The sequence below is a fragment of the Terriglobus roseus genome (assembly GCF_900102185.1).
Taxonomy (GTDB): Bacteria; Acidobacteriota; Terriglobia; order Terriglobales; family Acidobacteriaceae; genus Terriglobus; species Terriglobus roseus_A.
In genome coordinates, this window is sequence record NZ_LT629690.1 from 631,093 (window position 1) to 861,778 (window position 230,686).

Below are 230,686 nucleotides of genomic sequence, written 5' to 3' on the forward strand. Positions count from 1 at the left end.
CGGTTGCTCCAGCAGCTAGCTATGCCCGGAAAGCCGGTTCGCGGCGGTGGGCGTGCCGTGGCGACCTCACCCGAGGAGCAGGGTGTGGCCTTCGAACTGGAACGGCTGCGCGCTCTGGATCTGCCGACGAGACGGCGGCTGATTCGTGCTGCAGTAGAGCGAATGGGCGCGCGTTTGGGGGCTGCCGAGACCCTTCGGATCCTCCTGCTGGCGGGGCTGGCTCCCCCGGAGACGCCCCCCGATCCCACGGTCCCCACCAAGCCGAATAGCCGGCTTCAACTGGCGCACGGGGTGCGGGCAGAGCGGTCGGTTCGGGAGCTTCGGCTGGTCCGGGTGGGTGACGGCATTTCAGCCCGGTAAAGGGGCCGTCCAGAGTTGTCACAAAAACTATGCTTTCCTACCGTCTTTGTCGTATGGCGGGAGTAGAATCGTAGCCATTACGGTGTTATCGCCGCCGGAGTAATCCGAACCCTGCCGCTACCCCATGCGTCTAATCAATTGGGCCACGTATCAGGCAAGGGTGCCGGCCGCGACGAGCGTCACAACTCATCGCGCCGTGGCCGAAAGAAGGGAACCTAACGTTGAATTCCACTGTAAAGACCGTCCTGATCTGGGTGCTGATGATCGCATGTGTCATCTCCGTCTGGCAGTTCGTCATGCACAGCGCCACCGGCGGTCACGATTCATTGATCACGCTGTCGCAATTGCAGGACTACGCTGACAAGGGCCGCGTAGCGGACGTGACGGTCAATGGCACGGATGTCACCGGGCACTTCAAGGATTCCAAGGAGTCCTTCCACACCACCATTCCGTCCAACTATCCAGATTTGTACAAGTCCCTGCATGACAAGGGCGTGAACATCACCATCAAGGACCAGTCGAATTCGTTCTGGTTCGCGGCTCTGGTGCAGTTCCTACCCATGATGCTCATTCTGGGCGTTTTCCTGTTCTTCCTGCGCCAGATGCAGTCTGGCGGCAACAAGGCCCTCAGCTTCGGCAAGAGCCGCGCACGCCTTCTCTCGCTCCAGCAGAAGAAGGTCACGTTCAAGGACGTGGCTGGCGTCGATGAAGCCAAGGAAGAGCTGAAGGAAATCATTGAGTTCCTGCGCGAGGCGCAGAAGTTCCAGAAGCTCGGCGGCCGCATCCCCAAGGGCGTGCTGCTCGTCGGACCTCCGGGAACCGGTAAGACCCTGCTGGCTCGCGCCGTTGCAGGCGAAGCGAACGTGCCGTTCTTCTCCATCTCCGGTTCGGATTTTGTGGAGATGTTCGTCGGCGTGGGCGCATCGCGTGTGCGCGATCTGTTTGAGCAGGGCAAGAAGAATGCTCCCTGCATCATCTTCATCGACGAAATTGATGCTGTGGGTCGTCACCGTGGCGCTGGCCTCGGCGGCGGACACGACGAGCGCGAACAGACGTTGAACCAGTTGCTGGTTGAGATGGATGGTTTCGAGTCCAACGAAGGCGTCATCCTGATTGCAGCAACGAACCGTCCTGATGTTCTGGATCCGGCTCTGCTGCGTCCAGGTCGTTTTGATCGCCGCGTGATCGTGGATCGTCCTGACATCCGTGGCCGTGAGGAAGTCCTCAAGGTCCACGCGAAGAAGGTTCCCATGGCCGACGACGTCAACCTGAACGTCCTCGCTCGTGGCACACCGGGCTTCAGCGGTGCAGACCTGGCGAACATGGTGAACGAGGCTGCTCTGACGGCTGCTCGCCACAATCGCAAGGCCGTGCACATGTTCGACTTCGAAGTCGCCAAGGACAAGGTCCTGATGGGTGCGGAGCGCAAGAGCATGTTGCTTTCCGACCAGGAGAAGAAGGTAACGGCGTACCACGAAGCCGGTCATACCCTCGTTTCTGCTCTGACGGAAAACAGCGATCCGCTGCACAAGGTCACCATCATCCCGCGCGGTATGGCGCTGGGTGTAACGGTGTACCTGCCGGAAGAGGATCAGCACACTGTCACCAAGGGCTACCTGCAGGCTCGTCTGGCCATGATGATGGGCGGACGCTGTGCCGAGGAAATCTTCCTGAAGGAGATGACCACGGGCGCAGGAAATGACATTGAGCGTGCTACGGAACTGGCACGCAAGATGGTCTGCGAATACGGCATGTCCAACATGGGACCGATGACCTACGGCAAGAAGGAAGGCGGCGAAATCTTCCTGGGTCGCGAGATCCAGCAGCACCGCGACTTCTCCGATTCGACGGCCCAGGCCATCGATGCTGAAGTGAAGCGGTTCATGGATGAGGCTTACCGTCACGCCTATAACGTGCTGGATGGCAACCACGACATCATGCATCGCATGAGCCAGCTTCTGCTGGAGCGTGAGACGCTGGATGCCGAAGAGATCAAGCTGATTATCGAAGGCAAGGATCTGCCGCCGATTAAGTCTGCTCTCGCTTACGCCGAACCCGGCGGTGGCGATACGCAGAAGGTCATCAAGCCGGATACAGGCCGCGCGCCTGGCTTCGGTGAAGGTCGTCCTTCTCCTGCTTAATCCCTAATCATCACGAAACATCAGAAAAGCCCACTCTTCGGAGTGGGCTTTCTGTTTTTGCTCTCATCGCTCGGGGTCAGATACGCAGGAAGAGTTTTCGCTGGAACATCCAGTAGAGAATCAACCAGTAGGTGATCATCACAGCAATGCCCATCATTAGTGGCTCAAGTCCCGCGCCGAAGATCATGAAGGGGCGCAGGCCTAAGTGAATCTGAAAGCTGTTGGTGATGAACCTGCCCCACAGCTCTGCGATCAGGTACGCCGCGATGGAGTTCATGCCAACCACCGTGAGGGGAAAAGCCCAGCGACGAATCTGTTTTACTTCAATGATCCATGTGAATGCAGCGAGGAAGAGGAAGCAGACGCCTCCGCTAAACAGCGTCCATGCTGGTGTCCAGATGCGTTTGACGATGGGGCAGATGTGGCTGAAGTGAAGCAGTAATGCCGCGGCGATCAGGATGCCAGCGGCCTGCAGCATGCGGCGTAAAGGGAAATCTGGTTCAGCAGCCTTAATCCAACGTCCGCAGGCAAGGCCCAACAGCATGGTTCCGAGTGTTGGAATGAAGCTGAGGGTGAGATAGCCACCGCCATTGAATAGGAACGGATGTTCTCGCGGGAAGAGATTCAGAAACCAGACGTCGAAGGCCTGACCCAGATTGCTGTTCTTGTTCCAATGAGCCAGGAAGCCTGTGAAGTTGTGATGCCAGTCTGCGGGAACACCGACTGCAGCATAGTTGAAGTCGGCTGCAGGTAACGGATACAGCGCCCACGCTGCCCAATAGCCAACAAGAATGATGCCCAGTGCAGTCCATTGCCAACGGGGCCGTGCGAAGGCCAACAGGAACGCGATTGGATAACCGAGTCCGATCTGTGTAAGCGTGTCTTCGAAAGTGAAGTTCGTCATCACGCTGTGCGTAGAGCGCAGGAAAATGCCGAGTGCGATGAGAAGAATCGCTCGCCACAGCGTGTGCAGCATCATGCGGGAGAAGCTCTCGCCACGACGCAAACGGCTTGCAATTGAGTAGGGAAGCGCAACACCCACGAGGAATGTAAATCCGGGCTGGATGGTGTCGTGCAAGGACATGCCTGCCCATTCAACGTGGCTCTGGTTGAAGGCGAGGATGTGCCAGAAACGGCTGTCAGGGTAAGCGCGCGAGACCGCGCCGAAGCGCAGTACCTCTCCCATCATGAGGAGCATCACAAGACCGCGGTAGGCATCCACCGCGATGTTTCGTCGTGGTGCGTTGGGCTTTGCAGACTCTGTGATCGTCGGCTGTGGTTGTGCCGTTTCCAATGTGAGAGAAGCCATTCGGTTCCTCCAGTTTTGCGATTTATGAAAGCGTCGGAGCGTTTGTGTCTTTGCGAAATGCCAGCAGGACCAGTGCGGTGCCAATGAGTAATGCTGCCGCCGTCGCGGAAAGCCCCACAACGTAGCTGTGCGTGCGGTCGAGCAGCCATCCGGTGGCATACGGGCCGAGGAAGCCGCCAATGTTGCCAATGGAGTTGATAAGTGCAATTGCAAAGGCTACCGCGACCGGCGATATGCGCTGACTAACTCCTGCCCAGAAGACAGGCATCGAGACATACACGCCGAACGATGCGATGGATATGGCAAACAGCAGCATTGGCAGCGAAGGCGCAAACGCGGTCAGCAGAAAGCCCGCGCAGCCGGAGAGAAACGATGCTGCAAGTATCCAGCGGCGGCTGCCACCACGTGCGGCGATGCGATCAGACCAGCGGCACCACGGCAATAGTGTGATGGCTCCCACGGCGTACGGCAGTGCGTTCAGCCAGCCCAGCCACCGCAGACTTACACCGTGACTCGCAATCAATCGAGGTGTCCAGAAGCCGAGTTCGTAGAGACCGATCATCAGCATGAAATAGGTGGCTGCGAGCATTGCCAGCAGACCTATCGGCGATCGTTCTGAGCCTGTGGCATGGATGGTCGCAGAGGCCTCTTCTTCAATGCTCTGCTGCAGCATCTGCTTGTCTTCGTCACTGAGCCATGTGGCTGTGTCCGGCCCTGCATCCAGTAGCCATGGGACCGCAAATCCAAGAATGATGGCGGGTATCGCCTCCAGCAAAAAGAGCCATTGCCATCCGTGCAGACCACCTACCCCGTTCATGCGCAATAGTGCCGCAGAGATCGGCGAACCGATGACGCTGGAGAGTGGAATCGCCAGATATAGCAGTGCAAGAATTCCAGCGCGCGCCTTCCCGGGAAGCCAGCGTGTCAGGTAATAGACGATGCCGGGCAGGAAACCAGATTCTGCTGCGCCAAGCAGGAAACGCAGCGTGATGTATGCGGGAGCACCGTGAACAAAAGCAGTGGCGCAGCCAACAACGCCCCACGTGATCATCAACACTGCAACCCAGCGCGGCGCGCCGACTTTCACGATCATGTAGTTGCTGGGGATGGCTAGAACCATGTAGCCGAGGAAGAAGACTCCTGCAGCGAGGCCATAAGTGGCGTCAGATAGGCCGAGATCATGGTTCATGGTGAGCGCTGCGAAGCTCACGTTCACGCGGTCAAGAAACGCAACCAGATACAGCAAGAGTGCCAGCGGCGCGACGCGTAGAGAGATGCGGCGATAGAGCGCAAGTTGTTCGGTGGAATAGGCCACGGCGCAAGCCTACAGGAAGAAACACGCAAAAAGCACATGGCAACCGGGCTGGTGCTTACAGGATTCTCTTGACCGGAAGAACTTGGGACGAGAGGCTGGTGGGAGTGCATCCTTCAATCAGGAAATGGACCATGAGCATGTCTCTTCTACGCAGCGCTGCTATCGCCACGATGTTTTGTGGTGTCACTCTTTCGGCGCTGTCGCAGGCGGCCACACCGCAAAAGAATCGCGCAAGCATGGAAACTATGCAGATTCCCAGCCATGGCTCGTTGATGAACGGGCTTATGTATGTGGCGGAGGGAGCTGGACCGCATCCGGTGGTGATATTGCTGCACGGCTTTCCGGGCAACGAACAGAATCTTGATCTGGCCCAAGATATGCGTCGTGCCGGATGGGATGTGCTGTTCTTTCACTATCGCGGTGCTTGGGGCTCGTCGGGAGACTATTCGTTTACGCATGTGGTGGAAGATGTCGCCTCTGCTGTGGCCTACGTGCGCGATCCTGCCAATGCACAAAAGCTGCGCGCGGATAGCAAACACATCGTTTTGCTAGGTCACAGCGCAGGTGGATTTGCGGCAGTGCAGGTAGGCGCAGCAGATCCCACGATCACTGCGATTGGACTCATTTCAGCGGCGGACATGGCTGGGAGAATCCCGGAAAATCTGCCGAAACAGGCCGAACCGGTGGCACGCGCGCGGATCAGCAAGGGGCTTGCAGCAGAAGGGATGGCGCCGTTGAGTGGGACCTCGCCAGATGCGTTGGCGCAGGAGACGCTGGATCACGCGACGCAGTGGCGTTTTCTTGCCAATGCGAAGGCGCTTTCTACGCGGCCCCTGCTGAATGTCACATCGGATGATGGGTTGGCCGGAATGGATGATGCTCTGGCTGAGGCCGTACGCAAAGATGGCGATGCCGCAGTGACCTCAGTGCATTTCGCGACGGATCACGCCTACTCCGACAAGCGGCAGGAACTATCCGCAGCGGTCCTGCAATGGCTGAAGGGCTTGCCGTTGAAGTAGGTTACTTCGCGGTGTAGGGCTGCTCTACGGGGAGCTTCTTTGGCGGATAGCAGGCGGCGTGATCGCAGGCCTGGTAGTACAGCTCGGCTTTGAGCGTGTGCTGACCGGGTTTTGCCTTCAGGTGCGCAGTGAGAACTACGTCACCCTGATACACGTCCAACTTCTGCTTGGGCTCAAAGGCGAAGGAGAATGGCTCGCCAGCGGGGAAGTCAACATTCGTTACTTCCGGATCGCCCGGCAACATGGCTACTGTGAGCCGTGTGGGGATCAGGACGTCGCTCTTTGGGCTGTGCGAATTGATGTGAAAGCCCGGGTCTACGCGAAAGTGCAGTTTAACTGTAGCCGGCTGATTAGCCGCGATCGACTGACCATCTGCAATGAAATCGACATGGCCTTTCTTGGCTGGTGCGGGCTGTCCCACGTTCATGCTCTGACCGTGTGCGACGACAGTGCGGATGAGGATAGCGATCACAAGCAAACCAACCCAAACAAGGACAGTGCGAAGTGTGGATGCCTTTGTGAGCGGTCTCTGTAGCTCGTTCATGGTTAGCTTCCCGACACAATCTTCTGGATGTTGGCCTCAGCTTCTTCCTTGGGAGCCAGACCGATGGCCTGCGCTACGATCTTGCCGTTGCGGTCGATGTAAAAAGTTGCAGGCAGAACGTCCAGACCACCGTAGGCGTTGCCCACTTTCTGGTCGCTCATCAGGATGGTGTAATCCACCCCGGTGTTTTCCAGCACCTTCTTGATCTGCGCCTGAATCTCGGGGCTCTTAGCATCTTCATCTTCGTTGATGCCAACGACCTGAAGACCCTGCGCGGCGTACTTCTTCTGGAACTCCTCAAACCACGGCATCTCTACCTTGCAGGGAGTGCACCAGGTGGCCCAGAAGTTCAGCAGAACGGGCTTGCCCTTGTAGTCGTTCAGCGAGATGCGCTTGCCGGTGTTGCTGGTCAGCGTAAAGATGGCGGCGGGTTTGCCACGGAGGTCTGCGACCGGCGAATCCATGGTCGCCGAAGCGCCGGGCTTGTCCACGGTGATGGTCATTTGGTGATTTTTCGCTTCAGCTTCCGCAGCGCGGCGCGCCTTCACGTTGTGAATGCCGGCCCAGCCCAGCCCAGCGACGACCACGACAATGATTCCACCCACCAGGGCATTACGCATTTTCGACAGAGACCTCAGCAAATACAGATGATCTCTAACAGTGTACCGATGCAGAGGATTGTTGGGGTGGCGCGAATCGTGCTGGGCCGAGCCGGTAGAATGGAGGGACACTTTGCCGCGCACTTTTTGCGGCGCAGAAAGCACACAAAACGCAATGCAACGCTGGTCCAAACTGTTTATTCCCACGCTCCGCGAAGCTCCTGCGGACGCCGAGGTGGCAAGCCACCAGATTCTGCTTCGCGCAGGTTACGTTCGCCAGCTTGGCGCTGGCATTTACAGCTACCTGCCGCTGGCCACGCGCTCCATCAACAAGATCAACGCCATTGTGCGCGAAGAGATGGACAAGATCGGGCAGGAATTCTTCCTGCCGGCGCTGAACCCGCGTGAGATTTGGGAAGAAAGTGGCCGCTGGACGGGCATGGGCGACAACATGTTCCGCCTGAAGGACCGCAAGGGCGCGGACCTGTGCCTGGGCATGACGCACGAGGAGATTATGACCTCCATCGCGCGCAATGAGATTCGCAGCTATAAGCAGTTGCCGCAGATTTGGTACCAGATCCAGACGAAGTTCCGTGACGAACCTCGTCCCAAGAGCGGTCTTCTGCGCGTGCGTCAGTTCACCATGAAGGACGCCTATTCCTTCGACATCGACCAGGCCGGGTTGGACCACAGCTATGACCTGCATGATGCGGCGTATCGCCAGATCTTTACGCGCTGCGGTCTTGAATTTGTTGGAGTTGAGGCAGATTCGGGTGCCATGGGCGGATCGCAGTCGCAGGAGTTTATGGTCTACACCGAAGCGGGTGAGGACTGGATTGCTTCTGCGCGGAATGAGGCTGGCGAGGTTGTTTACGCCGCCAATATCGAGAAGGCGACGTCAAAGCTGGAAGCTGTTGCTGATCTGGAAGCGACTGCAGGTGCGCCAGAGCTGGTGCATACGCCGGGACAGCGCACCATCGATGAAGTGGGCGAATTTCTGAAGGTGGAGAAGATTCACCAGATCAAGACCATGGCGTACATGGCGACGTGGCCTGCAGACGCAAAGGGTGTTGTGAAGACGCGTTCGCTGGTGGTCTTCCTGCGTGGCGATCACCAGTTGAACGAAGCCAAGCTGGGTGCGTTGGCGGCTGGTGCAGAGCTGCGTCCCATGGTTCCTGAGGAGATTGAGGCGACATTCAACGCTCCCGCGGGCTACCTTGGACCGATTGGCGTGGTTGCGGCAAAGGCTGGCGATGACAAGGGCATCATGGTGGTGCTGGATGCTGCCCTGGAAGGCCGTGCGAACCTGATCGCTGGTGCGAACAAAGAGGAATACCACCTCCGCAACGTAACCCCGGGCCGCGACTTTACGGCTACCGTTATTGCTGATGTTCGCAACATCAATGAGGGCGAGGCCGATCCCGTTGCAGGCATTGCGCTGCGTCTGGGCAAGGCCGTGGAGATTGGCCACATCTTCAAGCTGGGCTACAAGTACAGCGAGAGCATGGGCGCGCGCGTTCTAGATAAGAACGGCAAGGAAACCACTCCCATCATGGGATCGTATGGCATTGGTATTGAGCGTATTCTGACCGCTGCGATTGAGCAGTCTGCCGCTAAGAATGGCAAGAACGACAAGGGTGAATGGAGCTACGTTCTGCCTGCGTCGATTGCTCCGTTTGAAGTGGTGGTGACGGTGACGAAGCAGACGGACGCAGCGTTGGCAGAGGCAGGCGAAAAGATTGCTGCCGATCTGGAAGCGGCTGGCTTTGATGTTTTGCTGGACGACCGTGACGGTTCTGCGGGCGTGAAGTTCAAGGACGCTGATCTGATCGGTGTGCCGTATCGCGTGACCATCGGCAAGCGTCTTGCAGAGGGATTCGTGGAATTGGTGGATCGCCTGCAGGGACGAACGGAAGATGTCGCGGTTGCCGATGTCGTTACTGCGTTAAAGGCAACACGCCAGCAAGCCTAAGCGGGACGAAATACGTCCAAGAGCAGGGAAGAAGTAGGGAGGACGATTGGCAGTCAAGCTTAAGCTCGGTGGCAAGCGCTACGATCACGAGGGCATTCCGGTGCATCACGGCACGGATCGCCCCATGTGGAAGCGCGCCGTAATGGCGCTTCTGATCGTTGCGCTGGCGTGCCTTCTGCTCGGCGCCATGGTCTTCGGTTATTACTACAACCACTATCAGAAAGTTGTGGATGACCGGCTAAATAACGGCCCTCTCTTCTCCTCCACCGCGCAGATTTACGCTGCCCCCCGTGAGATTCGGCCGGGGCAGGGTATGACTGCGGCATCCATTGCGCAGGACCTACATCGTGCTGGTTACAACACGAACACGCAGCTTGGCACCTTTCGGGTTTCCGGCGATAGCATCACCATCAAGCCGGGACCAGCGTCTTTTCACAATACGGATGGCGCCACCATCAATACCAGCGGCGGCACAGTGCAGAGCATCACCGCTGAGAATGGTGTGGCGCTGCGTGCGTATGAGTTAGAGCCGCAACTCATCACTGGCCTGAGCGAAGACAAGAACCGTATTAAGCGCAGGCTGGTGACGTACAACCAGATTCCGAAGCAGTTGGTGCAGGCTGTCACTGCGATTGAAGACCGTAGATTTTTCGAGCACAACGGCCTGAATTTCGGTCGTCTCGTAAAGTGCGGCGTGCAGGATGTTCTGTCGCAGCATGCGGTGTGTGGAGGTTCCACGCTGACGCAACAGTTGGCGCGCGGCTTCTTCTTGTCTCCTGAAAAGCATGTAAAGCGCAAGCTGATTGAAATCATGATCACGCTCCAGTTGGAGTCACGCTTCAACAAGCAGCAGATCTTTGAGATGTATGCGAATCAGATCAACCTTGGGCAGCGTGGGTCGTTCGCAGTCAATGGTTTTGGCGAGGCTTCGCAGGCGTACTTCGGCAAGGATCTTCGCCAGTTGGATGTGGCGGAATGCGCGTTGTTGGCGGGCATTATTCAGCGGCCTAACTACTTCAATCCATTCCGTCATCCGGAACGCGCGCTGGAACGCCGCAACATCGTGTTGCGCTCGATGATTGAAACGGGCGCTCTTACTCCACAAGAAGAAGAGCGCGCGGAAGCGGAACCGATTCGTCTTGCAACGCAGAATGTAGATGCCAGCGAAGCACCGTACTTTGTGGACCTGGTGCATGACCAGTTGCAACAGCGTCTTGGCGATCAGGCGAATGGTGGCACGCTTCGTATCTATACGTCGCTTGATCCTGAGTTGCAGAAGGCCGCAGCAGAAGCCGTGGCGGAGATGATGCCGCGCATTGATGAAATGATTCGCAAGCGCCACAAGGGCGATGCGCCGATCAAGTATCCGCAGGTATCTCTCATCGCATTGGACCCGCACACAGGACAGGTGCTTGCGCTGGTGGGTGGTCGTAACTACGGCTCCTCGCAGTTGAACCATGCGCTGTCGAGCCGGCCTACGGGATCAATCTTCAAGCCACTGGTTTATGCAACCGCTTTCTCACAGAGCGTGAATGGTCAACCGCTAGGGGATACTGGACCCTTCACAGCACTCACGCCGCTGAATGACGATACGCAGGATTTTGGCACAGGTGGTCGTTCTTATACACCGGGCAACTTTGAACGCGGCGAATATCCCGGCATGGTGACTGCGGCAACCGCCTTGTATCACTCGCTGAACATTGCCACGATCTCTCTTGCGCAGCGTGTGGGGTATGAGAACGTTGCTGCAATGGCGCGTTCTGCAGGCATCGCTTCGGCACGGCCTACGCCCTCTGTGGCAATTGGTACGTATAGCGCTACCCCGATGGACATGGCTGGTGTGTACACCGTGTTCGCCAATGGTGGCGTCCATCTGAACCCATGGCTGCTGGCGAGTGTGCGCAATGACAAGGGCGATATCGTAGCGGATTTCACGCCTGAAGCGCGGCAGGTGATGGATCCGAAAACTGCCTACCTTACACAATCGTTGATGGAAGGTGTGGTGACGTACGGCACTGCGTCAACCGTCCGTGCTTTGGGCTTCAGGGCTCCGGCAGCTGGTAAGACGGGTACATCGCACGACGTATGGTTTGCCGGTTATTCGTCGAACCTGCTGTGCATCGTGTGGATTGGTAACGATGATTACACGGATATCTCTGACAACCTGACCAAGAAGGTGCAGGGTGCGGACACCGCTGCGCCCATCTGGGCAGAGTTTATGAAGCGTGCGATCCAGCTACCGCAGTACAGCGATATGAAACAGTTCGCTGCACCGCCGGCGGGCGTGACGAATTACCCCATCGATCTCAGCTCTGGACAGATTGCCGATGGTAGCTGCTCCGGAAAGACTGCGACGATGGCGTTTCTGGATGGCACACAGCCGCATAACACGTGTAGTCACATGGGCGATGGTTCGGGTCTGATGGACAGCCTCTTCGGCACGAATAGCGATACGGCTGGAACCAGTGTGAACGGTGGCGGCATCAACAATGGAGCGCAACCTACCAATGGCTCGCAGTCTACGGTGGGGCCGGACGGACAGCCGCAGCAGCACCGCAACTTCTTCCAGAAGATGTTTGGTCTCGGCAAACACAACGACGAGAATAATCAGCCGCAGCAGCCTGCGACACCGCCTCCGTCCAATACTCCACACTGAGACCACGAATGAATGCAGCATTACGCTGAGTTACTTCATCCTGACGGCACGCAATTTCCTCCAGACCTCACCGCGCTGAAACTCGGTGTGGCGCTGGCAATTGGGCTGCTCATCGGGTTTGAACGTCAGTGGTCAAACAAGGAGTTTGGTGTTCGTACCTTCAGCCTTAGCGCCATGCTGGGTGTGCTCACTTCGTTCCTTTCACCTGCAATGCAGGTCACAGGCATGGTGGGTGTCATCATGCTGGCGATCATGCTGAACGTGCGTGACATCCTGGAAACCAAGTCGGTTGAGGGAACAACCTCTGCAGCTCTGATGGTCACGTTTGTGTTGGGTGTGCTTTCAGGGCAGGGGCATGTGTTCACTGCAATTGCCGGTGCCATTCTGACGACATGGTTGCTCTCGCTGAAGCCACAGTTTCGCGCTCTAACCGGTGGTGTCACGACAGAAGAGATGCGCAGCGCGCTGCTGCTGGGATTGTTCGGATTCATCATTTGGCCGTTGCTGCCAAACCACTTTGTTGACCCATGGCATCTGTTGCAACCCCGGCAGGCATGGCTCACGGTTTTGGTCGTCGCAAGCATTGGGTTCTTGAATTACATTCTGCTGCGCCTGTATGGATCGAAAGGCGTGACTCTGTCCGCTGTTTTGGGTGGATTGGTGAACTCCACAGCAGCTGTTGTTGAACTTGCGACAACGCTGCCCGCAGCCGGAATGTTACGCGAAACAGGTGTGGCCGTAACGTTCACTACTGTGGCAATGCTGGTGCGGAATCTTGCACTGCTGACGATCTTTGGCGGCAACGCGGCGGCGCAGCAGGCTTTCTTGCCGATGGCCGGAATGCTTGCGGTGGCTGCGACTTACATATGGCTCCAACGGCGTGCAGCGGATGATCAAAAGGACGTTGCGCTGAACCTGGATTCACCGATTTCGGTTTCCAAGGTGAGCCGCTTCGGCATCCTGTTCCTGCTGATTCAAATCTTCGGAACGCTGGCCACACGTTGGTTGGGTAGCGAAGGTTTGCTGGTGGTCAGCTTTATCGGCGGAGCTGTTTCGAGCGCCAGCAGTACAGCAGCAGCTGCCAACCTTGTGGCGCATGGTGATGCAAGCGCCACGCAGGGCGCTATGGCTGCGATCGTCACGTCAATGGTGAGTGCAGCAGCGAATCTGCCGCTACTCTATCGCCAAGACCAGGCACGCCCCATCGTGCGAAGCATTGCAATCTGGACAGCAATAGAGATTGGTGTCGGCATCACGCTGCTGCTGCTTCAGGTCCATCTGCAACATGCGGGCCTGTTGCACGCGCGATAACGGTTCGAGCTAAGACTCACCTGCAAGGTACGCCTTGGAATTCAGTAACGGCCGTTCCATGGAACGCGAGAAGTCTGTGACTTCATCAGGCTGTTTGCCGCTTTCCACCGCCTTTGCAAATTCGGCGCGCATATTCTGCATCTTCGCTTCCAGATCATCAATGGCGCTGAAGACGAGAGCCTCGGGAGTCATGGGAAGCTTCGGCGAACCGAACTCAAACTTGCCATGATGTGACAGGATCATGTGTTCTACCAGAATGCGCAGGCGATCCGGAAAGCCAGGGATTGCCGCAATCTTTTCCTGCAACATGCGGATCGCAATGGTGATGTGGCCCAGCAACTGGCCTTCCGTGGTGTACGAGAAGCTGGATTTCCATGCCAGTTCGCGCACCTTCCCAAAGTCATGCAGGATGGCGCCTGCCATCAATAAGTCGGGGTCGACTTCATCGGCATATTGCGGTGCGACGCGCGCGCAGAGACGCAGCAGGAAGACCACATGCTCAAGCAGGCCGCCGATCCATGCGTGGTGCAGGACCTTTGCTGCGGGTGCTGAACGGAAGGCCGGCCCAAGTATGGGGTCATCCAGAAAGCTGCGCACGAGTGGCTGCAGCCATGGATTACGGAAGCCAGCGACATAGCCGTTTAGCTCTGTCCATAAGGCGTCTACATCGTATTGCGTAGCGGGCTGAAAATCGGTGACGTCAATCTCGTCTTCAGTGGCTGGACGCATCTTCTGAAGGGTGATCTGGAACTTGCCGTTGTAACGTTCGATGCGGCCCATGGCCTTCACATAACAACCTGCCGTGCAGGTGGCAAGTGATTCTGCAAACTCGTCCCACATGCGTGCGTCAAAGCTGCCGGTTCGGTCACTCAGTGTCAATGCAAGATATTGCCCGCCGCTCTTCTTGTCTCGCGCAGACATCTGCGACAGCAAAAAGTAAGAGGTTACAACGGCGTTCTCATAGGTCGCCGCATCGGCAATATAGAAGTCCTTCATGTATCAAGAATACTTGCGCTCGCGGTGAATGCCAGCGAAGTCGATCCAGGAAAAATGACTCCGCATAAAACCTCTTCCCAGGGGTCTTATGCGAAGCCATTCGGTAGAACCTACTGTGGCAGAGAGAGTACAGCTTTTTCGCTGCGCAGAATGTCCTGCATTTCTTTCACTGGAACTTGTCCGACGGCTAGCTTCTCGCGTACGGCGATGGCTGAAGCAACGCCCGCCGCTTGCCCCAGAATCATGTACTGCGGTTCCATGCGGATGGTGGAGTACGCGACATGGCTGGCCGAGAAGCAAACAGGAACCAGCAGATTCTTCACCTGCGTGCCCCTGGGAAGCATTACGCGGTAGGGGATTTCGTAGGGCTTCGTGATGACATACTGCTCGCCTTCGTTCTCCACATAACCGTCTGGCGTGGGAATGCGTCGCACATGATGCGAGTCGCTCTGGTAAGAGCCCATGCCGATGGAATCGGGCTTTTCTACGTCGGTAGTGATGTCCTTCTGTGTCATCACATACTCGCCTAGCATCCGACGACCTTCGCGAACATAAAGCTGGAAGGGCCAGCCATGTTCATCGACAAACTCATCCTTTGCCAATCCATAGCTATTCACTTCATCGTGCAATGCTTTCGGAACGCTTGGATCGTTGGCGAGGAAGTAGAAAAAACCAGCGTCGTAGTTGTAATGGTCCTTCCAGATTTCTTGTTGGCGAGCATAGCTTCCTGAGGGGTAATCCCAATTCGCACCGATGTGATCCGTGGAGAATCCGCCGAAGCTGTTGATGTCGAATTTACCGTTTGGGAGCGGCGACATGATCATCAGTTCGCGTATATGCGGTGGATGGCCCTCTCCCTTTTCTAACGCTGCGATATAGCGTTTCAGCAATTCGTAACGATAGGCGTCGTACCCCGGCGGCTTCGGGAAGGGAATCATATTCTCCTTCACGTTGGTCAGACACATGCGAAAGCCATAGGCTTGCACATACTTGTCACCTGACCCCATCGCCCCGCGGGGTAGATTCTGAACTTCCGGAAGAAGCTTGCCCTGAGAGGCCCATGGCGACACTGGAACGTTGAAGTGATGATCCGGACGTTGTCTGCCTCGAACGCCTGCAATGGATTCGTTGTATTCACTCTCCGGTTCGCGGCCCCATGTATATTTCACGCCTGCTTCGTTCATCAGATCGCCTTCGTAGCTTGTATCCATGAAGACTTTAGCTTTGAGTACATCACCGTTCGTCAGGGCGATGGAAGTGATGTCTCCTTTGCTCATGGTTACGCCGCCATGCTCTTTGAGGCGCGTACGCGGGATGTAGACAACCTTGGTTTCGTTGAGCATTTCGTGAAACACCTGCTCCGCGATGCGTGGTTCAAAGTTCCATTCAAGCGGTTCATTGTAATGTTTGCCTACGCGTTCGAAGAACTCACGCGACATGCCTCCAATCACGGCGTCCTTTCCGCGATCGGAATGGCTGAGACCTCCACTGACCATGCCACCTAAATGTTGATCGACGCCTACCAGTGCGACGTTCATACCGTGTCTCGCTGCCGAGATGGCTGCGATGACACCGCTTGCCGTTGTGCCATAGACGACCACATCAAACTGTCGAGGCGTGGCGGCCCACCCCATGTTGCTGATGCTCAGTGTTGCAAGGATTGCAGTTGCAAATTGCTTCCAGCGCACGTTCTTTTCTCCTTCGTTTTGTTTGTGTGTCAGTGCGTTCTAGCGGCTCAGATGGACGCCGATCTGGAAGACACGAGGATCCATGGCGCTGGTGATCGTTCCAAAGAGAGCGTTGGTGTTGACACCCGTGCTGTCTGGAGTGAACGACGTGTTGGGGTTGTTGAGGTTGGGATGGTTGAAAAGGTTAAAGGCTTCTGCACGCAGTTCCAACTTCCACTTCTCCATCCTGATGTTCTTGATCAGAGAGGCATTCACGTTGGTGAAGGCGGGACCACGAGTAGCAGGTAGAGTGCGCGGCGCGTTGCCAATGGTGTATGCCGCGGGGTTCGCAAAGGCAGCGGTATTAAACCATTTGCTGATGCTTCGTTGGCTGCGTGAGAGTGTGGGATTGCCAACGAGATTTGGGAACGGCGTTCCGGTGAAGTTGTTCGATCCGGTCACTGTCAGCGGTGTGCCCGTCTGCCATTGAAGGATGCCCTGTATCTGCCATCCACCGGTGAGCACGTTCAGCGCGCGATGCGAAGGTGTTCCGATAGGAAGTTCCCACACACCTGTGGCAGAGAGGTTTTGTGATGTGTCGTTTGGATCCAGCGAACGCTCAAGATAGGGGCGATAGATGGGATCGCGGAAGGTTCCGTCTGTGCTTTCACCCGAGTCGGATGAGGTGGAATCGTTAATCAACTTACTCTTTGAATACGCCAGCAGCAGCGTGAGTCCATGAGAGTAGCGATGCTCTGCGGTCGCTTGCAGTGCATGATAGATGCTCATGGCCCCATGACGTGCCAATGTGGTGATGCTGAGGTAATCGGGCAGCGGCAGCAATGCCTGCGATTGCGAGATCGTGGTGCCTGAGAGCGTGCCGGTAGTGATCTTCCCATAAAACGGATTCGGCACTTGATTCTGCAGCTTGGTGCCATACTGTGCGTAATACACGGGGTTTAGCGTGTTGACGTTGTAGTTTCCGCCTAATAAATGTGTTCCTTTATTACCCACATATGCGGCTGACACAGTCCAGCCACCCGGAAGCTGGCGTTGCACGGCGAAGTTCCATTGCAGTGAATAGGGTGTTGGAGCAAAGGGGTTTTGCCAGAAGACGCTCTGCCCGCGATACGCAGTTGGGCCACCTGCCGCGCCCGCCGGTGCAATCAGAGCAGACGGTCCCTTGGAAAGCTGGAATGCCGAATACGGGCCGTTGCCACTGAAGGTGGTTTGTGATGAGAAGCCGAGGCCCGTGTTCGTTACCTGGTGAATGTCCGCGGACTCCACCGGGTTATAAATCACTGCAATGCCGCCACGGATCACTGTTTTGTCATCTGCCGAGTAAGCAAAACCGAAGCGCGGCGCGATGTTGTTTGCATCGTAACGAACGAATAGGCGCGATCCGTTTACACCCGCATACTGCATCACGCCGGGCATGCTCGTTTGCGAATTAATCAAATAGGGATTGAAGGTGGAGAACCATCCGTGGCGTTCAACTGGGGGACCGGAGATGTCATATCGGATACCCACATTGAACGTGAGTTTTGGTGTGACTTTGAAATCGTCCTGCGCGAAGATTCCCCCTGCCCACGATTTTGTTGCAAAGGCTGGGTTGATGGTGAGTTGGCCTCCCGCAACCTGTCCCAATAGGAAGTCAGCAAAGGCAACGCCTGTGCCTGCTGGCGATTGCGGGTTGTTTGTGTACGAGCCCGTGAAACTGAAGTTGCCGGAAGGATAGATCTGACCAAGCTGGTTGTAGCGTGTGATGTGGTCTTCTACGCCAAACTTGAAGCTGTGGCGTCCGCGAATCCAGGAAACGCTGTCGGCAAATTGAATCACCGTACCGATGCGGTTGCCTGCAGTGAATGTTCCTGTTGTTGGGCCGACGGCGATCATGCCGCTGACAGCGACTGAGGGGAACAGCGTTTGAGGAATGATGGATGGGAAGCCAAGTGCCTGGGGATAGTTCTTGTTATATGAGGGGGCAAGAAACGTGAGCTTCTGGCGTACAAAACTGGCGCGAAATTCATTCAGTACTGTAGGAGCAAACGTGTGCGTTTCCCCCACGGCAAAGTTGTAGTTCTTGCGTGTGTCGTTGCGCGCGAGGGGATCAGAATCGCCCAAACCGTAGCCTACCGTGTGTGTTGAGTTCAGATTTCCTGCGTAACGGGCGAAGATGCTGTCTGCATCACTGATGCGGTGATCACCGCGAACCGCGATCACATCCTGATCGATGCCGCCTGTGGCTTCGGAGTAAAAGTTGTTGGCGTTGGTCTTGGTATCTACCGGAGCAATGTTCGGCTGGGGATAGTACTTAAGAACCGCCAGCGCCACGGGGTCGAACGTGGTGATCTTATTTCCCGCAAACCGCGTGCGTATAAAGCCGTTTCCCGTCGGATTCGCAATCGTGGTGGATGGATCGTAAATAGGGATAGGAGTTGTTGAAGTGGCAGTAGCGTAGGTCTGAGAGAAATCGCCCGAACGCTGCAGGGCAGTGGGTACTGTAGAACGTTGCAGCGAAGCGCTGCGCTGATGCCACTGCTCATAGCCGAAGAAGAAGAAGGTGCGGTCGTGGCCGTTGTATAGCCAGGGGATACGAACTGGCCCACCAACGGTGCCACCAAACTGGTTGTAACGCAGGATGGGCTTTAAGCGGCCAGTGATGGGGTCTTTGGTGGCGAATCGGTTTACGGAGTTGAGTATGTCGTTGCGTACGAATTCATATGCCGTCAGGTGAATATCGTTGGTGCCGGTCTTGGTGGCCAGGTTCACATATCCACCGGAACTCATACCGAACTCGGCAGCAGGTGTGTTGGTGATGACGCGGAACTCAGCGATGGAATCCACCATAGGTACAACGGACACTTCATTGATGGTTGGAATTGTGTCCATGGCGCCATCGAGCAGGAATTGATTGCCGAGTGTCGAACCGCCGTTGATGCGCAGGCGAGAGAAGCCTTGGTTGCTGGCGTCGGCAAATCCGTTGGAAGCGCGCGATGTGGTTTGCACTCCCGGTACGAGCAGCGCAAGGGTGAACGGCTGGCGTCCGTTCAATGGCAGTTCTTGAATGGCACGCCCTTCAATGACGTTGCCGACGGAAGATTCGTCGGTTTGCAGCGGTGCGGTCGTGGACGTGACGGTGATCGTCTCGGACGATCCGCCGGTTTTCAGTGACGCATCTGCGCGAAAGCGCTGACCCACGTCGAGGACGATGCCGGTCTGTTTGAAGCCCGAGAAACCAGTAGCCGCAATCGTGATGTCGTAGCTACCTACCGGCAGCAGCGGCACTGTGTAGCTGCCGTCGGAGGAACTGTTGGCCTGATAGGTGAGACCTGTGCCGTGAGCAACGACTGTCACCTGTGCACCCGGCACAACGGCTCCAGTGGCATCGGTGACAGTTCCGGTGATGGTCGCCGTCGCTGTCTGTGCCATCATCGCAGCCGGTGCAGCTAACACCGCAGCCACAGCAAGTAGGATTCTGGGTGCGAACCTCTGAGAAGAAATGAACATACGGGTGGTGCCTCCTGAAAACGCGGCCAACAAAGAAAACTGTTTCCGCGGAACGGCAGGAAGAATTCCACCCAATGGACATCGCTGGGTAGTTCCAGGTCGTAAATGTTACGTTGTTACTTAATGTTTTGTTGAACTTGCAGCATTTTTACCATGGTTTCCGGTGATCTCTCGACGAAGGCGCGAACCGTTCCCAGGCGACTTTGCAGAGGCGCTCCTCGGTTTACTTCGGACAACAGGACAGCTTCGAAGTAGGGAGTCTTCATCCCTGCGAGCGCCTGACCCATCTCCTTCATCCCTTCCTCTGAGGTGAGGTAGGAAATGATGGCTCTGGTCTGTGCTCCCTGCACGAGCATGATTCTGCCGCCTGCATCGCCGTGAGGAAGAACAGCAACGATACCCGGAACGATGTCGCGGTCCGGTCCTTCGCGAGTGGCCAGAAACTCCTGCGGATGATCGGCGGGGCTGAGTAGGTCGGTGACCTTCACCTCATGTGGTGCCAGCCTGAAGCTGAGGCGGTCCACATCTGTTTGAAAAGCGGCGAGGGAACTTGATGTACCGAAGGCAATGATGTTTTCGTGATCAAGGATCTCGCGCGGTGGATCCGCCGAACTGGAAAAGCTAGTGCGGACGCCGTAGCGATCCAGAAAACGGGCAAGTTGCAGAGACGCAAAGGTGTCTGATGCAACCGTGTATCCCTGCCACACGCGCGGGTTTTCTGTTTTACCGAACATGTCTATCAAAGCAGGCGAACTGTTCCACTGCGATGGCGAATTGACGAAGATGTCGCGCAGCATCAACGTGTGTCCGGGATTGGTCTGCACTGAAAAGAAAATAGGTGCGGGGAGCACGAAGCGGGTGTTTTTGCCGTTGTCCAGAAACGTCTTCCAGAATTGCGGCGTATCTGTGTGCTCAAGGGCAGAAGTTGTGGGACGTCGCAGCAGGTTCGCGGCCAGGAGCGCTGTGCAGACCAGAACGCAGGCAAGCAGCACGTAGCCGAGCGGCTCTGAGATCCACGGACGCGGTAGTTGTATGACGGGAGGTGTCGAGGGTCCCGGCCCAAGGTGCGTGCCGGTATCCATTACTAACAAAGAGGATGTAGCAATGATTTCCGCATCTGTCGCTGGAACGAACCGAAGTTCGTGCGAACCCATGGGAATGGTTAGCCGCCAAATGTGGTGAGACCCTTCTTCGCTATAAAAACGCTCGAGATTCCGCCGAAGACGCCCAATCTGGACACGAACGGTTGCATCGATCTTGGAGTCGAAATCGGGAGCACGGCTCAGTGCCTCGGTCGCGATGGCATATTCGTTGATCTCTTCGCCACGATGTACCCACAGGTACTCCAGCAGGCGGCGAAGAGAAGTGGTGCGTTCGAAGCTCTTGCTGGCCAGTACTTCCTTCACCAGCAGGATGTCCTGCCCGTCGGGAATAGACGCAGCTGTTTCCATAGCTTCCACCGCAAAACGCTACCACCCGCGTTCCACGGCTGACAATGTACGAGAAGCGCCCGCGACGAGATTCAGATAATAAGAAACTTAAAATCGCATGGAGCGAGTGAATGCAAGAAGCATTGCTCATTGAAACGCATTTCACGGACTGAGTGGTAGACTTCCTGGCATATCTTTTACAACTCTCCTTAGCTCGTTGGAGGAACCCTTTGTTCGCCCTACTGCGGCCGTTTGGCCTCTCTATTGCTTTTCTCTCTGTCTTGTCTATAACTTCAGCCTCTGCGCAATCTTCCAAAACAGCCTCGGCAGGATCGACCCAGTTACAGAGTCTCCCACTGACATTTGAGTCTTCTGGCTCTGCCCAGGACGAATATCTGATTCGGTCTGGCGTCATGATCGCAAAAGTTGGACCCACCGAGCTACAGATCGCTCTCCCTTCCGCGAAGGGAAAATCAGAGTTGCTGTCCGTCCAACTCGGTAACGCTAGCGCAAAGGCCGAATCCACCGTCTCGGAAAAGCAGAATGGCGACGCGAACTATCTGATCGGCAACACGTCGGAATGGCGAACCCATGTGTCTCGTTACGGAAGACTGACTTACGCTAACGTCTATTCCGGCATTGATCTCACTTATTACGGCAACGGCTCTCGCCTGGAACATGACTTCATCGTGCAGCCAGGAGCGGATCCGGCCACGATCGACATGCGCTTCCGAGGAAGCCGCGAGGTTCGGGTTCTATCCAATGGCGACCTCCTTTTGTCTCTGGACAAGAGCGTCGTCACTCTCCATAAGCCCTTGGCCTACCAATCACGTCACGGCATAAGAAGCGATATCCCCGTACAGTTCGCCCTCTCCGGTAATAACGTTCGCTTCACGGTCGGCAGTTATGACCATTCCCAACCGCTGGTTATCGATCCTGTTCTGGATTACTCCACCTTCTTAGGTGACGCGTCGATATATGTAAATGCACTGGCCCTTGATTCGACTGGGAACACTTACATTATTGGAGAAGCGCCATCGACCTTCCCCGGTAGCACCTCCACCCCGGCATGCGTCACCTGCATGGTTGGAACCAACAAGCTGACGCCTTTCATTACCAAGCTGAACACCACGGGCAGTGTGGCTCTGTACACCACTTTCTTTGGTGGCAGTATTTCCGCATACAATTCTCAGAACAATGACGCGCCGATGGCACTGGTGATAGATGCGAATGGGAATGCCATCATTACCGGAACTACTGACGCCAAAGACTTCCCTATGAAGAACCCCATCGCAGCAGGCGTTCCCAGCTTGTTTGATGGTTTTCTTCTTTCGCTCACCGCGGACGGTTCTGCGCTGAACTTCTCAAGCCGGCTTGGAGGCAGTTCCTCTGCATCTCAAGGTGCAACGGTCTATCCGCAAGCAGTGACAACAAACGCACAAGGCGATGTGTTTGTCACCGGAACGTCTGAATCTCCGTTCCTTCCTGTTACGTCCGGCGCAGTGCAAGCGTTTGTACCCAGTTACACACACACCGGAATCTTTCTGCTGAAACTGTCATCCACAGGAACACTTGGTTTCGGCGCGCTACTCGGCGCATCAGGCAGCGCATCCGGCGGCGTGGGAATTGCAGGCATCGCCGTAGACTCATCTGGATTGATCTACATCGCTGGTACGGTTGGTTCGACTTATACCGACAGCGCGAACTTCACGCCCTGGCCTACAACAGCGAATGCTTATCAAACCCAACTGATCAGTCCATCACAGAATGCACCTTTCGTTGCCCGGATTGCTGCGGACGGAAGCAAGATACTGAGTTCTACGCTAGTGGGTACAGGGAAGGCAGGTGCCATGACCCTGACTAGCGACAACAATGTCCTGCTGACCGGTTCACCGAACTACAACTTCCCAGTCACCACCGATGCGTACGCCTCAAACAGCCCCACACAATCAGCCGGCGGAGCAAGCGCCTTCTTTGCGAAGGTTAGCGGAGATGGGTCACAACTGTTGTACTCCAGCATGTACGGCCCCACATCTACCACCACGACCATGAGTGGCATCGCCCAGGATGCAAGTGGAAATGTCTGGATTGCCGGAACGACTTATTACGGTAACATTTCGACCACGACACCGGCCTTGCAATCTGTCCTGACCTCGACGTACGGCCCCACTGGGTTCGTCGCGCGTTTCGATTCATCGTTGCACAACCAGAACTTTGCCAGCTACGTGAACGACACGGTAGGTTCTTCTCAGCTTCGCGGCATAGCACTTGATGCGGACGGTCATGCACATGTCTCTGGCATTGCATCACAGACTTTCCCCACAACCGATGGCGCAGCGGTAAGAACAGTCACTGCCCCTCCGCCGAACTATACGTACAATTATGGCTTCGCGGCCCGCATCGATGCGGATAGCCCAGGTCCTGCGGTCTGCTTCGCGAATGCCTCAAGGCCCGTGGTGCAGGTAGGACAAACCGGCAATGGAACGCTGGACATTGTGAATTGCGGAAACGCGCAACTCAATGTTTCCTCTGTCAGCGTTCAGCCCGCGATGTTCGCACTGACTTCAGCATCTACGTGCCCCGCAACGCTCGCTGCTGGCGCGTCCTGCAGCGTGAAGTACACGGTCACCCCGACCACGGCAGGAATCTTCTCCGGGACAATTTCTTTCGCGACCAACGCTCCCATGGGCGGGACGCAACATCTGATCAGCGGCACCGCGACCGTACCGCAGGTGTATGTCCCATCTCCGTACATTTCGTTTCAACCTGCCGTGGTAGGTACTGCTGCTCAGTTGGGGGGAGGATTTGTGCTGAATAGAGGAACTGCCCCCCTCGTGATCGATACGACCAGGACCACACTTACGGGTGCGTTCACGTTGACCACAACGACCTGTGACAAACCAGTGGCCATCAATGGTCTTTGCAGTTACACCGTAAGCTTCACACCCACAACTGCGGGAACTTTTACAGGTGCACTGACCCTATATACCAATGATCCCCAAACACCCACAGTAACGTTCACGTTGTCTGCAACCGCGGTGGATCAGTACCCCGCGCCGACGCTAACCGGAATGTCGAGCGGAAGCATCTCTCTCGACGGTGGCATAGCAATCCTGGCACTGTACGGATCGAACTTCTTCCCAACCACGCAGTTGTACGTAAATGGCCAAAGCGTCGCCATTACTCAACAGTCATCTACCACGCTGCAATTCAAGCTGGATCCTGCCGCACTGGGATCACTGGGCGAGTTCCCCGTACAGGTGGTGAACCCCGCTCCCGGTGGCGCTAGCAACACACTGTCACTAACGACCTTTCATGTTGTTCCATTGACACACAGCAATATGGTCTATGATCCGAAGTCCCAAAAAATCTTCGCGGCCATTCCAAATCTCTCCACCACAAATCCCAACACGATCGTGCCGATCGATCCCACGACAGGCACCGCGGGTACTCCAATCCCAGTATTAAAGAATCCCGCGCGCCTCGCCCTGTCAGACGACGGTCACTATCTCTACGTGTCGCCTTTCCAGTTGTACGGAGTGACCGGCCAACTGCAGCGCATCGATCTGACAACAGGTATGGTGGACCGTACCTTTACGCTTCCTGGGTCGTCTACGGGCATTCAGGATATGCATGCGGTTCCGGGGTATCCCGAACTGCTTGTTGCCACGCTAGTGATCAATGGTTCTCCCTCAGAGAATGGCCTGGCTCTTTTCAACGACTCCGGACTGGTTGAGTACCACTCCGTTGGATTTGGCTCCTCTGCTTGGTCGCTCGATTCGTTCCAGTTCGTTGGGCAGACGCTCTATGCTCTCTCGGGCAGCAACTTCACAAACTACGCGGTGTTTCCCACCGGATTTGTGAGTTTGAACCCATCCTTCTGCTGCACCGGCACCACTGGTTATTCCATGGCGACGGACGGTTCGCTGTTGTACACCAGCTCTGGCCAAGTGTGGGACCCGAGAGCGAGCAAGCTTTTGGGTACTTATTCTTCCAGCAGCACATCGACCACGATTTACGCAGATCCATCTATCAAACGCACCTTCTTTCTCGCCAGTGGCCTACCAGATGTTTCGGCTCCAGCAGTGGTTAGCTTCGACTCGTCTACCTTTCAACGTGTGGGCTATGTCAGTTTTCCTTCGATGGGAAGCGAAGCTTATTGGTTAGTGCATTCGATTGGGGACTATTTCGCTTTTGGAAACAACCTGACGGGCAGTTCATCCGGAGATCCTGCCTACGCCACAAATCTGATCCTGTTCCGCAGCAGCATGGGTACTCCAGGAACACCTATAGGGCCAACGATCCTAAGCACCTCGCCGGCGAACCTGCCCGCAACCTCCCCTGCCACCACGATCACGCTTACGGGAAGCGGGTTTGATGCAGATGCAGTCGTCTCATGGAACGGTAGCCCTCGCGTTACGACCTATACCAGCGCGACCTCACTGCAGGTACAACTTACCGCCGACGATCTGAATACCGCCAGCATTGGCAAACTCAGCGTGAAGAATGCTGGCACCGGACTCACGGGCGCCAACTTTAACTTCCAGGTGATCGGCGCTCCGATCACGTTCTCTCCCGCCTCGCTTACTTTCCCGGTGCAGGCTGTGAACTCCACCTCAACACAACAGGCCATCACGCTTACGAACACCAGTGGCGCAGATATTCACGATCTGACATTGGCTGTTACGGGGACGGATGCCACTCTGTTTAAACAAGCTAACAATTGCCTGACTACGCTGGTTTCCGGAGCAAGTTGCACAGCGAGCGTCACCTTTACTTCCAGCAGCACAGGTACAAAATCCGCTTCGTTGATCGTCAACCAGGCAGGGGTGGCACTTCCCGTATCGGCTGCTCTGTCCGGCAGCGGAAGTACTCCCGCGTTTACCCTCTCGCGATCCACTCCGGATTTTGGCGTAGTGGGTGTAGGTTTGCTCAAGCAGATTGTTGCTACTTACGTTACGAATTCCGGAGATATTCCTCTCTCTGGCCTTAAGGCGGTTGTCTCCGGCACGAATAGTGCAGACTTCCCCGGTTCGGTCGATTGCTTCACCGACACGTTGCCTGTTGGCTCACAATGCTACGTAATTGTGACGTTCTCGCCCCAGGCTGTTGGTTCCCGGACTGCGACACTGACAATCTCTGCGAACGGCGCAGTCTCGCAACAACTTACATTGACAGGCACTGGCGCCCGCATTGGCGTAGGCGTTTCCAATTCCACGTTCACCTACGGCGATATCGTTGTGGGTGCGAGTGGCTCCGCCACTACCACGTTCACGAATACGGGCGATATAACGCTGGATCAGCTCGGTGTGCGTTTCGATTCCACCGACTTAGCGCTTGGGCAATTCCAGTTCAGCACAGACTGTGGACAAGCGAGTGGCTCTTGGACCTTGGCGCCCGGGAAGAGCTGCACATTCACACTGGCTCTTGCTCCCACGCGCCTGGGTGCTATCTCAAATGCGCTGGTCTTTGGCGTGCTGCAGGGCGACGGTTCCATGCCAGCTATCCTCGCACCAGCACGTCAGCGGATTACCTACACCGCAAACGGAATCGATGCATTTAGTCTTGAGGGGACATCAGTGGACTTCGGCAGCATCATTGCCGGACAGACTTCATCCGAAAAGACAATATCTCTAACCAACGCAGATGGTTTCGCGTTCGGCTTGAACGGCACACTCTCAGGAACGAACGCATCCGAGTTCAGCTATAGCAACGACTGCCCCGCTTCGATCGCAACGGCCACCCGTTGTACACTGCATCTCAAATTCAATCCGGCGTCCACTGGAACGAAGACTGCAATATTAACGCTCGTTCCACAGCGCTCAGCGACGCAGGGCACCTTTCCATATGGATATGTTGCACCGTTATCGCGGGTTGTAACACTTACAGGAACAGGCGGTGATTTCAGCATCTCTGGAGGGGCGGGGGGCTCCGCGGGAACACCAGCGGCGACCGTTACCGCTGGGCAACCTGCAGCTTATTCGTTTTCGGTGTCCCAGTCGGTAGGTTCTCAAGATACTGTGACAATGTCATGTGGCAATCTTCCACAATATGCCACCTGTACTTTTGACCCACCGTCCTTCACTCTCGGGTCGGCTCTCACAGTTGTGAACCTGTCCATTAGCACTCAGCAGACGGTAACTTCAAACGTAGTATCTTTCAATGGTCTGCGAGGAGCTGTATCGTTAGCCCTCTTGAGCGGCTGGGGACTTTGGGCGGCTGCACGGCGGCGATCAGGTTTTACCGGAGCGCTTCGGGTTGTATTGGCACTCCTCAGCGTTGGGCTGATGTTTACCGCTGGATGTTCCGGTTCGGGGAGTGGATCTTCCAGCAATGGTGGTAGCAGCGGAGGAGGCACCGGTGGGGGCGGAACAGGCGGCAGCGGAGGAGGAGGAACAGGTGGGGGGACAACAGTCAACATGACTCCAGCTGGTACTTACTCCATCGCCGTGACCGCCACGACCGGCTCAATTAGTCGTTCCCAAAATGTGACTCTGACAGTAAAGTAAGTCGTTTTTCATTTACCGTAAGGGCGCTCTAAGTGGAGCGCCCTTCTTTTTGATCGATGTTAAGAGGGTTCCGGAAGATTTATCAAGAAGACGTATGAAGGGCCAACGATGGATATTCAAAACATGCAGACGAGTAATGATGAAAGTCGGGCCCTCATTACGCTTAACGAAATTCACATCATCGTTGAGTCAGCGCATGCCAGCTTCCACCATGCTTTCGTTGAAGTCGGTAGAAACGAGCTAGGATTGATCGTTTGCACCTGAATTCCTAAGGGCTTCAACTCTTCGTCCATCGCTTCAGGGATCGATTGCAATACACGTTCGCTTACGGGATATGCGACGGCCGGCTGTACCGAGACAAGTCCGACAATGGAAGAGATGAAGACCGCCTTCCCTGACTCTGCAGGGGCCCATCTTTCAAACGCACGTTGGGCTCCTATAGCGCATCCTGAGTCGTTTATTGAAGCAAGGCTTGGACTGGATCGTTTGATTAAACAGCAGCGAACATTGTTTCCTCCCGAGAAGCAGTGTCGCCTATTAGAATCGCGGTGAGTATTGATTCGCTATCCCGATAAGCAGGTAGCGATGTATAGCATTCCTAGCATGGTTCGTAACCTCGCCGCTTGCAGGCCTCTTCTTTGCGACGAGCACGCTTCCGAGCACAGAAAGCGAGTGTCTGTACGTGATCAAAGGTTGGGTACCCTTTCAAATCTCGCCTTTTGCTCTGGGTAGCTTGAGCCTTTTGTTTTTCTGGATTGGCTCGGTCTCTTGCTATGGAGAGAGGCCGGAAGTTCACGTTAGTCCCGTTCCCCTAAGACTGCCCGTTGACCATGCCAATGACATTCGCTTTTCTCATATCTCCACCGCCGAAGGGCTTTCGCAAATCCGCGTCATGAACATGGTGCAGGATGATGCAGGGTTCATGTGGTTCGGAACTCTTTATGGATTGAACCGGTTCGACGGTTACACATTCAAGGTCTTTCTTCACGAAAGGGGAAACCCTAATAGTCTCAGCGGCGTGGATGTAGAGTCGTTGTTCAAGGATCGCGACGGTGTCTTGTGGATCGGTTGCGAGCAAGCCGTGGATCGCTTTGATCCGAAGACCGAAAACTTCACTCACTTTCCTGTACCGAAGGTCAAACAGATAAGCCAGGATCGCGACGGCTTTTTGTGGTTCTCAACGGACCGTGGGCTTTATCAACTTGATCAGAAGACTGGAAGGCTTCGTCTCTATGCGCATGATCCGAACGATCCCGACAGCCTTCCAGACAATCATGTCGTTTCTGCCGCCGAAGATAAGGCAGGGCGGTTCTGGGTCGGAGAGCCTTATGGAATGTATGAGCTTGATCGCAAGAACGGCCATGTTAAGTTGTCCATCCCGCTCCACACGGCGTCGCGCGACCTGTCGTTTTACGAGGATCGGCTAGGCGAATTTTGGATCCTTTACGGTACAGGAAACGGGCTGGCGAAATTCGATCGCGAGAAAAATATCCTCACCTACTACTCGTTTCACGGTGGCGATATATCCAGTACGGGTTATAGCGGAGTGGCTTCAATGCTGGAAGATCGGCATGGAACTCTTTGGCTTGCGAAGCAAGAATCTGGTTTGATGCGGTTTGATCGCGACCACAATCGATTCGTTAATTACACCCATACTCCCGGCAATGCTTACGGCCTCGCACAAGATAGCGTTACGGCTCTCTTGGAAGATCGGGACGGAAGCATATGGGTATCACTCCCTGGAAATGGTTTGCAACGTTTCTCGCCTGTCCCACTGCCATTTCAGGCTTTGAGCTCGAAGGAAGGAGAGCATGGGGCTGGATGTTTTTACGAAGACAGCCACGGAAATTTATGGATTGGAACAAGCGTCGCTTTGTATCGCATTGATCCTTCGGGAAATAGGACAGAATTTGCGGGCGTAAACGTTGGTACCCCTTTGGATGTACTCAGCATCGTTGAAGATCATACTGGATTCATCTGGGCCGGGACGTCGAACAACGGGCTCTTTCGACTCGACCCCAAGAATGGCAAGTGGACGAGATATCAACACAAGGAAAATGATCCCTCGTCATTGAGTAACAACGTTGTCTATCGGCTGCTGGTGGATCACGATGGGACGCTTTGGGCTGCAACGTGGGACGGACTTGATCGCTTCGATGCTCAGGCAGATCGATTCACAACGTTCAAAGCAGATTCACATTCGCGCGAGCAGATTTGCCGGAGAGGCTTCCGTAGGGGACGATCCACCTCAGCGGAGATTGGCGGTCCAGCCTCTGTCTAAGAATCAGACGTCATGATCGCGGCTCGGTACCTAACTCCTGCATCTCCGCATTTGCAAAGGTTTTCTATGTACCGTCAAGTCTTCATCCATCCATTTAATGGAAGCACAACTACTTCACCCAACCGCGTCAACGGATCAATTGAAAATTTTCGCGCCCCATACGTGGACCGTTGATCATAAATCGGTAATTACCTTCAGGGCTGGTGGTAGAGCCTCGCCTGGGTGTTCTTCTGGGCTTTGCCTACACCGGGGTTCCTAGCCTATTTTTGTCGGGATGCGGACCTTCGTAGGCCAGGATTTGGATCGATAAGTGCCGCATTGTTGTAAGTTATTAATAGTATTGAGCGGGAGTAGTTCAGTGGCAGAACGTCAGCTTCCCAAGCTGAATGTCGCCGGTTCGATCCCGGTCTCCCGCTCCAGTTGTTTTAAAGCGCTTCTGGCTGCAGCCATCCTGCAGGTTTGCGCTTTAGCCATGACATTCCCGTCATCGTGAGAGCGGCGAGGCCGCATCCGAGCAGAGTCTCCCAAACGCGTGAAGCGAGAAGACTGACGGATCGTTCGCCGCTGGCAATCATGGTCAGCATTAGCACAAAGGCGTAGGCCGCACAGGCAATGTCATAGCGTTCGGGAAGACTGAGTGCGTATATCAGCATGCCGATTGCGACTCCTCCCCAAAGGATGAGGTGTTCCTTTGTGCCGAAGACGAGGAACAGTAAGCCGAGAGGAACACCGATCACGGTGCCCACGATCCGACGACGGATTCGATCCGCAGTGCCCAACGAATATGCCGAGACCACGTAAGCAGCGGCCGTAATTGCCCAGGACGGTTCGCGTAGGTGAAAGACCGGGGCCAGCATCAGTATCAGGATTGCAGGGATGGCTGATTGGAGACCTAATAGAAAGGCGTTTAACCACATGGGCTGGGCAGCGCTTTCTGTTTGATGTATCTCATGTCCACGTGTGATCTCCATGTCTCCATGCAGTAGTAGTTGCGGAAGTGTGGCTGCTGTCAGCGCGATTAGAAAGATCCAGGGGCCATCGCCTGTCCAGGAGAAGTTTGCGATATTACTCTGCGCAAGCAGGAGACCGATGTAGATTTGCGAACCGATTCCGGTGGCAAGATCTCCATACACCCGAAGTCCGGCGACGCAGAACGCTCCTAACACTAGCGGTAGTTCGGTAAATGAGTGTTGGCCGTAGTGGAGATATTTCGTGCTCGAAAACAGCAGGGCTGCTGTAACGGTGCCGATCGTAACGAGCAGTGCTGCATGCTGCAGGGAAGTTCTTTTATCGACGGCGGATTCGCTTACGCAGGCCCATAAGGCGAGTCCACTGCAAAGGCTTAGTGCTGCGGGGGAGGCGAGCGAGGGATGGATATTGTGCGCGGAAAGTAGAGACAGTCCCACAGCCAGAGCATAGGCAAGAATAAGGCGCGCACCTTTTCGTATGCCGTTTTCACGATGGCTTACGATGTCCTGAATTCGTTGCGTGAATGGCCGTTCGGTCTTCATCTCGTATCGAGAAGCCCACTCAAAATAGGAGAAGGCGTACACATCTCACGGTACGGTTGCTTGCTCGATCAAACGATAGAGGTCTCTACAGGGAAGACCGTGTAGGACTACACATAATTCAATGAGTGGAGAAGAGCGAGGTGCGATATACCTTTTCCATGCGCCTTCAGATTCTTACTGCCGTGGCTTTTGTCACGACTCTTTCGTCAAGCGCGATGGCACAGTCAGCGGTGTTGGACACTTCCATGGGCCGTATTAACTGTCACCTGTTCGCAGATCAGAAGCCCGCGACTACCGCTATGTTCGTTGGCCTAGCGAAAGGCACCATCGCATGGGATGGTGGTAGTGGGAAACCTTTCTACGACGGTACGGTGCTTCGTGGCAGCTCTGGTGCCATATCCGGTGGCTTGCGGCCCGGCGTTGTCGTGAAGGCGGCTGGAGACACTCCGCTGGAAGATCCGGGAGACCGCAAGTTTGATGCGCCGGGCTTGCTCGCGATGGTGGGTGAGAAAGGGAAGATGACTCCCCGGTTCACGATTCTGGATCATGCGAATGCAGAGTCCGATTCTCCAAATCGTTCCATTTTCGGTTTGTGTGATGCAGCGTCTGTGAAGGTCGTGGAGGAGATTTCGCATCGACTCACGTCAGCAGATAATGATCCCTCTGCAGCTGTGAAACTACTTCGCGTGTCGATTGTGGACGATGGTTCATCGGTCCCGCCACCGTTGGCTCCAGCGCCATTGCCGCCCGTTGTGCAAGCGAAGCTGCAGGGGCCAGAACCCACCGGGCGCGTGGCGGTCTTTCATACCTCCATGGGCAATCTGACCTGCCGTATGTTTGAAAAGGAATCGCCTATTGCTGTGCAGACCTTTATGAGTTTGGCAGACGGAGCGAAGGATTGGACGAACCCTAAAACGCATTCCGTGGAGCATGGTGTGCGCTTCTACGATGGCATGATCTTCGATCGAGTTCTGCCGGATTTCGTTATTCAGACAGGCGACATTACCAACGATCCAAGCGGCGCGACCGATATTGGATTTCGCTTTAGGAATGAAGACACGCCGGGACTTACTTATGACCGCCCGGGACGCCTGGCCTTTGGAAACAATGGCAAAGATACCAATAACAGCGAACTGTTTTTCTCAGAGCATCCCATGCATCGCCTAGACGGCGGGTTCACCATCATCGGACAGTGTGACGAGGCTTCTATAAAACGTATTGAGGCCATCGCCCGTGTGCCGCGGGATGAACACAACCGTCCGCTAACACCTGTTGTCATTCGCAGCGTGATGATTCGTAAGTAAAACGCCAAGAGAAAGGGCCGCCAAAGCTGGCGGCCTTTCTCTTGATGATGTTGGTGAAGAATTACTTGATGCTGGCTGTCTTGGTCTCGCGAGACTTATCGCTGCGCTCTTCCAACGCCAATGCTTCCGGCATGAAAGTAAGTGCCTTGGCGAGGGCCGGGTCTTCGTCGCGAGCAACCTTGAAACCGGCGTTTGCGCCGAACTGCGAGATGAAGAGCTGGCTACGGATGTTGGTCTTCAGCCATGCCTGATTCGTATTGAAGTCGGCGTCGGTGTAGTCGATCTTCTCAGACTTCAGATAGTTCTTGAAGTCGGCCATGACGGCATCATCCACGGTGAAGTCCTTCGATACAGTGTGATGAGCGAGGTAGCGCTTCATGTATTCGAAGAAGACACCGTGCGACAGCATCGTGCCCTGGAATGAGTTCGCACGAGGCGACTCGATCTTCTCGTCCGGCGTGATGCCGCCACCGCCGTAGACAGTACGACCGCTATCCGTCTGCTTTACCTCAAGGTTCGACTTGTCGGCTGGCTTGGCGTCGTTGCGAACGTAGTAATAGTCGTAGAGCGAAACACCGTTGTAATCACGCTGGATGAGGCGTCCGCTCGGTGTGTAGTAGTGATAGGTCGTTAAGGCGAGGCCGGTGTTTTCGGCGATCTGGAAAACCGTCTGTACCAGACCCTTGCCGAAGGTGGTTTCGCCAACGATCAGAGCGCGGTCATGATCCTGCAACGCACCGGAGACGATCTCCGCAGCCGATGCTGTGTTGCGGTTCACCAGAACGATGATGGGGTAACGCTTGCCCTGTTCGCCGTGGTTGGCACGGTAAACAACATCCTGGAAGCTGCGTCCCTTCTGGCTGACGACGATGTCTCCCTTGGTCAGGAACTTGTCGCTCATGGCCACGGCTTCATTCAGCAAGCCGCCGGGGTTTCCGCGGAGGTCGATGATCAGACCTTGGAGATCGGGGCCAAACTTGGCTAGGGCATCGCCCACCTCATGCGAGGTGGTTTCCATGAATTGCGTGACATGAATATAACCAATGCCCGGACGGATAAAGTCCGCCAGATCGACTGAGGGGCGTGGAATTTCATCGCGTACCAGATCGAAGCTAATGGGCTTGTCCTGACCTTCACGCAACATCTGAACGGTGACGTGCGTTCCCTTGGCGCCCTTCAGCAGATTGCTGACCGCGAGGGAATCCATGCCATCAGCATTCTTGCCGTCGATGGTCAGAATGGCGTCGCCGGGGCGGATGCCGGATTTGAAAGCTGGCGAACCGTCGAACGTGTCGATTACGACTACACGCTGCACGCCGTCCTTATTAAGTTGCGGCTGGATGTGCATGCCCACGCCGTAGTAACGGCCGTGCTGGTCCTCGCGCATTTGCGCGTAAGCCTTTGGATCGTAGAAGTTGGAGTGCGGGTCCAGCACGTGGAGCATGCTCGGAATCGCGCCGTCATAGATGATCTTGTCGACGTGATCCTGGTCCAGCTTGTCCGCATAATTCTGCTCCACCAGGGAGTAGACGTCAGTGAACTGATGCAGGCTGTCGCGTACTGCGCTCTCGTCCGTGGTGGACTGGGCGTTCACGCTGTTGTTCACCAGCGAGCCGCCGACCGCGCACGTGGCGAAGAACAGCGAGAGAGAAACTACGGCGCGGCGGGTGCGTGTGGACATGCGGTATCGGAACCTCAGCTTGCTGCTTCGACCACTCCTCCAGACCGCAAAGAGCGCTCCAGAGTATGACGGAGTATAGCACCGGTATGTCACCCTGCGCGGCGACGCCGTCCGCCGATTTCTATCCGGCGAAACGCTCCAGCATCCCCTTTATCTGCTCCAAGACTTGTAGAATGGGAAGATGGTTTGGCCGATGACGATGGTTTACTTTCGCTCGTCTAACACCGTGCGGGTCAGTGTGCCCGTTTCCAAGTCTCTCCGCAGGTACGCATGACCGAATTGAACAGGCTGTTCCGCGCCGGTATTTATGCCGGAGTTCTTCTCTCCACCGCTGCCGTGGCCGTTGCGCAAACCGCGCCGCAGAACATGCCGCGTCCGCGTTACCAGTCGCCGGGTGTACCGCAGGCCCAACAGATTGCCGAACCAACGCCGCAGTTCTCACTGCCTGTCACGCCCTCCATCACGCCGAATGCGACGGTGGTGGAAGACATTGTGGTTCGTGTCAATGACCAGATCATTTCGCGGTCTGACGTGGAACGTGCCGAGCAGCAGTTGCAGCAGGAACTTGCATCCAGCCGCGGCAACGGGGGCGATCCCGCCGAGCGCCAAAAGAACCTCCTCCGTGACCTCATCGATCAGCAATTGCTGCTGTCGAAGGGCAAGGAACTTGGCCTGAATCCGGATGCCGAAGTCGTTCGTCGCATGGACGAAATCCGCAAGCAGAACAACTTCCCGTCAATGGAAGCGCTAGAAGCAGCCATTCGTCAGCAGGGGCTTTCGGTAGAGGATTTCAAGGCAAACATCCGCAACAACATCGTCACCAGCGAAGTGATCCGCGATGAAGTGGGTCGTAGCCTGAGTGGCAAGATCTCTGGCCCGGCTCTGCGCGAATATTATGACCAGCACAAGGCCGACTTTGCCCAGCCCGAACAGGTGCGGCTCTCGGAAATCCTTGTTCCTACTGCTGCAAACGCAGACGATACCCAGGTTGAAGCAGCGCAGAAGTCATCACAGGCCATTTACGACAAGCTGAAGGGCGGCGCGGATTTTGCGGCCACCGCTAAGTCTTCGTCGGGCGGCCCCACTGCGGCACAGGGCGGCGATCTGGGCCAGTTTAAGCATGGTGCGTTGGCTCAAGTGCTGGAAGACAAGACGTTTCCGCTGCCCGTGGGCAGCTTTACTGAGCCCATCCGCACCCGCCAGGGCTACGTCATCCTGAAGGTTACGGAGCATCAGCAGGCAGGCTCGCCGCCGCTGGATCAGATTGAAGGCGATGTGCAGAACGCGATGTATCAGGAAGCGATTCAGCCTGCTCTGCGCACGTACCTGACCAAGTTGCGTGAAGACGCTTACCTGGATGTGCGTCAGGGATTCGTGGACAGTGGCGCCAGCTCGAAGCAAACGAAGCCTGTGTTCTCGGCATATGTGCCGCCTGCTCCGAAAAAGAAGCAGGTAGAAAAGCAACGTATGGATGCGCGTAAGAGTGCGCAGATTCTCGCTGCCGCAACCCCGGCTACGCAGGAGCTGGACAAGCACGGCAAGCCCAAGAAGATTAAGCGCGAAAAGGTTCGCTACGGTCAGGCACCGCGCACTGCGTTGCCGGAAGGCACGGCCGATGGCGATGCAGCAAACGCAGCCACCAGTGCCGCCGCGCCTGGACAGGCCATTAGCCCACTGCAGGAGTCCACGAACACCGTTGCAGCGAATGCTCCGGATGAGACGGATGCGATGGCCCCCAAGCCAGAGAAGCAGGCAAAGACGCGTTACGCCAGTCGCGAAGTGGAAGTAAAGCAGAAGAAGGTGAGCGTTCAGAAGGCCAAGGTCATTGAAAAGGCCAAGGCGACGCCGGTTGCTGCAACCTCTGGTGAGAAGCAGGATAAGACTGTGCAATCCGGTGCTCTCGGTCTGAATGGCAGCACGGCAGACAAGAAGAAAAAGCCGAAGCGTCAGAAGGGCGAACCGAAGGAACGCCTGCAGGAGAAGACGGTTGAGAAGCCAGCGCCGCTGGATGACAATGGTCTTCCTGACCGTCTGCATCAGGTTAACGGTCCGGCCAAGCCTGCAACTGACAACAGCACTGCTGCAGGGACTCCGACCAAACCCGCAGCAGATACGACACAGCCTGCTCCTCCTGCCAACAGGCAATAGCACAGGCGTGAGAGAAAACAGAAGGGGACAGACGATTCGTCTGTCCCCTTTCTGTTTCTTCTAACGATGCCGTTCCTTTATGGAACGGTCATCTTGACGGCTTATCGCTTTACTAGCTGTGTCAGGTACTCCAATGCCTTGGGATCGTTGGACTGACCTAGCCAGAAGACAGCTTGCTTGCGAACGACAGCGTCCTTGTTGTTCTGCGCCAGTTCAATCAGGCGCGGAGTACCTTCTCCGTTCGGCAATCTTGACAAAGCAAACACTGCAGATTTGCGCACACCCTCATCGGGGTCGTTTTCTGCTGCATCACTCAGGCTTCCGGCGACGCGCTTGCCAGCAATGTTTGCCATCCAGAATTGCGCCTGCTTACGTACCTTTGGTGACGCATCCTGATGTGCTGTGCGGATCAGAATGTCCGTGGCCGATGGCTGGTGAGTTAACGTAAGGTCGAAAGTGAGCTTCTCGCGAAAACGATCATCCTTATCGTCGCGCAGCCAGGTATCGAGCGTAGGCAATGCCTCTTTGCCGTGCTGTGTGCTGAGCCAGAATGCTGCCTTTTCACGGACCGCAAGATCATGGTTAGCAGAGGCAAGCGCTATGAGAGCAGGAACAGTAGCAGGCGAGCTGTGAAGGCTGACGGCGAAGATTGAGCTGTCGCGCAGTTTGTTTGACGTGGCTCCTTCGGCCAGTGCTTGCAGCGTAGCCACGCTTTGCGCAGGATCAACGGTTGGCAGAAACTCTACCTTTGTTCCGCCTGCATCCAGTTTGCGTTCCGGATCTTCCACTCGAACAGTTTGTACGGCATGATCGGCGATACGAAGCAAAAGCAAGGCGCGATAGGTCTCATGAGTGCTGTCGTTCTGATCATCTCTTTCACGGTCGTGATCGCCCTCAAGGTATGCCACGCTGTCAGAGTTCCAACCGTTCTGAATTCTGCGCGAAGTCGGAATCGTATAGGCCACCCATGCGACCGCATTCGAAGCCTTGAGTGTATTGATCTCACTCGTCAGATTTGACGTGGATGCAACGCTGAATTGTCCGTTCTGAATTTTGGGCTGCTGCGCCGCGAGTGGAAGAGCGAGTAGGGACAACAAGATCATTTTGCGCATGGTGCCTCCTTCAAGGCATGGGGTGTCCAGGACATGCCTTGAGCATGTCTGGAGTGTTATCGCTGCGGGTGTATTTACTTCAGAAGTTCCATCATGTAATCCGTTGCCGCCTTGTCTTTCATCAGGGCAAGCTGGGAAACGATGTCGTGTTTCAAGCTGAGGTCTTTTTCATTGCGCGCAAGCTCAACCATGCGTGGCGCATCACCGGAGATGAACAGCGAGGAGATCACTGTCCGCTTGATCGAACGGTCATTCGACGAGTGATAGATCTCTGCAAGAGTGTCATTGGCCCGCTTGCCTTGAAAGACACCCATCATCCGGATGGCTTGTTTCTGTTCTTCCGGAGCGACCTTACCTGTCGCTACATCCCGCACCAGCGCCTGCGCATCCGGTGAAGCATTCTGCGCGAGCATGGTGAGAGCTCTTTGTTTCAATTCTGGTGAGTTATTGCCGGTAAGGATATTACGAACGAGAGGGAGCGCTTGCGCGGGATCTCGGTTCAGCAGGGAGTTCAATGCGAGGGCTTTTAGATCTGCATCGGACCCGACGGTGCTGCGCCGTGAGTCTCGATCAGCCCTGGCTTCTGCGGTGGAAGCACCGTGTGCAACAGTAAGCGCAGCGCAGTCCTTGTTCCAGCTGCTGCTGGCAAAACTCGTTTGCAATTGTGAGCATGTGCTGCTTACTAGCTCATCGCGGCCAAGTTTGTTTAACGCATACGCTTTCCAATACAGGGCAGCATCCGCCTTTTTGCCCTTCGCTTCCACAACACGGTCAAAGCTGGTAATGGCATCCTGCCACCGCTGCTGATCTAACGCTTGTGTGCCGCGTGTGTAATCGTCTTCTGCAGATACTGTGGCAGACGGCTCGGCAGTGGCTGCGTGCATGAGCGGAGTAGTGCAGCACGCAATCAGAAGGCATGTTGTGCGAAGGTTGAGTTTCATTGGGGTTCTCCAGTCAGATGGCTGTGGTTCTGGCGCAATATGCGCAGGTCAAACAAAAGGCCGTCGGTATTCATCTCCACCCGAAGTTGCACTCCACTCTCTCCGGCGTTGTGTGCCGATGTCAGAACTCGGCCCAGACGTTCCAGGGCAAATGCATCCGGCAGATCGCCGCGACTACGCGCATCACGCAGATAGACAGCATTGCTGGTGAGTAGTCGCTCGCCTTCCGCTTGTGTCTGTTCGTCTAGCGGCGCAGTCGCATGATTCACAACGGTGAGCCAACGTTCCGCACTGTCCAGGTGGTTCGAAACATCTTGTGTGGCAACGTTCGTTGCAGGAGGTCGAAGCTGAATCACTCCTGCTTCATCCGGCATCGCAGGTTTGCGCAGTAGACGAGGCACAAAGAATGCTGCGACCACCAAAACAGCAGCGATGATGCCTGCGGGCACAAGTACGAACTGTTGCCAGAAGCGCGTCTTTTGGGTGCGTTCGAGAACGGGAAGGCTGTTGCGCAGATGCTGCCAAGCAGCATGAGTATCCGGCGCAGGTACAGGCTCTGCAGAAAAGACACGGAGCGTGCGCTGAATTGATTCAGAGAGCGCAGCAAATGCATCATCAGTCTGTAGGCGAGCGCGTATTGTCTTCTCATCGCACGGTTCGCCCAAGTGATAGGCGGTTAGTTCCTGCTCGTCATTTTGCAGGTCGTCTTGCCAATGTTGATTGCTCATCGCATCCCTCCTGCAAGCGAAGCTAACGACGCGCGCAATTTGCTGACTGCGCGAAAGACCGCCTGCTTCGCGGAGTTGGTTGGAACACGCAACGCCTCGGCAATCTCGGCAATCGAGAGATCTTCCATATGCCGCATGGTGAATGCAGTGCGCTCCATAGGTGTGAGTGCTTCCATCGCTTTCTGTCGCAACCGCGCCGACTCCGCATCCAGAAGCTGCCGCTCTGGTCCTGCGTGGCTGTCGGCAACCTGTAGCGGAAGCGTTCCTGGTGCAGCAGGTTCGTCCAGTTGACGCGCTCCGTGGCTGATGTCCCGCCTCCGGCGTTCCACGAGATTGAGTGCAGAATTCATTGCGATGCGGTTTACCCAGGTTGAGAAGTTACTGTCTTGCCGAAAGCTTTCCAGCTTGCGGTAGGCGCGAAGGAATGCGTCTTGCGTGGCTTCTTCCGCGTCCTCGGCATTGCCAGTAATGCGAAAAGCCATGCGATACGCAACGGGATAATGCCGCTCCACGAGCAGGCAATAGCTATCGCGATCACCGCGAAGCACACGCTGGATGGCTGCTGACTCGTCCCGTTCCATTCGCTCGATTAGACAATGAGTTTTGAAAGCGGTTAGGAAGATTTTTTTGTTTGAGGCGAGCGACTTCAAGAGCATGCCATTCGGCAATTACTAAGCGACAGATACGATTGAACTTCGTAGCGGAATTCGCGATGTATATATCTCCGAATCAGGCGCGGCATAAGCCCATGTCTATTCAAAGCAGAGGGTTAACTCCGATACGAAAGCAGGAGTAATACCATCGTCCAATTGTGCGGTGGCTGGTTCTCTGTCGTACTAGTTGCGGTGGAGGGCGCGATGTCAGATTCGGGCGTTACAAAGCAAGGCGATCCTGAGAGCCGTCTCGCAAAGCTCAACATCCAGCTTCCGGGTGCTCCGACCCCATTTGGTTCCTATGTTGAAGCTCTGCAGACCGGTAATCTTCTGTTTCTGAGCGGGATGCTCCCTGTGATTGATCACAGGCCAGCGTGCGTTGGAATAGTCGGGAAACAGCTTGATACAAAAGCAGGAAAGGCAGCAGCCCGAATAGCGGCTTTGAGTGCTCTTGCGGCAACCCAGAATCACCTGGGAACACTCAATCGAATATCGCGGGTTGTCCGACTCGGGATTTTTATGGTGGCAGCGCAGGACTTTGTCGATCATCCTAAAGTCGCCGACGGCGCCTCTGATCTATTTCGTGATGTCTTTGGAGAAGAGAGTATGGCCGTTCGCACGGTTATCGGAGTCGCAAGTCTTCCACTTGGCGTCCCGGTTGAGTTGGAAGCAACCTTCGAACTCAAAGAGTAGGGAGGATACATGTCGCTATTGCACTGGACGCGTTTGATTTCAGCATTCGTCGCGATCTTGTTTGCGACCGCGCCAGCGTTAACACCGCAAGGAAAGGATGTCGCTATGCACAAGCCGATACTCTATCGCACAGTGAATGTGGACGGATTGAACATCTTCTATAGAGAGACCGGACCGAAGGACGCTCCGACGCTTCTGCTGCTGCATGGGCTGCCGTCATCCTCCCGTATGTTCCAACCTCTATTCCAACGACTGGCCGATAACTACCATCTGATCGCGCCCGACTATCCCGGCTTCGGCCATAGCGATTGGCCCGATCCAAAGCAGTTTGACTATACATTTGATCGCATTGCTCAGGTCATGGATCGTTTTACTCAAACGCTTGGGCTGACTCATTACTCGCTTTATATGCAGGATTACGGCGGTCCGGTGGGTTTCCGCATGATTTTGGCGCACCCAGAACGGGTTGATTCGCTCATCGTTCAAGACGCAGTGAGTCATAACGAAGGCTTGGGTGTTAACTGGGTAACCCGTCGTGCGTTCTGGGCTGATCGTTCCGGACAAGAAGAGGCGATGCGAAAGAATCTGCTTTCGTTGGCGGCGACGAAGACACGCCACGTTGGAGACGATCCGAACGTGGAGCTTTACGATCCAGATCTCTGGACGGATGAATATGCATTCTTGAATAGTCCTGGCCAGGCACAGATTCAAAGTGACTTGTTCTACGATTACCGCACCAACGTTGACGCATACCCCAAGTGGCAAGCCTGGATGCAGAAGAATCAACCCTGTCTTCTTGTGATCTGGGGAAAGCATGACTTGTCATTCGATCCCGGTGAGCCGGAGCGCTATCGCAAAGACGTACCGAATGCAGAGGTTCACGTCCTTGATGCAGGTCACTTCGCACTGGATACGAAGGCGGACGAAATTGCACAGATAATACGACAGTTCTTGTCAACTCACGCCCGACAGAAATAAAGTGCCGCGGAGAGTTGATGCGATTTCTGTGGGCTTACACCGGAGCGATACTTGATTCGGCACGGCCAGCACAATTCAATCTCTAAATAACGAGCAATAGGAGATTCGAATTGTCCAACTCCGCCAGCGCCGAATTAGTTCTTGAAGACATTCTGGCGCCCAATTTGCGAGTGGTATTTTGCGGAATCAATCCTGGTCTTACGTCAGCTACGCGCGGCCATCACTTTGTGAATCGTAGCAATCGATTTTGGAAGACGATCTATCTTGCCGGTTTCACCAACGAATTGATTACGTCAGAGAACGATCGGTCCGTCCTGAAATACGGAATAGGCCTGACAACTGCAGTGGCAAGGCCGACGAAGCGCGCGGATGAACTTGCTCGACATGAGTTTGCGGGGATTGCGACAACATTGTCGGCGAAGCTTGAGCGCTATTCTCCACGGTGTGTTGCATTCCTAGGGAAGCCTGCTTATTCAACGATTGTGAGGCGTACGTTGGTCCACTGGGGAAGGCAGGAGTTGCAATTTGCTGGATGCGAAACGTGGGTGCTTCCGAATCCCAGTGGTCTAAACCGATCCTTCCGACTTGACGAGCTCGTTCGCGCTTACACAGAGCTTCGCGTTGCACTTGACCAAAATCAAATTGCGAAATGTTAGCAGCGGTTGCGAATTCTAAGTTCGGACCTGTCTCAATGCGAACATGCATGTCGTGATGTCATTTGGCGGCGAATTCAGGGGGCTCAGGGAACAGGAATTCTGATGGCCAAGCATGCCGTTGCTGCTCTCGTCTAGACTGCATGGATCTTTGAGGTGATGCATCACCGTGTGTGTCGTTGCCATGACGATTGCGGTGTTTTTGATTGCTTGCGGGTTAGCTCAACGTCAAGGTGTTCTGTTTTTCTGGAGAAGTTGTAGCAAGACCACGGCCTCGTTGTGCTCTTCGTCTTTCGCGCCGTACAGCAAAGTAACCGTGCCGTGCACTGACTCTTCTTTAAGATAAGTAAGAGCATCAAGCCGACTTGCGAGCTCTTCCAGGTATCTCTTTTTGAACTCATTCCATTTCAGCGGATCGTGATCAAACCACTTACGAAGGCTCTGGCTTGGCGCGACATCCTTCAGCCAGAAATCGACCTTGGCTTTTGCTTTTGTCATCCCTCTCGGCCATAGTCTATCCACGAGTATTCGCTTACCGTCATCCAATGCGGGTTGGGCATATACCCGTTTTATCTGGATGTTTAAATGCTCCATATCACTTCCTCTTTCATCTCTTCGCGACTGGCCCTTATAGGGAATAGCCAAACTCTAAAGGAAGCTTTGCCATCAGTCTTGTCCGCTTTTGGATACAGATCCTTAAGATATTGAGTCAATGAATTGCCCAGCATCAATATCAAAGTATTTTCGAGATCCCAAGGCGAAGACATCTTGTTACATCGCCTGAAAATGGAAGCACCATCACTTAGGTTTGATGGCGCCTACTACTGCTTTCCTTTTTCAGCCCGCCCAGGTGATCCGCCGCGTGGAGACCGGAAGCGCAGCGCTAACTCTTCCTTACGAGCTTATGAACACAATTTTGGAGAACCGGACTGATGCTACCCGTAATCTTCTGAGTTGCCGTTTTATCAAGGTCGTTGTCTTCACATTTTGGATTACATGTTTGTTGCATGCATCATGACGCGCGCTCGATAGAGTCTCGACTTCGCAGCCGCGTATGAGATGTTGAGACGGCACGCGGCCTCTCGAACCGTGCAATCTTCGATCAAAAGAGTTTGTACGACATCTTGGAGCCTAGTAGGCAGTTGATCGACATCGTGCATAAGAGTGGCGTGCTGCTGTTTTCGATCAAGGAGTTGCTCAGGCCCGGGTGCAATATCTCGAAATCCCTCGGACCAGCGATCATCTTCGGGCGACGACATAGCCTCCAGCGACATTTCAGGACGCCGCCGCCGCCGCCGCAACATTCCGAGTGCGGAATTGATAGCGATGCGGGTAAGCCATGTGTGGAAGCTCGACCTTCCTTCGAATCGACGCACCGCGGAGAACGCGAGTATGAAGGAATCTTGCAATGCATCCTCTGCATCAAAGGGATTTCTTACGATTCTCAAAATGGTGAGATATAGCCGTTTGGAGTGGATGTCCCAAAGTTCGCCGAATGCCATGGGGCATCCCGATCTTGCACTATCGACAAGATGCTGATAACAAGCTGAGGAACCGGACAAGGATTGATCTAGAAGTCTCTTCTCATCTCCGTGAATGAAGTCATGCTGGAAATTAGGAAGAGTACTGCCATCAGAATCAAAGGCTTCGCACGTCGGTTGTATGTGTAATTCCAACCTTGGTATTTCCATAGCTTGAGCGATCATTGTTCCTCCATGTGCTAAACACGCGACTTCTTGGAAGCAGTTTGTTGTCTCAATAGCCAGAGTCAAGTGTGGGACAGCGTTCGACGTTTAAAGATCTCGGCGTGACGGAGCCATCAACTACTCATGGTCCGTCAGATTGGAATCTGATCTTGCCTCACCATCTGCCTGAGTGTGCGCCGCCATCCACATGGAGAACTTCACCTGTCACGTGTCGGGCTTCCGCGAGATAGACGACTGCTTTAGCAATGTCTTCCGGTTCCACAATCTGTCCCATCGGCGACATCGACTTCATGGCATCGTTGGGAGTGCCTTTATGGAGCGGAGTATCAACCACTCCCGGTGCGACTGCATTGAAGCGGATATTGGACTTCGCATATTCGCTCGCAAGGCTTAGAGTGACTGACTCCAAGCCCCCCTTGGTGATCATGGGAATGGAAGCGGTGACCCCAGCTATGGGGTTTTGAGCAAGGGATGCTGTGATGGTTGTAATGCTGCCGCCCGTTCCTTGTCGAAGCATCTGCGTGACGGCAATCTGAGTAATGAGTATGAACCCTTCAAGGTTTGTCGATACGAACGATCGAAACTCGTCAATGGTGTAATCCGTGAAAGGTTTCGTTGAGAAAATGCCTGCGTTGTTGACAACATGATCAAGTGACCCGAACCTTCCAATCGCAACTTCAGCGATGTTCTTCGCTGTTTGTGCGAGACCAATGTCCCCGTCAACGGTGGCCAGCTTGGAGTCAGATGCGAAACCGGCGGTAGTGGCGTGTCTTGCTGTTGCGACGACGTTATACCCGCGTGCTAGAAACTCTCGCACGGTGGCAGCCCCGATACCCTGTGAGGCACCTGTCACTACGACTGTTTGCGGTTTTTGCATGCTGTTACTTACCTTTCCAGCCCAAGAAAGATTTTCATGTCAGTTACCCACGCAGTGATCACACCAGAAGCAGGAGAGAAGCAGCTATTGGACAAAGGTGTTGTTCAATACTTTCGTATGAACGGAGCGGGTGTCTTGAGCTCATATTTGGAAGCCGCACTAGGCGAGCATGGCAGAAGCAACACGAATTTAGTCGTGTTTGCAAAGCCACAGAGCATCAGATACTCGTGTGCTATCGATTGGCAAAGAAAAGATATGCAACGACAGCCTGTCCAACGATTAGGGCGAGGGTGATAAAGAGCGTTCGAAATGTTGCCTTGCTGAAGTTTTTGTCCTTTAGTGCGTTGCCAGACTCGAGAGGGTTCGCGGCGTCATTACGATCACGGAATTTCATCGATTTCTCCATGAGTCCTAGGGTTTTATCCGGCACCGTTCGGCGTTTGATGAGCAAGTAATGTGTTTTGGAATACTTTTGGCTCAGTGCTCAAACGGGCCGGATGGCTGTAATCAGAGCTTCGACTAACCAGGACTCGATGTCGATTTGATACGTAGTTTACGAGGAGGGATATAGGACAAAGGTATCGCTTGAACTCTGAATTGAAGATCATCGTTGCAGGGGGAGGGTTTTAGTCGTTCGACGTCCTATTCCGATTCGGCAGCACGTCGCACATGGGCATTATTCGACCGCAACGCGGAAGGAGAGTTCGTAGTGTTCGGATAACGAGTCGAGCGTGACCCGATAGTGCATTTCGTGGAGTGTACCTGGGGGAAATGTAAGTTCGAGATATAAGCCACCAATGGCACCCTGAGGCCTAATGTCGGGGATGGGGGGCTCATTTTCTAGTTGCACGGTAAAGGTCTCGCTCCGTGCAGAGGCTGGCAGCAGGATTTGCAGACGTGTTGCGTTCGCGTGATGCACTGTGTAGACAGCAGGCACGTTTGCGCTGTCGCTACTGCGCTGGCGGACTGCTGCCAAAAGGATCGTGTCCTGTTGGCTGTTTGTAGAGGGGGGTACTGCATTAGCTTGTGTAGGACTTGAAGCTGAGTAACGTGGAGTGCGAGCGATGGCAAGTATTAGGAGGCAGGCAGTTACCACTGCTACTCCGAAGAGCCACCAGCGCCAGGGCTTCCGGTCAGGTTTGATGCTATGAAGTCGCTGCGATATAAAGACGCGCGTGCGAAGCTCAGGTGATGACTCAATCCAGCGTTTGATCTCCTTATGTTCAGCGGGTGGAAGCGCACCTGCGGCGTATTCGTCGATAAGGTCGAACTCCTCTGCTTCGACTGCCTCCGAGAACTCCTCGTCCTCAATGAGGCGCAGCTCGAAAGCCTCGCGTTCCTGTGGCGGCAAAGCGCCAAGGATGTAGCGAAGGAGCTGTTCTCTCGTATTGGATTGCGTGTCGTTCAGCGTGACTCTCTCTTTCTTAACCTAAGTGCGATTTTGGGAAGAAACATCAGATAGGCGATTGCGGACGCAGGTGTCGAGCTCGCGACGGGCACGCATAAGACGGTTTCGCAGAGTGTTGATTGAAATGCCGAGGCGTTCGGCAAGCTGGCGATGGTGTTCGATCTTTTGTTTTCCAGTGGATTCGTAATAGGTGCGCAGAAGCTCGCTTTTTGCAGTAGGCATACTTGCGAGACAAACGTCGATGGCTTGCAGGGCGACCTCCTCGTCAGGGTTGGCTATCTTTCTGGAGGTTTGCCAGTTTCGGCCTGCCTCCGCTTCGCGAAGTTCTGCACGGACGTTTTCCTGCAGTACGTGACGGGCAATGCCCAGAGCGAAGGCAGTTGGGGAGGCTATGGAGGCTGCGTCGCTCGCCGCGATTTTCGCGAGACGGTTCAGTACCTCGTCGGCAAGTTGTTCCGGATCGGCGCATGCATTGATGCGGAAGTATCGCGTGAGGCGTTGGTGCAGGTTGCCGTAAGCGGTTCCGGACGACTCTGGGCCATCGCCGAGCAGACTGAGGAGCGCGCTGAGGGACCCTTCCTGCATTTGTCAGTTGCCCCCGATATGTGGGCCCGCAGGTTGTACGCCGTTGACCACGAACGCTGCCCAGTCGGATACCACTGCGTGATTGTGAAGCATAGAGAGCTGTGTCTGGCGGATGGCTTCGGCGATTGTGAGTTTCTGCTTCAAGAGCTGCTGGTAGAAGCCAGTCATAAGGGTTGCGGTTGCGTCGTCGTCGACATCCCACAGACTGCCGATGACTTGTTGCGCCCCTGCATAGAAGAAAGCTTGTGTAAGTGTGGCGAGTTCTTCACCAGAGGGCGCTTCGCCTTCTGTGGTGCAGCCGCTGAGTGTGACGAGTGGAGGAGCGTGGAGCGAGGGGATATCGCGTAGCCATAGGACGCTTTGTGCTGCCCCATGTGCGTTGCCGGAAGAGAGTGCGATACCGGAGAGCTCAGGATGGCCGCTGACAAGAAGCGTATGCGTTGCTACGTGGAAGATTGCAAGGTCGGTTCGCAAAGCGGAGCGGACGTTGTCAACGGTGGCCTGTTTACCGCGGAGCTGTTCCAAGTACATCGCAGGGATGAGGCGTGCGATGGCGTCTGCTTCTCGGTGTGTTCCCGGAAGCGCAGCCAGGTGCATCCACTGTGGTGTGGCTTGGGATTGCGTCGAGATTGTGTCGGCGACGAGAAGGACGTTCTTTGTCCGGTCTGGATGTTCCATGCGCGCAAGCGAGATGGCGATGGAGACTGAGGGCTCAATGGAAGTGGCGAAACGTTCAACCGCGTAGCAGCTATTCGCTCCGCAAGGAATGCGTAGCGCGCTCCACGGGACGGAGAGCAGCGAGCCTTCCGCAACGATATAGAGATGATGTACGGAAGGCGGAAGCCTGGGAAGGAGTAATTGCCCGGCCGCGAGAAGCGCCTCTTCGCGATTGCGATTCCATTGATTGAGACGTGTGTTGTATGCCTGCACATCTTCGCCAGGATGCAGGGCTGGCTGGTGGTCGCGCAGCATCTGTAGCAGGGGAGTAAGGCGTTGTTGCAAGACATTCTTTGTTGGCAGCGGCGTGATGGTCGTTGATGACGATGTGATGAGCCAGCGATAAGTATGGCTGGAGCCATGGGAGAACGAGATAAGAGCTTCGCCGGGATGAAGGAGCGACTGCTGAACATCGTGTGCTGACGCTATCCAGTTGCCTCTGAGTTTGCCGGGCTGGTTGGATGCCTCTGCATTGAGAGCTTCTTCTTCGAGATAGAGCGAACGCAGAGTGGTGGCGATGTTTTTGGGGTCGGTGCTTGTAAGGAGTGCTGCCTTCTGCTTTTCTAGCTGAGCCTGGTTCGCGAGAATTCGCTGTCGGAGTTGGGGTTGTAGATCTGCGGTTTGCGAGTTCTGAGCACCAATGGCGTCGAGCATGGTGCGTGCTCGCGAGCGCTCTGTGTAGCGGAAGGCCGTTTCGCGAAAGCCTTTATTGGGTGAGCGTTTGTCGAGCTGCATGGAGAGTTCGATGGCAAGTTCGTACCAACTGTGGCGGCCAGTGAAGTAACTTGCGGCAAGGTCACGTGCTGCGAGTGAGGATCGGGAGTGTTCCACGATAGCAAGTGCTGCAGCTATCGCGTTGAGTGCGGCTTCGTCATCATGCCGTGACTTGTAGACGAGAGCGAGACCAGCATCGGCTGTGGCTTCCTGTTCGCGTTCCCCCAAATCCTGCGCAAGCGTGAGGGCTTGCTTGTAAAGATCTTCTGTTTGTGGACAGGATGCACATGTGTGCTGGTAGATAGCAGCTTGAGCGAGCTTGGTATCTAAACCAAGAGCGGGGAGTTTGAGCTCGTCCGCGAGGCGTGCGGCATCCGCTACATCATTTTGCGCGGCCGCTATTTGATCAGTGTGTAAGTACGTAGCTGAGCGACGAAGGAGTAGAGATGCTTCCTCCGGCTTAAGTTCGAGCTTCTGAGCGACGGCGATCGCGGAGGCGTATTCGCGGAGTGCATCCTGCGGTTTTCCATTGTGTTCGAGGACATTCGCAAGCATGCCACGTGCGTCGAGCGCGACCTGGCTGTCAGTCGAGGCGTGATTTAGGCAAAGGCGGAGCTGCGTTTCCGCTTCGCCGTTCATCCCAAGATCGAGATAGAAGCTGCCGAAGTCTTTTTCGATTTCGGCTTCGATGAGCGGAGCGTAATGGATACTTTCACCCCAGGCCGTGGCTCGGCGAAAGGCTTCGAAAGCTTCTTCAAATCGACCCTGCTCGCGATAGAGAGTGCCAAGTTCGCTGAGAGTGAAGACAACGCCCGCGGGGTCTTCGGTTTTTTCTGAGTCGGCGAGCGCTTCCTGTCCTGCAGCTACTGCATCGTCGGCGCGTCCGGCTTCTCCGTAAAGGGAGACAAGATTACCGAGGACGATTCCTTGCCAGTAAACGTCGCCGTTCTTCCGGTAGAGTGCCAGCGCTTTTTCGGAGTCTTCGATCGACGCCTGAAGATTGCCGAGGAAGTATTCGTCAGCTTCAAGTGTTTTCCAGACCAGCGCCTGGACGGCCGTATCGGAAACGTCAGGGAGTGCGAGTGCCTGTTGCAACAATGCTCGCCCTTCAACGTATCTGCTGCGTTGGTAGATGAGGAACCGAGCCTTTTGCGTGATGGCCCAGCGAGCGAGCGCGGTGTTGTGGGCGGCTGTTGCTTCGGCGGCTGCAGTGTCGTAGAGGGTCAGCGCAGTAGGCCCGTCGGGCGCCCCGGGCATCTTTCTCCGCGTCATGTCGGCACGGGCCAGGGCAGTGCCCGCTGCGAGGAGGTGTTCTCGATCCAGCGCCGAATGGGTGGCCGTAACGTCCCGAAGGATGAGGGAGGCCTGCCGCGACTGCTCTGCTGAGGAGAGGTCGATGTGGGCGAGACCGTCGTTAGCGGCGGTGACTGCGTAAAGGAGTTCGCCGCCCGAGCCAAGATCGAGGATGCGACGCGGTGTCTCTGTGGATTGGGCGAAGAGCAGACCACCTTGCAGTTCTAACTGGAGGACCACAATCGTGCCGGGCTGGGCGGCTATCTGATAGCCCCGCTTTTCGCCGGATTTGAGAGTGCTTTGAACCGAGCCGCCGGGCGGGATGACTGTTTGCGCATGCGCGAACCCTGCCGTTAGTGCTAAGGATGCAAGGACACAGAAGAAGCCACCGCGTTTCATGTCGACTCGTTAGGGGACGGCAGTGCGGTCAGAATACCAATGCATTTGGGCTCTCGAAAAAAAATGTGTGATGTTTCTGCGCTTCTGCTCATTAGGTTGTGAAAGCCAAAGACCAAAGATGTTCTGCCCCTGTGAAGGGGCGTTTCAAGCTGATTCAGTTTCTTTTTGCCATTGCAAGGTTCTCCGGAGAGTCTGTTATGTCCTTCGCAACTTCGATCCAGGCGATTGCTGGCGTTAGCCGGACATCGTTCGCGCGTGTAGCCATCACAATGTTGACCGCGAGCCTTTCTATATCGCCGCTGGTGCCTCAGGCTGCTGCACAGACAAGCGAAGTCAAAGCTCGGCCTAGCGTGATCACCGGAACGGATGGCACAGCTTCGGGGACCGCCAGCTTTCAGGGGAACTTCACGGCAATCTCGGCACCGTCAGGGCAGGCGGTGGGGCTTGCCCGCGAGGCGGATTGTTCGTTGAACTTCTATACCGGCAGCTACAGCCTTACCACCACGAGCTTTAGCTACACGCGCACCAGCATTGCCACCAAATACGATCAAACTCTGCATGCGCATGCAGCCTTGGGTACTACCGCTGGATCGGCTTACGCCGCCGGTTGCAATAGCTATCCTGTGGGAATTGGATCGCGGCCCGGACTGTTTCTTGGTCGGACACCCACAAATATCAATGTTTTCGCGGGTTTGTACTATTCACCAGTTTCGATGGGCGAGGCTCTTTATGTGCTTTCCGGCCTGGAGGGTAGTGTTACCGGCTATGGCATGAAGGTCTACAGCTTCTCAAGCGCCACTGCGCTTTCGTCCGCAGATCTGAACGGGGACCACGTTGGAGACATCGTCGTTTCGCGTGGCACGGGAACTTCCGCCGGTTCTGTCTCTGTCCTGCTTGGAAGCAGTGACGGAAGCTTTCCGGCTTCTGGGGTTACGTACAACACGGGCGGTTCAGCTACGGTGGCGTCTGTTGTAGATGACTTCGATGGCGATGGCGTATTGGACATCGTCGCGATTTCGAACGGTATTAATTTGGGCGATGCGCAAATCCTGTCATTCCTGAAGGGCAAGGGTGATGGCACGTTTGCCGCGGCAGTGAACATGAATGTTCCGCTGGTCGCGGGAACCACCTCGTCGTCAGCCCCTGTAACCAACCTTGCTTCCGCGAACCTTCGAGGGACGGGGATGAAGGACATTGTTTGCAGCAATGGACTCGTGCTGTTAAACAACACGTCGACATCAAGCTCCACGCCGTTTACTGCTTCTAGCTCGTATGCGTTTCCTTACGACATCGCCAGTGGCAGCCCAGGGCCCAACCTTGCGCTTGGAGACATTAACAAGGACGGCCGCGTGGACCTTGTTGTGGGTGGTGGCGGCGTCGTGCACACGTACCTCGGCAAGGGCGACGGCACCTTCACTCCCGGCCAGAGTTACGACTCCATCCCGTCGATTGGCTTTGTCACGATTGACGATCTCGACGGCGATGGCAATGCCGACATTTATGTCGGATTGGGAAACAACGGCGTCGATGAAGGCGATGGGTATTTCAACAATATGTCGTACGCCCTGATGGGCAATGGTGACGGCAGCTTTCAGGGAGCGTACTCCGGTAGTGCAACGTATAACGGCACGAATATTGGTGATGTGAACGGAGACGGCATACCAGACATGGTGGCCGCGACGAGCTCTCAGGCCAACAATGGATTCTTTGCCAGTTTCACTGTTCAGCTTGGCAATGGTAAGGGAGGTTTTACTGCTGGCTCTGCTGTGCCGCAGCCGGGAGCCTTTTCTCTGAATGGTTATAGCTTTGCGGCAGGTAGTCTTTCAACTGCGCAAGTGCCTACCTATGCCCTTGGCGACATCGATGGCGATGGTAAAGCTGATCTTGTATTTATCGCGAATGGCCTGACTGCAACGAGCAGTGGTGGCTCTCTCGTTACGTATCCATATCCGGTGTACTTCACCGCTCACTCAAACGGCGACGGCACGTTTGCTACGCCGATGCCTTATGCCTTCCCGCAGATTGCTCCTGCGGCTGACTTCGACAATCAGCTGTCGGTGACAAATCTCCAACTGGTGGATGTGACCAACGACGGCAAGTTGGATTTGGTGGCGAGTTACAACGCTATCGCTGGAACTGCATTTGGACAGCCTCCGGTCAATCCATACCAGGAGGGGATTGTTGTGCTGGCCGGAACGGGTACGGGCACGTTCAGCACTACACGAGTATTGACAAGCGTTTACTCAAGCACGACTGCACCGACCACTGCAGTTGTGCCTTACGTGGCAGGGCATGCCGACCTGAACGGCGATGGCAAGAACGATCTGATTGTGTACAACAGCACCTTCGCTGTTGTGAACGGCACGGGTGTAACGACTACGACGTATAGTGCCTTTTTGAGCAATGGTGACGGAACCTTCGCGGCACCTACTGTGCTGGCAACCGCAGCAAAACTAAACGACCTGACCATCAATGACTTCAATAATGATGGACATCCTGATGTCGCGTACGTTGCTGAAGCGGTGAACGGTGGCCAGGCGACACTCAACATCGTTTTGGGTAATGGAAACGGTGGTGTTGGAGGGAATCATTCCTACAATCTGAGCGGTGGAGACGCCGTAATGATCGCAGGCCTTGCAGCGGCTGACTTCGATGGCGATGGCAAGGCAGACCTTGCCTTGATCGGCAGCAATATCGTAAGTGGTGTGTTTTATGGCAACGGTGACGGCACATTCACGAACGTTGTGAGTAATAACCTTTCCTATCCGCGTGACCTCATCAACCTTTCTGGCGGTGGCGCTTCAACCGCTTTGGATTTGAATAAGGATGGGAAGCCAGACATCCTTACAGGCAGTACTGTGTTGCTGAATATGTATGGCTCCGCTCCAAGCCTGCTTGCAACGACGGCTACAGCACTCACAGCAAATGCATCAACCATTCCTGCAAACGGATCGGTTGTACTGACCACTACGATCACGTCAACAACTGCCGGGGCGCCGACGGGGACGGTGAAGTTCCTGGATGGATCGAACACTCTTGGTGTGGTGACGTTGGCTTCGGGAAGCGCTTCATTGACAGCGAAAAATCTAAGCGTTGGTTCGCATTCGATTACCGCTGTTTATTCAGGCGATAGCACATATGCCACGTCGACATCTTCGATTGTGACCTTGGCGGTTACGGCATCTGTACCGACCATTGCAACCACCACAACCTTGACCGTCTCAGCCTCAAATGTGTTCGCTGGAACGAATGTTTCGTTTTCGGCTACTGTGGCGCCTGCCAGTGGTACTGCAATACCAACGGGGGCGGTAACGTTCACCGATGGCTCTACAACGCTGGGCACTGCAAACCTGGATGCAACAGGTAGGGCGACCTATTCGACGGCAGCGCTTACTGTAGGCTCACACTCTGTGGTCGCGTCGTATGCGGGTGCCAGCACTTCAGCGGCGATCTTTACAGCGTCGGCTTCGTCGGCGGTTGCCGTGACAATTACTCCCCCAGGGTTCACCATTGCGTTAGCTCAAAGCACGAGCACCGCTACGCGTGGTTCATCCGCTACAAACACTCTGTCCATTACGCCTGTGGGCGGATTTAATGCGGTGGTTAATCTGACCTGCACCGGCGCGCCCTCTGGTTCGACATGCACGATCAATCCTGCTTCTGTTACGCCGAATGGCTCGACTGCTTCGACTGCAACGATTACCTTGCAGACGAGTGCCAGCGCCTCCATTCGGTCTGGATCTTCTACTGTCTTGCTCTCTTTGCTCGGTCTTCCAGCAATCCTCGGGATCGGTGTTTCGTTCACCCGATTCCGTCGCCATGGTTTCCGACTACTCGCGTTTAGCTTGCTCTCCATGCTGTTCGTGTTACCGGGCTGTGGCAGTAGTACTCCTAACGGGAGCTCTACCGGCAGGGCTACGACAGCTAACCTGACGATCACTGCCACTTCATTAGGAGCCTCGCAGCCTCCAACTCCACTGACATGGAGCGTCAACATCCAGTGACGCCTGTGAAGAACAGTGTCTGAAATGGAAGGTCGAGAGTTTTCTACGATACGCAGAGATAGTTAAGACACAATTGACAACACAGCTGCTATGCCTTCTACGGTTGATGCTACCTATGTTGTTGATTTATTTGGTGGACCTGAGCGGGATCGAACCGCTGACCTCCTCGTTGCGAAAACGCTGGGCAACGTATTTGCAACAACTTAGCTATACGAAACAAAGCAGTTTTAGGCACTAAAAAGCGGATCGAAATCCTTATTGGCCCCTTATTGGCCCCAGATTGGCCCCACGCTGGTACTTAATCCGCATCCACGCGGCATGACCGACAAGCCAGCTTTTCCGTTAGAGGGTTCAACAGAACCCACAAATCCTATTTCCTCAAACCAACAACACATCTCCGATAATGGCATTCGAGCAATTGACAGATACTCCCTCCCCCTACATACCATCCACCCCCTTAATGGTCTCTCCATCTGTACCGGACTTGTCACCACCTCAGCCGCCGACCGCCCAAATATCTTCAGATCAGCCGGCAGCACCCGAAACTTCGCACAACGATGTATTTCGCCAAGTGGCTAAGGCATTGATGGGACACGAGACCTCCTACTCCGTTGATGACAACGGCAATACCGTTGCCACCGAATCTCCAACAGTTCCTGGCCATTTCTTCAGAAATATCGTCACCGCAGCACTTCTGGGCGGTGCCGCGGGAGCCAATGGCAATCCTGCTCAAGGCTTCTTTGGCGGAGTTGCTCGCGGTGGCGCCGCGGCCGTGAACGATTCCCGCCAGCAGGATTTGCTAAAGCGCCAGGAAGCCGAAGAGGAATTCCAGAACAACCAACGTTCCCAGCAGATGCAGTTGGAGAAGAATCGCGACCAACGTGAGCAGGACGCTTTCGCCACTCAGGAGACTTTGCGCAAGGCACAGGTCGCGCAGGCTAACTCGGAGACACTCCGTCTGAACATGTTGACTCAGGGCGCGGATTTCGAACAACACGAGAAGACGGCGGAACAAGGTAAGCAGCACTTCTCCGACTTCGATGCCGCTGGTCTCGCGCCTGTCTTCAAAGGCATCCCGGAAACCGAGATGCAAGACCTCATCAAGAATCGCCCTGGTGCCTCCTCTTTCGATTGGGAGGCCACAGGTGTGAAGCTGGCTACCGGGGCCGATGGCAAACCGACCTACCAGTACACATATTCCGCCTACGACCCGAAGGGCAAAGTGCCTGTGTCACAAGACACCATTGACCAGTGGAAGAAGGACGGGATGGACAAGTATTATCCCGAAGTCTTCAACATCCTGAAGCCCGGCAAGGAAATTGACGCAACACATTACATCGAGTTGAAGCGCCTCGACTCGAAGCTATTCGGCGACAACCTTGTTCGTCAGAAGGCCGACGAGCAAACGCAAGAGTTCAAATCCAAACAGGCTCTCGCTGCGGCGCAGACCGCGCATGCTTGGGCGGAGACAGCCGCGGCCCGGAAGCAAATGGAAATGGCCGGACTCGCTCTCAAGCAACAGCAGATGTTGCCGAAAGCACTGAAGGCCTTGACTGATTCCGGCGGTGACTTCCAGAAGCTGGACGCAGGCGACAAGGTTGTTATCGGCGAGTCGCTCGGCAAGCTAATCGAAGGGGCCGAGAAAACCGTACATGATGTCCTCACCGCTGATCCCTCAGACAAGAACAATTACGCAGCAGAAGCAATGAGACAGATTGGTCAGTGGCGTGGTCTCGTAAATCAAGCGTTCACGGTATCCCAGAACCGACAAGACCGATTTGACATGGGTCTAATCGATAAAGGCCTCGGCGTTTTGGGCAGGATGTCAAAGGCAGATGCCCTGGCTGCAATCAACTCCTCCAAGTCCTACACAAATGCAGAGAAGATGGCGCTTCGAAGCGCTATCAATAAGACACCTGCCACGTTTAGCTTCAATGGTCAGACATTTGCGAACATTCCTCCCGGCAAGGTCGCGCTGTTCCTTCAAACACACCCAGGTGCAGAGCAAGTCTCTGAGCCAGAAGATGGACCACAGCCCGGCGACAACAGCAGTTCGCAGTTCTATCGTGGAATCAGGCGATCTTTGGCTCCGACCCCTGACATTTCCGCACCCGCAGAGGCCGGGGCATTCGGTGGCTAATCCTTTCTGGAATGAGCAATAACAACTCGAGAAAATAATGTCGGAATACGTGGACTAAGTCTTGTCTATTGCTTCTGATAACGATGCGTAGTCACCCCGTCCAAGCTCTCTAGCCCTAACTGATTTCCTCTCCCCTAGGAGTTGGTTTTTCAACTTTCAAGGACGAGGTTTGATTTGGATGCGGTGAAGAGTGAGGACCAAAATCTACAACGAACGGGTTCACCGCCGTCGTGCTTCAACGATTTCTTGTCCTTCGTAAATTCTGTTTGCAAAATTACGACTTGATGGATACCCTCATGTCTCGACGAGGACAATTCATGTCATCGACTGCCAGGCTCTTCATCTCTTTCCTCTTTGTGGCACAGGCCACCGGCCAAGTGACGGATCTGAGGATCGAACCTCAACAAGTCGACGCTGGAAGTGCGGCGACGCTCCGCTGGAACCTCAAGGATGGTCAGGCCGCTTATATTCTTGGAGTTGGGGAGATAGCTGGCAGGGGCTCGATTCAGGTACGGCCACGACAAACCACAGCTTACACGCTACTAGTAATGTCGCAAACGGGAATAACTTCCAAGTCAGTGGAACTCGAGGTCAAAAACGCGGCGCGCGGCGACGACGACACCTGTTCACCTAGACAATCCGACTATAAGTATCCGAAGACATTTACCTCAGCGGATACGTCGATCATTTCGGCTCTAGGCAGTATTCACCGAGTGTTGCAAGATCAAATGGGCTTGGTCGTAAGCGAAATTCAGACGCCACCATTGAAGCCTCACTTCTTCTTTAGTACCAATTGCGCTATCAAGGGCAATTTGGTCTTTCCCGGTGATGCGGCAACCTTTCCGGAAGACAAACACATAGGAGCTCGAAGAGTTTCCTATCAGGTTGAAATCTCAGAATCCTCTAGCGCGCGCAATCCCGGGCAACCACCCGAGTTGGGATACAGGATAAGTACGTTCATTCAATATAGGAGAAAAATAGAATCGACTTGGCGAATCGAGCAGAATGAAACTGCATATGAGAGAGCCTCAGAGATGTTGCGGGGCTCGCTGCCATTCCTACATAACTAGGCTTCAGAGGGGAACGCAATGAAGCGTCTGTCGGCTGCATCCGCAAGAGCCATATTGGCTGCGATCTGGGCGGCGTCTTTTCTCATTAACCTCACCATAGCCCTTTGTCTCTATTTGAATCATGATATTGGGGACGATAACTTTGAAAAGCTGACGACAACGCTGAATTCGTCTTACGTTACATACTTGGCTGCAGTCATTGGATGCTATGTGATCGTCTATACCAAGAAGCCAAAGACATCACTTAATCCGGGATTGTTCGTTGTGGCTTTGGTTTCCTCTCTCCTTTGGAATGGTGTTCTGAGTGCGTTTGTCTGGCCTCTCATCTTTGAGCGGGGAACCGTTGAGGGAGCAATTAAATACATCGGTTATTTCGCCCCTTTACTTTCCTGGATTGTGGCGCCGATTTTCACTGTATTTTTTGTGAAGAATGCTACGGAGTGACATCGATGCGGCGAATCTGTCCCGAATCCTTGTTCGGAATCCTCTTCCTTGCTATATGTCTGACTTTGGCTACTCCGGTTTACGGACAGGGTGCGAAGGGATATGCAATAGTGATTGGTCTTTCCGATTACCCACTTTATCCTCAAGACCGTCAGATTCATTTCGGAAAGAACGACGCAATAGAATTCGCTAAGTACCTTAAGACTGCGCCGGGCGGCACGTTCGACACAACCTTGCTTGTTAATTCGGAGGCGACAAGATCAGGCATCCTAACCGCAATTAAAAGCGTGGGAAAGGTCGCATCCAACAATGACCTCGTCTATATATTTTTTGCGGGACACGGTGCAGTTGACGATTCGGGCCAAGCGTATTTCATGCCGTATGACGCAGACTCAAAGTTTCCGGAAGGTCTTGGCATTCGTATGGACGAACTCCTGGGGGATGTTGCAAAGAATATATCTTCAAACGTCGTATTTTTCATTGACGCATGTCATGCCGGAGCAGCGTTGCAGCCGGGGGCAAGAGGGGATGAGAATGTTGTACCAAAGCTGACTGAGGAGTGGACAAGGGCGTTCAAGTTCAAAGGTGACAATCTGCTTTCGATGGGGTTTTTCGCTGCTAGTAGTAACGAAGTGTCGTGGGAAGATTCTGTCGCGGAACACGGTCTCTTCTCCGAATATCTATTGGAGGGAATTAAGGGAGCAGCGGACACAAATCCAATGGATGGCAGGATAACCGCCCAAGAACTATTTAGATATATAGAGCTTCATGTCCAGGCCGAATCGAAACGTAGGTTCAAATCGCAAAACCCCTTACGTTCCCCAATCTGGGTTGGTGACTTTCCGTTAGCACTGTATCCACCAAACCTGAAGTCACGAGCGGAGACGTTATCGGGCCACGTCAAAGGGAATCATCCGGACGTAGCCGCGAATCAAGCTGAGTTGGCTCAAGCACACACCGAACAACGACTTGAGACGATAAGACGGGAACGTCCACTTCTCAGGCAGTTTATTCGAGAAATGCCCAAGGGAGCAGATCTGGAGACCCATAGCAGTGGATCTATCTCGCCAGAATTATGGATCGATTGGGCAGTGAAAGACGGTTTGTGCGTCGATTCCAAGACCTCTACACTTCTTCCTCCGAGCGCAACGAACCGGTCTGGGCGGCCGGTCTGTGCTGAGGGAACCGTCGCGGCAGAATCAGCTTACAACGACGTGCGACTTTATCAATCGATGGTCGATGCTTTCTCTATGCGCAAGTGGAGGCTGTCGGGTGAATCGGCATACGACCACTTCAATAACACGTTCGCTAAATTTAGCGGGGCCAGTCGATCCCTCGGACGGATTTTAGCGGAGATGTCCAAGCGGGCGGTCAGCCAACACGAAATTTACCAAGAGATTCTCGTCACGCCTTCGATTCCAGTGGCGATGCTCCGTTATCTCAACTCCAATAGTGTGTTGAGCGATAACCCAAGCATTGAGGAGCTGGCACGCGTTCACAAGTTACTTAAAGAGAATGGCCTTGTAGAAGGTATGGCGGAGGCGATCGAGAAAGTTAACGAAGCAGAATCAGAACGGGATACTATTTTGCGTTGCAAATCTTCCACACCTGATCCAGCTTGTTCAGTTAAGCAAAGGTATCAATATCAGGTTCTCAGATCATCAATCACGTCTCAAGTGTACCCGCAAATGGTAATGGCGTTTGAGGTGGCATCTGTCGACCCACGGTTTATAGGAATTGGTGTTGCTCAGCCGGAAGGGACCTATCATTCAATCCACGATTTTCAGCCGCAGATGCGGATGTTTGGATACCTACACACAATGTATCCTCTCGTTCGCATTGGCATCTCAGCCGGTCAATTGAGTGATGCATATTCGGACTTGTCCGATAGTTCTCATATTAGGGACGCAATTGAGATCGGGAAGGCCTCGAGGATCTCTCATGGGACATCATTGCAATATGAACAAAATCCTGAAGAACTTCTAAGATTTCTCAAAGAGAGGAAAGTTCCGATCGTCATAATGTTAACCAGCGACGATCTTCTCTTGGACGTGAAAGGAGAAGATCATCCTTTTCGTTGGTATTTAGAGAGAGGAGTTCTTCTTGCACTTTCCACTAGCGATGAAGGCGTTCTAGGAACTAATCTCACGCAAGAGTTCGCACGTGCCGTAGAATCCTACGGTTTGAGTTATGGCGAACTTAAGACACTGGCACGAAACAGTCTCACTGTAAGCTTCTTGGCCGGTGAGAGCCTTTGGGCAACACCTTATCAGGCGATCACAGTAAAGGACTGCGAGGGCGATATTCCGGGAGCTCCAAATCCTTCTATCAGCTGTGCTCAATTCCTTAGCAAGAGCGATAAGGCCAAGCTTCAATGGCAACTTGAAAGCCAGCTTCTGAAATTCGAAGCTAGTTTTTAGCCGACGCATAATCTTCCGATTGGATTGGTATATCAACTGCGCCTAGCAGTGTTGTGGGACATTGGAAGCTAAATCGAATTTATCCCTGCCTTCGCTCGGCATGAATTCGCGTGCTAATATTACAAATTTCACGCGTCCAGGAGATATCAAGTGCGAAGCTTTGTTACCGCTTTCTACATCGCCTCAAATAGGTTCGAGCTTGATGTCTGTATCCGCCGAATGGAAGCTAAGATGAAGACCCGCAGGAAAACCTTCGGTTCCGGCAATGAGGAGGAGTAATGCTGGAAGATGATGCCGCGACCCCCTGAAAACGTTCCTGATGCTTAGCTGATCCGATCGAGACGGAGAGGGAATTTTCTGAGGGTGAGTGTGCCAGTCACCGATGAAGAGAAGACCCTCCTTAAACATTTCATTGATCTCATTTTGCTCTTTTGTGTGATCAGGAATGTAGCCATAGCGAGTCCGATGATCGGTCGGTCTCGGGCCAGTTGCTCTCAGAATGGAAATGCAAGAAGGACTGATACGTGCGAAAAGCTGGCCTCCGGCCTCATTGGCAAAAGGGGATGTTTGCTGATGCTGCACTATGTGGTTCAGGACGCAAGGGCTGATGGAGAGTTGCTGATCCCAATCTGGGATTCGGAAATGGAGCTTTCGTCGATACTTTTTGAGGAACAGGCAGGACACTGCTCATTTTTCTCCCAGTTGATTTCAGTTTGCAAGCCACCAGTTGCCCGCTCTGCATATCCTTCAATCCAATTGGGGTTCCATTCTCCCCCCGCGCTCTTGAGAAAAGCAGTCGTCGTCTGTGAAACGCGATGCACTGAACGCTTTGCGGGATCAATTAAGGCCTCAATCGCAAGGCCGGATGCCAGCGAAATAGTAGCCTGGAGTTCAATGAAGCCGTAAGGCTGGAAAACGGCCCCACAAGCGGGCTCCGTCAGTTCTCCGTCCCGCGAATCCGTCCAGATTGTCACATTCGTCTTCAATGCACCCTCTGTCGTCATGCCGCATTGTAAGCATGGCGATTGCGCGCAGAGAAGCACCGCATGACCGGCACAGGCGTGCGGTTCGGTCCAGGTAAAAATCAAAGGCGCGTCAATCTCACCGCGAATCCTCTGCGCGTTGAGAAGGTTCTCTGCCGTCCAATTGGCCGTGGCACTGATGATGAGCGATGCGCTTTGCAGTATTTCTAAATGCCTGAAGATGAACTCTTGATAGCTGAGATCGAATCCACGTACGGTCGCGTGAGGATGATCGCGTTGCAGCCTGCCCGCCATTCCGATCGCTTTATTCGTGCCGATGGATTCAGCGCCAAGTGGATGACGGCCAGTGTTTGCAGCCGTCAAAGCTTCTGGATCGATTATGTCGATACGTCCAACGCCTGCCTTCGTAAGTTGCTCCGCGATCGGTGCGCCCACAGAACCACAACCAATAACGATGACGTGCTTGAGCGCGAGAACTGGCTGATGCGGGTCGTGCCCACGTCCGTGAATCCAGTTTGCATCGACGCGGTCGATTCGAAGGCGTTGGGCCTTTACTGAAGACGAGAAGAGTCGCGCGGCAACAACCGCTTGCGGCATCTTGCCCTTCCTGAACCCATTCAAAGTTCCGTGCTTCCGAAATGTTCTGATCTCCGGAGTTTGTGGAGGCTGAGAAGAGACAGCTGCGAAACAGGGGCCGTTAGCTCCAGTGGCACCCAGAACAAAGTAATAGGTTGACAGCTTGAGACGACTAAAGCGCTCCAGAAGCTCTTTGCCGTTGGAGACCATTCGGGCCAATGCCACTAAGTCGCTTGCTGAGCGAGGGAATTGATTTGGGAGAAGGACCTCTGGGAGCCAGAGTAGGCACGCAGGGACAGTCTTATCGAATTGGGGCTTGTTGCCCCACCGATGGCGCTGCCAAGTTAGAACCTGTGCTTCGGACTCACCAACGATGCTCCGTGTCTCTCCCGGCCAAATACGGACAAATCTACTCGGAGCATTCGCATTGAGCAGGCTGAAGACCGATGCCGCATCATCCTCAAGACTGAAGTTCCAATAGGAGTAGAACTCCGCTTGAAAGTCTTCCAGGTTCAGACCGAGTTCACCCCGGCGAATTAGATCGACGACCTGCCCCAAGAGAACGCCGAGAACATCAGCCGGTTCGTTGGGCCGTAAAATGCGGTTCGTTCGCCGAAGACAGAGATTCCCATCTGGTTCGACATGAGGCCATGAGGGAAAAGTTGGGACATCGGCCAGAAGGAACTTAGGTAGGGAGTACGGGAACTGGTGATCTACGATGACATGGCAGCGATAGACATTCTCTTCCGGCTGTACATAGAACTCCCAGCCCTCAATTGGTTCACGCGGGGCGTGTTTATTCAGTTCAGCTTTGGAGAGGCGACGTGCACACCAAGTTGAGGTTAAGAAGGCATCCGCTTTCGCAATGCCTTCCTCCTGCATTCGCCGTGCGATGCCTTCAGGCATACCTGCTATCTCCGCCTTTGGAGACAGGCTCCGATGATGCGGCTTTTCGTGCGATTTCATCCACCAGAGACTTTGTCATAACGTACGGCGCTTCAACGACCGCGCCACGGACAGACTTCTTTAGTTTTTGGTCCATGACCGTGAATTCAAGTGGCTCAGGGGTCTTCTCATTGGGGCTTTCCCCCGTGCAAAAGAACTCGCCTTTTGCGTCACTTATAATGCCCTCGTATTCCTTCTTAGCCGCATGCGAAGGGGGATCGCACTCGTCGTCCTTTATCGGGCAACTGCTGGACACAATACGTCCTCCGTCACGAATCTGAGACAAGGCGTTCTTCGCATCGGTAGAGACCTTGGCTTTGTCGCCGAGTTCAGAACGGCTGTCCCAGGAGAGCGTGTGCCACGAGCAATGATGGGGAGTTTCGAGCAAATCGTACTCTAGGATAGCGGGTGTATTTTTGTGTTTTGCCCATAGCTTTTCCCAGATGAGAACCTCGGCATCACCGCCATTGATGTAGTTCTTGATCGTTTTACGTGCTCCGCTATCAGCAAGCTCCATGTTGATGATGACGCTTGAGTGATTCTTGCGGAGCTTTTCTTCTTCCTCGTCATCGTCGGACTTCGGAAGTGGCGCCAGAAGCCGCGCCTTGAAAAGTTTGCTTGTTACCCCATTGACCTTCGTGATGTCTTCGTCGATCTTGACGACGATCTCCAGAATGTCGTCTGTCTTACCGTTTTCATCTTCTCCAAGAATCTGAATGCGGTCACCCTCGTCAATACCTGCGCACTTCTTGGTGCGAGCGATCTCTACGCGGCGTTTTGCCTCTGAATTGAAGGCCGTAGCGTCATCACACAGTTTGTGGTCAGCACTCGCCCGTCGGAAAACGATAGGAGAAGACCATATTTCCTGAATCAGGATGTGCTTTTCCTTGTCGGCTTTCTTGTCATCGGCGTAGTCGGCAGGCTTACCGAGATGGAAGTGGTTCTCGATACCGCGGCAATGGTCTTGGTCGGGGTGAGTTAACAGGAAAACGTCAACAAACGGGCGCCCAGCTTTGTCCTTCTTGAGCCGCGCGCGAAGGTCCTTAGCAACGTCTCGCGTGCTGTCTTTGGGGTCGTCAGCCGCCGCTGTGATGTTGCAATCAATCAAGATTGTTCGGCCATCGTCAAGGGTGACCAGAGTCATCCCCCCATTTCCGACGGGAAAGAATGTGATCGTAGTTGCCATGCAGGAATCTCCTACGGAACTGGCCTCGTCTTCAATGCGGCGGGGTCGTCCCTCCATCGACTAGAATACAGTTACTATACCCCATCTAGTTTCTAGATGGTGAGTGTGGAAAAGAGGTACGTATTGGAAATCAAGCAAAGAACGCCAGCACGCTGGGGGCAGGAGAGAAGGCTGGAGTTTATCGAGTTCCGCCTACAGTGGGAAGGGCGGGTGAATCGTGGAGATCTCGTTGACTTCTTTGGTATCTCGATTCCGCAAGCATCAGTCGATTTCGCAAGATACCGGGAGCTCGCACCAGAAAACGCGACTTACGACGTGCTTGAGCGTGCATACATCGCGAGCAAATCTTTCAGTCCAGTGTTGCTAAAGGTGTCCCCAGACGACTACCTGACCAGGTTGTGGGCAGTTTCTAGTGGCGTCGAAGCTGAAAATTCCTCATTTCTCGGATGGAAGCCGGAAACGGGTTTAGTAGCTGACCAAGCTCGTCCAGTCGATGGCGAGATTCTTCGGACCATTCTTGCTGCCACGCGAGATCGGAAGATTGTTCGTATCAAGTATCAGTCCGTCAGTAGTTCGAGCATTTCTTGTCGAAATATCAGCCCGCATGCTCTCGGGTTCAATGGCAGTAGGTGGCACGCTCGTGCTTTTTGCCATGAGAGGAACGCGTTTCGAGATTTCGTGCTCGGACGAGTGAGAGAGGCACTTATTCAGGGGACATCGCCGATCGATCCAGCTTCTGATTCAGACTGGCACAACATGATCGCCGCAGTCATTGTTCCACATCCTAAACTTTCGGATGACCAGCGGCAGATTATCGAGGCGGACTATTGCATGACAGATGGCAAGCTGATCTTGCAGGTTCAAGAAGCCATGCTCTTCTATAACCTAGAACATCTCGGACTGCTGAACGACACACAGAACCTCCGGAAGGGGCTAGCCCTCGCCAACCGATCCGAACTAAAGAGCTTTTACAGAAAACACGGCTTGCTGGATTGAAGCGAGTGCTACGCCTATTAGCTTGTGAACGAATCTTGGGGCACCCTCAATGCAGTTTCGGCAGATGTGCATTGAGAATTTGGACTGCAATTTATAAAAATCGCATTGACAATTTCGGAAGGAACCTTATGGAAGTTTCCAAATTGAAGGTTGAACTCTATGACGTCGCTGCGATTCTTTTGCCCGGCGTGTTCTTCATCATGGAAATATGGGCCACGCTTTTCGGGATGCATTCAGTGGTCACGACAGTCAAAGGTCTAAAAGGAACTGAGCTCACGGTAATGTTGCTCTGTAGCTTTGGAGTGGGCAACCTCGTGCAAGAAGCAGGGAATGTCTTGTTCACTCGTACGATGGGAAAACGGTTCTTCTATGCAGCCCGTGATGAATTTTGGAGCTCTCACGAAGCAGAACTCGTTCGTTCGAAGATCGAGCGGGAAGGATCGTGCAAGCTCGCCGATGTCGATTCTGCCTTCGAATACTGTCTCACTCGGGTAGCAGGAAAATTCCCGAAAAGGGACGTTTTCATGGCCATCTCCGACTTTTCGCGCTCTCTCTTTGTGCTCTCGTTATTCGCGATATTTCCGTTGTATCGTTCCGTGCTGTATGCATATGGAACCGAAGTACGCGTGAGAATCTCTGTTGCATATGCATGTCTCGTGCTTCTTACCGCGTGGCTAAGCTGGACGAGAATGCTTCGGTTCAGAAAGTATAGTGACAGACCTGTATTCACGACTTTCCTCGCGTGCGGAGAAGAGGGCGGCGACAACAGTTGAAGACAAGAGCCACTCCGTGTAAATCGGGACCATCTGGTGTTTGATCGCACATCGCTCTGCGAGGATAGCGGGCCTTTCCTAACACGTTGCGATCATTGAGATCGTTTCGACTTAAACAACGAAGCCACTGACTGGGGGGATACCTATGGAGGGTTGTCCCCATCAGTTGCCACATACCAGGGAACCTTCTTCGACTGAAAGAGGTCAGGGTATCGAGTGGTAAGGAAGCCCAACATGCGCTTTGCGACTCGGGCGCTATGTTCTACTTCCTTTTCCCACTCTTCTCCCGCAAGCCCATCGCTGTGTGTGGCTTCCCACCGGATGGTGCGCATTCCCAAGATGAGACCCGCCGTAATAACCAGCGCAGGGCCAAGTTTTTGTTGATCCACCTCATTCCGATATCCGCCGATGTGTGATCCGTTATTAGTGGAAGTCATGGGAAGTCACCTGGAGGCGGCCCGAAGCTCCGTCAAGCGAAAGCTCCTTGAATGAACTGGCCATCACGTGAATGATCGGCCCTTCTTTCTGAAGGAGACCTTCAACCGCAATGAACTTCGCTGTTGTGATCACCTGTCGGTTTTTCTCAAAGAATTCAGGGCCAACGAAGACGTTGAAGACGCCCGTCTCATCGGAGACGGAGAGGAATACCACTCCTGACGCAGTCCCCGGCCGTTGTTTGGCGATCGCCAGGCCCGCAGTTCGGACATAAAAACCATCCGGGCGATGAGCGAGATCCACTGCGCGCAGATAGCCCTTCTGCTGAAGCTCCTGACGACGAAACCACATTGGATGCGGCCCTGTGGTCACGCTGCTGACGGCGTAATCTGCAACCAGCCGTTCTTCCGCTGTCATGGGAAGCAGGGGAGACTCGGAGACTTCTTCCCGAAGCCAGCGGCTTTGCTGCATGAGTAGTGGACCTTCCGGTCTACCTGCTCGTTCGATCTGCCACAATGCATCCCGTCGATGCACCACCCCATCCAGGCTGTTCAAAGCACCGACATTTGCTAGCAGAGATAGCTCCTTACGATTCAGTTGTGGAACTCGAAGAACGAGATCGTCGACCGAACTGAACCGTGCCTGCATTCGCGCTCGTACGATAGCTTCACTACATTGACTCCGTAGTCCGCGGACGTATCCGAGACCAAGGCGTAGAGACAAGGAGTGATCCGCCTCGTGTTCGACAGAGCACGGCCAATCTGAAATCTGGATATCGATGGGTTTTACTCGCAATCCGTGCCGTCGGGCATCCTCGACGATCACTGAAGGGCTATAGAAACCCATGGGCTGGTTGTTGAGCATCGCGCAGGTGAAGGCTGCCAGATACTTCACTTTGATGTAGGCGGAAGCATAGGCGATCAGTGCAAAGCTCGCCGCATGACTTTCCGGAAAGCCATAGAGCGCAAACGAACTGATGTTCTGAATGATAGTTTCCTGAGTCTCGGTATCGAGGCCATTCGCCGTCATTCCTTCGCGCAGACGGCCTTCAAGATTCTTCATGCGTTCCCAAGAACGACGCATGCCAACGGCACGTCGCAGTTCTTCCGCCTCGGAACCAGTAAAATTTGCGACCACCATTGCCATGCGTAACAACTGTTCCTGAAAGAGAGGCACACCAAGCGTTCGCTTTAGTGTGGATTCCAGCGAAGGGTGTGGATAGCTCACCTCTTCCTGCTTTTGCCGCCGCCGCATGTAAGGGTGCATCATCTTGCCGACGATGGGACCGGGTCGAATGATGGCAACCTGAACTACCAAGTCATAAAACTTCTCGGGACGATTGCGCGGCAACGAGGACATCTGCGCTCGACTCTCAACCTGAAACATGCCGATGGTGTCCGCTCGTTGAAGTGTGCGATACACCTCTTCGTCTTCGGGAAGTTGCGCGAGATCGAGTGGCTCTCCATAATGCTGTGGCACTAGCGTCAGGCAGTCTTTAAGAACAGCCATCATGCCTAGCCCTAAGAGATCGACTTTGATAATTCCAAGGTTGGCGCAGTCTTCCTTATCCCACTGCACAACGGTTCGCCCCGGCATTGACGCGCGTTCGAGGGGCACGACCTTGTCGAGAGCTCCCTGACAGATCACCATGCCGCCAGAGTGTTGCCCAAGATGTCGTGGAAGGTCCTGAACCCTCATGCAGAGTTCGAGATACTTCGCGATGCGTGGATGCTGTACATCGAAGCCCGCATTCTGGAACGAACGGGCCATTGTGTCATTTGGGCCCTTCCATTCGTAATTCGCGACAAGTCCCGAGAGACGTTGGAGTGATTCTGGGTCGAAACCAAGAGCCTTCCCGACCTCGCGTGCCGCAGACTTGCCACGATACGTGATGACGTTGGCAGTCATAGCTGCCCCTAGCTGTCCATACCGCTCGTACACGTACTGGATGGCCTGTTCACGCTTTTCTTCCGAAGGAAGATCGAGGTCGATGTCAGGCCACTCACCACGACTCTCTGAGAGAAAGCGTTCGAAGAGCAGTTCCATGCCCACTGGATCGATCGCAGTGATCTCAAGGGCATAACAAACGGCTGAATTTGCTGCGCTCCCTCGTCCCTGAATGAGAATGCCGTGTCTCTTACAGAATTCGACTATGTCCCAGACGATGAGGAAGTAGCCTGCAAAACCTAATTTCGCAATCAGCTTCAGTTCATGTGCGACCTGTTTCTTGGCTCGTTCGAGAAGGCCTGCATTGCGTTTCGATCCATATCTCCGTGCAACACCTTCAGCAACGCGTTTCCCCAGATAGCTGTCCATTGTCTCGCCATCGGGTACTGGATAGCGGGGAAATTCATATCCCAAATCAGAGAGCTGGAACTGGAGTCGTGATGAGAGTTCGACTGTATTTTCAATTGCTCCAGGCACATCGCGAAAGAGTGCTGCCATGCGGTTTGCTGGACGGAGATGCCGTTGATTATTTGTGGCTAAGAGGCGTCCCGCATCGTCGAGACGGGTGTGATTGCGCACTGCGGTGAAAAGGTCAGCAATCTCACGGTCGTATTTGGTTGCGTAACGTACTCCGTTGGTCGCTAGCACAGGCAGTCGAAGTGACTCTGCGATCCGCATGGAGGCATGGTTGCGCCACTCCTCCGCACGCTCTCGATGACGCTGCAATTCCACGTAGACATTGTTCGGACCGAAGATTCGAACGAGGTGCTCTACGGTTTCGCGGCCTGCGGATTCTCCCCCTCGCATGAGGGCAGCCGCGAGCGGTCCCTCGTCGCCACCGGTAAGACATATCAATCCACGCCCGTACTCTTCCATATCCGCAAGCTTGGCGGAGCCTTCCTGCTTGGTGCTCTCCCGCATCTTGAAACGCGTGATGAGTTGGCAAAGGTTTTGATAGCCCTCTCGTGTTTCACAAAGCAGAGGAAGGCGAACGGGTTCCGATAGATGTTGATGCGGAAGCCAAACGGGTGGAACGAGACGATGGCCGAAACCGGTGACGGCAACTTCAGCACCCACGTGCGCAATGATCTTGTTCTCCGAAGCGATCTTGTGAAATCTTGCAGAACCGTAAAAGCCGTTCCGGTCCATGAGAGCGATGGCTGGCATCTCAAGATCGAATGCACGCTCGGCGAGTTTCTCAGGTTGGGACCCTCCCTCAAGGAACGAGAATGCGCTCGCAGAATGAAGTTCGATATAACGATCAGTCATAAAGACCTGCCACGTGCCACTCATTCTGAACGAAATCCCTCGCCAACCTGCATGCGAGAAAGCTGCTGTCCGCGGATCGTGCAACGACATCCCACTGTTCGTTGCCCCAGATCGCTTCGTTCCACCAATCACCACCACTTAGCCAGGGGCCATAGGCCCTTTCCACGCCATAACGACGTGATCGAAAGTAGAACTCATAGGGGCGTCCCAAATGCACCTCGACGGTAGTTCGTTCCGCCGGACGAAGAGTGCGCAAACACAGACGCTCTGTTGCAGTGAAGGGAAGTAGTTCCGTGCACACAATGGCAAAGGGTTCGACGTGGAAGTCATCTACTCGCCTCGTGTCATCGAGAACGGCTTGCCCTACATTGCCCTCCCCAACAATCGCCGCGATGCGAGCAAGGGTGACGTCTAGTCTTCCTGGCTCCGGTAACTGAGGTGAGAAGAGGCCAAGCTGTACCTTGTTCGTTGCACCTGGCTCGGCGTGCAGATGAACTTTCAGAATCGAAGCCTGTGGGGGATGTCCCTGTAGATTGAGATGAAGCAGCTTCAGCCAGAGCTGTTTGTCGTTGGTCGGTACGCGGGGATTCACAGTTCGTTCGTGACTTCCACCGCCTTCGAGATGCAGCGTAATCGTGATTGATGCCAAAGCATAGACGCGCGACTTCGCTCGTAGAATCAATTGTTCCAACATCGTCGAGAGGCCAAAGAGGAGCGACTCCAGATCATCGAGCGGAAAATCGAGATCTGCCTCTTCTTCCAAAACGAACGGCACATCAATGGGTTGCAGAAGATGGGGCCGTTCTCCACGCGCGAGTTGGAGCAGACGTTTGCCGTCTTGTCCGAGGCGCGAGATCAACGACGTTTCGGGTAGAGACGACAATGCACCCACGGTACGTATGCCCCATGCACGAAACGTCTCTTCCTGGGTTTCGCTCATGTCCAGCACGGATAACGGAAGACCGGACAAGCCTTTCGCTTCATCACCTCGGCGCACCACCTGAATCGGAATTCCGCCTCGTAGCCCTCGTGCCAAGCAGATAGAAGCATGAAGATTCGAGCTCACAGTAATCGATGCGGAGACGCCTATTGCGCGAAGCCGTTGTCTCAGCTGCTTCGCCAGCATGGCCGGTGGCCCGAATAGGCTTTCCGTTCCGGAAGCATCTAGGACACAAACAAAGATGCCGTTGACGCTTCGATCTTCAATGCGAGGAGAGAAACAACCTGCGCACTCAAGGAGAATAGTTCGTACCGCATCTTCGGTGCATAGCGATCGATCCAGTACCGTGACACCTTCGAAGGTGTCCACTTCAACCTTCGTCATCCCGGGTCGAAGGCCTAGAAGTCGGGCGCGCGCATTCAGGGCACACACGGTTTGCTGTGGAGCCTCTCCTTCGAAGACCACACACGGTTTCTCGCTCAGTTCTGGACGAAGGCGCAGAAGGGCTTGCGCGGGAAACTCCCGTGCGTAGACGCATACGTAGAGTTCGGAAGGCATCTTCATCTCGGCCCTACCCAACTCGTGCGTCGCTGCCAGCGCGCCTCTGTCGCACGTTGTGGAGGCTTACGCATCGGGATGACATTGGAAGGTGTTTGTACGAATCGCTGGCGCAACACTTGCACTCGTGCATTCAGTCCCGTGAATACAGTTCGTTCTTCATTCGTGTCGTCCATCGGATGCAGGCGAAGTTGCAACTCGGAACTACTCTTCGCGCACGGATATTGCGAGAGGAGAAGGATGCTGGACTGAGTATGTTCTGCCGCGACACGATAGCGATGCCAGGTGGAAAGTTCGATCCGCGCAGCGTGTTCCGGTGCGATGCCTCCAAGGTCGAGCACGATCGCACTGAAGCCACCTGTCTGAATCAAGAGATCCGCGGAACGCAATGCCTGCTCGATCGCATCGTAGGCCCGCGCACGACGCGTTATACGTTTCGTAGTCATCGTTGGGATCAGGCTCGGCTCGAAGGTTTGCGGAATCGGACGTGGCTTCGTAATCGGTTCGGCGCAACGAGCAGCAACGGCTTCATCTCCCAGGAATCGATCCACGGCTGCGGAAAGCCCCTTTGCTTCGGAACGTGGATGCGTCCCATGTCCGCCGCCGTGCAGACCTTTCGTTACAGCCTTTGGAGTGAAACACGCAGTTGGTAAAGAGAACTGCTTCGTTTCCTGCGCTTCGATGCGTTGCTGAACACCACAACGTATCCAAAGCAAGCGCTTCAGATCGATCCCCACAGAAGCCGCCGAGGAGGGATGGAACGTGTTCGTTGCATCGATCCAGGCACAGACTCTTCCGGATGCAGTCACACGCGCAAGAAATGAAAGTACGACCGAAGTTCGACCGGAACACTCTTCGCCCACCAATTCCGTGAGTGCGCCGACTGGAAAACCACCTCGGAGCAATTCATCGAGCGTGGCTATACCGACCGCACTTGTAGGCCGAACGATCTTCGGCGGTGGAGTCAACGCAGACGGAATTCGGGAGGCTAAGGCAGCCTCCACTTGTACCCGGATTGTGTTGGAGGAGGGCATGGCGTCTTCGCCATATATTCGCCTATTGCAGTGGGGGATCGTCAAGTGGGATTTGCACACCCAGATGTGCAATGAGAACGTAAGTGTTGTGAAATAAAGGGGAAATTTTATATGAGCCTTTGACAAAACCCCGCCCTCTGCCTTGAAATCCAAGCCAAACATTTTCTTGCAGTGGGGTACTAGAGAGTGACAATTTGTGCGGGGTTCAAAAGCACGTACGGGGTGGTGCTTTGCGCGGATTCCCAAGAGACCACCGGCGCGATGAAATTCGATGTATCAAAACTCGTAATAATGCCGCCTAACGGTGACGTCAATGATCAAGTTCGGATGATATTCACAGGGGCTGGGCATGGACCCCTCATAGATAAATTGGTAGCAGCGATGTGGCAGGCGGCTTTGCAGGGCAGCGAAGACAAATCCCACGATGCCGTCCTATCGCGCATCGAAGATGCCGTGATAGCTGTCCATCAAAAGTTGTGGCAACTCTATGACGACGCAAGTCGACCACATGCTGAAATTCTTTTCGCGCTCCACACGTATGGAGAGGTAAATCTCTACAGAGCGACAGGTCCTATCGTTTCGGGTGCTATTTCGAGTCACGCATGCATTGGCATCGGTGGAGAGTTAGGGAATTTCATTACTGCTCATTTTCGGTCTCCGAACGATGATTTGGAGTCAGATGTCAGTACCGCACTTTATATCGTCGAAAACGCAAAGAGATACGTGGATGGTTGTGGTGGCGAGACGCAGATCGCCGCATTAATGCGGGATGGAACCATCAGCAAAATGTACGCATGGGAAGCAGGAAAAATGGCTGAAATACTGTTCTCGATGGGGGCCGAGGTGTTCAGTCTATTCGCGCTTGCAAGCAACCCCAAAACTACTCAAAAGGATCTTCGTGATTCGTGGCGTTCTGTCCTGAAGTATGTCAACGAAGACCGGATAAAGCTGAGGCAGGAGGTGCGCCACATGATCAAAGTTAGCTCATCCCTAAAGAAATCACTTCAGATATTTTATCGACGTATTATGTGGCCTCCGACCAGATCGACGGTTTCTAGTAGTTCAGAGGATCAACAGTGAGGATCTTTGATGTGCGGTCGATTCAAACGAGGCGCGGATAAGCAGCGCGTCGCCAAGGTCTTCAAGGTGACGGCTGGCTTGGATGAGACAGTCTTTGATGAAGGCGACGATCTGCGACCGCAATCCATGCAGCCCGTCATCTACACCAACGATGGGGGCGAACGTAAGATCGAGTTGATGCGTTGGGCGTTCAAGCTGCCCGATCGCCTTCTCTTCAATGCGCGTTCCGAAGGCATCAATCACTCGAAGTTTTGGAAAGACGCGTTCCAAACCGGGCGCTGCATTCTTCCGGGCGATGCGATCTATGAGTGGCAGAAGGTCGAGCGGGGAAAGAAACCGAAATGGGAATTCACTATTCCTGATCAACATCCGTTCGGCATGGCTGCAGTTTGGAAGCTGTGGAAGAATCCAAAGTCCGAACACTGGGAGAAGACCTTTGCAGTACTCACTGGAGAGCCGAATGAACTGATGGCGCCGATCCATAATCGAATGACGACTTTTCTAGAGCCCAAGGACTATGAAGAATACCTTGCCCCTTCGGCACGACCTCCGGTTCATTTGCTTCGCATTCTTCCAGCGGACAAGATGAAAGCTGAACTTGTGGGTGCATCTCCTATTAGCGATGCGCAGGTGAGTTTCTTCGATAGCCAATGACGGACCAATGGCTTTCTGAACCTAATGGTCGCGTAAAGTGGCATTTCGTTATATGAAGTTACATAGCGTGTGAGATTGACGGATCGGTGTGCAAGTTCGGTTCCGCCTTCCTCGATCAGTGCATGGGCGTGAAATCGGAAGCCAAGTAAGCTGGTTCACCCTGGCGGCGTATTCAACCAGATTGAGGCATCTGCGTACGCGAAAGCCTGGTCGATGACGAGTGTCTGACTGATCAGGGGTTTGCCATTAGGAGGCAGCGAGATGCCGGGAGAACTAGTGACAGTTCCGAAAAAATTGATACATATGTTCTAGATCATCTCAGAAGGAGTGGCACGCATAAGTTCCCATTTCCGAGGCTCGAGTACTTAGAAGCAATTCTGCAAATGGATATCCCCTCGGGACGTTCCGAAAGCCCCTTCTGCCACGCTTCCACATAAATTCCGGAGATAACAGTGAGTTTTGACACTGGTCCTAGCTATAATCTGTCCACATTGCCATGAGCTCCTTGTCCATTCTCTCCGACGCAGCGGTAGGCAGTACACGCGATTACCTTTCATTCGAAAGGTACACGGATCCTCTGATTGAAATCCTTTCCGACCCGAATGCAGAGACCCCGTTTACTGTTGGCATCTTCGGAGCCTGGGGCAGCGGAAAATCGAGCTTGCTTCAAATGCTCGATGAGAAGCTCGAAGCCAAAGATCCGAAAGGTTTCGTCCGCGTTCATTTCAATCCCTGGGTCTATCGTGGAGAAAAAAATATCCTCATCCCACTTCTACATACCCTCCAAGACACTCTTGAGGAGGATGTGATGCATCGCTTTACAGAGTCAGCGAAGAAGATCGGAGATGTTCTGCTGCGCCTTGGCGCCGACGTGCTGCTCAAGAGACTTACCGCGGACTCGGTATCGCTAGAAAAGCTGGAAAAGCTCGAAGCGAAATACCTTGAGCATAAGGGACAGGTTGAGAGTCAGATTCGAAAACTCCGACTCACCCTGCAAGCGGAAGCCGACAACATCGCCGCAAAGGGGGCGCGTCTGGTCTTTTTTGTGGACGATCTGGATCGTTGTGAACCTGAAGAGATCATCAATCTACTGGAATCCATCAAGCTCTTCTTGGATTTGAAGAATGTGTTCGTAGTACTTGCGGTTGATAAGGAAGTGATTGATCGCGGAATCGAGGTCAAGTACAGCGCGTTTCAGTTCGAGAAGTCGCGCAAACTGGCAGTTGGGGCTGAATACATCGAAAAGATGGTCCAACTCCCCCTTCAGCTCTATCCGCTGCATAAGAAACAGATCCTATGGTTCATGAATAGATTCGGGCCTGGGGAGGCGGTGAAACCGCACCTTTCCCTACTGGAGAGCATCGTTCTACCCAATCCGAGGAAAATTAAACGCATACTTAATATCCTTGCCGTCAGCTCCCATATCGCCGATCAGACACAAGGCATAGAAAATCTCGACCGGAGTTTGCTGGCGAGGCTAGCTGTTCTTCAGGTCCAAGCTGGGGACCTTTATTCGCAGATTGTGCGCATGCCGGACGCCCTCTTTGCATTCGACGGTTTGGCGGCGGATCCTCCAACGTTCGATGTTCACAATCCGGGTACCTTCGCGCGCTTCGGTGCCCGTAGAGATGCCATAGTGCAGCTCTGCAAGGATTACTACAGGCCGGAATCATTTCTTAGTGCGTTGTTCCGAGGCGACGAAATCACGGTTGGCGGAAAGAAGTCGACTCCTGGGGCATTCTCAAACCTGCGCCCGGACGATTTGTCGATGTACCTTTCGATGTTGGGTGCTTAAGAGATGCCCCCTCCTGAATTCTTGACCCAATACGGCCTTCATCGAGATCCCTTTGAGCTTCGCGAACTGAATCCTCTTATGAGGCCGAGCGATGGCGAACTTCTCAACGAGATTGTGGATTGCGTACCTGCTTATTCGGAGCTGCGCCGGATAGATACATATCTCAGAGAGAACGCCGCAGGAGATGAGCCGCTCTTCCTTTTAGTCAAAGGAGCGGATGGTTGTGGCCGATCCTCCGTCGCGAATTGGCTGCTATCCCGTTATTGCTTTCATCGCGGCATCGATCCCGCACATTTCTTTGTCCCGAAGCGGTCTTTCGGAAACAACGATGGTTTCGGAATCCTAAAAGAATGGCTGGGTCTGTTAGTCGACGAGATTGAGGACCAGGCAGTTCAAGGGCCTGATGTCACTGAATTCTGGGAGAGGCGGAAGAGGGCCACGCCTGACGATGTCCTCCCGTGGCGATCTCTCGCGCGGAACATCGCTTCTCAGTTAGGTTCAGTCGCCGGCGGTCCCTATGGATACGGGGTGTGCCTTGAAGATATCGGTGTTCCGGCGGTGGTCGACACGGCACTGACCGTCTTTGCCAAGGCACGCACGGTATGTATCTTCACCGTGGGCGACTATGAAGGTGAAAAGAAGAAGGTCGTCTCGTTTTTCGAGAGCTATCAGGAACCTGTAAAGAGAGAAGTCCTTCGCATTGGTCCGCTCAACGGTCTTGACATTCGCCATCTAGTTCACAAGCGTTGGGATCTGGTGACAAATCGGACAACCCAGCCTCCTTTCCCACCGGACATGGAGTTGGCCTGGGCGGATAAACAACGCCCCGTCAAACGAGTGATGTTCCTAATTAGTAAGCTTCTGCAGCTGAAGACCACGGATTACGAAAGCAAGCGTTGGCCCCACGATACTGTGCTAGCTTTCGCGAACCAGGAGATCGAACAAAAGATAAAAATTCTGGATACGATATGAGGCGCTTCTATCCATCCCGCAATCCTTTTCCTTACCAGGGCGCACTCAGCGTTGCCGATGAGGAACTTCCCGAGTCCGAGAAAGAGTTCGATTCCACGCCGACCCTTCCGCTCGCACCTGTTGCGAGACTGGTGACGCTCACCCAGGAATATCTTGACCGTTTTGATCCAATTCAGAAAAAGCGCGGTCAAATCGTGGCTCTTCGCGGCGAAGCTGGCACTGGAAAGACGCATACTATCCATTACGCGCAGCGCGTGACCTATCGCCCAAAAGGGTCCCCGGCAGGTCAGTTGCCGGTGCAGCTCTACGCTAGCGCCGACAGTCCCGACTTCTTTCGAATTTACGTTTCACTGTTGACGGGCATCGATCTCGAGACGATGCGCGGGATCGGTGAACGTTTCACAGCCGTTCTGACCGGTGAGGAATTGGACCCGCACGGTGGAACTTCAGACCGAGTCGCCAATACTCTTCGCGAGGATCCCGATCAAGCCCAGCGTCTGTTTGCTGAAGGAGCGGTGGAACGGGGCAAAATCGAAGAACGCCAAGAGGAAGAACTTCGGAAGGTTTCAGGTGGCGCTGGAGAAGATCTTCGACGTGCGTTGCCGTTTCTTTCGGCCAGTCCAGCGATGGCAGAAACCGCTTTCAAATGGGTGACTGGACAGGCTGTCAGTGCGGAACAGATTCGACAGCTTGGTGTGTCCGGCCCCATGACGGCCGAAGTGGCGCGCGCCGCGCTCCGACTTTTTGCGCGAGTTTTCCGGCGTGCTGGCCGGCCCCTCATCTTGTGCATCGATCAATATGAGAATCTGATCGACAGTGCTGACGCGAAGGCGAATGCCGCCAATATTGGGTGGATTCAGAACCTTATGGACGATGCCGCGGCCGAGAACGGCATGGTCGTAATTTCTGGGAACGAGAAGGCCTGGCGGGAGCTTCCGGGCTACATCCAGTCTCGAGTACCTGATCTTAACCTGATCACATTGCAGGCGTGGAGCCCAAGCGAGATTGAACAGGTAATCAGTTTGTATCTCCATCCCTTCGATCAAATATCGGAACAACCCGGTGAAGACGATCTATTTCCGTTCACGAAGGGAGCGACTCTGCGGATGTGCGAGTACAGCGGTGGCAATATACGTCGCGTTCTTCAAGTCGCCGCCGCAGTTTTCGACAAAGCGCAAACGGGAGAATTGCTCATTGAGCCCGTTGTGGTAGAGAGCGTATTGCTTACCGGAAGCCGGATGTTTTTTACGGAATCTTCGGTCCGCGCCGAAATTAAACAAATCATCCTGGAGCAAACGCTGCCATTCACTACAGAGGCAGAGGTCTACGATAGCCGGATCGATTTCTGTATCTCAGGGCCCGATGGTCATCCACGACTTCTAGTCATGGTTAGCAAAGCCATCTTTTACGCGGACGAAGCCGATACGGCGCTCCGTCATTTGGATCTCATCCGTAAACTCCAATACCACAAGGATCCGGCGCGCTTTCTCCTGGTGGTATTGGGATACGTTAGTCCCCAAGTGACACCACGTCTGCTACCTTTCGTCCACGAACTGATTGTGTACCGAGCCGATACGTTCCGTGGTAATTTCACGAATGCGCTGAAGCATATGCCACCGGTGATATCTCTTTCGTCTCCGTCGCCGAAGGTTCTTGAGAGTTTCGAAAAACAGATTCAGGTACTGCAAAGCAGTATTGAGGATCTTCGCCGTGAAAGGCAGTGGGAGCAACAGCAGTTGGAGCACAACAGTCTCGGGTTGCTCTCTCGGCAGGAGGCCAAACGTGATGTTTGGCGTGGAATTCGCACGGGATGGGCGGAGGAGCGAGCGAAACTGGAAGACAGGATCTCCGCTAAACACGCCGAATACCGTTTGCGGGACCAGCAGGAGATGGAAGCCCTGCGGGCCCGCTCCGAGCGTGAGCTGTGGATTCGCGTTGGCTCTCAGGTTTTGTTTGCCTCTGTTTTGCTCGCGGGAGCGATGCTGCTCTGGTTCCAGATCTTTTATCGAAGGCTTGAAGCTCTAAACCAACTCGTTTGGATAGGAACGGCGCTTGGAGGGCTGGTGGCTTCAGTTGCACTTGCGCGTTTTTTTCAGGGTTCCGCTTACCGCGAGTTGACGGCCAGTGTGAGCAGCCGCTCTGAATTGGATCGCTTGGCGAGCGCCTACAACCTGAGGAAAGGGGCTGACCGGAGAAGCGTGGTCAGAGGTTTGCGTGCTTCCAACCCGCATCTCCGCTACGCCTCCGCACTTGTTGCCGCAGATCGAGGTGTAGATCAAGAGCAAATCTCCGCAGCTCTGGCATCGGAGCGCTCTGCTATTGTCCGGCAAGCATTGGCATATTCGTTGGCGCGCCGTTACAACCAGATCTCCTTTTGGAGTAAAGGAACAAGAGCAGACGTGGCCCTAGAGGTGGGATATTACATTGAGGAAGCTGGCTCTCATCCAGACGAGTTTCCTCCGGGAAGTGGATTCCGGGTTCTCGCATGCCTGAGGAGCCCCGACATATCTCCCGCTACGCTTGCAGAACAGCTTGCCAAGAGCATAGGCATAGCAGGCAATGAAGACGCTGTCTCGGTCGCGTTCCGTGGAGGCCTTACCGCCTCCAATGTTTCCGTTACGGCACAATGGTCAGATTTTGAGGTGCGTCAGGCTTCCGCGCTTCTCAATCCTGAAGATGAGCGATCGATCACCAGTCAATACAATCTCAAGAGCATCGCGACGCTCAAAGAGATGTATTTGTTCTTTCGTCAGATCGAGTTCGTGCGGAGCCGCGATGAAACCTATGGACGTTTATGACTGGACATCTGAGGTGTAGACAAGAAACTTAGTTTCCGAGGCGAAGGCGTAATCGCTGATGCACGTTTTGAGTAAGGTTCGTACAGACCGAATTATGGGGAGCGTTCCCCAAGCGGCATGGAAAGTTATTGCGAGGGCCCCCCATACCGCTACTCCTTTGCAAATGGAGTAATGTCCAATCTCTTCGAAGTGAAATCGGTTCAGAGCTCAGTAGCGGTATGAGAGACTACTCCGGAAAATGGACGTCACGGTTCACCAGTTGAACCTACTGCACAGAAGGGTCGAGGAGCAATGTTTCTATCGATGGTATGGGCGTACTACTTTTCCTGGCCAAGAAGAATTCCAAGCGAGACATGGCGGACGTTTTCAACCAATCCGATATCGCTTCGTTCAATGAGTCGAGCACCGATGCTCCCGTTGCATCACAATATGCTTGGACTTCTGCGATCAAGGCGATGTCAGCATTGATAGCTGTCACAAGCTTCTGCTTGCGGGGCGTGCGATGGGCGCTAGAAGATCTGGAGTGGCGGACGGAAGGAATTGGATTTAGGGTATGGGAAGCCATTGCATGTCTCCTATATAGACTGCTGCGGTTAGGAGCGTTCTTGTACTCGCAATACGAGAGCGCTCTGTTTATTTTCACTGACAATAGCGCGAACTTTATCGGTATGGCAAGTAGGAAGATTGATATAAACGTTCTTGTCTTTTGTCCATGCTGAGGTGTCAACGCGAGTTGCGCCTATGTAGGAACGAGTTTGCAGTGTGGTGAAACGATCCTCGCCACGGAGGATTGCCAATCAACCTCTCGCGTAAGTTCGCACGTCGTGACAAGTCCTTCTTCGACTGAGAGAAATACGTCGAAAACAGGTCGTCTGTCTTTGACGTTAGAGAGGCTGAGTGGCAGAAATCGTTGAAGTCGAGAGGCTGGTTGGCAATTTAGCCTTCGGACGGCTCCTATCCCTCTTCAATTGATTCGGTCTCATTTTTCGAAATCTGAGGTTAGTCCTTGAGCTCGATACATTGCGGCAAGGTCACTTCTTGTTGGGGCAAAACTGCTCTAAGCCGTCCAGATCGTAGTAGCGAGCGTTTGGATTGGCGTTACAGAAGATATCTCTCATCTTTGGCCAGTATTCCCGAGCTCCAGTCAGAGCGATTAGTTGCATTCCGCTTGGCTTGCTTACGGCTTGGAGGATATGTATGCCTTGCCTCATCTCCTCCATTAAGGCGCGTGCTTGCTGAGCGGGTGTTTGGTCAAAGCGAAAGCTACCGTCCTTGAAGATGAGCAGGTTGGGTTCATTGAGTTTCTGCACGGGCTCTTGCTTCTCCATTCTGAAGCTAGGATCGTCGGTTAGCTTCATGACATAGGCTGTTTGGATGTTTTTAGCGACGATGGCTCCTTTCAGGAGTGTTTGCGACATGTCCACAGATGGTTCTTGCGAGTGAGTGCAAGTGGATAAAACAACCGTGATGACAGCAGGCAGTAAGCGAAGAAGGAATCGCAACTGGGTCTCCCTCTCAAAATGAACTCAAAACTCGCGCGCGTCGCGCAACAGCGAATTGATCCTAACGTCAAAACGAGTGAAGGAAGAAAAGATTCGAAGAGGATTCATGAGCCAGTCCATCATTAAGCGTTTGCGTCGCGTGCTGTTTGAAGTGGTCGAGGACCACGATCTTCCGCCTGCGCTCCGGCGAAAGGCTCGCGGTGTTTTATTGGAAATGATTGTCGACGGCGGCGTTCTGTAGGGCTCATACCAAAGAATTCAAGATTCAGTGGGTAACTACTGGATGCCGAGGACCTAAGAGAACCTCGGCTTGAGAGGTTTGCCTTGGGGCGGTCTCTTCGACCACGCACGTCATCCCGCGTGCGTGGTCTGCTGTTTCTCTAGGGATTGGGAGTAGCAAAGATGTCGAAGAGTGATGACAGTGGCCGACTGAGAGCACTGTTCGATCTGACAGATGTGCCTTCTGTGGTCTATGCAGATGGCCCGGATTTCGTTGAGAGGGGTAGACGAAAGGCTAGCGGGAATTATCTGCGTAAAGAGATCATCCTGGCTTTGGCTAAACGTGCCAATTCCGATGGTACTAATGCGTATCCATCTATCAACACGCTCGTTGAAGCGACACAGAAGGCGCGAAGCTCAGTTCAGCTAGCAATTAGTGACTTGGAGCGTCTGGGATTTCTCACCATCCACAGCAAGCAGGGCGCCCGTGTTCGTACTGACCATGGTTTCGGTCGTACCAATCTGTATGACCTCAATCTCTCATTGATTCTCGAAAGGCATAGGGAACTGAAATCGAAATCACGAGGAGCATTCGATTCAGCAAACGGAGATGGCCCGATTTACCCAACGAGATCGCCCGATTTTGATATGCGAGATCGCCCGATTGTTGCAGAAGGATCGCCCGATTTCGACAGGAGATCGCCCGATCCAGTCGGGCATAACCGTCCTTATGACCGCCCCTCAATACCGCCCAAGAAAGAACCGACAGGTGTCGCGTCGAATACGACGGCCATTTCATCTTCTCTCCCTCTTGAACAATCTGAAGGACAGGAACGGACACACCGCATGGTGCACGGTCTTGCGAAAACCGGGCTAGGTGAGGCCAAGGCGGTTGCGATGGAACTCGCATACGTTTCGAACAACACGGTGGCCTTCACGGACCGCGAGAAGCGTCGGATCGGTACACTCTTGTCCGAGGGTTACACGCAAGACGAGATCGTATCCGCTTTCCGGATATTCCTGGAAGGCAAGGACAAGGACAACCTGAAGGACATGGGCTTCGCCGCCAGGAACTTCGTGGAGACCGCTGATCAGTTGGTCTACACCGCGCGACGCAAGAAGCAGGAACGCGCTGAGGAACAGGCCCGTGTAGACGCTGGCCGCCAACGCTTCCTAGAAGAGGGACAGCGGGGGATGGAAGAGCACCAGCGCCGTCGTGCCGCAGAAGAGGCTCAGGTGGAAGAGGTACTGAGTGCCGACTGAAGGGCGTGTAACGCTTCAAAGCCTGGTTCGGTATAGACGCAGAATTCAGTTTCCCAGCCCGGCGGCACGGGAAGTTGCCCATACAGGGAATGCCAAGGCCATACGGGGTATGACGATCCCGGCCATACAGGGAATGACGAGGTCATACAGGGAGGGACGATAGGCGCGTACAGGGAAGGCCGAATTTGCCAGGGAGAGAGCATGGTATCTGGCTGCGATGAATTCGTTTAATTTCCTTCTAACTCTGTAATTGCATGGGTTTATATGGAGAGTTGAGCAGTTGAAGAGCTCTGGGCCATGAGCGAAAGATCGTCATTCCACGTATGACATCGAGCATTGCCTGTACACACTGATTGTCCCTCCCGGTATGCGCACGATTCTCGTCCAGGCCCGAAAACCAATCAAGAAGTGATTGTCTAAGCTACGGATGAATGCAGTACACTGCCCGCAGTCTGGCGAGCGATCTCGCACCCGTCGGATTAGTTTCGCCGGTTTACCCAAGCGGCAGGTAAGCCCGCGCGGCCAACCATGGCAGCTTCGCGGTGACTGAAAGGTGGACTTGCAGCGTGAACTGCATCCTTCCTCCGTGTTGTCAGTAGACCGTAGCCCTTGCTTGAACAGGGGCTACGTGTCGCCTCACCGGCTGCGAAACTCCCATAAGAATCTGCGCGACGTGCTCCGCCATCCATCGAGAAACTTTCGTTCTCTCTCCTAGTAGTAAATCGAAGGCGAGTGTCGATTATGGACTTAGATAGCCGCAGACCAGCACAAATGGGCCTGCCTCGTCCTGAAGTCTATGCCCAACCTTCGCACAACGCGCGTGCAGATCACCCTCGAACAGTTAAGCCTTCTTGACCGCATATCCCGCTCTGTTGGGTGCAGTCGTAGCGAGGCTATTCGAAGGCTGATCTCTATCGGCCTTGAGAGCTGTGGAGGTGAACTGAGTCCAGTTCCCGGACAGCAAACAATCCAGCCCGCAAATTCATAAAAGCTGTGGCTTGGCGCGCCGGTCTTCTGGCATTCACCGGTGCGCCCCAGATAGCAGCACAAGATCCCCTCAAAGTTTTCTACTGCATGAAGCGTCGTTTACTGTTTCTCTTTCTCCTCATCTTTTCCATTCCGGCTTTCGCCCAAGGAACCCATCGCCAGAGTGAAGTCTTGACCATTGGTCAGGGCACCGCGGCGAACTTGGTTCCATTCGCGAAGATCAAGGTCTGCGTTGCCGGCACCCTGTGTCAGCAGCAAGTCACTGTGTACAGTGACATCGCGCTCACGCAGGTGCTACAGCAGCCCCTGACTGCCGATGCTGTCGGAAATTACGACTATTACATTGCGCCGGGTTGCTATGACGAGCAGTACACTGCACCGGCCATCAAGTTGTCTCTACGCAAGAATGTCTGCACGGGTCCTACTACGGCGACGGCACCCGGCGGCAACACTTGCAACCAGCAGTACAAGGGTTCCGACGGAACGCTAAAGGGGGACACCGGATCTTGCACTGACGGTGCAGGAAACGTATCAGTGTCGACTCTGCTTCTGGCTGCCGACCCTGTTCAGCCTCTGCAATCTGCGACTAAGCAGTATGTGGACAATCACACAGGAAGTCCTTCTGCTGGTACTCCAGTGCAGAAGGGGAACGGGAGCGGTGGATTCTCGAATGCCACCATTGCCGACCTGAATCTTTACACTCCAAAGTACGCCAACACTCAGGGCAGCACCTATGCGGCTCTCTATGCGGCAGGTAATCAGGTGACCACGGGCGGTCCCACCGGCCCTACGGATACACCCTGTGCCCCTTTCAATCAAGGTGGGTCGGCGGCGGGACACTCTTTCAATTACATCTACGGCACCCAGACGGACTGCTATATGGGAGCTGCCGCTGCGGGCCACATACAGAACGTCACCGCCCGCTATTTCTCCAATGCCGCAGACTTAACGGGGCAGGGAAGGATCATTGGAACTGTCGATTACTTCTACGACTCCACGCTGGGACGCAGTTACTCGGGCATCTGGCACAACGCCACCAACCACAACGAAATTTTTCAGTCCTCGGCGGCGGGCATCAAGCAGCTACGGTCCGGGGGCTGCTTCATCACAGGTGTCGGTGACAACTCCTGCAGCCAATACAAGTACAACAATGTGATCTCGGGAACCGCCGATACCGGTTCCGATGAGGGTACGGAGGATGACATCATCCAGCACGTATCCCTCGGCTCTTATTTCTCGACTGCGAATTCGGCCTATCCCCAATCGACCACAGAGATATACACAAACGCTATTACAGGATGTGGGCAGAATGCAGTGAGTTTCCGGTGTGCGGGTGCTGGACGCCCCCTGCTGAAAGTGAGCTCGGCGCAGAGCGTGACGGTTACCGGAGCCACCGCCTCTCCGACCTTCACCGGCTGGCTCCAACTCACCACTACCGAGAACCTGACTCCCTCGATCTCGGGTTGGGGTGTCGTGGCAGCCGCTTCTCCTACTGCCGTGACGAATCTCTACACGGGTGATGCCTTCTCCTCCACCGTGTCCGTCTCGTCGGGTTCCTTTCCCGCGTCTGGGATCGGCTGCTGGGCTGGCCAATCAGGTACTCTTCAGAACTTTACCCATGAAGAAGTTAGCTACACATATTCCGGCGGAACTCTTTCGATCTCAGACCGCCGAACTTATCATCCGGCTAACTCCGTATTTTTCGCTGGTCCATGTCGTTGGTTTGCCCCGACGCTCGACACTGCGCTGAATGGGTCATCCAGCGCATGGCTTGCAATCATCACCGATGCAAACACGATCATCGTGACCACACAGTTCACCGGGCAGGCAAACGCCACATGGCTTACAGCAAATGGCTACTCCGCTTTCATGCCAAGCTCTGGAGTAACAGCCCGGCAGATGGGCAAGGTATATCAGGGCGCGGATGTCGTCTCCGTATCGGATCCGAGCCTCTCTACTGCCCCCTCGAACTACGTTGTCGGCGGTCAGGACAACAACGGGTTCTTCAAACTGAGTGCGCACGAGTTCTCCATCGCCTCGGGCGACATCTTCGAACAGGCGATTCTCCCCGTAGATGTGACAAAGGTGAGGACCACCACATGCGGCAACCTCCAACCTTCGTCCGGATCCAACCCTTCTACTTGCCAGGGAACTCTTGTCACCAACTACACCAATTCTGTGTACAGCACTGGCATCGCGTTGCCATATTCGAGGTTCAACACCAGTCCTAGCACGCCGGGATACGTTAATCCTCCAAATATCTTTGACTTCTTTGTCTACGGTTCCTCCGCCCCCTACAACAACCTCTTCCATTTCGGAAACGGCGCGGCTCCCGTGAAGGCTGTCTTCCAATGGGACACCGTGGGTCCGACAAGCAAGGTATGGCTGATGAATCCGAACGGTCATTCGCTTTGGTACGATCCCACGATGACGCCCGGTCTCCTGCCGGAGTGGGGGGCGGATGGTGGGTTCCAGACCCCGAGTGGACGCGTATACACCATGGGAGTCCAGATCCCTCTTGGTAATAATCTGAGCTATGGTTGGTCGAACTGCGGCTCGCTCACTATCTTCTGCACTACGCAGACTGCCGGACTGAACTCTACGTCAGCGGGCAACGTGACCTGCGACACCACCACATCGGGTAACGCTCTCTGCAATTTCAAAGCGGGAACGGTATCCGTTGCCGCTAACCCCACCACTGCGCTTCAGGTCACTCCCAAGCAGTATGTAGACGCTCTGAGCAGGCTGGTACCGGCGAACAACCTTAGCGACCTGACATCGGCATCCACGGCACGCACCAATCTCGGACTGGGGACTATGGCGACACAGAATGCTAACTCCGTCGCCATTACTGGAGGGACGGCGGCTCTTACGTCAGGTACTGTCGGGGGCAGCAACATTTGTACCGCGGCCAATGGCCTTTGCTCCTCCACCGCTGTCACCTTCCAGACCAACGGCAGCACGAATCCATCCCAGACTGTTCTCAATCACCAGAATGGAACGAACACCACAGTCACCAATCCATCCAGCGGCAATGTGCAAGTCAATGTCACGTCGCTGAACAATGCTCCTGTGGGTAACACAACTCCGTCGACGGGTGTGTTCACCACTGCTTCCGCGAGCGTGTACAAGTTATCTGGAGCGGGCACGCTCTCCACGACTACTGGAGTATCTGGAGGAACGGTAGGGTCGTTTGGAACTCAGAATGGTGGAACCGTGAGTGCCACCGTTGGCAGTTCCACAACAATCACGGCCGGTACGGTACTCGTCTCCGTGACCTATGCGACTCCCTATTCAACAGGTTCTTCGGTCACGATCACACCCACAGATATCGGAACATCGACTCAAGGAACTTACTACGTCGCCGCAACCAATTCCGGATTCTCCATCCTCGCCGCACAATCGCAAACCAGTGCGGCTTGGAATTTCAATTTCACTGCTGCTGGATGGTAGAGCACTGCGGAAGCGAACTACGTCCAGATAATGGACAGGCTTGATATCTGGGAACCATGGCGTGCCGGTCTTTTCTCCTTGGGACGTTCCCGGCGCGCTTCCCAGACCCATCACTCACACCACTGCAAGCTGATTGCTGTGACTAAGGACTCTTAATGATTCTTGTAGCCCACGAACGCACCACAAGTTTGGGTGAAATCTCAGCCATCGGCCAACCGATTCTCTTCGGGATCGAGCAGGGAGATGGAATGCACCGCCACAATCAGCTTTTGATCTGTGCCACGTCAGGAACTCTAACCTGCGCCGAACCAGCGCTCGAAGTGAGCCTTGACGAGGGAGGGAGTTGGTTTGCGTTGAAGCCGCATTCGAGCGACCTGACTGCCGAAGTAAGCGGAGACCTCGTACCTGTCGCCGGTATCTGCAAGTTCAATATCCTTGGTCTGCATGACGCTCAGTACCGTTTCTGCTTTAGCGCAGGGGTGGTCAATGTTCCCGTCATGATTCTGGCGACGGTGGCATGATGCCCACCTGCTTAGGGCGTTGTTCCACTTGTCCAGAAAATCGACGGTACACCATCTTGCTCCAGACAGCCGCACACCGTAACAGGCTTCAATAGGGGAGACAGAGATCAATCTCCTATGCGAGGAGAGCATTGTTTGGGAGACGCAGAGTGAGTCGAGTACCGAAAGTAGAACCGAAGCCTGGCGTTTGACTGGTGTATCGGGCTTCTTGGTAAGAGTGGGTTACTTGGCTGAACATCTGATGTTTCGTCTGAAATTTCGTGGATTCCGGATCGCGGAAACTGAAATCGTTCCGATGACCCAAGCGACACCGCTTATTCGATGACCTTGATGAGTTTCTGCACGGTCGTCGGCGAGATCTCCAGCTTGTCTGCTATTTCCCTGACAGAATGGCCGCCCTTCCTAAGGCGTTTAAAAGACTTCACGATCTTGGGATCATCTTCAACCCTGGGACGGCCCCCGATTCGACCTTGGGTACGTGCTCTGGCCAGTCCAGCCAACGTTCTTTCGGAAATGCGAGCACGCTCCAAGCTTGCGAATGTTGCAAAAGCCGAGATCATGAATTCCTTGAAAGGTCCGGCACTATCGAAGAACGGTTCCTGATAGCTGCGAAATCCAATGCGATAGCTCGTTAGTTGCCTAATGTATGCAAGCGTGGCTTCGATACCTTCGCGTGAGAAGCGATCCATCGCCCAAAAGAGGACGTTGTCGAATTTGCGCTTGGACGCGTCTGTCATCATCCTTCTGAAGTTCACTCGATCGCTGCGTTTGCCACTGGCGTGATCTACATAAACTTCCACGAGATCCCATCCTTGCTTCGAGCAGAAGGCCTTCAATTCCCGGAGTTGGTTCTCTGGGTCCTGTGTGCCGTCACTCTTGCTCACCCGCACATAGATCGCAGTTTTCATTCGATCTTGCTCCTGTCCAGTGTGTACCACATAACGACCGTTATATGGAACACTCTGTAGACACCGAAAATTCCACGCCAATGCACGGTTTCGCTGAGACCGTTTTATGGCACAGATTTCTTTTCGACTCACCCCAAGCGGCACAGACCGCATGAGTCGATACACCAGAGGAGAGCGAATTGCTCACCATCTCTGGGCGCCAGTGAACGGCGGATGCACACGCGGAATGTTCACTAAGCCCGACGCATAAGGGCCGATGTTCTGCACATTGGTTGTCGCGACGCGAAGTGACGCCAATACGCCTCAGACTGAGGAGGCGATCAACCCGGACGGCTCAGATACAGTACACCGTCTTTCACCGTGCGGCCTCTTGGGCAGGAGGCCAGCACTTCCACTCAACGCACAGCCGCGAGAAACTGCGCGGTTGCCCATTGCTTGAGGCCCCCTCTCGTGGCTGAGTGTGAATTGTCTCAGCCGCGATTGCGCAAGGCCTGGACGAAGAACAACAGCACACCGATAGTGAGATCGTTGTTGCCCGACGCGAACATATCGGTGTTGAAGGGAAGGTTCCTGGAGGCTCAATGCCATACCCCGGCCTGTCCCCCCTGGATGCTGCTCTACGCCCCCTTCCATTACTTAGAAACCCCACCTTCTTTCCAAAAGCACTTTCCCGCCCTGCAAGTGGGCAAGCTTCCGATCAACGAGCACCCCTTAGCAAATTTTAAAAATCTGCAAATGAGAAGATCTGGTCCGATTTCGGGTCCGACTCGGACTCGGATTGAACCGTACTTGCACTTTCTCTAGGAAACCGCTTCGTGCCCCCCACCAACGTCTCTCGCGTCATGCGAAAGCTCGCTCTTAACCCGCGGGCGGCACAGGCCGCTCGACTCCACGCATTGAAATTCCTCGGGACGCGAATGTCGTTCCGGTGCCTGGAGGCGATCGTGTCTGACAAAGCCACCCCAGGTAGGGTTGCCGCTTACGCCGCTCGACTGTATTCGCTCAAGGCCGCTCAACTTCAGATGAAAGAACAACAGACATGCCCGAACAACTAACACCAGAACAACTAGCCGTTGTCCTGGGAACCGCTCCGTCACCACCGACTAAGAAGCAAAGCCCTCTCTCACCATCTGACGACGTCTTCGCTCTAGCTTCCGGTGAACTATATAGTTCCCGATTCGACAACGAAGTCCTCTTCTATCTCGACAACAGCAACCAGCCATTCGAAAGCAAACTTTACGGCGGACCTGCTTGGCCGCCCATCGGTGGTGTGGGGCTATGGGCGCGTGTCCTATCCGGGGTGTTCTTGATGAACGGCACCGAAGGAGCGTCGGAAGTAGAACGGTACCTTTCCATCCTGAAGCACACTGCATCAGGTGAACTCAAAAGTCGCGCCATCGACGCGCTACAGGGCGTGGCTCGGTTCAATCAGAAAATATCTGCCGACCTGATGCTGCGCGTTGAAGACACTTTGGCTAGGGCTTTCAGTCCGGAAAATCAGCAGATCACTGCTTCGGAGAAATCGCTGTGAACCAAGAAATCACTGATCTCATACTTGGCCTTTCCCAAAGTGTTGAAGAGACTCAGAACCTCCTAAGCATCTTGGAGAATCCCGCGACACCCTCCGAACAAATCAGCCTCGTTCTCGCGATCTTCGCCGATCGCTTTAGCGGCACTTCGCGTATGGCTGATGAAGAGCGAACTCGCTTGAACCGTGTGCTTTCACATCTGTTGAGCCGCGCCGACAACAACTTCTTGAAACACAGTGAGAATAGATATGTCTGATGAATTGAATAATCTTTGGTTGGCCGGCGACGCCAATGTAGATCTTACGGGCTTTCGTCGCCCCGAAGAGTCAGAAGAAAACACTGCGGACCTCTGGCGGCAATCAAAACACGGCTTTGAGCCGCGGCTAGCAGATCAGACCCTCGCCCCGAAGATCACCTTCGCCGAAGCGCTGGCGCAAGACCCAGGTTTGGCCGAAGAGGCCGCACGGCGTGATCCAAAGGCCTTTCGTGAGTACGCCGACTCGGAGACCGAACGCATCGCGCTCGCTTTTCGCAAAGCCCACCCTGCCTACATGAACACTGAGAAGAATTCCGCGGCGATGCTGCGGCACCTCTGTGAACGATTTCTTAATGGTGTCGATCACTTGAGAGACGAAGAAGTCATATTCGAGCTCTTCCGATCCGGGGATTTTACGGAAGTCAATCTGAGGGCCGCATTTGAGGCTTTGCTTCGCAGAGGCGCTCTGGATGTCGGCGAGGGACACGTAAAACAATTGAGCCGGGAAGAGCTTCTGACTGTGATTGCCGATCTTCGCACGCACGGCGCGGCGCAGGCGATCGCGACCTACTTGAAGTTCTCGTTGGGTACCCGCACGGTCGACGTGCGGAAAGTCATGGTCACCAACGCGGATCTGTTGAAGAAGGCTTGCTCGACGGTATGGTTTCACAGCAAAGCGGGAAGCGTGACGGCTGATCAGTTCAAAGAGTTTGCCGCACGACGACTATCCACCATCCAGCTTCCGACGATTGAGCAGATCGAAGCGGCTTGGTTCGCCCACCAGTTGGAAACGCATGAGGAGACCGACCAACCGGCACAACCCAAACTGGCAACCGATGAAGAGATAAATCGCCTCTCCGACGAAGATCTGGAGAACGCGATGGCTGCTGCCAGGAAAGAATTCTCTGTCCAGCGCCGTCGCCGTCGAACAGGGATACCCATCTCAACGTCTCAGTAACAGAACCCATGAAGCCGTCTGTCGAACAGCCCACAGCCAACCATCAACAAGCACTCCTGTTGTCCCACCAGTCTATTGAACGTCCTCTGACTGCCCAACAGCTCGCTCAACTCGTGCCGTTGCATCCTGTGACGCTCCTTCGCTGGGCTCGTGAAAACAGAATCCCACACCGTCGTCTGAGCGCTCGAAGAATTGTTTTCATACCTTCTCAGATCAACCACTGGCTCGCTTCCGAGTATTCTGAAAGCGTCGGTCATGTCGCCCAACCCGAAAGGACGGCAACATGAACCTCATCCACAAACGTACGCGCTTTCAGCTTGGCTCTTTGACAACAGAGGGACGGACCAATGGCCCAGCAGTTTGGGTTTATCGTTGGCGCGAGAAGAGTGGCAACCTTACTGTTAAACGCAAGGTTGTTCTCGGCACCATCAAAGAGCTGAACAAGTCACAGGCTCAGAAGAAGGCCGACGGATATCGCCAGCTTGCTAATACTCCTCAACATGAACGAGGTGCTGATCTAACAGTGAACCAACTGGTGGATCACTACAGCGAACATGAGTTGGGAGTCGGTTCAGGAAAAGCAGAGAAGCCTCGCAAGGCGTATCTCTATATCTTCAAGAACTACATCTTGCCGACTTGGGGTGAACTACCGCTTGAAGGTGTTAAGGCGGTTGCCGTTGAACACTGGCTCAAGACGTTGCCGCTAGCTAACGGCTCCAAGGCAAAGGTCAGAGAAGTGTTCGGGGCTGCCTTCCGCCACGCAATGCGGCACGAGTTGCATCCTGTCAATCCAATAGCCAGTGTTCGACAAGTCAGGAAAAGGGCTATAGAGCCTGAAATTCTCGAACCCGCCGAAACGGCTGCTCTCCTTCGAGAGCTTGAAGGAGTTGAACCGGTTCGGACAGCATTCCTTATCGCTGCTGTTATGGGTATGAGGCGGGGAGAAATCTTCGGCCTCAAGTGGGCAGACGTGGATTTCGAACGTGCGATTTTGCATGTTCGACGGTCATACGTCGATGGTGTTGAGGGACCTCCTAAAACAGATTCCTCTCGCCGTCCACTGCCAATTCCACAACAAGCCTTGGAAGCATTCAAGGCGTGGAAGGCGAAGGCTACCTATACCTCATCCAGTGATTGGGTATTCGCTTCAAACGTGTCTTTCGGCAAACAGCCGTATTGGCCGGGGACGTTATGGCGTAGAAATGTGGCTCCGGCAATTGAACGCGCTGGTATCACTAAGCCCAAGCTCGGATGGCATACCCTTCGCCGCAGCTACGCGAGTTTGCTGTTGTCGAGCGGTGTGAGTCTAAGAGTGAGTATGGAGCTGATGCGGCATTCCACACCGGATATGACGCTAGGCACGTACGCGCAAACCGTGGGCAATGAGAAGAGAGACGCAGGCAGCAAGATCGCTTCACTCTTGCTGGGAAGTGAACAAGCAGCCTAGTGGACCCTTAATGGCCCCACGCGTTCAAAAGCCTCGCTTATTGGCCCCACGCTTTCAAGTTAAATGCTTGGTTTTATTGGTGGACCTGAGCGGGATCGAACCGCTGACCTCCTCGTTGCGAACGAGGCGCTCTCCCAGCTGAGCTACAGGCCCTTGGTGTGGACGGATGTTTGGTCCGCCTACTTGTCGCTCCAGCGGCGCATACTGCGGCGCGAGCAACACCCAGAGTGTATCAGGAAGCGTCTCGGTGCTCAAAGTTGTACCGCGACACTTCGAAAGCGCGTTGAAATCACCAAACGGGATTAGGGAAGCGAAGCGCGTAGTGTGTTCAGCAGCGATTCGGCTTGTTCCACTGGGACTGCTCCCTGTGCCATCTCAGCACTGCCACCCCCACGTGCTCCCAACGTGTTCAGAGCGGTTCGCAGAGTGGTTCCGCAGTCGAGCACGCCGGGCTTTGCAGCCAGAACCGCATTAGCTCGCTCGTTATCGATGGCAACGATGTATGCGACCTGCGTAGCTGTTTCGCGGACCAGTTTGGACGCCAGCAATTTCGCATAAGCAGCGTCACGGTCTGGTGGCAGGGAATGGATGACACTTCCATCCGCAGTAGAGGCCAGCTTCGTTGCTTCAAGGGATGCGATCTGTTCCAGTAGATTGGCGCGTTCCTTTTGCAGCGCGCGATTTTCCGTGCGTATGCGTTCGATGCTGGCGGCAATTTCGGACGGCGCTGTCGTAAGCATGGATGCTGCCTCTTGCAACCTGCGGAAGTCAGCATTGACTGCGGCGAGTGCCCGGTTTCCGCAGACAAAGGAGAGGCGCAGATTGCCACGCACCTTTTCCGTTCCGCGTAGTAACAGTGGGCCGATCTCCGCAGTCGTTGCGACGTGTGTTCCGCCACAGGCGTTGGTGTCGATGCCGGGAATCTCAATGATGCGAATCTTCCCCGAACGGGGAGGCAGCTTGCGTAGCAGCCCTTGTTCTTTCATTGCCGCAGCTTCTTCACTTGTCACGTAGCGGATGCTGAGTGGCAGCGCCGCGGCGATGATCCGATTGGCTTCCGCTGCGGCCGATTGCAGTTGCGCATCCGTGAGCGCAGGGCCTTCCAGATCGATGGTCGAAATCTCGTCTCCCAAGTGGAAGGAAACGGTCCGTGCGGCGAAGTCGCGATCGAGAATCGCAGAAAGAAGATGCTGGCCGCTGTGTTGCTGCATGTGGTCGCGACGACGCGCTGTTTCGATGCGACCGGAGACGACTGTGCCTTCCTGCAACGGCTTGGAGGTGGTATGCCACACCTCACCAGCTTCATCTTCTTCAACGTTCGTAATGGGCACTTCCAGTGAAGCGCCGGAACGCGCGGTCGCTATGAGAACACCCATGTCGTAGGGCTGGCCACCACTGGTGGGGTAAAAAGCGGTACGGTCCAGCGCGATCTGCCACACCTGCTGGCCATCCACTCTCGCCAGTTCGCGGATAGCTGTGACTTCGGCTGTAAACTCCAGCGTTCCAGGCTCGTCGTAGTAAATGCGATTGGCTGACTGAACTTCCGTCACACTACTCCCTTGGTGAGATGGAAATCAGTCCGCCGATCGCAGCCACTTCCGACTGGCTGCCAATGATTAGGGGAGTGCGCACGTGCGGTTCCGTCGGCACGATCTCCAGGATGCGATAGCGTCCGTTACTTGCGGCGCCTCCGGCCTGTTCTGCAATGAAGCTCAGAGGGTTCGCTTCATACAGCAGGCGCAGCTTGCCGTTGGGAGCTTTCTTGGTTGGCGGATACAGGAACACGCCACCCTTCAGCAGTGTGCGGTGAAAGTCCGCAATGAACGATCCCACATAGCGAGAACTATATTTCTTGCCACCCACCAACGTACCGTCGCGGAAACGTGAGATGGCCTTGCCATACACCAGCTGTGATTCGCCGATGTTGCCCTCGTTCATGGAGTAGTACGGTCCCTGCTCTGGCATCTTCATGTCTTCGCTGCTCAGCAGGAATTCACCTTCGGCGAGCGTGAATGCATGTACGCCATTGCCGGCGGTGTAAACCAGGATTGTGGATGGGCCGTAGTTCACATAGAGTGCGGCGATCTGTTCGGTGCCGGGCTGCAGGATGGCTTCTCTGACGGAGACACCCGGCTTCAATGCCTGAATAGAAACAATCGTTCCCACGTTGACATTGACGTCAATGTTGGAAGAGCCATCAAGAGGATCAAAGATCGCGATGAACTTTGCGTTCGGACGGCCTTCGAAGATCACTGGTTCTTCATCTTCTTCGCTGACAACAGCAGCTACAGACGGAAGAGCCTTCAGGACTTCAATCAGAGTGTTGTCAGCCAGAACGTCCAGCTTCTGTTGCGCTTCGCCTTGCACATTTTCGCTGCCGGCTGCGCCCAGAATATCGTCCAGGCCGGCGGTGCGAATCCTACGTTCAATGGTTGCCGCACCATCGGCAATCGCGGTGATCAGCGCCGCCAACTCAGGCGTGTGGCGCTGGCGCACATGTTGAAAAAGGGTCATCGCCATGGCATTAAGCGTAGCACTCGAGAAAGAATTTCGTGTGTGCAACCGTTATACCCGTCGACAGATGCAGGCGTTATGCGCGTTGTGCGCCGCCTGGGAAGATGGTTAGCCGTGAAGGTGACGGCGGAACTGGAGCGGAGCACACACGATTTCTTCCTTCCTGTTTTGCCCGATACATAGCAGCGTCCGCATCTGCAATCAGTTGTGCTGGGTCGCTGCCTGGATGCGCGGGCCACAGGGTCGCCACGCCACAACTGACCGTGGTCCACACCTCATGATGTAGTGTCGTATCTCGCTGAAGTGCGGGCGAACCAGCCACCTGCACCAGTGTGCGGATACGTTCGGCTACCTTAATCGCGAAAGCGGAATCGGTATGAGGCAGCAGGACCAGGAATTCTTCGCCTCCTATACGTGCCACAAAATCATCTTCCTCGCGGAGCGCCTGTTGTAGCAGGGAAGCGACGCGTTGCAGAACGCGATCGCCATAGGGGTGACCGTACGTATCGTTCACAAGTTTGAAATGATCCACGTCCACCATCACCGCGCTTAAAGGTGTACGGCTCTCTTGGGTCATCTTCCATATATGCCCAAGTCGCGAATCGTATGCCAATCGGTTCGGTAATCCAGTAAGACGGTCGGTGGATGAAAGTGCGACAAGCTCCGCGTTCGCATCGGCCAGCATGCCCCTCTGTAATCTTCCATGTAGTTGAAGCAGGTAGGAAAACCTACGATCACGTGCAATGGCGTAGTTGGCCGCGAGAGTCAGGAGTACCGACCATGCCATCATGCCGCCTAGCACCAATTTGTGCGTTAAGGGGAGAAAGCCGTCATTCTTCAGCCACAACACATCCGCAACAGCTAATACGAACGTCGTTGCGGTCGCATATACAAGCTCAAGGCGGATCAGGCAATTCATGCCCAGCAGCATGAGAATCAGCCCCAACTGCGCCTCAATCGAAACTGTGGTGTTTATCTCATGATGCAAATAAAGGATGCCCAAGGCTCCTGTCAGGCAGGCGAAAGCTACGCTCAGTTCACGCAGCGCCACGTTCGACTGGTAACGAACAATAGCCGCGGCCAGAAGCATGATGGGCGTGAAGATCAGAAGGCGTACGAGCACGGCGCGGAGTATATGGTCCGGTGCCATGAAGTAGTCGCTGAGCAGGAAAAAGTCATACACGATGCCCGCGAACAGGCCGTGAGTCAGCAGCGTGCTTGCACGCGACGCAGCCGTATCGCGCAAATAGCGCTTCTCCACCTCTGGGGTGAAATGCAGCCACGCCACATGGCCCGTCTCAAAGCGACGGATCTCCTCGTTGAGCAGCGGCGTGATATCAGCTTGAGTCTGATTTTCCATATGTTTACAGGAAATAGCCTAGTCTCCACCCTTCAGGTGATCTATGCCACAGCAGAGCCAAACTGACCCACCTTTCGGGTCAGACGCTGTAGCGTCTTTACACAAATTAAGTAAGCGTTGCGAGTGATCGTCTTGGGGAGTCACCCTGAAAGAGCTAGATGCTACTTGTTACAATCGAGTTTTGATCAGGGTGGAAGATGCTTCAATTCTCTACAGCCGGTGAAAGCCACGGAGAGGCTCTTGTGGCCATGCTCAGCGGCCTCCCCGCCGGGGTTCCGGTGGACAGCGCATTCCTTGCACGTGAACTTTGGCGTCGCCAGCAGGGCTTCGGCCGTGGCGGTCGCATGCGTATTGAGACGGATACAGCGCATATCCTCTCCGGTGTTCGTCACGGTAAAACAATTGGGTCGCCCATTGCGATGACCATTGCCAACCGCGACTGGAAGAACTGGGAAGAAATCCTTCCAGTAGAAGAAGGTGATCCTTCGCGGCATAAGGCAGTGGCGTCGCCGCGTCCAGGTCATGCCGATTTGGCCGGAGCTCTGAAGTACAACTTCGCTGACGCCCGTTACATTCTGGAGCGCGCCTCTGCACGCGAATCCACGGCACGCGTTGCTGCCGGCGCCATTGCCAAAATGTTCCTCCGTTCGCTGGGTGTTGAGGTGCTTTCGCATGTCGTCCGTGTCGGTGCTGTGGAACTGCAGCGCCCTTACCAGTGGGATGAGATTGTTGCCAGTACTGCTCGCGAAACCGTTCTTCTGAACTGCATCGACCCTGAAGTTGAGCAGCAGATGAAGGGTGAGGTGGATAAGGCTCTGCGTACTGGCGATACCGTGGGTGGGGTCTTTGAGGTGGTAGTGCATGGCCTGCCTGCCGGCATTGGCAGCCACGTGACGTGGGAAGGCCGTCTGGATGGCTTACTAGCGCAGGCTGTGATGAGCCTGCAGGCGGTGAAGGCGGTTGAGATTGGCCGCGGTGTGACGGCTGCGGAGTCCATGGGATCCACCGTTCACGACGCTATTCACTATGCCACGCAAGAGGAAGCTTCCGCCGCGCATACCCGCTTCACCCGCGAGAGCAACAACGCGGGCGGTATTGAAGGTGGCATCTCCAACGGTCAGGACGTGACTGTACGCGGATACCTGAAGCCCATCAGCACATTGCGTCGTCCGCTGGCGTCGGTGAACTTCGAGACCCGCGAACCGGTGAAGGCGGCGTATGAACGCAGCGACGTCTGCGTGGTCCCCGCTGCTGGTGTAGCGGCGGAGGCGATGGTTGCCATCACAATGGCAAAGCTGGTGCTGGAGAAGTTCGGCGGCGACAGTCTGGTGGAAACGCAGCGCAACCTCAACGGTTATCTTGAGCAGATCCGGAAGTTCTAAGGCAATGATCTATCCCATCGTGAAGTATCCGGAGTCGGTGTTGCTGAAGAAGGCACAGCCCGTCACCGAGTTCAACGCCGACCTGAAGAAGCTGGCGGACGACATGTTTGAGAGCATGTATGCCGCCGAGGGCATCGGCCTGGCTGCGCCGCAGATTGGTATCAGCAAGCGCATGTACGTGGTAGACCTGTCCGTGGGGAAGAACCCGGAAGAGCGCCTTGTCCTTATCAACCCTGAGATCATCGAGAAGGAAGGGAAGCAGACCGAGGAAGAGGGCTGCCTCTCGTTGCCGGATATCCGCGACAAGGTGAACCGTCACTTCCGCGTGCGTATGCGTGCGCAGGACGTGGATGGCAAGTGGTTCGAGATCGACGGCGAGGAACTACTGTCTCGGGCGTTCCAGCATGAGCTGGATCATCTTGATGGCATCCTGTTCATCGACCGCCTTTCGCGGCTGAAGAAGGACCTGATTTTGCGGCGCATTCGTAAGCTCATCAAGAACGGCGAGTGGTAATCGCATGAAGCTGGTCTTTTGCGGCACTCCTGTTTTTGCTGTTCCGACGCTTGAGGCGTTGATTGGGGCGGGGCATGGGGTGGAGCTGGTGCTGTCGCAGCCGGATAAGCCGGTGGGGCGGAGTGGTGAGGTGAATCCCACGCCGGTGAAGGTGGCGGCTACGGCGCACGGTATCCCGGTACTGCAGCCGGAGAAGCTCAAGACCAACCAGGCGCTTCGCTCCTCGCTGGAAGCCATTGCGCCCGATGCCATCATCGTGGTCGCCTATGGCCGCATCATCCCACAGTGGATGCTGGACTTGCCTAAGTATGGCTGCCTGAACGGGCATGGTTCGCTGTTGCCGCGCTGGCGAGGCGCTGCGCCTATTCAGTGGGCGATTGCGGCGGGCGATGCGGAGACCGGCGTGACGACGATGCTGCTCAACGCAGGGCTCGATACCGGACCGATGCTGCTGAAGCGGTCTATTCCTGTTACCGATACGACCACTTCGCCGGAGCTGTTCGTATCGCTGGCGCAGATTGGTGCGGAGCTGATGGTGGAGACGCTTGCCGGACTGGAAGCGGGAACCATCACGCCGGAGGAGCAGGACGATTCGCTGGCGACCCTTGCGCCGCTCCTGACGCGGGACGATGCACGTATCGACTTCAGTCTCACCTCTCGTGAGATCGATCAGCGGTTCCGTGGCTTCCAGCCCTGGCCAGGAGCTTTCACCGCTCTTCGCGGTAAGAAGCTGATTGTGCACGGAATGCACGTTGTTGAGGAGCATAGCGTTACGGCTCCCGGAACTTTGACGATCCGCGATGGAGCGATGGAAGTGGCCTGCGGTTCGGGTTCTGCCATCGTTTTCGATGAAGTGCAGCTTGAGGGGAAGAAGCGGATGCCTGCGGCCGACTTCCTGCGCGGATTTCAATTGAAGAGTGGCGAATTGCTCGGCGGGTAAACGGGCTACCCCACCCCCCTCCCCCCCCATTTCTCTAAAATCGTCTTTCTATTGGGGTTACGGCGTTGGTGGCTGTAAAATCGTCTATCCATTGGGGTTAGAGGCAAAATCGTCTTTCTAAAAGAGTTAGGGCCGCGCTATGCGCGGCCCTAACTGTCTATTTCTTATTGTAGCTGTTTGAGCTAAATACCATGCCAGCTGGAACCATCCTGTTTTGTGGCGGTTGTGCGATTCAGGGCTTGACAGCATTTGGATCGGGCTCGGTCCCACCATGTCCCCGGCCAGGTTAGTCGCTGGTTTCTGTCCGATCTGGGGAGGGGGCCTTCGATGCTTCTGACTGCCGCTTCCCGTTTCGATTCTCCCGTTTCGCGTCTCTTTGAGCCGACAACCTGCTTTTGATCAGGTCGACTCCCTCGCGATGGAAGTTCGTTTTTATCTCGCTATCATCTGGTGAAAAAAGATGAGGTTATTGTGCGGTTAATTAATCCAAATGGTTGCTTCTGGCGAGGCGGTTATATGTTCACGCGATCGACATAATCGCTCATGGATAAGATCGCATTTTTTGCAATTAATTTTGTTCACACTCAATTATTGAGTTTTCGGAGTCATATTTTGATGTTTTATCCCTTGCGCGGAAAGTTGACTTATCGGCAAAAACCTTAATTAGGCAGGATTCTCCGGAAGAAGTTACCGATAACTGCGCAGAATTTTTCCGCGCCTTCTCTTTGATGCTTCTAAGTTGCTCATACCACACACAAAATATTCAGGTCATTTGCGGCCACCGAAATGCAATTACCCGGGCAAGTAATGTATCTCCCCCTGGAGTAATTCAGTTTGACAGTTCACAGAAGTCGTCTAGCAGCTTTATGCATCGGTGTGTCTATACTCATTGGCGGCGGCCAGGGTATATCTGCACAGCGCCATTCGGGACATGGGTCCTATGTATCGGCGAGTATTAGTGCCTCACCTACCTCTATTACGTCGGGCAAAAGCTCAACGCTTACCTGGAGCACGACATCGGCTACGTCTGTGACACTTAATGGTGCTACGGTCGCTTCGTCAGGTTCGAAAACTGTTTCCCCAACATCGACTACGACATATTCGCTCGTTGCCAAGAACGGAAGCTCAAGCAAGACTGCTACAACTTCTGTGTCAGTCACGGCACCGGCAGCGACACCAACAGCAACCATTACAGCTTCGCCAACCTCGATCACTTCAGGTTCGAAATCAACTCTTACCTGGAGCACGACATCTGCGACATCTGTAACGCTTAACGGTACGGCTGTAGCTACTTCCGGCTCGATGAGTGTTTCGCCAACAGCGACCACTTCGTATTCGCTGGTTGCCAGCAACGGAAGCACGAGCAAGACTGCGACGACATCCGTTGCAGTAACTTCAGCAGCGACACCAACCGCAACTATTACAGCTTCGCCTACTTCGATCACTTCAGGTCAGAGCTCGACTCTTACCTGGAGCACGACGTCTGCGACATCCGTAACGCTTAACGGTACGGCTGTAGCTACGTCCGGCTCGATGAGTGTTTCGCCAACAGCGACCACTTCGTATTCGCTGGTTGCCAGCAACGGAAGCACGAGCAAGACCGCATCGACATCTGTTGCAGTGACTGCATCGCAGCCCTCTGGTGGTAGTTCCACAACTGGCGCGCCGCACATTAACTACACGGATCTTAACGTTGGCGCAGGCACGGGCGGTGACAACGGAAACGGCGTGTATGTCCGCATCTTCGGTAGCCATTTCGGAGCATCGCAGGGATCAAGCACCGTAACACTCGGTGGATACCTTGTAACCAACTGCACCCTGTGCTCGTGGAGTGACACGGTTATTGTTGCTCAGCTTGGATCAGCAGCAAAGACCGGCAACATTGTTGTGACTGCGAACGGACTTGCATCCAACGGCTCTCCGTTCACTGTTACGCCGACGACGATCGTTTTCGTATCGCCCAATGGCGTGGATACAAACGATGGCAGCTTCGCAGCTCCGTTCAAGACGTGGCGCGCAGCCTTTAACTCTGTAACGTCCAAGGACTCTTCTTCTCCTTCGCAGAACACCGTGATCTATCTGATGCCGGGAGCGAACGTCAGCATGGATGATGGTCGCGGATACAACGCTGCAATTTCAACGGATCTTGGCGGTAAGTCGACAACCAGCCAGCTCTCGATTGTTGGCTACCCTGGCGGTACTGTGAATGTTGGCAGCACCAGCATTTCGAACGGTGTCAAGGGATGGGGCAAGTACATCACCATTGCTAACCTCAACATTGTTGGTCAGAGCTCTGCGATTGATGCAGAGGCTGGCAACATCCGCATCATCAACAACAGCCTTTCGTGCCCTGCTCCTCCTTCGGGTCTTGGCGGAACGGCATGTGTTCTTGCTGAAACCACCACCACTTCTGACACCTGGGCATTCCAGGGAAACAATGTTCACGATACCGGCGGAAACGTAGACAAGACTTACCATGCTGTCTACTTCTCTTCGAACGCGAACCACGCAGATGTGGGCTGGAACACGATTGGTCAGAACTTCAAGGGCTACTGCCGCAGCATTATGTTCCATGCGACGACAGGTGGCAACCAGTATGACCTGCACGTGCATGACAACAACATCACGGGTGGATACTGCGATGGCATCCAGCTCGCATCGGTTGATCCTTCGCTAGGAACGGTTGAGATCTATAACAACGTTGTCTCTCACGTTGCGATTGCCTCTAACCCCTACGGTGTGGCGAACGAAGCCGGTATTGCTATCAACTCTGATCCTCCGGCTTCAACCAGCGGTACGGTGCAGATCTATAACAATACGGTTGTGGATGCGGGTGCATACACGACTGGCAACCAGAATGGATGCTTTGGTGTGGTCTATGCCGGAGCAGGCATCAACTTGACCAACAACATCTGTGTTCAGCCTTCTTCGGCACAGCCTTACATTCAGCCGAAGAGCGCAGGTGTAACGGGTACGAACAACCTGTGGTCCGGTGCTGGAGCTGCTCCGTCGTTCGATTCACGACCGGTAACAACTGCACCGAGCTTTGTATCCACCACCAACTTCGCTCTGCAGTCGAGCTCAGCTGGTAAGTCGGCAGGAACTTCCTCCAAGATGTCTGCAGTCGACATTATTGGAAATCAGCGTGGTACCACCCCGTCGATGGGAGCTTACCAATAACCTAAGTTGGGTCGCCGTAGAAATTCGGCGGCCCAATTTAATTACGCGGGAGTTTTACCTGTAATTGGGTAGTTATTAATCTCACGCGGGAAGTTATCAGGATGAATGATCTGCCGTAAGTTAATTGCGGAAGATTTCATGCGGCCACTTATGTCCATAAGACAACTTATGGGATAAGTGGCCGATTCATTTTCCGTGTGTATTTGTCCTTGTCCCCGCGTGGGTGGATTTCCTTATTCAGCGGGGCTTGTCTCCAGCAGGGCGGCGAAGAAGCCGTCGCAGGGCTGGGTGCCGGGGAGCGTTCGAAGTGTGCCATCGATTGCTGCCGCTGAGACGGACTGGGGAAGCAGGGATGTGAGGTCGATGGTGCGGTGGGATCCGGTGGTTACCGCGTTTACGACTTCGAGGTTTTCTTCTGGTTCCAGAGAGCAGGTGGAGTAGATCAGTCGTCCGCCGGGTGCCAGTAGCAGCAGGGCCTGGTTCAGGATGGCCTTTTGACGGTCTGCCTGGCGGGGTAGGTCGCTTTGTCTTAACCTGTGCCGAATCTCGGGGTTACGGGATAGAGTCCCGGTTCCGCTGCACGGTGCGTCGCAGAGGATGAGGTCGAATTTTCCGGCTTGCAGCTCGGCTGGAGGGGCGGTCATGTCGGCCAGGAGCGTCTTCACGTGCTTGGTGGATTCGGAGCGGTCCATGCGTTTGCGCATGGCTTCGAGGCGCTTGGGGCTGATGTCGCAGGCGATGATTTCTGCCTGCGGATGGCGGATGGCCAGCACGGCGGTTTTGCCGCCGGGGGCAGCGCAGCAGTCGAGGATTCGCTTGGGGTTGGGGACGGCGGCGGCAGTGATTTCGGCGATGGCGCGTGAGCCGTCGTCGATCTGCGGCAGGCCTTCTTCCGGGGTGTAGAGCTGGCCGGAGGGTGGCTCCTGCTGGTCGTAGGTGGCGATGCGTCGGGTGGCGGCGGTGCCGAAGTTTTTGCGCCAGCGGGTTATCAGCCACTCAGGGTGCGCCTGCTCTTCGGGTGTCATGGTGACGATCAGCGGCGTGCGTTTGGGGGATTCCTTTTCGCGCTGGACGCGGCGAAGGATCGCGTTGACCATGCCGGCGGCGTGGGGTGCCCCGTTGTCTCGCGCCATTTCCACGCTTTCGTTGATGGCGGCGTGCGGCGGGATGCGGTCCATGTGCAGCAGCTGGAAGATGCCGAGGCGAAGGGCGAGCAGGGCGGCGGGGTGGAGTTCCGCGTCGGGGCGCTGCAGCATGGGGCGCATGACGGCGTCGAGTTGCGACTGCCAACGGAGGACGCCGAGGACGAGCGCGGTGGTGAGGTTGCGGTCTTCTGGGGAGAGGCGGTTGACGGCGGGGGAGTGCAGCAGGTCGTCAGAGTGCGCCGCGCTGGACATGACGCGATAGAGGATCTGGATGGCGGCGTCGCGGGCGGGGGAGATGGCGGGTTGGTTCTGTGATTTCACGCTCGTTTCAGGATACGAGGTTTGCTTCCTGCTGGTTGGATCTAGCGGGGTTTGCTGTGCGCTCCGACGACTCCTCGGTGGAGAATTTTGTGAAGCGCGGACCCGCTGCCACGATGAGGCCGGCGGTGATGATGAGGATTAGGGCGAAGCGCAGGGTGGTGGCGTGCGCTACCCAGCCGATGAGTGGTGGCCCGGCTAGCAGACCGAAGTAGCCGACGGTGGAGACCATGGAGATGGCTGCGCCTGCGCTCATGCGGGTGGATCGTTCCGATGCCTTGATGACGATGGGGACGATGTTGGCCATACCCACGCCTGTGAGTCCCAGACCTGCAAAGCCTAGTGGCCACGTGGGCGCGAGCAGGAAGGTGCTGAAGCCGATTGCGACGAGGACGCCGCTGCCGAAGAGCACGTTGGCCTCAGAAAAGCGCGCGAGAAGCCAGCCGCCGGTGAAGCGTGACGCTGCCATGCAGATGGCGTATCCGGCGTAGCCTGCGGCCGCCCAGGAGAGGGTGGTGCCGATGTTTAGGTGGAGATAGACCGCGGCCCAGTCGCCCACCGAGCCCTCGGCGAAGAGGCCGAAGAAGGCGAGTATGGCGAGTTTGATGAGATACGGGTCAAAGCGCGAACCGCCCGATTCTTGTTTGGGAGAGAACGGATCCGCGACCAGGCCGCCTTTGAATGACGGAAGGCAGACGAGGAAGAGGACGGCGGCGCAGAGGAAGAGGTCGGTGCTGGCTGTGAAGTGGTGATGCAGCAGGACGCTGGAGATTCCGGAACCGAAGAGGCCCCCGACGCTCCAGCAGCCCTGGCAAAAGTTGATGCATGAGCGTTGCTCATGTGCCTCTACGGCAAGTGCCTGTGCATTTACTGAAACATCGAGTGCGCCTTTGGATGCGCCAAATAGGCCCGCTCCCAACATGAATGCCCAATGCGATTTGAAGGCGGCGAGTAGCGCGATGGCGAGGATGTAGCATGCGGCTGCGACCCGTACCGTGGCGCGGCTACTGAACTTTGTGATGAAGAATCCGGCGAGCGGCATGGACAGGATCGACCCGGCGACGAGGCTCAGCAGGATGAACGAGAGTCCGGCGGTGTCCAGGTGCAGGTTTGTCTGAATCACGGGAACATGTGCCGCCCAAACGCCGAATCCAATGCCATCGGCCAGGAAGAGGGAAGCGATTGCCCATTTTGCGGTACGGCTCATGCTTTTATTAGAGGGGCAACAGGGCTCGTTCTGATGATGAATTATTCGTCACATCTTGATAGCTTTTGGGAATGAGCGTGAATCTGGATGCACTGCGATCGTTCGTTGTTCTTGCAGAGGAACTGCATTTTGGAAGAGCAGCGAAGCGTCTTTATGTTGCGCAACCGACTCTAACGAAACAGATACAGCGACTTGAGAGTGAGCTTGCTGTTTCGCTGTTTACGCGGACGACCGGGCAGGTGAGCCTTACCTCTGCTGGGACGGTTTTACTCGAAAGAGCAGCAGAGCTTGTTCGTGCAGGCGCCAGCTTTGAGGGCTTTGCGCGTGAGGCGAGCACAGGAGAAGTTGGTACGCTTCGGATTGGGTTTGGTATTGCGACGTTGAGCGATCTGTTGCCGCAGTCGGTGATTGCGTATCGTGCTGCGTTTCCGAAGATGCGTTTGGAGATGCAGGACATGAGTAGTCGCGCGCAGATGGATGCGCTACTGGAAGGCTCGATTGATCTTGGGTTTGTTCGTATGCCAGTACGGCACAGCAAGATGAAGACGCTCGTGGTGCTTCGAGAAGAATTGCTTATTGCAGTCGCTGCTTCTGGCAAGCATGCCGCCACAGCTTCGTTACGTGACCTGCGTGACGAGCCGTTTGTGTTGATTGGCAGATCGACTTCCGCAACGTACCACAGCCATGCTTTGAGCCTTTGTGCGTTGGCTGGATTTCAGCCGAACGTGGTTCAAGAAGCGAAGGAACTATTCACAGTGTTGAGCCTGGTGCGTGCGGGACTTGGTGTGAGTCTTGTTCCTTCGACTGCTCGACGTATGCGGGTTCCCGGTGTGGCCTTTCATCCTGTTCGGAAGACAGAGGCTCGTTGGGATATAGCGATGGCCTGGAGACGTGATCGGGAACGGATTGTTGAGCCGTTCGCCAAACTGGTGCGTGACACCGCGAAGTCGGCGAAGTGAGGCAGGTGCGTTTGATTTTCTTGGGTTGTTGACAGGAGGGCGAAGGCAGCGGCGTAACGTTGATCGGGTGGCAAATGGGGAGCAAGACGCTTGCTGTAACGAATACTACATAGCCATGATCCGGTTCCTATGTTATTTTTTCGCCAGCTAATGATTCGCCATCTTCATGCAGGTGAAGTTCGATGAGAATAGCGTCACGCTCAGTGCTTGTTCCCTTACTTGGGGGAATTCTTTGTTTTTTCATGGGGACTTCTGCTGTGTCCCAAGTGAACAATGCAGTCGATGATGCCAAATCTCTGAAATTTGATGTGGTCTCGATCCGACTATCGAGTGCAAGCCCAAAGGAGCAGCATCTCTACATCACGCCGGATGGCTATGAGGCCATAGGATTTCCAATCGAAACGACGCTGCTGGTTGCGTATGCCGATGCGCCCTTTTTCAAACATCTGGAGGAATTGAAGGGTGTGCCTTCGTGGGGTGGGAGTGAACGTTATGACATCCGCGCGAAACTGGCTGCCGCGGATGTTGCTGCGTGGCACAACCTGAATCAGAATATCTTCCGAACGGCCCCGGTGTTGCAACATATGCTGCAACAGGTGTTGGCGGAGCGTTGCAACTTACGCATCCATGGTGTGGAAACGAAGGTGGATGGGCTCGCCCTGCACATTGGTGCGAAGTCGCCCGCGTTGGTGGAAGATTCCACCGTGCCGGCTGGTGGGGCGGGAAGCCAACTGCTGGATGGGGCAAGGTTTGTCTACACCAAGCAGAATGACGATCAGACATGGACGTTTTACAACACTTCCATGTCTGTTCTTGCGAACTGGCTCACTGTCAGTTCTAAGTACCAGGTGGAGGACCGGACAGGATTGCAAGGCAGATATAGGTTTGTGTTGCGTCGCCTGGCCGAGCAACCTGCGGAGGGCGATTCGACCACACAAGTGGATGCGCCTATGCCTTGGGATTTGCATGCGGTGGGATTGAAGGTGGATCGCGAGAAGATGCCTTCGAAGATCTGGATTATCGACAGTATCGAACGGCCTAGTTCGAATTAGGTACTTCGTACCGTTCTCGACGCTTCGCGTGTTCTTGCCTCGCGCGATGAGCTTAGTGTTGCTGGTGCCTTATCGGTCAGTTTTTGTTGCGTTTGCTTGTGGGTAGCAGGGGTTCGAGGTAACGGAGCACCGCGTCGTGCATGGCTTGTTGGAGGCGTGGGCGTGTGGTGCGTGTGGCTGTGGTGAGTTCGTCGAGGATGCCGCGGAAGATGAGTAGTGCTATCTGGGCGTGATGTGTGCGTTCTGCGCGGGACAGGTTGGGTTGTGCACGATGCAGGCGCTCTGCGATGAAGTCTACGAAGACCTGGCCTAGCTGGTGTTTTTCGTGGCGTGCGTCATCGGAGAGCGGTGCGTTCAGGACCAGCGTGTGGAACTCTGGCTTCTCGCGGTTGTAGCGCATGCAGAGGTCGAGCAGAGCGTGGATGGCTTCGTGGAAGTCTAAGGAAAATTCCGGGTCGAGTGCGCGTTCTGCGTCGGCCATTTCGCGCGCGTATGACGCAGTGAGCGCGCTGGCGATGGCGTCTTTATTGGGAAAGAACTGATAGAGCGTGGCGGGGGAGACGCCTGCTTCCGCAGCGATGGCGTTGGTGGTGGTCTCGTGATAACCAAGGCGTGCGAAGACGGTGGCGGCTGCATGTAGCAGTTCCTGCTGACGTTGTTCGCCGCGCGCGTTTCGTTTCCGGTTGGGGTCAAAGACTGCCACGTTGTGATTTTCGCAGAATTTGCAAACGTAAGTAAAAACTTGCATCCATTCTTGGAATACAAGTATCTACTTGCATAGGAGGTGAGCGGACATGTTCACGGTGATGGGAATTACGGGCAGGGTTGGCGGAGCGGTTGCGGAGAATCTGTTGGTGGCGGGCAAGAAGGTGCGCGGCGTTGTTCGCAATGTGGAAAAGGCCAACGCGTGGGCTGAAAAGGGTGTGGAGTTGGTGCAGTCTGCGTATGACGACGCGCAGGGATTGGCGAAGGCATTTGTGGGAGCCGAGGGTGTGTTTGCGATGATTCCGCCGGACTTTGCGCCTGATCCTGCATTGCCTGACCAGAAGCGCACGATTGCTGCGATTCATGATGCGTTGGAGCAAGCGAAGCCGGGCAAGGCGGTGTTTCTCTCGTCGATTGGTTCGGAGCAGCCGAGTGGTTTGGGGTTGATTACGTCGACGCACCTGATGGAAGAGGCGATGCGCACGCTACAGATTCCCGTTGCTTATCTGCGTGCGGGCAGCTTCATGGAGAACTGGATGGGTGCGTTGGATCACATCCGTGCGACAGGCGAGATGCCGTTCTTCTATACGCCTCTGGATCGCAAGTTTCCGCTGGTGGCTACGCGTGACATTGGGCTGGTGGGTGCGCAGGTGTTGCAGGAAAGCTGGAACGGAGAGCGCGTGCTTGAGGTGGATGGGCCGAAGGGCGGAACGGATCTGTACGAGGTTGCTGCTGCGTTCGGTAAGGCGCTGGGGCGTGAGGTGAAGGGCGTGGCACTCCCCGAGGTGGCGTGGCAGGGTGTCTTGGAGGCAATGGGTACGCCTGCGGATCGGACCGGTTTGTATATCGAGATGGTGAAGAGTTTTAACTCAGGCTGGATTCACTTTGGGAATCCTGACACGGAGAAGTTCTATGGGCCGACTACGATTGAGGCCTTTGCAGACGGGCTCAGGTAGGAGTGCTCGAGGCTAACGTGGCTTCACTGCGGGTGGGGTCGCGTTCGCTGCGGGCGTTGCTGTGATGAGCGTCGTGGGGTCGGAGATGGCGGCTGCTGCGCTCATTTTGACCTTGGCTATGTCTGCTGCGGTGACTCGGGCGCCTGCGGTTGGCGTTTGCGAGAGGACGTAGCCTGCCGGGGCCATGGGGACGGGTGGCGGCGCGGGGATGCTTGGGTCGGCCGATGCGGGAGGCGCGGGTATCGGGACGATGGCGTAGACGCGGAGTTCGATCTCGCGCATTTTTGCGGAGGCAGCGGAGTAGCTCATGCCGACGAGGTTGGGCATGACCCATGCCTTGGGTTGCGCGGTGTACGGCTCGGTGAGCAGGAGGCTGACTTCGGGTTTATCGACGCCCTCGGCATTGGCCGGTGGGGTTTGCGCGAGTACGGTGTCGGATAGGCCGGGTGAGGGAATGTGGGCCATTGCTCCGGGATCGAGCGAGGCGCGGCGGATTGCCATGCCTGCGTCGTGCTCGTTCATGCCCACTGTGTCAGGAATGGTGGCGCGCTGGGGGCCGAGGCTTTCGGTGATGCGCATGTGCCAACCCTTGCGGACGGTGGCTCCGGCGGCGGGCGATTGCGAGAGGACGCGTCCGGCGGGAACGGTGGTGGAGTAGAAACGGTTCTCCACGGTGAGGTTGAGCTTGCGATTGTTGGAGGCGTTCGCAGCTTCTTCAAGTGTCATGCCGGTGAGGCTGGGCGTTTCCACTTCGCCGGTGTGAATAGCGAGGCGCATGGTGATGAGCGCGGAGAACAGCGCTACGGTGGACATGGCGAGGACGGTGGTGCCGATGCGGAAGGAACGCGCGGCCCATGCGGAGACTTCGCCTGAGTTGTCGTGGTAGCGGATGCGAATCTTCACTGTGGGTATCTTAGTACTTCGTACCGTTCTCGACGCTACGCGTGGACGAACTGCGTTCGTATGAGCTTCGCGTTGCGAAGCCTGGTCGTGCGTCTCAAACGCGAGCTAGCGGTCGTTGTCCGTGGCTGGTTCGGGGTGGATGAGGAGGCGGTCGACCTCAGGGCGCTCGCGGAGGAAGGCGGCTTCCATCTGCGTGATGACGCGGTGGACGATGCCCATGGGCAGGTCGTCGTCCATGGAGCAGTGGCAGCTCATTTGGAGATGGTCGCCGCTGCGGAGGGTGACGATGTTATGGACATCGAGAACCTCAGGGAAGCCTTCGGCGGCGCGGCGGACGGCGTCTTCCAGGTCGCGGTCGTGCTGCAGGCGGACGGCGGGTTCGATGGTGCTTTCTTCTGACTCGATGTGCGTGATGACGGAGCGGATTTCGGGGACTTCCTGCTTCATCTCCGACTCGACGCGGGTGACGGTGTCATGTGCGTCGCGGAGTGGCATGTGCTCGGGGAGTTCGAGATGGAGTTCGACGGCTAGGCCGCCTTCGACGTCCTGCACGGAGACGTCGTGGATGGAGAGGTTGTTGCGCAGGGCTACGGCGCGGACGCGGTCAAAGACGCTTTCGCTGCGGCCCGCGTAGGGAATGGTGCGGATCACGACGTCGGTGCCGGGCATGGTTTTCTGCACGGCTTCGGTGGCGGTGGCGACGATCTGCTGCGAGCGCTGGAGGGTGGTGTTGCGACGAATGCCGATGGCGACGTCGGCGAAGTAGCGTGTGCCGGCGCGTCGCATGCGGAGGTTGTTCACTGAAGCCACGCCTTCGACGTTGCGGATGGCGTCAACGAGTTGCTTGCGCATCTCCGGGGTGGTGGCGTCGAGCAGGGCGTCGACTGTTTCGCGCGCGAGAGTGTACGTGACTTTCAGGATGATGAGCGAGACGACGAGCGCGGCGATGGGGTCGGCAAGTTCCAGCGCGGGGATGCCGAGGCGTTTGCCGAGGAAGGCTGCGAGCAGGCCAATGAGGACCGCGGTGCCGGACCAGATGTCCGTGCCGAAGTGCAGGGCTTCGGCTTCGAGGGCCTGGGAGTGGGCTTCCTTGGCGACTTTGGCGAGGGCGCGCGAGCGTGTGTAGTCGACCGCGATGGAGAGCAGCAGGACGACGACGGGCCAGATGGAGGCTTCCAGATCGAGGCTCTGGCCGTGGGCGTAGCGCAGGATGCGGTGGATTGCCTCGTAGACGATCCAGATGGACGAGGCGAGCATGAAGCCGGTTTCGATGAAGGCCGACAGGCTTTCCACGCGGCCGTGGCCGTAGGTGTGGTCCTCGTCGGCCGGGCGGTCGGAGAGTCGAAGGCTGAAGAGTGTGAGGCAGGAGGCGACGAGATCGATGGCGGAGTGCGCTGCCTCGCTGAGCATGCCGAGCGAGCCGGTGGAGAGGCCGGTGATGATCTTCAGCAGCGTGATGCCGCTGGCGGCCAGGACACTGCGCAGCGCGGTGTTGCGCTTCAGCTCAGAGGCTTCGGCCAGGCTCGGTTCCATTTCGGGGGTGGTCTGGCCGGAACGCATGGAGTATCAGTGTACTTCGTATGGTTCTCCACGCTGCGCGTGGACGAACTTCGTTCGTATGAGCTTCGCGTTGCGAAGCTGGCCCCACGTCTCAGGAGCGAGACGTGAGGCACCCGAGTTTTGGGTAGTTATTTACCGCTGTTTGTGATGGACGGTGTGCGGCTTTGGTTTTGCGCTTCCAGTGCTGGCGGTGGTTCGCTTGGCCGTTGTCGACTTGGCCGGTTTTGCGGCTGGCTTTGCTGCTGCAGCGGCGTGTGTTGGCTTCGCGGACTTTGTTGTCTTGGCGGAGGCTTTGCCGTGGCGGATGCCGCGAAGTTTTGCGTTGGCCTCGCGGAGTTCCTCAGCAGTGAGTTCACGCTCGGGGTCGTTCATGTCTTCCGGCACAGGAGGCAGGTTCACCATGGCCAGGAGCATGTCGTTGGCTTCGCGGAACATGTTGCCAGCGGGGCGTCGGCCATCGGTACGTGCGAAGAAAACGCCTACGTGACGTGCGGGATTGAGTGCGATGTAGGTCTGGAAGCCTGCGCCGCCACCGGTCTTCTGCACGATGCGCGAGGGACCGTAGTCCTTGTTGATTTCGATCCAGCCGAGGCCGAGACCGTCGGGCAGACCTGCGTGTCCGAGACCCTGAATGCTGTGGAGGTTGGCGGGGTCGATGACGGTTTGCGTGGCGAGTTCGTTGGCGTGGACGGGGACCCCAGGCAGGTTGAGGAAGTAGCGCAACATCTTCGCCATGTCCTGCGCGGTGGAGTACATGCCTCCGGAGCCTGCTGCGGCCTGCGTGTCCGTGCATTCGATGGGTTCGTGCATGCCCCCCATCAGGCGGCTGCATTCGTCCGGTGTGGGCGTGAGGGTGGTGTCTTTCAGGCCCAGCGGCTGTGCTGTCTGCTGCTGGAAGAACTGGAGGTAGCTCATGCCGCTGGCGGAGGCGACGGCGTCACCCAGAAGATCAAAGCCGATGTTGGAGTAATGCGCAGCGGTTCCGGGCTGCGAACGCATGCGGTACTGCGGCAGCCACTGCCAGCGGTAGTCGAAGTCCGGGAAGGTGAAGTGTGCTGCGCCCTGCGGTGGGTATGCAATTTCGCGCGGCATGCCTGCGGTGTGTGTGGCGAGATCGATCAACTCAACCGGGCGATCAGCGGGGCCGCGCGCTGTCATGGTGGGTACAGTCACGTTCTGCGGAGCGAACTTCTGCAGCGGGTCGTCGAGCGACACCTTTTTCATGGCGACGAGCTTGGAGAGCAGGTCCGTCGCGAGGATCTTGGAGATGGAGCAGAGGCGGAAGAGGGTGTCAGCTTGTGGGGTGTCGTGGTTTGCGGGGGAGACGTGTCCGTAGCCCGCCATCCATGTTTCATCGCCACGGACGACGACAGCGATCATGCCGGTGGAGGCGGTGCGCTGGAAGATGCGGTAGGCGTAGTCGTTCGCGGTCTCGATGGGCGGCCCGAGTGGTTCGGGCTTGGGCTTCTTCTGCGCCTTGGCTACGGCTGCAGCCTGTGCCTTCTTCTGCTTTTCTTCCTGGTGGCGAAAGTATTTGCAGCCCTGAAGTGAGCTGGTGACGGCGACAAGAGCAAGGCAGAGGGAAGCAGAACGGCGACGCGACAACAGAACTCCAGAAGAATTGGACTGATTTCAGGCTAACGGATGGGATGCGGTGGAAAGCGGTGCGTTGGACGATGTGGGGAATCTGGCGGGGAACACCTTAGTGGATTACAAAAATACGAAGCCCCGTCTGTTGGACTCAGACGGGGCCTGCGAAGTTAGAGGAACGAGTTAGAAGCGGAGACCGAAGGTAACCGGGATGTAGCCGGTGTGACGACGGTTGAAGGGGAAGAAGGGATCCTGCGCGAAGCCTTCATCCTTGATGGGCACCCAGTGGTAGCGCGCGTCTACGAAGAGGCGTTCGCTGGAAAACTCGCTGAGTTTGTAGGTGAGACCGAAGCCGACGTTCCAGCCGAAGGCGTTGGCGCTATACGAATCGAAGTTGTATGTGCTGTAGAAGGTCTGGCAATAGTAGTAATTGCAACCTGTTTGCGCGGTGGGCAGCGTGAAGTTGGTGCTCTTGCGATACCAGCCACCACCGCCTGTCACGTAAGCGCCCATCTTGCTGCGCGGATCCGAGAAGTTGACGATGGGGTTCACCGTCAACGAAAGCACGTGCGCATTGGCGTCGAAACCGGCTAGGTCGTTCGGGCCGTAACCGTATTGCTCAATGTAGTTCAGTACGTTGTTGTACTCGTAGTTGATGGCTCCGCCGGTGACGCCCATGCGGTCATAGTGGAACTCGCCGAGGACGCCGAACATGCGGTTGAAGTTCCATCCACCACCGAAAGCAACCGTCCAGCTAGGGGTGTAGTACTTTGCCGTGTCGCCGGTGGGGACGGTCATGCCAGCGCCTGCCATGAAGGCGATTTTTGTCGAACCATCAGCATTGTGCAGGTGGTCCTGATAGCGCGAACGTCCGTACGAGCGGCGTCCCGGAGGCGGCTGTGTGCCGGTGTCAAAGTGCAACGACGCGGAGGGATCTGCCGCTGCAATCGCATCATCTGAGCTGCTGCTGATGCCGGAAGGCTGGTAGTGGAAGTCGTCTGAGGAGACGCTGACAGCATTGGGATTGAAGAGGGGAGCTGGCGTGAGGGATTTTGGGGTGTCCGGTGTCGATGGGCCTGCAGCCAAGGCGGTTGGAGCAAGCGAAATCGCTGACAGAGCCACCGCTGCAGCACAGAGGCCATGAAGATAAAAGGACCGTTTCATAGGGATCACTGAACTCCTGTAAGTAAAGCCGTGCGTATGTCAGAAACACGCTTGTTTCGATTTAGTTGTGGGACGCTCCGTGCGCCATTTTGGCTTCCTGAGAATTTAGATGCTTCTGGAGGGATAAACCCACGGATTTTCGGGATGGGGGTGCTTTGAGCATTTTCATCGCCCAAAATGCATGATGCCCAGGTGGGTTTTCACCTGGGCATCTGAATCGGATTAATTCAGGAAGTAAGTGGTGTAGAGGGTGTCGCGCTGCACTGGTTTGAAGCCTGCTCCGCGGATGATGCGGCGAAGCTCCTCTTCCGTGGTGCAGTTGGCGGTGCCTGCCGCCTTGACCACGTTTTCTTCCAGCATGACGGAACCAACATCGTTGCCGCCGAAGCGGAGGCCCATCTGCAGCACCTTCAGGCCCTGCGTGACCCACGAACTTTGCACGTTGTTGATGTTGTCCAGGTACATGCGGCTGATGGCGAGAGTCTTCAGATATTCGACGCTCGTAGCTTCGTCCCATCCGCGACCACCGAGGGCGGTGTTGTGCGGCTGGAAGCTCCAGGGGATAAATGCGGTGAAGCCACCGGTTTCTTCCTGAAGCTGGCGTACCACTTCGAAGTGGTTCACGCGCTGCTCCATGGTTTCACCCACACCGAACATCATGGTGGCGGTGGTGCGCATGCCGAGCGAGTGTGCCGTGCGATGGACGCTGACCCAGTCTTCTGTGCGGCACTTGAGGCGTGCGATGCGCTTGCGGACATCGTCGTCAAGAATCTCAGCGCCACCACCGGGGATGGACTGCAGACCTGCATCGCGCAGACGCATGATGGTGTCGCGCAGGCTGATTTCGCTGTACTCCGCAATGGCGAGGATTTCGCTGGCGGAGAGGCAGTGCAGCCAGATGTTGGGGAAGCGCGTCTTGATGCCGGTGAACAGCTTCTCAAACCAGTCGATCTTCAGGTCAGGGTGAATGCCGCCCTGCATCAGCACGCCGGTGCCGCCCATCTCTTCTGTTTCGCGAATCTTGTCGTAGATGGTGTCGAAGTCGAGGATGTATCCTTCGCTGGCGAGCTTGCCCTTCAGCGGACGATAGAACGCGCAGAAGGTGCAGTATTCCGTGCAGAAATTGGTGTAGTTGATGTTGCGGTCGATGATGTAGCTGACCACACCTTCGGGATGCAGGCGGCGGCGCACTGCGTCGGCTTCCATGCCGATGCCGATAAGGTCGTCTGAAGCGAAGCAGTCAAGGGCCTGTTGCCGCGTGATTCCCATGCTTTTTAGTTTACCGCTTGCTCACAGAGCTTGCAGAGAAGGGTGTGGCCCAGCATGGACTGGCGGCCTTCTTCTGTCTGTGTCCAGGGGCGGGATTGCCAGGGCGGATCGTGGCGGACGTGCTGCGTGTGGCCGCAGGCGAGGTCGGCGATCCAGTGGCCTTCTTCGTCCTGATGGAAGCCGGTGATGGGCTGCGGGATCATGCGTGGCTGCCGAGCAGATGGATCAACGAGCCGTAGAGCACCAACAGGCAGATGCACAACACCACGAGGATAGAAATGAGCACTACCAGCAGCCGCATCTTCGCTGCCATCGCGTTCATCTGTTGTTTTGTGGCTGTGATCTGCGTTGCCTGTGCCTCGGTGATGGACCGTAGGCGCGCTACGTCAGACGAGAGATGGCCGAGGCGTTCGGTATTGGCGGCTAGCGCGTCGGATAGTTCGGCGTTGTGCGATGTGATGTCGTCGCGTACCTGCGTGGTGAATTGATCGAAGGAGGCGCGCATCTCTTCGCGTGCATTGCCGCGAGAGTTGACGAAGACTTCGAGCATGGGAACGCCGCGCGCCAGCAATGGCACGACCTTTTGCAATAACGGAATGATGTCGAGCCAGCCCATACGCTTCTTTGATGCGTTTAGATGGCGCGAATGTGGAGCCCGGTACGCGCTTTGTCGCGATTGGCGATCCAGAAGTTCAGTGCGGAGAGCAGAACGATGGCTGCGATGATGCTCTGCGACCAGACGCAGTAGATGCACCACTTCTCAATCACATACTTTTCAAGATAGGTGAGGATCAGTGCGCAGAAGCAGCCGATCTGTGCGGCTTCAAAGGTGAGGAAGTCGCGGCCCAGGAGCGCGAGGATGGCGATCAGAACGTAGCCGATGATGCCGATGGTGGCGACGGGGATATGGCCCTTGCTGTTGGGGTCTTCATCGAAGCCGCGCGCGGGGAAGACGGCGAAGCGCGAGTGGTTGACGGTGCCGCAGTCCCACTGCTCTGTGACGGCGCAGGGTGGCGCGGCGTTGGGGTCCATCATGTGGACGCGCAGGGCAAGGATGGAGACGACCGTTCCGGCAACGGCGAGCAGGGCAATCAACACGCGAAGAAGACGCATACGCGTTTGACTCTATTCGGAGCAATACGGTGCGGGCAAGGTGCTTCGTACTGTTCTGGACGCTTCGGGTGGTCGAGCTTCGATTGAAATGAGCGGCTTTGTGGTTACGAAAGGGCTTCGACAACGGCCCATTGCATGGCTTCGCGCGGGGCGGGTTCGCCTGTCCATAACGTGAATTGACGGACGCCTTGTTCCACGAACATCTCCACGCCGGGGATGACGTACAGACCGTTGTGCTGCGCGAGTTGCAGTAGCGGTGTTTCGATTGGGTTGTAGACGAGGTCGAAGAAGACTTTGCCGCGCATTTCGTCTGCGGCGATGGGCGCTTCCATCGCCTGATTCTTCATGCCGTAGGGCGTGCTGTTGATGATGGCGTCGAAGGTGTGTGCGGCGAGGTCTTCGCGGCGAATGGCGTGGACGCCGGCTTCTGTTGCGAGGGCTTCTGCTCGTGCGTGGGTGCGGTTCAGCAGGTAGACGTGTGCGCCTGCATCGCGGAGGCCGAAGACGGCAGCGCGTGCTGCTCCACCTGCGCCGAGGATGAGAATCTTTGCGCCCTCGAGGGGAAGTACACGTTGCAATGGACCAACGATGCCGGGGACGTCGGTGTTGTATCCGGCGAAGCCTTCGGTGGTTTTCACGAGGGTGTTGCTGGTCTGCATCTGCTGCACTGCGGTGTCGCTGATTGCGAGGTGCGGCAGGATGGTTTCCTTAAGCGGCATGGTGACGCTGAGGCCGCGGATGTTGAGGCGATCGACCACTGCGAGGAGTTCTGCGGGGATGTCGGTTTCAAGCGGGATGTATACCGCGTTGCGCTTTGCCGTACGGAACGCGGTGTTGTGCATGCACGGTGAGAGCGAGCCCGTGATGGGCAGGCCTGCTACTGCGTAGATCGCGGTTTCCGGTGTGATGGACTCTGCGCGGTAGAGCTCTTGCAGCGTGGAGATGCTGACCTGACCGGGCGCGGTGCCTGCGTTGCCTTCCGGCGAGGCGAAGGTGAAGAGTGAGCCGAAGCGTGGGCCGAGGACGCGTGTGAGTGTGCCGCGGAAGCCCATGCTCATGGCGATGAGTCGGCCATCGGTGCCGTGGGTTTCGAGCAGGTCGATGAGTTGCAGAGCTTCCGTGATGGTTGTCGCGGTGGGGACAATCTTGCGGAAGTCCGGCGCGAAGGGGGCCATGCGATCGAGTTCGGGCGCGAGCGCGGGTGTGCCCTGGAAGTCGTGCCAGGAGAGGATGACTGCGGCGCCGTTGGCGCGGAGCGTGTCGAGCGCTGCGATGCCGAGTTCTTCGGCGGTTTCCGTCTCGATGTCGACGAGCTGGCAGCCTGCTGCTGCGGCTTCTGCGAGGATGTCGATTTGCTGCTGCGCGGTGCCCTGGAAGCCTCCGCCGTAGGGCTGGCGACGACAGGTGGCTACGGCCGTCACTTCAGGATGTTCAGCGAGGAACTTGCGTAGTTGCGGCAGTTGCGCTGCGGGGTCGGGCACGGAATCGAGACGGAACTCGAGGAAACGGCAGTCCGGAAGCGTCTGTTCGGCGAGCGAGAACATTTCCGGGCTGGAGACAGCGACGCAGATGCGTCCGGCGCGTTGGTGCAGGGATTCCGGTGTGATGACGTGCGCAGGCATTTCTAAGCCATGGTACCGGGAGCGGCGGGGCGCGGGTTTCCTTTATACTCGGTCGATAGCAAAAGGGAACGGAGCGGTGTAATGGCTAAGGGCGTAAATAAGGTAATTCTGCTGGGAAATGTAGGCAAAGACCCGGAGATGCGGGCGACCCAAGGCGGCACCGTGGTGGCAAACTTCACGTTGGCTACGGCCGATCGTCAGAAGGACCAGACTGGCAACTGGGTGGATAAGACCGAGTGGCACAACCTGATTGCGTTTGGCCGCACGGCGGAGATTGTTCGCGACTACGTGAAAAAGGGATCGCAGCTCTACATTGAGGGCAAGATCCAGACGCGTTCCTGGGACGACAAGGAAAGCGGCCAGAAGAAGTACCGTACCGAGATCATTGTGAATGACATGTCGCTCCTGGGTGGACGCGCCGGTGGTGAAGGCGGTGGCCAGTATTCTGGCGGTCGCAGCAGCGGCGGTTACAGCCAGGGCGGCGGAAATTACGGCAATACCACCAGCTTCGATCAGCGCACACCGCAGAACGACTTTGCCAATGAAGGCATTACGGACGACGATATCCCGTTCTAAGTGGGTGCGTCAGTTTGCGAGTTAGCGGGGCCTTCGGGCTCCGCTTTCTGCTTTGTGGAAAGGTCTCGTCGTAGACTGTTTTCACCATGGTGGATGAACAGACCTTTCGACGTGATTCCGATACGGCTCTCGAACAGCTTAAGCAGCGCCTGATTGATGGCGAAGACCTGGGCGGCTATGAGACGGAAGAGAACAATGGCGTGTTGAACATCATCTTCGACGCGCCCAAGGCGAAGTTTGTGTTCACTCCGAACACACCGGTGCGACAGATTTGGATTTCCGCGCTCTCGACCAGCTTCAAGCTGGATTGGGCGGAAGGAAAATTTGTGCTGCCGAAGACGGGCGAAGATCTGGATGTGCTCACGGAACGCTTGATCAAAGAGCACACGGACGACGATACGTTCGAGCTGTAATTCTTCTTAAAAAGCAAAATGCGCGAAGTTCCGTGTGAACCATGGAACTCCGCGCACGTGTGTTTTTGAAAGCTACTTTGACATGCCGATGGAGGCCATCATGCGGCCTGTGAAGCCGTCTTCTGCGCGGTGAGAGAAGAAGCGGCCGGTATCGGCTGCGGTGTCTTCTTCGAGCACGCTGATGTTCTTTTCCTTCAGGCCTGCGTCCATGAGTTGGCGGCGGTTAGCCTCCCACAGATTCAGGTGAAGCAGCGGGCCGAGTGGTGAGTGGCCGGGTGCGCGTGCCGTGAGGAAGAGGTTCGGATACTTCTCGCGGATGGGGCCGAGGTCGTAGACGTCTTTGAAGAGCGTGTCGACGTAGGCGAATTGCGATGAGAACTCGTAACGGATGTCTTCGCTGACGGAGTAGCTGCCGGGGCCGATGGATGGGCCGATGGCTGCGATGAGGTCTGCGGGGTCGCTGCCGTACTGGCGGCGCATGGTGCCGATGCCGCGTTCGACGATACGTGCGAGTGTGCCTCGCCAGCCTGCATGGAAGGCACCGATGGCGCGACGCTTGGGGTCGAAGACGAGGACCGGGACACAATCGGCAATTTGCACCGTGAGCAGAACGCCGGGGACGTCGGTGAGCATGGCGTCGGCCTTGTGCTTTGCGGGTGCAAGGAAGTCATCGGTCGCTTCTGTCGACGATGCGATGGTGCGCACGATGGGCGAGTGAAACTGGTGGAGCATGCCGAAGCTGTGGAAGCGGCTGGCCTTGATGCTCTTCAGGTAGCGCGTGCGGTTGGTGCGGACGTTTTCCGGTTCGTCATGCGCGGTAAAGCCGAGGTTCAGGTCGCCCAGATTCTTGGGCAGATGCGGGCGATAGACGCGGGTGACGCCGCCGGTGCGCGTGGAGAAGCCGTGTACGAGCGATTCAGCAGCACTGAGGTTTTCTGCGAAGAGTGGCTTGGGGTTTTCCTTGGGAGTGACGGCGGCTTTTTGGGCGAGGTCTGCCTTTTTGCCCACGAGACGGCGTGCGCCTTCGTTCCACGTGTTGCGGCGGGTGGCGCGGGTGCCGTGGGTGAGGCCGATGGCTCCCAGGATGTCATCGACGGCGGCGATGGCTTCGGGGGACTCCAGATACTCGGCGGTGGGCTTCTTCGTTGCTGCGGGTTTCTTACGTGCTGCGGTCACTGCTTGATTTTACTAGTCGGTGCGGTTGCGGTCGCCGAACCATTTGGCGATGCCCAGCAGCAGGAAAAACGTGCCGGTTGGGATGCAGCCGAGGGCGATGATCAATACCAGCCAGCCGAAGTTGTTCTTGGGCCCGTGAACGGTCATGCCACCGCTGATCCATACGCCAAGGGCGCAGAGGATGCCGACGCTTTCAATGATGGTGGAGACGCGGAGAATGGCGCGGGTGTCCGGGCGGGTGCGGCCTTTGGTTGCAGGAGTACTCATCCGTGAACGACCGCCTGAATGACAGCGACCAGAACGCCGGTGACGGAGACGTAGAGCCAGATGGGGAAGGTCCAGCGCGCAAGTTTCTTATGCTGCGGGAAGCGCTGCGTGAGCGACAGGAAGAACGTGATCAGGATCATGGGCAGCGCAACGACGCTGAGTACGATGTGCGACAGCAGCATGGGCCAGTAAGTGTTCCAGAGCAGGCCGGTGTGCGCGATGGGCAAGCGGTATTCACCATGCAATGCGTGGTTCAGGATGTAGCTGACCAGAAACAGCGTGGAGAAGATGAACGCCGTGAACATTGCGGCGCGGTGCTGCTTGATCTTGCGCTGTTTCACGTACGCAAAGCCGATGACGAGCGCGATGGCGCTGAGGCCGTTGAAGACGGCGTTCAGTGAGGGCAGGAAGAGAAGCTTGGTGTGGTTGGTGTCGGCGGGAGCGTGATAGTAGACCAGCCAGAAAAGGAAGAGGCTTGCCACGGCAGAGACGCCAAGGATGGTCGCGATGATGGACGGCGGCGTCTTGATGCGTTCCTGCTCGGGAATGGTTTGCGTGTTGGCAGTCATGGAGCCTCGGTTAAAAGAAGATGCGGCCCTGCGCGTTGAGCATCATGGCGGCCAGCAGAAGCGGAAGGTAAATGACGCTGATCTTGAGCAGGTCACGAGCGATCTTGCGGGATTCCGCGGGTGGCAGATCGCGCGTGATGCGAACGAACTTCAGCGTGTACCAGAGGTAGGCAAGGCCTAGAACGATAGCGATGACGCCGTAGATCCAGCCAGCGGTGCCGAGGTAGACGGGCCACAGGCTGACCGGGATCATCACAACCGCGTAGAAGAGCGCCTGTGCGGCGGTGGCGACGCCGCCGGGTTTGGCGACGGCCGTGACACGGATGCCTGCCTTGGCGTAGTCGGCGCGATAGAGCCAGCCGATGGCTTCAAAGTGAGGGAACTGCCATACGAAGAGGATGGCGAACAGCGCGACGGCGGGCCACTCGATGAATCCGCGAGCGGCGGTCCAGCCGATGAGTGGAGGCAGTGCGCCGGGGAATGCACCCACGAAGGTGGCGACCATGCTGATGCGCTTCAGCGGCGTATAGATTGCGACGTAGCTGATGGCCGTGAGCAGCGTGAGCATGCTGGTGATGAGATTCGTCGTGACGGCGAGAAACGCCGAGCCCAGCACGATGCAGAGCATGCCCAGAATGAGGCCGTGCGCGAAGGAGATGCGTTCTGCAGCCATAGGACGGCTGGCGGTGCGCGGCATCATGGCGTCGGTCCGGCGCTCGATGACCTGGTTCAGCGTGCCGGACCCCGCGGTGACCACGGCCATACCGATCATGGCTTCGAGGAATTGCGTGTTGAAGGGGCTGATGCCGGAACGCAGGCAGCCGAGGTAGAAACCCGCTGCTGCGGTAATCATCACCATGAGGGTGACGCGCGGCTTTACCAGCTCCTTATAGTCGGCGAAGAGGGTGCTGCGACGAGCACTCTGCGTGGCCGATATGGATGCTGCAGTGACCATTTGGGTTCCACTGTTAAGGATATCGCAGTGGTAGACCGTGACTGTCGCTAATCGAGCACGGAGAGGCGGTTGGGGTCTTCATGCTGGACGAGGTATTCATTCGCGAAGACGACCACGATGGCAGCGGTGGGCACGGCGACAAGGGCGCCGGGGATGCCGCTGATGGCGGTGCCGACGAGCAGCGAAATGAGGACGGTAACGCCCATCAGGTCCACGCTGGACTTCATGATGCGGGGGATCAGGAAGGCGTTTTCAAGCTGGATGTAGATGAGGTAGGCGGCGATGACGAGGCCCGCCTTGGTGAAGGAGTCGGCTGCGGCGATGAGGGTCACCAGGATGATGGTCACGAGATTGCCGGCCACAGGGATGATGTTGGTCAATCCCATGAGGACGCCGAGCAGCAGGAAGTAGCGGACGTTGAGGATACGGAAGGCGATGATGCTGTAAATCGCCACCAAGAGCATCAGTATCAGCTGGCCGATCAGCCAGCGAGAGACGCGCTCCTCCGCGACGAGCAGCGTGTTGGCTAGTCGTACGCGGGATTTGGGGACGACGAGTGAAAGGAAGTAGTCGTACACCTGCTGGCCTTCCAGAATGAAATAGACGCACAGGATGGAGGCGGTGAGGACGTCCAGCAGATGTTCTGCCCATAGCGGCAGGGAACTGAAGACGTATCCCGCGAAGGTCTCCATGGTGGAGGCGAGGCGGTCGTTCAGGTGGGTGAGGCCGATCTTGTCGGCCATGGGGATGCGCTGCAAGCGGGCCATCAGCACAGGCAGGCGTCCGGGTGCATCGGACAGGAAGTTGCGGAAGTCGTTCAGAACTGGCGGTAAGCCGAACCAGAACAGAAGAAACAATCCCAGCGCAATTCCCACCACAAGCGCGACCACGGCAAAGGGTTTGGGCATGCTGCGTCCGCGGATCTGGACGCGGCTGATCTTCATGACGACCGGATTGAGGACGACGGCCAGGAGACCCGAAACATAGACGATGCCCAGAACGTGGCGGATCTTCCAGAAGAGTCCCATCAGCACCAACAGGCTGACAGTGAAGACGATATGGCGGCGAGTCTCACGGAAATCGCGGGAGGGGAAGCCGGTATCTGCATCGGCCCGCTGGACGTCGGCGGACTGTGGCGCGGGCTGAAGCTCGTCAGTCAGAGGTGGTCTCCGGTGTTTACAAATGCACTACTTCCAGTGAGATGCAAGGTACCACTCTAGCGTTGATTGACGTTTAGAGTAACTGCGCGCGGATGGCCGCTACGGTCTGCTCGATGGACAGATTCTCCGTGACGATGCGGTGTGACGAGCAGCGGATGTAGTGCGGGATGCGGCGCTGAAAGCGCTTTGCGGCAGCATCGGGGTCCTGCAGATTCGGGCGGACAGCGGCACCTTCCTGCAACACGCAGCGGTCGAAGAGTACGGCGAAGGGTGCATCGAGGAAGACGACGGTGGTGTTAGGGGTCTGTTCCAGCAGGAGGCGATTGGTGATCTCTTCCGGTGCTCCTCCGCCGAGGGCGATGACGGTGTTGCGAGCGCCCAGGCTACGTGCGATGGCAGCGGATTCGCGGCGTCGGAATTCGGCTTCGCCGTGTGTGGCGAAGATCTCTTCGATGGTGGTGCCGGAGTGGCGCTCGATCAGTGAATCGACGTCGAGGAAGTTCCAGCCCAGATTGGCGGCGAGGAGGCGGCCTACGGTGCTTTTGCCCGCACCCATGAAGCCGGTAAGGACGATGCGTTCGGTAAGGAGGGTGGTGGGCGCTGGGGTCACGGCGGATTCGGCTACGAGCGTTGTCATGATGGTCTCAGGTTTGCGATTGGTTGTGTTCCGGAAAAGCGAAAGCCGCGACCTTTTGGGTCGCGGCTCAGGAGGATCGAGATTGGTCTTTGGTGTTTCTTAGTGTTTCAAGACCGCAGAATCCGCCAGGGCCGCGCCTGTAAAGCAGTAGCGGTACCAAAAGGAAGCGGGCTGGGTAAACTGCGTCATCTCTGGTGAGGAGCATACACCCGGGGCGGGTGGTGGGCAAGCAGTTTGTAAAACTCGTCGGCGGCAAATGAAAAGCGGCGTCCCGGTTGGGACGCCGCTGTAGTTCTTTACGAAATCGGTTTACTGAATGCTGTCCTTCGACGTGATTTCCCGCTCAATCTTGCCCCAGAGGTCGGAAGATGGGCCTTCGCCTTCTGGTTCCAACAACATTCGTGCGGTTTCTGCGATGTACTCCAAATCGCGGACCAGTTCGGCGGCTTGCGGGCAGTCCCGCAGAATTGCCGCGAAACGCGGATCGGCGCTCAGCTTGCCGCCCTCTGCGCGTTCGAACAAATCTGGAAGAGCCTTTTCAAACTCTTCGCAGGTCCAGCGCTTTTCATCATGCTCCGGCATTATTTTGACTCCTGCACCAAGGCGGCCTGTTCGTTCTGCCGCAGAATTTCCCGCAGTTTCAGCCGCGCCTTGTGAAGCTGCGACTTGCTGTTGCCGGTGGAGCATTCCAGCATTCCGGCAATCTCGTTGTGTTCGTATCCCTCAACGTCGTGCAGCACAAAGACCAGGCGATATCCCGGAGGCAGTGTTGCTACGGCGCGTTCCAGAGCAACGCGGTCAACGGACCCGGAGAGACGCGGGTCGCGCGATCCGAAGTCGCGCTTGGGTGCGTCTTCTTCTGAGGGGTTGATGGTCTCTTCCAGAGAGACGAGTTGAAGACCCTTCTTGCGGAGATGCATCAGCACCAGATTCACCGTGAGACGGTGTAGCCAGGTGGAGAATGCGCTTTCGCCGCGGAAAGAACCGAGTTTGCGGTAGAGGTGCAGGAAAGCCTCCTGCGTCATATCCTCTGCCTCAGAAACATTGCCCAGCATACGCAGGCATAGGGTGTACACGCGCCGCTTATGCAGCGCATACAACTTGGAGAAAGCATCCGGGTCGCCGTTTTTTGCGCGCTCCAGAGCGTCTGCCTCACCAGCGATGGGGGGATTCCGCTTGAAGTGCCCGGCAACCGGGGTCGTATTGTTTTGTGTCATTCCGTAGCCCTGAACTTCCATTGCAACCCCGGTCTGGCACACCGGTATGGTGAGCCGTCGTTCCTTGAAAGACCTGCAGGCTGTACTCCACCATACAGGACGGCTCTACGAGCCAAAATTTGCACTGATTCCGATGCGCAAGAGTAGTGGATAGCTTTTTCGGGGTCGAAGGTTGTACGGGACGGGCAAACTATCGGCATTGACCTGAGGAAAATAAGGCATATGGAGCGAGGAAGACACTGATGTCCTATGATTTGGAGCGCTCTGAAGGCGTGCGGAGGTGTGCGATATGACGCTGCGTGGTGGTTTCCTTGTTTGCGCGACGATGGTGGCCGCCTGTGTCCTGCTGGTGCAGCGATCTGCCATGGCTGCTCAGCAGGAAGGACGTTTGGTCCGAATGGCGGAACTCACGATTGACGGGGAACAACTGGACGCGTATCGGGCTGCGTTGACGGAGGAGATCACCACGTCGCTGCGTGTGGAGCCGGGCGTGCTCTCTTTACTCGCCGTGGCTGTCAAAGGGCATCCGAATCAAATCAGGATTCTGGAGATTTACCGTGACGACGCGGCGTACCGTGCTCACCTTTTGATGCCACATTTCAAGAAATATAAGAGCGAAACCGCGAACATGGTGAAGTCGCTCACGCTGGTTGAAACGGACCCGATTCTTCTGGGAACGAAGTAGCGCTGAGGTGGCAGTTTAACTGCCGATGAAGCGGGCGTAGAGCGCGCGTGCCCTGGGGACTTCACTAGTGCCTTGGATCACTGTGCGTCCGTCTGCAAAAACGCTCAGGGTATATTCGCCGTGCTGAAAACGCAGCATCATGCTGTTGAATCGCACGTTGCCGAGCGGGCTGAGACGCTGTGCGAGCGACGGGAAGTCAACGGGTCTGTGGTGCTCGTGGATCTGCACGGAGTTGCGTCCGCAGAGGGTGATGTGCGGACGGCCTTCGCCTGCCAGATAGCGGAAATTGTGTCGACCACAGACTTCGCACGTTGCGCGTGGCTTGCCTGCCTGGACCTCAGAGCGTTCGCCGGTCCAGAGATCGAATGACAGCAGTGTGCGGCGCAATGCAGAAGGCTGGTCGGTGAGGAGCTTGAGTGTCTCCGTTACCTGCAACGATGCTGTGAAGTTGACTGCGGTGTTGAGGATGCCTGCGGTATCGCAGGTTTCCACGGTGCCTCCCGGTGGCTCAGGGAAGATGCAGGCGAGACAGGCTGTGCGGAAATCGCCCGTGGGGACGATGTTCATCGTCGCCGCGTAAGAACCGATGGCGGCTGCGTAAATCCACGGAGTGCCGGTCTGGATGGCGAAGTCGTTGATCAGATAACGCGTTTCGAAGTTGTCTGTGGCATCGAGGATGACATGCGCGCCCGCCAGCAATGTGGCAGCGTTGGCGGGAGTCAGGTCAGCGATGTGGGCGTTGACCGTTACATCAGCATTAATGTCAGCGATGCGGCGGCGTGCTGCTTCGGCTTTGGGAAGAGCTTCGGCTGCGTCGGCTTCTGTGAATAGCATTTGACGCTGCAGGTTGGAGGGCTCCACGAAGTCGCGGTCGATGATGGTGAGTGTGCCTACACCTGCGCGGGCAAGGAGTCCCGCAGAAGCCGCTCCGGTGGCACCACAGCCGACAAGAACGACGTGCGCTGCGGCGAGTTTCCTTTGGCCCTCGGCACCGATCGCAGGGAAGAGACGCTGGCGTGAGTAGCGATCCTCTGCCGAAAATGCTTCGCTGGAAACGACTGTCACGCTGGTGCAACTCCTTGCTGTTTCAGTGTACGAGGTTGGACGAAAAGTGGGAGCGAACCCGAAGGAGTGAACCTGCATCCAACCGCTCCATATCTGGGGTTTTGGGTGTAAAGCATTTGTTTACGCCTTCATGCCAAGCGTAGCTGCCTGAAAACAGGCATCATGGCAATAGGGCTGAGAGTCTTCTGGGGGAGCAGGAACGCTGGTGCTGGTGAAGCTGTGGACAGGTGGGATTGCGTTGCGACGGAAGGCATTGTGCTCGGCGGGCTTGATGGTCCTGTCGAGTGCTGCCCTGACGATGTATGCGCAGGAGCCGAACGGACAGCCTTCGAGCGCGGCGACCTCTGGTAACCAACAGCAACAGCCGGCAGCAGGTGCACCGCAGCCCGTTCCCGGTGGCGGCAAGACCGTTCAGGTGGTTCCCGGAAAGACGAATGCCGCTGGCGATGTAACAAGTGGCACCAGCACGGCGGGAACGACCGCAGGCGCTGCAGCACAGGATGCGGCCCAGGAACAGAATGCGCAGGCGGGAAAAGCAGCCGACAATGCAGTCGCCGGTGTCTGGGCTTTGCGCGGTAGAAAACTGCACGCCATCGAATTTGAAGGGGTCGAGTTTGGTGAGAACGATCCCTTGCCACAGAAAGAACTCGGGTTAAAAGCTGGGGATACGATCTCTCCTGACAAGGTTCGGACAGCGACTCGTCGACTGTTTCTTACTGGCTTGTATCGCGACATCGAAGTACGCAGCATCGTGAACAGCGACGGCAGCGTGACGCTGCTATACGTGGGAACGCCTCGCTACTTTGTGGGTCGTGTGCATATTCAGGGCGTGCATTCAGAGCGGATGACTTCGCTGCTGGAAGCGGCCTCAGAGTTGCAGCCCGGCCTGCCGTTTACAAATTCGCAGGTTCGCACGGGTGAAGAGGGAATTCGACAGACGCTGGCGCAGAACGGTTACTACGCTCCGGTGGTTCACTCGGCAACGGAACATCTGCCGGATGGCAAGCAGGTGGATGTCTTCTATCTGGTTGATGTGGGTAAGCAGGCACTGGTGGGCAATGTCACGGTGAATGGCGATCCCGGCTTGTCGGTTGATGAATTCCGAAAGCGCAGCAAGCTGCAAGAAAAGAACAAGACGCTGTTTGTCTTTAAGACGAAGAACAAGGTCACGCGCGATACGGTGGGCAATGGGTTGACCCGTCTACGCAAGTACTACCAGAAGAAGGATCGGCTGGAGGCTGCGATTGCTCTGGAAAAGAGCCAATATACGGCAGACCGTCAGCAATTGGATTACACCTTCCGCGCCTTCCAGGGGCCGCAGGTCAAGGTGACCATCGATGGTGCGAAGGTATCGAAGTCACGACAGAAAAAACTACTGCCCATCTATGAAGAGAGCGCTGTCGATAACGATCTGCTGAACGAAGGCGCGCATAACATTCGCGAATTTCTGCAGCGGCAGGGTTACTTCGATGCTGAGGTGACACCGGCTGTACGCGGTGTTCCGGATACGCCGACGTATGCAGAAGATGGTACGCCGCTACCGCCGCCGAGCAACTTGACGGAGACGGTGACGTTTCATGCTGTTCCCGGAAAGAAATACAAAGTGATTGCTGTGAATGTGACCGGCAATAAGTATTTCGAGACGGACAACATTAAGGAACGCATGCAGGTGGTGAAGGCAGATAATTACGTCCGCTCTGGACGTTTCTCGCCTGTGCTGCTGTCCAACGACATTGATTCCATCACGTCGCTCTACATGGCAAATGGCTTCACAAAGGTGAAGATCACGACGAATGAGAAGAAGAGCGATGAAGACAAGAAGATAGGCTCGATCACTGTGAATCTTCATATTGATGAAGGCTCGCAGCAGAAGTTTGGCAACATCACGCTGACCGGCGTGGATGATGCTCGTGCAGAACAGATGAAGGCGCTCATCACTGCGGAGACGAATCAGCCTTTCGCCCTTGCGAATGTCTCGAACGATCGCGACAACATTCTGCAGTCCTATCTTTCCAAGGGTTTTGACCAGGCAAAGGTTGAGGTGCGGCAGGCAGTACGCAAGGATGACACAACGCGTACGGACATTACTTATCTTGTGACCGAAGGCGAGCAAGTGAATGTAGATCGCGTATTGATCTCTGGCGTTCACCATGTACGACAGAAGCTGGTGGATGATCAAACGTTGCTGAAGCCGGGAGATCCGCTGGACGAAAGTGCCATCGTCGAAATGCAGCGCCGCTATTACGATCTTGCATTGTTTAACGAAGCGAATGTTGCTGTGCAGAATCCGGAAGGCCTTGCGGATCGCAAAAACGTGTTGGTGCAATTGACTGAGGCAAAGCGCTGGGATGTAACGTATGGCGCGGGCTTTGAAGCGCAGCTTTCCACGCCGCAACCCAACTGCCGTGCTCAGCAATCGATTGGCAATACGACGTGTTCGCCGGAAGGCAAGGCTGGCGCATCGTTCCGAGTTTCTGCCGATGTATCGCGCATCAACCTATTCGGCACGGATCAATCGCTGGCATTCCACGTAACGTATGGCCTGCTGGAGCGCATTGCCACGGCAACGTGGACTACTCCAAAGTTCCTTGGCCGTCCGAATTTCTCAACGCAGGTGAGTGGTGGCTATTCCAACGTGCAGAACATTTCCACGTTTAAGGCCAGCACACTGCAAGGCTTGTTCCGCCTAACGCAAAAGGTTCCCAAGGCAGACACCTTTATCTATGACTTCACCTATCGGCGCGTGTCGGTGGATCAGAACAGTTTGCAGGTAACGGCAAACCTGATTCCGCTGTTGTCGCAGCCGGTGCGTGTGGGTGGCCCCGCATTTACGTGGTTCCACGACACACGCGCACCCCTGCAGCTTGATGCGCAGAAGGGCATGTATCTTTCGTTCACGGATTTCTTGGCGAGCGGTATCTTTGGTTCGCAGACGGACTTCAACAAGGTGGATGTGACTTACTCCTCGTATTACACATGGGGCAAGAAGAGGAAGTACACGTTTGCGCGGAATACGCGCTTTGGCGTGGAGACGACGTCTGGCGTGAATCCGAACGCAGGCATTGAGGGCTGCCAAGGGAATTTGCTGAATACGAACGCTTCCTGTAACTCGGTTCCACTGCCGGAACGCTTGTATGCAGGTGGCGCTACATCGCATCGTGGTTTCGGTATCAACCAGGCAGGACCGCGAGATTTGACCACGGGCTATCCGGTCGGCGGTTCCGCTGTACTTATCAATACTCTCGAACTGCGTATGCCAGCGCCGGTGCTGCCACTGGTTGGTGAGAGTGTTTCGTTTGTTCTCTTCCATGACATGGGTAATACATTCCTGCATGTGGGCGACGTGTTTCCGTCCATTGCCCGTTTCCATCAACCGAACCGCGATACGTGCCGCCAGGTGTCAGGCTTTGTTACGGTGGGCACTTGCGACTTTGCTTATTTCTCGCATGCGGTGGGACTTGGCGCGAGATACAACACGCCCATTGGGCCAATTCGTCTGGATGCAGCGTACAACCTGAATCCGCCGATTTATCCCATCATTGATGACTACACGCAAGCCGTGCCCACGCACCATGTGGGACAGTCCAGCCACTTCCAGTTCTTCTTCTCGATCGGCCAGAGCTTCTGATGACGCGCTTTTATCCATTCCGTTTCGATATCGCGAATTGCCTGCTGGCCGTTGGCATAGCGTCTGCGAGCGTCCAAATGCTCGCACAAAAGCCTGCGCCGAAGTCGGTGGAGCAGGGCAAGTCGCAGACGAAGGAACAGGTGCGTGCGGATGCACATAAGCTGCCCGCTGAACGCGGTCAGGTGGTCGATCGCATTGTCGCCATCGTGAATGGCGACCTGGTGCTGGAAAGCGATGTCGAGGAAGAAGAGCGTTTCTCGAAGCTGTATCCCTATGGCGAGGATGAAACGAAGCCGCCGCGTGAGCAGGCCATCACGCGTTTGATTGATCGCACTCTCGTGGTGCAGCAGCTTGGTGGTTTTCCGCAGGTTGCCATTTCCGATGATGAAGTCAATAAGGAAGAGGCTGATCTACGCAAGGACTTGCCCGCATGCGCACATGCGGATTGCGCAAGCGAAGCGGGATGGAAAAAGCTTTTGGAGCAATCGGGATTCACGGAAGAAGAGCTGCATGATCGCTTGAAGTTGCGCGCACAAGTGACGCATTTCATTGAGCAGCGTTTCCGCAGCGGCATCCGTATTGGCGATCAACAGATCGAGGACTATTACAACAACACGCTGTTACCGCAGTATGCGAAGCAGAAGGCGACTGCACCGCCGCTGGATTCCATCCGCGACCGGATTGAAGAAATTCTTTTGCAGGAGCAGGTAAGCACGCTGCTGGATTCATGGCTAAAGACGTTGCGCGACTCCGGACACGTTCGCATGATGCAACCGAATGAGGAGGCGCCCTGATGACATTGCTGGACGCGAATACTCCTCCGCCGAATGAAAACGCACCTGCGCCAAAGAAGTCGCGTGGGTGGCGCATCACCGCATGGATTACGGCTTCCGTGCTGCTGCTCGTGGTACTGCTGGTTGTCGGTCTCGGTATATACACCACGACAGATGATTTTCAGAATCGCGTACGCACGCAGTTGATCGCTACCCTGGAAGATGCCACCGGCGGCAAGGTGGATCTGGCAAAGGTGCAGTTCAGCCTGATGCATCTGGCAGTAGAAGCTGATGGGCTGGTCATTCATGGGCTTGAAGGACCCGGTGAAGCTCCGTATCTTTCGGCGGATCGCATCCTGGTGCGCATCACGCTGAAGAATCTATTCGCGCATGCGACGGATTCCAAGGGCGCGATGAAATACATCACGCTGTCGCTGCTGCACGTGGACAAGCCGCAGATCCATCTGATCGTGGACAAGGACGGTAACACCAACCAGCCTGTACCTAAGACGAAGAGCACCAGCAACGAGCCAGTAATGGATACTCTGTTGGATTTGCAGGCTTCGAAGGTGGAACTTGCGGACGGTGTTGCACTGCTGAATGATCGCGCGATTCCGTTTGATCTGGCGGCGCGTGATCTTGGTGTGAACGTGCACTACATCACGCGCACGGATCACTACGGTATTGATGTTGGTGTAAGTGACATCCGTACGCGGATGGATAAGATGCCGGAGGCGCAGTCACGGCTGAAAGTAAAAGCTGAGATTGGCCGCAAGCTCATCAGCATTCAACAGCTGAGTTTTGATACCGGGAAGAGTTCTCATCTGGATGCGACCGCGCATGTGGAGAACTTTGATAACCCCGTCTGGAATGTGACTGTGAAGGGCAATGTAGAGGTTCCGCAGATCTCTGTGTTGAGCGGTTTCCCAGGGCTTACAGAAGGCACAGTCGATCTTGATCTTGCGGGACACTCCTGTGCTGTTGCACCGCAGGAGGCGCAGAAGAAGCCGCGCTTCTGGCAGCGTCGTAACCCAAAGGCAAATCCTTCCAGTACAAAGACACTGCCGCCTACTCCTGAATGCGAGAAGGGATATCTGATGGTGGGCAGCGCGAAGCTGCACACGGTTGGCTATCACGATGAGTATGTGGTCGTGAATGGAGTGAATGGTGGCGCGGCGTTGAAAGTAACGCCGACGGAGCTACTGTTTAATGCGATCGCGCTGGACCTTCCCGGTGGCGGCACGATTGCTGGTGACATGCGCATCCACAACTGGCTCGGAGAGGTTCCACCGGACGCGCCTGCTCAATCTCCCACGGTTATCGCTGGACAGAAGACGGCGAATGCAACTGCGAAGATTGCGAATGCCAAGCCGCCCGCGACGGGCTCTCTGACGATTGCGCCGGTTGAACGCGCGCATGCCTACATTGACGTGAAGCTGGCGGGCATTTCGCTGCGAACGATTAATGAGGTCACTGAACCACGTCACTATTCTGACCTGGGCATTGATACGGCCGTGAATGGTCCTGTGCATGTGGAGTGGGGCGGAACGACGAATGATTTGCCGAGCTCAGTGATTGTGGCTGCTGATCTGAAGCTGGCGCCACAGAACCTTCACCGCCGCGGTGCGATACAGAATATTCCGCTGAATGGCGTGGTGAAGGCGACGTATCGCGGATCCAACGAGACTGTTGCGATTCAGCAGTTGGAAGCTCATACGCCGGCATCGACGATTCAAGCAACGGGAACACTGGGTGTTGCTGGTGGCGATCGGCTGACAAGTCTGAACCTGATTGCAGACTTCCGTGATTTGTCTGAGTTTGATTCTGTTTTGAACACCGTTGGCTACGAGAGCAATGGCAAGAAGGGAAGCGCTGCACTGCCTGTGGCGCTGCATGGCGATGCGCACTTTCAGGGCGTTGCCTCAGGCCCGATTGCTGGACTGGATATCAAGGGACATCTGCAGGCCAATGATCTGACGGCACATCTCGGCAGTGCGGGTGATGTTGCGATTGATTCGCTTGTTGCCGATGCGGAGTATTCGCCGTCTGGTGTGACGGTTGCGAGTTCAACGATTCATCGTGGCACGGCGGTCTTGAATGCTTCGGGTGTGGTCAAGCCTCACCGCGTGGTGAAGCGTCGTGAAGTGTCGTACGAGTTTGACGATCAGACTGAAGTGCAGGCGAAGCTGCAGCTTGCAGATGCGCAGATTCATGACGTGCTGGAAATTGCGGGTCAGGGTGCGCTGCCTGTTACAGGTGTGATCGCTGTGAATGCCAATGTGAATGGAACCTTTGGCAATCTCATCGGTGACGGAACGTTGTCGTTGCGCAATGGTGTGGCGTATGACCAGCCCTATGACTCGGTAACGGCGAATGTTGCGGTGCGTGGTCAGGAGATATCCGCATCCACGCTGGATGTGAAGGCGCAGGGCGCGGAAGTTACCGGCAACGGTAGCTATGACCTGACGTCGAAACACGTTAAAGCTCATCTGCAGGCGAACGATGTTCGTTTGTCGAATCTATTGGTGATCCGAAAAGCAGGGACACCGGTGGATGGCGTGTTGACGTTACGCGCCGATGCGGATGGAACGCTGGATGCCCCCGGATTGAATGCGCACCTGCAACTGGTGAATGCAACGTACCAGAAGAAGGCGATGGGGCAGTTGACCGCGGACGTGAACAGCAGCGGCAACACGATCTATCTAAAGGCCCATAGCGATCTGTTGACCGCGAAGCTGGATGCAAATGGTCAGTTGCAGCTGGTGGGCGACTATCCCATGCAGGCGCATGCCACTTTCAGCAATCTTGATGTCGCTCCGATATTGAAACTCACAGACTCTTCGTTCGAAGCGACTTCTGTGATCGCTGGCGAACTGAATGTGAGTGGTCCAGCGAGGAAGCCTGCGGCGCTGAATGGGGCGCTCACCGTAAATCCGCTGCAGGTCACCACGCAAGGACTTACCTTTACCTCTGCTGGGCCGATGCATGCCTCGTTGACGAACGGAACGGTGCGGCTGGATCAACTTCACATCACCGGCCCTGAGACGGATCTAAATGCTTCAGGCTCTGTGCAGGTGTTCTCTGCGGACGGCAAGCCATTGCCTGCCCAGGGAGGCGCGATCAATGCGCAGGCGAACGGCAGTCTGAATGTTGCACTGGCACATCGGTTGAAGCCGCAGGTGATTGCGTCTGGCATGGTCAACTTCAACGTGACGGCCAGCGGAAGTAGGTCGAAGCCGAACCTGGGCGGCAAGATGACGTTCAGCAACACGAACATTGCGTACGACACGATTCCGAATGGATTGTCGAACATTACTGGAACCGCAACGTTCACGGATGACCGGCTAGTGATGGACAACGTCACCGCCACCAGTGGCGGCGGTCGCATTAAGCTGACGGGATTTGTACAGTTCCGTGGTGGCTTGTTTGCAGACATGACAGCGACAGCAACTGCGGTCCGTGTGCGCTATTACGGCGTGTCCGCAACGATGAATGCTTCGCTTCGGCTGCAGGGTTCGGGCGATGGCGCATCGCTTTCTGGCAACATCCTGATCACGCGCTTTGGTCTTGCGGAGACATTTGACTTTGCTTCTGTCGCAGGCAGCACTGGCGATGTGTCGGCACCGCCTGACCCAGACTCGTTGTTGAACAAGATTGTTCTGAATGTTCATGTTCAGTCGTCACCGGCGTTGGATTTCCAGAACAGCTACGCGCGTATTGCGGGTACGGTGGACCTGTCATTGCGCGGCACAGCGGCTGTTCCGGCTGTGCTGGGCAAGGTAACCATCAATGATGGTTCGGCAACGTTCTCGGGGACGAAGTATCAGTTGCAGCGCGGTCAGATTTACTTCAACAATCCGATCCGCATCGATCCTTTAATTGACCTGGATGCTACGGCGCGCGTGGAGAATTACGACGTGACCATTGGTGTTCACGGCACGTCGAAGAACTTCAAGCTGACGTATCGGTCGGAGCCGCCGTTGTCGCAGGCGGATATCTTCAACCTGCTGGCGCTGGGTCGCACACAGGAAGAGGCTGCGATTAATACGCAGCAGCTTCAGCAGCAGGGGCAGGATCCTACGACGAATGCGCTGTTGGGAGGAGCCTTGAACGCGACCGTCTCCAACCGCGTAAACAAGCTGTTCGGCGGCAGCGGCAAGGTGAAGATCGATCCTGCGTATGTAGGAACGATTGGCGCATCTTCGGCTCGCATTACGGTGGAGCAGCAGGTAACGCGGCAGATTACGGTGACCTTTGCAACCAGCATCAATACGTCGGCACAGCAGTTAATTCAGTTGCAATACCAGTTGAGCGATAACAAATCGATTGTGGTTACGCGCGATGAAAATGGCGTGTTCTCCATGGTGTACAAGATTCGCAAGCGGTATCGTTAGAGCAACTTTGCCGGGTAATCCGGGTTTGTCTCTTTGGAGATGGAAATGAAGATCAGATCAAATGCGGGAATGGTGTTGGCGCTGGCAGCCGTGATGATGCCTACGCTCGCGCTGCGTGCTCAGGCGAAGGTGCCGGATGCGCAGATTCAGTCAGACGTACAGAAGTCGCTGGATAACAAACAGTTCCATGATGTCCATAGCACCGTGAAAAACGGCATGGTGACGTTGACCGGCAATGTGGACCTGTACGCCACAAAGGAAGACGCGGAACACAAGATTCATCACAAGAAGGGCGTTGTCGCCGTGCAGAACCTGATCCAGGTGCAGGGTGGCAGCGAATTGTCCGACGTGCAGTTGCGCGACAAGCTTGCGGAGAAGCTGGCGTATGACCGTGTGGGTTATGGCACAACGGCGTTTAACAGCTTCACCATCGGCGTGCAGGGTGGTGTGGTTACGCTGGGCGGCGTAGCTTATGGTCCTACGGATAAGGATTCGGCGATCTCGTTGGTGTCCCACTATCCCGGTGTGAGGGATGTGGTGGACGATATTGAAGTGGCGCCGCTATCCCCGAACGATGATCGAATCCGTTTGTCTGCGGCACGCGCTATCTACGGTTTCCCGTCGCTCCAGCGGTATGCAATGGATCCGGCTAAACCCATCCGCATTACGGTGGTGAACGGCGACATTACGCTGACCGGTGTGGTAGATCGGCAGGCGGATAAGGACGCTGCAGGCATCCGGGCGAACAGTGTTCCGGGAGCCTTTAAGGTGACCAATAATCTGCAGGTTGCCGGGGAATCGGCCGGCGAAAAGTAACGCAGTGGATTGCAGCAGGCGTGCGGCCATACACTAAGAGGTGTATGGCCGTTTCGCTTGCACACACATGGCGCAGTACGCGCATTACGCTGGAGATGATCAAGTGGGAACACTCGATCTTTGCGCTTCCTTTTGCCCTGACCGGCGCAGTGCTAGCCGCGGGTGGATGGCCGCATGCGGTGACACTGCTCTGGATCGTGGTGTGCATGGTGTCGCTGCGTACAGCGGCGATGGCGTTTAATCGCTGGGCCGATGCCGAGATTGACAGCCTGAATCCTCGCACCAAGATGCGCGCCATTCCCGCGGGCCTTTTGTCGAAGGGATTTGTGGCGATGTTCACCATCGTCTCGTTGGCGATCTTTTTGTTCGCTGCGGCGATCCTGAATCACCTGACGCTGCTGCTGAGTCCGATTGCGATTGTGGTGGTGCTTTCGTATAGCTACATGAAACGGCTCACGCGTTGGTCGCACCTGGTGCTTGGACTGGCGTTGGGCATTGCGCCTTCAGCTGCTTGGATTGCTGTGCGAGGCACGCTTGATCCGCGCATCATTGTGCTGACCGGTGCGGTATTGCTGTGGGTTGCTGGTTTTGATGTGCTGTATGCGTGCCAGGACTTTGAGCACGATCGCACGCATGGATTGAACAGTGTGCCGCAGGCATTCGGTGTGCAGGGCGCGTTCTTGTTGGCTCGGCTGATGCACGTGCTGATGCTGGGATTGCTGGCTTGGCTGGTGGTGCTGTTTCACCTTGGCCCGATTGCGATTGCGGGTGTGGTGTTGGTGGCAGGGCTGCTGCTCTATGAGCACAGCCTGGTTTCACCCAAAGACATCAGTCGCATGAATGCTGCGTTCTTCACGCTGAACGGAATCATCTCCGTAGTGTTCTTTATTTCTGTGGCTGCGGATATCGCTGTACGGAACCTGCAGAGCCGCTAAAGATATCGCTATCGCAGAAGTGCATCGTTTAACCTGCCTGTGGCTGTTGTAAGCAATCATGGCTGTGGGGAGAGGCGATGCGCGCTGCTGCGTTGATGATGATGTTTGTGGTGTCTATCGCTGGGTTTGCGCAGACAGCGCCTCCTGCAAACTCTGCTGAAGCTGACTTCTCTCAGAGTCGTCGATATCACGATGCCAATGCGACTGCGAAAGCGCGAGTAGTGTTTCTTGGTGATTCGATCATGGATTACTGGGGTAGTCACAACGGCAAGTGGTTCGCTTATACGGGTTGGATCAACCGAGGCATTGGCGGCCAGACCACGCAACAATTGCTACTCCGAGAGCGCCACGATGTGTTGGATCTTCACCCTCAGGCGGTGGTGCTGGAAGGCGGCAGCAACGACATGCGGCTGGGATTTTCGCCGGAGGAGATTCGCGACAACGTTCTCTCTATGGGCGAGCTTGCGCAGGCGAATGGATTGAAGGTGTACGTCGCGCAGATGACGCCAGTGTGTGATTGTGTGAGGGTGCTAACGGGATTGCGCACGGTGGAACACATTCATCATTTGAATGAACTGCTGGTAGCGATGGCGCAGAAGAAACATTGGGATGTTCTGGATTTCAACTCGCCGCTAGCGGATGCCGAAGGGAAGATGCGTGCCGAGTTGACTGTGGATGGAGTGCATCCGAATGATCGCGGATATGAGTTGCTAGCTCCTGTTGTGGAGCGTGCGCTGGCTGGTTATACCAAGTAATTTCGCAGCGATGAAAAAGAGACGGCGGGAAGATATCTTCCCGCCGTTGTTATTAGTGCAAGGTTGTTATGCGGAGCGACGAAGGTCGTCACGCTTGATCTGCTCGCGCGTCTTCATTTCATCCATTTTGCTGTTTACAGAGTCTTTGATGTTCTCAACGCCCGCTGCAAATTTGTCGCGCGCTGTTACGGGTTCTCCACTGACTACGTCCGCACGTGTCTTGGCGGTCTTTTGCATCTCGTGGACGGTGTCCTTCGCATTTCCCCACGTTTCCTTCGCGGCACCCTTTACACGATCTTCTGCGCCTGCATTGGCGAGGTCGTGGCTGCCTACTGCGTTGCCCACTGCTTCTTCTGCCTTGCCGAATGCATTCTGCATCTTGCCCTTGATCTGATCGGTGTTCATCGTTTTCTCCTTCGCATTGATGCTGCGTTCTTACGCGAACGATGGGTATGATGCAGCGCGGAATGGAAAAGGCCACCGCATGGTTGCGATGGCCTTTCATGAGTTTCAAAATGTCGCGTTGATTTTTACAGGGCCTAAAGAGATCTGCGTCCCGCCAGAAGATTGAAGATCAGCGAGATGATCGCGAGCACGATCAGAATATGAATCCAGCCACCGACGGTATAGCCGCTGACGAGGCCCAGCAGCCACAGTACAAGCAGAATTACGGTAATTGTCCAAAGCATCGTCGACTCTCCAGATGCCCTGGCCAGCCGGGCCGGGGCGGGGAATTAGTGTGTACCAACGCCATGCGTGACATGACGTTTGCAGCCACATCAACATAGTTGCCGGGTAAACTTGGCGAGTTGTCCCTTGCGCGAAAACAATGTCGATTTCGCGCGGCGCATGCAGGAGAAGAGTGAGTTGAAGAAGATTGCTATCCAGGGAGAGCCGGGTTCCAATAGCCACCTGGCAACACGTCAATTGTTAGGCGAAGTGGAATTGGTGCCGTGTGCGCTGTCCGTGGAAGTGCTGGAAAAACTCACGCGTTCCAAGGAGGCGGATGCGGCTGTACTGCCGGTGGAGAACAGCCTGCATGGCGCGGTGGCAGATCACTCCGATCTGCTGCTGCGTTACGGCGTCCAGATTGTGGCCGAGTGCTCGCTGCGGATCCGTCATGCGTTGATGGCTGTACCGGGCGTGACCCAGGAGCAAGTGAACCGGGTGCTGTCGCATCCGGTGGCGTTGTCGCAGTGCCGCAAGTTCTTTATGGAGCATCCGGCGCTGGAAGCCGTCCCGTTCTATGACACGGCGGGTGCGGTCAAACACCTGATGGCAAACCACGTAACGGACGCTGCCGCGATTGCCGCTCCGTTTGCCGCGGACGTGTATGGCGCGGAGATCCTGCGCAGCGGCCTGGAGGACGATCCGAAGAACTTTACCCGGTTCTTTATGCTGACCCGGAAAGAGGATGCAGAGGCACTCCGTCCGGCGGGATCGGTGGTCAATAAGTTGTCTCTTGCGTTTGACTTACCGCATCGGCCGGGGTCGCTGCTGGAGGCGCTGAAGGAACTGGTGGCCGCCGGGGCAGACTTGACCCGGATTGATTCGCGGCCGGTCCCTGGACGGCCCTGGGAATACACGTTTTTTGTGGATTTGCGGATTCCTTCGGCCGAGGCAGCCGACACGATTGTGGCCGGATTACGCCAATCCTGCCGGGAAGTGGTGGAATTGGGCCGGTATGAGGCAGCGGTGCTTCCTGAGGAGTAGACTTCCGCTGCGCTCGAATGCGGCCTCCATTTGCGGCGAAATAAGCGCAAATCGAGCGGCAAAGATTTGTGCCAAAGCATCCATTCTGAAGACGGCAATTTTTGCCGATAGGCAGTTCAGACCCTCATAGATCCGGTTGTATTTGCCGCTTTCTGGACCCCGGATGAATCCATGCGTGACTTGAGGCATCAGATGTGTGAATATCTGATGGAAGGACACTCAACTATGTCAAACGATTTTGTAAGTGTGATCCAGCCGACGGCGTCGGACCCGGACCGCAAGCGCAGCGCGCGCGCCCTCCCCGTCCTTCCCGTCCGCGATACCGTGCTTTTCCCGCATGCGGTGCTGCCTTTGACGGTGGGCCGGGATAGCTCGATTCAACTCATCCAGTCCCTGGGTGACGAAAAGACCATCCTGGTGGTGGCGCAGCGTGATGCCCGGCAGGACACGCCGGACGCCAGCGAACTGCACCAGACCGGAACCCTGGCCACCATCCACAAAGTGGTGAAGATGCCGAACCAGAGCCTTTTTGTGTTCACAGAAGGCACGGAGCGCATCCGTCTGGGTGAATTTGAGCAGCGTACGCCGTTCCTGACGGCCAGTTACGAGTTGGTTCCCGACAACGACGCCGAAAAGACGCCGGAGTTGGAGGCGATGCAGCGCAATGTGGTTTCGCAGTTTCAGCAGATTGTGGCGGCTTCGCCGACACTGTCTGACGATCTGCAGACGATTGCTCTGAATATCGAGGAGCCGGGCCGGTTGGCCGATTTCATCGGTTCGTCGCTGCCGTTTTTGACCACGGCTGACAAGCAGGAATTGCTGGAAACCACGGACGTGGAAGCTCGTATGGAGCGCCTGAACAAGCACCTGGTGAAGGAGCTTGAGGTGCAGCAGCTTCGTTCGAAGATTCAGAACGAGGTGCAGGATGCCGTGCAGCAGTCGCAGCGTGAGTACTACCTGCGCGAGCAGCAGAAGGCGATCAGCAAGGAACTGGGCGAGACCGACGAGACCAACAAGGCCATTGAGGAACTACGCGCCAAGATTGAAGCGGCGGGCATGCCGGAGGACACGAAGAAGGAGGCTCTGAAGGAGCTGAACCGTCTTCAGCGCATGAATCCTGCGCAGCCGGATTACAGCATGACGCGCAGCTACATTGAATGGCTGGCGGTGCTGCCATGGGCCAAGTCCAGCGGCAAGCAGGTGGATATTCCGCAGGCTGCTGCATTCCTGGATGAGGATCACTACGGTCTGCAGAAGGTGAAGGATCGCATTCTGGACTACCTCTCTGTGCGGCGTTTGAAGCCGGATATGAAGGGGCCGATCCTGTGCTTTGTTGGACCTCCGGGCGTGGGTAAGACCTCGCTGGGCAAGAGCATTGCACGTGCGCTAGGACGTAAGTTTGCGCGTATCTCGCTGGGCGGTATGCATGATGAGGCGGAGATCCGTGGACATCGTCGTACGTACATTGGCGCGATGCCTGGGCAGATCATCCAGAACCTGAAGCGTGTGGAGACGAACGATCCGGTGTTCATGCTGGACGAGATCGACAAGCTGGGCCGCGACTTCCGTGGCGATCCGGCGAGTGCGCTGCTTGAAACGCTGGACCCTGCGCAGAATGGCACGTTCCGCGATAACTACCTGGATCAGCCGTTCGATCTGAGCAAGGTGTTGTTCATCTGCACGGCGAATCAGCTCGATCCGATTCCGGCACCGTTGCTGGACCGTATGGAGATCATCGAACTCACCGGTTATACCGAGGAGGAGAAGATCAGCATTGCGGAACGGTATCTGGCTCCGCGGCAGATCAAGGAAAACGGCATCGATGGCGATGAGCCAAAGGAGAAGGATCACAAAGCTGGAAACGGTGTTCCTGTAGCTGCTGTTTCCGACGATCGCGGTGATCTGCTGAGTGGCGATGCGGCAGTTGCGCATTCCACGGCGGAGAGCAGCCCGGAGGTTCCGGAGTCCCAGTTGCCGAAGCAGACGGCTGAACCGAAGATCATCTTCCCGCGTGAGTCGCTGGGCATCATTGCACGGCATTACACGCGTGAGGCTGGCGTTCGCCGGTTGGAGCAGTTGATTGGCACGGTCTGCCGTAAGCAGGCGCGCCGCATCGCTGAAGGCAAGACGGAGACGTTGACCGTGACGCCTGAGGTGATTCGCGAGTTCCTTGGTGGTTACAAGGTGCGCGTGGATACGGAGATTGCGGAGCGTACGAAGCGTGCAGGTGTAGCGGTTGGGCTTGCGTGGACTCCTGTGGGTGGCGATGTGTTGTTCATCGAAGCCAACAAGATGAAGGGCAAGGGCAGCTTCCAGATCACGGGCCAGATTGGCGACGTGATGAAGGAGAGCATGCAGGCAGCACTGACATGGGTGCGTTCCAACGCGACCAAGCTGGGGCTGGATGAGGATGTGTTGAAGGACATTGATCTTCATCTGCATGTGCCTGCGGGAGCGATCCCGAAGGATGGCCCAAGCGCAGGTGTGACGATGGCTACGGCGATTGTTAGCTTGCTTACCGATATGCCGGTCCGTCCGTTGCTGGCAATGACGGGCGAGATCACGCTGAGCGGCAATGTGCTGCCGGTGGGCGGCATCAAGGAGAAGTTCCTTGCTGCGAAGCGTGCCGGTGTGAAGGACGTGATTCTGCCGATTGATGTGAAGCCGAACGTTGAGGAAGATCTCACGGCCGATCAGATTGAAGGCATCACGATTCACTATGCGTCGCGCATTGAGGATGTGCTGGCAGTCGCTCTGCCGCACACGATGAACGAACTGAAGAAGGACACCGAGGTGCGCGAAGAGCTGGTGCACCAGGCAGCGTAAAACTGAATTGCAGCTGAATGACGCGCGATCTGAAAAGGTCGCGCGTTTTTCTTTTGCAGGATGGCATGAGTTTTATCAAGACGAATCAACTCAAATGGGTTGCAGACGCTCTTATGGTTTGAGAACGGAGTGTCTATGGCGAAAGCTGCTGCAAAGAAAGTGAGTGCGACAAAGAAGTCTGTGCGGCGTTCCATGCCCAAGGAAGGGCGCGATCCGAAGGGCGGGCTGACCGAAGCGGGGCGTGCGTGGTATGCCGCGAAGACTGGCGCAAACCTGAAACCGGGCGTGAAGGGGCCGCCGGATACCCCGGAGAAGATGCGTCGCAAAGGTTCGTTCCTGGTGCGGATGTTTACGAATCCACGTGGGCCAATGCAGGATGCGAAGGGAAGGCCGACGCGGTTGGCGCTAAGTGCGCAGGCGTGGGGAGAGAAGCTGCCGAAGACGATGCATGAGGCGCATATGCTGGCGGCGGAGGGTAGGCGTTTGCTGGCGCAATACCATGTGGCGAAGAAGGCTGCAGCGAAGATAGCAATTGCGAAGAAATCGGCCGTGAAGAAAGTTTCTGCAAAGAAAGCTGCTGCGAAGAAGTCCGCCGTTAAGAAATCGGCTTCAAAACCTGCTGCGCGAAAAGCGAAGTCTTAGTGGGATCGAAAGGTCCTTCTTGCACTATCTGGATTGCCAAGACAACCTTGGCAATCCAGTTTTATTTTATCGCGTGGCTACTCTGTTTTCTAACGTACCGATGCCGTCGATGCTCACCTGGATCACATCGCCGTGAGAGAGTGTGAATTCCGTGGGCGGCACAATGCCTGTGCCAGTCAGCAGAAATGCGCCCGTTGGAAAATCAAGCTCACGGTAGAGATATTCGAGCAGCTCTGCGGGATCGCGTTTTAACTCTGCCAGCGTTGTGCTGCCGCTGACGACGGTTTCATCGCCACGCAGAATCTGTAGTGTGATCTTTGTGGCGCGATCCACCGAGCCATTCCATAACAGGATGCAGGGACCGATTGCGCAACTGCCGTTGTAGACCTTTGCCTGCGGGAGATACAGAGGGTTCTCACCTTCGATATCGCGCGAGCTCATGTCGTTGCCGATGGTTAGGCCAATGAGCTTGCCCTTGTTATTTGCCACCAGCGTTAACTCAGGCTCGGGAATTGACCACGTAGCATCGCGGCGGATACGCACTTCATCGCCGGGATGAATCACGCGCCACGGTGACGCCTTGAAGAACAGTTCTGGACGTTCCGCAATGTACACGCGGTCGTAGAAGTCGCCGCCGCCAGCAGCCTGGCTCTCTTCCATGCGCGCGTTGCGGCTGCGATAGTACGTCACGCCGGAAGCCCAAACCTCCTGCGATGTCACTGGCGTAAGCACGTCACCTGTGATGGTTTCGGCGTTGCCTTTGGAGGCGTTTACTGTGGCAATCACGTCTTCGCTGTTGAGCAGGGCATCCCAATCGGCTGTGTTCACGCGGTGGGTGGCGCCATTGTCTTCCACGAAGATGCCTGTGGTGGTTCGGTAGAGCTTCACGGTGTTACTCCTTCAGTGCGGCTTTCGCGCCGCGTGCAAGCTGGGTTATGACAGCATCCGCATCATAGACGCAACCACCCCACACTCCGCCACTGGCCTGCACGAGCGCTGCCCATAAGCGGGTGTCGTTGGTCATTGCGGGATGTGGATGCAGGTCTTCGCGCAGACTGCGCATCGCTAATCGACGCGCACCTTCTTCGGCGGAGAATGTCTCATTGGCTTCGCCCACCAGATCGACCGAGGCGCTCAGCGTGGTGCGGTTTACGGTGATGTGAATGGTGTCTCCCTCGCGTACTTTGCCGATGGGGCCGCCAGCAAGTGCCTCGGGTGAGATATGGCCGATGCACGCTCCTGTTGAGACACCGGAGAAGCGCGCATCGGTGAGTACTGCAACGTGTTTGCAGAAGGGCAGGTTCTTCAACGCGGAGGTCACCTGATACACCTCCTGCATGCCCGCGCCCATCGGCCCGCCGCAGATCATCACCATCACGTCGCCATGCGACACCTCGCCAGCCTTGATGGCGTGAATCGCATCCTCTTCGGTGAGGAAGATGCGTGCTGGTCCAGTGTGGCGATAGACACCATCAGCATCGATGAGAGTGGGATCGATCGATGTGCTCTTGATCACCGATCCTTCCGGTGCAAGGTTGCCGACAGGGAAGCTGACAGTGGAGGTCAGGCCGCGTGCGCGTGCTCCATCCGGAGAGAAGATGACGTTGTCTGGATCAATCCCATCGACTTCTTGTAAGCGTTGTCGCATGCCGCGCCGACGTTCGCTTTGCTCCCACCAATCCAGATTGGCATCCAGTGTCTCGCCTGTAACTGTGCGGACGGAAGTATCCAACAGACCGGCGCGACGAAGATGCAGCATGACTTCTGGCACAGCGCCAGCGAGGAATACCTGCACCGTCGCATAACCCACCGGCCCGTTGGGCAGTGCGTCTACGAGACGCGGGATTGCCCGATTCACGGCGATCCAATCCTCTGATGTGGGACGGCTCAGTCCAGCGGCATGCGCGATTGCAGGGATGTGCAAAAGCAGATTGGTTGATCCGCCAAAGGCTGCATGGACCACCATTGCGTTGCGGACGGCAGCGTTGGTAAGTACATCGCGCGTGCCGATACCCGACTGCGTCATGCGCAGAATGGCTTCGGCCGACTGCGCGGCAGCGCGCAGCCATACTTGCTGACCAGATGGGGCTAGCGCGCTATGTGGCAAGGAGAGTCCCAACGCCTCGCTCACCACTTGTGATGTAGCGGCAGTGCCCAGGAACTGGCATCCCCCGCCTGGCGACGCGCAGGCACGGCAGCCCATCTCTGCGGCCGTCTCCAGGCTGATCTGTCCCTGCGAATAACGTGCGCCGATAGTCTGTACCTTGCCCGCATCCTCGCCGCTCTCAGGCAGGAGTGTGACTCCACCGGGAACGAGGACGCTGGGATAGTCTCCGGATGAGGCCAGCGCCATCATCATGGCGGGCAGTCCCTTGTCGCAGGTTGCAATGCCGATCACTCCGCGTCGTGTGGGGAGCGACCGCATCAGTCGACGCAGCACCATGGCAGCGTCGTTGCGGTAGGGCAGCGAGTCGAGCATTCCCGCAGTCCCTTGCGTGCGGCCATCGCATGGATCAGTGCATGCTCCGGCAAACGGGATAGCGTGACGATCTCGCAGAGTGCGTGCGGCTTCCGCCACCAGCAATCCCACCTCCCAGTGTCCTGTATGGAAGCCAAGTGCGATGGGCGTTCCATCCGCTGCGCGGAGGCCACCGTGGGTGCTCAGGATGAGGTATTCCGGATCGCGTAGACGTGCGGGGTCCCATCCCATGCCGGCGTTTTGCGAGAGCCCAAACAAGTTGCCGGAAGGTTGCTGAAGCAACATCTCCGGTGTGATGGGAAGAGCGCCCTGCGGCCCGGCGTCGTGCGTGCGGAGTGTTTCCCAGTCGTTTCCGCCGTCCAACAACTGCTGCAGCGTCATTACGTCTCCCTGTGTGCGGATTGCGACGGGATTATCGTACCTGCCGGGATGCGCCGATGGCGAAAAGCAGAGCAAGTGGACCCAGGAAGTCGTTGACACGCGACTGTGTATCCGCAGAGACTGCGGGGCGATGGTTAATCGTTCAACTTCGTATGTTCGGCGCGTGCTCCGCCGATTTCAGGTGCCGGTTGGTGTTGTGTTTCTTCTGCTTGTGCTGTGGTCTCTGCCGCTTGCGGGACAACGGGCCTCATCGCGGATGGATGAGCTTGATCTTGCTGCGGCGATGCAGCCCGTTCCTTCGACTGCGGTCTTTCGCGATCCGGGATACTTTGTGTGGTGCGGAACGATGGTGCGCGGTGAAGATGGCAAGTATCACCTGTATTACTCGCGCTGGAAGGTTTCGACTGGATTTGAGAGTTGGGTGACGGCTTCTGAGGTCGCACATGCAGTTGGAGCTTCGCCAACAGGGCCGTTTGCGTTCCATGATGTTGCGTTGCCACCACGAGGTCCGCATCTATGGGACGGCATGGTGACACACAATCCCACGGTGCAGAAGTTCGGGAAGAAGTACTACCTGTACTACACAGGAAATACAGGTGATGGCGTGATTCTGCCCACGTTGAACTGGACACATCGCAATCACAATCGTGTGGGAGTGGCTGTTGCGGATAATCCCAATGGACCGTGGCAACGGTTCGATCATCCGCTGATTGATGTGAGCGCGGATGCGTCTGCACCCGACTCGCTTTCCATTTCGAATCCCAGTCTGACGCAAGGGAAGGATGGCACGTTTTACCTGTTGTACAAGGCGGTAGGACAACAGAAGCCGTTGCCGTTTGGCGGACCCGTGGTTCATCTGATGGCAACATCGAAGTCGCCGACAGGGCCGTTTCAGAAGGACCTGACGCCAATGTTTACGATTGCTGGAAACAACTTTCCATTTGAAGATCCGTATTTCTGGTTTGATCGGCAACGCAATCGGTATTTCGTGATCATGAAGGACAACAAGGGTGCAGTTTCCGGGACGGGACGCTCATCATTAGTGCTCTATCAGTCAGTGGATGCGAAGGATTGGAAGGCTGCGAAGCATCTGCTGGTGTCTGACCTGGTTTTGCATTGGAAGGATCGACCTGCACAAACAGTGGCACGCATGGAGAGACCGCAGATCTTCTTTGATACGCGCGGCATCGCACAGGTGTTGCTGGTTGCAATTTACGAAGACTCGAAGACCACTTACAACGTCCGTATTCCATTGGATACGCAGCAATAGCTCCTGTTGCTGATTTAGTAATTTTTGGCCCAAATTGGGAATTGGGCGCGGACTGGCCGACCGAAAACAGATGAAATCTGAGGCCCGCGTGTAAGCTGAGTGGCACACCACACAACCAAGAAGGGATGAACCGGTTCCATGACACCCCCACGGCCTATGACCTCATCCAGCCTCACGGAACACGCACACCAGAGCATTAAGCGCCACATCCTGAGCACCAGCATGACGAGAGGTGAGCGGCTAACGGAGGAATTCTTTGCGCGAGAGCTGGGTATAAGCAAGAGCCCAGTGCGAGAAGCCATGAATTCTCTTGAACGCGAAGGCTTATTAAGGATTGAGCCGCGTCGAGGAGCATATGTCAGAACGTTTTCTGATCGGGAGATTGCGGACCTGTATGCCGTGCGCGAGATCCTCGAAGCTTATGCGGCGACACATGCAGATGTGACGGACGAGTTTGTCGCCGGATTGCGTGCCAGTGTGAACCGGACGAAGGAAATTCTGCAGCGTGACGACAAGGCCTCGCACATTGAGGAAGACATTGCGTTTCATGCGCAGATTGTGGAGGCCGCGGGGAATGCAGAGTTGACTCGTGTCCATGCCAACATTCAGGACAAACTTTGGTTATGCCGCTGCCAGACGTATCAGATTACGTCGACGGATACGCCCAAGGCGCATGGAGAGATTACAGAGCGCTTTGCTGCAGGTGACCGCGCAGGAGCCGTGGAGGCCGTACGCGGTCACATACAGTTCGTATCGAAGGCATTGCAACGAGCGCAGTTGCCTGCGTAACTACAGGCCGATAGCAGAGCGGACTTCCACCATGGTGGATTCCGCGAAGCTGCGTGCTTTCTGTGCGCCTGCTGCGAGGATTTCTGTCACGAGCTGCGGCTGCGCTTCGAAGTGAGCGCGGCGTTCGCGGATGGGTTCAATCTCGCGCAGGATGCTGTCAGCAGCCCAGCCTTTGCACTCAATGCAGCCGATGGAGGCGCTGCGGCAACCTTCGTACACCTTCGCCATCGTCTCAGGTGTTGAGAAGACTTTGTGCAAATCGCCCACTGGGCAGACATCGGGGTTGCCGGGATCGGTGCGGCGAACGCGCGCAGGATCGGTGACCATGCCTTTCAGTTTCTTGCGTACGTCCTCTGCAGGTTCTGTCAGGCCAAGCGTGTTGCCGTAGCTCTTGCTCATCTTGCGGCCGTCGAGACCGGGCAGCTTGGGCGAGGGCGTAAGCAGAACTTTCGGCTCGGGAAGAATCTGGCGTTCGAGAACGTTTTCGCTGATCTCCGCCTTCATCAATTCCTTGTCAGACTCTGCCGCCGCAATTTCGGGAGTGACTGCTGAGCCATAGAGCTGGTTGAACCGTCGCGCAACTTCTCGCGTGAGTTCCACGTGCGAAACCTGGTCCTGTCCAACGGGAACAAAGTCCGGCTTGTACAGCAGGATGTCTGCCGATTGCAGCAGGGGATAGCCGAGGAAGCCGAAGGTTGCAAGATCCTTCTCGCGAAGCTGTTCCTGCTGGTCTTTGTACGTGGGGACGCGTTCCAGCCAACCGAGCGGCGTGAACATGCCGAAGAGCGTGTTCAGTTCGCTGTGTTGCGGCACATCACTCTGCTTGAAGATGGTGCAGCGTTCGGGATCGAGGCCTGCACCAAGAAAGTCGAGCGCGACTTCACGCGACTTGGCGCCGACGTTCCCGGGGTTCGCGTAGTCCGTAGTCAGCGCGTGGATGTCTGCGATGAAGAAGTAGCAGTCGTACTGCTCCTGCAGACGCACCCAGTTGTATAGGGCGCCCATGTAGTTGCCCAGGTGAAGACGCCCAGTGGGGCGCATACCGCTAAGGACGCGGCGCTTGCTCAGTTGTTCGGTCATTCCTCTTTGAGGATAGCTGAAACCGTGCCGTTTCAGAGAAGCACGATCAGATGATCGAAGATGGAGAGCAGCGGCATGTAAAACCAGCCGAGGATGGGGGTACGGATGAGGATCAGGAAGGCGACAATGCCGATAATGCCGCTCATGTTGTCGTAGCTTTGCTGGATGTTGTATGGCAGGAAATTGCGCAGAATGCGCGATCCGTCCAGCGGCGGAATCGGAACCAGGTTAAAGATCGCCAGCACGATATTGATGACGACCGAGCAATACAGCAGCAGCGACAGCGGATAAATCACTGATGTGCCGGAGAGCGACGCGTCGACTAGTCCGTGGCGGAAGTCGACCGCGTTGAACACGGCGTCTGTTCCGGTTTTAAAGATGTGCTTGATAGCGAGCAGCAGAATGAGCGAGGCGATGGCCAGCAGCAGGTTCGACGCAGGACCAGCAAGGGTGACGAGCATGTCGTCGCGCTTGATGTTGCGAAGATTGCGTGTGGTGACGGGCGTCGGTTTAGCCCAGCCGAGAAGCGGCATGTGGGTGAACGCGGAGAGCAGCGGAAGCACCACGGAACCGATCGGATCAAGATGCTTGATGGGGTTGAGCGTGACGCGGCCCATCATACGCGCTGTCTGGTCGCCAAAGTAGGAAGCCGTCCACGCGTGTGCAAATTCGTGGAAGGTGAAGGCGAAGATCAGTGCCACAAATTCAAAGAGGACGAGTGCGGTTTCCTGGCTCATGCTGCTTTGCCGAGTGTAGCAAGTTACGGACGCTTGGACCTGCCGCAGGCCTCTAACGGGGCGTTTCGGCTTGGTTAACGGCCTCATCCAGCAGTTGTTGGAGTTGCTGAGTGGTTGGCGTGGCAACGGGGGCTTGCCAGACGATGCGAACGCGGCTGAAGGGCTTGGGGATGAGGAAACGATCCCAGCTTTTCAGTGTCCACGCACTTTCCGGGTGAAGGTAAAAGCAGGACGCGGTGCTGTTGCTGCGGTTGGCAATGGCGGCTGCGCCTTCTTTGGCGACGTAATTGGGGCCGCGTGGACCGTCGGCCGTGATGGCGACCTTGTGACCCTCTATGCGGGCGCGTGTGGCTGTTAAGAGCGCTGCTGCGCCTCCGCGTGAGGATGATCCGCGAACGGGCACAAAGCCGAGTCGCTGAACCAGCCTCGCAATTAGCTCGCCGTCAAAAGAGTCGGAGATGAGGATACGTATGCCGAGATTGCGGTACCGCCATGCCGCCAGCAGAAGGCAACGATGCCAGAAGACGTAGACCTCGGGCTCAGCCGGGTACACATCGGCAGGATGCGCGAGCGGGGCATAGTCGGGCTGCCAACGGAAGGTCGCGCCCAAAAGGTGCAATAGCCCGCTGGCGACGCGCGGAATGACGGCCAGAAGAACTCGCTGTTTTGGGGTGAAGTCCGCCACCGCGATTTATTGTATGTTGCCTGACACGCTCTATTTTGTTTTTGATAGAGGACTTTGTTCTGTAGCAGGTGTGACATAGACTGTGTGAACTATTCCCTGGAATCCATCCATGAAAGACGTTGAGGACAAACGGAAGTCTGAGGCGAGACCGTCTGCGTTAGAGCAGGCGGTGATGGCTGCTGATGTGACAGAAGACCTTCGTTGGGTTCTGGATAAGTTGCCGGACGGCGTGCTGTTCATGGATCGGGAATGGCGGATTACCTATGCCAACGAAATGGGCAGGAAGATCAGCCGTCTGCATCCTGAGGACCTGAACGGGCCTACGCATTGGGAGTTGTTTCCTGCTGCGGTGGGGACCGAACAGGAAGAACGCTATCGGCGTGTGATGGAGCAACGTGTAACGGAGGAACTGGAGTTTTTCTATCCTCCGTTCCAGGTCTGGATTCATTTGCGGGCTGTGCCAATCTCCGGTGGCATGGCGGTGATTTTCAGCGACGTAACGGAGCTCCACCACGCACAGGATGACGCTGCGAAGCTTACGCAACAGTTGCAGCGGGTGTTTGAAGCAACCTCCGATGGTGTTGCAGTGCTGAATCGGGAGTGGCGCTACACGTATCTGAATCGTCGCGCGAAGGAAATCCTGGAGCGGGATGGCAGGGAATTGCTAGACCAGAATCTGTGGAACATGTTCCCGGAAACAGTCTTTGAAGGATCGGCCTACGTTGAAAACTTCTATCGCACGATGAATGATGGCGTGGCCACTGCGTTTGAGGCGTACTATCCAGCGCCTTTGAATGGATGGTTTCGGCTGGAAGCGCAACCGTCGCCAGATGGCATCGTGTTGTTCTTCCGCGATATCACGCGTTCGAAACAGTATGAGGCGGAACTGCTGGCGGAGAAGGCTGAGACAGAGCGACAGAAGGCGGAACTGGAGGCCGTGTATCGGACTGCACCAGTTGGCCTGGCGCTTTTTGATGCGAAGGAATTTCGTTATCTGCGGGTGAATGACCGGCAGAGCGAGGTCGTCGGCGTGCGTCCTGAAAAGCTGTTGGGTATGCGGATTGAAGATGTTGTGGTGGCGCCCGCAGTGCCCAATCTGTTTCGAGAGCGCGTATCTAAAGGCGAGACAATTCGCGACATGCTCTATGAGACGGAGTTGCGGACCAGACCTGGTGAAGTACGAGCTTTCAATGTGAACTACTCGCCGATCATGGATGAGGCTGGCGAGGTACGCGCAATCAGTGCGGCTGTTCTTGAAGTGACGCAGTTGCGCAAGACGGAGAAGGCGCTTCTGCAGAGTGAGAAGCTGGCAGCCGTAGGTCGGCTTGCCTCGTCCATCTCGCATGAGATTAACAACCCGCTGGAAGCTGTAACGAATTTGCTGTACCTGGTGCAAAGGGTAGGTGGCTTGCCAGAAGAGGCTCGCTCCTACCTGTCGTTGGCGCAGGATGAATTGGTTCGCGTGTCACAAATTGCCACGCAGACGTTGCGCTTTCATCGGCAGGCGAACAAGCCGACACATGTGACGGCGGCGCAACTGGTGGATGCGGTGTTGAATCTGTTCGCTGGCAGATTGCTGAATAGTGGCATTCACGTGGAAGCTGGGTATAGTACCGCGGCTCTCATTCTGTGTTTTGAAAACGATATTCGGCAGGTGTTGAACAATCTGATCTCGAATGCCATGGACGCGATGAGAACGGGTGGACGCTTGTTCGTGCGCGCTCACGACGCAGTGGACCCTGAGACTGGAGTTGTCGGAGTGCGAATCACTGTTGCTGATACGGGGACAGGCATGTCTTCCGATACGCAGCGGCGATTGTTTGAGCCCTTCTTCACCACGAAGGATTTGAACGGTAATGGGCTGGGGCTCTGGATCTCGCGGCAGATAGTCGATCGTCATTGCGGAAGGCTCACGTTTCGCTCTAAGCAGGGCGAGGTGTTGCACGGTACGGTGTCCGCATTGTTCCTGCCTTGTGAATCGACTGAGCTGCAGCGCTAGTGGTGCGTTAGCATGATGCTTGTGCTGCATGAGGAGGCGGCAGGCCAACTATGGATCTGACGCCGGTTCCATGCTGCACGCTTGTGGTGCCCTGCTACAACGAAGAACTCCGCTTTTATGCGGATGCGTTTACGGCATTCCTTCAGGCACAACCGGATGTCCATCTGCTGTTTGTCAACGATGGCAGCAGTGATGGAACGTTGGCGCGTTTGCAGGCCTTTTGCGCGGAGCATCCCGGTCAGACGTCTTTACTGGATCTTCAGCCGAATGGCGGTAAGGCTGAAGCGGTTCGCAAAGGAATGCTTCATGCGATGGCGTCGGGTGGTGGAAGCACCGTTGGTTTTTGGGACGCTGATCTTGCCACGCCGCTGGATGCCTATCCTGAGTTTCGCGAAGTGTTGGACGAACGACCCGAAGTGGAGATGGTGTTCGGAGCGCGCATCCGATTGCTGGGACGTCACGTTGCCCGTAATCCCATGCGGCATTATGCAGGACGCGTCTTTGCCACGACCGTATCGATCATGCTGGGGCTGGCCATCTACGATTCTCAGTGCGGTGCAAAGGTGTTTCGCGCCACACCGCGATTGGAACAGGTACTGCGGCAGCCGTTTGTGTCGCGATGGATCTTCGATGTTGAGATTCTTGCGCGCTTCCTGAATTCGTGGCGCGCCGACGGACTGAATCCCGACGGGCGCATCTACGAATTGCCGCTGCAGACATGGATCGATGTGCCGGGTTCGAAGGTGAAGTTGAACGATTTCATTCGCTCTTTCACCGACCTGCTACGTATCCGGAAGAACTTTCCTAGCCGTTAGTGAGTCGCCGTAGCAGGGACGAGCTTGTGTGAAGGCTTGTCGCTTGCGATGACGCCGTCGCGGATCGTGACAACGCGGTTCGCATGTTCCGCGATATCCGGCTCATGGGTCACAAGCACAATGGTGTTGCCCTGGCGATGCAGCTCTTCAAAGAGATTCATGATCTCGATCGAGGTTTTCGAATCGAGGTTGCCGGTGGGTTCGTCGGCAAGGATGATGGAAGGGCTGTTCACCAGAGCGCGCGCAATGGCCACACGCTGACGCTGGCCGCCCGACATCTCATTGGGCTTGTGATCCATACGTGAACCGAGGCCCACGGATTCCAACACAAACTTAGCGCGTTCGATTCGTTCTGCAGCGGGTGTGCCGTTGTAGATCAACGGCAGTTCCACATTGTGCAGAGCGGATGCGCGTGCCAGCAGGTTAAACGTCTGGAAGACGAAGCCGATTTCCTTGTTGCGGATGCGGGCCAGTTCGTCGTCCGTGAGACGTGAGACATCGTGCCCGTTCAGGCAGTAGGAGCCCTGGGTGGGGGAATCCAAGCAGCCGATGAGATTCATCAGCGTGCTTTTGCCAGAACCTGACGGGCCCATGATGGCGGTGTATTCATTCCGCTGGATTCGCAGGTTGACGCCGCGAAGTGCGTGAACCTCCTGCTCGCCCATGATGTAGGTTTTCCAAAGGTCGTTGGTGACGATCACATCGTTCGGATCGCACGTTACGCTGGAATTTGCTGCTGAACCCATAGTGTCCTTCAGTGTAATGCTCAGGAGTTCTGGCCTTCGTTACCGGTGCTGTTGTCGCGCTTGACGGCGGTGCCACTGGTGAGTTCACGAAGCACCTTGTAGCGGCCAGTGACCACTTCATCGCCGGGCTTGAGACCACTGAGTACTTCAATGTCAGTCAATGCTGTGATGCCGGTCTTGATGGGAGTGAAGTAAGCGCGCTGCTTGCCATCCTGTTGGCGCAGAACGTAGACGCCCTGAACCTTCGGTGCGGCCTTCGTATTGTCAGTCGATTTGGATGTATCGACGTCCTGGCGCTTGCCGCGATTCTTGGCGAGCACGGCTTCTGCAGCCGTATCGCGCGAGACGAGTGCCTGCAGCGGCAGAACGACGGCCTGCGAAACAGTAGCGGTGGTGATCTTCGCCGTAGCGGAGAGGCCGGGGCGGAGTGACTCGTTGTTCTGGCCGTCAATGTTGTCGAGGGTGACGACAATCTTGAAGTCCTTTGCCTCTTCCGTGCCGGTTGTGGATTGCGAGGTGGCAATGCCGGTGGTGCGGAGCAGAGCCTGATCGCCTACTTCTGTGACGTGGCCTTTGAAGACCTTGCCGGGCAGGGCATCCACTGTGACATCCACGGCCTGGCCGTTCTTGACGAAGACGACGTCGGTTTCATCGACCTTGACCTCAGCCGTGACGACGGACATGTCGGCGACGGTCATGAGGGTAGAGCCGAGCGCGTTCTGGATGCCGGTGACCATGGTTTCGCCCTCGCGGACGGGAACGTTGGTGACGAGGCCGTCAAACGGTGCACGCGAAATGGTACGGTCAAGCTGGTCGTAGTTAACGCGCTGCGAAGCGACCTGCTGGTTGACGTGGCTGACGGCTGAGGTGGTCTGTGCCTTGGATTGGGCAAGGGAAGCCTCACGCTGTTGCACTGTGGCAGCGCTGACGTCGAAGGCGGCCTTCTTTGCGTCGTAGTCCTGCTTTGCGATCAGTTTCGCGTCGTAAAGCTGCTGTGCGCGGTCCATGTCGAATTTTTTCTGCACAAGATCGGCCTTCGCCTGGACGAGGTTGGCTTCGGCAGTCTTCTCCGCGGCGACGTAGCTGTTGACGTCGGTCTTCATAGACGCGATATTTGCGTCCTGCGCAGCGACCGTGGCGGCAGGCTGCACGCTTTCAATGGTCGCGAGCGTTTGGCCCGTCTTGATGTGATCACCCTCCTGGACGTAGAGGTGGGTGATGCGGCCAAATGCGGTGGCGCCGATGTTCACATAGTTCTTCGGCTTGATCTGGCCCGTGCCGGTGACTACGGAAGTCAGGTCCTGCTTTGTGATTTTGGCTGTGGTGACGGCGGTGACGCCGGACCGGCTGTGGTAGATGGTTCCTCCAATGATGGCAGCGAGGAGGATGACGCCAAGAACAATCAACAGGACTTTTTTCATAGAGATTCGTCTATCCGTCAGCAAACGGGTTTCAGCACGGATACGGATGGATTCCCGGGAAGGTTCCCTGAATTACACCCTGGAATTGCGCTGGGATGAGGTTCGAACCGGTCGCGGAACCATCATAGCAGTCGTAAATTGACGTGGCAGCACCGATTCGGCATTGGCTTTGGGCGCATCCAATACGTCGCTTGCCCGGCTGGTGTGAGGTCTTTACAATACAGTTACCCGAAATATCGTTCGGGTTGGCGGAGCAGCAACAGCATGAGCAAGGCAGTCTGGCAGGGAAAGATCGGTGCAGTGGCGCTGATCTGTGGATGGATGGTAATGACCGGGAGCGCTCACGCGCAGACCTCGACCCCGCCTGATTCGCAGCAACCGCAACAGCAGCAAGAAGCTGTCCCTTCTGTTAATAAGAACGCGCCGCCGGAAGAACGACCGGATCCGATGAAGCGCCGCCTTTCTGACCGCGAGCGCGTGCAGCAGCAGAAATATCTGAAGAACGAATTGAAGCCTGACGGCACCTGGAAGAAGTGGCTGGAACAGGACGTGGTTTGGATCATCACGGACCAGGAGATGCAGGCGTTCAAGCAGTTGAAGAACGACGAAGAGCGCGAGAACTTCGTTGAAAACTTCTGGCTGCGCCGCAATCCGAATCCGGATTCGCCCGAGAACGAGTACAAGGACGAGCACTACCGTCGCATCGCCTACACAAACGAACATTTTGCGGCAGGTAAGCCGGGATGGAAGACCGACCGCGGCCATATCTACATTGCGTTCGGTAAGCCGGATTCGATTGATTCGCATCCTTCTGGTGGTACCTATCAGCGTCCGATTGAAGAAGGTGGCGGCACCACATCGACCTTCCCGTTTGAGACATGGCACTATCGCTACATCGAAGGTATCGGCGACAACATTGACTTGGAATTCGTCGACACCTGCCAGTGCAACGACTACCACCTGACCATCGACCGTTCTGAAAAGGACGCGCTGAAGTATGTGGCGGGTGCAGGTTCCACGCTGTATGAGCAGATGGGTATTGCCAAGCGCGAAGACCGTATGAACAACGGTCTGGAACAGCTGGGCAATGGCCCGATGGCGACCTCGCAGCAGTCGAAGCAGTTTGACCGCATCAACCTGTACGCAAAGATCATGGCTGCACCGCCCATCAAGTTCAAAGACATGGAGCACTACCTGACCACGTCTGAAATCCTGAAGGGACCGCCGTTCCTATTCGACGTCCGCACGGATTATGTGAAGGTGACGAACGATACGGTGCTGGTGCCAGTAACGCTGCAGATCCGCAATCAGGACATCACGTTCAACACCAAGGAAGGTGTTTCTACCGGCACCGTGAACATTCTGGGGCAGGTATCGAACATCAACCACCGCGTGGTGCAGACGTTCGAAGACACCGTAAATGTGCAGGTGCCGAGCGAATTCCTGGCGCGTACGCAGGCACAACGCAACCTATATTGGAAGGCCCTGCCGCTGCGTCCGGGCATGTACAAGGTCGATATCGTTATCAAGGACGTGAACAACCCCGACCACGTAGGCACGTGGAAGCGTTCGGTGAACGTTCCAAAGTATGACGACGACCATCTATCGGCTTCGTCCCTGATTCTGGCTTCCAGCATGACGCGCGTGCCGTCGAAGGAAATTGGTGCGGGTTCGTTCGTCATCGGCAACACCAAGGTGATGCCGAGCGTGACCACTGGCCCCGGTGTTCCGGCGACGTTCAAGAAGTCGACGAATCTAAACTTCTGGATGCAGGTTTACAACCTGGGCATTGACGACAAGAGCAAGCAGAACAACGCAGAAATTCAGTACCAGGTGACCAACCTGGATACGAACAAGCAGGTGCTGGACACAACGGAGTCCACCACCAAGACAAATCCGAACGCTGACCAGGTGACCCTGGAAAAGAGCCTCCCGCTGGGAAGCCTGGCACCCGGAAAGTACCAACTTGCCATCAAAGTGAACGATGGCATTTCCAAGCAGCAGATTTCGCAGACAGCGAACTTTGTTGTGGAGTAAACTGCTGGGCAGGCTGGTTTGCCATGCAGGGCTTCGGCTGGTAAGTGCATCGGGCGGATTCCGTAGATCGGAATCCCGTTCTTAGGGACGAGCAAGAAGGCAGGACACGACACGCCGCTCGCCCGAAAGTATTTCGTTTTCCCGGGTTCGCAAGATTGAGAACTTTCCGGGTGAGGCTGATACGCAGAGAAGGCACACCTACGCAGTGAAGCAGTCGACGTTGCAATCCGGAATGCTCCTTACGCTGGCAGCGCTGGCGTGTTCGCCATTGGCGGATGCGCAGTCACGACGCGTGGTGGATGCAGCGGGAAGCGGCCTGCTCACTGGCGTAATCCGTGATGCAGAAGGTGTTCCGCAGATGGGCGCGCTTGTTGAGGCGATCCTGCCGGACACCGGCCTGGTGGCTTCTGCCGTAACCGATTCGCGTGGACGTTACCATCTGAATCTGCGTCCGGGACAGTACAAGATCAAAGCAACTGCAGCATTGCTGATGCCTGCGGTTCGACAGCATTTAGTTCTGGCGCGCGGCGGACGCACCGTTGTGGACATGACGCTGTCCACGTTGTTGGCTCCCAGCGGTTGGATTCCCGCCTCGCGTCGCACCGTGAATGAACCGAGCGATGACTGGATGTGGACGCTGCGTTCCTCGGCAAGCCGTCCCATGCTGCGATACGCGGATGAGAAGACCTATAAGGTCGAAACAAACGATGATGGCCAGTTAAGTGTCTCCTCAAGCCAGCAGGAAAGCCGCCGTGGTGCAACGGGCGGAAGCGTTTCTTTGAAAGCCAGCGACGGCGGATTTGGTCGTGGCGGTAGCCACCAGGTACTGGTGCTGACACGTGTTGACGATCATGGCAGCGGCTCCGTCTTGCGTGCTGACCTGTCCGGGCCAAGAACCCCCTATCCTGTTTCCCCATCTGCCGATGTGAGTGTTGGGTTCCAGCGCCGCACGATGCTGAACGGATACGCACGCACGGTCCTAAGCTATAGCGGTCATCCTGAGTTGACTTCCGGTGTTGGACAGACTGGCCTGCAGGGAGCCGTGCTTCGTTCTGCGGAACGGATGGAGCTGGGCGACATGATCCGCGTGGACGTGGGGTCCGTTCTGCGCGAAGTGAATTTGAGCGGCAATGCGGTGGCTATGGAGCCGTTTCTGCGCGTACAGGCACATGGTCCCGGCGGTCTGATGCTTGCGTACGGGATGACACGGTCGCGTGGCACGGAATCGATTGAAGATCTGGATCGTGTGCAGGCGCCGCTTCCGGTTGCCGTGATGCGTAAGGGCCATCTCCGCATGGAAACGGGAAGTCATCACGCATTGTCTGCTGCAAAGAAAATTCGTGGCGAAGGCGTGATCGAAGTGGCGCTGTACCAGGATTCATTGCAGAATCCGTTGATCAGTGGCATTGGAACGTTGGCCGTTGCAGAGATTCCAGCAGAAGGTTTCATTGCCGACCCAACGACCGGAACGTATCGTGTAGTGGGCAGAGACTACTCCAGCGGCGGAGTACGTGTCTCATTCCGTCAACCTGTGACGCATAGCTTGAGCCTCGGAGCAGAAGTTGCAACGGGACGTGCTTTGCGCGCAGCCTTTGTGCAGCAGCAGGGAAGTTTGAACGACGTTCTCGCGGGACTTTCGCCGGATCGCATGTATGCCGGAACAGCTTTTGCCGATGGAAAGATTCTGCGTACAGGCACAACACTGCGGGCGTCTTATCGCTGGCAGCCAGCACGAACGCTGACGGCCGTGGATGCTTATCGCGTGGGTGATGATGGAGCTTATCTCTCGTGCTCCGTGCGTCAATCACTGGCACGTTTGCCGGGATTGCCACAAGGATTGGAAGCAGTCGTGGATCTGCAGAATCTACTGGCGGAAGGATACCAACCGTACCTCTCCACCGATGGGCAAACGCTTTATTTAGCGCAGACACCGCGCGCTTTGCAGGCCGGGCTGACGTTCACCTTCTAAGACGTTTTCCTCATGCGTGAACGCTTTGAGGCATGCCCCAGTCTGTGCTATAGTTACGGAGTAACGCAGCTGTGACGGAGCTCTCCGCTCCCTGCCGTGTTGGCCTTTCGGTCTTCGGTACGTTCTCAGCGTGTTCCCAACCTGGACGCGTAGCTCAACTGGCAGAGCATTCGACTCTTAATCGACAGGTTGTAGGTTCGATTCCTACCGCGTCCACCATTCAATCAACAACTTACAACCTTGCTCGTATGAGCATTCGATTTCCAGTCGACACATCCGATCAGATGACTGGCTGTAAAGGCTTTAAAAGCAATGGTTTGAACGTTTCGAAAATTGGGCTATGACGCTATGTCTTGTGCAGATGAGTTACGATCCCGGTTTGACATCCGTTCGCCGCTTCGTCAGAAGCGTTTGAGTTGGCCTTCCCAGCCTTAGAACCTCCGATCGTACCAGCGAATGGGGGGAGGTGCTTAAGTTCTAACGTCAGGAAGTTATTCGCGCGAATGGAGCGGGCCGACGAGAGTCTAAACGAACTGAGCCCGCGGCATGCTCTACGGTTAATGACCGGCTTTGTATTGCGTCTAGCGATTTGCGTTGGACGAGTTCACCTGAAGATCTATCCACTCAGCGAGAACCACACCATCCTCCGAGACTCAAGCTATTTGTGCCAGACGCTCGAAACGCGGCTAACGGTTCTCAGTGCGAGAGGACTCCGCGATTCGCCTCCCGAGGTTGCATGCTGAAGCCGTGCGTTCCTAGAGATGTGACTGATGGCGAACTGGGAGACCTGGACCTTGCAGTGGGTCCCTAGACCGACAACCTGCAACTTCCAAGCCTCCGCTTTTCACTTGTTGCTTGCAAAGTATTCAAGATGGCTGTTCCGTTTGGAGTTTCGAGCCCTGTGCAGGCATCCCATCCTTTGTTGGCGGCGTATCCGACAATCGTATTTGCGATACCGTTATCGCCCTTTACAACGTCAGTCAATGTGCCTGGGTTGGAATAGAGGAATGGGTTTATAAAACCGACATTCTTCTGTGTTGCTTGATTGATGACAGCAATGAGAGCGGACATGAGAGGAGCAACTGCGCTGGTGCCTCCGCCCGCATATTCAACGGAGTCGACTCGAACAAAATAGTTCGTAGCGCTCATCGCGATATCCGGGACTCCGCGACCCGGTCTTCCTCTGACGAGTGAATCTGGTAAACCTGCATTGAGTTGGTAGTCGGGTACGTCATAAGAGACACTTATACCGCCTCCGGAGGCCCACCCGCCACCATCTCGGCTATTCGTGTCGAACGGATTGCCGTCGTTACAAAGAACGTCGACACCGTTGCTGATTTGAGTGCCACCGCAGGCCAGTACGTATGGGTCGACCGCTGGGTGATCGACATGAATCACTTTGTCCCATTGGTTGGCTGGTAGGTCAGCGACTCCGTGATCACCCGAGGCGACACAGACGGTGATGCCTAAAGCAGCAGCATCTATGAAGAGGTCGTGATACGCGGACAGCTCTTGTCCACCGGCGCTTGCAGGCTCTGGTCCACCCGAGCTAATCGAAATGACATCGATCGATCGTTCCTGATCGTGAACGGCGGCGCGAATTGGGTCGAGGAAGCCCGCATCACCTTGGTTTGGGGCGAAGTAAACAAATATGTTTGCTCCTGGCGCACACGCTCCGATGATTTCGATATCGAGAGCAACTTCATCGTCATCGCCCCCTTCTTGTGTTGGCGAATTCGTCACATTGTCGACCGATACTTGAGTGATCTTCGGTAGCGGAATGCTGATTTCATCGAAGTAGATCTGCAAGTCAGCAACTCGATACCCTCCTCCCAATTCAATGATCGCTATCGATTGGCCCGTTCCGTCCAGCTTCCGGCCTTGGTACTGGGTCGGGAAGGAGTACCGGTTTGCGAAGTACGTCGGCGCCTCTCCGTTGTCGCCTCCCGGTCCGTCCAGAGCGGACACTCTAACCCGAGATGAGGCCCGTCTCTTGCGTCGCGTATCAAACCCAATAATCCCAACCACGAGACCCGCTAGTTCAGGTGGAATCTGTATCTCTCCTGTTCGGCCGCGGTAAGTCCCAGAGGCGTGTTGGTAGATCCGGATATTGGCAGGGAAAGCCTGTAGCAGGTCAGAAATTCGCCCCCTCACGATGACCGAACGGGACTGCTGGTTGCGATCGACAACTGTCAGATTGTGCCGTGATGCATACTGCTCGACTGCATCGAGATCCGCGGGATCGGCGCCATACCGCGTCGCTAGCTCTTCTCGCGAGAGATATGTACGTTCCGATAACTGTGTTTTAGCCGTCTCTTGTACAAGGCGCTCAAGTTCTTCCCGAGATCCCAAAGAACGGACTCGAACGATGAGACTGGCCATCTCGTTTGGGTCTACTGGTCCGACGAGGGTTGAATTGGGCAGAAGGGTCCGTTGACTTCCTTCAAGAGAAACAAATTTGGGCATAGGAACCTCACTCGCTTTCGCGGTCATTTTTTATGCATGAGCGGGACAATGCGGATCGACTGGTTCAACTCAATCGAGACGAAGAATCAGTACAGACGCGCGATAAGGGCGATTTACTTGGTTGCGAGAAGTCCTGGCCCGATGCATAGCGTTCCCAAGCCTTGCTTCAACGAAATAACAGCGTCGTGTTACTCGCAGTCGATGTATTCGTGGCCGGCGTGAAGAAGGCGATCTGCGCTCAGGCGGGTGTACTCAGCAGTGTGGATGTCTTGGTATTCACAGGGGGAATAGGAGCGCGTGCTGCTGTGATACGTGAGGCGAACGGTCTCACGTTGAGTTCGCGTAATCGCTACTTATCAGAACCGGAACGGCGGGAAGCAGAAGCCTTATCGAGAAGCCTCCATGCGGCTCAGGTAGAGGTCACTGGAGGACAACGTGACACGGTCCTACTTAGGTTCTATCTGGACAGCGACGCAACGCTTGTCTGAAGCCACACTGAACCCAAATGAAGCCGCCATTCATGTGTCATATCAAGCCGTGGAACTCTAGTTGGTCGAGCCACGTCGCGTGGTTGCGATCCTGCGATTCATCCACAAGCAGCCACTCTTCGTGCATAGCCCTAGACCAAGCCAGTGAAACTTGTCGCGGCCTTCGCATGCTGACCAGAGCTTGCAAAAACCTCTGTTTCAGGGGATCGGAAGCCCACTCAATCACCGAGTCGATCACCGTCGTTTGCGATAACTGACCAATGCTATGGGGAAGCGGCGGTAAGGGATTGTAGTAGGCTCTCGATCTCCACTGTCTCTCGATACGGCGGAGGAGGTTGGAGTTTCCTTGCATGGCGCTTTGGTTTGCCATAAGAATGACAACGAGAGTGTTGTCTCTTTTATCTGACCCGCGAGCTAGATGATGCTGTTCCTCATCCTTCCTTATTTGTGCGAGTCGGGGTGTTAAAACTTCCGCGGCCGGGATTTCAGAATTGGCTGACAAGAACTGTCCGAGTATGTTGAGCGTTGCATTTCGATGTTTTGAAGAATCCATCCAGCCATTGGGCAAACGATAGTCCTGTCTGTTCGATCCTGGGATCTCCCGCGCGTTGATAAAGAGGAACCATCTCTGATTCGAAGAGTTGATGATGCGCCGTATTTCAGCAGCTATTGAAACGACGCCACCCAACTCTTGCTCATCGTGAAAGCTGAAGAGAGGTGTCCAATCCATTTCTCCCAACCTGTGAAACGCAGCCTCTTGAAAGGCCTCAAACAGGTCGTCGGGATGATAGATGTCATTCATATCAAGCCAAAGGCAGTTAACGGCCGTCTCGTATTTGCGAAACACTTCGGCCGCTATTGACGCTACGCCTTCCTTCCCAGGATCCGCAGTCACAACAACCAAACTAGTTTGCAGATGATGAAGGGAAACTCGACTCCAGGTTTTTACTAGTCACCAGAGGAAGCTCTCACTCTCTCGGCCAGTAAATGGGCGATTGGGCACTAGTTCAGGTGCGTCAATGAGAGTAAACGCGTTTCTCAGAAGCAGCCGCTGCCGCGACTCCTGTTGGTCTTGATGCGCCTCATACCCACAGCGTCGATAAACCTGTCGATGTCGGTCATGGAGCAGACCAGAGTTCCGTCCGGCCTCTCGTAAGCAGACAGGGGCGCTCCAACTGCGATACAGTGATGAAACTATTCCCCGGCATCATGAGGCAAATCAAGATGAAGTGGATGCCATAAAAGCCTGGGTATCATGCCCTTTCCTGGGCACGGAAACCCTAACGCCGATCACCAACGCTCCGGCCTAGCTAGGGGCAAGATTGCAGCGCATGAGTTACGAAAACCGAGTCAATGGTTTTTGTGCGCTGCGCTTTGACATACAGTTTGCCTGCACGAACAACTAGGGATTTTTCAGGAGTGTCCCCAGAGCTTCCGGTCCATACAGTGGAGGTCATTGGGGTCGAAGTACGATCTCGTCCAGTGGTCGTTTGTATCGAGGAACCAAGCGGCACTGGCGGCGGCGTGGGCTAACGATGCAGGAGGTGTCTTCTTAACGTTGGTGGCCTTCGCACCCGCGGCCTCCGTCGCGTACTTGTCCAGGAAGTCGAAGTGGTCCACCAGTGCCAGGGCTTCGATCGCGAAACATTCGGCGATGTCGGAATCGTGAATGGTGATGAGATTGTCACCGTTCTTATGCTCGCCGCTATTCGCGAAATTGGATGAGCCGAGATACACGACGGGGTTCGGTCCGTTGATTCCGCAAACGATGAACTTGTGATGCACCTGATGATCTAGGCCGATGCTCGCAACCTGATTGAACGGAGGCGGCAACTGCGGCGAGCCCGGTTTACCCGTAACAAGCACGCCAGTTTTATTACGAGGGCTATACAACTGAATACCGTCCTTCGTGTCGGTGATGCCGTACGTGTATATGTCCTGGTTTTTATGGAGATCCTTGAGTTCGTTATAGACAGTGTTCTTTTCTCCGCTCAATTGCATGACTGCGAATAGGACATTACCAACGTAGGTGCGGCTGCTTTTCTCCTGCTGCACACGTTCTACGATTGCCTCAAGAATCTGATCGGCGTAGTCCTGAGTGTGTGGCGAAAAAGTGATTTCCGTCTGTGGTGTCTTCGCGGTCTTGATGGAGAATACGTTTTTGCCAAGGTCCGAATCTTCGAAGGCTGTCATCGAGACCTTATCTGTCCAAGCTTCTTCGAAGACCTTTGCATACTCTGAGGCCACCTTGGGATCGTTGAAGACTATGATGTGGTTCGAGTTCACATACAGGCCGTTCACCGAGAAATTCGTTGACCCACTTAGCACTTTGATCGGCTTGTTGTCTTTTGAGACGACCAAGACTTTGTCGTGGGCAAAACTGCCAAACTTGCCCCGCAGGATCGCTGCTCCTTTCTTAGCGGCTTTGTTGAACGCGGTCTCAAACTGATCCTCCGGTTTCGTACCTGCGGCATTGTGGTGGAGAGAGGCGTTGTCGAGGATGATTTGAATTCGGCCGACTTTGGCCAGCTTCAGCAGAATCGTGATCAAGTCCGGTTCGGTGAGATCGTATGCGAACATTTGGAGTGTTAAGGAGTCGTCCGCTAACACTTCGTTTGCGATCGCGAAAATCTTCTCTCTCGCGCTGTAGCCCAGCCATTTGTATTCGTCTTCGTAGGTGTACTGTTGTCCTTCTGCATTGGTGCCGGAAATCTCAGAGGTGTCGAAGATCAGGTCCTTACCTTTCGGACGGATCAAGGCCTTCTTCCCGAAGTGATTTAAAAACGCTTGAGATTGTACGAAGCCACGGGTGAAGCCTAACTCTACATCCCGCTTTACGAACGGGCCGACGTTTACTGTCACGTCCACGCTAAGTGTTGGATCGAGAGGTTTCATTGAGTTGTTTGAGTCGAAATATCGCGGCGTCACCGTGTAGGTGTAGGGACCTGTGAGGGGCTCTGTGCCTTGATGAAACGAACCCGGTACATCGAGCCAGCGAAACTTGCGGAACGGAGCATTGATCGAAGATCGAGCTGGCTGTGTAGCGTCCTGAGCATGGTCTGCAGGATGCTCAAACTGAAGATCGTTCAGCAGATAGTAAGGTGTATGTCCCTTCGGTTCGCACCGAATAGTGAACCCTGCAAGATTCTTCGCGGCCGCCTTGGTTGTGAAGTTGAACGCGAGCATCGTTTTGGCGTCACCGATGTACGCCTTGACTGAAAAAGATCCGTGGCTTGCAGTCTTGAAACTCATGATCGCGTCCTCCAACCGTCCTGATTCTTAGTGCGCCTCGCAATATAGCACTGGAAAGTTGAGCGTTAGATGAAATTTCTCTCTCAATCGAGTTTCTGTGGTGCTCGAATGCGATGGCTCAGAACGCACTTTGAAGGACAGGACGGCAACTCCGGGATCGTTGTTCTGTATGGGATTTAGCAGTCCGAAGTTGGCGTTGGAGACATCGTTGGACAGCAGTGTGGTGAAGTACGGATGATTGATCACATTGAATACATCCGAGCGCAATTGCCACCCAAGCGACTCATATAGGGCAAAGTGCTTGGCAATCGATATGTCTGTTGTGAGGAGTCGAGGGAAGCGGATATCCGTGATACGTGTGGAGCAATCGCGAATGTCATATGTGCTGAGGGCGGTGGACGGAAAGCCGATCGGTTGAGGATGGAATCGGTGAGGATATTGGACACGTGATGCACTGGTGCCGGACTTGCGATGGGGCAGGCGGTGCGACACGCTCAGACGAGCCCCGAGATCTTGCCTTCCAACGAATGATTTTGTCGATCCCATTCGGTAAGGTGAGTACCTATGGTGCAGTTGCTGCCGCTGCAGGATACCCTCGCTACCACCGTGCGGTGGCGCGACTACTGCACAACGCTCCAGTCGACCATTTGCCATGGCATCGTGTCGTCGGTGCGGGTGGCGAGATCAAGGTGCCAGGTGCGGGAGCAAGGGAACAACGCGTTCGGCTCAAACTTGAAGGTGTTGCGTTCGAGGGAAAGCGCATCGACATGGGGCGGTTTGAACATATATTCAAGCCGTGGGAAGTCTATGAATAGTCTTTGACTTGAAGTGATGTTGTTGGGCGTTGCATCTCCGAAAGGATGGTAGGTCGTACCGCACGTCTCAGATCACGTTGGCACGTGGAGTCTTGGCAAGAAAACGTTCGGAAAGCGTCCGAAATGTTATGGAATAACGCAGAGATTCCTGAGCTGGTACGCTGTGCTCCCAGAGCAATCGTGCTTCGCCTGAGAGGATGTAGATCGAGCGTGGTTCCAGATCGAAGGAGACCCTATCCCAACCGCCCTTTGTGGATCTGCGAAACCTCATTGTGGCCGGGCTAAGAAGTGAGATACCGGCGATGATTCCGAATTCAGGTTTGTCTTTGTGCCATCCGATCCCGGCGCCAGGCCTATATTCATTCACCCCGACCTGCTGAAACTGTTCCGAAGCCACGTTTGCGAAGGCCGCCACACGAGGAACAAGTTCTTGGATGAATCGGGGGAATGCCGGGGCAGGATCAACAGTTCGGCGTCCGAAGTCGTACTTCAAACCAAAACTGGTAACTCTGCGATTCCCCAAATGGCCTTGAAATTCGAATGGCCTCAAGTCCAACGCAGATAACTCTATTGCAAGATCCCTCTCTTCTTTAAAGGAAAGAAACTCCTTCCTATACCGGAATCCCGAGAGTGCTTCGTTCGCCGTCGGTTCGGTTTCTCCGAACAGTGCGACTTGTTTTTCCATCTTCCATTCCCTCAGAGTTCAGGGGCCTGTTCGGAGTGTTAGGGATTCAACAGATCTTGCCAGTTCCGAGGCACTCTGCCTTTCGGTCCTGGGACGCCTTGATGGACAGGATGGTGATCGGGGCGAGCTAAAAGAGGGCCTGCGATGGCTTGCTTCTTGGTGTAATCCCAGAACCAGTCCTCTCCGGGTTCGAAACTCTGCATGATTGGATGTCCTGTTGCTTCAAAGTGCTTCGTCGCATGCTGCTTCGGTGAGTTGTCACAGCAGCCGACGTGACCACATAAGGCACAGCGACGGAGGTGTAGCCACCATCCGCCTTCACGCTCACAATCGGCACAGCCTGGACCACTTGGAGGGACTTTCTCGTCGATTCCGTGCATGACTGACTCCTAGTTCGAATCGTAGCGGAGGATGCCGGATCGTTCTATTTGATTCCGGATGTGACGTTTCCGCAGCGCTCTCGACCTTCTTTTGGAGTCATCGAGAGCTACTGATCTCTTTCATTAACATTAGGTACACCGATCCGACCACCTCCTGGACGCTAGCGAAGAAATCTGCGCATGTCATGCACAGAGATTCAGAGTTCGCCCTTCTTCATCTGGGTCACAGCATAATCGCAGGCTCGCGCTGTCATAGCCATGTAAGTAAGCGACGGATTCTGACAGGCTGACGACGCCATGAATGAGCCGTCGGTCACAAACAGGTTGGGAACGTCATGTGCCTGATTGTGAGAATTCAGAACAGATGTTTTTGGATCGTGTCCCATGCGGGCGCTGCCCATCTCGTGAATACATTCGCCCGGTATTGAGGGAACGGTACTCATCACGATGTCTTTTACCCCGGTTGCTTCCAGCATTTCTGCGGCTGTAACTTGCGCATCTTTAAAGATTGCAAGTTCATTGGGGCCCCATCTGTGGTTGACCTTGATGGTTGGAATTCCCCACGCGTCTACCTTGTCGTGGTTGAGCTCCATATAGTTGCTGTGGTTGGGAAGGCATTCTCCCCAGGCACCGATGTTGATATGCCACGGGCCTGGATCCCGTAGTGCGTTTTTAAACTCGACCCCGAAGCCCGGCATGTCTGCGCCGCGCGACCAGGTTTCGCGGGCGGCGCGTCCTTGGAAGCCATACCCGCGCACAAAGTCTGGATGTTTGTCGTGAATGTTTCGAAAGCGGGGGATATAGATCCCATTGGGTCGATTGCCCAATTGCACGTGATCTTCAAAGCCGGGCAGCCTTCCACTCGCGCCGCTATGGAAGATGTGGTCCATCAGGTTATGTCCCAGTTCGCCGCTTGAATTTGCGAGTCCGTTTGGAAATTCGGAGGTAGCCGAGTTCATGAGGATGCGTGCCGATTCGAGCGTGGATGCGCATAGGAAGATCAGCTTCGCATGGAACTCCATCGTCTGGCGAGTGTCTGCATCGATGATGCGAACACCTGTGACGCGGCGTGTTGCCGGATCAAAGATCAAGCTGTGGACCACGCTCATGGGACGCAACGTTAGCTTGCCGGTGGCTTGTGCCGCAGGCAATGTGGAGTTGATGCTGCTGAAGTAGGACCGTGTAATACAGCCGTGATCGCACGGGCCGCACTGGTGGCATGCGTAGCGGCCCTTATGGTCTACCGTCAGGATCGCGGTCCGGCCAATCGTCACTTTGCGCTGTGGGAATTTCGCCTCGACTGCGTGCTTCATTGCAATCTCACCGCAGTTCATTTCAAAGGGAGGAAGAAACTTGCCGTCAGGCAGTTGCGGTAAGCCTTCGGCCTGTCCGCTGACGCCGATGAAATCTTCCACGTAGTCGTACCAGGGTTCAATATCCTTGTAGCGGATTGGCCAATCGACGCCATGCCCGTCCTTGCTGTTGGCTTCGAAGTCGATGTCGCTCCAGCGGTACGACTGCCGGCCCCACATCACGGAACGACCGCCCACATGGCGTCCACGCAGAAAGAGATAGGGTGCGTCCGCTGGTGTGGTGTATGGGTTGTCAACGTCGTTGACGAAGAACTTGGAGTTCCACTCGTCACCGATGTGGCGCTGCATGGGTTGGTAGACCTCTTCGTATTTACGATCGCGCAGCCCACGGAACTTTACTTCCCACACAGGCAGATGGTCGACGTAGTCGCGCTCGGGGATGATGGTCTGTCCTGCTTCGAGCACAAGCGTCTGCATGCCCTTTTCGGTAAGCTCTTTCGCAGCCCAGCCGCCGCTCATGCCGGAACCGATCACGATTGCATCAAAGGTATTCGTCTTCAAAGTGACTATGTTCACGAGCGGGCCTCCGAAAGTGGTGCGCATCCCGCATGCTTCGGCGGGATGATTGAGGCTCCAAGTTCTTTTAAGAAGCCAATCTCAGATGTGTAGTAACCCACGATCGTGAGGCGTTTCACGGTGTAGAAGAAGTTTGCGGGAGGTTGGGCAGACTTGGTCTTTTGCGCAAGTTTCGAAGTCCGCACGTACGCCATCGCTTCGTTGTCCCAGCCCTTCATCAGTTGCGTCTGCTGCGCGGCGGAGCATTGCACGAACGTTTTTCCGAACTGCTTCTGGCTTGCGGCATCCGCGTCGGCGATGCCCTGCAGAAACCGTTCGGTATCCGGCTTGTCATACCACTCGGTGAGCAACAGATCGATGAACTCATTCACCTTTGCACCCTTTGCGCCTGGTGTGGCTGTTTCCGGGATGATCAACTCGCTGATGGTTGTGATGGTTTCATTCTGATGCGCATTCAATGTTCTCAAGCCCACAGTGGGGCCGACTTCTGCCCGGGCTTGTTGAAGAGACTGGAGCATCTCCAATGGCAGTGAAGATACGACTGCTGCTGAGGTCAGCAGGCGGAGAACATCTCGTCGTTGCATGGATCGACTCCTTTTGATTTTGCGTAGTAGCTCAAAGCCGCACTGCTGCTACACATCGCAACGGTTGACCGCTTGCAGCAGGGCTGCGTACGGATCGCCAAGTGGTTTGAATTCGTGCGCAACGTAACCATTGAAACCAGTGGCTGCGATGCCGCGCATCACCCCATCCCACTGCACTTCCTGCATGTCATTGAGGTCGTTCCGGCCGGGAACGCCGCCGGTGTGAAAGTGACCGATCCACTTGATGTTCTTTGTGATGGTGGCGATCAGATCACCTTCCATGATTTGCATGTGATAGATGTCGTAAAGCAATTTGCAGCTGGGTGAGTTGACCTGCTCCATGACCTGCGCTCCCCACTCTGTATGGTCCGCCATGTAGTCCTTGTGGTTGACCTTACTATTGAGGAGTTCGAGGCACAGGGTGATGTTGGCGTCTTCCATCATGTGTTTGACTCGGTTGAGACCGATGATGGTGTTCTTTGCGCCTTCTTCATCAGACATACCGTTTCTGTTGCCGGAGAACGTGATGAGATTCGGTACGCCCGCTTTGACCGCGAGCGGGATGGTCTGGCGAAGAGCTGCTTCGATTGGCGCGTGATTTTCAGTCCTGTTCAGGCCATCCTTGATGGTTCCCGCGCCTGCGTAGCCCATGGCGCAGGTGAGCCCGTACTTCTTAGGGGTTTCGAAGTCTGCGGGCTGCAACAGGTCGATACCCTTCAGGCCGATGTGAGCGCCATAGCGGCAGAGTTCATCGACGGTAAGTCCGGGATAGGGTCCTTTACAAACCGATTGCCTGATTCGACCCTTGCGAACAATGGGAGCATCCTTATCCTCGACCTTCTGGCCTGACGACGAAGATGGGCTGGCGGCAAATGCTGCCGCAGCCAAGCCACTCTGGAGCATGGCCCGACGAGATACCAATGCCATAAAAACAACCTCGTTATTCGGTGTGGAAGATGCGTTCGTCTGCTGGCAACTTACCGGTGCCTGTTTGCGGCAGCTCGACACCTCTTTTGAGCTAAAAGACGGATTCGTCGTGTGGCGAACATCTTATCTGTCATTCAGTAAAACCGGCAAGAACCCGGATGCGCCGGTGGGTTTTGGGTCGTATGATGGCTCGTGATCGCGATGACCCCTATCAGGCTGGCAAAACTTGTCATTTCACTGACAGCGTTGTTTATGAGCGTTTCTCTTCTGTATGGCCAGAACCCACTGGAACAGCGGACGCAGAAATCACAGGAGGGTGCGCAGTCTCCCGCTCAGGGGGGTTCGAACACTGCAGGAGCCCACCCGCCTGTACTCGGCGCAGACAACCGGCCGATCACTCTCGGTGGCACGGTTCGCACCGGTCCAGTTCCGTACACGGATGTGACCGCGGCTGCGGGGCTTTCTGTGTGGAAGCATGTTTCAGGGCAGGACGAAAAGCGATACATCCTGGAGGTGGTCGGCTCTGGTGTCGCGCTATTCGACTACGACAACGATGGCTGGCTCGACATCTATCTGCCCAACGGTTCTACGCGAGCCGCGATGGAAGGTAAGGCGGAGGCTCCTCGCGCCGCACTATTCCACAACAATCATGACGGTACCTTCGAAGATGTAACGGATAAGGCCGGCGTGGCCAACGGGCGGTGGGCATTCGGCGCAGTTGCCGGAGATTTTGATAATGATGGCTGGCCGGACTTGTATGTCACGAACTTTGGCAAGAACCGGCTCTATCGCAATAATCACGACGGCACGTTCGTCGATGTTGCAGAGAAGGCCGGAGTGGCCCTGGGCGGCTGGTCCACAGGAGCGACCTGGGGCGACTATGACGGCGACGGCAAGCTGGACCTGTTCGTGCCGGGCTATGTGAAAGTCGATCTGAAGAATCTGCCAGAAGCTGCACCGGGCGCAGCCAGTCTCGCCTACTGTTCGTTTCGCGGAGTGCCTGAATACTGCGGCCCGAGAGGCCTTCCGGGGGAGTCTGATCATCTGTTTCACAACAAGGGCGACGGTACTTTCGAAGACGTCAGCGCCAAGGCAGGGGTAGCCGACAACCCGGGATACTACGGCCTGGCCTCCGCATTCGTCGATGTAAACAATGACGGCAAGCTTGACCTGCTGGTGGCGAACGACTCCACGCCAAACTACCTTTACCTAAATAAAGGCAACGGCACTTTTGAAGATGTGAGTTACGCCTCCGGTTATGCACTCAACAAGGATGGAAGAGAGACAGCTTCCATGGGAATAGGGATTGGCGACTACCGCAACAATGGACTCGTCGATATCTTCAACACGACCTTCTCCGATGACTACAAGCCCCTCTACCGAAACGATGGTGATGCGAACTTCACTGACGTGAGCTACGAGTTACATATCGCGGAGGGCACCATCCCGTTCCTTGGCTGGGGAACGGTGTTTCTCGACTATGACAATGACGGCTGGAAAGACCTGGCCTTCGTCAATGGCCACGTGTACCGCGATGCAGATAAACAGCCCTGGGGAACAAGCTGGGCGGAGCGCATGCTGCTGTTTCGGAACGTGCAGGGCAAGCTGGAACCCGTTCCCGCTGTGGAAGGCACGGCGCTTGCGATGCCCCGCGCCTCGCGTGGACTAGCTGTTGGCGATTTGTTCAATACAGGACGGCTCGACCTGGTAATCAACAATATGGATGAGTCTCCGACGCTGTTGCGGAATGCTTCTAAGGGGCAGAATCACTGGGTCAGTTTCCACCTTGTCGGTGGCCCGAAGAGCCCACGCGATGCCACGGGCGCGGTCGTCTACCTGCAGGCTGGTGGCATACGCCAACGCGCCGATGTGGTAGCAGGCGGAAGCTTTGCCTCGAGTTCGGACCCACGTCCTCACTTCGGTCTGGGCTCAGTCAGCCACATCGATTCCGTTGAGGTGCACTGGCCCAGTGGAGCTGTCGAGAAGTTGAGAGTGCCCGGCCCGGACCGTATGTATACGGTCGTAGAAGGCCACGGTGTTCAATAGTGCTGTTTGCAATTAGATGCTTCGCAGACTGACAGTTTGCATTCGTCTGGCATACCATGTTGTGCACGTCAGGACGTCTATGTCTTCCTATCGTTTCACGCGTGTCTCGATCGGCTTTTTTCTGCTTTCCATGGCGCTTGCCGTGGGCAGCTTTGTTGTACGAAATACTGTTCACGCGGCAACAGACGATGACACGCACAAGGCGGCACGCACGGCTTACAACGATAAGATTGCGGCGACATACAACTATCGTTATGGCAAGGATCATCCGTTCACGCCGTCGAACATGACCACGGATAACGGCGAATTCATCGATCCCAAGGACTTTCCCACGGCACAGTACTGCGGCCATTGTCATCAGGCTGCGCACCAGCAGTGGCGTGAGTCGGCCCACTCGAATTCCAACCGCGTGCCTTGGTATCTGAAGAACGTCGGGCTGCTGAACGAGGAAAAGGGAATCGAGTTTTCGCGACACTGCGAAGGTTGCCATGATCCAATCGCCATGGTCGCGGGAGCACTGACGCAGGCCGGACCGAAGAAGCGGCCATATGACGCCGACGGTATCACCTGCTCCGTCTGTCACAGTATGCAGAAGAATGATCTGCGCGGAACGGGCAGTTACGTTCTGGCAGTGCCTGCAGTACTAGTCGATGAAACTGGTGAACCCATTCATCGCAAGGTTTCCGACCTGGAGATTCTTTCGCATCTCGACCGTCATTCCGCTGCCGTGATGAAGCCGTTCTACAGGACCAGCGAGTTTTGTGCGAGCTGTCACAAGGCCGCGCTGCCGCATGAGTTGAACGACTACAAATGGCAGCGCGCGATGACGCCATATGACGAGTGGCAAAACTCGAGCTTTGCGAAACAGTCTCCGTTGCCGTTCTATGTAAAACCGGCGGTCTCCACATGCGAGACGTGCCACATGCCCCGCGAGGCTTTAACGGGCAAGGGCGACCCCGGTGCGAAGAACGGCCAGCTTGCCAGTCATCGCTGGCTTGGAGCGAATTCGCTGATTCCGGCCTATTACGGATATGAGGAACAGGCAAAACGCGTTCGAGAGTTCCTAGCGAATAGCGTCTTCAACGTAGATATCTTTTCCCTTGAGCGCGATGGCGAAAACGGCCAGCCCAACAGGATCATTGCGCCACTGGGCACTGTTTCCTACGCGGTAGCTCCGGGTGAAAAGCTAACAGTCACGGTTGTGATTCAGAACAAGGGCGCTGCACATTCCCACGTTCCCGAACAGCGCGACATGTACGAAAGCTGGACGGCGTTCACGGTGAAGGACAGCAATGGTAAGTTGATCGGTCAAAGCGGCAACCTGCAGCCTTCCGGCGATCTTGATCCTGCGGCACACAGCTTCACGAACCGGCTGATCAACAAGGAAGGAACGCTCAATGGCCAGCATGAAGTCTGGAACAATCGAGTTGTTGCTTACAACAACACGATTCAGAGCGGCCGATCGCAACTTGTGCGTTACAGCTTCACCATTCCCAAGGACTGCACTGGATCGATCACCATTACGGCTGCGGTCAGGTATCGCCGCTTCGATCAGCAATTCATCAATTTCGCACTGAAGTCGAACTACCAGCAGCCGGTGCTCGACATGGTGACGGCAACGCGAACCATCAACATCGGCAAGACCTTACCCTCTACACCCGACGCTGCCGAGAATCCTGTCTGGATGCGCTGGAACAACTACGGCATCGGCCTGTTGGATGCACAACAGTACGCAGCGAGCGTCAGCGCGTTCGAGCAAGTGGCGAAACTACGGCCGGACTATGCGGATGCCTATACCAACGTGGCCATCGCAGACATCCAGTGGGAAAGATACGCGGAAGCACTTCCGAGCTTGAACAAAGCCCTGGCGCTGTCTCCTGACAATGCTCGCGCGCTCTACTACCTTGCTCTGATTCAGAGGAACGAAGGGCAGGTGGATGAAGCCATTGTCAATCTGCGGAAGGTGGCGCAACAGTTCCCACGATCCCGCGATGCTCATCGTGAACTTGGCTTCAGCCTTTACCAAAAACAGCGTTACGCGGAGGCGAGGACCGAGTACGAGGCGGTCCAGTCGATCGATCCAGATGACCTTGCGGCTCACTACAACTTGTCGATCATCTATCGCCGACTTGGATTGAAGGAGGCGGCCAACAGGCAGGCGGCCTACTTCGCAGATCAGAAGGACGACCCCACGGCGAGTACCTTTGCGTTGGAGTACTTGCGAAAGCACGGCGACATTGCGCAGGAATCCGTGCCATGGCATACCCATGACCTGGATGCACACGGCAAAGCTTCAGCGGGTGAACTTACAACGAGCATGTTGCCGTCGCAGCAACAGCCTTGATGGTTGAGGATCAATGACACGCCACAGACCTACTCCTCAGCTTGCCTTCATACTGCTCTTCGCCATGTTTCTTTTGACGGCGCAACGGTCGTTCGCCCTCGATCCTCAGAGTGAAGCAGTGAAGGCGGGCGCTGTGCTCTTTGGTAAATCGGGGTGCACGTACTGTCACGGCCCTGCCGGAGCGGGAACCGAACGAGCGCCGTCGCTACGCGGTGTGTCGAGCCGACGGAGTGACGAGCAGATTCGGCATCAGATCCATGATGGAGGCCAGATGATGCCGCCCTTTGGTGAAGCGCTTACCGAGGATGAGATTGCGCAGCTCTCGGCCTTTCTACAAGCGAAAGATGCATGGGATCTGGTGCCTCCGTCTAAGTGACTGCGGAAGGCATCTCAATGCGTCGCGGTCGCTACGGAAATGCTGACCCAGCTACGCCCCAGGTAGAGCTTCAGTCCACCTGCAGGACCGCTCAGCAGTTGTAGGGGACGAGGTCGCGGCATGCTTTGGTCCAGATTGGTATCTGCCTGTAGGAGTGTGTGACCTCCCACGTCGGTGACGATGAACTTGCCGTTGACCACTCCGGCGCCGTAAGCGCCCGGACCCAGGGGCCTGTCACCGATCATCAGAGTGCTTTCCGTGATCAGGTACATCTGATAAATCTCCTGCACGCTGCTGGCGTAGCCGCTGGTATCGACCATTGCCACGAGCAGATATCCGTCTGGGGTGAACCTCGCACCGGCGGAGTTGCGCAGTTGAATGGGGGCGCTCTGGCCTCGGTAATAAACAGTGGCAGGCATCAAGTGCTCCACCTGTGCAGGCGTTAGCAACGTCGGTGCCGGATCGCTCGGCGTTGGGGACGTGGTGGCGCTCTGTAACCGGCTGTCTGCTGGGCCAGATTTTGCATGGATTGCAGGCGCAACAGCCAGCATGAAAGAGACGGTAGCGACGGAGAATGCATTTGCCAGATGACCCATTGCCATCCTTTATCGCATGGAGAAGGCTTGGTTTGCATGGATGGCTTGCACTCTCTGTTGCGCGAGTTCGGCGTGCGGCCTAATCTACTCCGTATGCCCGGCAGAACCGCGCTGACGCGCGCAACCCGCCAAGTTGCAAGCCAACTCCTACCGGCTTGTCTTGTTGCGGTGTTGCTGAGCATGCTGGCCGCAGCGCAGGACCTAAGGTATCTGCGACACGGTAGCTGGTCTACGGAAAATGGGCTTCCGCAAGACAGCGTTCATCAGGTTCTGCAAACAAAGGATGGCTTCCTCTGGATTGCTACGGAGGACGGCATCGCACGTTTTGATGGCGTGGTGTTCAAAGTTTTCAAGCACGATAACGAGCCGACGTTTGCAAGCAATGACGCGTGCTGCCTTGCGGAAGGATCTTCCGGCGATCTCTGGGTAGGAACCAATGATGGTTTGTTGCGGTTGCGACGGGGTGTTTTCAAACGCTTTAGTGAGAAAGACGGCCTTCCGTCGGCCGGCATCCTCGAACTGCAGGTAACAGATGCCGGCGATCTGCTGGTACAAACGGCGTCCGGCTTAGTCGTACAGAGCGGGGAACGTTTTCTGCCACGCGTTGGCAAAATCTCTGACAACACGGGCATTGTTCATCCAGTTGTGAAGGGCCCTCTTGGAGAAGTCTGGGCTATGTCCGGGACGGACGTAAAGCTGACGACGCCGACAGCGACTCGGGAATGGACCATGTCAAACGGTCTGCCGGGTACACGCGTTGTGTCGCTCTTTGTAGATCGTGAGCGCAATGCATGGGTAGGCACCAACGATGGTCTCGCTGTCATCAAGCATGGGGCAGACCACCCGGAAAGTATTGCTTCGTTACGTGGCAACTCGGTCCAGCAGACCTATCAGGATCGCGAAGGTAACTATTGGATCGGAACAGAATCCACAGGCCTGCATCTGCTGCACACGGAAGTTTTTCGTGAGGCTGCGGGACTTGCAGACCAGACGCTGACATCCATTGTTCAGGGAAGCAATGGAGGTATATGGGTAGGCACCCGGAATGAAGGTCTTCGCCGTATCCGTGATGGTCGCGTTGACAATCCGGTGCGTGCGGACTCTCTCACCAGCCGTTTCATTCTTGCGCTGGCACCCGGACGCTCCGGTGATGTCTGGGTGGGCACGCCGGACGGGTTAAATCACGTCGATGCTACCGGCAAGGTGCAGCGTTTCACATCAGCGGACCTGCTACCGGATGACTACATTCGCGCCTTAACAACTGGATCGGACGGAGCCATCTGGGTTGGCACGCGCAAAGGCCTCCTGCGCTTGAAGGGAACCAACGCAAAGGTCTTTACAAGTGCTGACGGATTAGGCTCGGACCTGATCGGAGCTTTGCTCTCCGCCAGTAACGGGGACTTGTGGGTAAGCACTTCCGGAGGTCTTTCAAAGCTGGCTTCAAATGGTCGATTGATCAACTACGCGACCAAAGACGGCCTACGATCTCCTCTTGTGTCAGCGCTTGCAGAGTCTCCTGCCGGAACAGTGTGGGCAGGCACCACCGACGGAAACATAAGCCGCGTAAAAGATAACCACGTCTCAACCGTGCAAAGCTCATCGTTGCTCGTGGGCAAGATCTCGGCTTTGCTTGCCGATCTGGCCGGGTTTATGTGGATACGCGGCGAACACGCCCTGTTGCGTGTTGCCGTTGCTGACCTGAACAGATGCATTGACAGAGGAGGGCGCTGTGTTCTGCCGTTGAATCGGTACACCAAGGCGGATGGCCTCCCAGGTTCGGAAATTGTTGCTGGCGGATCGCCATTACTTTGGCAGATGCAGGACGGCGAGGTCTGGTCGGCAACGCAGAAAGGCGCGGCAATTGCCAATGGCCAACCCATTGCAGTCACACAATCGTTCCCCGTCGTCATCGACCGGATGTTGGTGGATGGTACGGAGCAGAGTCTGCAGCAGGAGGCGTTGACTCTCGGCCCTGGCGATACGCGTGTCGACATTGAATATGCGGGACTACGTCTGGCTTCGCCGCTCCGGGTCGAGTATCGCTACCGACTCGAAGGATTTGATCGGGATTGGATAGTCGCAGGCACGCGACGAACGGCTACCTACACCAATCTGCCACCACGGATGTATACCTTTTACGTGGAAGCCAGGGCCAGTGACGGCACATGGCTTCGGTCGCCAGCGATCTTGCCGTTCCGTGTCACACCACCTGTCTACAGACGTTGGTGGTTCATACTTTCAGCCTTTCTTCTCGCCACGGCCGCCGCCGTTTCACTGTACCGTCTAAGGCTTCGCAGGCTGCGGCGGGAGTTCGAGGCTGTGCTGGGCGAACGCAACCGGATTGCCCGTGAAATACACGACACCCTGGCGCAGGATTTTGTCGGTATCGCACTGCAGCTTGATCTCGTTTCGCAGTTCCTTGCAGGCGGTGAGCCTGCGTCTGCCCAGCGGCAGGTACAGTCAACGCGGAAACTCGTGATGCAGGGGCTTGCCGAAGCACGGCGAAGCATCTGGGATTTACGCGCAATCAGCAGCAAGGATAGTTTGCCGACGCGTCTGGCTGCGCTGGTCGATCGATATTCGGGACCGTCCCTCGCTATCAAGCTTCAGGTGGGTGGTGCCTATCGCCAACTTCCCCTCCGAGTTGAAGAGGAAGTGTTACGCATCGCACAGGAGGCGCTATCGAACATCCAACGGCATTCTGGTGCCGAAACCGCAGACGTTCAATTGCATTTCGAAACGAATATCCTGATGATGGCTGTCAGAGATCAGGGGTGTGGTTTCAGCGTTGACGAGCAGAAGGCGTTCTTGCAAGGGCACTTTGGCGTAAGCGGCATGCGTGAACGTGCAGCGGCCATAGGAGCAACACTTCTCGTAGAAAGCGAAGTTGGCCAGGGGACAACCGTAACGCTACGCGCCAACATCGCAGGAGAAGAGGGGAGACGGTCATGAACACAAAGATTCGGCTCATGGTTGTCGAGGATCATCATGTCGTGCGCGAAGGTCTCGTCGCACTCTTGTCTTCCGTCGAAGAGATCGAAGTGGTTGCTTCCGTCAGCGATGGTGATAAGGCCGTAACAAGCTTCTCCTCGCTGCATCCTGATGTAACCCTGATGGATCTGCAACTGCCAGGCATGGGCGGCGCGGAGGCGACGCGAAAGATTCGTGAACAGGCACCAGACGCACGTGTCGTTGTGCTGACCACTTACGATGGCGATGAAGATATCTTCCGGGCGCTGCAGGCTGGCGCGTGCGGCTATCTTCTGAAAGGCATGCCGTTTGATGAGTTGGTGCAAGCCATTTACGCCGTACATCGTGGCGAGTCGCGCATTCCTTCGAAGATCGCCGACAAACTTGCGGAACGCAGCAAAGGCGAACAACTTACGCCGCGAGAGATTCACGTGCTGGAGCGTATTGTCGCTGGCAGAGCGAACAAAGACATCGCATCCGACCTGTCTATTTCAGAGGCAACTGTGAAGACCCACGTAAACAACCTGCTTGCCAAGCTCGGCGTAGTCGATAGAACGCAGGCGGCAACGGCTGCATTACAACGCGGTTTCGCCCGTTTAAGGTAAAACGATGTTTGCATGCCGTGCCTGGATCTGTTCTCTGATACTCGTGCTTGTGATGCCGTTCAACCGCGCCGAAACCGGGCCCATCTGGCGCGCCGCAAGTTCGTCGGAACTTGAGGCATTTCTTCCAGCACGTGCTCCGGTGGATAAGGAGCACATTGAGACGGAACTGCGAACTGCAACAGGCATAACGGATGGACACGGCCGTACCGTTGCCGCGGTTGTCCTGATCACCGCTGGCTATGCGGCAGAGGGACGTTATTCGCATTACCTGCTTACTCAAACCACACTTCGCGTGGGTGACACGCTCGTATTGAAGCCCGGAGCGTATGTGATGGGTTGGACACGTGTGGCAGAGGGATTAAACGTGCATGTGTACGACGCCCAAACCGGAGCAGAATTGGGAGCAGTGCTCGCTCATCCATATGCAACCAAGGTTCGCGTTGAACCAATTCATATCTGGCCGCCTGCTGAGAACAGCCTCATCCAGATTGGCCGCTACTATCTGACCTACCATCTTTCTGAAGGCTGACGGCCGCACCGGATGGTAAGTTCCGCTTCGACACTTTACTGCAACATGCGTAACATCGGCGAGTAAGGTTTCTTGTCATCCACATCATGCGGTCCAAGCCGATAGCTCGAATCAACTCCGTCCTGTCGTATGCCAGTGTGCTGCTGGGTTTTCTGCCCGTTGGACTCTGCGTAAGCCTGCCGTCGGCGAGAGTCTGGGCGCAGACTCAACAATCGCAGGACAAAGCCGTGCTTTCCGGACGCGTTGTTGATTCGACAGGAAAACCGGCACCCGGCGCACGGGTATATGCAGAACCACGCGATGGCGTGAAAGTCGTGCAGACAGAGGCGGGCACTTCTGGAGAGTTTCTGATCCGCTCTCTCGAGCCCGGCAGCTACACAATTCACGCGACTAGCCACGGTCTTGAGAGCAAGCAATCGACGCTCGCCATAGTGAAGGACTCTCGGCAGAACATCACGATCGTGCTGAACTCGGCGGGTGGTGCGGATACAACCGGAGCTGGCTCTGCTGCATCCAGCGACAGCATAAGTCTCTTCGATAAGCCAAGCTTCGCCGTGGCGGGTGTCACTGATTGGACTGCGGTTGGCGGCCATGGTTCCGACGCCACGCTGCGCACCAGTGAAGAGCTAAATCGGGAAGCCTTGGCGCTGCAGGCGCAAACGCCTTCGTCTGGTATGGGCACGGCCAAAGCGGAAGAGGAAAATAAGCTGCTTGCGGTGGTTTCTGCGTCCCCTTCCAGCTACGAAGCAAACCGTGATCTCGGTTCGTTTTATGTGAAGCAAGCGCAGTTCCAGAAGGCAGTTCCAATCCTTGAAAAAGCTGCGCGTCTGAATGGTGACCAGCCTGTGGACGAATACAACCTCGCTCTGGCGTGCAATGGTGTCGGCGATCTTGCCGCAGCGCAACTTCACATCAAACGGGCCCTGGCTCAAAGCGATGCGGCTGAGTTCCACCAGCTATCGGGAGAGATTGAGGAGAAGCTCGGGAACCCATTGGTCGCGGTCCAACAGTTTCAACGTGCCACGCAACTCGATCCCAAAGAGGCGAATTACTTCGCCTGGGGAACTGAGTTACTGCTGCATCGCGCCATCTGGCAGGCGGGAGATGTGTTTGCCAGCGGCGCAAAAAAATACCCCACTTCTTTGCGAATGAAGACTGCGTGGGGCGCAGCACTCTTTGCTGGTGCTCTCTACGACGAGGCGGCAGAGAAAATCTGCGAGGCCTCCGATATGGCGCCAGACGATCGTGAGCCTTACCTGTTCGCAGGCCAGATCGTCGCGACGTCATCGTCGGTCAATAAATGTGTGGGACCAATGCTCGAGCGATTCGTTCACCAGCATCCAGATGACGCGAAAGCGAACTACTTCTACGCCATATTTCTGTCGAAGCAAGCCAGAACACCCGCGCCGGACCGAGTCCGTCAATTACTGATGCGAACTGTTGCAGTGGACCCAAAATTCAGCGACGCCTATCTGCAACTAGGCATCCTGCAGGCCGGGCAGAAGGACTACGGCGGAGCGATCGCTTATTACCGAAAAGCTCTGGAAGCAGATTCGCAGAACAGCGAAGCGCACTATCGTCTTGGCGTTGCCTATGACCGCACGGGCGAACCTTCCAAGGCAAAGGCGGAATATGAGATGCATGAGCAGATCGACGCGGCTAATGCGGCACGAATGGAAACAGAGCGACGCGCGGTGAAGCAATTCTCGATTGTTCCAAATGCCTCGTCAGCGCCTGCGAAGCCTCAGTAGACGAACTTATGTGTTTCCCGGCATCGTTCGCTGCACAATTCCATGTCCTTCCCGGATGGTGAGAATCCGATTTGCAGCTACCCGGGTAAAGCGCTCTACCAGTTGCGTCGTGGGCCACTTTACCTCCACCACGTCAGCAACAGTGGCCGTACCCAGACCGAAGTGGAGGCGCAGGTCGCTTTGTGACATAACACTGGTGCCGCTGTGGACTTCGTCCATTTGGGTATGTTTTCCCGTTGTTACTTTTACCCGCGCACCGATGGCCGTTCGGTTGCACTTTGTGCCAACCAGCTTGATCTTGATCCAGTTTCCACGATGACGGCTGACATTCTGTATTAGCGATGGAGGGTCGTTCATGTTGAGGATGAGCGCGTCTATGCCTCCATCATTGTCGTAGTCTCCGAAGGCCGCGCCGCGACTTGAAAATTTCTCCGCGATCCCAGGTCCCATGTGGGATGAAACATCCTGAAAACTTCCATTGCCAAGATTGCGGTATACGATGCGAGGATTTTTGTAACTCTGCGAAAAGTGGTAGTTATCAATTTCGGGATAGACATGCCCGTTGATCTGCATAACATCGAGCCAGCCGTTGTTATCGTAGTCAAGGAAGCCGCAACCCCAGGCGACATACTGGTTGTTGCCACCAACGCCAGCGGTGAAGCTTACATCTGTGTAAGTTCCATCACCGTTGCAGTGATACAGGTTTGAGCTATCATCCGCGAAGTTCGTTTTGAAGATATCGAACCAACCATCGCAGTCATAGTCCCCTACGGCAACGCCCATGCCTGCCTGCTCGTGACCGCCGTCACTGTACGCGCAGCCCGCCTCGACAGCTACATCGGTGAATGTACCGTCATGGTTGTTCTTAAACAGGATGCTGGGTTGTGAATCAACAGCTACATAGATATCGGGCCAGCCGTCGTTGTCGAAGTCGTAGGAGACAGCGGTAATGGAATAACGTGGCCCCGGCTTCAAGATGCCTGACTGATCGGAGACATCGGTAAAAGTTCCGTTGCCATTGTTGTGGAACAGGAGATTTGTGTCGGGCGGCAGACCACGTGGGCCGCACATGACTGGCACACCCTTCCACTGACAGAAGTGACTATCGTCGGACGTGTTCATGTGCTGCGGATCAAGCTTCAGATAGTTACAGACGAATAGGTCAAGGAAGCCGTCCCGGTCATAATCCAGGAAGGTGCAGCCAGCTCCCCAGCGAACCTCGTCCCGGTAAAGTCCCGCCTTTCGCGTGACATCGGTGAAGGTGCCATTTCCATTGTTGTGGAAGAGGATGTTGTGACCCCAGAAACAGCAGAACAGATCGTCCCAGCCATCGTTGTTGTAGTCGCCAACACATACGCCTGTCTGCCATCCTCTGATAGCTAGCCCCGAACCCTCAGTTACATCGGTGAAGGTGCCGTCGCGGTTGTTCTTGTACAGGTGTGACGTGGGCGCTTTACCCTTCGGCCACTGCGTGTCGAGGCGGTCACCGTTCGTCAGGTAAATGTCGAGCCAGCCGTCGTGATCGTAATCAAAAAAAGCAATCCCGCTGCCCTTCGCCTCAATGATCGAGCGCTTGTGATCAACGCCGCCCCAGACTCCAGGAGATGTAAGGCCGGCTTTCGCTGCGACGTCGACGAACTGCACTGGAGCCGTGCCTGTAGTGGACGACGGCTTCGTAGTCGTTGCCCCCGACTTCGCTATCTGCAAAAGAGACGGGTCGGTCCACTTCCACAGGGGCGTTGCCAGTGCTTCAGTTAACGCGCTGCCGAGCAGAAACGCGGATGAGCCAAGAAATCTCCGCCTTGGTAAAAGCATGACGGCAATTATAGGTGCGAGTGGCGAGGCTTCACTACGGTTGTGCGTCGAGTACTGCGATGCCTTGTTTGGCTGCAGTGTTCTCAGGTTTGAGCGTTAGCAACGCCTGTAACGCCTCTCGCGCCTTTGCCCTTTGCCCTTCCAATACGTAGAGCCGGGCCAGGTTCAAATACGACTCATCAAAGGTGGGAACAAGGTGGACGCAGGTCTGGAACTGCCGTTCCGCCTCGGCATAATTCTTGTCGTGAACGGCGAGCACTCCAAGATTATTCAAGGCTTCAGGATAGTCAGGCCGCAGAGTGATTGCCTTACGTAGGTAGTCCGTGGCCGTCTTCGATTGATTCTGCTGTGCGTACAGCATGCCCAGGCTGTAGTTAATTTCCGGATCATCTGGCTGAAGCGCAAGTGCCTGTGTAAGGTAAACTTCCGCTTCGCTGAAGGATCGCTTGCGACGGTATACGTTTCCCAGATTCAGCAGTGCGGTTGCGTAGCCCGGTCGCAGCGCAAGGGATTGGCGGAAGTTCTGTATAGCCTCTTCCATCTGCCCCTGCTGTCCTGCAAGCATGCCGAGGTTGTTCCATGCTTCCGGATAGTCCGGCTTCAAACTGAGGGTTTTTTGTAGATATTGCTTTGCCTCATCAAAGCGGTTCCGGCGCAGACTGAGTGTGCCGAGATTGTAGTAACCCTCCGCATCATTCGGTCTCGCAGCAACCACTTGCTGGAAGGACTCGGCTGCCTGTTCGAGGTACCCGTGCTGGAACATCGCTACGCCATAGGTGAAGTCATTGCGAACAAATTGAGCCTCGTGCAGTGTGCCAGGGAAGGGAAGCGCTTTCGCAAATCGCTGCTGCTGCGTTGCGGGAAGGGATCGTGCGTCGGCAACCACCTGTTGCGCACTGACTATGCCTTGATACACCTTCACGATCATGCCCTGCCGATCAAGCAGGAACGATCCAGGCAGCGGCAGGTTACGGCGACGATCGTACAGGTAGCGAAAGATGATGTTGTAGATTCCCGCAATGTCTTCGGTTGCGAAGAGCACAGGGAAGTTGAGTTTCTGCCTTGCGGCATACTCGCGCGCTTTTTGTACGCTTTCCGCTCGGTCGACGTTGACTGCCAGAAGTTCCACTCCAGCCGCTTGCATACCTTGCCGGTCCCGCTGCAATCGCAGTAGTTGGTCACTGCAAGCTGGCGAGTCGACTGACCAGAAGTGGAGAAGCGCCACGCTGCCCCCCGTGGAGGACAACGTCCGCATAGACCCGGCAAGATCGGGAAGGCTGAATCCAGGCGCCTTCAAGGGATCCAACAGCCAGGTGTACACAGGCTCCGCAGGAGAAATATGTGGGTCGTGTGCGGATGCCGCTGGTTCGTGTATCGCTGGACTGTTGCCGAACGGCTTCGCCGTGAAGGTGGTTGTCCCCTCGATGAGTTCCACCTGATGGTTTGCTGGTAGGTCCTTGAACTGCTGCACCAGACCGCTGGGCCAATGTACTGTCGCATCGATCGACGTTTGCGCATTGCCAATTCCAAAGAACAAGTTCTTGGAATGCTGTGCGAGAAAACCTGAACCAGCCTGCACATAACGCGTCTGCTTTAAATCTCCCACGGTAAGTGTGATTGCCGTACCGATCGCATCACGATTGCTCTTGGTTCCGCGCAGGCGAAATGCGATGGAACCGCCGATGTTCTTCAGCGTGTTGCGAAGAATGCGGATCTGCGGAGCGCTACGATTCTTCAGAATGATTTCGAGACGACCGTCATGGTCAATGTCCGCCAGAGCGAAGGAACGGCTGTCCTCCAGAAAGTCCAATCCCGCTGGTCCGGAAACTTCTGAGAAAGTGCCATCACGGTTATTCAGAAGTAAGACATTGCGTTCGTTCCCACTCCAGGAGTTATCGGTACGGATCAACTCATTCAGTGCGTTCCAACCATGCTCATACGCCAACGAGGGCGTTGCGTCGTCGGATGATTTTCCCACCACCTGGCGCCAGAAGAAGCTGCCGAGATCGATGTCGTTGGAGTCTTGGCTTTTGACGTTCCGCTTTGCTTCAGTGGCGGCGATCGCGTCCTGCACCGGAGCGGTGATGTAGCCGTTTGTTACATAGATGTCCTGGAAACCATCGTGGTCAAAATCAAGAAAGTCAGAGCACCAGGCCCAACGGCCCACCTCAACGTCTGCTGATGCGCTGACGTTTTGAAAGGTGCCGTCACCCTGATTGCGGTAGAGCGCGTTGCCACGGGCATGCGTGCGGTACAGTGCACGGATCGACTCCGGACTCTTCTCGTGAAACAGCTTCTGCTGTGAGACACGCTGCCCGGCCGCAGACCACATGTTGGCGACGTAGAGGTCAGCATGTCCATCGTTGTTAACGTCAGCCCAAGCTGCGCTCATCCCGGCACCAACGTCTTCAACGTGAGCCTTCGTGGAGACTGCCTTAAACGTTCCGTCTCCTTGATTGCGGTAAAGATTGTTACGGCCAAAATCGTTTACTACGTACAGGTCTGGAGAACCGGTTGTACCCGATGCGCCCCATGCGCATGCGAAGCTGTAGCGGTCATTCTCTGCACGTAGCCCGGATGCATCTGTCCGATCAACAAACGCCGCGTCGCCTTCGTTGTGAAACAGGAAGTTAGGAGGTCCGTTACGCGCGTCAAAGTAGGGCATTGGATAGTGGTACTGATCCAATCCCAGGTAATAACTGTAGACACAAAAGTAGATGTCGAGCCGGCCGTCTCCATCGTAGTCAGCGACAGCAGCATGGGTGAACGTACCCTCTGGTGGATGGGCAAATCGGAAGGCGTCATGCTTGCGTTCGAACGTACCGTCGCCACGATTGAGAAAGAGCAATGGCCCTGTGCCACAGACCACCAGCAGGTCTTGTCGGCCAATGTTGCGGAAGTCGGCAAAAACGGCGCAGGCAGTGTTGTCCAGCACAGCCACACCGGCCTTCTCCGTCACATCTTCGAAAGTGCCGTCGCCACGGTTGCGGTACAACCGGTTCGGCAATCCAGCCGGCTGACACACATAGAGATCATCGAAGCCATCACCGTCATAATCACCGACGGCCACGCCATTGTTGCCGTAGACATCAATGCCACTGGCTCCATCCAACTGCGTGCGCCATTCATCTGCGCCTCGAAGCAACTGTTCTCTGTACGATGGAACCTCACCAAGCGACCGCTGGGTGATATCGACAAACGCGGGGCCCTGTAGAGCCGTTCGTTTTTCCGCAGTTGACTGCCAGCGGCGCAACTTCCAGGCCTCTGCATCGGTTTCGGAAGAAGTGTGACTCCAATCCATCTGCCACAATCCAACTCGCTGTTCCCGCTCATCTTTCAATGACGTCGCGACGATGCTGTATCGAACGGTCGTTCGCACGTTGAGAGGTTTGCCTGAGAGCACATCAATCGCTGTGATCTCCAACTCGGCAACTCGAATGTGCAGACCTGACGGTAGCCAACGCTCCAACTCCTGCACCAGGCGTTCACTCGGTTGCGTGAGCGCAGAGTTGAATTCTCGCGTGGAACTGTGGATGCTGGCTTCCTGGCGCAGTGCCACCTCGTGCGTTGGAACAAACGATGCTGCTTCCAACGAACCGTGGAAAGAATTTCGGAGCTTGGCGAAATCTCGTTCTTTCAGGCAAACGGTCCAGCTGTCGAGAATCAGCCCGATCTCGTGAGCGTAGCCCTCAGTGACAAACTCGTCTGACCCCGGACGCAGTCGGCGCAGCACATCCTCAAGCGGTGACCTGGCCGGATAGCTTGGCTCGTAGCGGAGATCAGCGAGTGACAACGACAAGGCGGCGGGCGCCGGGCTTAGAACGGAGTTCCACTCGCCGATGAGGGGCGATGAACGAAGAAGAAGAGGCGTCAACCCCAATCCCTTCAGGAGACTGCGTCGGCTCAAGTGCTGGAAACCAGTAGGTGGAAGTGCCATGATCCGTGTGCATCAGCTTGCGCTGCCTTCCAGCAAACGTAGCATACGCGTGATCTAGCGTCAGTGAGCCAGAAGCCAGCGGTGAGGCATGTTGAGCCAGACCTTAGGCCTGAAATTTATCTCAACCAAAAGGTTGACACGTTCAGAAAAGGGCACTTAGTATGGGCACCTCATACGAGCGGACCCACCGTTGGTTCTCTCTTTTTGCAAGACTTTTGATTTGCCCTGAAGGGGGTTTTCGGATGGCTTTTGCGCACAGAATACTCAGCGGAGTTCGACACTTTCATCTAACCGCTCCTGTTGCCGGCATAGTTCTTATGCTTGGGGTGGGTTCAGCCCATGCGCAGGTCGATCAGGGCGCCATCACAGGCGTGGTACAGGATTCCACCGGCGCGTCGATCCCGAACGCCGATGTGAAACTGCTGAACACCGATCAGGGAATCAGCCTTGAATCCAAGACCGGCGATAGCGGCATTTACACCTTTTCACCGGTCCGCATTGGGCATTACACCATCACTGTTTCAGCGCCGGGTTTTTCTGCGACAACACAAGAGAACCTGACCGTGACGGTCGGCCAGAATCTGAAAGTAAACATCGCTCTCAAGACGGGCTCCACATCAGAGACAGTGACTGTTTCTACGGCGCCTCCTCAGCTGCAGGCGGACGAATCTTCCGTCGGCCAGATCGTGGATCAGCACACCATTAATTCGCTGCCATTGAACGGTCGTAACTTCACGTTTCTTGCCCAGTTGAGCGCTGGCGTAAATAGCTCTCAGGCAGATACACGTGGCAATGCGGCTTCTGGAGCGTTTACTGCAAACGGCCTGCAACCGGCCCAGAACAACTATCTGCTTGACGGAATCGATAACAATTCCAACGCTGCCGACTTTCTGAACGGCACGAATTTCGTCATCCTACCGCCGGTAGATGCAATCCAAGAATTCAAGGTACAAACGGCAGATTTCAGCGCAGAGCTTGGTCGCTCCGCTGGTGCCGTGCTGAACGCAACCATCAAGTCAGGCACAAATTCTATCCACGGCGCAGTCTGGGAATTCTTCCGCAACGACAAGCTGGATGCAGCGGACTGGTTTGAGAACAACAACGGCCGTCCAAAGGGAAGGCTCCGGCAGAATCAGTTTGGCGCCTCAATCGGCGGACCAATCTTTAAAAACAAAGCCTTCTTCTTTGGCGATTACGAGGGCCTTCGGCGCGTGCAGGGCACGGTACTGCCCGGTTCGGTTCCCACCGCGCTGGAACGGAACAGCGGCTACACGAACCTTACAGACATGATCACGTCGCAGACAGGCGGAAATCGCACGGATTACCTGGGACGCAGCATCCCCTTTGGAACCGTCATGGATCCGGCAACCACCAGGACAGTGACCGCGGGCGTTGTTGATCCTGTCTCTGGAAGAACGGCGACAACTACCGGCTTCGCGCGAGACCCGTTCGGAACCTGCGGGCCAAACACTGCGGCGTTCACGCTGGCCGGCTGTAATCTGAACCAGCTTCCGGCAGGGCGCATAGACCCGAATGCCGTCAAGTTGTTGAATCTCTACCCCACGCCGACCTCATCGGGATATTCGAACAACTACGCCAACAGCCCCAAGCTGTATGAGCACCGCAATGCTTTCGACGTGCGATTGGACTACAACCCCGAAGACAAGGATCAGATCTTCGGCCGCTTCAGCTACGTGGACGATCCGCAGTTCGTACCGAGCATCTTTGGCGGAATCGCGGACGGCGGAGCCTTCCAGCAGGGCATTCAGACTGCACAGTCGCAACAGGCTGTGCTGGCTTATACACACGTATTCACCCCAAGCACCATCAATGTAGCCCGTATCGGATTCAACCACCTGCACACCACGCGCTCCGGTCCGAACAGCAGTGTGAGTGGCATCCCTGCGCAGTACGGTATCCAGGGAATCCCGCAAGGTAATCTTAACGGCGGCCTGCCGGCCATCTTAATATCTGGTCTCAGCAACCTGGGCACCAGCGACTATCTGCCCTCTGATGAAATCAGCCAGACATTCCAGTTCGTCGACGATTTCACCAAGGTGTATGGCAAGAACAGCTTCAAAGCCGGTTTCGAATATCAGGATGTTCACTTCAACACCCTGCAACCGCCATTCGGCAAGGGCGAGTTCAGCTATACCGGAAACTTCACCGGCGTTCCCAACCAGGCGGGTGATTTGACGGGTCGCGCTGCGTTCCTGCTGACGCCTACAGCTGCCACGGTTCCCAATGGAATTGGCTACGTCGGTGGCTCCAACCAGGTACAGGCTTCGGCCATCAGCAAGACCTATGACGCACGCGGCTACTATGCCGCTTATCTGCAGGACGACATCAAAGTTACCCCGTCGTTTACCTTGAACGTCGGTTTGCGTTGGGACTACTTCACTCCCATCGCAGAGACAAATGGAGCACAGGCGAACTTTGTACAGGGTGGTCCGCCGAACGGCACACCCACCTACATCGTGCCGGCCAGCGGCAAGGCGCCACGACAGTTTTCATCCACGGCCAACAATCCTTCTCTGAATGGCGCGGGCTTCCTGGATCTGCTGGCAAAGGATGGCATCAACCTCCTGGTGACGGATCAGTACGGCAAGGGAGTGCTCCAAACGCAGAAGACCAACTTTGCGCCGCGCTTCGGGTTTGCCTGGACTGCGACGCCCAAGCTTGTGATCCGCTCAGGTATCGGACTGTTCTTCAATGCATTCGAGAACGCAGGGTACGGACCCAACATTGGACGTAATTATCCGTTCTCGTACTCTTACACTTTCCAAAACAACGGATCGGACTCAGCGCCGTTTGGCACAGGTGCGAACCCATACGGAACCTGCGGGACAGCAGGACCTGGTGGAAGTGCGACGATGGAGTCTGGCCTGACATGCGCGTCGTTTACGCCCTTGGCGGTACGCGCATCTGGTATCGGTCTATCGGGACTGCAGTTTGATTTCAAGACGCCCAATACCATCAGCAGCAACTTGAGCATTCAGTACGCGCTCACCAACAACATGTCGTTCACCGCGGCGTATGTGTACACGCATGCCAGCCATCTGCAGGCAAGCATCGGAAACAATCGCGTGTCGCAACTGATTCCCAATGGCACGCCGTTGGTGCGTAACGTCAATAATCCTGATACACCGACCAACCATAACTACATCCCGTTCCCTGACTTCGCGACCAATGGCAGTTATCAGCGAACGCTGGGTGCGAGTGTGTACAACGGATTGCAGACCAAGCTCGAACAGAGGCTCGCATACGGTTTCACCTATCTGTTGACCTACACATATTCCAAAACGATGACGAACTCCGGAGATCTTTTGAACGGCGGCAGCGTGAGCGGCTTCCGAGCACCTTACATCCCTGGATTCGGTACGGCTGCGGACTGGAGCCTGGCGGCATTCGATATCCGCAATGTGTTCCACGGCAGCGGTGGTTATGAACTACCTTTTGGTAAAAACAAGAAGTTCCTCGCCAACGCTGGCAAGGCGACCAATGCGGTTTTCGGCGACTGGAGCCTGCAATACATCGTTACGCTTCAGAATGGCCAGCCAATCACCATCGGCTGCCCGACTGCAGTCACAGCCGGCTCAAGCTGCTACTCAGTGCATGCCCCTGGACAAGATCAGAAGCGGGGTATCCGTCGTGTGGTTGTGGGTAATACCTCCAACCTGTACTGGTTTAACAACCCGGCGGCCTTCCAGCAGCCCTGCCCTTACACCTTCAATGGACCTACGCCGACCATTGCGAATTGCCAGATGCTTACCGGACAGCAGGCACTTGGTGCAACCTCTGCTACGACCTACGGACCTCCGTTCAAGCGGTTTGATTTTTCGGTGTTCAAGAACTTCAAATTTAGTGAGCGGGTGTCGATGCAGTTCCGCTCTGAGTTCTTCAACATCCTGAATCATCCCAACTTCAACGCACCGGGCTTCGGCGGAAACGGCGTAGTTGCCATCGGCAACTCCCTCAACTTCAACGACACGACGAACTTTGGGCGAATTGGTTCAACGCGCGATGCTCCGAACGATCCGCGTCAGATTCAGTTCGCTCTCAAGCTGTACTACTAATAAGCGGCCCGGTGCTTCGGGGATGACCGAAGGGTCAGTTGTGAAGCATCGGGCCTGACTGTTTCATCCGGCTTGCTTAACTTCGCGAAGGAAATGGCTATTCACGGTCGTTCATCTTTTGACCTCTTCGATCCTCGCCTCTTGAGCCTCAACAGGCGTGAGTTTCTTCGTGATGTTGCTGGCATGGCGCTCGGTTCGGCTTTGGTTGGGGGTAGCCCTTTTCTGCACGGTCAGACGATTCGCCAGAAGCGCAAGGTGATCGTTGTGACGTTTGGAGGAGGAGCGCGGGATCAGGAAACGTTTGCGCCCGGGGGGCAGGCGAACATCCCTCACCTGCTGCAGGAACTGGCACCTCAGTCCAGCTTCTTTACGCACATGACGAACCAGGGCATCTTGGGGCATTATGTCGCAACGGCTAGCCTGATCACCGGCGTCTATGAGACGTTTAACAACTTTTCTGCTGTTCCACCAGCAAACCCTACGGCGTTTGAATATTTCCGCAAGGACCTACGCCGGCCAGCATCGAATACGTGGGTCGTTGCCCCCAGTAACGGGTTCAACCGCATTGGTGAAAGCGACTATCGCTCCTATGGCCCGGGTTTCGGGGCAGGTGTCATTCTTCCTAAGCACTTGTTGAGTGCAGCCAGTCGCGGAAAAGTCGACAACCTGGACCATATTCTGCGCGATAACTATGAGACTCCACTCTTTACCCCGGTACTGGGAGGCGGAGAGGTCGAACTGCAGCAGCTTGAGAATGTTCTGAAGCTATCCGTGGAAGACTTCATGTCACATGCGCGGACGTTATCGAGTCCAGACGAGCTATCGCTGTACGTCGTCAAGCAGTTGATGCGTCAGCAGGCTCCCAGCTTTCTGTGGCTCACAATGCATGACATTGATGTCGCGCATACTGGTGCGTACTCGCTGTATGTTGAGGCAATCCAGCGCACCGACCGACTGTGTGCAGATCTATGGAACGCGGTTCAAAGTAACCCGGAATACGCTGGAAACACTACGATGTTCATCCTTCCGGATTTTGGACGGGACTCTGACTTCGTGGCAGGCGGCAACGGATTTCAGCACCACAGAACGGGGGACGCGGCTTCTCGGACCACCTGGATGATGGCTCTAGGTGCAGGTGTTCGTGAGGGCGTGGTCTACGATCGCGTCGTTCAACCCATTGATCTGGTCCCCACACTGGGTTCTCTGATGGGTTTTACCGCAGGCCGTGCGCAAGGGTCGCTGATTCGAGAGTTGCTCTAGCCATGCTGCCCACATCACTGGTTGCCGGTAACTTTCTGCAGTATCAGCCCGAAGCACGCGGCATCGCAGTGGCGCATCTGGAACTCTTTCGGCGGATGCCGTTAAGTTTTCTCCCCAGCCTGCTTCAGGAGCTAATTGAGTACGACCACAATTTTCCGGCAGAACGCGATGCTTTGAGCAGCGAATTGAATTACCTGAGCAATCTTTCGCCGACACAGCTGGAACACGTGTTCAAAGAGTTTGCACAGATCCAAGTGTCCGGGGAACAGAGCAAGCTTGATTGGGTCAATCAGCCCCTAACGTTCACTGAGGCCTTCTCCGCTAACTTATGGAGCACGCATCAGATGATCGCTTTTCAGAAAGCGGCCGCGACCTATAGTGAGCAGTTGCACGCGGCTGTCCCGGCTCAATTGCCTGTTGTACCCAGGGTGGGCATCGCAGTTATCGGAGCAGGGGTGGATTCTTACTCCAACATTCTCTTTGAGCAGCTGCGACCGCACGGTACTTATTTCAGCAACATTCAGCCCGAAGGTGGTATGGAGAAGCTGTTGGCGGCAACAGTGTCCCGCGCCGAAAGTCACCCCATTCCTTTTGGACATTGGTACGTCGATGGCGGCAAATCAGCGGGCACCAACCCGAGTCTGGCCTGTGTGTCTTACGATGCTCTCTTGCCCGCGCGCAGAGCTCTTCTGAGCAAGATTCAGAACGAGGTAAGCAAGCCCGGCACCGGGCCGGAAAGCCTGCGGAATTACATTGCGCACCTGCAGCCAGAACAGTTGGGGCTTGGCGGAGGAACACTGGATCGATTCCAGATGAAGCTGCTGACTGATGGTTCCGGCACGCAGATATTCAGCACGACCTTTGCTCAATGGACGACGCGCGAGGTGCTGCGACGGGCCTCAGCGACGACCCTGCTCGTACGATTTGCGCCGCGACAACGGCAAAGACCCATGAACGAGTTGCTTTCAAATGACCAGCGCGAGGTTGAGCTTGATCCGGTTGGCTCGCTGGTCGATGCCGACATGGCTGCGTACTACCAGTGGATCAATCAGCAACGCTTGCCGGGACACGACCGGTCAGTGTTCCTCGTCTGGTACGAAGGCCACCGCCAGGCGCTAGCAATTGGTCCTACACTTCCGCGCGGAGTTGAGTCCAAATCTGCGCTGGACCTGGGGGCATTGTTTGCTGTTGCGACGGGCACCTGAGTCCTGATGGGAGCAGGCCTATGCAGATGAAAGATATCAAGAGTTCTACCTGGGCCGCTGTACTGATGTGAGAGCAATGTTTTCGGAGGCGGGTGAATTTTGAGCAAGAATTTGCGGTTCATTTTAGGTTTCGCTCTGTCGATGTTCGCTGCTGCTTCGGCGCAGTTTCCTAAGGCAGTGGTCGATCCCGCATCGGCGGAGCGCGGCGCAAAGCTGTATGGCAGCAACTGTGCACGATGCCACGGTGACGATGCCCGCGGCACCACGGCCGGTCCGGACATGATCCGTTCTGAAGCCGTCCTCCGCGATCGCCGTGAGGCACTCCACGGTCGCGACCTTGGGCCTTTGCTCCGCACGATTCCGCAGCATAATTTCAAATTCAGCGACAAGGAGAATGCGGACCTGTCGCAGTTTTTGACTCTTTCCATCAACAAGATTCTGCGTAGCGGCTACAACGACCAGCCCACGAATCTGTTGAGCGGTGACGCGAAAGCCGGCGAAGCATACTTCAATGGCGCAGGCGGGTGCAGTAGGTGCCACTCGCCCACGGGAAATCTGGCGGGAGTGGGTAAGAAGTACACCACTGCGGCGCTGCAGCAGAAGTTCCTGTTTCCTGGCAGCGGAATTCGCGGTGCTACGAAGTTACTGGTCACCGTGAAGCTTCACGATGGCAAGACGTATAGCGGAGATGTGGTTCGTATTGACGACTTCAACGTGACGCTGCGAAGCTCCGACGGGATTTCACATAGCTTCAGTCGCACGCCGGGAACAGTCGTTACCGTGGTTCATCCGTTTGCGGCGCACGAGGCCCTGCTCGATCAATACACCGATGCCGACATCCACAACCTGACTGCTTACCTGGACACGCTAAAATGACCGGCCTCGCGATGAAGTTACGCAACATGCCACTGTTCCTGCTTGCCGTCTACATGCCGCTTCTGGCGCAGACATCCGTGAACCAGAACAATCCGCACGATACGACCAAGCGCGATCCGGGAGCTGTTCGCACCGCGGCAACGCAGAAGGCACCTGTGGATGCCGGCGTACCGAGCCTCGCGGCCGGAGATTGGCCAACCTATAACGGAGATCTGTCCGGCCGTCGTTATAGCCCTCTGACGAAGATCAACACGACCAACGTCAAGCAACTGGAACTGGCATGGACCTTCCGCGTCAACGAGACGTCGGGTGGCGGACGCCGCATTTCATCCACTCCGCTTGAGGTTGACGGCGTGTTGTACTTCACCGTTCCCAGCCATGTGTGGGCGGTGGACGCTCGCACTGGCGTCAAGCTTTGGCAGTTCGACTGGAAGAGCAAGGGCGGAGAGGCAATCGGCAATCGCGGTGTGGCCGTTCGTGGCAATACGGTTTACTTTGAGACGGAAGACGATTACCTTGTCGCGATTGACCGATCCACAGGCCAGGAGAAGTGGCATGCAGAGATTGGCGAGGCTGAAGCGAACCGCGCGAAGTTCAACTTCGGCAGCGTACCGCCCACCATCATTAAGAACCACGTGATGGTAGGTGTCTCCGGTGATGACTTTGATGTGCCAGGCTTTATCGAAGCACACGATCCGGAGACGGGGGCACTACAATGGCGTTGGTATACGCACCCCAACCCCGGGGAGCCGGAGGCGAAAAGCTGGCCTAATGATGAAGCCATGCTGCACGGCGGTGGAATGACCTGGGTGCCCGGAACATACGATCCGGAGTTGAACCTCTACTACTTTGGCACAGGCAATGCACAGCCGGTCATCAACGGTGAAGCACGGCCGGGCGACAACCTCTATACCGGCACCATATGCGCACTGAACCCGGATACGGGCAAGCTGGTGTGGTACTTCCAACCTAATCCGCACGACACGCACGACTGGGATGCCGTGCAGACGCCCGTACTCATCGACGGCGTGATCAATGGCCAGAAGCGCAAGCTGTTGGCGCAGGCCAGCCGCAATGGTTGGTTCTTCGTACTGGATCGCACGAATGGCAAAGCTCTGGTCAGCACGCCGTTTGCTCACCAGAGCTGGACGCTCGGTCTCAATAGCAAAGGCCAGCCCATCCCAAACCCAGAGAAGATGCCCAAACCAAATGGCTCGCTGGTGTCGCCCAACCAGTCAGGCGCGGCGAACTGGCATCCTCCTTCATACGATCCGCAGACCGGACTGTTCTATGTCGCCGCATCCGACGCATACAGCGTCTACTACGTTTTCGACAACAACAAGAAGCCCGAAGGATGGGCGGGCAATGATCGAGGCGGCTACTCGAGATTTGCGTTGCGTGCGCTGGATTACAAGACGGGCAAGCTGAGATGGGAACACCCGTGGATCGCTGGCAGCGCACGCTCCGGCATGCTGACCACGGCAGGCGGCCTTCTATTCACAGGCGACACCGTCTCAAGCTTCGTTGCGTTCAACGCCGCGACGGGTGCAATCCTGTGGCACGCGGGGCTGGGTAACCCGGTGACCAACGGCCCAACGACGTTCGTGCTTGATGGGCAGCAATACGTCACGGCTGCAGCGGGCGACACACTGTATGCCTTCGTGTTGCGATAGCGACGGGAGCTGCTCTTATGGCGTGACCCGCAGGAGAACCACGCCGTGAACCGGCACGGTTGCCTGATAAGGGGTTCCGCTTACGTTGACTGGTTCGTGTTTCCAGAGATCACGTACTTTGAATCCGGGGCGAGTGGAGAGGGCAGTCCAATCCAGGCTGGCGGGTGCGGGTGCGTTGCCGCGGTTGAAGAGGCCAACGACAGTCGATCCGTCTGACATCAAGCGGGTGAGTACTTCTACGGTTCCTTGCTTCGCCTGTCGTTGTACGGGATGGACAGCGGAATCCTGATCGATGGCGATGACATCTCCGTTCATAAGGATCGATTTCGTTTCTTCAGACATGTTGCTCAGGTCATTGCCTGCGATCAACGGCGCGGACAGAAGTGACCACAGACTCATGTGCGTGCGGTACTCGTCGGCGCTCATGCCGCCGTTACCCACTTCGAGCATGTCGGGGTCGTTCCAGCGGCCCGGGTGGTTGTAGGTTGCGATGTCGATCTGCGAGAAGCCGATCCTGTCCATGGATTCCCACTGATCGCGAATGTCGCCCGTGGTTCGCCACAGGTTTCCACCGGCCTTATAGCCCCACTTCCACGGATCGTTTTCGCCGTACTGGCAAAGGCTGAAGACGATTGGACGGCCAGTGCTCTGAAGGGCCTCTCCCATTTTCTGATAAAGCGCTTGATGGATCTCGGGCGTGGATTTGTAGATATTGCGCGCGCTGCAAAGATCGTACTTTAGGTAATCGATACCCCAGGATGCATATGTCTTAGCATCCTGCGCTTCATGGCCAAAACTGCCCGTGTAACCGGCACAGTTCTTGGGTCCCGGTGAAGAATAGATCCCAAGCTTCAAACCTTTGGAATGGACATAGTCAGCAAGTGCCTTCATGTCGTGAAACTTCTGGTTCAACTGGATGTTGCCATTGGCATCGCGGCCACCCTCCCACGTGTCATCAATGTTCACGTAGATGTAGCCCATCTTGCTCATGCCGGTGGATACAAGTGCGTCCGCAGCGGCACGCACATCTGCTTCCGTAACTCGACCTGCGAACTTGTTCCAGGAGTTCCATCCCATTGGCGGCGTACGCACCAGGCCGTTGTCTGGCAAGTCGCGTAGTGCGGGAAGCGGAAGTGGCGCGGGTGGCATGGCTGCCTCACGCGTGCTGCGCACCGCTTCGCCGGTCATGGTTTGACCGCGAAACCCAGTGGAGGTGAGAGTCATGGTGTCGCCGTGCAATGCGCCGTCGTATACCGTGGGCCGCCCACCAAAGCCGCCGGGAGTTGCATTAGGTGGTGGCGGAGGTGGGACGGTAGCGAAGTGAACCTTACCGGCTTCAATGCTCCCTTGCATGGGAATTCCGTTGGGATCGCGACCGTACCACTTGCCCGTCAAGGTATTGCCGTTCTGAGTCAGTTCGAAGAAGGTTTCGCGAAAGGTACCATCGCCGTTCGGAACTCGCAGATCCCAATATCCGGTCAGATTTCCCTGTGCATGTGCGGCCGCAGCCGTAAGCAGCACTCCAGCGGCAAAACATACAAACTTACGATCCATGCGGACGCGAATGCTCATGAACATTCCTCGAAACAGCGTGATCAGTGGAAGCCGCTCTGTTTCACGACGGTCGCACTGGCCCACTAATGTAACTGTAGGTAAGTGACAAAACGCAAGGACTCAATCGCATGAATGCGAACCGGGCGAGAGATGACGTGTTATTCCGCTGACATCGTGTGTCGGAGCGCTTAGTTCAGGATGAACTGGACACCGAAGGAAGGTACTCCTTGCTCATCTCCACATATCCCTCGCGTGCAGTCTTCTTACCGCGTTCGAGGTAAAGAGCCTCATCACGAGGTTGCCACGTGTCCAGCCCGTCGACGTAGCGGTTGTACATGCAAAAGGCCGCAGCGATGAGTATTGTGTCGTGGATCTCCACGTCGGTCGCGCCTTGTGCACGGGCCTCATCGATGTCGGTAGAGGTGACGTTTTTGCCGTCGGTCTGCACCTTGGCTGCGATGACAAGGAGGGTCTTGAGCTTTGCTGAAATCTCTGCAGACATAAAATCTGCCTTCACACGCTTGACCAGATCGTAGTCGTCGTCCAGGCATGCTGCCGCAATGGACCCGTGCACCGTCTGGCAAAAGTAGCAGTCATTCAGATAGGAGACATAAGTGGCGATCAACTCGCGATCCGCCTGTGGCAAGGAGTTTGGCGCGTGCAGCAAAACCTCCACCAGTTCATTCAGGGGCTTTGCTGTTTCAGGCCGAAACGCCATGGCGCTCCGGATGCCTTGCAGACCTTCAGGGAGTTGAATGTGTGGCACCGATCTCTCCTGGTTACGTGGTTGCGACAAAGCATAAACCGATATCGAACGAAGAGGATAGATCTAAACCGCATATCCAACTTTAGGTTGAAGACAAAATCGCGTCCCACTACCTACTATTCGCATGGATCAGCAAACAACCTTGAATTGCCCACAGAAGGACAGCAGAACGAATGCCTGATCCACGCGCTTCTGAAATAAGCGATGAACGCTCGATTCGGTATCCCGGCTGGGGCATAACGGCTGCCGCGTTCGTGGGTGTGATGACGAGTTTCTCGCCTATCGTCCCTTACACCTTTAGCCTTTTTCTAAATCCTCTTCATACTGCTTTTGGCTGGAAGCGCGAAGCGTTGGATGGCTCGTTTGCAATAGCAGCCATCACAGTAGCCGTGGTTTCTCCATTCCTTGGAATGCTGCTGGACCGTTTCCCGCCACGCCGCGTCATTCTTCCTTCGATCGTCGTCTTCGCATTGGCGCTGGCATCGCTCAGCCGCTTGAATGGTGACATCCACCGCTTCTACCTGACGTTCTTCGTCCTCGGGTTAGTCGCAAACGGCACCGCGCAGTTTGCTTACGCGCGAACGGCACTTACGTGGTTTCAGAAACGACGTGGCTTGGCACTCGCTTTGATTCTGACCGGCAGCGGTGTTGGGTCGATTCTTATACCGCCTTTGACTCAGTGGACAATCACACATCAAGGATGGCGAAGCGCTTACACGCTTCTGGGTGGCATTGCCCTGGTTGGTCTGCCGCTCACTGCGTTGCTGGTTCGAAACCGTCCTACCCCCACTCTCGATCGAAGCAACGCGGTCCCCGCTGGCATGTCCGTCAAAGCATCTCTGGCGAGTACAGCGTTCTGGGTGCTTTGTGCGATCACGATATTGTCCGCCTTCAGCGAGAACGGCCTTGTCACCAATCTTGCTGCCATTCTCACGGGCCATGGACTTAGCGCAGAAAGCGCGGCACTCGCCCTGTCTGTGCGGGGCGGAGCGGGAATTATAGGCAGGCTGTGTGTAGGTTTTCTGATCGACCGCTATTCGCCACAGCGCATCCAGACAATCATCCTGTTGATCGCCGCGTTGGGCACGCTTGTACTTGCCTTTGCCGGTTCCTCTCTCATGGCATTGCTCGGAGCTGCACTACTCGGAGTGGGTTTGGGAAGCGAAGCAGATGTACTTCCGTATCTCCTTGCGCACTACTTCGGCCGCAAACATTTTTCAGTGTTATATGGCCTCACCTGGACGGCCTATGCAGTGGGAGGCGGCACAGGGCCCGTATTTATTGGTCATCTGTATGACACTGCTGGCTTCTACCATTCGCGCTTTATCGTCTACCTGGCGGTAGTTGCTGCTGGGGCTGCGGCTGTGAGTCTAGTGCTTCGAAGCGAACGCAGCACAACCCTACACAATTCCAACCTGAATTTTGCAAATCCTGATTTATCCGAGGAGTAACTATGCCGCACATCGATCTGCCCGAAGGTATGCCTGGAATCACTGCAGGGTTCAGCTTCCGCCCTGAGACTGCGAAGCCTATGCGCGAACTCGCCCATGTGCTTCTGCACACATCGGGCAATGACGGCTTAAGTTCTGCCGACCGCGAACTTATCGCATCGTTCGTCTCTTCACGCAACGATTGCTTCTTTTGCAAGACAAGTCACGGCGCAGCTGCGGCCCACCTTCATGAGGACGGGGAACGTGTCGTCAATGCGGTGTGCGCAGAGTACGCCTCGGCACCCATCTCAAATAAGCTCAAGGCGCTACTTGCCATCGCTGAGGCGGTTCAGATTGACGGAAAACGCGTCACAAAAGATCTTGTAGACAAATCGAAAGCAGGAGGCGCGACAGATACCGATATCCACGACACGGTTCTGATTGCGGCCGCTTTCTGTATGTACAACCGCTACGTAGACGGCCTGGGTACTTGGCAGCCGCGGGATCCCTCCGCCTACGTGGAAATGGGAAAACGCATGGCAGAACGGGGATACTCCGGCGAACCTGAACCTCAGAAATGAGGATTGGTGCGATGGCCCGCAATCCCAATCGTCCATCCGATCGGGTTGGCAACCTCTGGTAACGGTTCTGGGTCCGATCAGATTGGTTCTCACAAGACTGAAATTATCGGTACTGATTTGATGAAGAACCAATTGTCAAATGCGAAAAGATGTTCTCAACTTGTTCCTCAGCAATCCGTTCCCTTGAACTCATTTTGCTAATATTGTTCGCACCCCCATACAAAGCAGTTCAGGCAGCTTCATGTCCAGTCCGTTGGCCAAATCCGCCGCCATCGCCACCGCTAAAACTGCGTGCGGTGCCGTCATTGGCATGGCTGGAGGTCACTTTGGCGTCCTTCTCCTGGGTGCTCTTGGCGTCGCAGGAGCCACTGCGGCTAGTGAACCAGCGAAGAAGATACTCGAATTCGCCTCCGAGAAAGCCAGCGAGATTGCTGCGGAAATTGGGCTCGAGGCCCTTCCTGAACGCGAATGGAACGACCCGCTCCAGCTCGTCTTCACCCAGTCGTTTCGCAAGGCTCTCAATGAGATTCACGCGCATGCCGCGGCCTCACCATCCATTTCTGGCTATGGTGTAGTTACCCAGGAATTCAAAGACTGGTTTGGCAGTTGGGACCTCGCTCTTGAAGCCTCTCTTCTGGAAGACTTTGATCAGATCCTCCTTGGCCCCGATACCAGCGAGGAAGCGGAATGTCGACTGCGTCACTGCCTTGCCCTCTTGAATGCGCAAGGAATGTTGCTCGAAACCAAAACGAAGAGAGATGCAACTCGCCGCCTAATTACCTTCCAACAGAATCAGTTTGAAGAGCCACCGCAAGCGCTGATTGATTTGCTCAAGGACCGCCTTCCCGTCATTCTGCCGCCCATCTTCGACGACTTGCTTACCCGCGAGAACAACGATCAAGCGAACAAGCTGTACGTCAACAAGTTCATCGAACGTTTTAGGGATCAATTCGGCCCATCGATCCTCTCCATCAAACAGACTGTCGTATCCATCAAGCAAGATACGGTCCTTATTCCTGGGATGGATGCCAAGATGGACATCTTGCTAGAGGCTCTTCAGCACAAGGATGCCCTTGAGGCCGCAGAAAACTCATCCGCTCTGGCAGATTCCCATTCGCGGCTGGTCGTTCCGATTCCTGTTTACGGAGAGTTCGATCAGCTGGACCGTTTTTCCGGTCGGCAGGACGACCTGGATTGGCTGACGAAGGTCGGGGGAAGCTGGGAAACCAAGATCGCAGCGATCATTGGCATCGCCGGCAACGGGAAAACAGCGCTTGGCCGTAACTGGGTAAAGCAACAGATTGAAAAAGCCGGACGCAAGTTCTCCGGCGTATTTGAATGGCGATTTTATCTCCAGCGTAGCCAGGAAGAGTGCGCAGCAGAACTGGAGAAGTTCCTCACAAGACAAGTCGGAGCGTCCGAACGGCGATCCAACGAGCGCCTCGAAGATTGGCTGGCAGAACAGATAGAACGGCGGCCAATTCTGCTGTTGCTCGACGGAATTGAGGTCTTACAGACGCGAAGCGGCCAAACCGCCGGTAGATTGCAGAACGGCCCAATTCGCGATCTGCTGGAGCTGATGTGCGTTAACGAGGTTGCAACGGGACTCGCCGTCGTGACCAGCCGCACTTCGTTATCGGACTTCAAACGGCATGAGGGATTTGCATATCATGAGCGGGAACTCCGGGGACTCAGCGAAGAGGACGGTCTTGCTCTACTCAAAAACGTGCGAGATGTTGGCGAAGCGGAGAAACGAAAATATGTCCGCGATCTGAAGGGACACCCCCTTGCGTTGCGGACATTCGCCCTTATCGCGAAACAACAGCCGATGCGGTTCGGGAACGCGGCGGCTTTTCTGGCGATGAAGCTTGATCTGGTAGCAGATCTCGATCTCAAGCAGCGACTTGAGAAGATATTGAATGCCTACGAGGGCGGTCTTGAGCCCCTTGACCGCGAGATTCTGCGCACAGTCTCGGTTTTTCCGGCGGGCTGCACAGGCCAGATGATCGCGAGTCTGGTAGTAGTCGCAGCTTCGCGCGAGCGCAGGATCGACCCGAGCCAGGTGGCCCGACGTTTGCAATCACTCGTCAACGACGGGGTACTTTTCGGCGGTGGCGTCGCTTGGCGAGAAGCTCAGAACTCTTATTCGTGTCATCCGATTTACCGCGAACATTTTCGGGTAAACAGTAACGACGTGGCACGGGTTGCCGCAACCGTATTGCTTAGCGGCCACCCGTCGGGATTTCAGCCGCGCAATCCTTCCGAGGCTATGCCTTATCTGCATGCGATCGAGATCCTTTCAGAAGCTGGGGACTTAAAAACAGCAAATTACGTTCTTGGAAACAATCTCGATTGGGCTGATACGCTGACGGCGATGGGCGAGCCCAGGCTTGCCCTCGACTGCCTGAACTGCTTTCTCGGCGATGACCGGCGCGCTGTATGTGAGGCCACGTTCAGTAGCCGATGGCTTTACGTAATGACCGAGAAGTACATCGGGCTTCTGATGGACATGGGGGAGTGGCAGGAGGCGGAACGGCAAGTCCGGCTGGCCGAGGAAGCCGGCGGTGAATGGGAGCCAGCGGGGGTACTCGCCCATCTACGGTTCCGGATTGAAAAGGAAATCGGTTCGCCGGCGGCTGCACGCGAAAGTTTGTTGGCCTACGTGAAGCAAGGCTCGCCGAAAATGGGGCGCCCCGCAGTCTTCGATCTTGCGGAAATCGAGCGTAGGCTTGGCCGGTTCGATGAGTCCTGTCTGTTGACAACGGACTGGATTCGCGAAACCGCACGACGGTGATATTGCAGGCTATCTGGTGGGCCTTCCGGATGCCTACACGAATCTAGCCTACTGCCTGAGGAAGGTAAATCCGGAACAGTCCGTACGCCTATTTCGGGCGTGTGGCTGGGTGCAGGACAACTATTTTGGGTACAACGGAGAAGGGGCTCGGCGCGCGGAGTTTGAAATCGCCTATGCGGAAGAGCGGTGGGATTTCTATGTGGAGCGCGCACGGGAATATGCCTCAGCGGTGCAACGTCAGGGAAACGCGAGTAGCGCCGCTACATGGCGGACCGCGGTCGCCGAGGGGCTGAACAAATCCAATAAGCCGGCGGAGGCAATCCGTGAAGTGCGCCGTGCGCTGTTCGAGGTCCATCCGGAATCCTGGGCGCACCGAAGTGCGCAAGTGCAACTGGCAAAAGCGAGGCTATTGGAGCGTGACTATGCCATCGCGCTAGGCGAAGGACGTAACGTGATGGCTCTCGCCAGAAGGCTTAGTGACGTGCTCCTTCTCAGGGATGCAGCGGCCGTCGTTCGAGAAACTGGCGAGGCGCTGAGTGATTTGGGGATTGTGAGCGAGGCCGAAGCAGAGTTGGAAGCAATTCGGCGGCTTCGCAACCTTCCCAACGGGTGGGATCCCGCGCTTGATGTACTGCCGGGCGAACCAGGATGGGACGAGCACCTCTCGAAACTGCTGATCGAGGCGGCGGGCGCCAGCAAGGAAGCCCCGCAACGGCTTGACGCGGCACTTGTTCAGGCCGCAGAGCTGGGTTTGGCAACCGCCATCAAGATTCTTGCCAAGCAGGGCGCGTCGCTCACGGCAAGGGACGAAAAAGGAAATACCGTACTAGAAATCGCCGCAAAGAAGGGGCACTCGGCCGCCGTCGCAGCTCTGCTCGCCTCTGGGCTGCTGCCATCAAGTGACGGCTCGGGCTGGGTTCCGGCGATTGTGGGCGCGATCGGGGCTGGACACGACGAAATTGCGGCGCAGCTGATTGATGGTCTGGAATCGCCGGGCGACGAGCGCCTTCGTAACTGGCTACTGCGGACAACCTCAATATCAGGCCTGCGGACCGCTTCTGCCATCCTCAGGAAAGTATCGTCGATCAACGCCACCAATAACGCCGGACTGCATCCCTTCGTGAACGCAGCACGCGAGGGTAATCTGCCACTCGTCAAGCTGCTCTTCGATCATGTGCCCCATGTGGATGTGACGGAACCAGATGGCGAGACTGCCTTGATTGCCGCTGCAAAAGTTGGGTCGGTGCCGGTCGTCGAGTTTCTGCTGGAAAAAGGCGCCAAAATCGACACCATTGATGATGAGGACCGGACTCCTGTACTGGCCGCCATTGAAGGTGGACACACGATGACCGCTTTCGAGTTGATCCAGCGCCAAAGCCCAGGAGAACTGCATTCGGATCGGGTCCGGCGTGCGGTGGTAGATGCTGCAGCACGTGGCAGGCTCGATCTGGTCCGGTTACTCGAATCTATTGGCGCGCCGCTTTCAGGCCAGGATGGCAGAGGGTGGACACCGATTGTGGCGGCTGCCAGAGCGGCGGCGGAGAGCGTGTTGCGCTTCCTTCTGGAAGCGAAGGTAGATGCTAACGAATCCGACAGCGACGGCGAGACGCCTTTTCTGGCGGCGGCTGCATACGGGCATCTCGGGACGCTGGAGCTTCTGCGGAGCGTGGCGACAATCGATGTCCATGACAGAAGAGGGCGAACCGCCATCAGCCTTGCTGTCGAGAACGGACATCTCGCGGCCGTCCGGCTTCTGAAGAGCTTTGAGCTCGCGGCAGACTTAAAAGACCCGTCTATACAGAGCGCGCTGCGGACAGCGGCCGAGAAGGGAGACAACGAAGTTCTGCTCGAAGTGCTGCAAGATGCTTCGCCGGAAGACATGTCCGCGATCTTCCCCGATCGCCTGGATAACGTGCTCGTCGGCGGAGGGGTGGATGCGAACGCCATCCGGTCGCTGGTGGATGATTTTGCGGCCGAAAAGGATCGGGAGAACCGTCTGCCGTCGCGAAATCCCACGACGCTTTCGGAGCCAGCGGCACAGGCTCAGATCTGCACAGTGGGACTTGCCACGAACGCGAGCTTCGGAAGGCTCCCCTTGATGCAGGCATCGCACGAGCTGACAACCGTATTCCGCGATTGGCAAAAGAAAGCCACATTCTCAAACGTCGGCGAATTCGATGTCGAAAGCCTACGTTGGGCTGCGCTGCCGTTTCTTCCAGGCTGGCGGCTTGCCCTGCTCTCTCACAAGAACGGAGTGGCAGTGCCATTCGTCGTAAAGCAGCAGGATGTCCGACTGGCGAGGGCAAAAAATGATTGGCTCTACGACCTGAAGGACGAAACGACAGCAGAACAAAGCCCCGAAATCCTGAAAGCTTACTGCTTGTTCTTTTTTGCCGTGGTGGTGGGGGCGCGTGGCGCGTTCCGTTTTGTCGATAGGGTGGAGCAGCTTCCATGGAAGCCCAGTGCCGGACAGTCTGACCGGGACCGCGTGAAGCGGCATCTAGAGGTGCTGCGGTATGTGGGGAAGGCCTCCGATGGGCGGCACGAGCTCCGTGGCACGGTGCTGTTCAAGAACGCGCTTTTCAGCACCTCGGTGATGATCGGAGAGGACTGGATACAGGAGCTTACAAATGAAGAGCTTCTTGAGGAGGACCTGCCGGTTTATGAGGGTAGGTCGTGGGATCTGTTGGTGAACGAGTGAGTCCGGGCAAGCGCCCGCATGAATTTCGGCGCGACATGCTGAGGCTTGCGCCGGGAGCACGGAGGTATTTTTATGTCGGATATCGAAGCCAATCACAACGTCCCGGAGCCGAGCCCGAATCTTCCGATGTTCTATCGGAAGCCGCGGCCAATGGACCGGGCGCGAGACAAGGACCTCAAAATCGCGCGTACTACGTTCCGGTTCGCCGAGAAGACGAACGCGATTCCGATTGTGATCGACGAGTTCCCAATGGCCTCGGCCTACTACCCGATCGTGTTTGCAGCGGTTGTCGGACTTGTGAACGATTCCAATCTGTTTGTCGACGGAGAGGGACAGTGGGTGGACAGAGCCTACCTGCCCGGATATGTGAGGCGCTATCCGTTCATTCTCATGGACGATCCTGCGCACAAGCAATTCGTCCTCTGCATTGATGAGGAAAGTGACATGCTCGGGACGGAGCGTGGAGACGCGCTTTTTGACGGAGATGAACTAAGCGACGTTACCAGTTCCATGATGGAGTTTTGTGCTGCTCTACGGCAACAGGGAGACGCCACGAACGAGTTCGTATCAGCCCTAATGGAGTTTGGCATGCTGACAGAGATGTCTGGGGCCATAGAGCTCCCAGGAGGAAACCTTCAGCTAGGTGGTTTGCTGATTATCGACTCGAAGAAGTTCGACCAACTACCGAACAAGACATTTCTGAAGTGGCGGGAGAAGGGCTGGATTGGGCTTATCTATGCCCAGCTCTTTTCGTTGCATCGGTGGCAAAACCTTGGGGCGATGACGGCGCCGGAAGTTCGCCGGGAGGCGGGTGGAACTGCAACGGGCTAAGAGCCGCCCTGAGTTATCGATGCTTTTTATCACGAATGGCCGAGTGAGCGTGGATGCTCAATTAGAGCTGAAGCGATGCTCTCATACGTGCGCCGTTTATGGCCGCCCCATTCTAATGGCCGGAAATCTCGGCCAAGTTGCTCAAAGAAAAATGAAACTCGAACCAGATCGGTGTATGGCAGCACCGACAATCACACCCCATCGACAGCAGGAAGCCCGTCGCGAAACAGGACCTCATCGCCGCCAACATCAAGCTCTTGATTGAGTAGTTGTAGGCAGGATACTCGGACGCCTTGCCCCATTACCTCACCGCCATGGGGCGTTTTCACAACCACTCTATCGGAAACGTCTTGGAGATCGCACGAAAAGCTCGTTCGCCATTCGTTAAGAGGAGAGAAGGCTGGCTACCTGTGATTGAGTGCTTGAGCAATACCTTGTTCCGCAAGCGGTGTCATGATCTCGTAACCAGCTTCCGTAGGATGCACTTCGTCTGAAGACAGCCCCGGTTTCATGCCTCCCGCGTCGTCTGCCATGGCAGTGTAGTAATCGACAAAGACGAAATTATTTTCAGCGCAGAATGTTTTGAGCCATCGGTTCACTTCGCGGATATCTGCAACGCCATTGATGCCTGGTCTCCAGCGGTATCGTGCAGCTGGCAAGATCGACCCAATCACCAACCTGATTCCGTTGTCCTTTGCGATTGCGGCCATGGATCGGAGGTTGTCCTCAATCATCATTGGCGAAGAGGGGCCCGTGTTGCGTGCGATGTCATTTGTTCCTGCCAGCAACACAAGCACCGAAGGATGCAGGCGTACGACATCTTGCTGAAATCGAAGCAACATCTGCGGCGTAGTCTGGCCGCTGATGCCTCGGTTGATGTAACCCTTGCCAGGAAAGAATGTTCCTACCTTGCGGCCCCAACGGTCCGTTATGGAATCGCCGAGGAACACGACGCGTTGTTCGCCTGCACGTGGCGGTGGCAGTGCTTCATCTTCCGCGCGATAACGTGCGAGGTTAGGCCAGTCGGCAAGCTGTGTGCGCATACGTTCTACATCTGCTGGTGAAGGCGCAGCAACAACCGGCGTTGTCGCTGTAGATTGTGATTGTTGAGCGAAAGCGGCCGTTGCACAGAAGGACAAAAGTGCGAAGACGACATGTCTTGTGTTCATTGCGTAACTCCAGTAGCGAAGCGGGGACAAGCTTTACGCGACGACAGGCGTGAGCAAGCCATTAGTGGGAACATGCGCGTCGCTGATGTTGTGCATCGGCCACGTGCATGATTGTTGCTCTAGAAGGAATAACGAGCGGCGATCTGGATGATGCGTGGCGAACCTGCGCTGGTGATCTTTCCAAACTGCGCGTTGGTCCGCGTAGAGTTCGGGTTCCCAAGGTTCGCGCTGTTGAACAGGTTGAAGAACTCGCCGCGAATTTGCAGTGAGTGCTCATGCCACAATGCAATATTCTTGAAGGCAGAGAAATCCACGTTGGAATAACCAGGACCGACCAGCGAGTTGCGAGCGACAGTTCCGTATGGAGTTCCAGCGGGAACTGCGGTGAACGCGGCAGTGTTGAAGTACTGCGCGATCTTCTCGTCGCGGCTTCGACCGCTAGGCAGATTGGGATTGCCGACCTGGTTTGGGCGATCGTTGTTATTTCCGTTCAGATTGGAATCAACGCCGGACAGGACATTGATGGGAGCACCACTTCGCAGTTGTATCAAGGCATTCGTCTGCCATCCGCCGAGAATGTTGCGGCCAATTAAGCCAAAGTGATGGATAGCTGGTAGCGAATAGGAAGCGGATGCGACAAAGATTTGTGGCACGTTGATGTTCGAAATGCCCCGGTCGCGCAACAGGTTATTGTCATCCACTAACTGTGAGCCCGAGATGCTTGCTACGTCCGCAGATGCAATGTCGATGCCCTTTTGCCAGGTGTAATTGATCAGGACGGAGAAATTGTTCTGAAAGCGGCGATTCAGTGTGACCTGCAGAGCGTTGTAGTTGCCATTGCCAATGGGGGGCAATTCATAGATGCCCGCGAAAACGTACTGCGTAGGATTGGGTTGATATGGGCGTCGATTGTTAATGCCAGCAGTTGTGGTCGAGGCGCCGGGGGAATAGATCGGAGCATTCGCATCGCGGACAACATACTGTTTGCGCGAGCTGCTTCCCACGTAGGCAATCTGTGTCTGGAAGCGACCCGGAAGCTGCTGCTCAACATTCAAGTTGTACTCCTCAACATACGGCGTGCTGCTGTTGCCATTTGCCGGGATGCTGGCGATGCTTGCGCCCGATTGAAAGACCGGATTCGTACTGCTTACGATGTAAGGAAATGGATCCGCGGTGCTGCCGTATGGATTCACAAGGTTCGGTGTTTTGCTGACGGTGAGATCGAGCGCGTAGGGCTGCTGTTGCAGGTTCTGATTCAAGCCAGTTTGTAGACCTTCATAAAACAGTCCAAAACCGCCGCGCAACACTGTCTGTCCTGAGCGAAAGGCGTCATAGGCGAAGCCAAGCCGCGGAGCGACGTTGTGCCACTGCGTGCGCAGGATGCCGTTAGGAATGCCGGGATCGTCGGAGAACAGCAGCCCAACGGGAGCAGTGGGAAAGCGGCTTGAGTGGGCGTTCGGGACGAAGGTACCGAAGGTGTGATTCGCGGTCATGGGCGAGTAAATTTCCCAACGAACGCCTGCATTCAACGTGAGCCGATGTGTCATGCGCCAGCTGTCCTGCGCATACAGCGCGGGCTCTGTGCCATGCATACGGAAGTAGGTGCCAGTGTTTTGCCGAAACGTGGCTGCGTTCCCCAGGAGGAAATCTGCAAACGCATTGCCGGTGACGGCTCCGGTGAAGGTCGATACCGTGGATCCCGCGAATACGCCGGTGTCCTGATACTTCTTCCAGACAAAACTGCCGCCCATCTTCAGTTGATGATTGCCATGCGTCCACAAGAAGTTGTCGAAGATAGCCATGGCCTGCTGCGTCTTGTCATCGTTGCTGCTGGAGCCAGAGCCTGCGGTGAAATATCCCGTGATGGAGACGAAAGGTTGCGTTTGCAACAACGCACCTTCGTTGATCGAAGATCCCAACTCAGACAGGTAGTACTTGTTGAAGATGTTCCCGATGACACTGTGGTTCAGCGAGAACGAAAGATTAAGATTGTTCAGCTTGCTGGGAGACACGATCCACGCATCGTTCAGGATCAGGTTTGTCACGCCATTGGATTGATTCGTTCCGCTGTACGAGAGGATGGTGTTGCCTCCAGCAGTAGGAGTTAGCGAAAAACCGCGATGGAAGAACGTGGACAGGGAAAGCCTGTGCGACCCAGTCAGTTGCGTATCGAAACGAGCAAAGCCCTGGTTGGCGGTGCTGTTGCCACTTGTGACCTGTTGCGGGGAGGCGCCGGTCACCGCATCAGCCTTGGGAATCAGCTTCAGGATGTTCTGGGCTACGGGGTCAAGCAAGTTCGGGCAGATAACACCCTGAACCCCATTGCAGCTGTAGACCGTCCCGTTCGCCTGTTTTGGATAGCGTGATGCTGCTAGCGTCGAGAAGTCTCCACCTGCCTGTGCCGGCGTGGGCAGCACGATGCTGGAACTCGTGACCACTACGGGGGATGCGATGCGTATGCCCTCGTAGGAGAGAAAGAAGAAGTCTTTGTTATGCAGGATGGGGCCGCCTAAGTTAGCTCCAAACTGGTTCTGCTTCAGCGGGGTTACGCCGTTCACGAACATCTGTTGTGAATTCAGCTTGTCGTTACGCAGGTAGTCGTAGAACACGCCGTGGTAGGCGTTGGTGCCAGATCGCGTGATCACGTTGACAACGGCACCGGGCAGGCGGCCAAACTCCGCATCGAAGTTGCTGGTCAGTACGCGGAATTCCTGCAGTGCGTCTGGATTTGGGATCAGGTTGCCACTGTTACGGAAAAACGACGTGTTGTATGCGCCATCCAGATAGAACGAGTTGTCGTTATTGCGTCGGCCGTTCACGCTGAACAGCACTCCGTTGTAGCTTCCGGTCGGCGCCGTTCCGGAGTAGTTCGTCACACCGGGTGACAGGAGCGCTAAGCCGTAGGCAGAACGACCGTTCACAGGAAGATCCTGAATCTTCTTTTGGTCGATGGTCTGTCCCAGCTGTGAGTCAGTCGCGTTGATTTCCGCTGTCTCAGCCGTGATGGTTACAGATTGGTCGACGGATCCTGCCTTCAGGGCGAAGCTGACGTGGGCGTTCCCGTTTACGTCCACCACAACGTTGGTCTGGTGCTGCGTCGTGAAACTGGGGGAGACGCACGTCACCTCGTAGCGGCCTGGGGGTAGCGACGGAAAGATGTAGTTGCCAGACGCGTTGCTTTGAGTCGTAAGGCTCTGCCGAGTGTCCACGTTCGTGATGGTCACTTGTGCATTCGGGATGGAGGCTCCACCCGAATCCTCAATGGTGCCGGAGACAGCGCCGGTGATCGACTGAGCGAAGGACACGGCGGACAGGGCCAGCGGAGCCAGCGAGGCGAACAGAAGTGTGAAGGTGAGCCAGGCACCTCGTCCCAGTCCCAACCGGGTGCGGATGCAAGGGGGTATGTGGGAATGCGTCGGGGACGATTGCGGAACGGACACTGTATCCTCTTATCTCTTCACGGCAAGCCGGGTTTCCGGCTGCGAGTGAACGGTTGCGATAGCGCAACCATAGGGGAGACTATGACCGAGCCGTATGCCTTTCACCGTGAATCGCCCGATGCAGGAACATGTGCCTTGTAATGAGATACTTGCCATCTATTAAAACTGGGCTCTTGTAACGGTTACAGGTAGGTTTTATGCGCCATTCATCGAGTTCAATTCAACTGGGAACGATGGACGCTGTTCAAAATCCGACGATCGAAACAGCTAAGGCCGAATTTACAGTGGATGATCCCAGGTGGCTGCTGGTCAGGCGCATCGCGCGTTCAAATACCTTTGCCAGGGCGGATCGGTTGTCGAAGCTGTTGCTGTACGTCTGCAGGATGCATCTCTCCGGACGTGACAGCGAGGTGAATGAGCAGCGTATTGGCATTGACGTCTTTCGTCGGTCTCCCAGTTTCGACTCCGGAGCCGACACCATCGTTCGTACCCACGCCACACGACTCCGGCAGAAACTGGAGCTCTACTTCAGCACCGAAGGAGCAGATGAAGCTGTACGGCTGGAGATCCCTCGTGGCGGTTACGTCCCGCGTTTTGTCGAACATGTTCCACCCACCGTGCCCGCCAACATCCTCTCTCAGCCCTCTGAGGAGTCTGTGTCGCAGCCGGTACTACCGTTGCACCTTCCCCCGAATGCTGCTCCTGAGAGTAGAAATCCATTCGTCTGGGCGATGGGTGGGCTTCTCGCCGGTTTACTCGCTGCTCTGATGATCGCCGTTGTGCTTGTCCGTTCCGGCCACACAAGTGCTCTGTTCGGCTCGCAGAAAACATCGGTACAGACGACCGCCGAGCGACGCTTCTGGAATGGTTTGCTCCAAGGGAGTGAGCGTAGCTATGTGGTGGTGGGGGATAGTGGCCTAGTCCTGTACCAGACCTTCGCTCGCCGTGAGATCACGTTGTCTGATTACATTGCAGGTCGCTATCGCCGACCTGAGGAGAAGAATGAGGTGGCCGCGGCGAACGTATGGGAGAACGATCTTCCTGCGCGCCGTTACACGTCGGTCGCTGACCTGAACCTTGCCGTTCGATTCACACATCTGCCGCAGTGGGAGGATCAGAGAACGGAAGTGGTTTTCGCTAGAGATCTCCGGCCTGTGGATGCGGCCAAGTCGAACCTCATTCTCATCGGGTCGCGTGTTGCAAATCCTTGGGTCTCGCTTGTCGATTCTTCGATGAACTTTACGTTAGAGCCAAGCGGCGACGGACGTTTCGCATTTCGCAATCGTCATCCGCTAAAAGGCGAACAACTAACGTACGCGCCGTCCGACACAAATAGCGGGACTACCGATTCGTCCGTATACGCACTGGTCTATTACCGTCCTGAGAGCGACGGGGTCAAAAAGATTCTGCTGCTAAGCGGTCTGTGGCAGTCTGGAACCGAGGCTGCAGGGAAATACGTTCTGACTGATCCGCAGTTTGCTGCCTATCTCTCGAAGATCGAGCGACCAGATGGGACATTCCCCCAGTTTGAACTGCTGGTGCGTGTGCACAGCGTGGCAGGAAATGCATTTGCTTCCTCCATCATCGCCAGCCGCGTGAATTAGGCACAGTGCAGCTTGTCTTTTGGAAAACACACATCCGATTTCGCAGCATAGCGTTTAAGAATCTTCCGTATAGGTCATCTTGGCACTCGTCTGGGATGGCCTTTGTTTGTTGGGGTAACGCGCCGCTAGACCTTTATCTTTCTCTGGGAACCCCATCGGCTTTTCCGCTCGGTGGTCACGTCAGGCGGATCAAGATCGTAGAACGCCGGAAGCCTGCCTTTCCCGGCATAAAAGTAGAGTAGATCCGATCTAGGGGACGTGACCTTCTACTGCGTCTTCAAACTCGATTCGATTTTTTTCGAGGAGATCGCCGAGTGATCGATCAAGCGCCATTTGCGCCTTCATCCAATCGGAGCGAGCAGCAACCTCTGTCGATCGTGCCTGTGCCAAATACGCCTGGTCTTGGATGATCATGTAGTTTGTACTAGCACCCACAGAGAACTTATCAATCTCTGCTTGTAACAACTGCTGCTGATAGTTGCTGCTCTCCACCGCAGCTGTATAGGCCTCATGCGCATTCTCGAGAGCAATCGCAGCGTTCTCCACCTGCTGGCGAACATCATTGGCCAGCTTCTCATTGCGAGCCTCGGCACGGCGAAGTTGAATGGCATCACGCGCGGCGTCTGATTGCGCGATGCGATTTCGCAATGGCAGATTGAGTTGAATACCGGCTTGATAGATCGTCGAGAGTCTCAGTCCACCTGTGGTGAGTGCCGCAGGAGCCTGGAGCATACCGTTTCCAGCGGAACCGATTGTTTGATATGGCACCAAAGAAGAGCCGCGCGTCTGCACGTTTGCATACGCATTCAACATCGGTTTCACGCCGTTACGAGAACCGTTCGCTGCTAGTTCGTTGGCCTGAATCTGAAGTCCCGCCTGGGCAAGGTCCGGACGATTCGCGAGTGCATCTGCGGTCAGCGTTGGCACATCCGGTACAGGCACATCATCCGGTACCGTGATGTGATCGGTAGGAACGATGGACAGCATCTGTGCGGCGGGATCGGCCAGGTTGCGGACTAGTTGTTCCCGGAGTATGACCTCTTGCTGACGATACAACCCGCGAGATTGGATCAGGTCCAATCGGCTGGAAGAAACCAAAGCCTGTGCCCGTGTCAGCTCTATCGGCGGTAATGTTCCCTCGTCTACCTGATTACGATCGTCTTGCAGAAGGCGTTGCGCGGCCGCCAGTGATTGCTCCTTAACAGCGATATTTTCTCCGAGTGAAACCAGGTCGTAATAAAGGCGTGAGACGCCATACACAGTTTCAAGAAGTTGCTGTTCAAACACCAAGCGAGACACTCGCTGGTCGATCCGTGCGATCCGAAGAAAACGTAGGTTAACAGAGCGTCCCCGACCGCGCAGTAATGGTTGTGTCACTGTGACGGAGGTGCTAGGAGTGTGGAATGGGTCGTACTGAGAAGTATCGCCATACAGCACGGACGGCGCGTTGCTGGCGAAAGCGTCGATCTGTGTACCGGGTGAGAAGCCTTGCTGATAATCGACGCCTGCACTGAGAAATGACAGCGGACCGGGATCAGAGGATGTGGTGCTGTCTGTAGTGTCGGTCGTGCCGATCAATGATGTTTGGTTCGAGCGATGGAGATAGCCCACTTGAGCAATGACGGTGGGATCAAACACGGGAATGTTTGGGCCTACGGAGAAGGTGTCTGTATTGTTTTGTGATAGCGTTTGCTGCTGCGTGTTGCCAATCTGCGTGACCTGCGAAAGATCTGTCACGGACGCGTTTGTGGGAGATCCATTTTGCGTTGTCGTGGTGATGAGAAGGGGAGTAGCAGTTGCCCCTACTCCCGCAGCAGTCTGCTGAATGGAATAGTCCACACCGCGAAGAGTGCCACCCCCTTTGGCCCGAAGCAGATCCGTATCCGCAAGCGCAAGGCTGTAGCGACCGACCTCGACATCGAGGTTGTTTTCAATTGCGAGTGCCAGTGCATCGTGCAATGAGAGATACAACTTTCCGTCTCGCACCAGACCTGCAAGCCGCGAGGGGGTACCGGCTGCCAGTGCTGCGACGTGTGATGCTCGATAGGCTGCGATGATATTGAATACACCGGTGCTCATTGCCGATGGCGTTTCTGCAGCGGGATGCACGTTGCTGTTCGCTGCCTTCTGCATCGCATTTGACATGCGCGCTGGCACAGGAGGTTGCGTGCTTAAAGGCTTAATCGCACGCAGATCCATAGTGCTTGCATCTGGCTGCGGCAGCGGAGCCTCGGGCGTGGATCGAGGCTGCTGCGAAGCAGGAGGCGTCTGCTGTCCCGGAGCTGATGTTGCATCGGGATGCAGTGATGGCGGGGCGGTGTAAGGCGGCGGCTGTTGTTGCGCGTGAGCGACGGCGGCCGCTCCGCATCCGGCGAACAGCAATAGCATGCGTATACGGGCGCGCTTCATTTGCTGTCTCCCTTGGACTTTCCATCGCTGTTCGATGGGCTTGACGAGCCGCCGCTCTTCTTGCCCTGATTGTTTGTGCTCTCACTCTTCTGATTCACGATGGACTGATCGCCGTACTGGCTTGGTCCGGCATTGGGCACCTTATTTGTCTGCGCGCCTGCGCTCCCGTTGTTATCCTCTCCAGCCTGTGCCTGCTGCAGCGGACGAATCTTTGCACCGGGACGGATTCCATCTGTCACTGTGGTGATGACATGATCGCCTTCGTGTAATCCGCTGAGAATCTCGACGGAAGGCCCGTAATCACGACCAATTTCTACAGGCACCAATTGCACCTTCATGTCTCGAACAATGGCAACCATGGTGCGATCCTGTCGTACGACAACAGCGTCACCCGGGATGGTGAGCGGTGCAGTTCCGCGCACCTGCACAAATGTAACGACCGTATACATGCCCGGGGCTAGGCTGCCATTGTGGTTATCAAGATCGACTTCTGTCAGCATGGTGCGCGTGTTTTGATCGATGGCGTGTGTAAGACGAGTAACGATGCCATCGAGCGGTTTGCCCGGGCGTTCCTGAACGAAGACCTGTGCGGGCATGCTGGAAACGATGCTGCTCGCATACCCTTCTGGCACTGAAACCAAAATGCGTAGCTTATCAATCTCAGCCACCGCGAAGAGCGCGCCTCCGCTTGACTGTCCTGTAGATGGTGTTGCCGCAAGGCTTCCATTGCCGCTGGAGCCGCTGGTATTTGCACTTGCGACACCAGCAGAACCACTAGTGGGAGAAGAGGATGAGTTGGAAGGCGGTGGAGTGGAACTGCCTCCTGCTCCAACCAGGGCGCCGATATCCGTGTTGCGTTGTGTGATCACACCATCAAATGGCGCTGTCACTCGCTCATAACTTTGCAGGGCAATTGCACGGTTCAGATTGGCACGGAAGCTTTCGACATTCCGTTGCGCTGACGCGACAATCGCCACCTGAGCGCGGTAGTCGGTTTCGCGTTGATCGCCATCCTGGCGAGAGAAGACCCCTTTCGCAACAAGCGTTCGCCAGCGTTCCCATGTCACACGTCGCAGATCTAATTGCGCTTGTTGCTGCGCCTCGTCGGCCTCTGCCTGATGTAGCTGTTGCCTCGCCTGCTCCACTTGTTGATCAAGATCAGGAGCATCGATTACTGCGAGGAGTTGGCCTTTCTTTACGTGATCGCCAATATCTACATAGCGTTTCTTCAGATAACCATTTGCACGCGCATAGATATAGGCTTCAACAAGTGGGGCAGTCGTACCCGGCACTGTAAGCTGACCGGGCTTATTGCTCCGTTTCACCTCTGTCACAGAGACTTGTGGTTCCTCCTGATCGCGCTCTCGCGCTGCTGCAGCTGCTTTCTTTGCTTCGGCACGGTGTGGCAGATATCCGATCAAGAAGATCAGAAGGAGCACACCAAGACCGATACCGGCCCATAGAAAAATCCTGCCCCAGTTGCGTCTCTGTGCGTGTTTCTTGCGGTCATATTCCTGCTGTACTTCACGGTCATGCGCGACACTGTCGTGTCGTTTGTGCGCAGCCTGCCTTGCAAGAGATTCTTCGCGTTCCCATTCCGCGCGCGTCATCCGCCGATCAGGATCGTCCTGTATCTGGTGAAGGCGTTCGTCTTCGGGATATTCGCGTTGCTGCAGGTCATCGCTCATGGTCTGTTCCTGGTCTATGCGGTTTTCGGCTGCTGGGCACCGTTGACTTGAGGCTTATCGCCCTCGTGGTATGCCTCGTCAATTTCTTTATCCATGTCGCGCGGTGGTTCTGTTCGCAGCCACGAGTACATGATGGGAACAACAAACAGCGTGCCAAGCGTGGCAAGCAGAAGACCGCCGATCACAGCTCGTCCCAGGGGAGCGTTCTGCTCGCCGCCTTCGCCTAATGCAAGCGCCATCGGGAACATACCGATGATCATGGCAAGCGCAGTCATGCATACGGGACGTAGGCGTGTGTAGCCGGCACTGATGGCAGCTTCCACGCTATTTTTACCGGTAGCCCGCTCATCGTTGGCGAACACAACCATCAGGATGCTGTTTGCGGTCGCTACACCAATCGTCATGATGGCGCCCATCAGAGAGGGCACGTTGAACGTGGTGTGCGTGAGATACAGCGTCCACAGAATGCCGGAAAATGCTACCGGCAACGACATGAGAATGATCAGTGGATCAAGCCAGGATTGGAAATTCACTGCCATCAGAAAGTAAACGAGAATGATGGCGAAGATGATGCCAATACCTAAACGAGTGAAGGAGTCACTCATCGTTTGCACTTCGCCGCGCAATGCAAGTTGTGATCCCACGGGAAGATTGGGCTTATGCTTCTCGATGATCTTTCGAATTTCACCGGCAACGCCGCCCAGATCACGCTGATCCACGTTGGCGTAAATGTCATATACAGGCTGAATGTTGTAGTGATCGATGATGGCCGGTGTAACGTCGCGCTCAAAGTTGGCGACGTTCCCCAACAGTTGGCTCGTATTCCCAGCCGGAGACGTAACTGGGGTCCGCGATAGCGCCTGAAGAGTGTCGATACGATACTGCGGCGTTTGAACGACGACCTGATAGTTCACACCATTCTGTGGATTGAGCCACTCATTCGGTGCTGTCTGTCCTGTTCCTGTCAGCGAGATAAGCATGCTCTGGGCAATATCCTGCTGGGTCAATCCAATCTGGCGTGCTTTCAGTCGATCGACGTTCACCTGTACTGTGGGCTGTGAAAGCTGTTGATGGATATGAGCGTCTGATACGCCTGGAATGGCGCGTACCTCTTTCAACATTTCCTGTGCGGTTTGGTAGTTCTGCGGACTGCGACCGGAGATTTGTAGATCAATCGGTGCGGGGAGACCGAAGTCGAGAATCTGGTTGGTGATGTTCGCTGCGGTGAAGAAGAAGGTCGCGTCAGGGAACTTATTGTGAAGATCTTCGCCGAGGCGTCGCTGATACATCTCTGTGTTGCGCTTGCCGGGTTCCAGGGAGACGAAAATGTCACCGTCAGAATCAGAGATGGTTGTGTTGTCGCCAAAGGCCAGGTTGAAACCGCCGTTGGGCAAACCGATGTTATCGAGGATCAGCTTTGTCGCTTCCGCAGGTATGACCTTTCGGATTTCTTGCTCCACAGCGGCAAAGTATTGCTCTGCATCCTCGGGGCGCATGCCCTGTGGTGGATAGACGTGTAGCCGAATCTGCCCCGAATCAATGTAAGGGAAGAAATCCTCTCCCATCAGAAAAACGAGTGGCAACGATAGCAATACGAAGAGCGCGAACACACCAATCGTCAGGCCTCGGCTTTCCAGCGTACGCTCCAGAAGCTTCTTGTAACCCTCACGCCGCCGTTCAAACCACCCGTCAAAACGTGTGTGCCAGCGCCAGATGAAGTTTTCTTCTGTCTCTTTTTCCGCCGCCTCCGGATCCTGATAAAGCGCAATCTCAGCGGCCAACAGGAAGTGCATCATGGTTGGCACGAGTGTTCGAGACAGAAAATACGATGCCATCATGGCAAACACAACGGCCATGGCCAGCGGCGTGAATAGGTATTTCGCTGGCCCGCTCAGAAGTACAACAGGTGTAAACACCATGCAGATGGAAAGAGTGGAGACAAAGGCGGGTGTGGCTACCTGCTGCGCACTATCGAGAATGGCGCGCACAAGCGGCTTGTTCTCGCTCATGTTGCGATGAGTGTTTTCAATTTCGACCGTCGCGTCATCGACCAGAATGCCGACGGCCAGTGCCATACCACCCAGAGTCATCACGTTGATGGTTTCGCCCAGCGCGGCAAGGACGATGAGCGATGTTGCGATAGACAACGGAATAGAGACGCAAACAATGAGTGTGGAACGCCACGATCCTAAAAACAGCAGGATCATGAGCGCGGTGAGTGCTGCTGCGATCACGCCTTCGCGGATGACCTCGTTGATTGAATCACTAACAAAAACGGATTGATCGAACAGCGGCGTAATCTGAAGGCCGGACGGCAGCCCCGCCTTCACCTGCGGCAGCATCTCCTTCACGCCCTTCACAATATCCAGTGTGGATGTCTCGCCATTCTTCAGCACTGTAAGGAGTGCAGCGCGTTTGCCTTCTTGCCGGACGACGTTCACCTGCGGAGCATAGCCAAGTCGGACCTGCGCGACGTCCTTTACTTGAACCACGGCACCGTTGTTCGCACGTATCGGCAGATCATTCAGAGCCGACACAACGGCAGGTGAAGAGTTGAGTTTGACGATGAACTCGCGATCACCAATGCGGGCCACACCAGCGGGAAGAATCAGGTTTTGCTGATTGAAGGCCGTGGAGATGTCCGTTGCCGAAAGATGATGCGAATAGAGCAGGTTTGGATCAACATCCACTTGCACCTGTCGCACCTTGCCGCCGTAGGGTAGGGGAATCGAAGCGCCCTTTACGTTGGCGAGTCGTGGCCTGATAAACGACAACCCAAGATCATAAAGATCCTCTTCCGTGAGGCCCTGCCCTGACAGGCCCAACTGCACAATGGGGACAGTACTGGCGTCGTATTTGAGGATGTTTGGTGGGAATGTCCCAGGTGGCAACACGCGCAGAATGGTTTGCACTACGGCGGTGATCTGCGAAAGGGCGAGTTCCACCTTGACGTTAGGTTGGAAGTACACCCGGATGACGGAAACGCCCTGATAACTCTCGCTGCTTGTGTGCTCAATGTCGTTGACCGTGGTGGTCAGTGCACGCTCGCAGATGGTGACGATACGGCCTTCCATCTCCTGTGGAGGCAGGCCACTGTAGCTCCAGACGATCGTGACAACAGGAATGTTGATGTTGGGGTAGATATCTTTCGGCGTGACAATAGCAGTGCCAATACCGAGCAGCAGTATCAGCAACGAGACGACTACAAACGTGTACGGGCGGCGAAGCGCCAGCCTGACAATCCACATCCCAGTCCGAACCTCAGGTGGGAGATCAGATGCGGCTTTTGTTCTGAGTGCCGTAATGGAGGGTGCGCAATGACACGCCAGCTTCGAATTCGGCTGGTCGATTCTTTACTTGATCAAACGAGATTGTCCTGAACAACTACATCAGAATTATTCGATTCACAGAGTCTTGCCGACAATCTGAGACGACGATAAGATCGCCACGTCGTAGATTAGGCCTGCACGTCTGAAAGACCACCACCCCCCGAGCTTGCTTGTCATCGACGCCCAGAAGCATGGTTGATGAATTATTTCAGGCGGTGGCGAAATGGGCGCCCTGATGTGCTCGTTCGATTGGAGTTCCTCGCCCTCAGCCCTCCACAACAGTGATCGCTCGCCATCCAAATGATGGTGCGGATGCTGTTAGCGAATAGTTTTCCGATCCTCCTGTGGTGGGGACCGGATTTCATCCAGCTTTACAACGACGCCTACATTGCGGTGCGCGGCAAAACACCCGCGAATGGCGCTTGGTAAGCCATTTCGGGAATACTGGTCGGAGGTGTATCACGTACTCGGCCCACTGGCTTATCCGACCAACTTGTACACACACATCGAGGGTCCGGGGTCTCGTAACATTCGGCTTTCGTGCTTTCAAAGGCGCCAAAGAGGTCAGCGGAACGGTAATTTCGCTGACCTCTTGGTTTTGGCGAAAGGGCATGAGCAAGCATTCGGTGATCTTGCACATGGGATTTTTGCGCAAATATCTGGACCCCTGCGTTCTGGATCTGAAGAAGCACTCACGAGATTTCTCTTCGTAAGTGAGGAGAACGTCATTTGTGACGATTCTGCTAATTGTCACAACGCGTTGTCACAAACAGCGGGTCTGGGGAGTTTTCTGTACATACGATGCCATGAACCCTGCGGCGAGAACTGCCCAGGGGATAACGAGCGCAGTTCATGCGCCATGGATAGGAGTGTTTCCCAGTGTTTTGGTACTTTTCAAATTTGGATCGCACCCAGAGCGGAATCCTGACGCTGAGCCTTGGCGCCGATACTGCGCGATCCGACGATCAACGAACAGTGCGTCTGGAAGAGCAGGTGGTTCGCCTTTACGACGAGCTCCGCCTGCCGCTGTTCCGTTATTTGCTATGCATGCGGGTATTGCCCGAAGAGGCGGAAGAGGTGATTCAGGAGTCGTTCTTACGGCTCTACAAGCATCTGCATGCCCAGGGGCGCGAGGACAACATCCGCGGATGGATCTTTCGCGTAGCTCACAACATAGCCAGCAGCCGCCGCAAAGAGCGCAAATTCCTCATAGAGACATCGCCGGAAGATTGGGAACGCATCAGTCTCGCCGCTTCGGATCCAGCTGCGGGCCCGGAGGAGCTATTGCTGCGTAAAGAAAAACTGATGCGTCTGCATTACGAGATTGGGGAACTATCGGAATTGCAGCAGAACTGCATCCGTCTCCGGGTTGAAGGATTTCGTTATCGCGAGATCGCTGAGATTCTCAACGTCACTACCTCGACCGTTGCAGGATCGTTGCGGCATGCCGTGGAAAGGCTCAGCAGGGAATCATGACGGTCAACCGCCCAATCACTACGTATCCCATCGATGGGCCAATGCAGGCAGACGGCCATTTGACCGATGCCTCTTTGCTCCTGGCAATTGATGGTGAGCTTCCCAGCTCCAATCGCGATCTGGTGAAGAAGCATGTACGGGCCTGCTGGCGCTGCCGTGCACGACGCGAACACTTGGAACACACCATTGCAGGCATCGTTGAGTATGAGCATCGCCTTGTTGCACCAGATATGCCTCCTCTAGATGGCAGTCGTGCGATCTTTCTGGCACGGCTTGATCAGACAGCGTCTGAACTTGGGAAACCATTGCTTAGTTGGCGACTGCTTATGCGAGCCTGCAGTGGAGCGTTGTCATTACGTATCCTGCGTTTTGCACTCACCTTTCTGGTGGTCGCCGGTGGGCTGTATTTGTTGCAGCAGCGTAACACTCCAGTCGTTTCTGCAAGCGAACTACTGCAGCGCGCTTTGGCGTCAGAATCACGTTCGCTTACGGGCATCAGTCAACCGGTCGTGGTCCAGAAGCTCAGCATCGACATCAATGGTCACAAGATCGCCCGAACCATCTACCGAGACGCTGTTCGCAAACGCATGGTGCAACGCAGTAACGTAACCGCAAGCGATGAACTTACCGCAGAACATGATTTCGGCCGTTCTCACTTTAGTTGGGACGATCCTCTTTCACCACAGACATACAGTGAATGGCGAGAGGGCGTGACGCAAAAACAGGACTGGGTCACGCAGTTAAATACCGGCGAGATACGTGTCGATACCAGAGCGAGTGCAGGTCCGGTCTCTCAGGCGTCGCTCACCCTGCGTTCGGATGACTATCACCCAGTCGCAGAAGAGATACGCCTTCGCGACAACACGTATATCGAGGTCGCAGAGATTTCTTACGAAGTGGTTGGCCTCTCGTCTCTTGGTGATGATTTCTTCGGTTCGGCACCTCATGTCGCCGCTGTGTCACGACTTACCACTGCACATGCGATCATTCCCACGTCTGCGCAGCTTGAGGCTGCGGAACTGGACGTATATCTCGCGCTGCATGGTTCAGCGGCAGATATGGGTGAGCAGATCACTGTGCATCGCGCTGATGGCGGGATCGAAGTCGATGGCATCACCGAAAGCGAAGCGCGCAAGCAGCAGATTGTAAGTGCTCTTGCGGGCATTCCCTTTGCTAGTCAGAAGATCGAGAGTGTTTCTGAAGCTATGACACATCTCGGCCCCAATGCACCGCGCGCGACGCACGCAACTCTGGTTACACCTACGCCTGCGCTTTTGGAAGAACAGTTGAAGCACGATTTCCCCGAGGCGAGCCAGCGCACAGAATTTGTTGCGCGCGCCATGTCGCTCTGTCAGGATGCATCGGCCCATGCATGGGCCCTCAATCGGCTGGCGGACCGCTATGTGGCGCAGGATGTAGCGCTCCTGGAACCAGAGGAGCGCTCGCGTCTGCGATCACTTCTAAACGATCATTTGTCCGCTCTGCGCGATGATGTGCAACATTTGCAGGTACACCTTGCTCCGATCGTCAGCACAGATTCCACGGATACGAACGCAGTGGTTACAGCGCCTCCTGTCGATTGGCGCGCGGACATTCATCTTGCGCATGAATCGGTGGAATCAACAAATCAAGCCGTGTCTTCACTCCTCATCGGTGCCAGCGGAGCAGAAGATTCGGCGCACAAACTGCAATCAAGACTTCACATAACTTTGACTCGTCTTCAGAAAGAACTCGAGACATTAGAGCAGCAGAAGTATCCATAACTAAGCCCACAACGAATTTCTAAGTTCACCACTGCGAATGTGATCGCGGAATAGATTTCTGCGCCCAAATAGATGAATTCAACAGAAAAAGGCCACGTTACTAAAGGAGTCGCCATGTTCTCCAGGTAGTCGAAACGGCAAAGTATCAAAGCCTCTCAAGGCTGAGGAAAACGGAAACGCACGATGATGCGTGGAATTGGTAACGAACAAGGGAAGGGAAGGATTTGAAATGAATCTTCGGAACTGCGGTTTTATGGGCCTGGCAATCCTGACAGGAGTGACGACAAATGCCATGGCACAAAGTCAGGCGATTGACGGCAATATCGATGGCTATGTTACATCGCAGGACGGCGCTGCCATCAAGCGTGCGCATCTTCGCGTGACGAACATCAATACCGGTTTTGTGCGAGAAGCAGACACGGACGATCACGGCTACTACAGCGTTCAGCTACTGCCGCCTGGCGCTTATACGCTGATGGTTTCTAAGGCCGATTTCAGCACCGCCGTGCGAAACAATCTTGTTCTCACTGTGGGTGAAGCGCAGCGTGTGGACATGCAGCTCGCCGTGGGAGATGTCAAGACGTCCGTGGAAGTTAACAGCAATCCGCCAGTTGTTGAGGTGGAGCGAACCACCGCATACTCCAACGTGTATACCGAGCGCGATGCTCGCAATATCCCATTGGCAGCGCGCAATCCGCTGGAGTTTTACATCTTCAATCCTTTGCTGAACTCGCAGCAGAACTCCACCGGTGGCTCAGGAACACAGACTCCTTCAGTAGCTTTTGCAGGTCTTGGCACATCACAGTACAACGTTGACGGAGTCTCCAATAATCTGCAAGGTGGCGCCCGTAATGTTGTGATCAGTGGCGAAGCTGTTGCCGAGTATCAAACACTCGTAAACCCGACTGCAGAGTTTGGCCGTTCTACCGGAGCTTTCCTGAATACCATCTCACGTTCCGGAACCAATGATTGGCATGGATCGGTGTACATGTTCACCAAGCAGAAGGAACTGGCGTCGCGGCCTTATCTTCTTGCACCTACCACCGCTACACCCGGATTCAGACGCTACAACTACGGCGCCACTGTCGCAGGTCCGGTCGTGCATGATCGTGCCTTCTTCTTCCTGAATTACGAACGTTGGGTGCAGGACAGCCCTGCGATCTCCACGTTTGGCGGTGCTCAGCAGGCGACCGTTGCGCAGCAGCTTGGCTTGCCCTTGAGTGAAGTTACAACATGGAACAACTCATTCCGCGCACATACGGTAACCGCTAAGGGGGATCTGGTTCTCAACGCCAGAAACCGGCTTGCACTGCGGTACAACATGTACAACGATCACGAGTCTGGTAGTGACAGCGGCGCTGTCACGCGCCATGAGGCTCCTGGTTTTAACGACGAACCGCAGAGTGGAACAGCTCAGCTTGTTACCGTTTTCAGCCCGTCTGTGTTGAATGAGTTCCGATTCGTCTACGCCTTCCGTCCTGTGCAGCAGCCGACGCTTTCGCCCAGCAATCCGGCCGTAAACATCTCCGGTATTGGTACCTTCAACGGCAATGCGAACGGCAACTACTGGTACCGTGAATCGGGCTATCAGATTGTCGACAACGTTACATGGAACAAAGGCCGTCACAACATCAAGGTGGGCTTTGAGATTCTGCCTGTAAATTTTCAGGACACAACGGCCAATCTGAACGGTACGTTCACGTTTGCATCGCTGCAGCAATACCTCAACACGGTGCAGAACGTCACGAATCCTGCTACCGGTAAGCCCTATAGCTACACGCAATTTACACAGGCAACCGGATCGCAGGTCTACGATGCCACCGTTGTGCAGCAAGGCTACTTCTTGCAGGACGATATCCGCGTGAATCCGCGGCTCAAGGTCAACTTAGGACTTCGTTACGAGTTCTTCCTGCGCCCCGGTGGGAACCTGAATCCGGCATATCCGCTCACTGGACATATCCCTCAGCAATATGACGAGATCGATCCGCGTCTTGGTGTTGCATGGGATCCTTTTGGTAAGGGGAAGACTGTCATCCGCGCGGGCTATGGCATTTACCATAACTTCTTCTCTCCCCAAACCTATGAGGGCTGGGAACGTAACAACGCCATCACTGTTAAGAACATTACCGTTCTGCCTACCGATCCCGGTGCACCGGCATTCACTCTCGGTCCCGTTCCAAACGCTACAGTTGGAACCGTTGCAACACCGAACCTGAACCAATTCGATCCCAACCTCAAAGACAACATGATGCAGAGCTGGAACCTTGTGGGTGAGAAGGAAGTTATGCCCGGATACAGCCTGTCGCTTGCCTATTACGGCGCGCACATTACGCACCTTGTATATGGTCAGCTCAGCAATTTGAAACCCACGGGGCAGATTCTCTCCGACGGTCGTATCGTCTATGGCGGTCTTGCATCGCGTATCGATCCCAACATCGGAGCGATCCGTACCGTTACAAGCGAAGGTACATGGCAGAACTACAACGCCTTCCTAGTCACCTTCACCAAGCGATTAAAGAATGGTCTGAATCTTCAGGCCGGTTACCAGCGGCAAAAAATCTCCGTCTGCCTCGACAGAGCAACACCTATGGCTGATGGCAGCTGCTACAACCGTGGACGGATGAGCTTCGATCAGCCCAATCGTTTCACCGCTACCGCTGTGTGGGAGCCGCGCGCAAACATTGAGAACCATGCACTGTCTTACCTCCTGAATGGGTGGGGGATCGCTAACACCACCATGATTCAGAATGGCCTGCCGTACAGCGCTCTCTCGGGCCTCGATCTCAACGGTGACTTGAATGCCAATGATCGCTCTGTCGGAGCTGTTTACGACGGCTTCCGTATGACGCCATATGTCGAAATCGATTTCCGCGTTACACGTACCTTCCATGTGTTGGATCGAGGCAAGGTCGAGATTTATGGCGAAGGTCTCAACATTACCGATCACGCCAACATTACTGCCGTTAACACTGCTCCATCCACTGCAAGCAACCCCTTTGGTGCTCCCACCACAGCGGCTATTCCGCGACAGTACCAACTCGGCTTTCGTGCCTCTTTCTAATACACAGAAGGCTGCTACACTCGCCGGCGTTACGTATGTCTCTTAACGAACCGAGCAACACCTACCGATCCCGAAGTCTGGGGTTGGTAGGTGTTGCTTCATTCCATCAAGTCCCATTGGAGAAAACGTTCCATGCCAGTAGCTCTAATACTCCTCTTGCTGGGCATTCTGCTTGCGCCAAATTCTTATGCGCAGACTGATCGGAAGGTCATCATCGTCACACTTGATGGCTTTCCTGCATACGCCTTGCAGGACTCACGACTGCCAATGCCAACGCTGCGTCGCATGATGCGCGATGGTGCTTATGCAGACACGATGCAACCCATCAATCTGACAGTGACGTGGCCCAACCACACTGCGATGATCACTGGTGTTGATGCTGCTAAGCATGATGTGCTTGTGAATGGCCGCATTCTCTTTGGACCCCAGGGCACACCGCCCCACACTGAGCCTTGGATTGATCGGGACCTGATGGTTCATGCGCCGACTCTCTATGACGTCGCTTCTGAAGCAGGGCTGACAACAGCGCAGGTGGATTGGGTCGCCATCTATCACGCCAAACTCATTAATTGGCGTTTTGCAGAATTGCCGGAGCCTGATGGTGAGATCGAGCGCGACCTTATCACCCAAGGTTTCGTTACCGCAGAGCAGCTGAAAGACTTCAATAAGTCGAGCGCGGCATGGCGAGACCAGATTCGCATTGAAGCTGTTTCAGACATTTTGCACAAACACCACCCCAACCTTCTTCTGCTGCACCTGACGGACTTGGACAACATCAACCATGCCTACGGCCCCATGAGCGCCGCAAGCTTCTCGTCGATGAAAGCATTAGATAGCCACTTGCAAGACATCATTGACGCTGTGCGTGACAGTGGCGATCTCGACAAGACGAGTATCTTCGTTGTGTCGGATCACGGCTTCCGAACTTTCGATAAGGTTGTTCATCTCAACACGCTGTTGCGGCAGAGAGGACTCATTCGCGGTGAGGGAAGCAATGTCAACTGCGATGCCTGGGTGATGCCAGAAGGCGGTAGTGCACTAGTCTATGTGACCAACGAAAGCATGAAGGCTACTATTACTCCCCAGTTGCAGGCGCTGTTGGCTGACGTGGAAGGTGTCGACCACATTTACGGGCCATCTGATTTCGCCACCCAAGGTATCCCTGGGACTGGCGATCAGGCTCCTGCGCTATACCTGACAGCAAAGCCTGGTTACGCACTGGAAGGCGGTGACACTGGTCCACTGATCACCTCCAGCACCGGACATGGCACACATGGTTACAGCAATGCTGATCCACAGATGGGCGCCCTCTTTGTTGCATGGGGTGCGAACATTCGCAACGGCATTCACCTGGAAACAGTGAAGAATGTCGATATCGCGCCCACTGCTGCGTCAATCCTCAGACTAAAAATGAACGAAGTGAGTGGGCAGGTTCTTAAAGAGATTCTCCGCTGAACATTGAGGGGCATCCCCATAGCTCTACCTTGTTGGAATCTCTCGTGTGATCAAGAATATGGGCCGCGCTTATGCGCGGCCCATATTCTTCGTGGTGTTGAATTAGCGCTTGGGTGAAAGGCCAAACGTGACTGAGAGCATTACACTGCGTCCCGGTAGCACGCTAATGTTGTCGCCGCCGTTGATGGGTGTTTGGCCCGTGGTGTTGAAAGGATCGACATAGGTGGTGCCGTTGGCAGCGATGTTCTGTGTTGCGGCAGTCCCCGCGATCTTATCGGCGGTGATGTTGTGCGAATTGAATAGGTTATTGAAGCTGAGGCGGATCTTTGTCTGATCAAAGCGGCCACCCGAACGCACGGTGTAGTTGAAGAACAGGTTGGATACGGTGAAAGGATTGATCGTTGCCTGATTGTGATAAGCGCCGTTGTCCTGGTAGAGCGTTCCGACACGTTTGTTGAACATACCCACGTCGAAACCTTTATGCTGCCACGTTACAGCTTCTGTTTCGGTGTCAGACGGGGTATTGGCGACCCACAGTCCTGAGGGAGCTGTGACAGTGAGTTGTGGTGCTTTGGAAGAGCATCCCGCAGTGCCTGAGGTGCAGGTAACAGCGAGATTGCCAACGTAGGTTGCGCGGCCGACAGTGGCATTGAGATATACGCTCAAACCGTGAATGACATAGATGTTGCTCTCAGCTTCAAAACCTTTAGTGATGGAGCTTGGTTGCAGGTAGTAGACCGGTTCGCCAGTAGAGTCCAGCACTGAGGAGTAGCTGTTCTGGAAGCGAGTGCGGTAGAAGTCTGCGTCGAAGGTGACTCGTTTCAGTTTCAGAACAGAGCCAGCCTGATACGTGGTGGAGCGCTGCTGCTTCGGAAGTGTTTTAACAGGTGTGCCAGTCGGACTCTGCGCATAGTCAAACACTGCACTTGGCGGTACAACGGAGCCAGTGGACGCCTGCGCATAGACAGACCAGTTGGATTTCAACTTATAGTTGCCGTCGATGGAGGGAAGCCAAGCAGAGTAGCTTCCGTGGTTGGTGATGAAGGTGTTGGGATCATTCGTACCGAGCCCACCGATCGTCTTTCCATCATCTGCGTACTGTTTTGTGGCGATGTCGTAATGCGAGAATTTTGTGCCCAGGGTCACGTCAAACTTACGCGTGACATGAAAGTCATACTCGGCAAAAGGTTGATAGGAGTTGGTCCAGTAGCTCTCATTGAAGTTCGAAAGAGCCTGATTCGCCCAATTGTTGACCGGGTCGGAGGGCGTTTGATGACGATTGGTTGCCGCCCATTCATACCAAAATCCAGCACGCAGAATTCCGAAGCTTGACACCTGGGACAGTTGTGAAGTCTCACCATATTTGCGATAGCTGTTGTATTTGTCCACGCCGCAGGGGATGGCTGTAACGCCTTTCTTGACGACGGGGATATTACAGGGCGCGATGGTCAGGCCGTTGTAGGTCGTCGAGCCGTTGATGGTCTTAGATTCAGTGATCGGAGTGGCGTTCGTGTACTTTTCGCCATTGTCATAGTTGTAGGTGTAGGGCTTTACCTCCAACGTGAAGTTCTTGCCAAACTCAGAGTGAACGCCCACGTACTCAAAATCTGTAGGTACATGGTAGGTGTTGTATTCGTTGTTGAGGTAGTTGACCGGATCGGAGTTATCCGTAAGCAAGAAGTTGATACCTGAACCCGCGAAGGGAGCAAGTGAGCCGGTGCAAGTGTAGCCACTGCTAGCGCCGTACATCTGGCAACGTGTTGCATTGAAGTTTGGTGTGTTGGCATCGAGCCAGATGACACCAGAGAATCCTGTCAGATAGTTCTTGTCATTGAAGCGATACTGGGCTTTGATGGCGCCTGCATTACGTGTCTGATGGTTCCATGTTTGGTAGCCGTCCGACTGCATGTGATGCACGTCGATGGATGCGTTGAATTTGCCGTGGAACAGTGATCCTGTGTCATATACGCCGTCATAGAGTTGGGTGTTGAAGGATCCAAAACTTACTTGCCCACGAATATTCGACACAGGCGAGAGATTCTTCGAAAGCAGATGAATAGAGCCGCCAAACGGGGCTGGCCCAATGGTGGATGCAGTGCCGGGACTGCGATCAAAGTCGATTCCACCTAAAAACTGTGATGGGAAGAATGCCCATGAATGGTGCGTTGGGGTATTGGTGTCATAAAACGGAATTCCATCAAAATCGATGTCGTAATTGCCATCAGGGAATCCGCGAAAGTACGTG

The 230,686-nt window shown here is 55.6% G+C and carries 166 protein-coding genes, 3 tRNA genes and 1 pseudogene (2 of these 170 running past the window's edge); 84 read left to right on the forward strand and 86 right to left on the reverse strand.

The genetic code is table 11. The annotated features are described in order from the left end of the window. On the forward strand, positions 1 to 360 hold the 3' end of the coding sequence (gene tilS / locus BLT38_RS02950; protein WP_231966703.1) for a tRNA lysidine(34) synthetase TilS. The gene continues 750 nt to the left of window position 1, outside the view; only the last 360 of its 1,110 coding nucleotides appear in the window; its start codon lies beyond the left edge, outside the window; the stop codon is at positions 358 to 360. Between the two features lie 221 nt (positions 361 to 581). Beyond that, the gene (gene ftsH, locus BLT38_RS02955; protein ID WP_083343842.1) at positions 582 to 2,501 is read left to right on the forward strand and encodes an ATP-dependent zinc metalloprotease FtsH; all 1,920 of its coding nucleotides are present in this window, start codon (positions 582 to 584) and stop codon (positions 2,499 to 2,501) included. 76 nt (positions 2,502 to 2,577) lie between these two features. Here ftsH and BLT38_RS02960 read toward each other — a convergent pair whose 3' ends face one another. Together BLT38_RS02960 and BLT38_RS02965 are read right to left on the reverse strand one after the other, a co-directional pair. Next, positions 2,578 to 3,810 carry an acyltransferase family protein gene (locus BLT38_RS02960; RefSeq protein WP_231966704.1) on the reverse strand — a complete coding sequence of 411 codons (1,233 nt, stop codon included), beginning with the start codon at positions 3,808 to 3,810 and terminating at the stop codon, positions 2,578 to 2,580. A gap of 22 nt (positions 3,811 to 3,832) precedes the next feature. Further along, positions 3,833 to 5,125, reverse strand: a complete 1,293-nt coding sequence (locus BLT38_RS02965; protein WP_083343843.1) for an MFS transporter — start codon at positions 5,123 to 5,125, stop codon at positions 3,833 to 3,835. 131 nt (positions 5,126 to 5,256) lie between these two features. Here BLT38_RS02965 and BLT38_RS02970 point away from each other — a divergent pair, with 131 nt between their 5' ends. After that, positions 5,257 to 6,144, forward strand: a complete 888-nt coding sequence (locus BLT38_RS02970) for an alpha/beta hydrolase (RefSeq protein WP_083343844.1) — start codon at positions 5,257 to 5,259, stop codon at positions 6,142 to 6,144. A gap of 1 nt (position 6,145) precedes the next feature. Here the strand turns inward: BLT38_RS02970 and BLT38_RS02975 are convergent, their stop codons facing one another. Next, positions 6,146 to 6,688, reverse strand: a complete 543-nt coding sequence (locus tag BLT38_RS02975) for a protein-disulfide reductase DsbD N-terminal domain-containing protein (protein ID WP_083343845.1) — start codon at positions 6,686 to 6,688, stop codon at positions 6,146 to 6,148. 2 nt (positions 6,689 to 6,690) lie between these two features. Next, the gene (locus BLT38_RS02980) at positions 6,691 to 7,308 is read right to left on the reverse strand and encodes a TlpA family protein disulfide reductase (RefSeq protein ID WP_083343846.1); all 618 of its coding nucleotides are present in this window, start codon (positions 7,306 to 7,308) and stop codon (positions 6,691 to 6,693) included. Positions 7,309 to 7,462: 154 nt separating this feature from the next. Here BLT38_RS02980 and BLT38_RS02985 point away from each other — a divergent pair, with 154 nt between their 5' ends. From BLT38_RS02985 to BLT38_RS02995, 3 genes are read left to right on the forward strand one after another with little or no spacing between them, the layout of a single operon-like run. Further along, positions 7,463 to 9,259: a proline--tRNA ligase gene (locus BLT38_RS02985; protein WP_083343847.1), complete on the forward strand. Its 1,797-nt coding sequence runs from the start codon at positions 7,463 to 7,465 to the stop codon at positions 9,257 to 9,259. 46 nt (positions 9,260 to 9,305) lie between these two features. Then, positions 9,306 to 11,915 carry a transglycosylase domain-containing protein gene (locus BLT38_RS02990; RefSeq protein WP_083343848.1) on the forward strand — a complete coding sequence of 870 codons (2,610 nt, stop codon included), beginning with the start codon at positions 9,306 to 9,308 and terminating at the stop codon, positions 11,913 to 11,915. Positions 11,916 to 11,927: 12 nt separating this feature from the next. After that, positions 11,928 to 13,226: an MgtC/SapB family protein gene (locus BLT38_RS02995; protein WP_083343849.1), complete on the forward strand. Its 1,299-nt coding sequence runs from the start codon at positions 11,928 to 11,930 to the stop codon at positions 13,224 to 13,226. A 9-nt stretch (positions 13,227 to 13,235) separates the two neighbouring features. Here BLT38_RS02995 and BLT38_RS03000 read toward each other — a convergent pair whose 3' ends face one another. From BLT38_RS03000 to BLT38_RS03015, 4 genes are all read right to left on the reverse strand, one after another. After that, positions 13,236 to 14,222, reverse strand: coding sequence for a 3'-5' exoribonuclease YhaM family protein (locus BLT38_RS03000; RefSeq protein ID WP_083343850.1), 987 nt, complete (start codon positions 14,220 to 14,222; stop codon positions 13,236 to 13,238). Between the two features lie 110 nt (positions 14,223 to 14,332). Beyond that, the gene (locus BLT38_RS03005) at positions 14,333 to 15,910 is read right to left on the reverse strand and encodes an FAD-dependent oxidoreductase (RefSeq protein WP_231966705.1); all 1,578 of its coding nucleotides are present in this window, start codon (positions 15,908 to 15,910) and stop codon (positions 14,333 to 14,335) included. Between the two features lie 39 nt (positions 15,911 to 15,949). Then, complete coding sequence (locus tag BLT38_RS03010) at positions 15,950 to 19,399, reverse strand: TonB-dependent receptor (protein ID WP_083343851.1); 3,450 nt, start codon at positions 19,397 to 19,399, stop codon at positions 15,950 to 15,952. Positions 19,400 to 19,515: 116 nt separating this feature from the next. After that, positions 19,516 to 20,850, reverse strand: coding sequence for a hypothetical protein (locus BLT38_RS03015; protein ID WP_083343852.1), 1,335 nt, complete (start codon positions 20,848 to 20,850; stop codon positions 19,516 to 19,518). Positions 20,851 to 21,242: 392 nt separating this feature from the next. Here BLT38_RS03015 and BLT38_RS03020 point away from each other — a divergent pair, with 392 nt between their 5' ends. After that, positions 21,243 to 27,338 carry a choice-of-anchor D domain-containing protein gene (locus tag BLT38_RS03020; RefSeq protein ID WP_083343853.1) on the forward strand — a complete coding sequence of 2,032 codons (6,096 nt, stop codon included), beginning with the start codon at positions 21,243 to 21,245 and terminating at the stop codon, positions 27,336 to 27,338. A 173-nt stretch (positions 27,339 to 27,511) separates the two neighbouring features. Here the strand turns inward: BLT38_RS03020 and BLT38_RS21080 are convergent, their stop codons facing one another. Beyond that, a complete protein-coding gene (locus BLT38_RS21080; RefSeq protein WP_083343854.1) occupies positions 27,512 to 27,898 on the reverse strand; it encodes an SDR family NAD(P)-dependent oxidoreductase in 387 nt (128 codons plus the stop codon). A gap of 332 nt (positions 27,899 to 28,230) precedes the next feature. Here BLT38_RS21080 and BLT38_RS03030 point away from each other — a divergent pair, with 332 nt between their 5' ends. Further along, entirely contained in the window at positions 28,231 to 29,619 is a 1,389-nt protein-coding gene (locus tag BLT38_RS03030; RefSeq protein ID WP_083343855.1) for a ligand-binding sensor domain-containing protein, read from the forward strand. Between the two features lie 344 nt (positions 29,620 to 29,963). Beyond that, positions 29,964 to 30,038, forward strand: a tRNA-Gly gene (locus BLT38_RS03035). A gap of 6 nt (positions 30,039 to 30,044) precedes the next feature. On the opposite strand, the gene BLT38_RS03040 is transcribed toward BLT38_RS03035, so the two are convergent. Then, positions 30,045 to 31,130: an FUSC family protein gene (locus BLT38_RS03040; RefSeq protein WP_083343856.1), complete on the reverse strand. Its 1,086-nt coding sequence runs from the start codon at positions 31,128 to 31,130 to the stop codon at positions 30,045 to 30,047. Between the two features lie 140 nt (positions 31,131 to 31,270). On the opposite strand from BLT38_RS03040, the gene BLT38_RS03045 reads away from it, so the two are divergent. Beyond that, on the forward strand, positions 31,271 to 32,434 hold the full coding sequence (locus tag BLT38_RS03045; RefSeq protein ID WP_172838123.1) for a peptidylprolyl isomerase: 1,164 nt from the start codon (positions 31,271 to 31,273) through the stop codon (positions 32,432 to 32,434). Positions 32,435 to 32,495: 61 nt separating this feature from the next. Here BLT38_RS03045 and BLT38_RS03050 read toward each other — a convergent pair whose 3' ends face one another. Further along, positions 32,496 to 34,115 (reverse strand): S41 family peptidase, encoded by a 1,620-nt coding sequence (locus BLT38_RS03050; RefSeq protein ID WP_083343858.1) that lies wholly within the window; start codon positions 34,113 to 34,115, stop codon positions 32,496 to 32,498. 270 nt (positions 34,116 to 34,385) lie between these two features. Here BLT38_RS03050 and BLT38_RS03055 point away from each other — a divergent pair, with 270 nt between their 5' ends. Then, a complete protein-coding gene (locus BLT38_RS03055) occupies positions 34,386 to 36,263 on the forward strand; it encodes a peptidylprolyl isomerase (protein WP_083343859.1) in 1,878 nt (625 codons plus the stop codon). Between the two features lie 101 nt (positions 36,264 to 36,364). On the opposite strand, the gene BLT38_RS03060 is transcribed toward BLT38_RS03055, so the two are convergent. The 4 genes from BLT38_RS03060 to BLT38_RS03075 form a co-directional block, all read right to left on the reverse strand. Then, entirely contained in the window at positions 36,365 to 37,375 is a 1,011-nt protein-coding gene (locus tag BLT38_RS03060; protein WP_083343860.1) for a HEAT repeat domain-containing protein, read from the reverse strand. Positions 37,376 to 37,449: 74 nt separating this feature from the next. Further along, the gene (locus BLT38_RS03065) at positions 37,450 to 38,316 is read right to left on the reverse strand and encodes a HEAT repeat domain-containing protein (protein WP_083343861.1); all 867 of its coding nucleotides are present in this window, start codon (positions 38,314 to 38,316) and stop codon (positions 37,450 to 37,452) included. Beyond that, a complete protein-coding gene (locus BLT38_RS03070) occupies positions 38,313 to 39,044 on the reverse strand; it encodes a hypothetical protein (protein ID WP_083343862.1) in 732 nt (243 codons plus the stop codon). Before BLT38_RS03070 ends, BLT38_RS03065 begins: the two co-directional genes overlap by 4 nt. Continuing rightward, the gene (locus BLT38_RS03075; protein ID WP_083343863.1) at positions 39,041 to 39,625 is read right to left on the reverse strand and encodes an RNA polymerase sigma factor; all 585 of its coding nucleotides are present in this window, start codon (positions 39,623 to 39,625) and stop codon (positions 39,041 to 39,043) included. Before BLT38_RS03075 ends, BLT38_RS03070 begins: the two co-directional genes overlap by 4 nt. 276 nt (positions 39,626 to 39,901) lie before the next feature. Between BLT38_RS03075 and BLT38_RS03080 the strand changes: the two genes are divergently transcribed. The 3 genes from BLT38_RS03080 to mug all read left to right on the forward strand — a co-directional run bounded on the left by BLT38_RS03080 (position 39,902) and on the right by mug (position 42,024). Continuing rightward, the gene (locus tag BLT38_RS03080) at positions 39,902 to 40,390 is read left to right on the forward strand and encodes a RidA family protein (protein WP_083343864.1); all 489 of its coding nucleotides are present in this window, start codon (positions 39,902 to 39,904) and stop codon (positions 40,388 to 40,390) included. 9 nt (positions 40,391 to 40,399) lie between these two features. Next, the gene (locus BLT38_RS03085; RefSeq protein WP_231966706.1) at positions 40,400 to 41,368 is read left to right on the forward strand and encodes an alpha/beta fold hydrolase; all 969 of its coding nucleotides are present in this window, start codon (positions 40,400 to 40,402) and stop codon (positions 41,366 to 41,368) included. A gap of 110 nt (positions 41,369 to 41,478) precedes the next feature. Further along, positions 41,479 to 42,024 carry a G/U mismatch-specific DNA glycosylase gene (gene mug, locus BLT38_RS03090; RefSeq protein ID WP_083343865.1) on the forward strand — a complete coding sequence of 182 codons (546 nt, stop codon included), beginning with the start codon at positions 41,479 to 41,481 and terminating at the stop codon, positions 42,022 to 42,024. 225 nt (positions 42,025 to 42,249) lie between these two features. On the opposite strand, the gene BLT38_RS03095 is transcribed toward mug, so the two are convergent. From BLT38_RS03095 to BLT38_RS03125, 6 genes are all read right to left on the reverse strand, one after another. Further along, positions 42,250 to 42,615 carry a DUF488 domain-containing protein gene (locus BLT38_RS03095; protein WP_083343866.1) on the reverse strand — a complete coding sequence of 122 codons (366 nt, stop codon included), beginning with the start codon at positions 42,613 to 42,615 and terminating at the stop codon, positions 42,250 to 42,252. 398 nt (positions 42,616 to 43,013) lie between these two features. Continuing rightward, positions 43,014 to 43,727: an RNA polymerase sigma factor gene (locus BLT38_RS03105; protein ID WP_083343868.1), complete on the reverse strand. Its 714-nt coding sequence runs from the start codon at positions 43,725 to 43,727 to the stop codon at positions 43,014 to 43,016. A gap of 154 nt (positions 43,728 to 43,881) precedes the next feature. Next, positions 43,882 to 44,604: an SDR family NAD(P)-dependent oxidoreductase gene (locus BLT38_RS03110; RefSeq protein WP_083343869.1), complete on the reverse strand. Its 723-nt coding sequence runs from the start codon at positions 44,602 to 44,604 to the stop codon at positions 43,882 to 43,884. Between the two features lie 676 nt (positions 44,605 to 45,280). Beyond that, positions 45,281 to 45,580, reverse strand: coding sequence for a hypothetical protein (locus BLT38_RS20415; RefSeq protein ID WP_156784990.1), 300 nt, complete (start codon positions 45,578 to 45,580; stop codon positions 45,281 to 45,283). A 453-nt stretch (positions 45,581 to 46,033) separates the two neighbouring features. Beyond that, positions 46,034 to 46,597 (reverse strand): RNA polymerase sigma factor, encoded by a 564-nt coding sequence (locus BLT38_RS03120; RefSeq protein WP_083343871.1) that lies wholly within the window; start codon positions 46,595 to 46,597, stop codon positions 46,034 to 46,036. Between the two features lie 3 nt (positions 46,598 to 46,600). Further along, positions 46,601 to 49,720: a CHAT domain-containing tetratricopeptide repeat protein gene (locus BLT38_RS03125; RefSeq protein WP_083343872.1), complete on the reverse strand. Its 3,120-nt coding sequence runs from the start codon at positions 49,718 to 49,720 to the stop codon at positions 46,601 to 46,603. A 197-nt stretch (positions 49,721 to 49,917) separates the two neighbouring features. Between BLT38_RS03125 and BLT38_RS03130 the strand changes: the two genes are divergently transcribed. The 5 genes from BLT38_RS03130 (at position 49,918) to BLT38_RS03150 (ending at position 59,798) form a co-directional block, all read left to right on the forward strand. Further along, a complete protein-coding gene (locus BLT38_RS03130; protein ID WP_083343873.1) occupies positions 49,918 to 53,724 on the forward strand; it encodes a beta strand repeat-containing protein in 3,807 nt (1,268 codons plus the stop codon). 571 nt (positions 53,725 to 54,295) lie between these two features. Beyond that, complete coding sequence (locus tag BLT38_RS03135) at positions 54,296 to 55,864, forward strand: hypothetical protein (protein WP_156784991.1); 1,569 nt, start codon at positions 54,296 to 54,298, stop codon at positions 55,862 to 55,864. A gap of 317 nt (positions 55,865 to 56,181) precedes the next feature. Next, positions 56,182 to 56,934, forward strand: a complete 753-nt coding sequence (locus BLT38_RS03140; RefSeq protein WP_156784992.1) for a hypothetical protein — start codon at positions 56,182 to 56,184, stop codon at positions 56,932 to 56,934. 18 nt (positions 56,935 to 56,952) lie between these two features. Next, positions 56,953 to 57,378, forward strand: coding sequence for a hypothetical protein (locus BLT38_RS03145; RefSeq protein ID WP_083343876.1), 426 nt, complete (start codon positions 56,953 to 56,955; stop codon positions 57,376 to 57,378). A gap of 5 nt (positions 57,379 to 57,383) precedes the next feature. Beyond that, positions 57,384 to 59,798 carry a caspase family protein gene (locus BLT38_RS03150; RefSeq protein WP_083343877.1) on the forward strand — a complete coding sequence of 805 codons (2,415 nt, stop codon included), beginning with the start codon at positions 57,384 to 57,386 and terminating at the stop codon, positions 59,796 to 59,798. Between the two features lie 183 nt (positions 59,799 to 59,981). On the opposite strand, the gene BLT38_RS21085 is transcribed toward BLT38_RS03150, so the two are convergent. Genes BLT38_RS21085 through BLT38_RS03165 form a run of 3 tightly spaced genes read right to left on the reverse strand, consistent with a single transcriptional unit; the run spans position 59,982 to position 63,488 of the window. Further along, positions 59,982 to 60,482: a Mov34/MPN/PAD-1 family protein gene (locus tag BLT38_RS21085; protein WP_083343878.1), complete on the reverse strand. Its 501-nt coding sequence runs from the start codon at positions 60,480 to 60,482 to the stop codon at positions 59,982 to 59,984. Further along, entirely contained in the window at positions 60,389 to 62,263 is a 1,875-nt protein-coding gene (locus BLT38_RS03160; RefSeq protein ID WP_172838126.1) for a ThiF family adenylyltransferase, read from the reverse strand. Before BLT38_RS03160 ends, BLT38_RS21085 begins: the two co-directional genes overlap by 94 nt. After that, the gene (locus tag BLT38_RS03165; protein WP_197674920.1) at positions 62,256 to 63,488 is read right to left on the reverse strand and encodes a hypothetical protein; all 1,233 of its coding nucleotides are present in this window, start codon (positions 63,486 to 63,488) and stop codon (positions 62,256 to 62,258) included. Before BLT38_RS03165 ends, BLT38_RS03160 begins: the two co-directional genes overlap by 8 nt. Positions 63,489 to 63,611: 123 nt before the next feature. Between BLT38_RS03165 and BLT38_RS03170 the strand changes: the two genes are divergently transcribed. Together BLT38_RS03170 and BLT38_RS03175 are read left to right on the forward strand one after the other, a co-directional pair. Next, positions 63,612 to 64,484, forward strand: a complete 873-nt coding sequence (locus BLT38_RS03170; RefSeq protein WP_172838127.1) for a helix-turn-helix transcriptional regulator — start codon at positions 63,612 to 63,614, stop codon at positions 64,482 to 64,484. 128 nt (positions 64,485 to 64,612) lie between these two features. Beyond that, positions 64,613 to 65,257, forward strand: a complete 645-nt coding sequence (locus tag BLT38_RS03175; RefSeq protein ID WP_083343881.1) for a hypothetical protein — start codon at positions 64,613 to 64,615, stop codon at positions 65,255 to 65,257. A gap of 143 nt (positions 65,258 to 65,400) precedes the next feature. Here the strand turns inward: BLT38_RS03175 and BLT38_RS03180 are convergent, their stop codons facing one another. The 5 genes and pseudogenes from BLT38_RS03180 to BLT38_RS03195 form a co-directional block, all read right to left on the reverse strand. After that, positions 65,401 to 65,694 carry a hypothetical protein gene (locus BLT38_RS03180; protein ID WP_083343882.1) on the reverse strand — a complete coding sequence of 98 codons (294 nt, stop codon included), beginning with the start codon at positions 65,692 to 65,694 and terminating at the stop codon, positions 65,401 to 65,403. Beyond that, a complete protein-coding gene (locus tag BLT38_RS03185; protein WP_083343883.1) occupies positions 65,681 to 68,908 on the reverse strand; it encodes an error-prone DNA polymerase in 3,228 nt (1,075 codons plus the stop codon). Before BLT38_RS03185 ends, BLT38_RS03180 begins: the two co-directional genes overlap by 14 nt. Next, positions 68,901 to 69,878 (reverse strand): hypothetical protein, encoded by a 978-nt coding sequence (locus BLT38_RS20850; protein WP_231966902.1) that lies wholly within the window; start codon positions 69,876 to 69,878, stop codon positions 68,901 to 68,903. The genes BLT38_RS03185 and BLT38_RS20850 overlap by 8 nt, the downstream gene beginning before the upstream one ends. 84 nt (positions 69,879 to 69,962) lie before the next feature. After that, positions 69,963 to 70,412 (reverse strand): annotated as a pseudogene (locus BLT38_RS20855) (DNA polymerase Y family protein); the annotation flags it as partial. Then, the gene (locus BLT38_RS03195) at positions 70,409 to 71,440 is read right to left on the reverse strand and encodes a recombinase RecA (protein WP_083343885.1); all 1,032 of its coding nucleotides are present in this window, start codon (positions 71,438 to 71,440) and stop codon (positions 70,409 to 70,411) included. The pseudogene BLT38_RS20855 and the gene BLT38_RS03195, both read right to left, overlap by 4 nt. Positions 71,441 to 71,701: 261 nt before the next feature. Between BLT38_RS03195 and BLT38_RS03200 the strand changes: the two genes are divergently transcribed. The 5 genes from BLT38_RS03200 (at position 71,702) to BLT38_RS03220 (ending at position 78,739) form a co-directional block, all read left to right on the forward strand. After that, a complete protein-coding gene (locus tag BLT38_RS03200; protein ID WP_156784994.1) occupies positions 71,702 to 72,520 on the forward strand; it encodes a hypothetical protein in 819 nt (272 codons plus the stop codon). A 9-nt stretch (positions 72,521 to 72,529) separates the two neighbouring features. Then, a complete protein-coding gene (locus tag BLT38_RS03205) occupies positions 72,530 to 73,174 on the forward strand; it encodes an SOS response-associated peptidase (protein WP_083343887.1) in 645 nt (214 codons plus the stop codon). A 505-nt stretch (positions 73,175 to 73,679) separates the two neighbouring features. Beyond that, positions 73,680 to 74,969: a KAP family P-loop NTPase fold protein gene (locus tag BLT38_RS03210; RefSeq protein WP_172838128.1), complete on the forward strand. Its 1,290-nt coding sequence runs from the start codon at positions 73,680 to 73,682 to the stop codon at positions 74,967 to 74,969. 3 nt (positions 74,970 to 74,972) lie between these two features. Beyond that, a complete protein-coding gene (locus BLT38_RS03215) occupies positions 74,973 to 75,941 on the forward strand; it encodes a hypothetical protein (protein WP_083343889.1) in 969 nt (322 codons plus the stop codon). Then, complete coding sequence (locus BLT38_RS03220; protein ID WP_083343890.1) at positions 75,938 to 78,739, forward strand: BREX system ATP-binding domain-containing protein; 2,802 nt, start codon at positions 75,938 to 75,940, stop codon at positions 78,737 to 78,739. The genes BLT38_RS03215 and BLT38_RS03220 overlap by 4 nt, the downstream gene beginning before the upstream one ends. 1,031 nt (positions 78,740 to 79,770) lie before the next feature. Here the strand turns inward: BLT38_RS03220 and BLT38_RS03230 are convergent. After that, entirely contained in the window at positions 79,771 to 80,241 is a 471-nt protein-coding gene (locus tag BLT38_RS03230) for a hypothetical protein (protein ID WP_231966707.1), read from the reverse strand. A gap of 106 nt (positions 80,242 to 80,347) precedes the next feature. Between BLT38_RS03230 and BLT38_RS21015 the strand changes: the two genes are divergently transcribed. The 4 genes from BLT38_RS21015 to BLT38_RS03245 all read left to right on the forward strand — a co-directional run bounded on the left by BLT38_RS21015 (position 80,348) and on the right by BLT38_RS03245 (position 86,684). Then, positions 80,348 to 80,482, forward strand: coding sequence for a hypothetical protein (locus BLT38_RS21015; protein WP_269456832.1), 135 nt, complete (start codon positions 80,348 to 80,350; stop codon positions 80,480 to 80,482). 161 nt (positions 80,483 to 80,643) lie between these two features. Further along, positions 80,644 to 81,723 (forward strand): helix-turn-helix domain-containing protein, encoded by a 1,080-nt coding sequence (locus BLT38_RS03235; protein ID WP_083343893.1) that lies wholly within the window; start codon positions 80,644 to 80,646, stop codon positions 81,721 to 81,723. A gap of 1,074 nt (positions 81,724 to 82,797) precedes the next feature. Continuing rightward, positions 82,798 to 86,163, forward strand: a complete 3,366-nt coding sequence (locus BLT38_RS03240) for a hypothetical protein (protein ID WP_156784995.1) — start codon at positions 82,798 to 82,800, stop codon at positions 86,161 to 86,163. A gap of 155 nt (positions 86,164 to 86,318) precedes the next feature. After that, complete coding sequence (locus tag BLT38_RS03245; protein WP_083343895.1) at positions 86,319 to 86,684, forward strand: hypothetical protein; 366 nt, start codon at positions 86,319 to 86,321, stop codon at positions 86,682 to 86,684. 314 nt (positions 86,685 to 86,998) lie between these two features. On the opposite strand, the gene BLT38_RS03250 is transcribed toward BLT38_RS03245, so the two are convergent. Beyond that, complete coding sequence (locus tag BLT38_RS03250; RefSeq protein WP_083343896.1) at positions 86,999 to 87,592, reverse strand: recombinase family protein; 594 nt, start codon at positions 87,590 to 87,592, stop codon at positions 86,999 to 87,001. A gap of 1,039 nt (positions 87,593 to 88,631) precedes the next feature. Between BLT38_RS03250 and BLT38_RS03260 the strand changes: the two genes are divergently transcribed. From BLT38_RS03260 to BLT38_RS03280, 4 genes are all read left to right on the forward strand, one after another. Next, positions 88,632 to 89,123, forward strand: coding sequence for a hypothetical protein (locus BLT38_RS03260; RefSeq protein WP_083343898.1), 492 nt, complete (start codon positions 88,632 to 88,634; stop codon positions 89,121 to 89,123). A gap of 246 nt (positions 89,124 to 89,369) precedes the next feature. After that, positions 89,370 to 90,335: a hypothetical protein gene (locus BLT38_RS03270; protein WP_083343900.1), complete on the forward strand. Its 966-nt coding sequence runs from the start codon at positions 89,370 to 89,372 to the stop codon at positions 90,333 to 90,335. Positions 90,336 to 90,343: 8 nt separating this feature from the next. Further along, on the forward strand, positions 90,344 to 90,622 hold the full coding sequence (locus BLT38_RS21090) for a helix-turn-helix domain-containing protein (protein ID WP_156784996.1): 279 nt from the start codon (positions 90,344 to 90,346) through the stop codon (positions 90,620 to 90,622). Continuing rightward, positions 90,619 to 91,782, forward strand: coding sequence for a tyrosine-type recombinase/integrase (locus BLT38_RS03280; RefSeq protein ID WP_083343902.1), 1,164 nt, complete (start codon positions 90,619 to 90,621; stop codon positions 91,780 to 91,782). Before BLT38_RS21090 ends, BLT38_RS03280 begins: the two co-directional genes overlap by 4 nt. Positions 91,783 to 91,859: 77 nt before the next feature. On the opposite strand, the gene BLT38_RS03285 is transcribed toward BLT38_RS03280, so the two are convergent. The 4 genes from BLT38_RS03285 to BLT38_RS03300 all read right to left on the reverse strand — a co-directional run bounded on the left by BLT38_RS03285 (position 91,860) and on the right by BLT38_RS03300 (position 95,656). Further along, positions 91,860 to 91,935 (reverse strand) — tRNA-Ala (locus tag BLT38_RS03285). A 149-nt stretch (positions 91,936 to 92,084) separates the two neighbouring features. Beyond that, entirely contained in the window at positions 92,085 to 93,332 is a 1,248-nt protein-coding gene (locus BLT38_RS03290) for an alanyl-tRNA editing protein (protein WP_083343903.1), read from the reverse strand. 1 nt (position 93,333) lies between these two features. Beyond that, a complete protein-coding gene (gene fbp / locus BLT38_RS03295) occupies positions 93,334 to 94,302 on the reverse strand; it encodes a class 1 fructose-bisphosphatase (RefSeq protein WP_083343904.1) in 969 nt (322 codons plus the stop codon). 70 nt (positions 94,303 to 94,372) lie between these two features. Continuing rightward, positions 94,373 to 95,656 carry a sensor domain-containing diguanylate cyclase gene (locus BLT38_RS03300; RefSeq protein ID WP_083343905.1) on the reverse strand — a complete coding sequence of 428 codons (1,284 nt, stop codon included), beginning with the start codon at positions 95,654 to 95,656 and terminating at the stop codon, positions 94,373 to 94,375. Between the two features lie 197 nt (positions 95,657 to 95,853). On the opposite strand from BLT38_RS03300, the gene aroC reads away from it, so the two are divergent. Genes aroC through fmt form a run of 3 tightly spaced genes read left to right on the forward strand, consistent with a single transcriptional unit; the run spans position 95,854 to position 98,492 of the window. Next, positions 95,854 to 97,038 carry a chorismate synthase gene (gene aroC / locus BLT38_RS03305; RefSeq protein WP_083343906.1) on the forward strand — a complete coding sequence of 395 codons (1,185 nt, stop codon included), beginning with the start codon at positions 95,854 to 95,856 and terminating at the stop codon, positions 97,036 to 97,038. Positions 97,039 to 97,042: 4 nt separating this feature from the next. Continuing rightward, positions 97,043 to 97,552 carry a peptide deformylase gene (gene def / locus BLT38_RS03310; RefSeq protein WP_083343907.1) on the forward strand — a complete coding sequence of 170 codons (510 nt, stop codon included), beginning with the start codon at positions 97,043 to 97,045 and terminating at the stop codon, positions 97,550 to 97,552. A gap of 4 nt (positions 97,553 to 97,556) precedes the next feature. Further along, on the forward strand, positions 97,557 to 98,492 hold the full coding sequence (gene fmt, locus BLT38_RS03315) for a methionyl-tRNA formyltransferase (protein WP_083343908.1): 936 nt from the start codon (positions 97,557 to 97,559) through the stop codon (positions 98,490 to 98,492). Between the two features lie 938 nt (positions 98,493 to 99,430). On the opposite strand, the gene BLT38_RS03320 is transcribed toward fmt, so the two are convergent. After that, a complete protein-coding gene (locus BLT38_RS03320) occupies positions 99,431 to 99,937 on the reverse strand; it encodes a hypothetical protein (RefSeq protein ID WP_172838086.1) in 507 nt (168 codons plus the stop codon). An 88-nt stretch (positions 99,938 to 100,025) separates the two neighbouring features. Between BLT38_RS03320 and BLT38_RS03325 the strand changes: the two genes are divergently transcribed. Further along, positions 100,026 to 101,672 (forward strand): IPT/TIG domain-containing protein, encoded by a 1,647-nt coding sequence (locus tag BLT38_RS03325; RefSeq protein WP_197674921.1) that lies wholly within the window; start codon positions 100,026 to 100,028, stop codon positions 101,670 to 101,672. Positions 101,673 to 101,905: 233 nt separating this feature from the next. On the opposite strand, the gene BLT38_RS03330 is transcribed toward BLT38_RS03325, so the two are convergent. Further along, complete coding sequence (locus tag BLT38_RS03330; RefSeq protein WP_231966708.1) at positions 101,906 to 103,138, reverse strand: transcription antitermination factor NusB; 1,233 nt, start codon at positions 103,136 to 103,138, stop codon at positions 101,906 to 101,908. Positions 103,139 to 103,145: 7 nt separating this feature from the next. After that, positions 103,146 to 104,342: an MFS transporter gene (locus BLT38_RS03335; RefSeq protein ID WP_083343910.1), complete on the reverse strand. Its 1,197-nt coding sequence runs from the start codon at positions 104,340 to 104,342 to the stop codon at positions 103,146 to 103,148. A 71-nt stretch (positions 104,343 to 104,413) separates the two neighbouring features. Here BLT38_RS03335 and BLT38_RS03340 point away from each other — a divergent pair, with 71 nt between their 5' ends. Both BLT38_RS03340 and BLT38_RS03345 read left to right on the forward strand, forming a co-directional pair. Then, on the forward strand, positions 104,414 to 105,301 hold the full coding sequence (locus BLT38_RS03340) for a LysR family transcriptional regulator (RefSeq protein WP_083343911.1): 888 nt from the start codon (positions 104,414 to 104,416) through the stop codon (positions 105,299 to 105,301). Between the two features lie 257 nt (positions 105,302 to 105,558). Beyond that, complete coding sequence (locus BLT38_RS03345; RefSeq protein WP_231966709.1) at positions 105,559 to 106,353, forward strand: TIGR03435 family protein; 795 nt, start codon at positions 105,559 to 105,561, stop codon at positions 106,351 to 106,353. A gap of 76 nt (positions 106,354 to 106,429) precedes the next feature. On the opposite strand, the gene BLT38_RS03350 is transcribed toward BLT38_RS03345, so the two are convergent. Further along, entirely contained in the window at positions 106,430 to 107,056 is a 627-nt protein-coding gene (locus BLT38_RS03350; protein ID WP_231966710.1) for a TetR/AcrR family transcriptional regulator, read from the reverse strand. Between the two features lie 91 nt (positions 107,057 to 107,147). On the opposite strand from BLT38_RS03350, the gene BLT38_RS03355 reads away from it, so the two are divergent. Continuing rightward, positions 107,148 to 108,014 carry an NmrA family NAD(P)-binding protein gene (locus tag BLT38_RS03355; RefSeq protein ID WP_083343914.1) on the forward strand — a complete coding sequence of 289 codons (867 nt, stop codon included), beginning with the start codon at positions 107,148 to 107,150 and terminating at the stop codon, positions 108,012 to 108,014. Between the two features lie 12 nt (positions 108,015 to 108,026). Here BLT38_RS03355 and BLT38_RS03360 read toward each other — a convergent pair whose 3' ends face one another. The 9 genes from BLT38_RS03360 to aroE form a co-directional block, all read right to left on the reverse strand. After that, the gene (locus BLT38_RS03360; protein ID WP_083343915.1) at positions 108,027 to 108,917 is read right to left on the reverse strand and encodes a PASTA domain-containing protein; all 891 of its coding nucleotides are present in this window, start codon (positions 108,915 to 108,917) and stop codon (positions 108,027 to 108,029) included. Positions 108,918 to 109,022: 105 nt separating this feature from the next. Continuing rightward, positions 109,023 to 110,477 (reverse strand): cation-efflux pump, encoded by a 1,455-nt coding sequence (locus BLT38_RS03365; protein ID WP_231966711.1) that lies wholly within the window; start codon positions 110,475 to 110,477, stop codon positions 109,023 to 109,025. Between the two features lie 132 nt (positions 110,478 to 110,609). Further along, a complete protein-coding gene (gene ampH / locus BLT38_RS03370) occupies positions 110,610 to 112,082 on the reverse strand; it encodes a D-alanyl-D-alanine-carboxypeptidase/endopeptidase AmpH (protein ID WP_172838130.1) in 1,473 nt (490 codons plus the stop codon). A gap of 168 nt (positions 112,083 to 112,250) precedes the next feature. Further along, positions 112,251 to 113,231: an outer membrane beta-barrel protein gene (locus BLT38_RS03375; protein ID WP_083343917.1), complete on the reverse strand. Its 981-nt coding sequence runs from the start codon at positions 113,229 to 113,231 to the stop codon at positions 112,251 to 112,253. A gap of 222 nt (positions 113,232 to 113,453) precedes the next feature. Beyond that, positions 113,454 to 114,500 (reverse strand): cyclic dehypoxanthinyl futalosine synthase, encoded by a 1,047-nt coding sequence (gene mqnC, locus BLT38_RS03380; protein WP_083343918.1) that lies wholly within the window; start codon positions 114,498 to 114,500, stop codon positions 113,454 to 113,456. Positions 114,501 to 114,505: 5 nt separating this feature from the next. Next, on the reverse strand, positions 114,506 to 114,703 hold the full coding sequence (locus BLT38_RS03385; RefSeq protein ID WP_197674922.1) for a DUF3565 domain-containing protein: 198 nt from the start codon (positions 114,701 to 114,703) through the stop codon (positions 114,506 to 114,508). Further along, a complete protein-coding gene (locus BLT38_RS03390) occupies positions 114,700 to 115,116 on the reverse strand; it encodes a hypothetical protein (protein ID WP_083343919.1) in 417 nt (138 codons plus the stop codon). The genes BLT38_RS03385 and BLT38_RS03390 overlap by 4 nt, the downstream gene beginning before the upstream one ends. Before the next feature lie 17 nt (positions 115,117 to 115,133). Beyond that, positions 115,134 to 115,613: a vitamin K epoxide reductase family protein gene (locus tag BLT38_RS03395; protein WP_083343920.1), complete on the reverse strand. Its 480-nt coding sequence runs from the start codon at positions 115,611 to 115,613 to the stop codon at positions 115,134 to 115,136. A gap of 104 nt (positions 115,614 to 115,717) precedes the next feature. Beyond that, positions 115,718 to 117,235 carry a shikimate dehydrogenase gene (aroE, locus tag BLT38_RS03400; protein ID WP_083343921.1) on the reverse strand — a complete coding sequence of 506 codons (1,518 nt, stop codon included), beginning with the start codon at positions 117,233 to 117,235 and terminating at the stop codon, positions 115,718 to 115,720. An 81-nt stretch (positions 117,236 to 117,316) separates the two neighbouring features. Between aroE and BLT38_RS03405 the strand changes: the two genes are divergently transcribed. Continuing rightward, a complete protein-coding gene (locus tag BLT38_RS03405) occupies positions 117,317 to 117,811 on the forward strand; it encodes a single-stranded DNA-binding protein (protein WP_083343922.1) in 495 nt (164 codons plus the stop codon). 86 nt (positions 117,812 to 117,897) lie between these two features. Then, positions 117,898 to 118,224: an iron donor protein CyaY gene (cyaY, locus tag BLT38_RS03410; protein WP_083343923.1), complete on the forward strand. Its 327-nt coding sequence runs from the start codon at positions 117,898 to 117,900 to the stop codon at positions 118,222 to 118,224. 72 nt (positions 118,225 to 118,296) lie between these two features. On the opposite strand, the gene pgeF is transcribed toward cyaY, so the two are convergent. From pgeF to BLT38_RS03450, 8 genes are all read right to left on the reverse strand, one after another. Next, entirely contained in the window at positions 118,297 to 119,400 is a 1,104-nt protein-coding gene (gene pgeF, locus BLT38_RS03415; RefSeq protein WP_231966712.1) for a peptidoglycan editing factor PgeF, read from the reverse strand. A gap of 12 nt (positions 119,401 to 119,412) precedes the next feature. Beyond that, a complete protein-coding gene (locus BLT38_RS03420) occupies positions 119,413 to 119,667 on the reverse strand; it encodes a hypothetical protein (protein ID WP_083343924.1) in 255 nt (84 codons plus the stop codon). Continuing rightward, on the reverse strand, positions 119,664 to 120,236 hold the full coding sequence (locus BLT38_RS03425) for a DUF420 domain-containing protein (RefSeq protein ID WP_083343925.1): 573 nt from the start codon (positions 120,234 to 120,236) through the stop codon (positions 119,664 to 119,666). Before BLT38_RS03425 ends, BLT38_RS03420 begins: the two co-directional genes overlap by 4 nt. Before the next feature lie 10 nt (positions 120,237 to 120,246). After that, positions 120,247 to 121,191 carry a heme o synthase gene (gene cyoE / locus BLT38_RS03430; protein WP_083343926.1) on the reverse strand — a complete coding sequence of 315 codons (945 nt, stop codon included), beginning with the start codon at positions 121,189 to 121,191 and terminating at the stop codon, positions 120,247 to 120,249. A gap of 47 nt (positions 121,192 to 121,238) precedes the next feature. Continuing rightward, positions 121,239 to 122,375: an AI-2E family transporter gene (locus BLT38_RS03435; protein ID WP_419865768.1), complete on the reverse strand. Its 1,137-nt coding sequence runs from the start codon at positions 122,373 to 122,375 to the stop codon at positions 121,239 to 121,241. A gap of 49 nt (positions 122,376 to 122,424) precedes the next feature. After that, positions 122,425 to 122,988 carry a shikimate kinase gene (locus BLT38_RS03440; protein ID WP_083343927.1) on the reverse strand — a complete coding sequence of 188 codons (564 nt, stop codon included), beginning with the start codon at positions 122,986 to 122,988 and terminating at the stop codon, positions 122,425 to 122,427. Positions 122,989 to 123,297: 309 nt separating this feature from the next. After that, on the reverse strand, positions 123,298 to 123,570 hold the full coding sequence (locus tag BLT38_RS03445; RefSeq protein ID WP_083343928.1) for a hypothetical protein: 273 nt from the start codon (positions 123,568 to 123,570) through the stop codon (positions 123,298 to 123,300). Continuing rightward, a complete protein-coding gene (locus BLT38_RS03450; RefSeq protein ID WP_083343929.1) occupies positions 123,570 to 124,226 on the reverse strand; it encodes an RNA polymerase sigma factor in 657 nt (218 codons plus the stop codon). Before BLT38_RS03450 ends, BLT38_RS03445 begins: the two co-directional genes overlap by 1 nt. 268 nt (positions 124,227 to 124,494) lie before the next feature. Between BLT38_RS03450 and BLT38_RS03455 the strand changes: the two genes are divergently transcribed. Next, positions 124,495 to 124,890, forward strand: a complete 396-nt coding sequence (locus BLT38_RS03455; protein WP_083343930.1) for a putative quinol monooxygenase — start codon at positions 124,495 to 124,497, stop codon at positions 124,888 to 124,890. Between the two features lie 15 nt (positions 124,891 to 124,905). On the opposite strand, the gene BLT38_RS03460 is transcribed toward BLT38_RS03455, so the two are convergent. Next, positions 124,906 to 125,955: a ThiF family adenylyltransferase gene (locus BLT38_RS03460; RefSeq protein WP_231966713.1), complete on the reverse strand. Its 1,050-nt coding sequence runs from the start codon at positions 125,953 to 125,955 to the stop codon at positions 124,906 to 124,908. A gap of 211 nt (positions 125,956 to 126,166) precedes the next feature. On the opposite strand from BLT38_RS03460, the gene BLT38_RS03465 reads away from it, so the two are divergent. From BLT38_RS03465 to BLT38_RS03490, 6 genes are all read left to right on the forward strand, one after another. After that, positions 126,167 to 129,583, forward strand: coding sequence for a POTRA domain-containing protein (locus BLT38_RS03465; protein ID WP_231966714.1), 3,417 nt, complete (start codon positions 126,167 to 126,169; stop codon positions 129,581 to 129,583). Then, the gene (locus tag BLT38_RS03470) at positions 129,583 to 130,377 is read left to right on the forward strand and encodes a peptidylprolyl isomerase (protein WP_083343932.1); all 795 of its coding nucleotides are present in this window, start codon (positions 129,583 to 129,585) and stop codon (positions 130,375 to 130,377) included. The genes BLT38_RS03465 and BLT38_RS03470 overlap by 1 nt, the downstream gene beginning before the upstream one ends. Next, complete coding sequence (locus tag BLT38_RS03475) at positions 130,377 to 134,750, forward strand: translocation/assembly module TamB domain-containing protein (protein ID WP_083343933.1); 4,374 nt, start codon at positions 130,377 to 130,379, stop codon at positions 134,748 to 134,750. The genes BLT38_RS03470 and BLT38_RS03475 overlap by 1 nt, the downstream gene beginning before the upstream one ends. A gap of 45 nt (positions 134,751 to 134,795) precedes the next feature. After that, positions 134,796 to 135,566: a BON domain-containing protein gene (locus BLT38_RS03480; RefSeq protein ID WP_083343934.1), complete on the forward strand. Its 771-nt coding sequence runs from the start codon at positions 134,796 to 134,798 to the stop codon at positions 135,564 to 135,566. Positions 135,567 to 135,610: 44 nt separating this feature from the next. Next, positions 135,611 to 136,501 (forward strand): UbiA-like polyprenyltransferase, encoded by an 891-nt coding sequence (locus BLT38_RS03485; protein WP_083343935.1) that lies wholly within the window; start codon positions 135,611 to 135,613, stop codon positions 136,499 to 136,501. A 77-nt stretch (positions 136,502 to 136,578) separates the two neighbouring features. Further along, positions 136,579 to 137,256 carry a GDSL-type esterase/lipase family protein gene (locus BLT38_RS03490; protein WP_083343936.1) on the forward strand — a complete coding sequence of 226 codons (678 nt, stop codon included), beginning with the start codon at positions 136,579 to 136,581 and terminating at the stop codon, positions 137,254 to 137,256. A 66-nt stretch (positions 137,257 to 137,322) separates the two neighbouring features. Here the strand turns inward: BLT38_RS03490 and BLT38_RS03495 are convergent, their stop codons facing one another. Both BLT38_RS03495 and BLT38_RS20425 read right to left on the reverse strand, forming a co-directional pair. Next, the gene (locus BLT38_RS03495; RefSeq protein WP_083343937.1) at positions 137,323 to 137,661 is read right to left on the reverse strand and encodes a CsbD family protein; all 339 of its coding nucleotides are present in this window, start codon (positions 137,659 to 137,661) and stop codon (positions 137,323 to 137,325) included. A 134-nt stretch (positions 137,662 to 137,795) separates the two neighbouring features. After that, entirely contained in the window at positions 137,796 to 137,945 is a 150-nt protein-coding gene (locus BLT38_RS20425; RefSeq protein WP_156784997.1) for a lmo0937 family membrane protein, read from the reverse strand. Between the two features lie 127 nt (positions 137,946 to 138,072). Here BLT38_RS20425 and BLT38_RS03500 point away from each other — a divergent pair, with 127 nt between their 5' ends. The 3 genes from BLT38_RS03500 (at position 138,073) to BLT38_RS20655 (ending at position 142,437) form a co-directional block, all read left to right on the forward strand. Continuing rightward, positions 138,073 to 138,969, forward strand: a complete 897-nt coding sequence (locus tag BLT38_RS03500; protein WP_231966715.1) for a prephenate dehydratase — start codon at positions 138,073 to 138,075, stop codon at positions 138,967 to 138,969. A gap of 225 nt (positions 138,970 to 139,194) precedes the next feature. Then, positions 139,195 to 141,795, forward strand: a complete 2,601-nt coding sequence (lon, locus tag BLT38_RS03505; RefSeq protein WP_083343938.1) for an endopeptidase La — start codon at positions 139,195 to 139,197, stop codon at positions 141,793 to 141,795. A gap of 135 nt (positions 141,796 to 141,930) precedes the next feature. Further along, entirely contained in the window at positions 141,931 to 142,437 is a 507-nt protein-coding gene (locus BLT38_RS20655) for a DUF6321 domain-containing protein (protein ID WP_197674923.1), read from the forward strand. A 66-nt stretch (positions 142,438 to 142,503) separates the two neighbouring features. Here the strand turns inward: BLT38_RS20655 and BLT38_RS03515 are convergent, their stop codons facing one another. Together BLT38_RS03515 and BLT38_RS03520 are read right to left on the reverse strand one after the other, a co-directional pair. Then, the gene (locus BLT38_RS03515) at positions 142,504 to 143,325 is read right to left on the reverse strand and encodes a fumarylacetoacetate hydrolase family protein (protein WP_083343939.1); all 822 of its coding nucleotides are present in this window, start codon (positions 143,323 to 143,325) and stop codon (positions 142,504 to 142,506) included. Between the two features lie 4 nt (positions 143,326 to 143,329). After that, a complete protein-coding gene (locus BLT38_RS03520; protein WP_083343940.1) occupies positions 143,330 to 145,297 on the reverse strand; it encodes a YjhG/YagF family D-xylonate dehydratase in 1,968 nt (655 codons plus the stop codon). Positions 145,298 to 145,427: 130 nt separating this feature from the next. Between BLT38_RS03520 and BLT38_RS03525 the strand changes: the two genes are divergently transcribed. Continuing rightward, positions 145,428 to 146,567, forward strand: coding sequence for a glycoside hydrolase family protein (locus BLT38_RS03525; protein ID WP_156784998.1), 1,140 nt, complete (start codon positions 145,428 to 145,430; stop codon positions 146,565 to 146,567). A 138-nt stretch (positions 146,568 to 146,705) separates the two neighbouring features. After that, positions 146,706 to 147,356, forward strand: a complete 651-nt coding sequence (locus tag BLT38_RS03530; RefSeq protein ID WP_083343941.1) for a GntR family transcriptional regulator — start codon at positions 146,706 to 146,708, stop codon at positions 147,354 to 147,356. Here BLT38_RS03530 and trpS read toward each other — a convergent pair whose 3' ends face one another. The 3 genes from trpS to BLT38_RS03545 are packed head-to-tail and all read right to left on the reverse strand — an operon-like array spanning position 147,357 to position 149,858. Further along, the gene (trpS, locus tag BLT38_RS03535) at positions 147,357 to 148,436 is read right to left on the reverse strand and encodes a tryptophan--tRNA ligase (protein ID WP_083343942.1); all 1,080 of its coding nucleotides are present in this window, start codon (positions 148,434 to 148,436) and stop codon (positions 147,357 to 147,359) included. Between the two features lie 32 nt (positions 148,437 to 148,468). Further along, positions 148,469 to 149,173 carry a site-2 protease family protein gene (locus tag BLT38_RS03540; protein ID WP_083343943.1) on the reverse strand — a complete coding sequence of 235 codons (705 nt, stop codon included), beginning with the start codon at positions 149,171 to 149,173 and terminating at the stop codon, positions 148,469 to 148,471. A 52-nt stretch (positions 149,174 to 149,225) separates the two neighbouring features. Further along, positions 149,226 to 149,858, reverse strand: a complete 633-nt coding sequence (locus tag BLT38_RS03545) for a lysophospholipid acyltransferase family protein (protein WP_083343944.1) — start codon at positions 149,856 to 149,858, stop codon at positions 149,226 to 149,228. A 109-nt stretch (positions 149,859 to 149,967) separates the two neighbouring features. Between BLT38_RS03545 and BLT38_RS03550 the strand changes: the two genes are divergently transcribed. Both BLT38_RS03550 and BLT38_RS03555 read left to right on the forward strand, forming a co-directional pair. After that, positions 149,968 to 151,857, forward strand: a complete 1,890-nt coding sequence (locus BLT38_RS03550; protein WP_083343945.1) for a PAS domain-containing protein — start codon at positions 149,968 to 149,970, stop codon at positions 151,855 to 151,857. A 50-nt stretch (positions 151,858 to 151,907) separates the two neighbouring features. Then, positions 151,908 to 152,672 carry a glycosyltransferase gene (locus tag BLT38_RS03555; RefSeq protein ID WP_083343946.1) on the forward strand — a complete coding sequence of 255 codons (765 nt, stop codon included), beginning with the start codon at positions 151,908 to 151,910 and terminating at the stop codon, positions 152,670 to 152,672. Here the strand turns inward: BLT38_RS03555 and BLT38_RS03560 are convergent. Further along, entirely contained in the window at positions 152,669 to 153,418 is a 750-nt protein-coding gene (locus BLT38_RS03560; RefSeq protein WP_083343947.1) for an ABC transporter ATP-binding protein, read from the reverse strand. The genes BLT38_RS03555 and BLT38_RS03560 overlap by 4 nt on opposite strands. A 20-nt stretch (positions 153,419 to 153,438) precedes the next feature. Continuing rightward, positions 153,439 to 154,839 carry an efflux RND transporter periplasmic adaptor subunit gene (locus BLT38_RS03565; protein ID WP_083343948.1) on the reverse strand — a complete coding sequence of 467 codons (1,401 nt, stop codon included), beginning with the start codon at positions 154,837 to 154,839 and terminating at the stop codon, positions 153,439 to 153,441. A 264-nt stretch (positions 154,840 to 155,103) separates the two neighbouring features. Between BLT38_RS03565 and BLT38_RS03570 the strand changes: the two genes are divergently transcribed. The 3 genes from BLT38_RS03570 (at position 155,104) to BLT38_RS03580 (ending at position 159,064) form a co-directional block, all read left to right on the forward strand. Continuing rightward, on the forward strand, positions 155,104 to 156,876 hold the full coding sequence (locus tag BLT38_RS03570) for a GWxTD domain-containing protein (protein WP_083343949.1): 1,773 nt from the start codon (positions 155,104 to 155,106) through the stop codon (positions 156,874 to 156,876). Between the two features lie 205 nt (positions 156,877 to 157,081). Next, the gene (locus BLT38_RS03575) at positions 157,082 to 158,845 is read left to right on the forward strand and encodes a carboxypeptidase-like regulatory domain-containing protein (protein ID WP_156784999.1); all 1,764 of its coding nucleotides are present in this window, start codon (positions 157,082 to 157,084) and stop codon (positions 158,843 to 158,845) included. Positions 158,846 to 158,988: 143 nt separating this feature from the next. Then, positions 158,989 to 159,064 (forward strand) — tRNA-Lys (locus BLT38_RS03580). Between the two features lie 588 nt (positions 159,065 to 159,652). Here the strand turns inward: BLT38_RS03580 and BLT38_RS03585 are convergent. Then, positions 159,653 to 161,338 (reverse strand): S53 family peptidase, encoded by a 1,686-nt coding sequence (locus tag BLT38_RS03585; protein WP_331711403.1) that lies wholly within the window; start codon positions 161,336 to 161,338, stop codon positions 159,653 to 159,655. A gap of 158 nt (positions 161,339 to 161,496) precedes the next feature. Here BLT38_RS03585 and BLT38_RS21095 point away from each other — a divergent pair, with 158 nt between their 5' ends. Further along, a complete protein-coding gene (locus BLT38_RS21095) occupies positions 161,497 to 161,799 on the forward strand; it encodes a pantoate--beta-alanine ligase (protein ID WP_172838131.1) in 303 nt (100 codons plus the stop codon). Positions 161,800 to 161,836: 37 nt separating this feature from the next. Here the strand turns inward: BLT38_RS21095 and BLT38_RS03595 are convergent, their stop codons facing one another. The 3 genes from BLT38_RS03595 to BLT38_RS20660 form a co-directional block, all read right to left on the reverse strand. Beyond that, complete coding sequence (locus BLT38_RS03595; protein WP_156785000.1) at positions 161,837 to 162,601, reverse strand: hypothetical protein; 765 nt, start codon at positions 162,599 to 162,601, stop codon at positions 161,837 to 161,839. Between the two features lie 611 nt (positions 162,602 to 163,212). Next, entirely contained in the window at positions 163,213 to 164,694 is a 1,482-nt protein-coding gene (locus BLT38_RS03600; RefSeq protein ID WP_197674926.1) for a phospholipase D-like domain-containing protein, read from the reverse strand. Between the two features lie 384 nt (positions 164,695 to 165,078). Further along, positions 165,079 to 165,543 carry a hypothetical protein gene (locus BLT38_RS20660; RefSeq protein WP_083343954.1) on the reverse strand — a complete coding sequence of 155 codons (465 nt, stop codon included), beginning with the start codon at positions 165,541 to 165,543 and terminating at the stop codon, positions 165,079 to 165,081. Positions 165,544 to 165,578: 35 nt separating this feature from the next. Between BLT38_RS20660 and BLT38_RS03610 the strand changes: the two genes are divergently transcribed. Then, positions 165,579 to 165,866, forward strand: a complete 288-nt coding sequence (locus BLT38_RS03610; RefSeq protein WP_231966716.1) for an MGMT family protein — start codon at positions 165,579 to 165,581, stop codon at positions 165,864 to 165,866. A 67-nt stretch (positions 165,867 to 165,933) separates the two neighbouring features. Here BLT38_RS03610 and BLT38_RS03615 read toward each other — a convergent pair whose 3' ends face one another. The 5 genes from BLT38_RS03615 to BLT38_RS03635 form a co-directional block, all read right to left on the reverse strand. Further along, positions 165,934 to 166,551 carry an alpha-ketoglutarate-dependent dioxygenase AlkB gene (locus tag BLT38_RS03615; protein WP_083343956.1) on the reverse strand — a complete coding sequence of 206 codons (618 nt, stop codon included), beginning with the start codon at positions 166,549 to 166,551 and terminating at the stop codon, positions 165,934 to 165,936. A 38-nt stretch (positions 166,552 to 166,589) separates the two neighbouring features. Next, a complete protein-coding gene (locus BLT38_RS03620) occupies positions 166,590 to 166,931 on the reverse strand; it encodes a UBP-type zinc finger domain-containing protein (RefSeq protein WP_083343957.1) in 342 nt (113 codons plus the stop codon). A gap of 197 nt (positions 166,932 to 167,128) precedes the next feature. Then, on the reverse strand, positions 167,129 to 168,820 hold the full coding sequence (locus BLT38_RS03625) for a GMC oxidoreductase (RefSeq protein ID WP_197674927.1): 1,692 nt from the start codon (positions 168,818 to 168,820) through the stop codon (positions 167,129 to 167,131). Then, the gene (locus BLT38_RS03630) at positions 168,817 to 169,404 is read right to left on the reverse strand and encodes a gluconate 2-dehydrogenase subunit 3 family protein (protein ID WP_083343959.1); all 588 of its coding nucleotides are present in this window, start codon (positions 169,402 to 169,404) and stop codon (positions 168,817 to 168,819) included. The genes BLT38_RS03625 and BLT38_RS03630 overlap by 4 nt, the downstream gene beginning before the upstream one ends. 48 nt (positions 169,405 to 169,452) lie before the next feature. Next, a complete protein-coding gene (locus tag BLT38_RS03635; RefSeq protein WP_083343960.1) occupies positions 169,453 to 170,331 on the reverse strand; it encodes a hydroxypyruvate isomerase family protein in 879 nt (292 codons plus the stop codon). Positions 170,332 to 170,583: 252 nt separating this feature from the next. Here BLT38_RS03635 and BLT38_RS03640 point away from each other — a divergent pair, with 252 nt between their 5' ends. The 3 genes from BLT38_RS03640 to BLT38_RS03650 all read left to right on the forward strand — a co-directional run bounded on the left by BLT38_RS03640 (position 170,584) and on the right by BLT38_RS03650 (position 175,097). Continuing rightward, on the forward strand, positions 170,584 to 172,377 hold the full coding sequence (locus tag BLT38_RS03640) for a CRTAC1 family protein (protein WP_083343961.1): 1,794 nt from the start codon (positions 170,584 to 170,586) through the stop codon (positions 172,375 to 172,377). A gap of 79 nt (positions 172,378 to 172,456) precedes the next feature. Next, entirely contained in the window at positions 172,457 to 174,721 is a 2,265-nt protein-coding gene (locus BLT38_RS03645) for a tetratricopeptide repeat protein (RefSeq protein WP_231966717.1), read from the forward strand. 13 nt (positions 174,722 to 174,734) lie between these two features. Further along, entirely contained in the window at positions 174,735 to 175,097 is a 363-nt protein-coding gene (locus BLT38_RS03650; protein ID WP_083343962.1) for a c-type cytochrome, read from the forward strand. Between the two features lie 14 nt (positions 175,098 to 175,111). Here the strand turns inward: BLT38_RS03650 and BLT38_RS03655 are convergent, their stop codons facing one another. After that, positions 175,112 to 175,693, reverse strand: coding sequence for a hypothetical protein (locus BLT38_RS03655; protein WP_172838132.1), 582 nt, complete (start codon positions 175,691 to 175,693; stop codon positions 175,112 to 175,114). Positions 175,694 to 175,729: 36 nt separating this feature from the next. Here BLT38_RS03655 and BLT38_RS03660 point away from each other — a divergent pair, with 36 nt between their 5' ends. The 4 genes from BLT38_RS03660 to BLT38_RS03675 all read left to right on the forward strand — a co-directional run bounded on the left by BLT38_RS03660 (position 175,730) and on the right by BLT38_RS03675 (position 181,548). Then, complete coding sequence (locus tag BLT38_RS03660) at positions 175,730 to 178,645, forward strand: sensor histidine kinase (protein WP_172838133.1); 2,916 nt, start codon at positions 175,730 to 175,732, stop codon at positions 178,643 to 178,645. Then, positions 178,642 to 179,268, forward strand: coding sequence for a response regulator (locus BLT38_RS03665; RefSeq protein WP_083343965.1), 627 nt, complete (start codon positions 178,642 to 178,644; stop codon positions 179,266 to 179,268). Before BLT38_RS03660 ends, BLT38_RS03665 begins: the two co-directional genes overlap by 4 nt. 52 nt (positions 179,269 to 179,320) lie before the next feature. After that, complete coding sequence (locus BLT38_RS03670) at positions 179,321 to 179,797, forward strand: hypothetical protein (RefSeq protein ID WP_231966718.1); 477 nt, start codon at positions 179,321 to 179,323, stop codon at positions 179,795 to 179,797. An 86-nt stretch (positions 179,798 to 179,883) separates the two neighbouring features. Then, complete coding sequence (locus BLT38_RS03675; RefSeq protein ID WP_083343967.1) at positions 179,884 to 181,548, forward strand: tetratricopeptide repeat protein; 1,665 nt, start codon at positions 179,884 to 179,886, stop codon at positions 181,546 to 181,548. A 6-nt stretch (positions 181,549 to 181,554) separates the two neighbouring features. On the opposite strand, the gene BLT38_RS03680 is transcribed toward BLT38_RS03675, so the two are convergent. Both BLT38_RS03680 and BLT38_RS03685 read right to left on the reverse strand, forming a co-directional pair. Further along, positions 181,555 to 183,363 (reverse strand): CRTAC1 family protein, encoded by a 1,809-nt coding sequence (locus BLT38_RS03680; protein WP_083343968.1) that lies wholly within the window; start codon positions 183,361 to 183,363, stop codon positions 181,555 to 181,557. A 34-nt stretch (positions 183,364 to 183,397) separates the two neighbouring features. Next, positions 183,398 to 187,300, reverse strand: a complete 3,903-nt coding sequence (locus BLT38_RS03685; RefSeq protein WP_083343969.1) for an FG-GAP-like repeat-containing protein — start codon at positions 187,298 to 187,300, stop codon at positions 183,398 to 183,400. 242 nt (positions 187,301 to 187,542) lie between these two features. On the opposite strand from BLT38_RS03685, the gene BLT38_RS03690 reads away from it, so the two are divergent. The 5 genes from BLT38_RS03690 (at position 187,543) to BLT38_RS03710 (ending at position 196,390) form a co-directional block, all read left to right on the forward strand. Continuing rightward, the gene (locus BLT38_RS03690; protein WP_083343970.1) at positions 187,543 to 191,376 is read left to right on the forward strand and encodes a TonB-dependent receptor; all 3,834 of its coding nucleotides are present in this window, start codon (positions 187,543 to 187,545) and stop codon (positions 191,374 to 191,376) included. A 93-nt stretch (positions 191,377 to 191,469) separates the two neighbouring features. Next, positions 191,470 to 192,636: a hypothetical protein gene (locus BLT38_RS03695; RefSeq protein ID WP_083343971.1), complete on the forward strand. Its 1,167-nt coding sequence runs from the start codon at positions 191,470 to 191,472 to the stop codon at positions 192,634 to 192,636. A 68-nt stretch (positions 192,637 to 192,704) separates the two neighbouring features. Beyond that, a complete protein-coding gene (locus BLT38_RS03700; RefSeq protein ID WP_231966719.1) occupies positions 192,705 to 193,841 on the forward strand; it encodes a hypothetical protein in 1,137 nt (378 codons plus the stop codon). A gap of 99 nt (positions 193,842 to 193,940) precedes the next feature. Next, positions 193,941 to 194,717 (forward strand): c-type cytochrome, encoded by a 777-nt coding sequence (locus BLT38_RS03705; protein WP_156785001.1) that lies wholly within the window; start codon positions 193,941 to 193,943, stop codon positions 194,715 to 194,717. Positions 194,718 to 194,743: 26 nt separating this feature from the next. After that, the gene (locus BLT38_RS03710) at positions 194,744 to 196,390 is read left to right on the forward strand and encodes an acido-empty-quinoprotein group A (protein ID WP_231966720.1); all 1,647 of its coding nucleotides are present in this window, start codon (positions 194,744 to 194,746) and stop codon (positions 196,388 to 196,390) included. A 15-nt stretch (positions 196,391 to 196,405) separates the two neighbouring features. Here the strand turns inward: BLT38_RS03710 and BLT38_RS03715 are convergent, their stop codons facing one another. Then, positions 196,406 to 197,962, reverse strand: coding sequence for a glycoside hydrolase family 27 protein (locus BLT38_RS03715; protein WP_083346902.1), 1,557 nt, complete (start codon positions 197,960 to 197,962; stop codon positions 196,406 to 196,408). Positions 197,963 to 198,137: 175 nt separating this feature from the next. Beyond that, complete coding sequence (locus BLT38_RS03720) at positions 198,138 to 198,710, reverse strand: carboxymuconolactone decarboxylase family protein (protein ID WP_156785002.1); 573 nt, start codon at positions 198,708 to 198,710, stop codon at positions 198,138 to 198,140. 173 nt (positions 198,711 to 198,883) lie between these two features. Here BLT38_RS03720 and BLT38_RS03725 point away from each other — a divergent pair, with 173 nt between their 5' ends. The 5 genes from BLT38_RS03725 (at position 198,884) to BLT38_RS03745 (ending at position 207,047) form a co-directional block, all read left to right on the forward strand. Next, on the forward strand, positions 198,884 to 200,161 hold the full coding sequence (locus BLT38_RS03725) for an MFS transporter (protein ID WP_083343974.1): 1,278 nt from the start codon (positions 198,884 to 198,886) through the stop codon (positions 200,159 to 200,161). Positions 200,162 to 200,190: 29 nt separating this feature from the next. After that, positions 200,191 to 200,721 (forward strand): carboxymuconolactone decarboxylase family protein, encoded by a 531-nt coding sequence (locus tag BLT38_RS03730; protein ID WP_269456842.1) that lies wholly within the window; start codon positions 200,191 to 200,193, stop codon positions 200,719 to 200,721. Positions 200,722 to 200,962: 241 nt separating this feature from the next. Then, positions 200,963 to 203,515: an NACHT domain-containing protein gene (locus BLT38_RS03735; RefSeq protein ID WP_083343976.1), complete on the forward strand. Its 2,553-nt coding sequence runs from the start codon at positions 200,963 to 200,965 to the stop codon at positions 203,513 to 203,515. A 109-nt stretch (positions 203,516 to 203,624) separates the two neighbouring features. Beyond that, positions 203,625 to 206,216 (forward strand): ankyrin repeat domain-containing protein, encoded by a 2,592-nt coding sequence (locus BLT38_RS03740; RefSeq protein WP_083343977.1) that lies wholly within the window; start codon positions 203,625 to 203,627, stop codon positions 206,214 to 206,216. Positions 206,217 to 206,288: 72 nt separating this feature from the next. Further along, positions 206,289 to 207,047 (forward strand): SapC family protein, encoded by a 759-nt coding sequence (locus tag BLT38_RS03745; protein ID WP_083343978.1) that lies wholly within the window; start codon positions 206,289 to 206,291, stop codon positions 207,045 to 207,047. 404 nt (positions 207,048 to 207,451) lie between these two features. Here the strand turns inward: BLT38_RS03745 and BLT38_RS03750 are convergent, their stop codons facing one another. Together BLT38_RS03750 and BLT38_RS03755 are read right to left on the reverse strand one after the other, a co-directional pair. Continuing rightward, positions 207,452 to 208,216 carry an SGNH/GDSL hydrolase family protein gene (locus BLT38_RS03750; RefSeq protein ID WP_083343979.1) on the reverse strand — a complete coding sequence of 255 codons (765 nt, stop codon included), beginning with the start codon at positions 208,214 to 208,216 and terminating at the stop codon, positions 207,452 to 207,454. Positions 208,217 to 208,335: 119 nt separating this feature from the next. Next, the gene (locus BLT38_RS03755) at positions 208,336 to 211,596 is read right to left on the reverse strand and encodes a TonB-dependent receptor (protein ID WP_172838134.1); all 3,261 of its coding nucleotides are present in this window, start codon (positions 211,594 to 211,596) and stop codon (positions 208,336 to 208,338) included. 293 nt (positions 211,597 to 211,889) lie between these two features. Here BLT38_RS03755 and BLT38_RS03760 point away from each other — a divergent pair, with 293 nt between their 5' ends. Then, positions 211,890 to 213,260 carry a hypothetical protein gene (locus tag BLT38_RS03760; protein ID WP_083343981.1) on the forward strand — a complete coding sequence of 457 codons (1,371 nt, stop codon included), beginning with the start codon at positions 211,890 to 211,892 and terminating at the stop codon, positions 213,258 to 213,260. 249 nt (positions 213,261 to 213,509) lie between these two features. Here BLT38_RS03760 and BLT38_RS03765 read toward each other — a convergent pair whose 3' ends face one another. The 3 genes from BLT38_RS03765 to BLT38_RS03775 are packed head-to-tail and all read right to left on the reverse strand — an operon-like array spanning position 213,510 to position 220,605. Continuing rightward, positions 213,510 to 215,669 carry a TolC family protein gene (locus BLT38_RS03765; protein WP_083343982.1) on the reverse strand — a complete coding sequence of 720 codons (2,160 nt, stop codon included), beginning with the start codon at positions 215,667 to 215,669 and terminating at the stop codon, positions 213,510 to 213,512. Next, positions 215,666 to 217,357 carry an efflux RND transporter periplasmic adaptor subunit gene (locus BLT38_RS03770; RefSeq protein WP_083343983.1) on the reverse strand — a complete coding sequence of 564 codons (1,692 nt, stop codon included), beginning with the start codon at positions 217,355 to 217,357 and terminating at the stop codon, positions 215,666 to 215,668. The genes BLT38_RS03765 and BLT38_RS03770 overlap by 4 nt, the downstream gene beginning before the upstream one ends. A gap of 14 nt (positions 217,358 to 217,371) precedes the next feature. Further along, the gene (locus tag BLT38_RS03775) at positions 217,372 to 220,605 is read right to left on the reverse strand and encodes an efflux RND transporter permease subunit (RefSeq protein WP_083343984.1); all 3,234 of its coding nucleotides are present in this window, start codon (positions 220,603 to 220,605) and stop codon (positions 217,372 to 217,374) included. A 960-nt stretch (positions 220,606 to 221,565) separates the two neighbouring features. Between BLT38_RS03775 and BLT38_RS03785 the strand changes: the two genes are divergently transcribed. From BLT38_RS03785 to BLT38_RS03800, 4 genes are all read left to right on the forward strand, one after another. Beyond that, positions 221,566 to 222,162 carry an RNA polymerase sigma factor gene (locus BLT38_RS03785; RefSeq protein ID WP_083343986.1) on the forward strand — a complete coding sequence of 199 codons (597 nt, stop codon included), beginning with the start codon at positions 221,566 to 221,568 and terminating at the stop codon, positions 222,160 to 222,162. Then, positions 222,159 to 223,925 (forward strand): hypothetical protein, encoded by a 1,767-nt coding sequence (locus BLT38_RS03790; RefSeq protein WP_083343987.1) that lies wholly within the window; start codon positions 222,159 to 222,161, stop codon positions 223,923 to 223,925. Before BLT38_RS03785 ends, BLT38_RS03790 begins: the two co-directional genes overlap by 4 nt. Before the next feature lie 229 nt (positions 223,926 to 224,154). Then, positions 224,155 to 226,986: a TonB-dependent receptor gene (locus BLT38_RS03795; protein ID WP_083343988.1), complete on the forward strand. Its 2,832-nt coding sequence runs from the start codon at positions 224,155 to 224,157 to the stop codon at positions 226,984 to 226,986. A 132-nt stretch (positions 226,987 to 227,118) separates the two neighbouring features. Then, on the forward strand, positions 227,119 to 228,441 hold the full coding sequence (locus BLT38_RS03800; protein ID WP_083343989.1) for an alkaline phosphatase family protein: 1,323 nt from the start codon (positions 227,119 to 227,121) through the stop codon (positions 228,439 to 228,441). A gap of 102 nt (positions 228,442 to 228,543) precedes the next feature. On the opposite strand, the gene BLT38_RS03805 is transcribed toward BLT38_RS03800, so the two are convergent. Continuing rightward, a protein-coding gene (locus tag BLT38_RS03805) for a TonB-dependent receptor (RefSeq protein WP_083343990.1) crosses the window boundary here: on the reverse strand, positions 228,544 to 230,686 show its 3' portion. 566 nt of this gene lie beyond the right edge of the window; 2,143 of the gene's 2,709 nt are visible here — the last part of the coding sequence; its start codon lies off the right edge, out of view; its stop codon occupies positions 228,544 to 228,546.

Excerpts from the sequence above, each read along its gene's own strand:
- BLT38_RS02960 (WP_231966704.1), bottom strand. The coding sequence starts at position 3,810 with ATGGCTTCTCTCACATTGGAAACGGCACAACCACAGCCGACGATCACA.
- BLT38_RS02970 (WP_083343844.1), top strand. The coding sequence starts at position 5,257 with ATGAGCATGTCTCTTCTACGCAGCGCTGCTATCGCCACGATGTTTTGT.
- BLT38_RS02975 (WP_083343845.1), bottom strand. The coding sequence starts at position 6,688 with ATGAACGAGCTACAGAGACCGCTCACAAAGGCATCCACACTTCGCACT.
- BLT38_RS02980 (WP_083343846.1), bottom strand. The coding sequence starts at position 7,308 with ATGCGTAATGCCCTGGTGGGTGGAATCATTGTCGTGGTCGTCGCTGGG.
- BLT38_RS02985 (WP_083343847.1), top strand. The coding sequence starts at position 7,463 with ATGCAACGCTGGTCCAAACTGTTTATTCCCACGCTCCGCGAAGCTCCT.
- BLT38_RS02995 (WP_083343849.1), top strand. The coding sequence starts at position 11,928 with ATGCAGCATTACGCTGAGTTACTTCATCCTGACGGCACGCAATTTCCT.
- BLT38_RS03000 (WP_083343850.1), bottom strand. The coding sequence starts at position 14,222 with ATGAAGGACTTCTATATTGCCGATGCGGCGACCTATGAGAACGCCGTT.
- BLT38_RS03010 (WP_083343851.1), bottom strand. The coding sequence starts at position 19,399 with ATGTTCATTTCTTCTCAGAGGTTCGCACCCAGAATCCTACTTGCTGTG.
- BLT38_RS03015 (WP_083343852.1), bottom strand. The coding sequence starts at position 20,850 with ATGGAAACAGCTGCGTCTATTCCCGACGGGCAGGACATCCTGCTGGTG.
- BLT38_RS03020 (WP_083343853.1), top strand. The coding sequence starts at position 21,243 with ATGATCGCAAAAGTTGGACCCACCGAGCTACAGATCGCTCTCCCTTCC.
- BLT38_RS03030 (WP_083343855.1), top strand. The coding sequence starts at position 28,231 with ATGAACATGGTGCAGGATGATGCAGGGTTCATGTGGTTCGGAACTCTT.
- BLT38_RS03040 (WP_083343856.1), bottom strand. The coding sequence starts at position 31,130 with ATGAAGACCGAACGGCCATTCACGCAACGAATTCAGGACATCGTAAGC.
- BLT38_RS03050 (WP_083343858.1), bottom strand. The coding sequence starts at position 34,115 with ATGTCCACACGCACCCGCCGCGCCGTAGTTTCTCTCTCGCTGTTCTTC.
- BLT38_RS03055 (WP_083343859.1), top strand. The coding sequence starts at position 34,386 with ATGACCGAATTGAACAGGCTGTTCCGCGCCGGTATTTATGCCGGAGTT.
- BLT38_RS03060 (WP_083343860.1), bottom strand. The coding sequence starts at position 37,375 with ATGCGCAAAATGATCTTGTTGTCCCTACTCGCTCTTCCACTCGCGGCG.
- BLT38_RS03065 (WP_083343861.1), bottom strand. The coding sequence starts at position 38,316 with ATGAAACTCAACCTTCGCACAACATGCCTTCTGATTGCGTGCTGCACT.
- BLT38_RS03070 (WP_083343862.1), bottom strand. The coding sequence starts at position 39,044 with ATGAGCAATCAACATTGGCAAGACGACCTGCAAAATGACGAGCAGGAA.
- BLT38_RS03075 (WP_083343863.1), bottom strand. The coding sequence starts at position 39,625 with ATGGAACGGGACGAGTCAGCAGCCATCCAGCGTGTGCTTCGCGGTGAT.
- BLT38_RS03080 (WP_083343864.1), top strand. The coding sequence starts at position 39,902 with ATGTCAGATTCGGGCGTTACAAAGCAAGGCGATCCTGAGAGCCGTCTC.
- BLT38_RS03085 (WP_231966706.1), top strand. The coding sequence starts at position 40,400 with ATGTCGCTATTGCACTGGACGCGTTTGATTTCAGCATTCGTCGCGATC.
- BLT38_RS03095 (WP_083343866.1), bottom strand. The coding sequence starts at position 42,615 with ATGGAGCATTTAAACATCCAGATAAAACGGGTATATGCCCAACCCGCA.
- BLT38_RS03105 (WP_083343868.1), bottom strand. The coding sequence starts at position 43,727 with ATGATCGCTCAAGCTATGGAAATACCAAGGTTGGAATTACACATACAA.
- BLT38_RS03110 (WP_083343869.1), bottom strand. The coding sequence starts at position 44,604 with ATGCAAAAACCGCAAACAGTCGTAGTGACAGGTGCCTCACAGGGTATC.
- BLT38_RS03120 (WP_083343871.1), bottom strand. The coding sequence starts at position 46,597 with ATGCAGGAAGGGTCCCTCAGCGCGCTCCTCAGTCTGCTCGGCGATGGC.
- BLT38_RS03125 (WP_083343872.1), bottom strand. The coding sequence starts at position 49,720 with ATGAAACGCGGTGGCTTCTTCTGTGTCCTTGCATCCTTAGCACTAACG.
- BLT38_RS03130 (WP_083343873.1), top strand. The coding sequence starts at position 49,918 with ATGTCCTTCGCAACTTCGATCCAGGCGATTGCTGGCGTTAGCCGGACA.
- BLT38_RS03140 (WP_156784992.1), top strand. The coding sequence starts at position 56,182 with ATGTCATCGACTGCCAGGCTCTTCATCTCTTTCCTCTTTGTGGCACAG.
- BLT38_RS03145 (WP_083343876.1), top strand. The coding sequence starts at position 56,953 with ATGAAGCGTCTGTCGGCTGCATCCGCAAGAGCCATATTGGCTGCGATC.
- BLT38_RS03150 (WP_083343877.1), top strand. The coding sequence starts at position 57,384 with ATGCGGCGAATCTGTCCCGAATCCTTGTTCGGAATCCTCTTCCTTGCT.
- BLT38_RS03160 (WP_172838126.1), bottom strand. The coding sequence starts at position 62,263 with ATGCCTGAAGGCATCGCACGGCGAATGCAGGAGGAAGGCATTGCGAAA.
- BLT38_RS03165 (WP_197674920.1), bottom strand. The coding sequence starts at position 63,488 with ATGGCAACTACGATCACATTCTTTCCCGTCGGAAATGGGGGGATGACT.
- BLT38_RS03175 (WP_083343881.1), top strand. The coding sequence starts at position 64,613 with ATGGAAGTTTCCAAATTGAAGGTTGAACTCTATGACGTCGCTGCGATT.
- BLT38_RS03180 (WP_083343882.1), bottom strand. The coding sequence starts at position 65,694 with ATGACTTCCACTAATAACGGATCACACATCGGCGGATATCGGAATGAG.
- BLT38_RS03185 (WP_083343883.1), bottom strand. The coding sequence starts at position 68,908 with ATGACTGATCGTTATATCGAACTTCATTCTGCGAGCGCATTCTCGTTC.
- BLT38_RS03195 (WP_083343885.1), bottom strand. The coding sequence starts at position 71,440 with ATGCCCTCCTCCAACACAATCCGGGTACAAGTGGAGGCTGCCTTAGCC.
- BLT38_RS03200 (WP_156784994.1), top strand. The coding sequence starts at position 71,702 with ATGAAATTCGATGTATCAAAACTCGTAATAATGCCGCCTAACGGTGAC.
- BLT38_RS03205 (WP_083343887.1), top strand. The coding sequence starts at position 72,530 with ATGTGCGGTCGATTCAAACGAGGCGCGGATAAGCAGCGCGTCGCCAAG.
- BLT38_RS03215 (WP_083343889.1), top strand. The coding sequence starts at position 74,973 with ATGCCCCCTCCTGAATTCTTGACCCAATACGGCCTTCATCGAGATCCC.
- BLT38_RS03220 (WP_083343890.1), top strand. The coding sequence starts at position 75,938 with ATGAGGCGCTTCTATCCATCCCGCAATCCTTTTCCTTACCAGGGCGCA.
- BLT38_RS21015 (WP_269456832.1), top strand. The coding sequence starts at position 80,348 with ATGAGCCAGTCCATCATTAAGCGTTTGCGTCGCGTGCTGTTTGAAGTG.
- BLT38_RS03235 (WP_083343893.1), top strand. The coding sequence starts at position 80,644 with ATGTCGAAGAGTGATGACAGTGGCCGACTGAGAGCACTGTTCGATCTG.
- BLT38_RS03240 (WP_156784995.1), top strand. The coding sequence starts at position 82,798 with ATGAAGCGTCGTTTACTGTTTCTCTTTCTCCTCATCTTTTCCATTCCG.
- BLT38_RS03245 (WP_083343895.1), top strand. The coding sequence starts at position 86,319 with ATGATTCTTGTAGCCCACGAACGCACCACAAGTTTGGGTGAAATCTCA.
- BLT38_RS03250 (WP_083343896.1), bottom strand. The coding sequence starts at position 87,592 with ATGAAAACTGCGATCTATGTGCGGGTGAGCAAGAGTGACGGCACACAG.
- BLT38_RS03260 (WP_083343898.1), top strand. The coding sequence starts at position 88,632 with ATGCCCGAACAACTAACACCAGAACAACTAGCCGTTGTCCTGGGAACC.
- BLT38_RS03270 (WP_083343900.1), top strand. The coding sequence starts at position 89,370 with ATGTCTGATGAATTGAATAATCTTTGGTTGGCCGGCGACGCCAATGTA.
- BLT38_RS21090 (WP_156784996.1), top strand. The coding sequence starts at position 90,344 with ATGAAGCCGTCTGTCGAACAGCCCACAGCCAACCATCAACAAGCACTC.
- BLT38_RS03280 (WP_083343902.1), top strand. The coding sequence starts at position 90,619 with ATGAACCTCATCCACAAACGTACGCGCTTTCAGCTTGGCTCTTTGACA.
- fbp (WP_083343904.1), bottom strand. The coding sequence starts at position 94,302 with ATGGCGATGACCCTTTTTCAACATGTGCGCCAGCGCCACACGCCTGAG.
- BLT38_RS03300 (WP_083343905.1), bottom strand. The coding sequence starts at position 95,656 with ATGGAAAATCAGACTCAAGCTGATATCACGCCGCTGCTCAACGAGGAG.
- aroC (WP_083343906.1), top strand. The coding sequence starts at position 95,854 with ATGCTTCAATTCTCTACAGCCGGTGAAAGCCACGGAGAGGCTCTTGTG.
- def (WP_083343907.1), top strand. The coding sequence starts at position 97,043 with ATGATCTATCCCATCGTGAAGTATCCGGAGTCGGTGTTGCTGAAGAAG.
- fmt (WP_083343908.1), top strand. The coding sequence starts at position 97,557 with ATGAAGCTGGTCTTTTGCGGCACTCCTGTTTTTGCTGTTCCGACGCTT.
- BLT38_RS03325 (WP_197674921.1), top strand. The coding sequence starts at position 100,026 with ATGAGTGTTTCGCCAACAGCGACCACTTCGTATTCGCTGGTTGCCAGC.
- BLT38_RS03335 (WP_083343910.1), bottom strand. The coding sequence starts at position 104,342 with ATGAGCCGTACCGCAAAATGGGCAATCGCTTCCCTCTTCCTGGCCGAT.
- BLT38_RS03340 (WP_083343911.1), top strand. The coding sequence starts at position 104,414 with ATGAGCGTGAATCTGGATGCACTGCGATCGTTCGTTGTTCTTGCAGAG.
- BLT38_RS03355 (WP_083343914.1), top strand. The coding sequence starts at position 107,148 with ATGTTCACGGTGATGGGAATTACGGGCAGGGTTGGCGGAGCGGTTGCG.
- BLT38_RS03365 (WP_231966711.1), bottom strand. The coding sequence starts at position 110,477 with ATGCGTTCCGGCCAGACCACCCCCGAAATGGAACCGAGCCTGGCCGAA.
- BLT38_RS03375 (WP_083343917.1), bottom strand. The coding sequence starts at position 113,231 with ATGAAACGGTCCTTTTATCTTCATGGCCTCTGTGCTGCAGCGGTGGCT.
- mqnC (WP_083343918.1), bottom strand. The coding sequence starts at position 114,500 with ATGGGAATCACGCGGCAACAGGCCCTTGACTGCTTCGCTTCAGACGAC.
- BLT38_RS03385 (WP_197674922.1), bottom strand. The coding sequence starts at position 114,703 with ATGATCCCGCAGCCCATCACCGGCTTCCATCAGGACGAAGAAGGCCAC.
- BLT38_RS03390 (WP_083343919.1), bottom strand. The coding sequence starts at position 115,116 with ATGGGCTGGCTCGACATCATTCCGTTATTGCAAAAGGTCGTGCCATTG.
- BLT38_RS03395 (WP_083343920.1), bottom strand. The coding sequence starts at position 115,613 with ATGCGTCTTCTTCGCGTGTTGATTGCCCTGCTCGCCGTTGCCGGAACG.
- aroE (WP_083343921.1), bottom strand. The coding sequence starts at position 117,235 with ATGCCTGCGCACGTCATCACACCGGAATCCCTGCACCAACGCGCCGGA.
- BLT38_RS03405 (WP_083343922.1), top strand. The coding sequence starts at position 117,317 with ATGGCTAAGGGCGTAAATAAGGTAATTCTGCTGGGAAATGTAGGCAAA.
- cyaY (WP_083343923.1), top strand. The coding sequence starts at position 117,898 with ATGGTGGATGAACAGACCTTTCGACGTGATTCCGATACGGCTCTCGAA.
- BLT38_RS03420 (WP_083343924.1), bottom strand. The coding sequence starts at position 119,667 with ATGAGTACTCCTGCAACCAAAGGCCGCACCCGCCCGGACACCCGCGCC.
- BLT38_RS03425 (WP_083343925.1), bottom strand. The coding sequence starts at position 120,236 with ATGACTGCCAACACGCAAACCATTCCCGAGCAGGAACGCATCAAGACG.
- cyoE (WP_083343926.1), bottom strand. The coding sequence starts at position 121,191 with ATGGTCACTGCAGCATCCATATCGGCCACGCAGAGTGCTCGTCGCAGC.
- BLT38_RS03440 (WP_083343927.1), bottom strand. The coding sequence starts at position 122,988 with ATGACAACGCTCGTAGCCGAATCCGCCGTGACCCCAGCGCCCACCACC.
- BLT38_RS03445 (WP_083343928.1), bottom strand. The coding sequence starts at position 123,570 with ATGCCGGAGCATGATGAAAAGCGCTGGACCTGCGAAGAGTTTGAAAAG.
- BLT38_RS03450 (WP_083343929.1), bottom strand. The coding sequence starts at position 124,226 with ATGGAAGTTCAGGGCTACGGAATGACACAAAACAATACGACCCCGGTT.
- BLT38_RS03455 (WP_083343930.1), top strand. The coding sequence starts at position 124,495 with ATGACGCTGCGTGGTGGTTTCCTTGTTTGCGCGACGATGGTGGCCGCC.
- BLT38_RS03470 (WP_083343932.1), top strand. The coding sequence starts at position 129,583 with ATGACGCGCTTTTATCCATTCCGTTTCGATATCGCGAATTGCCTGCTG.
- BLT38_RS03475 (WP_083343933.1), top strand. The coding sequence starts at position 130,377 with ATGACATTGCTGGACGCGAATACTCCTCCGCCGAATGAAAACGCACCT.
- BLT38_RS03480 (WP_083343934.1), top strand. The coding sequence starts at position 134,796 with ATGAAGATCAGATCAAATGCGGGAATGGTGTTGGCGCTGGCAGCCGTG.
- BLT38_RS03485 (WP_083343935.1), top strand. The coding sequence starts at position 135,611 with ATGGCCGTTTCGCTTGCACACACATGGCGCAGTACGCGCATTACGCTG.
- BLT38_RS03490 (WP_083343936.1), top strand. The coding sequence starts at position 136,579 with ATGCGCGCTGCTGCGTTGATGATGATGTTTGTGGTGTCTATCGCTGGG.
- BLT38_RS03495 (WP_083343937.1), bottom strand. The coding sequence starts at position 137,661 with ATGAACACCGATCAGATCAAGGGCAAGATGCAGAATGCATTCGGCAAG.
- BLT38_RS20425 (WP_156784997.1), bottom strand. The coding sequence starts at position 137,945 with ATGCTTTGGACAATTACCGTAATTCTGCTTGTACTGTGGCTGCTGGGC.
- lon (WP_083343938.1), top strand. The coding sequence starts at position 139,195 with ATGTCAAACGATTTTGTAAGTGTGATCCAGCCGACGGCGTCGGACCCG.
- BLT38_RS20655 (WP_197674923.1), top strand. The coding sequence starts at position 141,931 with ATGGCGAAAGCTGCTGCAAAGAAAGTGAGTGCGACAAAGAAGTCTGTG.
- BLT38_RS03520 (WP_083343940.1), bottom strand. The coding sequence starts at position 145,297 with ATGACGCTGCAGCAGTTGTTGGACGGCGGAAACGACTGGGAAACACTC.
- BLT38_RS03525 (WP_156784998.1), top strand. The coding sequence starts at position 145,428 with ATGGTTAATCGTTCAACTTCGTATGTTCGGCGCGTGCTCCGCCGATTT.
- BLT38_RS03530 (WP_083343941.1), top strand. The coding sequence starts at position 146,706 with ATGACACCCCCACGGCCTATGACCTCATCCAGCCTCACGGAACACGCA.
- trpS (WP_083343942.1), bottom strand. The coding sequence starts at position 148,436 with ATGACCGAACAACTGAGCAAGCGCCGCGTCCTTAGCGGTATGCGCCCC.
- BLT38_RS03540 (WP_083343943.1), bottom strand. The coding sequence starts at position 149,173 with ATGAGCCAGGAAACCGCACTCGTCCTCTTTGAATTTGTGGCACTGATC.
- BLT38_RS03550 (WP_083343945.1), top strand. The coding sequence starts at position 149,968 with ATGAAAGACGTTGAGGACAAACGGAAGTCTGAGGCGAGACCGTCTGCG.
- BLT38_RS03555 (WP_083343946.1), top strand. The coding sequence starts at position 151,908 with ATGGATCTGACGCCGGTTCCATGCTGCACGCTTGTGGTGCCCTGCTAC.
- BLT38_RS03560 (WP_083343947.1), bottom strand. The coding sequence starts at position 153,418 with ATGGGTTCAGCAGCAAATTCCAGCGTAACGTGCGATCCGAACGATGTG.
- BLT38_RS03565 (WP_083343948.1), bottom strand. The coding sequence starts at position 154,839 with ATGAAAAAAGTCCTGTTGATTGTTCTTGGCGTCATCCTCCTCGCTGCC.
- BLT38_RS03570 (WP_083343949.1), top strand. The coding sequence starts at position 155,104 with ATGAGCAAGGCAGTCTGGCAGGGAAAGATCGGTGCAGTGGCGCTGATC.
- BLT38_RS03585 (WP_331711403.1), bottom strand. The coding sequence starts at position 161,338 with ATGACCGCGAAAGCGAGTGAGGTTCCTATGCCCAAATTTGTTTCTCTT.
- BLT38_RS03595 (WP_156785000.1), bottom strand. The coding sequence starts at position 162,601 with ATGAATGACATCTATCATCCCGACGACCTGTTTGAGGCCTTTCAAGAG.
- BLT38_RS03600 (WP_197674926.1), bottom strand. The coding sequence starts at position 164,694 with ATGAAACCTCTCGATCCAACACTTAGCGTGGACGTGACAGTAAACGTC.
- BLT38_RS03610 (WP_231966716.1), top strand. The coding sequence starts at position 165,579 with ATGATTTTGTCGATCCCATTCGGTAAGGTGAGTACCTATGGTGCAGTT.
- BLT38_RS03615 (WP_083343956.1), bottom strand. The coding sequence starts at position 166,551 with ATGGAAAAACAAGTCGCACTGTTCGGAGAAACCGAACCGACGGCGAAC.
- BLT38_RS03620 (WP_083343957.1), bottom strand. The coding sequence starts at position 166,931 with ATGCACGGAATCGACGAGAAAGTCCCTCCAAGTGGTCCAGGCTGTGCC.
- BLT38_RS03630 (WP_083343959.1), bottom strand. The coding sequence starts at position 169,404 with ATGCAACGACGAGATGTTCTCCGCCTGCTGACCTCAGCAGCAGTCGTA.
- BLT38_RS03635 (WP_083343960.1), bottom strand. The coding sequence starts at position 170,331 with ATGGCATTGGTATCTCGTCGGGCCATGCTCCAGAGTGGCTTGGCTGCG.
- BLT38_RS03640 (WP_083343961.1), top strand. The coding sequence starts at position 170,584 with ATGAGCGTTTCTCTTCTGTATGGCCAGAACCCACTGGAACAGCGGACG.
- BLT38_RS03645 (WP_231966717.1), top strand. The coding sequence starts at position 172,457 with ATGTCTTCCTATCGTTTCACGCGTGTCTCGATCGGCTTTTTTCTGCTT.
- BLT38_RS03650 (WP_083343962.1), top strand. The coding sequence starts at position 174,735 with ATGACACGCCACAGACCTACTCCTCAGCTTGCCTTCATACTGCTCTTC.
- BLT38_RS03655 (WP_172838132.1), bottom strand. The coding sequence starts at position 175,693 with ATGGGTCATCTGGCAAATGCATTCTCCGTCGCTACCGTCTCTTTCATG.
- BLT38_RS03660 (WP_172838133.1), top strand. The coding sequence starts at position 175,730 with ATGGATGGCTTGCACTCTCTGTTGCGCGAGTTCGGCGTGCGGCCTAAT.
- BLT38_RS03665 (WP_083343965.1), top strand. The coding sequence starts at position 178,642 with ATGAACACAAAGATTCGGCTCATGGTTGTCGAGGATCATCATGTCGTG.
- BLT38_RS03670 (WP_231966718.1), top strand. The coding sequence starts at position 179,321 with ATGCCGTTCAACCGCGCCGAAACCGGGCCCATCTGGCGCGCCGCAAGT.
- BLT38_RS03675 (WP_083343967.1), top strand. The coding sequence starts at position 179,884 with ATGCGGTCCAAGCCGATAGCTCGAATCAACTCCGTCCTGTCGTATGCC.
- BLT38_RS03680 (WP_083343968.1), bottom strand. The coding sequence starts at position 183,363 with ATGCTTTTACCAAGGCGGAGATTTCTTGGCTCATCCGCGTTTCTGCTC.
- BLT38_RS03685 (WP_083343969.1), bottom strand. The coding sequence starts at position 187,300 with ATGGCACTTCCACCTACTGGTTTCCAGCACTTGAGCCGACGCAGTCTC.
- BLT38_RS03690 (WP_083343970.1), top strand. The coding sequence starts at position 187,543 with ATGGCTTTTGCGCACAGAATACTCAGCGGAGTTCGACACTTTCATCTA.
- BLT38_RS03695 (WP_083343971.1), top strand. The coding sequence starts at position 191,470 with ATGGCTATTCACGGTCGTTCATCTTTTGACCTCTTCGATCCTCGCCTC.
- BLT38_RS03710 (WP_231966720.1), top strand. The coding sequence starts at position 194,744 with ATGCCACTGTTCCTGCTTGCCGTCTACATGCCGCTTCTGGCGCAGACA.
- BLT38_RS03715 (WP_083346902.1), bottom strand. The coding sequence starts at position 197,962 with ATGAGCATTCGCGTCCGCATGGATCGTAAGTTTGTATGTTTTGCCGCT.
- BLT38_RS03725 (WP_083343974.1), top strand. The coding sequence starts at position 198,884 with ATGCCTGATCCACGCGCTTCTGAAATAAGCGATGAACGCTCGATTCGG.
- BLT38_RS03730 (WP_269456842.1), top strand. The coding sequence starts at position 200,191 with ATGCCTGGAATCACTGCAGGGTTCAGCTTCCGCCCTGAGACTGCGAAG.
- BLT38_RS03735 (WP_083343976.1), top strand. The coding sequence starts at position 200,963 with ATGTCCAGTCCGTTGGCCAAATCCGCCGCCATCGCCACCGCTAAAACT.
- BLT38_RS03745 (WP_083343978.1), top strand. The coding sequence starts at position 206,289 with ATGTCGGATATCGAAGCCAATCACAACGTCCCGGAGCCGAGCCCGAAT.
- BLT38_RS03750 (WP_083343979.1), bottom strand. The coding sequence starts at position 208,216 with ATGAACACAAGACATGTCGTCTTCGCACTTTTGTCCTTCTGTGCAACG.
- BLT38_RS03760 (WP_083343981.1), top strand. The coding sequence starts at position 211,890 with ATGGACGCTGTTCAAAATCCGACGATCGAAACAGCTAAGGCCGAATTT.
- BLT38_RS03765 (WP_083343982.1), bottom strand. The coding sequence starts at position 215,669 with ATGAAGCGCGCCCGTATACGCATGCTATTGCTGTTCGCCGGATGCGGA.
- BLT38_RS03770 (WP_083343983.1), bottom strand. The coding sequence starts at position 217,357 with ATGAGCGATGACCTGCAGCAACGCGAATATCCCGAAGACGAACGCCTT.
- BLT38_RS03775 (WP_083343984.1), bottom strand. The coding sequence starts at position 220,605 with ATGTGGATTGTCAGGCTGGCGCTTCGCCGCCCGTACACGTTTGTAGTC.
- BLT38_RS03790 (WP_083343987.1), top strand. The coding sequence starts at position 222,159 with ATGACGGTCAACCGCCCAATCACTACGTATCCCATCGATGGGCCAATG.
- BLT38_RS03795 (WP_083343988.1), top strand. The coding sequence starts at position 224,155 with ATGAATCTTCGGAACTGCGGTTTTATGGGCCTGGCAATCCTGACAGGA.
- BLT38_RS03800 (WP_083343989.1), top strand. The coding sequence starts at position 227,119 with ATGCCAGTAGCTCTAATACTCCTCTTGCTGGGCATTCTGCTTGCGCCA.